210 protein-coding genes, 6 tRNA genes and 1 riboswitch (2 of these 217 running past the window's edge) are annotated in these 230686 nt (G+C 39.0%); of the genes, 114 read left to right on the top strand and 102 right to left on the bottom strand.

Features of this window, described 5'->3' with window-relative positions:
* Both PALPR_RS07770 and PALPR_RS07765 read left to right on the top strand, forming a co-directional pair.
* A protein-coding gene (locus PALPR_RS07770; protein WP_013445070.1) for a TolC family protein crosses the window boundary here: on the top strand, positions 1-1445 show its 3' portion. It extends 40 nt beyond the left edge of the window; 1445 of the gene's 1485 nt are visible here — the last part of the coding sequence; its start codon lies beyond the left edge, outside the window; the stop codon is at positions 1443-1445.
* Positions 1442-4615 carry an efflux RND transporter permease subunit gene (locus PALPR_RS07765; protein WP_013445069.1) on the top strand — a complete coding sequence of 1058 codons (3174 nt, stop codon included), beginning with the start codon at positions 1442-1444 and terminating at the stop codon, positions 4613-4615. Before PALPR_RS07770 ends, PALPR_RS07765 begins: the two co-directional genes overlap by 4 nt.
* Positions 4616-5365: 750 nt before the next feature.
* Here the strand turns inward: PALPR_RS07765 and PALPR_RS07760 are convergent.
* From PALPR_RS07760 to guaA, 3 genes are all read right to left on the bottom strand, one after another.
* Positions 5366-5453, bottom strand: a tRNA-Ser gene (locus PALPR_RS07760).
* Between the two features lie 91 nt (positions 5454-5544).
* Positions 5545-6318, bottom strand: a complete 774-nt coding sequence (locus tag PALPR_RS07755; RefSeq protein WP_013445068.1) for a TatD family hydrolase — start codon at positions 6316-6318, stop codon at positions 5545-5547.
* 128 nt (positions 6319-6446) lie between these two features.
* Positions 6447-7964 (bottom strand): glutamine-hydrolyzing GMP synthase, encoded by a 1518-nt coding sequence (gene guaA / locus PALPR_RS07750; RefSeq protein WP_013445067.1) that lies wholly within the window; start codon positions 7962-7964, stop codon positions 6447-6449.
* Positions 7965-8294: 330 nt separating this feature from the next.
* Between guaA and PALPR_RS07745 the strand changes: the two genes are divergently transcribed.
* Complete coding sequence (locus PALPR_RS07745; RefSeq protein WP_013445066.1) at positions 8295-10067, top strand: PAS domain-containing sensor histidine kinase; 1773 nt, start codon at positions 8295-8297, stop codon at positions 10065-10067.
* Positions 10068-10083: 16 nt separating this feature from the next.
* Here PALPR_RS07745 and PALPR_RS07740 read toward each other — a convergent pair whose 3' ends face one another.
* Positions 10084-11316 carry an S-adenosylmethionine:tRNA ribosyltransferase-isomerase gene (locus tag PALPR_RS07740; protein WP_013445065.1) on the bottom strand — a complete coding sequence of 411 codons (1233 nt, stop codon included), beginning with the start codon at positions 11314-11316 and terminating at the stop codon, positions 10084-10086.
* A 220-nt stretch (positions 11317-11536) separates the two neighbouring features.
* Between PALPR_RS07740 and PALPR_RS07735 the strand changes: the two genes are divergently transcribed.
* The 4 genes from PALPR_RS07735 to PALPR_RS07720 all read left to right on the top strand — a co-directional run bounded on the left by PALPR_RS07735 (position 11537) and on the right by PALPR_RS07720 (position 16810).
* Positions 11537-13555 carry an amino acid permease gene (locus PALPR_RS07735; protein ID WP_013445063.1) on the top strand — a complete coding sequence of 673 codons (2019 nt, stop codon included), beginning with the start codon at positions 11537-11539 and terminating at the stop codon, positions 13553-13555.
* 122 nt (positions 13556-13677) lie between these two features.
* A complete protein-coding gene (locus PALPR_RS07730; RefSeq protein ID WP_013445062.1) occupies positions 13678-14865 on the top strand; it encodes a sensor histidine kinase in 1188 nt (395 codons plus the stop codon).
* A 47-nt stretch (positions 14866-14912) separates the two neighbouring features.
* Positions 14913-15596, top strand: a complete 684-nt coding sequence (locus tag PALPR_RS07725; RefSeq protein WP_216086319.1) for a response regulator — start codon at positions 14913-14915, stop codon at positions 15594-15596.
* Positions 15597-15742: 146 nt separating this feature from the next.
* Positions 15743-16810 (top strand): DUF2027 domain-containing protein, encoded by a 1068-nt coding sequence (locus PALPR_RS07720; RefSeq protein ID WP_041620806.1) that lies wholly within the window; start codon positions 15743-15745, stop codon positions 16808-16810.
* A gap of 104 nt (positions 16811-16914) precedes the next feature.
* Here the strand turns inward: PALPR_RS07720 and PALPR_RS07715 are convergent, their stop codons facing one another.
* The 8 genes from PALPR_RS07715 to PALPR_RS07680 form a co-directional block, all read right to left on the bottom strand.
* The gene (locus tag PALPR_RS07715) at positions 16915-18195 is read right to left on the bottom strand and encodes a M64 family metallopeptidase (RefSeq protein ID WP_013445059.1); all 1281 of its coding nucleotides are present in this window, start codon (positions 18193-18195) and stop codon (positions 16915-16917) included.
* A gap of 143 nt (positions 18196-18338) precedes the next feature.
* Positions 18339-18746, bottom strand: coding sequence for a hypothetical protein (locus PALPR_RS07710; RefSeq protein ID WP_013445058.1), 408 nt, complete (start codon positions 18744-18746; stop codon positions 18339-18341).
* 43 nt (positions 18747-18789) lie between these two features.
* Positions 18790-21216 (bottom strand): TonB-dependent receptor, encoded by a 2427-nt coding sequence (locus PALPR_RS07705; protein ID WP_013445057.1) that lies wholly within the window; start codon positions 21214-21216, stop codon positions 18790-18792.
* A gap of 628 nt (positions 21217-21844) precedes the next feature.
* Positions 21845-22720 carry a LytTR family DNA-binding domain-containing protein gene (locus tag PALPR_RS07700; protein WP_013445056.1) on the bottom strand — a complete coding sequence of 292 codons (876 nt, stop codon included), beginning with the start codon at positions 22718-22720 and terminating at the stop codon, positions 21845-21847.
* 191 nt (positions 22721-22911) lie between these two features.
* A complete protein-coding gene (locus PALPR_RS07695) occupies positions 22912-23472 on the bottom strand; it encodes a pentapeptide repeat-containing protein (protein WP_013445055.1) in 561 nt (186 codons plus the stop codon).
* A gap of 171 nt (positions 23473-23643) precedes the next feature.
* Entirely contained in the window at positions 23644-25290 is a 1647-nt protein-coding gene (locus PALPR_RS07690) for a dipeptidase (RefSeq protein WP_013445054.1), read from the bottom strand.
* A 102-nt stretch (positions 25291-25392) separates the two neighbouring features.
* Positions 25393-26463 (bottom strand): lysylphosphatidylglycerol synthase transmembrane domain-containing protein, encoded by a 1071-nt coding sequence (locus PALPR_RS07685; RefSeq protein WP_013445053.1) that lies wholly within the window; start codon positions 26461-26463, stop codon positions 25393-25395.
* On the bottom strand, positions 26451-27632 hold the full coding sequence (locus PALPR_RS07680; protein ID WP_013445052.1) for a glycosyltransferase: 1182 nt from the start codon (positions 27630-27632) through the stop codon (positions 26451-26453). The genes PALPR_RS07685 and PALPR_RS07680 overlap by 13 nt, the downstream gene beginning before the upstream one ends.
* Positions 27633-28277: 645 nt before the next feature.
* On the opposite strand from PALPR_RS07680, the gene PALPR_RS07675 reads away from it, so the two are divergent.
* The 8 genes from PALPR_RS07675 to PALPR_RS07640 all read left to right on the top strand — a co-directional run bounded on the left by PALPR_RS07675 (position 28278) and on the right by PALPR_RS07640 (position 37023).
* Positions 28278-29138 (top strand): phosphatase PAP2 family protein, encoded by an 861-nt coding sequence (locus PALPR_RS07675; protein WP_171805030.1) that lies wholly within the window; start codon positions 28278-28280, stop codon positions 29136-29138.
* A gap of 249 nt (positions 29139-29387) precedes the next feature.
* Positions 29388-29777, top strand: a complete 390-nt coding sequence (locus tag PALPR_RS07670) for a PaaI family thioesterase (protein WP_216086318.1) — start codon at positions 29388-29390, stop codon at positions 29775-29777.
* A 1-nt stretch (position 29778) separates the two neighbouring features.
* Positions 29779-30921: an isochorismate synthase gene (locus tag PALPR_RS07665; RefSeq protein ID WP_013445049.1), complete on the top strand. Its 1143-nt coding sequence runs from the start codon at positions 29779-29781 to the stop codon at positions 30919-30921.
* Between the two features lie 46 nt (positions 30922-30967).
* Complete coding sequence (menD, locus tag PALPR_RS07660) at positions 30968-32659, top strand: 2-succinyl-5-enolpyruvyl-6-hydroxy-3-cyclohexene-1-carboxylic-acid synthase (protein WP_013445048.1); 1692 nt, start codon at positions 30968-30970, stop codon at positions 32657-32659.
* Between the two features lie 186 nt (positions 32660-32845).
* Positions 32846-33661 carry a 1,4-dihydroxy-2-naphthoyl-CoA synthase gene (gene menB, locus PALPR_RS07655; protein WP_013445047.1) on the top strand — a complete coding sequence of 272 codons (816 nt, stop codon included), beginning with the start codon at positions 32846-32848 and terminating at the stop codon, positions 33659-33661.
* Between the two features lie 113 nt (positions 33662-33774).
* Positions 33775-34671: a 1,4-dihydroxy-2-naphthoate polyprenyltransferase gene (locus tag PALPR_RS07650; protein WP_013445046.1), complete on the top strand. Its 897-nt coding sequence runs from the start codon at positions 33775-33777 to the stop codon at positions 34669-34671.
* A gap of 253 nt (positions 34672-34924) precedes the next feature.
* The gene (locus PALPR_RS07645) at positions 34925-35962 is read left to right on the top strand and encodes an o-succinylbenzoate synthase (RefSeq protein ID WP_013445045.1); all 1038 of its coding nucleotides are present in this window, start codon (positions 34925-34927) and stop codon (positions 35960-35962) included.
* On the top strand, positions 35962-37023 hold the full coding sequence (locus tag PALPR_RS07640) for an AMP-binding protein (RefSeq protein WP_013445044.1): 1062 nt from the start codon (positions 35962-35964) through the stop codon (positions 37021-37023). The genes PALPR_RS07645 and PALPR_RS07640 overlap by 1 nt, the downstream gene beginning before the upstream one ends.
* 14 nt (positions 37024-37037) lie before the next feature.
* On the opposite strand, the gene PALPR_RS07635 is transcribed toward PALPR_RS07640, so the two are convergent.
* Complete coding sequence (locus tag PALPR_RS07635; RefSeq protein WP_013445043.1) at positions 37038-37904, bottom strand: hypothetical protein; 867 nt, start codon at positions 37902-37904, stop codon at positions 37038-37040.
* A 262-nt stretch (positions 37905-38166) separates the two neighbouring features.
* Here PALPR_RS07635 and PALPR_RS07630 point away from each other — a divergent pair, with 262 nt between their 5' ends.
* The 4 genes from PALPR_RS07630 (at position 38167) to PALPR_RS07615 (ending at position 42169) form a co-directional block, all read left to right on the top strand.
* Positions 38167-38667 (top strand): methylated-DNA--[protein]-cysteine S-methyltransferase, encoded by a 501-nt coding sequence (locus PALPR_RS07630; RefSeq protein ID WP_013445042.1) that lies wholly within the window; start codon positions 38167-38169, stop codon positions 38665-38667.
* Positions 38668-38951: 284 nt separating this feature from the next.
* The gene (locus tag PALPR_RS07625) at positions 38952-39797 is read left to right on the top strand and encodes a prephenate dehydratase (protein ID WP_041620799.1); all 846 of its coding nucleotides are present in this window, start codon (positions 38952-38954) and stop codon (positions 39795-39797) included.
* Positions 39798-39816: 19 nt separating this feature from the next.
* The gene (locus tag PALPR_RS07620) at positions 39817-40998 is read left to right on the top strand and encodes a pyridoxal phosphate-dependent aminotransferase (protein ID WP_013445039.1); all 1182 of its coding nucleotides are present in this window, start codon (positions 39817-39819) and stop codon (positions 40996-40998) included.
* 112 nt (positions 40999-41110) lie between these two features.
* Positions 41111-42169, top strand: a complete 1059-nt coding sequence (locus tag PALPR_RS07615) for a bifunctional 3-deoxy-7-phosphoheptulonate synthase/chorismate mutase type II (RefSeq protein ID WP_013445038.1) — start codon at positions 41111-41113, stop codon at positions 42167-42169.
* Positions 42170-42245: 76 nt separating this feature from the next.
* Here PALPR_RS07615 and PALPR_RS07610 read toward each other — a convergent pair whose 3' ends face one another.
* From PALPR_RS07610 to PALPR_RS07585, 6 genes are all read right to left on the bottom strand, one after another.
* A complete protein-coding gene (locus tag PALPR_RS07610) occupies positions 42246-42827 on the bottom strand; it encodes a cell envelope integrity protein TolA (RefSeq protein WP_013445037.1) in 582 nt (193 codons plus the stop codon).
* A 190-nt stretch (positions 42828-43017) separates the two neighbouring features.
* Positions 43018-43266: a hypothetical protein gene (locus PALPR_RS07605; RefSeq protein ID WP_013445036.1), complete on the bottom strand. Its 249-nt coding sequence runs from the start codon at positions 43264-43266 to the stop codon at positions 43018-43020.
* A gap of 16 nt (positions 43267-43282) precedes the next feature.
* Positions 43283-43660: a hypothetical protein gene (locus tag PALPR_RS07600; RefSeq protein WP_013445035.1), complete on the bottom strand. Its 378-nt coding sequence runs from the start codon at positions 43658-43660 to the stop codon at positions 43283-43285.
* Between the two features lie 189 nt (positions 43661-43849).
* Positions 43850-44326, bottom strand: coding sequence for a thioredoxin (gene trxA / locus PALPR_RS07595; RefSeq protein ID WP_013445034.1), 477 nt, complete (start codon positions 44324-44326; stop codon positions 43850-43852).
* Between the two features lie 62 nt (positions 44327-44388).
* Complete coding sequence (locus PALPR_RS07590) at positions 44389-44595, bottom strand: DUF6132 family protein (protein ID WP_041620330.1); 207 nt, start codon at positions 44593-44595, stop codon at positions 44389-44391.
* Between the two features lie 18 nt (positions 44596-44613).
* Entirely contained in the window at positions 44614-44907 is a 294-nt protein-coding gene (locus PALPR_RS07585) for an ArsR/SmtB family transcription factor (RefSeq protein WP_148226444.1), read from the bottom strand.
* Between the two features lie 181 nt (positions 44908-45088).
* Here PALPR_RS07585 and aroB point away from each other — a divergent pair, with 181 nt between their 5' ends.
* The 7 genes from aroB (at position 45089) to rimM (ending at position 51079) form a co-directional block, all read left to right on the top strand.
* Positions 45089-46141: a 3-dehydroquinate synthase gene (aroB, locus tag PALPR_RS07580; RefSeq protein ID WP_013445031.1), complete on the top strand. Its 1053-nt coding sequence runs from the start codon at positions 45089-45091 to the stop codon at positions 46139-46141.
* Positions 46142-46169: 28 nt separating this feature from the next.
* Complete coding sequence (locus PALPR_RS07575) at positions 46170-46529, top strand: CoA-binding protein (protein WP_013445030.1); 360 nt, start codon at positions 46170-46172, stop codon at positions 46527-46529.
* Between the two features lie 83 nt (positions 46530-46612).
* The gene (gene dapB / locus PALPR_RS07570; protein ID WP_013445029.1) at positions 46613-47329 is read left to right on the top strand and encodes a 4-hydroxy-tetrahydrodipicolinate reductase; all 717 of its coding nucleotides are present in this window, start codon (positions 46613-46615) and stop codon (positions 47327-47329) included.
* 26 nt (positions 47330-47355) lie between these two features.
* Complete coding sequence (gene lepB / locus PALPR_RS07565) at positions 47356-48777, top strand: signal peptidase I (protein ID WP_013445028.1); 1422 nt, start codon at positions 47356-47358, stop codon at positions 48775-48777.
* Positions 48764-49414 (top strand): WbqC family protein, encoded by a 651-nt coding sequence (locus tag PALPR_RS07560; RefSeq protein ID WP_013445027.1) that lies wholly within the window; start codon positions 48764-48766, stop codon positions 49412-49414. Before lepB ends, PALPR_RS07560 begins: the two co-directional genes overlap by 14 nt.
* A 26-nt stretch (positions 49415-49440) precedes the next feature.
* Positions 49441-50460, top strand: a complete 1020-nt coding sequence (locus tag PALPR_RS07555) for a branched-chain amino acid aminotransferase (RefSeq protein WP_013445026.1) — start codon at positions 49441-49443, stop codon at positions 50458-50460.
* Positions 50461-50560: 100 nt separating this feature from the next.
* The gene (rimM, locus tag PALPR_RS07550) at positions 50561-51079 is read left to right on the top strand and encodes a ribosome maturation factor RimM (protein WP_013445025.1); all 519 of its coding nucleotides are present in this window, start codon (positions 50561-50563) and stop codon (positions 51077-51079) included.
* Between the two features lie 20 nt (positions 51080-51099).
* Here the strand turns inward: rimM and PALPR_RS07545 are convergent, their stop codons facing one another.
* Both PALPR_RS07545 and PALPR_RS07540 read right to left on the bottom strand, forming a co-directional pair.
* On the bottom strand, positions 51100-51543 hold the full coding sequence (locus PALPR_RS07545) for a GNAT family N-acetyltransferase (protein WP_041620329.1): 444 nt from the start codon (positions 51541-51543) through the stop codon (positions 51100-51102).
* 8 nt (positions 51544-51551) lie between these two features.
* Entirely contained in the window at positions 51552-52373 is an 822-nt protein-coding gene (locus PALPR_RS07540; RefSeq protein WP_013445023.1) for a lyso-glycine lipid O-acyltransferase GlsA, read from the bottom strand.
* A 355-nt stretch (positions 52374-52728) separates the two neighbouring features.
* On the opposite strand from PALPR_RS07540, the gene PALPR_RS07535 reads away from it, so the two are divergent.
* From PALPR_RS07535 to PALPR_RS07470, 14 genes are all read left to right on the top strand, one after another.
* Positions 52729-53190 carry a division/cell wall cluster transcriptional repressor MraZ gene (locus PALPR_RS07535; protein WP_013445022.1) on the top strand — a complete coding sequence of 154 codons (462 nt, stop codon included), beginning with the start codon at positions 52729-52731 and terminating at the stop codon, positions 53188-53190.
* A gap of 60 nt (positions 53191-53250) precedes the next feature.
* Positions 53251-54210 (top strand): 16S rRNA (cytosine(1402)-N(4))-methyltransferase RsmH, encoded by a 960-nt coding sequence (rsmH, locus tag PALPR_RS07530; RefSeq protein WP_013445021.1) that lies wholly within the window; start codon positions 53251-53253, stop codon positions 54208-54210.
* Between the two features lie 15 nt (positions 54211-54225).
* Positions 54226-54612 carry an FtsL-like putative cell division protein gene (locus tag PALPR_RS07525; RefSeq protein WP_013445020.1) on the top strand — a complete coding sequence of 129 codons (387 nt, stop codon included), beginning with the start codon at positions 54226-54228 and terminating at the stop codon, positions 54610-54612.
* Complete coding sequence (locus PALPR_RS07520) at positions 54613-56748, top strand: penicillin-binding protein (RefSeq protein ID WP_013445019.1); 2136 nt, start codon at positions 54613-54615, stop codon at positions 56746-56748. It abuts the gene before it with no gap.
* 34 nt (positions 56749-56782) lie between these two features.
* Complete coding sequence (locus PALPR_RS07515; protein WP_013445018.1) at positions 56783-58228, top strand: UDP-N-acetylmuramoyl-L-alanyl-D-glutamate--2,6-diaminopimelate ligase; 1446 nt, start codon at positions 56783-56785, stop codon at positions 58226-58228.
* Positions 58229-58261: 33 nt separating this feature from the next.
* On the top strand, positions 58262-59527 hold the full coding sequence (gene mraY, locus PALPR_RS07510) for a phospho-N-acetylmuramoyl-pentapeptide-transferase (protein WP_013445017.1): 1266 nt from the start codon (positions 58262-58264) through the stop codon (positions 59525-59527).
* Positions 59528-59531: 4 nt separating this feature from the next.
* Positions 59532-60866: a UDP-N-acetylmuramoyl-L-alanine--D-glutamate ligase gene (murD, locus tag PALPR_RS07505; protein ID WP_013445016.1), complete on the top strand. Its 1335-nt coding sequence runs from the start codon at positions 59532-59534 to the stop codon at positions 60864-60866.
* 116 nt (positions 60867-60982) lie between these two features.
* On the top strand, positions 60983-62209 hold the full coding sequence (locus PALPR_RS07500; protein WP_013445015.1) for an FtsW/RodA/SpoVE family cell cycle protein: 1227 nt from the start codon (positions 60983-60985) through the stop codon (positions 62207-62209).
* 83 nt (positions 62210-62292) lie between these two features.
* Positions 62293-63393, top strand: a complete 1101-nt coding sequence (murG, locus tag PALPR_RS07495; protein WP_013445014.1) for an undecaprenyldiphospho-muramoylpentapeptide beta-N-acetylglucosaminyltransferase — start codon at positions 62293-62295, stop codon at positions 63391-63393.
* Between the two features lie 34 nt (positions 63394-63427).
* Positions 63428-64867: a UDP-N-acetylmuramate--L-alanine ligase gene (gene murC / locus PALPR_RS07490; RefSeq protein WP_013445013.1), complete on the top strand. Its 1440-nt coding sequence runs from the start codon at positions 63428-63430 to the stop codon at positions 64865-64867.
* A 63-nt stretch (positions 64868-64930) separates the two neighbouring features.
* On the top strand, positions 64931-65737 hold the full coding sequence (locus PALPR_RS07485; protein WP_013445012.1) for a cell division protein FtsQ/DivIB: 807 nt from the start codon (positions 64931-64933) through the stop codon (positions 65735-65737).
* Positions 65734-67002 (top strand): cell division protein FtsA, encoded by a 1269-nt coding sequence (gene ftsA / locus PALPR_RS07480; protein WP_013445011.1) that lies wholly within the window; start codon positions 65734-65736, stop codon positions 67000-67002. The genes PALPR_RS07485 and ftsA overlap by 4 nt, the downstream gene beginning before the upstream one ends.
* A 50-nt stretch (positions 67003-67052) precedes the next feature.
* Positions 67053-68357 carry a cell division protein FtsZ gene (ftsZ, locus tag PALPR_RS07475; RefSeq protein WP_013445010.1) on the top strand — a complete coding sequence of 435 codons (1305 nt, stop codon included), beginning with the start codon at positions 67053-67055 and terminating at the stop codon, positions 68355-68357.
* A 99-nt stretch (positions 68358-68456) separates the two neighbouring features.
* The gene (locus tag PALPR_RS07470; RefSeq protein ID WP_013445009.1) at positions 68457-68912 is read left to right on the top strand and encodes a GatB/YqeY domain-containing protein; all 456 of its coding nucleotides are present in this window, start codon (positions 68457-68459) and stop codon (positions 68910-68912) included.
* A 139-nt stretch (positions 68913-69051) separates the two neighbouring features.
* On the opposite strand, the gene PALPR_RS07465 is transcribed toward PALPR_RS07470, so the two are convergent.
* A tRNA-Lys gene (locus PALPR_RS07465) sits at positions 69052-69124 on the bottom strand.
* Positions 69125-69156: 32 nt separating this feature from the next.
* Positions 69157-69229 (bottom strand) — tRNA-Lys (locus PALPR_RS07460).
* A 305-nt stretch (positions 69230-69534) separates the two neighbouring features.
* On the opposite strand from PALPR_RS07460, the gene PALPR_RS07455 reads away from it, so the two are divergent.
* The 6 genes from PALPR_RS07455 (at position 69535) to PALPR_RS07430 (ending at position 80940) form a co-directional block, all read left to right on the top strand.
* Complete coding sequence (locus PALPR_RS07455) at positions 69535-70776, top strand: hemolysin family protein (RefSeq protein WP_013445008.1); 1242 nt, start codon at positions 69535-69537, stop codon at positions 70774-70776.
* A gap of 131 nt (positions 70777-70907) precedes the next feature.
* Complete coding sequence (locus PALPR_RS07450) at positions 70908-73022, top strand: peptidylprolyl isomerase (RefSeq protein ID WP_013445007.1); 2115 nt, start codon at positions 70908-70910, stop codon at positions 73020-73022.
* A 151-nt stretch (positions 73023-73173) separates the two neighbouring features.
* Positions 73174-74211 carry a dual-specificity RNA methyltransferase RlmN gene (rlmN, locus tag PALPR_RS07445; RefSeq protein WP_013445006.1) on the top strand — a complete coding sequence of 346 codons (1038 nt, stop codon included), beginning with the start codon at positions 73174-73176 and terminating at the stop codon, positions 74209-74211.
* Positions 74212-74280: 69 nt separating this feature from the next.
* Positions 74281-77328 carry a golvesin C-terminal-like domain-containing protein gene (locus PALPR_RS07440; protein WP_013445005.1) on the top strand — a complete coding sequence of 1016 codons (3048 nt, stop codon included), beginning with the start codon at positions 74281-74283 and terminating at the stop codon, positions 77326-77328.
* Between the two features lie 60 nt (positions 77329-77388).
* A complete protein-coding gene (gene pdxA, locus PALPR_RS07435) occupies positions 77389-78459 on the top strand; it encodes a 4-hydroxythreonine-4-phosphate dehydrogenase PdxA (RefSeq protein WP_013445004.1) in 1071 nt (356 codons plus the stop codon).
* 264 nt (positions 78460-78723) lie between these two features.
* Positions 78724-80940 (top strand): alpha-N-acetylglucosaminidase, encoded by a 2217-nt coding sequence (locus PALPR_RS07430; protein ID WP_013445003.1) that lies wholly within the window; start codon positions 78724-78726, stop codon positions 80938-80940.
* Between the two features lie 118 nt (positions 80941-81058).
* Here PALPR_RS07430 and PALPR_RS07425 read toward each other — a convergent pair whose 3' ends face one another.
* Entirely contained in the window at positions 81059-82207 is a 1149-nt protein-coding gene (locus PALPR_RS07425; protein WP_013445002.1) for an acyltransferase family protein, read from the bottom strand.
* A gap of 472 nt (positions 82208-82679) precedes the next feature.
* Here PALPR_RS07425 and PALPR_RS07420 point away from each other — a divergent pair, with 472 nt between their 5' ends.
* The 3 genes from PALPR_RS07420 to PALPR_RS15990 all read left to right on the top strand — a co-directional run bounded on the left by PALPR_RS07420 (position 82680) and on the right by PALPR_RS15990 (position 86141).
* Entirely contained in the window at positions 82680-83150 is a 471-nt protein-coding gene (locus tag PALPR_RS07420; protein WP_013445001.1) for a hypothetical protein, read from the top strand.
* Positions 83151-83682: 532 nt separating this feature from the next.
* Positions 83683-85449 carry a tetratricopeptide repeat protein gene (locus PALPR_RS07415; RefSeq protein WP_148226443.1) on the top strand — a complete coding sequence of 589 codons (1767 nt, stop codon included), beginning with the start codon at positions 83683-83685 and terminating at the stop codon, positions 85447-85449.
* A 563-nt stretch (positions 85450-86012) separates the two neighbouring features.
* Positions 86013-86141 (top strand): hypothetical protein, encoded by a 129-nt coding sequence (locus PALPR_RS15990; RefSeq protein WP_013444998.1) that lies wholly within the window; start codon positions 86013-86015, stop codon positions 86139-86141.
* Positions 86142-86470: 329 nt separating this feature from the next.
* Here PALPR_RS15990 and PALPR_RS07410 read toward each other — a convergent pair whose 3' ends face one another.
* Complete coding sequence (locus PALPR_RS07410) at positions 86471-87490, bottom strand: phenylalanine--tRNA ligase subunit alpha (protein WP_013444997.1); 1020 nt, start codon at positions 87488-87490, stop codon at positions 86471-86473.
* 406 nt (positions 87491-87896) lie between these two features.
* Between PALPR_RS07410 and PALPR_RS07405 the strand changes: the two genes are divergently transcribed.
* The 3 genes from PALPR_RS07405 (at position 87897) to PALPR_RS07395 (ending at position 91230) form a co-directional block, all read left to right on the top strand.
* A complete protein-coding gene (locus tag PALPR_RS07405; protein ID WP_013444996.1) occupies positions 87897-88571 on the top strand; it encodes a DUF2461 domain-containing protein in 675 nt (224 codons plus the stop codon).
* A 34-nt stretch (positions 88572-88605) separates the two neighbouring features.
* On the top strand, positions 88606-89052 hold the full coding sequence (locus tag PALPR_RS07400) for a NanQ anomerase/TabA/YiaL family protein (RefSeq protein WP_013444995.1): 447 nt from the start codon (positions 88606-88608) through the stop codon (positions 89050-89052).
* A 171-nt stretch (positions 89053-89223) separates the two neighbouring features.
* Positions 89224-91230: an alpha amylase C-terminal domain-containing protein gene (locus tag PALPR_RS07395; RefSeq protein WP_013444994.1), complete on the top strand. Its 2007-nt coding sequence runs from the start codon at positions 89224-89226 to the stop codon at positions 91228-91230.
* 95 nt (positions 91231-91325) lie between these two features.
* Here the strand turns inward: PALPR_RS07395 and rsmD are convergent, their stop codons facing one another.
* Entirely contained in the window at positions 91326-91865 is a 540-nt protein-coding gene (gene rsmD, locus PALPR_RS07390; protein ID WP_013444993.1) for a 16S rRNA (guanine(966)-N(2))-methyltransferase RsmD, read from the bottom strand.
* A 34-nt stretch (positions 91866-91899) separates the two neighbouring features.
* Complete coding sequence (locus PALPR_RS07385) at positions 91900-92613, bottom strand: DUF3822 family protein (RefSeq protein ID WP_013444992.1); 714 nt, start codon at positions 92611-92613, stop codon at positions 91900-91902.
* 305 nt (positions 92614-92918) lie between these two features.
* On the opposite strand from PALPR_RS07385, the gene PALPR_RS07380 reads away from it, so the two are divergent.
* From PALPR_RS07380 to PALPR_RS07370, 3 genes are all read left to right on the top strand, one after another.
* Entirely contained in the window at positions 92919-95105 is a 2187-nt protein-coding gene (locus tag PALPR_RS07380; RefSeq protein WP_013444991.1) for a RelA/SpoT family protein, read from the top strand.
* Between the two features lie 102 nt (positions 95106-95207).
* Positions 95208-95807 (top strand): riboflavin synthase, encoded by a 600-nt coding sequence (locus tag PALPR_RS07375; RefSeq protein ID WP_013444990.1) that lies wholly within the window; start codon positions 95208-95210, stop codon positions 95805-95807.
* 83 nt (positions 95808-95890) lie between these two features.
* Positions 95891-97051 carry an NUDIX hydrolase gene (locus tag PALPR_RS07370; protein WP_013444989.1) on the top strand — a complete coding sequence of 387 codons (1161 nt, stop codon included), beginning with the start codon at positions 95891-95893 and terminating at the stop codon, positions 97049-97051.
* 106 nt (positions 97052-97157) lie between these two features.
* Here PALPR_RS07370 and PALPR_RS07365 read toward each other — a convergent pair whose 3' ends face one another.
* Positions 97158-97736: a TetR/AcrR family transcriptional regulator gene (locus PALPR_RS07365; protein WP_041620326.1), complete on the bottom strand. Its 579-nt coding sequence runs from the start codon at positions 97734-97736 to the stop codon at positions 97158-97160.
* Between the two features lie 464 nt (positions 97737-98200).
* The gene (locus PALPR_RS07360) at positions 98201-98638 is read right to left on the bottom strand and encodes a DUF2147 domain-containing protein (RefSeq protein WP_013444987.1); all 438 of its coding nucleotides are present in this window, start codon (positions 98636-98638) and stop codon (positions 98201-98203) included.
* Positions 98639-98811: 173 nt separating this feature from the next.
* Between PALPR_RS07360 and PALPR_RS07355 the strand changes: the two genes are divergently transcribed.
* The 8 genes from PALPR_RS07355 to PALPR_RS16210 all read left to right on the top strand — a co-directional run bounded on the left by PALPR_RS07355 (position 98812) and on the right by PALPR_RS16210 (position 109295).
* Positions 98812-99294, top strand: a complete 483-nt coding sequence (locus PALPR_RS07355; RefSeq protein ID WP_041620788.1) for a pyridoxamine 5'-phosphate oxidase family protein — start codon at positions 98812-98814, stop codon at positions 99292-99294.
* 198 nt (positions 99295-99492) lie between these two features.
* Positions 99493-101907 carry an endopeptidase La gene (gene lon / locus PALPR_RS07350; RefSeq protein ID WP_013444985.1) on the top strand — a complete coding sequence of 805 codons (2415 nt, stop codon included), beginning with the start codon at positions 99493-99495 and terminating at the stop codon, positions 101905-101907.
* A gap of 230 nt (positions 101908-102137) precedes the next feature.
* Positions 102138-103529: a DUF4403 family protein gene (locus PALPR_RS07345; RefSeq protein WP_148226441.1), complete on the top strand. Its 1392-nt coding sequence runs from the start codon at positions 102138-102140 to the stop codon at positions 103527-103529.
* Positions 103530-103878: 349 nt separating this feature from the next.
* On the top strand, positions 103879-104583 hold the full coding sequence (locus PALPR_RS07340) for a hemerythrin domain-containing protein (RefSeq protein ID WP_013444983.1): 705 nt from the start codon (positions 103879-103881) through the stop codon (positions 104581-104583).
* The gene (locus PALPR_RS07335) at positions 104580-105185 is read left to right on the top strand and encodes a response regulator transcription factor (RefSeq protein WP_013444982.1); all 606 of its coding nucleotides are present in this window, start codon (positions 104580-104582) and stop codon (positions 105183-105185) included. Before PALPR_RS07340 ends, PALPR_RS07335 begins: the two co-directional genes overlap by 4 nt.
* A 70-nt stretch (positions 105186-105255) precedes the next feature.
* The gene (locus PALPR_RS07330) at positions 105256-106470 is read left to right on the top strand and encodes a carbohydrate porin (RefSeq protein ID WP_013444981.1); all 1215 of its coding nucleotides are present in this window, start codon (positions 105256-105258) and stop codon (positions 106468-106470) included.
* A gap of 71 nt (positions 106471-106541) precedes the next feature.
* Positions 106542-109025, top strand: coding sequence for a ferrous iron transport protein B (gene feoB / locus PALPR_RS07325; protein ID WP_013444980.1), 2484 nt, complete (start codon positions 106542-106544; stop codon positions 109023-109025).
* Between the two features lie 72 nt (positions 109026-109097).
* Positions 109098-109295, top strand: a complete 198-nt coding sequence (locus PALPR_RS16210; protein ID WP_013444979.1) for a FeoB-associated Cys-rich membrane protein — start codon at positions 109098-109100, stop codon at positions 109293-109295.
* A gap of 80 nt (positions 109296-109375) precedes the next feature.
* Here the strand turns inward: PALPR_RS16210 and nudC are convergent, their stop codons facing one another.
* From nudC to gldG, 10 genes are all read right to left on the bottom strand, one after another.
* Positions 109376-110212: an NAD(+) diphosphatase gene (nudC, locus tag PALPR_RS07315; RefSeq protein WP_013444978.1), complete on the bottom strand. Its 837-nt coding sequence runs from the start codon at positions 110210-110212 to the stop codon at positions 109376-109378.
* A 156-nt stretch (positions 110213-110368) separates the two neighbouring features.
* Entirely contained in the window at positions 110369-110857 is a 489-nt protein-coding gene (locus tag PALPR_RS07310; RefSeq protein ID WP_041620786.1) for a threonine/serine exporter family protein, read from the bottom strand.
* The gene (locus tag PALPR_RS07305) at positions 110857-111624 is read right to left on the bottom strand and encodes a threonine/serine exporter family protein (RefSeq protein ID WP_013444976.1); all 768 of its coding nucleotides are present in this window, start codon (positions 111622-111624) and stop codon (positions 110857-110859) included. Before PALPR_RS07305 ends, PALPR_RS07310 begins: the two co-directional genes overlap by 1 nt.
* A 191-nt stretch (positions 111625-111815) precedes the next feature.
* A complete protein-coding gene (locus PALPR_RS07300) occupies positions 111816-113255 on the bottom strand; it encodes a PepSY-associated TM helix domain-containing protein (RefSeq protein WP_013444974.1) in 1440 nt (479 codons plus the stop codon).
* Positions 113256-113361: 106 nt separating this feature from the next.
* Complete coding sequence (locus PALPR_RS07295) at positions 113362-115608, bottom strand: TonB-dependent receptor (protein ID WP_171805029.1); 2247 nt, start codon at positions 115606-115608, stop codon at positions 113362-113364.
* Positions 115609-115844: 236 nt separating this feature from the next.
* Positions 115845-116157, bottom strand: a riboswitch (cobalamin riboswitch).
* Positions 116158-116309: 152 nt separating this feature from the next.
* Positions 116310-117794, bottom strand: coding sequence for a calcineurin-like phosphoesterase C-terminal domain-containing protein (locus tag PALPR_RS07290; protein ID WP_013444972.1), 1485 nt, complete (start codon positions 117792-117794; stop codon positions 116310-116312).
* A gap of 17 nt (positions 117795-117811) precedes the next feature.
* Positions 117812-118360, bottom strand: coding sequence for a hypothetical protein (locus PALPR_RS07285; protein ID WP_013444971.1), 549 nt, complete (start codon positions 118358-118360; stop codon positions 117812-117814).
* Between the two features lie 52 nt (positions 118361-118412).
* On the bottom strand, positions 118413-119861 hold the full coding sequence (locus tag PALPR_RS07280) for a SusD/RagB family nutrient-binding outer membrane lipoprotein (RefSeq protein WP_013444970.1): 1449 nt from the start codon (positions 119859-119861) through the stop codon (positions 118413-118415).
* A gap of 111 nt (positions 119862-119972) precedes the next feature.
* On the bottom strand, positions 119973-123248 hold the full coding sequence (locus tag PALPR_RS07275; protein ID WP_013444969.1) for a SusC/RagA family TonB-linked outer membrane protein: 3276 nt from the start codon (positions 123246-123248) through the stop codon (positions 119973-119975).
* A gap of 407 nt (positions 123249-123655) precedes the next feature.
* Complete coding sequence (gene gldG, locus PALPR_RS07270) at positions 123656-125347, bottom strand: gliding motility-associated ABC transporter substrate-binding protein GldG (protein WP_041620782.1); 1692 nt, start codon at positions 125345-125347, stop codon at positions 123656-123658.
* A 460-nt stretch (positions 125348-125807) separates the two neighbouring features.
* On the opposite strand from gldG, the gene PALPR_RS07265 reads away from it, so the two are divergent.
* From PALPR_RS07265 to PALPR_RS15670, 6 genes are all read left to right on the top strand, one after another.
* On the top strand, positions 125808-126581 hold the full coding sequence (locus tag PALPR_RS07265; protein WP_013444967.1) for a ParA family protein: 774 nt from the start codon (positions 125808-125810) through the stop codon (positions 126579-126581).
* Positions 126582-126632: 51 nt separating this feature from the next.
* Positions 126633-127514 (top strand): ParB/RepB/Spo0J family partition protein, encoded by an 882-nt coding sequence (locus PALPR_RS07260; protein ID WP_013444966.1) that lies wholly within the window; start codon positions 126633-126635, stop codon positions 127512-127514.
* Between the two features lie 10 nt (positions 127515-127524).
* Positions 127525-128238 (top strand): DUF5683 domain-containing protein, encoded by a 714-nt coding sequence (locus PALPR_RS07255; protein WP_148226439.1) that lies wholly within the window; start codon positions 127525-127527, stop codon positions 128236-128238.
* 32 nt (positions 128239-128270) lie between these two features.
* Complete coding sequence (locus PALPR_RS07250) at positions 128271-129554, top strand: lytic transglycosylase domain-containing protein (protein ID WP_013444964.1); 1284 nt, start codon at positions 128271-128273, stop codon at positions 129552-129554.
* Between the two features lie 16 nt (positions 129555-129570).
* Complete coding sequence (locus PALPR_RS07245; protein WP_013444963.1) at positions 129571-129885, top strand: MerR family transcriptional regulator; 315 nt, start codon at positions 129571-129573, stop codon at positions 129883-129885.
* Positions 129886-130076: 191 nt separating this feature from the next.
* The gene (locus tag PALPR_RS15670; RefSeq protein ID WP_083807190.1) at positions 130077-130376 is read left to right on the top strand and encodes a nitrous oxide-stimulated promoter family protein; all 300 of its coding nucleotides are present in this window, start codon (positions 130077-130079) and stop codon (positions 130374-130376) included.
* A gap of 43 nt (positions 130377-130419) precedes the next feature.
* Here PALPR_RS15670 and PALPR_RS07240 read toward each other — a convergent pair whose 3' ends face one another.
* The 7 genes from PALPR_RS07240 to PALPR_RS07210 form a co-directional block, all read right to left on the bottom strand.
* Entirely contained in the window at positions 130420-130926 is a 507-nt protein-coding gene (locus PALPR_RS07240; protein ID WP_013444961.1) for an OmpH/Skp family outer membrane protein, read from the bottom strand.
* Between the two features lie 54 nt (positions 130927-130980).
* A complete protein-coding gene (locus PALPR_RS07235) occupies positions 130981-131496 on the bottom strand; it encodes an OmpH/Skp family outer membrane protein (protein WP_013444960.1) in 516 nt (171 codons plus the stop codon).
* 96 nt (positions 131497-131592) lie between these two features.
* Positions 131593-134235 (bottom strand): outer membrane protein assembly factor BamA, encoded by a 2643-nt coding sequence (bamA, locus tag PALPR_RS07230; RefSeq protein ID WP_013444959.1) that lies wholly within the window; start codon positions 134233-134235, stop codon positions 131593-131595.
* 51 nt (positions 134236-134286) lie between these two features.
* A complete protein-coding gene (locus PALPR_RS07225; RefSeq protein ID WP_013444958.1) occupies positions 134287-135012 on the bottom strand; it encodes an isoprenyl transferase in 726 nt (241 codons plus the stop codon).
* Between the two features lie 20 nt (positions 135013-135032).
* Entirely contained in the window at positions 135033-135695 is a 663-nt protein-coding gene (locus PALPR_RS07220) for a DUF6089 family protein (protein ID WP_013444957.1), read from the bottom strand.
* A 217-nt stretch (positions 135696-135912) separates the two neighbouring features.
* A complete protein-coding gene (ybeY, locus tag PALPR_RS07215) occupies positions 135913-136329 on the bottom strand; it encodes an rRNA maturation RNase YbeY (RefSeq protein ID WP_013444956.1) in 417 nt (138 codons plus the stop codon).
* Positions 136330-136362: 33 nt separating this feature from the next.
* On the bottom strand, positions 136363-137595 hold the full coding sequence (locus PALPR_RS07210; protein ID WP_013444955.1) for a nucleoside recognition domain-containing protein: 1233 nt from the start codon (positions 137593-137595) through the stop codon (positions 136363-136365).
* 357 nt (positions 137596-137952) lie between these two features.
* On the opposite strand from PALPR_RS07210, the gene PALPR_RS07205 reads away from it, so the two are divergent.
* The 4 genes from PALPR_RS07205 (at position 137953) to PALPR_RS07190 (ending at position 140839) form a co-directional block, all read left to right on the top strand.
* A complete protein-coding gene (locus tag PALPR_RS07205; protein WP_013444954.1) occupies positions 137953-139503 on the top strand; it encodes a sigma-54 interaction domain-containing protein in 1551 nt (516 codons plus the stop codon).
* Between the two features lie 43 nt (positions 139504-139546).
* Positions 139547-140017, top strand: coding sequence for a GNAT family N-acetyltransferase (locus PALPR_RS07200; RefSeq protein WP_013444953.1), 471 nt, complete (start codon positions 139547-139549; stop codon positions 140015-140017).
* A gap of 59 nt (positions 140018-140076) precedes the next feature.
* Entirely contained in the window at positions 140077-140481 is a 405-nt protein-coding gene (locus tag PALPR_RS07195; protein WP_013444952.1) for a NifB/NifX family molybdenum-iron cluster-binding protein, read from the top strand.
* A gap of 112 nt (positions 140482-140593) precedes the next feature.
* Positions 140594-140839, top strand: coding sequence for a Nif11 family protein (locus PALPR_RS07190; protein ID WP_013444951.1), 246 nt, complete (start codon positions 140594-140596; stop codon positions 140837-140839).
* A 210-nt stretch (positions 140840-141049) separates the two neighbouring features.
* Here PALPR_RS07190 and PALPR_RS07185 read toward each other — a convergent pair whose 3' ends face one another.
* The 6 genes from PALPR_RS07185 to nifE all read right to left on the bottom strand — a co-directional run bounded on the left by PALPR_RS07185 (position 141050) and on the right by nifE (position 147476).
* Positions 141050-141499 carry a hypothetical protein gene (locus PALPR_RS07185; RefSeq protein WP_013444950.1) on the bottom strand — a complete coding sequence of 150 codons (450 nt, stop codon included), beginning with the start codon at positions 141497-141499 and terminating at the stop codon, positions 141050-141052.
* A 4-nt stretch (positions 141500-141503) separates the two neighbouring features.
* Entirely contained in the window at positions 141504-142655 is a 1152-nt protein-coding gene (locus tag PALPR_RS07180) for a homocitrate synthase/isopropylmalate synthase family protein (RefSeq protein WP_013444949.1), read from the bottom strand.
* A gap of 90 nt (positions 142656-142745) precedes the next feature.
* The gene (locus PALPR_RS07175; protein WP_013444948.1) at positions 142746-143054 is read right to left on the bottom strand and encodes a (2Fe-2S) ferredoxin domain-containing protein; all 309 of its coding nucleotides are present in this window, start codon (positions 143052-143054) and stop codon (positions 142746-142748) included.
* Positions 143055-143178: 124 nt separating this feature from the next.
* A complete protein-coding gene (gene nifB / locus PALPR_RS07170; protein ID WP_013444947.1) occupies positions 143179-144453 on the bottom strand; it encodes a nitrogenase cofactor biosynthesis protein NifB in 1275 nt (424 codons plus the stop codon).
* 231 nt (positions 144454-144684) lie between these two features.
* Complete coding sequence (locus PALPR_RS07165; protein ID WP_013444946.1) at positions 144685-145992, bottom strand: nitrogenase component 1; 1308 nt, start codon at positions 145990-145992, stop codon at positions 144685-144687.
* Positions 145993-146084: 92 nt separating this feature from the next.
* Positions 146085-147476 (bottom strand): nitrogenase iron-molybdenum cofactor biosynthesis protein NifE, encoded by a 1392-nt coding sequence (gene nifE, locus PALPR_RS07160; RefSeq protein ID WP_013444945.1) that lies wholly within the window; start codon positions 147474-147476, stop codon positions 146085-146087.
* A 1049-nt stretch (positions 147477-148525) separates the two neighbouring features.
* Here nifE and PALPR_RS07150 point away from each other — a divergent pair.
* Complete coding sequence (locus tag PALPR_RS07150; protein WP_013444943.1) at positions 148526-149074, top strand: SEL1-like repeat protein; 549 nt, start codon at positions 148526-148528, stop codon at positions 149072-149074.
* A 244-nt stretch (positions 149075-149318) separates the two neighbouring features.
* Here the strand turns inward: PALPR_RS07150 and nifK are convergent, their stop codons facing one another.
* The 5 genes from nifK to nifH (PALPR_RS07125) all read right to left on the bottom strand — a co-directional run bounded on the left by nifK (position 149319) and on the right by nifH (PALPR_RS07125) (position 154282).
* Positions 149319-150698, bottom strand: a complete 1380-nt coding sequence (nifK, locus tag PALPR_RS07145; protein WP_013444942.1) for a nitrogenase molybdenum-iron protein subunit beta — start codon at positions 150696-150698, stop codon at positions 149319-149321.
* 138 nt (positions 150699-150836) lie between these two features.
* Positions 150837-152471 carry a nitrogenase molybdenum-iron protein alpha chain gene (gene nifD / locus PALPR_RS07140; protein WP_013444941.1) on the bottom strand — a complete coding sequence of 545 codons (1635 nt, stop codon included), beginning with the start codon at positions 152469-152471 and terminating at the stop codon, positions 150837-150839.
* Between the two features lie 80 nt (positions 152472-152551).
* Positions 152552-152917 (bottom strand): P-II family nitrogen regulator, encoded by a 366-nt coding sequence (locus tag PALPR_RS07135; protein ID WP_013444940.1) that lies wholly within the window; start codon positions 152915-152917, stop codon positions 152552-152554.
* A 114-nt stretch (positions 152918-153031) separates the two neighbouring features.
* The gene (locus PALPR_RS07130) at positions 153032-153355 is read right to left on the bottom strand and encodes a P-II family nitrogen regulator (RefSeq protein ID WP_013444939.1); all 324 of its coding nucleotides are present in this window, start codon (positions 153353-153355) and stop codon (positions 153032-153034) included.
* A 102-nt stretch (positions 153356-153457) separates the two neighbouring features.
* Complete coding sequence (gene nifH, locus PALPR_RS07125; protein ID WP_013444938.1) at positions 153458-154282, bottom strand: nitrogenase iron protein; 825 nt, start codon at positions 154280-154282, stop codon at positions 153458-153460.
* A 683-nt stretch (positions 154283-154965) separates the two neighbouring features.
* Here nifH (PALPR_RS07125) and PALPR_RS07120 point away from each other — a divergent pair.
* The gene (locus PALPR_RS07120) at positions 154966-155322 is read left to right on the top strand and encodes a hypothetical protein (protein ID WP_013444937.1); all 357 of its coding nucleotides are present in this window, start codon (positions 154966-154968) and stop codon (positions 155320-155322) included.
* Positions 155323-155410: 88 nt separating this feature from the next.
* Here PALPR_RS07120 and PALPR_RS07115 read toward each other — a convergent pair whose 3' ends face one another.
* From PALPR_RS07115 to PALPR_RS07095, 5 genes are all read right to left on the bottom strand, one after another.
* The gene (locus PALPR_RS07115; RefSeq protein ID WP_013444936.1) at positions 155411-156112 is read right to left on the bottom strand and encodes a sulfate/molybdate ABC transporter ATP-binding protein; all 702 of its coding nucleotides are present in this window, start codon (positions 156110-156112) and stop codon (positions 155411-155413) included.
* Between the two features lies 1 nt (position 156113).
* Positions 156114-156788, bottom strand: a complete 675-nt coding sequence (gene modB / locus PALPR_RS07110) for a molybdate ABC transporter permease subunit (RefSeq protein WP_013444935.1) — start codon at positions 156786-156788, stop codon at positions 156114-156116.
* Positions 156789-156860: 72 nt separating this feature from the next.
* The gene (modA, locus tag PALPR_RS07105) at positions 156861-157616 is read right to left on the bottom strand and encodes a molybdate ABC transporter substrate-binding protein (protein ID WP_013444934.1); all 756 of its coding nucleotides are present in this window, start codon (positions 157614-157616) and stop codon (positions 156861-156863) included.
* A 128-nt stretch (positions 157617-157744) separates the two neighbouring features.
* Positions 157745-159028, bottom strand: coding sequence for an alginate export family protein (locus tag PALPR_RS07100; protein ID WP_013444933.1), 1284 nt, complete (start codon positions 159026-159028; stop codon positions 157745-157747).
* A gap of 127 nt (positions 159029-159155) precedes the next feature.
* Complete coding sequence (locus PALPR_RS07095; RefSeq protein ID WP_013444932.1) at positions 159156-159509, bottom strand: winged helix-turn-helix domain-containing protein; 354 nt, start codon at positions 159507-159509, stop codon at positions 159156-159158.
* Positions 159510-160011: 502 nt separating this feature from the next.
* Here PALPR_RS07095 and PALPR_RS16060 point away from each other — a divergent pair.
* Entirely contained in the window at positions 160012-160431 is a 420-nt protein-coding gene (locus tag PALPR_RS16060; RefSeq protein ID WP_013444931.1) for a TOBE domain-containing protein, read from the top strand.
* A 129-nt stretch (positions 160432-160560) separates the two neighbouring features.
* On the opposite strand, the gene sucD is transcribed toward PALPR_RS16060, so the two are convergent.
* Both sucD and sucC read right to left on the bottom strand, forming a co-directional pair.
* Positions 160561-161436: a succinate--CoA ligase subunit alpha gene (gene sucD / locus PALPR_RS07085; protein WP_013444930.1), complete on the bottom strand. Its 876-nt coding sequence runs from the start codon at positions 161434-161436 to the stop codon at positions 160561-160563.
* Positions 161437-161443: 7 nt separating this feature from the next.
* Complete coding sequence (gene sucC, locus PALPR_RS07080; protein WP_013444929.1) at positions 161444-162598, bottom strand: ADP-forming succinate--CoA ligase subunit beta; 1155 nt, start codon at positions 162596-162598, stop codon at positions 161444-161446.
* Positions 162599-163119: 521 nt separating this feature from the next.
* Here sucC and PALPR_RS16095 point away from each other — a divergent pair.
* Positions 163120-164640 carry an OmpA family protein gene (locus PALPR_RS16095; protein WP_013444928.1) on the top strand — a complete coding sequence of 507 codons (1521 nt, stop codon included), beginning with the start codon at positions 163120-163122 and terminating at the stop codon, positions 164638-164640.
* 86 nt (positions 164641-164726) lie between these two features.
* Here PALPR_RS16095 and PALPR_RS07070 read toward each other — a convergent pair whose 3' ends face one another.
* Together PALPR_RS07070 and PALPR_RS07065 are read right to left on the bottom strand one after the other, a co-directional pair.
* Positions 164727-165161 (bottom strand): ArsC/Spx/MgsR family protein, encoded by a 435-nt coding sequence (locus PALPR_RS07070; RefSeq protein ID WP_013444927.1) that lies wholly within the window; start codon positions 165159-165161, stop codon positions 164727-164729.
* A gap of 36 nt (positions 165162-165197) precedes the next feature.
* Positions 165198-165413, bottom strand: a complete 216-nt coding sequence (locus PALPR_RS07065; protein ID WP_013444926.1) for a CCE_0567 family metalloprotein — start codon at positions 165411-165413, stop codon at positions 165198-165200.
* Between the two features lie 252 nt (positions 165414-165665).
* Between PALPR_RS07065 and PALPR_RS07060 the strand changes: the two genes are divergently transcribed.
* The 12 genes from PALPR_RS07060 to PALPR_RS07005 all read left to right on the top strand — a co-directional run bounded on the left by PALPR_RS07060 (position 165666) and on the right by PALPR_RS07005 (position 175796).
* Positions 165666-166658 carry an NAD(P)-dependent oxidoreductase gene (locus tag PALPR_RS07060; protein ID WP_013444925.1) on the top strand — a complete coding sequence of 331 codons (993 nt, stop codon included), beginning with the start codon at positions 165666-165668 and terminating at the stop codon, positions 166656-166658.
* Between the two features lie 86 nt (positions 166659-166744).
* Positions 166745-167293 carry an RNA polymerase sigma factor gene (locus PALPR_RS07055; RefSeq protein WP_013444924.1) on the top strand — a complete coding sequence of 183 codons (549 nt, stop codon included), beginning with the start codon at positions 166745-166747 and terminating at the stop codon, positions 167291-167293.
* 111 nt (positions 167294-167404) lie between these two features.
* Positions 167405-167722 (top strand): hypothetical protein, encoded by a 318-nt coding sequence (locus tag PALPR_RS07050; protein ID WP_013444923.1) that lies wholly within the window; start codon positions 167405-167407, stop codon positions 167720-167722.
* 42 nt (positions 167723-167764) lie between these two features.
* Complete coding sequence (locus PALPR_RS07045) at positions 167765-168223, top strand: hypothetical protein (protein ID WP_148226438.1); 459 nt, start codon at positions 167765-167767, stop codon at positions 168221-168223.
* A gap of 84 nt (positions 168224-168307) precedes the next feature.
* Positions 168308-168378, top strand: a tRNA-Cys gene (locus PALPR_RS07040).
* A 203-nt stretch (positions 168379-168581) separates the two neighbouring features.
* Positions 168582-169001, top strand: coding sequence for an ACT domain-containing protein (locus PALPR_RS07035; RefSeq protein WP_013444921.1), 420 nt, complete (start codon positions 168582-168584; stop codon positions 168999-169001).
* 72 nt (positions 169002-169073) lie between these two features.
* Complete coding sequence (locus tag PALPR_RS07030; RefSeq protein ID WP_013444920.1) at positions 169074-170372, top strand: phenylacetate--CoA ligase family protein; 1299 nt, start codon at positions 169074-169076, stop codon at positions 170370-170372.
* A 125-nt stretch (positions 170373-170497) separates the two neighbouring features.
* The gene (locus PALPR_RS07025; RefSeq protein WP_013444919.1) at positions 170498-171799 is read left to right on the top strand and encodes an aminotransferase class I/II-fold pyridoxal phosphate-dependent enzyme; all 1302 of its coding nucleotides are present in this window, start codon (positions 170498-170500) and stop codon (positions 171797-171799) included.
* Between the two features lie 11 nt (positions 171800-171810).
* Entirely contained in the window at positions 171811-172065 is a 255-nt protein-coding gene (locus tag PALPR_RS07020; RefSeq protein WP_013444918.1) for a hypothetical protein, read from the top strand.
* A 3-nt stretch (positions 172066-172068) separates the two neighbouring features.
* Positions 172069-172632, top strand: coding sequence for a hypothetical protein (locus PALPR_RS07015; RefSeq protein ID WP_013444917.1), 564 nt, complete (start codon positions 172069-172071; stop codon positions 172630-172632).
* Between the two features lie 44 nt (positions 172633-172676).
* On the top strand, positions 172677-173216 hold the full coding sequence (locus tag PALPR_RS07010) for a hypothetical protein (protein ID WP_013444916.1): 540 nt from the start codon (positions 172677-172679) through the stop codon (positions 173214-173216).
* 174 nt (positions 173217-173390) lie between these two features.
* Positions 173391-175796, top strand: coding sequence for a TonB-dependent receptor (locus tag PALPR_RS07005; protein ID WP_013444915.1), 2406 nt, complete (start codon positions 173391-173393; stop codon positions 175794-175796).
* Between the two features lie 40 nt (positions 175797-175836).
* On the opposite strand, the gene PALPR_RS07000 is transcribed toward PALPR_RS07005, so the two are convergent.
* Positions 175837-177867 carry an HD family phosphohydrolase gene (locus tag PALPR_RS07000; RefSeq protein ID WP_013444914.1) on the bottom strand — a complete coding sequence of 677 codons (2031 nt, stop codon included), beginning with the start codon at positions 177865-177867 and terminating at the stop codon, positions 175837-175839.
* A 152-nt stretch (positions 177868-178019) separates the two neighbouring features.
* Between PALPR_RS07000 and PALPR_RS06995 the strand changes: the two genes are divergently transcribed.
* From PALPR_RS06995 to PALPR_RS06980, 4 genes are all read left to right on the top strand, one after another.
* Positions 178020-178796, top strand: coding sequence for a C40 family peptidase (locus PALPR_RS06995; RefSeq protein ID WP_013444913.1), 777 nt, complete (start codon positions 178020-178022; stop codon positions 178794-178796).
* A 178-nt stretch (positions 178797-178974) separates the two neighbouring features.
* Positions 178975-179493, top strand: a complete 519-nt coding sequence (locus tag PALPR_RS06990) for an RNA polymerase sigma factor (RefSeq protein WP_013444912.1) — start codon at positions 178975-178977, stop codon at positions 179491-179493.
* On the top strand, positions 179481-179993 hold the full coding sequence (locus tag PALPR_RS06985) for a hypothetical protein (RefSeq protein ID WP_041620322.1): 513 nt from the start codon (positions 179481-179483) through the stop codon (positions 179991-179993). Before PALPR_RS06990 ends, PALPR_RS06985 begins: the two co-directional genes overlap by 13 nt.
* A gap of 12 nt (positions 179994-180005) precedes the next feature.
* A complete protein-coding gene (locus tag PALPR_RS06980; RefSeq protein ID WP_013444910.1) occupies positions 180006-180530 on the top strand; it encodes a DUF4252 domain-containing protein in 525 nt (174 codons plus the stop codon).
* Positions 180531-180593: 63 nt separating this feature from the next.
* Here the strand turns inward: PALPR_RS06980 and PALPR_RS06975 are convergent, their stop codons facing one another.
* The 13 genes from PALPR_RS06975 to PALPR_RS06915 form a co-directional block, all read right to left on the bottom strand.
* The gene (locus PALPR_RS06975; protein ID WP_013444909.1) at positions 180594-181217 is read right to left on the bottom strand and encodes a LysE family translocator; all 624 of its coding nucleotides are present in this window, start codon (positions 181215-181217) and stop codon (positions 180594-180596) included.
* 114 nt (positions 181218-181331) lie between these two features.
* Positions 181332-182867 (bottom strand): 4Fe-4S binding protein, encoded by a 1536-nt coding sequence (locus PALPR_RS06970; RefSeq protein WP_013444908.1) that lies wholly within the window; start codon positions 182865-182867, stop codon positions 181332-181334.
* Positions 182868-182903: 36 nt separating this feature from the next.
* A complete protein-coding gene (locus PALPR_RS06965; protein WP_013444907.1) occupies positions 182904-183842 on the bottom strand; it encodes a DUF362 domain-containing protein in 939 nt (312 codons plus the stop codon).
* A 37-nt stretch (positions 183843-183879) separates the two neighbouring features.
* On the bottom strand, positions 183880-184695 hold the full coding sequence (gene tatC / locus PALPR_RS06960; protein ID WP_013444906.1) for a twin-arginine translocase subunit TatC: 816 nt from the start codon (positions 184693-184695) through the stop codon (positions 183880-183882).
* Between the two features lie 6 nt (positions 184696-184701).
* Positions 184702-184911, bottom strand: coding sequence for a Sec-independent protein translocase subunit TatA/TatB (locus PALPR_RS06955; protein ID WP_013444905.1), 210 nt, complete (start codon positions 184909-184911; stop codon positions 184702-184704).
* Between the two features lie 134 nt (positions 184912-185045).
* A complete protein-coding gene (locus tag PALPR_RS06950; protein ID WP_013444904.1) occupies positions 185046-185462 on the bottom strand; it encodes a DUF3788 domain-containing protein in 417 nt (138 codons plus the stop codon).
* A gap of 48 nt (positions 185463-185510) precedes the next feature.
* Entirely contained in the window at positions 185511-185975 is a 465-nt protein-coding gene (locus PALPR_RS06945) for a MaoC family dehydratase (protein ID WP_013444903.1), read from the bottom strand.
* Positions 185976-186135: 160 nt separating this feature from the next.
* Positions 186136-186594: a GNAT family N-acetyltransferase gene (locus PALPR_RS06940; protein WP_013444902.1), complete on the bottom strand. Its 459-nt coding sequence runs from the start codon at positions 186592-186594 to the stop codon at positions 186136-186138.
* A gap of 6 nt (positions 186595-186600) precedes the next feature.
* A complete protein-coding gene (locus tag PALPR_RS06935; protein WP_013444901.1) occupies positions 186601-187107 on the bottom strand; it encodes an HXXEE domain-containing protein in 507 nt (168 codons plus the stop codon).
* A 17-nt stretch (positions 187108-187124) separates the two neighbouring features.
* A complete protein-coding gene (locus PALPR_RS06930; RefSeq protein ID WP_013444900.1) occupies positions 187125-187580 on the bottom strand; it encodes a C-GCAxxG-C-C family protein in 456 nt (151 codons plus the stop codon).
* A gap of 53 nt (positions 187581-187633) precedes the next feature.
* A complete protein-coding gene (locus tag PALPR_RS06925) occupies positions 187634-187894 on the bottom strand; it encodes a TfoX/Sxy family protein (protein WP_013444899.1) in 261 nt (86 codons plus the stop codon).
* Positions 187895-187904: 10 nt separating this feature from the next.
* The gene (locus PALPR_RS06920) at positions 187905-188210 is read right to left on the bottom strand and encodes a carboxymuconolactone decarboxylase family protein (RefSeq protein WP_013444898.1); all 306 of its coding nucleotides are present in this window, start codon (positions 188208-188210) and stop codon (positions 187905-187907) included.
* Between the two features lie 16 nt (positions 188211-188226).
* Positions 188227-188985, bottom strand: a complete 759-nt coding sequence (locus PALPR_RS06915) for an SIMPL domain-containing protein (RefSeq protein ID WP_013444897.1) — start codon at positions 188983-188985, stop codon at positions 188227-188229.
* Positions 188986-189214: 229 nt separating this feature from the next.
* Here PALPR_RS06915 and PALPR_RS06910 point away from each other — a divergent pair.
* The 4 genes from PALPR_RS06910 (at position 189215) to PALPR_RS06895 (ending at position 192568) form a co-directional block, all read left to right on the top strand.
* Positions 189215-189287, top strand: a tRNA-Gly gene (locus tag PALPR_RS06910).
* A 155-nt stretch (positions 189288-189442) separates the two neighbouring features.
* Positions 189443-190390: a helix-hairpin-helix domain-containing protein gene (locus PALPR_RS06905; RefSeq protein ID WP_013444896.1), complete on the top strand. Its 948-nt coding sequence runs from the start codon at positions 189443-189445 to the stop codon at positions 190388-190390.
* A 71-nt stretch (positions 190391-190461) separates the two neighbouring features.
* Positions 190462-192090, top strand: coding sequence for an adenine deaminase (gene ade / locus PALPR_RS06900; protein ID WP_013444895.1), 1629 nt, complete (start codon positions 190462-190464; stop codon positions 192088-192090).
* A 73-nt stretch (positions 192091-192163) separates the two neighbouring features.
* Positions 192164-192568, top strand: a complete 405-nt coding sequence (locus PALPR_RS06895) for a hypothetical protein (RefSeq protein WP_013444894.1) — start codon at positions 192164-192166, stop codon at positions 192566-192568.
* Positions 192569-192631: 63 nt separating this feature from the next.
* Here PALPR_RS06895 and gap read toward each other — a convergent pair whose 3' ends face one another.
* Entirely contained in the window at positions 192632-193633 is a 1002-nt protein-coding gene (gap, locus tag PALPR_RS06890) for a type I glyceraldehyde-3-phosphate dehydrogenase (RefSeq protein WP_013444893.1), read from the bottom strand.
* Between the two features lie 319 nt (positions 193634-193952).
* Positions 193953-194162 (bottom strand): YgaP family membrane protein, encoded by a 210-nt coding sequence (locus PALPR_RS06885; RefSeq protein WP_013444892.1) that lies wholly within the window; start codon positions 194160-194162, stop codon positions 193953-193955.
* A gap of 246 nt (positions 194163-194408) precedes the next feature.
* On the opposite strand from PALPR_RS06885, the gene PALPR_RS06880 reads away from it, so the two are divergent.
* Together PALPR_RS06880 and mnmA are read left to right on the top strand one after the other, a co-directional pair.
* Entirely contained in the window at positions 194409-194762 is a 354-nt protein-coding gene (locus tag PALPR_RS06880; protein ID WP_013444890.1) for a DUF3127 domain-containing protein, read from the top strand.
* Between the two features lie 76 nt (positions 194763-194838).
* The gene (mnmA, locus tag PALPR_RS06875; RefSeq protein ID WP_013444889.1) at positions 194839-195879 is read left to right on the top strand and encodes a tRNA 2-thiouridine(34) synthase MnmA; all 1041 of its coding nucleotides are present in this window, start codon (positions 194839-194841) and stop codon (positions 195877-195879) included.
* A gap of 129 nt (positions 195880-196008) precedes the next feature.
* On the opposite strand, the gene trhA is transcribed toward mnmA, so the two are convergent.
* The 5 genes from trhA to prmC all read right to left on the bottom strand — a co-directional run bounded on the left by trhA (position 196009) and on the right by prmC (position 199818).
* Complete coding sequence (gene trhA / locus PALPR_RS06870; RefSeq protein WP_013444888.1) at positions 196009-196701, bottom strand: PAQR family membrane homeostasis protein TrhA; 693 nt, start codon at positions 196699-196701, stop codon at positions 196009-196011.
* An 85-nt stretch (positions 196702-196786) separates the two neighbouring features.
* Positions 196787-197263, bottom strand: a complete 477-nt coding sequence (locus PALPR_RS06865; protein ID WP_013444887.1) for a regulatory protein RecX — start codon at positions 197261-197263, stop codon at positions 196787-196789.
* A gap of 190 nt (positions 197264-197453) precedes the next feature.
* The gene (locus tag PALPR_RS06860; protein WP_013444886.1) at positions 197454-197921 is read right to left on the bottom strand and encodes an energy transducer TonB; all 468 of its coding nucleotides are present in this window, start codon (positions 197919-197921) and stop codon (positions 197454-197456) included.
* Between the two features lie 71 nt (positions 197922-197992).
* The gene (locus PALPR_RS06855) at positions 197993-198928 is read right to left on the bottom strand and encodes a DMT family transporter (protein ID WP_013444885.1); all 936 of its coding nucleotides are present in this window, start codon (positions 198926-198928) and stop codon (positions 197993-197995) included.
* A 41-nt stretch (positions 198929-198969) separates the two neighbouring features.
* The gene (gene prmC / locus PALPR_RS06850) at positions 198970-199818 is read right to left on the bottom strand and encodes a peptide chain release factor N(5)-glutamine methyltransferase (RefSeq protein ID WP_013444884.1); all 849 of its coding nucleotides are present in this window, start codon (positions 199816-199818) and stop codon (positions 198970-198972) included.
* A 60-nt stretch (positions 199819-199878) separates the two neighbouring features.
* On the opposite strand from prmC, the gene ribD reads away from it, so the two are divergent.
* From ribD to PALPR_RS06775, 15 genes are all read left to right on the top strand, one after another.
* Positions 199879-200961, top strand: a complete 1083-nt coding sequence (gene ribD, locus PALPR_RS06845; protein ID WP_013444883.1) for a bifunctional diaminohydroxyphosphoribosylaminopyrimidine deaminase/5-amino-6-(5-phosphoribosylamino)uracil reductase RibD — start codon at positions 199879-199881, stop codon at positions 200959-200961.
* Positions 200962-200985: 24 nt separating this feature from the next.
* Positions 200986-202413, top strand: a complete 1428-nt coding sequence (cls, locus tag PALPR_RS06840) for a cardiolipin synthase (protein WP_013444882.1) — start codon at positions 200986-200988, stop codon at positions 202411-202413.
* Between the two features lie 100 nt (positions 202414-202513).
* Positions 202514-202589 (top strand) — tRNA-Pro (locus tag PALPR_RS06835).
* A 366-nt stretch (positions 202590-202955) separates the two neighbouring features.
* Complete coding sequence (gene nifH, locus PALPR_RS06830) at positions 202956-203780, top strand: nitrogenase iron protein (RefSeq protein ID WP_013444881.1); 825 nt, start codon at positions 202956-202958, stop codon at positions 203778-203780.
* A 45-nt stretch (positions 203781-203825) separates the two neighbouring features.
* Positions 203826-204143: a P-II family nitrogen regulator gene (locus tag PALPR_RS06825; protein ID WP_013444880.1), complete on the top strand. Its 318-nt coding sequence runs from the start codon at positions 203826-203828 to the stop codon at positions 204141-204143.
* A gap of 12 nt (positions 204144-204155) precedes the next feature.
* Positions 204156-204527 carry a P-II family nitrogen regulator gene (locus PALPR_RS06820; protein ID WP_013444879.1) on the top strand — a complete coding sequence of 124 codons (372 nt, stop codon included), beginning with the start codon at positions 204156-204158 and terminating at the stop codon, positions 204525-204527.
* 25 nt (positions 204528-204552) lie between these two features.
* Complete coding sequence (anfD, locus tag PALPR_RS06815) at positions 204553-206175, top strand: nitrogenase iron-iron protein, alpha chain (protein ID WP_013444878.1); 1623 nt, start codon at positions 204553-204555, stop codon at positions 206173-206175.
* Between the two features lie 18 nt (positions 206176-206193).
* The gene (anfG, locus tag PALPR_RS06810) at positions 206194-206550 is read left to right on the top strand and encodes a Fe-only nitrogenase subunit delta (RefSeq protein ID WP_013444877.1); all 357 of its coding nucleotides are present in this window, start codon (positions 206194-206196) and stop codon (positions 206548-206550) included.
* A gap of 132 nt (positions 206551-206682) precedes the next feature.
* The gene (anfK, locus tag PALPR_RS06805; RefSeq protein WP_013444876.1) at positions 206683-208074 is read left to right on the top strand and encodes a Fe-only nitrogenase subunit beta; all 1392 of its coding nucleotides are present in this window, start codon (positions 206683-206685) and stop codon (positions 208072-208074) included.
* Between the two features lie 74 nt (positions 208075-208148).
* The gene (locus PALPR_RS06800) at positions 208149-208637 is read left to right on the top strand and encodes a hypothetical protein (RefSeq protein WP_013444875.1); all 489 of its coding nucleotides are present in this window, start codon (positions 208149-208151) and stop codon (positions 208635-208637) included.
* A 38-nt stretch (positions 208638-208675) separates the two neighbouring features.
* A complete protein-coding gene (locus PALPR_RS06795; protein ID WP_013444874.1) occupies positions 208676-209146 on the top strand; it encodes a pyridoxamine 5'-phosphate oxidase family protein in 471 nt (156 codons plus the stop codon).
* Positions 209147-209258: 112 nt separating this feature from the next.
* Positions 209259-209948 carry a Fe-only nitrogenase accessory AnfO family protein gene (locus tag PALPR_RS06790; protein ID WP_013444873.1) on the top strand — a complete coding sequence of 230 codons (690 nt, stop codon included), beginning with the start codon at positions 209259-209261 and terminating at the stop codon, positions 209946-209948.
* A gap of 96 nt (positions 209949-210044) precedes the next feature.
* Positions 210045-210794, top strand: a complete 750-nt coding sequence (locus tag PALPR_RS06785) for a Fe-only nitrogenase accessory AnfO family protein (protein ID WP_013444872.1) — start codon at positions 210045-210047, stop codon at positions 210792-210794.
* A 535-nt stretch (positions 210795-211329) separates the two neighbouring features.
* Complete coding sequence (locus PALPR_RS06780) at positions 211330-212466, top strand: ABC transporter substrate-binding protein (protein ID WP_013444871.1); 1137 nt, start codon at positions 211330-211332, stop codon at positions 212464-212466.
* A 121-nt stretch (positions 212467-212587) separates the two neighbouring features.
* A complete protein-coding gene (locus PALPR_RS06775; protein WP_013444870.1) occupies positions 212588-214198 on the top strand; it encodes a sigma 54-interacting transcriptional regulator in 1611 nt (536 codons plus the stop codon).
* 385 nt (positions 214199-214583) lie between these two features.
* Here the strand turns inward: PALPR_RS06775 and PALPR_RS06770 are convergent, their stop codons facing one another.
* From PALPR_RS06770 to PALPR_RS06700, 15 genes are all read right to left on the bottom strand, one after another.
* The gene (locus PALPR_RS06770; RefSeq protein ID WP_013444869.1) at positions 214584-215096 is read right to left on the bottom strand and encodes a threonine/serine exporter family protein; all 513 of its coding nucleotides are present in this window, start codon (positions 215094-215096) and stop codon (positions 214584-214586) included.
* Positions 215097-215100: 4 nt separating this feature from the next.
* Positions 215101-215895: a threonine/serine exporter family protein gene (locus PALPR_RS06765; RefSeq protein WP_013444868.1), complete on the bottom strand. Its 795-nt coding sequence runs from the start codon at positions 215893-215895 to the stop codon at positions 215101-215103.
* A 171-nt stretch (positions 215896-216066) separates the two neighbouring features.
* Positions 216067-216729 (bottom strand): uracil-DNA glycosylase, encoded by a 663-nt coding sequence (ung, locus tag PALPR_RS06760; protein WP_013444867.1) that lies wholly within the window; start codon positions 216727-216729, stop codon positions 216067-216069.
* Positions 216730-216861: 132 nt separating this feature from the next.
* Positions 216862-218094: a MalY/PatB family protein gene (locus PALPR_RS06755; protein ID WP_245544429.1), complete on the bottom strand. Its 1233-nt coding sequence runs from the start codon at positions 218092-218094 to the stop codon at positions 216862-216864.
* Positions 218095-218126: 32 nt separating this feature from the next.
* A complete protein-coding gene (locus PALPR_RS06750; protein WP_013444865.1) occupies positions 218127-219734 on the bottom strand; it encodes an alkaline phosphatase family protein in 1608 nt (535 codons plus the stop codon).
* 30 nt (positions 219735-219764) lie between these two features.
* Entirely contained in the window at positions 219765-220886 is a 1122-nt protein-coding gene (gene hisB / locus PALPR_RS06745) for a bifunctional histidinol-phosphatase/imidazoleglycerol-phosphate dehydratase HisB (RefSeq protein ID WP_041620763.1), read from the bottom strand.
* Between the two features lie 124 nt (positions 220887-221010).
* On the bottom strand, positions 221011-223857 hold the full coding sequence (uvrA, locus tag PALPR_RS06740) for an excinuclease ABC subunit UvrA (protein WP_013444863.1): 2847 nt from the start codon (positions 223855-223857) through the stop codon (positions 221011-221013).
* Positions 223858-224204: 347 nt separating this feature from the next.
* Entirely contained in the window at positions 224205-224867 is a 663-nt protein-coding gene (locus tag PALPR_RS06735) for a DUF4395 domain-containing protein (RefSeq protein ID WP_013444862.1), read from the bottom strand.
* 45 nt (positions 224868-224912) lie between these two features.
* Positions 224913-225446 (bottom strand): dihydrofolate reductase family protein, encoded by a 534-nt coding sequence (locus PALPR_RS06730; RefSeq protein ID WP_013444861.1) that lies wholly within the window; start codon positions 225444-225446, stop codon positions 224913-224915.
* Between the two features lie 155 nt (positions 225447-225601).
* Positions 225602-226402: a helix-turn-helix transcriptional regulator gene (locus PALPR_RS06725; RefSeq protein ID WP_013444860.1), complete on the bottom strand. Its 801-nt coding sequence runs from the start codon at positions 226400-226402 to the stop codon at positions 225602-225604.
* A gap of 87 nt (positions 226403-226489) precedes the next feature.
* Positions 226490-226846, bottom strand: a complete 357-nt coding sequence (locus PALPR_RS06720; RefSeq protein ID WP_013444859.1) for a VOC family protein — start codon at positions 226844-226846, stop codon at positions 226490-226492.
* A 95-nt stretch (positions 226847-226941) separates the two neighbouring features.
* A complete protein-coding gene (locus PALPR_RS06715) occupies positions 226942-227664 on the bottom strand; it encodes a nitroreductase family protein (protein ID WP_013444858.1) in 723 nt (240 codons plus the stop codon).
* A 181-nt stretch (positions 227665-227845) separates the two neighbouring features.
* Positions 227846-229012: a glycoside hydrolase family 43 protein gene (locus PALPR_RS06710; protein ID WP_013444857.1), complete on the bottom strand. Its 1167-nt coding sequence runs from the start codon at positions 229010-229012 to the stop codon at positions 227846-227848.
* A gap of 243 nt (positions 229013-229255) precedes the next feature.
* The gene (locus PALPR_RS06705; RefSeq protein ID WP_013444856.1) at positions 229256-230095 is read right to left on the bottom strand and encodes a hypothetical protein; all 840 of its coding nucleotides are present in this window, start codon (positions 230093-230095) and stop codon (positions 229256-229258) included.
* Between the two features lie 275 nt (positions 230096-230370).
* Positions 230371-230686, bottom strand: the 3' portion of a protein-coding gene (locus tag PALPR_RS06700; protein ID WP_013444855.1) for a hypothetical protein. It continues 65 nt past the right edge of the window; 316 of the gene's 381 nt are visible here — the last part of the coding sequence; the start codon falls outside the window, past its right edge — the gene reads right to left on this strand; the stop codon is at positions 230371-230373.

Here is a 230686-nt window from a genome sequence, read left to right as displayed (position 1 = left end):
CAACATTCAGTATTTTAGCGCAGACAAAAGTTTTTACTCTTGAGCAAACTATTGCCATTGCAAGTGACAGTTCATTGCAAGCCTTTGTAGCTAAAAATCTATACCTGGCAAGCTACTGGCAATATAAATCTTATCAAGCAGCCAGACTACCATCGCTTTCGCTTATTACTACACCAATTTCGTATAGTAATAATTTCATAAAGCGGTATGATTCAGAACAAAATATTGATGTCTACCGTCAGCAAAAATCTTTATATTCCTCTGGAAATTTAGCATTAAGTCAAAATATAGATCTGACCGGTGGCACTTTTTCGGTAAATTCTCAGCTTGGATTTATGAAAAACTATGGAGAGTCAAATTACAAACAGTTTTCAGCTATTCCAATAAGTATAACTTACCAACAGGCTTTGTTTGGTTATAATAGTTTTAAGTGGGACAAAAAAATAGAACCACTCAAATATGAAACTGCTAAACGAAATTTTTTGTATAAGACAGAAGAAATTTCAATAACCTGTGTTCAGTACTTCTTCGATTTGGCGAGTGCACAAGTTGAACATTTACGAGCTATCGAAAACCTTACTTCTGCCGATACTTTATATCAAATTGGACAAAAACGTTCTGAGATTGCAGCTATTTCAAAAGCAGAATTATTGACACTTAAATTAGATGCTCTAAATGCCCGAAATAGTTTGATAAATGCTCAAACGAGCCTTAATAAGGCAATGTCGGCATTAGTAACATTTCTTAATTTAGAAAAAGGAACAGAAATAAAACTTCTTTTGCCGGAAAAACAAAGCATCTTCCAAGTTTCTGCCGACTTTGCTTTGCAACAGTCCATGACTAATAACCCTACCTATTTAGAAAACAAAACAGGAATTATGGATGCCGAAAAACTAGTGGAAAAAACCTCTAAGGAATTGCGTTTTGATGCCTCTGTTTATGCCAGTGTCGGATATAACAATGTGGCTGAAAAATTGAAGCTTGCTTATCAAAACACATTAAGGCAAGACATTATTTCGGTGGGTTTAAATATTCCTATTCTTGACTGGGGTGTAAAAAAAGGAAGATTGAATGTTGCAAAAAACAACCTGAATGTGATTAAAATCTCGAACAAGCAAGAAGAAATAGCTTTAGAGCAGGATGTAGTCAATACTGTTCAGAATTTTAGCATTCAGCAAGAAGTAATAAAGAGCGCTGAAGAAGCAACTAAAATTGCTGATTTAGCTTACCAGGCTACGAGAGAACGGTTTATAATTGGTGAAAATGATATAAGTGCGCTAACTTTATCCCTCAACCGTCAAACGGAAGCTAGACGAAATTATATTGAAGCACTCAAAAACTATTGGTTAAGTTATTACAAAATCAGAAAACTCACTCTTTATGATTTTGAAAAGCAAACATCTTTACTTTTATCGTTTGACCGCTTAATGAAAGTTCGCCGATGAACCGCAAATTACCGATTTCCTCGTTTTCAACAATTTTGGTATTCGTTTGTCTTACCATCGTTGGTATGGCGTTAATGCCTTACCTACCCGTAAAATTATCGCCATCTAAAGCTTTACCATCTATATCGATAAGTTTTTCTCTTGCAGGACAATCATCCAAAGTTGTTGAAACCGAAGTTACGTCTAAATTGGAAGCAATGCTGAGCCGTCTTGAGGGTATTCAGGATATTAGTTCTACATCAGGAAATGGTTGGGGTAGAATTACGATTAATCTGGATAAACATGTTGATATAAATGTTGCCAGATTCGAGGTTGCAACTATAATTCGTCAGACAAGGCCTTCTTTACCTCCTCAAACAAGCTACCCCAATATCTCTGTCAGTAAATCAGATGAAAATTCCGATCGTCCATTTATAAGCTATACAATCAATGCTCCTGAAAATCTTACTCATATTTATGCACTGACTGACAAATTAATCAAACCCAAATTGGCTAACATTAAAGGTATTGACCGGATAGATATTTCCGGATCAACTCCAATGGAATATCGATTGGAATATGATGCAAAACAATTAGAAGCATTAGGGATAACTATAAGTAACATTAAACAATCAATCAACAACTATTTATCGAAAGAATTCCTAGGTAATGGGTCTGTAGAACAAGTTACCGGACAAAAGGCATTAATTCGTGTTCTTCTTATGACAAATAATGAGGACAATAAGCCTCGGTTTAACTGCTCAGGAATAACTGTCAAAACACAATCCGGAGGATTAATAAACTTGAGTCGAATTGTGAAGATAAACTACCAACAGGCAGAATCGCAGTACATATATAGAATTAATGGTTTGAATTCTATTTATCTTTCTATTGTTGCAAAACCAACGGCTAACCAGCTGTCTTTAAGTGAAACTATAAAGCAGCAAATAAATAAGATTCAATCTGTATTACCCAAAGGGTACGAAATACATGTTAGTTACGATGCAACAGAATATATCAGAGAAGAGCTTTCTAAAATATATTTTCGTTCGGGACTTACCGTATTTATATTATTGCTATTTGTTTTGCTGGTATATCGGAATCTCAAATACCTGTTGCTCATAGTATCATCGCTAATAATAAATCTGTCCATTGCAGTAATTGTCTATTATCTTTTAAAGCTGGAAATTCATCTCTATTCATTAGCCGGTATTACTATTTCTATGACTTTAATTATTGATAATGTCATTATAATGTCGGATCAAATAATGAGGCGAAAAAATATGTATGTTTTCCTTGCTATTGTGGCCGGAACACTTACTACAATCGGCTCATTGTCGATGATATTTTTAATGGATGATAAAATAAAACTTAATTTGCAGGATTTTGCATTTGCTCTAATCACTAATTTGATAATTTCCTTATTTGTTGTATTATTTGTAGTTCCCGTATTACTTGATCTGTTTAAAATAAATGATTTAAATAGACCTCGAAGAAAGATTGGTTTATTTAAAAGAATACGTTGGAATAGAGTTTCAATCTGGATAAATCGGTTTTACGCAAAATATTGCCAATTTGCATGTCGTTGGAAATATATTCTGATAACGTTGTTGATATTGAGTTTTGGGCTTCCTGTATTTATGCTTCCCGACAAGCTTGAAGGTAATGAGAAATGGAAAGAAACCTATAATAAAACGTTTGGATCTGAATTCTATAAAGAAACCATTAAGCCAATTGCCGATAACGTATTAGGTGGAACTTTACGTCTATTTGTTCAGAAAGTATATGAAGGTTCTTATTTTACAGATAGACAAGAAACAAGTCTTTATGTAACAGCGACCTTACCTAATGGTTCCACTATTGTGCAAATGAACTATCTTATTCAACAAATGGAAGCTTATTTGAGCCAGTTTAAACAAATCAAGCAATTTCAAACCACAATAGAAAGTGCACGAAGAGCTAATATAACCATCCTGTTTAATAAAGAAGATCAATATTCCGGGTTTCCGAACTCGCTGAAATCGAACTTAATTACAAAAGCATTAGAAATGGGCGGCGGAAGTTGGGGGGTTTATGGGCTAGGAGATGGATTCAGCAATGATGTGAGCGAAAATGCAGGTTCGTATCAGGCTGAATTATATGGTTATAATTACGATGAATTAAACGCATGGGCAAAAAAGTTTAAAGCCAAACTACTCAACTATAGAAGAATTAAAGAAGTGTCTATTAACTCCGAATTTAGTTGGTATAAAGACGACTATCAGGAATTTGAATTCAATCTTGATAAAAAGATATTGACCGAAACCGGAATTTCTCCTATTCAATTATTCGGCTCTTTAAATAACTCAATGGGCAAGTCTGTTTATGCCGGTGAGGTATCATCAAATAGCGGACAAGAGCAAATATATTTGGATGCAAAACAGTCTGCAAATTATGATATATGGAATTTAATTCATACTCCGATGAATATCGGTGAAAAAGAAGTGAAACTATCCCAGGTTGCCCAAATAGAAAAGGGACAATCACCACAGAACATATATAAAGAAAATCAGCAATACCGTTTATGCGTTCAATATGAATATATAGGGGCATCCGAACAAGGACAAAAAGTACTTGAAAAAGCTGTTAATAGCTTTAAAAAGCAACTACCAATGGGGTATACAATAGAAAATAAAAGCGGTAGGAATTACAATTGGGGTAATGATACAGGCAAACAATACGGACTGTTATTCTTAATCCTGATTATCATTTTCTTTCTGTCAAGTATCCTCTTTAATTCACTAAAACAGCCTTTTGCAATATTATTTGTTATTCCCTTCTCATTTATAGGCATATTTCTGACATTTTACCTTTTTAAACTGAACTTTGATCAGGGAGGTTTTGCATCTTTCATACTTCTTAGCGGATTAACTGTTAATGCTAATATTTACATTATCGATGAATTTAATAGAATAGTAAAGCAAAAAAGAGTATCAAAATTACGAGCGTATGTGAAAGCATGGAGCTATAAAATGCGACCTATCATGCTAACCATTACATCAACGGTGCTGGGATTTAGCCCGTTTATAATTGGTTCTACGAAAGAAGCATTTTGGTATCCTCTGGCAGCAGGTACAATGGGTGGTTTATTATTCTCAATTATTGGTATAATAATATTTCTTCCGATTTTTCTTAATGTGTCACGAAAATAATTATTTGTCGTTTACAGTCTAAATTCAAGAGTTATAGCTTCCTCAACTTGGGTTTGACTCTTTATTTGGTTTATTTCTTAATTCTTTTAATCTATTTGCAGCTTGTTTATTATCCACTTTTATATACCTCATAAAAGCGGTAGAGCTTTTATGTCATGAGATGTACCAATTAATTTATAATATTATGGAAATATAGATAACGAATATATTTTTTTTCTTCAGGGGAACTAAGGTGTTGTCTTTCTTGGTTTAGCGGTGAAAGTTTGATGATAAACTAACGTTAATGTAACCAGCCCAAACTATTGAGAGATATGTCCATAAATTAGCAGGTGGAAATCTTGATGTATTTATACCTAATCTTTGCTTCTTAAAACGGAATTATATCTGACTATTGCAAAGACTAAAATAAGTAAACTAAAATAAATAATTCAGTTGAAAACTTTCGCCAATAATATTATACCTTTTTCGCCAACACACTATGGAGAAATATTAAAAAATTTAATTGAATTTGCATTGCGTGTTGAACTCTTCTGTGATTGTAGGCTGTGATGCTATTAAGTATGCAATCAAGATGCAATACACAGACCGCTAATACAGGAAAACCTTAATGTATCACACAAAGAAATTAATTTGTTATACATTGACAAGGTACTTCTTAGTTATTTGAATTAACAGAAAAAGGGACTAATACATATTAGTCCCTTTTTTAGTCCTAGTTGTTTGTAATATATTGATTATAAATAACATTTGCGGAGAGGAAGAGATTCGAACTCTCGATACCCTTTAGGGGTATACACGCTTTCCAGGCGTGCCTCTTCAACCACTCGAGCACCTCTCCGTATTTTTTGGAAGCGCAAATGTATGAAAAGAAACCGAGATATGAAAATGAAAAAGACTAAACAAATGGGGTGAATCCTGTATCGGACAGATTAATTGTCGAGTCCTTTAAATAAAGATTTAGCATTCAGGGTTGTCTGAATACTTATTTCTTCTTCTGAGCAACGATAAATTTCGGCGAGTTTTTTACACACGAGACTTACATAGGCACTTTCGTTTCGTTTGCCTCTGTGCGGAGTAGGAGTGAGATACGGAGAATCGGTTTCCAGCAAGATGTGTTCCAGCGATATTTGTTCTACTACAGCTGCCAGTCCTGAGTTTTTAAAAGTCACAATCCCGTTTATTCCCAGTTTAAATCCGCCAAAATCAATGATCTGCAGTGCTTCTTCAACTGTACCGGTAAAACTGTGAAATACTCCCGTCAGACCTTTGTCTTTGTAGGGTGCTAGTGCTTCCATTGTTTCGCGGAAGGAATCGCGAACATGGATAATAACCGGTAGTTTATAGTACAACGCCCAATCCAGCTGTAGTTGGAAAGCTTTTATTTGTTCACGTAAGAAAGTCTTATCCCAGTATAAATCGATACCTATCTCGCCTACAGCAATCCAATCCCTGCGTTCCAATTCGGATTTCACCAAATCAAGTTCATTCTCATAATCTTCCTTCACACTTGTTGGATGAAGCCCAATGGCTGCGTGGCAAAAATCCGGATATTCGGCTTCTAAAGCTAGCATCGGTGCTAAGGTAGAACTATCGCAATTAGGTAGAATGATATGACTTATACCAACCTCTTTGGCACGTTGAACCGTTTCGGCACGGTCTGCATCAAAGTCCTCGGAATAAATATGGGAATGGGTGTCAATCAATTTTAGAATGTAGATTTTATATTTTCGATTGGACTTATTGGAGCAAATGTATATTAAGAAATTTACGATTACACATTAATTGATCCATGTGCAATCGTAAATCCAAATTTTAAAATCGTAAATTCAAGTTATTCCCACTCAATAGTTGCCGGTGGTTTAGAGCTAATATCATATACTACCCGGTTTACACCTTTCACTTTATTGATAATTTCGTTGGACATTTTAGCCAGAAATTCGTAAGGCAATTGTGCCCAGTCGGCCGTCATAGCATCGGTCGAAGTTACAGCGCGCAGCGCAACAGCATTTTCGTAAGTACGTTCATCGCCCATTACACCAACCGATTGTACAGGAAGTAAAATTACGCCTGCTTGCCAAACCATGTCGTATAGGTTCCATTCGCGAAGACCATTAATAAAGATATCATCGGCTTCTTGCAATATGCGTACTTTCTCGGCAGTAATATCACCGAGAATACGAACGGCTAATCCGGGTCCGGGGAATGGTTGACGTTTGATAAGGTGATGCATCATGCCAAGTTGAGTTCCTACCTTGCGAACTTCATCTTTGAATAATAAGCGAAGCGGTTCGCACAATTTCAGGTTCATCTTTTCAGGAAGTCCACCCACATTGTGGTGCGATTTAATCACCGTTCCGGTAATAGAAAGCGATTCAATAATATCAGGATAAATGGTGCCTTGAGCAAGCCATTTTACATCTTTTATTTTGTGAGCTTCTTCGTCAAATACGTCGATAAAGCCACTACCAATAATTTTACGTTTTTGCTCAGGATCCGAAACTCCTGCAAGTGCTTTGTAAAAACGTTCTTTTACGTTTACACCAATAACATTCAAGCCGAGGTGCTCGTAATCTCTCATTACGTTTTCGAATTCGTTTTTTCGGAGTAAACCATGATCGACAAAAACGCAGGTGAGGTTTTTGCCAATAGCTTTGTTGAGCAATACAGCAGCTACAGACGAATCAACGCCACCAGAGAGAGCCAGTACTACTTTGTCGTCGCCCAACTGCTTTTTGAGCTCAGCTACCGTGCTTTCAACAAACGAAGCGGGTGACCATTCCTTAGAGCATCCACAAATACTGAGGAAGTTGTCCAGTATAGTTGTACCATCGATGGTATGAAATACTTCCGGGTGAAACTGCACGCCCCAGGTTTGTTCACCTTCAATATGGAAGGCAGCCAGTTCTACGTCATCAGTGCTAGCTATTTTTTTGAAAGTGGCAGGAATCTTAGTTATGGAATCGCCGTGCGACATCCAAATTTGTGACCCGGCTTCAATACCTTTTAGTAAAGCATCATTAGGGTCGATAAATGAAAGATTGGCACGACCGTATTCTCTTGTTCCAGCAGATTCTACATTTCCTCCTGAAGTAAAAGCCATGAATTGAGCACCATAGCAGATGCCTAAAACCGGAAAATTTCCCCTGATGGAACTTAAGTCAGTTTTAAAGGCGGTAGGATCATATACCGAAAACGGACTTCCGGAAAGAATAACTCCCTTGATGTCATCAGTTTGTGTTGGAAACTTGTTGTATGGCAAAATTTCGCAATATTCATTGAGTTCGCGTAAGCGACGCGCAATTAATTGTGTTGTTTGTGATCCGAAATCGAGGATGATTATTTTTTCCATAAAGTTGTTATCGTTGAGCTGTTGGAGTATTGAACTGAAAAGTGGCACAAAAATACGAAAAATGTGAAGGTTGTGCAAGGACTATAAATGGTTTTAATATTAATCTAGCAGTGATCAGGTGAATAATATCGACGAATTCTATATTCATAATGTGAGTTTATGCAGATAATCCGAGTTGTTTTTAATTCGTTTTCTTATGTCACAAATTCTTATAAAAGTTTGTCCGTCTACTATTATTTTGTACGTTTGCACTCTGAATTATTTTTGTAATCAATAGAAATTTTCCAATGCTTATTTTTTACCAGACGAGTAGGTTAAAATCCTGATTTTATGATTGAATTAGATTTAAGAACGGTTTTCTTTAATTTTCTGCTGACTTCTTTTGTATGTCTTACAGTAGTGTTCTTTCTTTGGTATCAGGCTCGTAATCGCTTTAAAGGAATAGAATATTTAGTTTTGGATATGTTTTTTCAGGTTCTGTGTGTAGGGCTGATATTTTTAAGAGGTTATATCTCTAAGTTTATTTCGATTGATGTGGCGAATACCTTTGGGGTAACCGGAGCTTTATTGGGTTTTATTGGGCTCGAATATTTTGCAGATAAGAAAAGTAATCAGTTGTACAATATAATACTAATCGTTGTCTTTTTTGTTGTTCACACTTACTTTACCTATGTGAATTCAAATCTGGCTATCCGGAACCTAAATTCGGCGATAGTTTACTTGATTATTTGCTCGCAATGTGCCTGGCTATTACTGCGAAGGTTGACCAGCATATTTTCCCGTATCTATTTTCATGTGGGTGTAATATTTGTCTTATTCTCGATAGTCAATATTGCCCGAATCTGTTATTTCTTTTTTAGCGACAATCTTTCTTTAGATTATTTTCATGGCAGAGGATTTGATATGTTTGTGGTTATATCTTATCAAACCCTGTTTCTTCTACTTGTGTTTTTTCTAACCCTTATGGTCAATAAGCGATTGCTGACTGATATCAGTACGCAGGAAGAAAAATTCTCGAAAGCATTTCATTCAGCTCCTTATGCAATTCTGTTAGCGCGATTGTCGGATGGTAAAATTGTAGAGGTGAACGATGGTTTTAAACGAATATTAGGCTATAATGCAATGGAAGCTACTGGAAAAACAACGGAAGGATTGCATATATGGGCAAATATTGCCGATCGTGCTCATTTTATTGAGCTGCTAAATGAAACGGGGGCTGCAAGCAACGTTGAATTTTCGTTTCAAAAGAAGTCGGGGGAAAGAATTATGGGTGAGATATCGGGCGAAATCATAAACGTAAACAATGAGCAATGTACGCTGACAGTGATCAATGATATCACCGATAAGAAAATAGCTGAGCGAAAACTGGTGGAATCTCAGGGATTGTTGAGACGGTTTGCTTCGCACTTGCAAAATGTAGGAGAAGAAGAGAAAGTCCTCTTAGCTGATCGGATTGATAATGAATTAAACCAAACTCTGGCAGCTTTGAAAATGGATATTGGCTTATTGAAAAAGAAAGTGGTTGATAAAGATTTTCAATTGATATCGGATGATTTGTTTCAAAAATTAGATCGTGCTTATGATATTGCAGGAGAATCGCTGGCCAACTCGGTAAAACTCATGAGTGGGCTCCGGCATGAAGTGCTTCACCTTATGGGATTCACTGAGGCTGTAAAATTGTTTATTTCAGAATTTGAATTGAACAATCAAATTCAATGTGAGTTTAATAGTCCCGAACCGGATGTGCAATTACAACAAAATGAGTCTACCGTTTTATTTAAGGTGTTTCAGAGTGCTATGGCAAACATTGCGCAACATTCAAAAGCTACTGAAGTAAGCCTGAGTTTACAAGTTGTTGGTAGCAAGCTTTTATTCGAAATTACGGATGATGGTATCGGTTTTAACTTTGCTGACCTGGTTGAGATAAAATCTACCGGTTTGATGCTGATGAGAGAAAGTGTTTTACTGCTGGAAGGACAGTTTGAGCTGAAAACCGCCCCCGGAGAAGGAACCACGATTAAAATTTCAATACCCTACGATAGTCGTACCATACAAGATGGTTCTCAGCAAGTAATGTCCTTTGATAGACCAAATCTAAACTGATCGGACTTCTAACCCACTACTTCATCAACAACGAACTATCCCCATAACTCAGAAACCGGAAGTTGTTGGACAACGCATAATGGTAAATTTCTCTCCAGTTCCCATTTACAAATGCCGAAACAAGCAGGAGCAAGGTGCTTTTAGGCTGGTGAAAGTTGGTTACCATGCCGTCGATAAGATGAAACTCATAGCCGGGTTTAATCATAATCTGCGTGTCGGCATGCAGTGTTGTCAACTTGTTTTTATCCAGATAATCCAGAATGTTTTGCAGAGCATCATAGGTTGATATTTCCATTTTTCCTTCGTAAGGTGCCCATTGAGGTACATGAAAACCCTTTTCAGCAATTTCGGAAACGGCATCCTGTTGTAACATTGCACCGATAAAATATAAACTTTCCAGAGTTCGTACCGAAGTGGTTCCCACGGCAATAATGTTTCCCAGCTTTTGTTGTAAGTGTACGATGGTGCTACGTTTTACCGAGATAATTTCGGTGTGCATGTGATGTTCGGCAATGTCGCGTGTTTTCACAGGTTGAAACGTTCCGGCTCCGACATGCAGCGTGAGCTCTTCGGTTTCGATAAGCTTTGGTTTGAGGCTTTCGAACACTTCGGGGGTGAAATGTAAACCTGCTGTGGGAGCAGCTACTGAACCCTTTATTTTTGAATACACTGTTTGATAGCTTGTCAGGTCACTTTCTTCAGTTTTGCGGTGGAGGTAGGGTGGGATGGGTAGTTCGCCCGCTTTTTCCAGTATATCGGCAAAATGAATATCGGCATTATCCCATCTGAAATGAATGCTGTGTGTGTTGCCTTCGGTGTGCAACAATTCGGCTTCGAAGGTGCAGGTTTTTCCGTCAAAAGCAATTGTTTTACTCAGTAGTCCTTCTTTCCATTTCTTCAGATTACCCACCATGCATTTCCAAACACATTCCGACGTAGCACCCAGCGATTGTGCATAGTCGGCAGGGTTAAGCGGTTCCAGACAAAATACCTCTATACGGGCACCGGTGTTTTTGTGGAAAATGAGGCGCGCCTGAATTACGCGGGTGTTGTTATACACCAATAATGCATTTTCCGGCAAAAAGTCGGCGATTTTTGAAAACTGACTTTCACCAATATTTCCATTTTTATAAAGAAGCAGTTTAGAACTGTCGCGTTGGGCTAAAGGATATTTAGCTATACGCTCGTCGGGTAACGAATAATCGTATTCGTCAATATAAATAGGTGCGTTTTGTGTAGTTTTGTTCACGTTGAAATCAATGCTTTAAAAGGGATGCAAAATTACAAAAAAATAGCTTCTTAATATAGAAGGTTCAACCCAAGTCGTTGATTTTAGACTAAAAACATGTTTTATAGCATAAATCTTTATAAAATCTTTATACATGTCTCCAATATCTTTACGTCAGATTTATAAAATAAGTCTGAACTTTGCATCGTGTTTTTTTATGTTCAATTTAAAGGTTTAAAAAATGACTGATGTAATTAAAAAAGTAAAGAAAACAGTTCTTGGAAATCCACTGGATTTAAAGGATAGCTCAACGTTTAGACACATTTCACTTATCGTATTTTTTGCTTGGGTAGGACTTGGATCGGATGCGCTTTCTTCTTCATGTTATGGGCCGGAAGAAATTTACAAAACACTGGGTGTTCACGTAAACTTGTCGATAATAGTTGGATTGATAACTATGGTTACCATATTTATTATCAGTACCAGTTACTCTCAAATCATTAAATTATTCCCTCACGGTGGTGGTGGTTACTTGGTGGCTACTCGCTTGATTTCGCCAAACGTTGGTATGATTTCAGGTTCAGCCTTGCTTATCGACTATGTGCTAACAATTTCCATTTCTGTATCTAGTGGTGCTGATGCTATTTTTAGTTTTTTACCCTATGAGTATCAAAGTTACAAGGTTGCATTTGCATTATCTATTTTAGGTATACTCACAATTTTGAATCTTCGTGGAGTAAAAGAATCAGTAACTGCTCTAACTCCTATTTTTGTCATTTTCCTCATTTCGCATATTTTTCTTATTATTTACGCTTTTACAACACACGGTTCTCAATTACAATCGGTTGCGGTGAAAACAGGAACTGAATTGACAGGCACTGTTCATCAACTGGGCATATACGGAACAATTTTCCTTATAATGAAAGCCTACAGTATGGGTGCCGGAACGTATACAGGTATTGAAGCTGTAAGTAACGGAATTCCAAACTTGCGCGAACCTCGTGTTAAGACTGCTATCAAAACCATGCGATTATTAGCAATATCATTGTCGGCTGCTGTTTTGGGTTTGATCATTTCTTACTTCCTTTTCAATGTACATATGCAACCCGGTAAAACAATGAATGCAGTGTTGATTTCTACTGCCATTGCTAATTGGAATCCTATTTTTGGTCAAACCTTCTTGTATGTTACGCTTATTTCGGAAGCTGCTTTACTTTTTGTTGCAGCCCAAACAGGTTTTTTGGATGGACCTCGTGTAATGTCGAATATGGCTCACGATTCCTGGTTGCCTCGTAGTTTCAGTATGTTAAGCGACCGGTTGGTTTCGCAAAACGGTATCTTAATTATGGGTATTGCTGCTTACTTTGTAATCTGGATGTCGAAGGCATCGGTTGCATTTTTGGTGGTGCTTTATAGTATTAATGTGTTCATTACTTTCTCATTGTCTCAGTTTGGGATGGTAAAACACTGGTTTCAGGTACGCAAGCAAGATAAGAAATGGTTGAGTAAATTGCTGATTAATGGAACGGGTTTCTTGCTTACAACTTTTATTCTCTTAACAGTAATTGTTATGAAATTCGACGAAGGCGGTTGGATCACCATTTTGATAACAGGCGCATTAGTTGGATTGGCTCTTTATATCAAAGGACATTATAATAAAATTGGTGAAGAAATTGGTCGTATTCAGAAGATTATGAATGAAAAAATGCCTGAAACCATTGCAGAACTCAATAATAACCTGAAGCGTAAAGCACCGACAACTAAGATTGATTATACTGACATGACGGCTGTAATTCTGGTTAATGGTTATACAGGCGTAGGATTATATTCGTTATTCAAGATTCTGAGCAAGTTCAAAGATGTTTATAAAAACTTCGTATTTATTCAGGTTGGAATTGTAGATGCTGATAGTTTTCATCAGGATGCTGTAGTAGACACAATTACTGAAAAAATTCAGCAAGATTTAGGTAAATATGTTTATCTGATCAACCAGTTGGGCTATAATGCTGAATATAGATACGCTATTGGAACTGATGTGGCAGAAGAAGTACTTAAGATTGTTCCTGAAATTACGGAGAAATATCACAACACCACTTTCATTGGTGGGCAATTGGTGTTTAGCGGAACGTATCGCGCATCCAGGTTACTTCATAACTATACTATTTTTTCAATTCAACGTAGGTTGTATAAATTGGGTCTGACAACAATTATAATTCCTATTTCTTTGAGAAAAGCATTGCAGGTCAATCATTATAAATAATTTTGTAAAACAGAAGAGTAAGTATATTCTATAATTTCATTGACAATGATTGATATATGATTGTTGTGATGATTAGTTGCAAAAGATTCTAAAGTAAAATTATTATCAAAAAAGACGCCATTATGAAACTCAATTATTTTCATCAAAGTATGTTTAAACAAGTTGTCATAAGCAATTTATCTGTTGTTTTAGTGGCACTGATTTGTTATGCTAGTCTCAACTACATAGGTTATCATAGTGTTGCTTTATTATTGTTGGCAACTGTATCTGTATTAAGTATATTCTTTACTATTTATCCTGTACTATCTGCAGCAGCAATGAGTGCAATAATATGGGACTTTTTCTTTATACCACCTCATTTTACATTGCATATTACTAATTCTGAAGATGCATTATTGCTTTTAATGTATTTTGTCATTGCGTTGACGAGCGGGATTTTAACATCCAAAGTAAGAGAACTTGAAAAACAAGAATTTCTGAAAGAGGAGCGAAGTCACACGCTAAGACTCTATAAAACACTTTTCGACTCAATTTCACATGAGCTACGAACTCCTATTGCAACGATTGTAGGTGCTTCGGATAACTTATTGCAAAATGATGTGAAAATTGCAGAAAAAGATAAATTGGAATTGGTTGATCAGATTTCAGTTGCTGCATTCAGACTGAACCGATTGATAGATAACCTTTTGAATATGCAACGCGTCGAATCAGGGATGCTTGAAATAAAACCGGATTGGTGCGAAGTTAGTGAGTTGATTAATAGTCCTGTCAACCGATTGAAAAACGAACTTGTTGGTCATAATGTTGAAGTCAATATTCAACCGGAGATGCCTATTGTCAGGATTGATTTTGGTTTGATCGAACAATCCGTATTTAATTTATTGCATAATGAGGTACTTTATACTCAGCCGGATTCGACAATAAGTATTAATGCGAGTTATGATGGAAAGAATCTGATAATAACCATTGCAGATAATGGAAAAGGTTTTTCGGAAGAGGAACTTAAATTATTATTTACGAAGTTCTATCGTATATCGGTCAATAAAACGGGTGGAACAGGTTTGGGTTTATCCATTGTAAAAGGGTTTGTAGAAGCTCATAATGGAACTGTGAAAGTTGAAAACAATACGCCAAATGGAGCAAAATTTACAATTGTTATTCCGGTTGAAACATTGATGTTGCAAGATTACATGGATTTTAGTAATATTGCAGTGAAAATGAATGCTCAATACGAAACACTGACTGAAACTTACAGACCAAAGCAATTTGGAAAAACAAAAGATTCAACAACAGATAATTCCGAAGAGTGATTGTAATTTTCATTAAACCATAATCTTCTAAGGGTATGAGTTCTAAAATGAATATTTTAATCATTGACGATGAAGTGCAAATTCAAAAATTGCTCGAAATTACGCTGAATAATAATGATTATCATACCCTGATAGCTTCCACTGCTAAGGAAGGTATTTCCACTGCCGTAATTCATCCGCCTGATTTAATAGTGCTGGATTTGGGGCTGCCGGACGAAGATGGGCAAAGTGTGTTGATTAAGCTGCGCGAGTGGTATTTGGGTGCTATCATTATTCTTTCTGTTCGCAGTTCGGAAGAGGATATTATCCGGGCATTGGACAATGGCGCAAACGATTATCTGACAAAGCCGTTTCGCACAGGCGAGTTGCTGGCGCGAATCCGCACAGCTTTGCGTCAGACTCAATTAAACCCAACAGTTCAAAAACTGGAATTTGATAATCTGAGTATCGACCTTACTTCACGGACGGTAACTCTCGATAATGAGTCATTGAAATTGACAGCCACTGAATATTCATTACTGACTTTACTGGCAAAGAATGATGGTAAAGTGCTGACTCACCAATATATCCTTAAGCAAATCTGGGGCCCCGGTTACACACAACAATCGCAATATCTGCGTGTTTTTGTGGGGCAATTACGCAAGAAAATTGAACCGAATCCGAATAATCCTAAATTTATTCTCACAGAATCCGGTATAGGCTATCGCTTTTGTACCAAAGGGGAGGAGTAAAATTGGATATGGTATGCATTGAATGAATAAAAGAGAAATGTCGAAGGGCGTTTCTCTTTCTTGTTTTGGATGCTTCCGAATGATATTCTATGTGTTTTTAGTATCTTTGCGATTATTAGAAACAATAAGAAATCAATAAACCAATGATAAAAAAAGGTGATACAGTGCGTTTTCTGAACGCAGTAGGAGGAGGAATTGTAAGTCGCGTAGATGAATTGAAGAAAATGGTGTTTGTTGAAGATGCCGATGGTTTTGAAATCCCTGCACTCGAACGTGAGTGTGTGGTAATAGCTGCCGTAAATGAGAAAACCAATTTCCCGATAAAAGATTTTAAAACAAAGGTTGAACCGATTATACCCAAACCTTCCGAGGTGGTAATTCCGGAACGCAAACCCGAACCGGTTTTTGAAACTCCCGAAGGAGATACGCTTAAAGCTTTGCTGGCGTTTTTTCCGGTGGATATAAAACAGCTGCAAACCACTTCGTACGAATGTTATCTGGTGAACGATAGCAACTATTATCTATATTACAATGTGATAAATGGTGAGAATGATGTCTGGGCAAGTGCTGCCAGCGGATTGATAGAACCAAATATGCAGGAACTGCTAACAGAAATAAGCAAAGATCAGCTCAGCTCGTGGGAGAAAATTCGTGTTCAGCTACTACCATTCAAGCAAGGCAAAAATTATACTCCGCAGTCGGTCGTAGATGTAAATATGAAGATCAATGCAGTAAAGTTTTACAAACTTCATAGTTTTACGGCTAGTGAGTATTTTGATGAGCCGGCACTTATTGTAGACATCAATTCGGAAAAAGAAAAGGAAATTGAAAATAAAAAGATGGCTGATATATCGCCCGAGGATATAAAGCAGGCTATGTTCACAAAAGGGGAAACCGATCGCCCCAAAGTCATTAAACATACCCAAAATTCTGAAATCATTGAGGTGGATTTACATATCAATGAACTGCTTGATACGACAGCCGGCTTGTCGAATGCTGCTATGCTTCAGTGCCAGTTGGATAAATTTCACGAAGTGCTGGAAGAGAATAAGAAGCGCAAGGGACAAAAGATCGTATTTATCCACGGTAAAGGCGAGGGTGTACTCCGTAAAGAAATAGAGAAACTACTCAAAACCCGTTATAAAGCTTATTATTTTCAGGATGCCTCATTCCGCGAATATGGTTTTGGAGCTACTATGGTTACTATTAAGTAATTGGTTAATTTGCTAATTGGTCGATTGGTTGATTGAGTTTATTAGGCTATGTAGAATGCTTGCCAAACAGTCAACTTATTAAACCATTCAACCAATCAACTCTTTCACTCCGTCAAAAACAAAATTCGGTCTTCCACTGCTTTCAGGCAAACAGGGCAGAATCCTTTTGCAGTGTTTGTCCGCATCCGGCAATCGAAGTACGGGCGATAGATTCCTTTAGATAAGTAGCCTCCACCCTCGAAAACTCCTATTTTTGCTTTGTTCTCTTCTGTCGGTGGAGTAGGAATGGGAGTTCCCTGCGGCAGGTCTTTTTTCCATTTTGCACCAAACTGTACCAGAGTAGTAATGTTAGGTTCCCATGGCTCGTTTTTCAAATTATACATACCATTCAGAGCATCATTATCGTAGAAATATTCGTCGGCCAGACCAGCAAATGAGTGTCCGAACTCATGTACAGTAACTTCTGCCTGTGCACGTTTACTGTCCGCCGATGCCAGGGTGTAAAAGTTGTAAATTCCTCCTCCGCCATACGCTTTCGTATTGGCCAGAATGTAGATAGCATCGTACGGAACCAATGATGCATAATCTCTTACAGTAAACACATTGGGAGTCGTAAGGTATCTGTCGGAGTAAAAAGTGTAGTAATGTGATCCGAGCGCTGTGTTCCTCCAATTGGCAGCCTGAGGTTTGGTAATTCCGGTATCAACAGATAAGGCGGCAATGGCGTAAATATTAATTCTGGATTTATATTTCAGGAAAGGCTCATGACTAAAAAGGTTATCAGCCAGTTGTTGGGCATCTTTATAAAATTTAGCTCGTTGTTTGGCGGTATATCCTTCGGCAATCACTGCTATGTCAATGGCTTTCTCCGGTGAAGCTGTTTTGCAGATTGTTTTTACAGGAACTTCAGCAACTTTTGTTTTGCGGATTAATTTATCATCAGGTGAGAAACCAAACTGAATCATTTTTTCCCATTTGTCGAAATCCAGTCGGCGTTCAATCACAACCTTGACGGATTTTTGTGGGTAAGGGAACTGTATGGACTGCTCAAAGCTCTTATTAACAAGAGAGGCTTCGGGGGTCGATTGCCATTCAAAGTAAAGGGTGCTGAAATCGTCTATATATATCAGCTTATTGCTCACACTATCCAATACCATGAAGCGGTATTCCCCTAAATTCATATCATCGGCCAGGTGAGCTCTGCGACCTCCCCAAAAGGGCTCCTGAACAATTTTAGATAAGTAAGCACTGGTATTTTTATTGTTTCCACTTAATTGAAAATCAATTCGGCAGGCTTTCTCGGTAAAAAATTCCGAAAATTGTTGAGAAAACAAGCTGGTGGAGCAAAGTAAAAAGAGGAGCAAAAAGGCTATTGGTTTCGGCATAAATTCTTCTTGAAATAATTATTATACAAAGTAAAAGAAAAATTATAAACAAAACATCAACAGAAATCATTTTTGCATAGAAAAAGCCTTTTTGTCCTCTTTTTATATAGTGATACAGATAAATTTTTCGAAGAAATTCGGAATTAGAAACTTGCTAAGCTTTGTGAATTATTTTTCGCAGGTAGCGTTTCTTTTGTTTTTGCAGGCAAATCGGTAATTTGATTTGCTGTATTATTCATTATACTGATTTTCTCATCGATAATAATGTAACGCGTGTCTGCCTTTGTATCTCCCGGTTTTTGTACTTCGAGTATATACTCGCCTTTCTTCACCTCGCTGAACACGAATTCATTGTTGTTGCTCTTTTCATTTTCGGCAACTATTTCATTTGTTTTTGAATCGCGCAATACAGCTGTTACATGCTTCATTTCAGGGTTTGTGCTTTTTAATAGCTTCACTTTGATTTCAAATGTGTCTTGTGCAAATAGTTGACTTCCCATTAATATTGAGACACAGATAATTGAGATTTTTTTTACCAGATTTGTTTTCATAAGATGTTATTTTTGTTTGTTAGTAATGAGTAATGGTTTATTTTTATTTTGAACTCCGGCTTTGTTCTTCGCTCGAAGCAGTTGATCGGTTTGATCGGGTTTTAAATTCAGCTTTTCCAAAATTGTAATTGAAGGAAATTTGTAGGCGACGTGAGTCATAATGGTTTATTACTTCAATGTCAACATTGCCGTATTTTGCATAGGCACTACCTCTTCCGGTATCAAAAATATCGTTTATAGCTAGTTTTATATTTCCCTTATCTTTTAATACTTTTCGTTGAATACCAAAGTCTATCGAGTAGCGAGGACGAGTAATGATATTGCTGATTAACTGACTCGAGCTATAGCGACCGCTTAATTCAAATCCGATTTTGTAAGGCAGTGTGAAATTGTTGCTGATATTTCCGTTGTAGCTCCAGCGGTTTATTTTTGAATCCATTCCCGAATTGAACTTAATTTCTTTGAACATGCCGGTTATAGTTCCGTTTAGTCTCCACCATTTGGTGGGTTGTAGTTGAATTGTTTCAGATATATTCATGTCAACAGAGCTGCTTAAGTTTTCATTTGTTTGGTAAATGGATTTTGTAGCATCATCTTGTCGGATTATTTGGGTAAATACACCGCTTGAATAATTATAGCCCACGCTGGTAATAAGTGCATTTTTGAAACTATGGCTCAATCCAAGTGAATGCGTAAACTGTGGCTTCAGGTTTGGATTTCCTACATTATAGGTGTAAGGGTCAACCATCCATCTGAACGGATTTAGCATATCATAGTCCGGTCTGCCTATACGGTAGCTGTATTTAAAGTTTATATTATTGTCTTTATTTATAGCTTGTTGTGCGAAAAACGAAGGGAAAATTTTCAGATAGCTGGTGTCGTTTACCTGATTTGTTACCACCGATGTTCCTTTTGAAATGGTATTTTCTAATCTTAGTCCTAATTGGAAAGTGGTTTTATTGAACTGTCCCCGAGCGTTAATATAAGCCGCCTGAATATCCTCCGAATAGATAAAGTGATCATCCTGTACCAGATATCCTTGCATATTTATTTTACTGTCGGTGTTTACAAAACTGGCTTTTGCACCGGCTTCGAAATTGAAACTCTTTCCTAATGGTAAAACGTAATCAAGTTTGGCGGTGTAGATACTAATATCGTTGCCTTGTTTGGTGCTTACGTTGATATCGTGGTTCTGGTTGTTGCCAGCCGAGTTATAATATACACCGTCTTGTTTGTTCGGGCTGCTGTAATTGAACCAGGCGTAGTCAAAATCGGCAGACAACGACTGACCAATGCTATCGATATCCCATTTATAGTTTGCATTAATGGTTTGGTTTTTCCATCTCTCATTGGAGTTCGATTTCGATATCAGTGTCGAATCAACGTGCATAAATTTGTCGGCAAATGTGGTTTTGCTCTGATCATTATTATCGCTGTGTCCATTGCTTCCGCGCAACATAACACTTACTACATGATTCTTGCGGATAAAATAGTCGGCACCAATTTTATAATTATGAGATTGACCATCATATTGCCCCCTGGTGTAGATTAATTGATAAGCTCCATTGAGAGCGTCGCTTGTGAATCTTCGGGTTGCGTCCATTCCATTAGGCCCTGCCCAATTGTAAAGCGAGTAATTACCATACACATTGAATTTACCATAGTTCATATTAAGGTCTAAACCTCCGTTCCATCCAAATTTACTGGCTATTTCGGCTCCGGCAAAAGTACTGCCGTTGAATCCGGGAGTCTTAATGTGCTTAGTTTTTATGTTGATAATTCCCGAATTACCTTCAGCATCGTAACGCGCAGATGGGTTTTCTATAATTTCAATCCGATCCACATTTTTTCCCTGCATGCCTTTTAGCATGGCTGCCAGTTGATTTGCGGAGACATAAGTTGGCTTTTCATCGATCAACACTTTCACATTTTGTTTTCCTTTCATGCTAATGTTGTCGCTGTTATCAATGGAAATGCCGGGTAGCTTTTTCAGGATTTCGTATACATTTTCCGATGAGGTGGTGATTGATGCTTCGGGGTTTATCACCATTTTGTCTACGGTTTGTTCGATAAACTTTTTAGTAGCTACCACTTCTACGCTTCCCAGTTGCTGACTTGTTTCCGATAGCACAATGTTTTTTTCAATAACTTTATTCGCTTTCGAGTCTATAACCAGCTTTTCTGATTCTGTTTTGGCAAATCCAATCATGCTTACAGCAAGGATATATTCTCCGGGTTTAATTTTATCAATGATAAACTCTCCTTTGTTATTGCAAATTTCGCCTTTAACCAGTTTTTTCGTTGCAGAGTTCACCAGTGAGGCTGTTGCAAATTCGACCGGATTGTTTTTACTGTCAGTTACGCGCCCTTTTATGGTGCCCGAAGTTTCAGCATAAAGTAAATGTGAAAAGAATGTCAGACAGGCGATAACAAACATTCTGCTTGTGTGTAAATTTCTTTTTGATTTCATATAATTTGAATTATTTTTTTAGAATTTCAAAGGAATAAATTGTCTGCTTATTGTAAGCTTTACTAGTATTGACTCCAACAAGAGAAATTTATTACATCGATTATCGATATTTTTTTGTTATTAGACGTAATCAACTACTTGTTTGGATTTACCAGTGTAATCTATTTAACTATTTTTCTGTTTTTGAATACCAGTGTAGTAGTGAAATAGTACACTGCAAAAGTATTTCGTATTTTGATACTACCAAACTATTTTCTATTAAAAGATGTTAATCTGCTAAAAGTTTTTTTGAGACGCATTTCTTGCTTGCCGTAATTTACTGAAATTGAGTACTGTAAATCTGGTTTAATAAATAGACTTATTGTGTTTAGTATAGCAGTAATGAGTCATTCTTTTTGGCTAAGCGTAGAAATCTATTCTTTTTTCTGCGTTGATTTTTTGCTCGATTGGTTGAAAGAAGAGTAATATCTCATTTTAATTCGCCTTGATTTTGGATGCAAATTGAATAAAAAAGATACTGCGCAGCAAATAAGTGGGATGCAAAGCAAGGTTTTGTTACCAATAGAAAGTAGAAGTAGGAAGATGAGGTAACTTTTGGGATAAAGAGCTGGTTTTTGGGACGAAGTAATTAACTGAGCTGATCAAATTGTCGATCAAATGTTTTTATATTTTGTCGGGAAACAGGGATTTCATGGTCGATATGGGATAGTTTTAGCTGATAGCCCAGTGCATTTCCTTTTTTTAGGTACACTTTCTTTATATTCACTATAAAGGCTCTGTGTGTTCTAACAAGTGCGGGGAAATGCGATAATTGCTCTTCGATATTACTGATTGAGTTTCGGATTATTTCTTTTTCAACCTTGTTGTTGCGGTAGAGATAGAATACAACATAATTTCCATCGGATGTAGCATAAAGAAACTGGTCGGGGTAGAAGTTAAGTTTCTCTTTCTTTAGTTTTGAATCTATTTGTATGATTTCTTCAGGTTGCCCGGATTGTGGTGTTGAGCTTGGTTCGTTTTCAGCTTCTGTGCGTATGTTGTATACATAAAAGTAGCGGGAATTCATGAGCGTAAAAAACAAGAATGGAATAACCCCGATAAGAAATGCATATTTACATGAATCCAAAAAAGTAGGTAAGTTCCAGCGATCCGACGATACTTCAACCCAGAACGCTGTAAAATAGATAAAAATACCCATGCCGGATAAAGCGAAAAGGATGGATAAGAATTCTTTCAATACTGTCCACTCATGTTTATCCGAGAAATAGTTTATCGATCTCAGTATTTTCAACATTATAATGATGGATATGGCAGCACTGGAACAATAAATAGCCATTGTGGCCGGGTAGTTCAGAAGTAGAGATTCACGAACTCCTAAAGGTTTGTATATAAGTAAAAACACAAGACAGAATATTGCATTAAGTGCAGACCCAAGGAATTCATGTTTTATAATAAAATTCTGTGGATACTTTCTGTTGAGCCAGTTGTAAACAAGTTTATTCATCTTTCGTCGTATTACCGTATATTCTGAATGATTTTGGTTGGTTAAAATTCAGATGCCAAAAATACAAATAATTTCTTGTTCGCAGTATATATTTTCAGTTCCTTTCGAGAGTTCGTAAAGACAAAAAGGCTGGACGGATATAAAAGCAGTTATTAGTTTTACTACGAGTTGAAATTATTGAGCATTCAAATCTAATCTATTTCAATCTGGTATTTGTCCAATAATCCTTCTAGCCCCATTTTAGAAAACCGGGCTTTCTTTATCTTGTTAGCTTCAGGGTCGATAGAATAATTAAATGCAGTTCTGAAATCAGCCTTTTCGAGGTTCGTTTTGTGAAATATAGCCCGATTTAAATTGCAGTTGTCTAAAACCCCGGACGACATGTCTGCTTCGGTAAAGTCTGTTTCTTCCAGATTGCAGTTTATGAACCGGGTTTTCTTTAGTTTTACTTTCTGAAATACGGCTAGTTTAAGCACGCAGTTTTCAAACCTTACCGAAAATAAGAATGGATTACACTCATCAAACTGAACTCCGACTAATTTACAACCAATAAACTGAATATCGCTCAGGGCGGTGTTTTTTAAACTGGCAAGGCTAAAATCACAACTTTCGAAAGTGCAATCGCGAAAGCTAACATCTACCAGATTGGAGCTGTAAAAATTGCAATTGAGAAATCTGCAGTTGTCGTAAACCTCACAAGGAAACTTTTTTTGTGAGAAGTCAAGTCGTTCGAAAATTTTATTCTCTGTCATAATTTTATTCCATTGTTTTCTTCCGAAATACTTAACAACCAGCTTCGGTAGGGTGATCTTGAACCAGATTTTTCATACTCTTTTGGCAATTACAATCAATAATTTGAGGATATAAAAATAGAGAATCTACAGTTATGATTCTCTATTTTTTAAAAGTCAAAGAAGTATTTCTTATTTTCTGTTTTTCATTTCTTCGGCAGTTTTCACACGCAAGCCCGGATTTTCTTTTACCATCTGGCGAAGAAACTCTTCAGGATACCCGGCACGAATTATTGTTGGCGGAATTTTATGGTCGTTTTGTACAAACTTTCCGTTTTTCTCAGCTTTTATATTTCCATCCATATACTTAACCAACAGATATTCGCCAAGTTTTTTCCAAGAAGCTGTAGAGTTTTCGGCTTGTGAATTGCTGAAATTTGTAAGGAAAATACGTGCATCTGCTTCAGTCATTCCTACAGCTACTTTATCCATAGCAGGAACCAATGCGTTGAAATCTGTTTCCCATTGAGCCTGAACCTTTTTTATGTCGGGAAACATAAATGAATATTTGCTATAGGCATAGTTTGCCACCGAGTTGTAAATCCAGAAAGCAGATGTAGGTGAATACTCTAATAGACTTCCATTATCAGCACGATAACATTCAGGCACTTTAGTAATTCCGCAATACATTGGAACATAGAGTGATGTGGCTGCATCATCTACACCAAACCATAAAATACCACCAATGTAATCGGGGAGCCAGCTGCGCATCTGAGCCACAAAGGTAAATCCTGTTTGTTGTGTTGCTGTTGGGCGTTCGTGAACATATTCCACGCTGTCAACTTTAAAAGTTAACGGGCTGTAGCGCAATTTGGTTTTAAAAGGTCCTGCTGCTAATCCTTTTGTCATATCCAGCTCGGTTCCTTCGTACTGATCGCGCATGTAGTCCTTTATTTTTTGCGCTGTAAGTTTTACGGTTGGTTTAATCCACAGCGGCATACGTTCTGCAGTTTCACCCTTTATGTATGATAGGTATTTATCCATTGCAGGATCAATTTTTCGGAAGAATGACCATACGCGGGCTTCACAGGCACGTAGCGCTACATAATCAAGTGGAGCATAAGTATCAGAAAAACTGAAATCTTTGTTTTTGCCTTTAAAATAACCTTTCTCTCGGGCAAAAGCAATTACATCTTCTGAATACATGCAATTATTTTTATCGTCATAAGGGAAAGTTGTGATACGAGCCTGATTGGCATGAGCCGACACACAGTCGTCGGGAATACGTTGAGCAACCCAAACCGCACCTTTGTTATGCGCTCCTTTTCCAATCATTTCCATAATCCATACTTCGTTCGGATCGGCAATAGAGAAAGACTCACCTTCGCTGTAATATCCGTATTCGGCCACAAGATCGGTCATAACCTTTATTGCTTCTCGCGCAGTTCTGGCACGCTGAAGTGCAATGTAAATAAGGCTACCGTAATCAATAACGCCGGTGGTATCAACCAATTCTTCACGTCCACCAAAAGTAGTTTCTCCGATACTCAATTGATGTTCATTCATATTCCCAATGACAGAATACGTGCTTTCTACCTGTTTTATTTTTCCGAGGTATTTTCCTGTATCCCAGTCGTGAATTTCGAGCATACTGCCCGCAGGATATGTGGCTGCAGGATAATGATATAAAGCTCCGAACAGAAAATATGAATCGGCATTATATGAAATAAGCGTAGAACCATCCAGCGTTGCGGCTTTTCCTACTAAAAAATTTGTACACGCTGAAACGTAGTTGAAAGTTGCTATAAAAGCAAATAAAAGGAGAGTTTTTTTTATCATTGTTTTCTTGTTTTTTCTTATGATGGTCGCAAAGATAAAACATAAAACCTAAATAAAAAAAGAACCAAAAGTCAAAAGTCTGGATGTAAAGGTCAAAAGACATTAAAAGTGCTGGTTTCTGTTGCTTTTTGAGAAGGATTTTTTGATCCAGTTAGGTATAATCAATATTCCGAGCAAAAGATACAGGTAGTAACTGATAAGCCGCCATACCAACGTAACGAAGATAATAGCACTTGCCGATGAGAAAATATCGCTGTAGTATTCTTTAAAAGCATATTCGCTTACTCCACTGCCACCGGGAGTAGGACTTACCACCATGAATACCCATAAAATTAGCTGGCGTGCAAAAACCACCAAATGATTAATATGCACAGGTTTAAAAGCCATAAATACAGCATTGACCACTAAGAAACGGGCAGACCATGTAAGTAAAGTCATTCCAAAAGCTTTTACCCAAAAATTGAATGGATGTTTGCCAATATCGATAGAAGCCTGTATCAAGTTGTTAGTTAAAAGTTCTACGTTACTGTACCAGCGACGTAAAACGGGCAGTTTGAAAAGTGTGAGTAACATGTTTTTTATCCACACCGGTCGTTTGAATATGCCGATAAATAAAATTCCGGTCCAGATTAAACGCATGATGTACAACCCGGTAAATACAATAAAAAATGTCGATACTATGACTGATGATGAATTGAATAGCTGATTAAGAGGAATGAATAGGAAAACGATAGGGGAAACTATTAAGAAGAACAATTCATCCAAAAACAGATTGACAAACATGATAGTTGTGCTTCTGCCTGCGTTTATTCCTTCTTTAATCAGGAAAATGACAACAAGACTTGATCCACCCACGGCAGCAGGAGTTACGGCCGATGTAAATTCGCTCAGAATATTAATATGAAAGGCTTGTCGCCAGCTTAGATCTTTTTCGGTAAGTAATCTGAAGCGCCACATCATTCCAAAATCGCGCATGAGCATTAAAATAAACGCCAACAGAATGAACAGAATGCTTAGTACATTGAAATCGAAGGAAAAGAATACAGCAGGATCAAACTCGCTTAGAAATAGCCACCCGATAACCACCAGTCCCAATAAAATCGGAACCAGAACCTGGTAAATTTGAAATGGCCTAGTTGGGTTTTTCGCCCCAGTCTGAGTTATCGTTTCCATTTTCGTTCTATTAGTTTTCTGTATCTGTCAAGTACTTCTTCAGCAATGCTTTCCCACGATCTGGCTATACTCTGGGAAGCATTAATCCCTGCTTCTCTGATCTTTTCAGGAGATTTGAAAAGCTCTCGTAATTTTTCTGCAAAAGCCCGGCTGGACTCTTCAATCAGAAATCCATTGTAATAGTCAACTATATTTTCTGCAGAGGATGAGCCTTTTACCAACACTGACGGAGTCTGCATTGCTCCGGCTTCACGAACCACCAGAGGTGCATTATCATAAATCGAAGGAAAAAGAAATAAATCTGCTGCTGCGTAATACTCTTTCAACGTATCGCGCTCGGTAATAACGCCTACAAAGCTGACCTTAGAGCTTAAATCCAGTTTGTCAACCAGTTCTTGCAATTCGGCTTTAGCATAGCCGGTGCCGATAAAAAACATTTTGAAGGGCAAATCTTTAATCTCGCCCAGTGTTTCAACAATCAATCGGGTGTTTTTCTCCCAGATATGTTGTCCGACAAAGAGAAACATTAATTCATTATCAGCTATCCCCAGCTTTTTTCGCGCAGCCATTTTGATTGGCGCAACCGGAAGATTGGTAGCAAAATCATTTCCATTATCTACTACCTCTACTTTGCCTTTAAAGCCATATTCCCGAATGGTTTCTTCAACCGATGCTTGCGGAATCCATACTTCATCAGCTTTTTCGAAAAATCTGATAATTCCGTCTGTCATCAGTTTGGCAATGAATTTATTGTGGACAGAATGTTCAAAATCATCGCGGTATTTCGAATGAAAAGTAGCTACGAAAGGTACTTTTTGTTTCCGGGCAATATTCAACGCGAGTCTCCCCGAACTGAATGGGCAGTGAGCATGTACTAAGCCAAAAGAAATATTTTCAATAGCCATTTGGAAAGCGGGATCTATCTCCGGTAATCCTATGCGATAAGGGCTTCTGCCCAATATCGGTATAGAAGTATAACGATAAATTGGATATGGCTCGTTGTCAGAGTAATTAGGCGACTTAGGAGTAATAACGCATACAGGTTGTTTTTTTTGATTTAGCCAATAAGCATAATTTTGGGTTGCTAGTGAAACACCATCCATAATTGGAGGAAAACTATCGTTAAAGATTCCAATAGTTTTCATAACATCGCCAACAGTTTTAGTCATGTAATTTTGTTTTTCTATGTAAAGAGCAGAATCCGAATGAATAATGGAGTACCACGCTAAAGCGCAAATTTATAATAATCTTTTCATATCTCCACACTTTAGCTACTTTACGTGCTTTTTGTAATACAGATATGATGTGCTTTATTTACAACAGGAGTAGTTTCAACTGTTTGTATTTGTAGACAATAGTGTTGTAAAACAGCTATTAACTTTTGCTTTTGTCGGAAGATTTTAATGTAATAATAACAGATATTTAATACAATCTTAATGTAAATTAAGCTGAAAATCAGTTTTTATTGCCATTATTATTAAAAAAGCCGTATCTTTGTAGGCTAAAGAAATATCATTTTCTGTAAAAAAGCTTTCATATTGCTAGTGTAATAGGTTGTTTTTTTAGTTGATTAATTGTATTTGATTGGCGGAATCTCTGATTTCCACGACTTTGAGGTAATAGAGTATCTGATATTGAGTTAACTTCACAAATATACTATAAGTGTTTGATAAATAATGATTAATAGCCGTTCAATACGTTTTTTTTCAGTAGAAAAATTGACGTTTATTTATATACTGATAACTACACTGATAATTCTCTTTTTGAGGCCGGAACTAAGTGTAGCCCGAAAACTTTTAAGTGTTAGGGTTTTAATGATTTTTGCTATTTTCGGATTAGCCTATCTCAACTCAATAAAAAATTGGTGGGTCATAAGATTCTCTCGTTTTGCATTTGTGGGCGGACTGCTTGTTTATTGGTATCCCGAAACATTTGATATAAACAGAATGATTCCTAACTACGATCATCTGTTGGCCGGACTTGAACAAAAGATATTTGGATTTCAACCTGCTATTGCTTTCAGTCAGCTATATCCTCAGCGGTGGTTCTGTGAGCTTCTAAATATGGGCTATTTTGCGTATTATCCTTTAATTATTGGTACTAGTATGTATCTGTATATCAAAGATAGAAAATATTTTGAATACTTCTTTTTTACAGTGCTTTTTTCTTTTCTTTGTTATTATACCATCTACATTTTGTTTCCAACTGCCGGACCACAGTATTATTTTCAGGCAATAGGTTTCGATCAGGCTCAATCTGGAGTTTTTCCTCATGTAGGCTTTTATTTCGACAGACATCAGGAATTATTATCCCAAAATACGAATCCCGGTTTCTTTTCTCATTTGGTTCAGAATACACAGCAGGTAGGTGAACGACCAACCGCTGCTTTCCCCAGCTCTCATGTTGGTATATCGACTCTGGTGCTGATATTGATTCTCAAAAATCGTCGATATTTATTGTTCTCTATCTTATTCCCAATTTATATGGCCTTGGTTGCTGCAACAGTTTATATTCAGGCTCATTACCTTATTGACGTTGTGGCTGGTTTGGCTACATCCGTAGTTTTCTTCATTTTGGGAAGTCAGGTATACAAAGAATTTACCCGTAAATATATGGGAATTTCGGAGTTGTCATCAGTATTCCTCAAAGAACGTGTGAAAATAAGGAATTATTGATTTCGCAATTATAAAGGTAGTTTACAGCTCATCTCTTTTCCACCCCTTGTATAAATAATTAGAACCAGGTTATTTTCTGAATATCCATTTCTGAATAGAATCTGCAAAAGAAAAAATCCCTTAGTTCCCATTCAGGTTTAATACTGGTTGTTTAGATAATTTCTTATCTTTGCATGCCTGTATCAATGGATTCCTACTTGTAAAATGTCAGCTATGCCACAGTCTTTTAATTTAGAAAAGCTCAATAAGATGTGTAAAAACACAATGATGGAGCATTTGGGAATTGAATTTACCGAAGTATCGGAAGGTAGACTTGTGGCAAAAATGCCTATTGACGAGCGAACTATTCAACCCATGAAACGTTTACACGGAGGCGCAACTATGGCTTTGGCAGAGTCTGTTGGCAGTGCCGGTTCACTGACTTTGGTCGATCCTACAAAATATGCGGTATTAGGCGTTGAGATAAGTGGAAGTCATGTTGGCGCTACTTCGGGAGACTTTGTCATTGCAACAGGAACAATACAGCATCAGGGGAAAACCTCGCACGTATGGGAAATTCGGGTTGAAGACAAAAATGGCAAGTTGATTTCTATCTGCCGCCTTACCAACCGTATTATTCCAATTAAGTCTGAAAAATAGAATGGCTTTTGAAAACTCATCATATCAATCACTTGGTAAATTACAAACGGTTTGTTTGAAACAAAATATTCCTTTTGCTTCTTATCGTTTACCACTCGACAACGAAATAATAACGTTGGTTCAGCATCATTCTTTCCCTGAGAAATTGAGTTCCACACAAGATCTAGATAAAAAGATTGGTTTTGTCGTGGCGCCATTTGATGAAACTGCAAAACATGGAACCTATTTTCTTAAACCCGATTGTGTTTTCTTTTCAGATCAGATTGAAGCTGTTTACATTCAAAAGCTATCGGAAAATAACCGGTTCTTGTCAATTGAAAAACTTAAAGAAAAAGATATTCAAACCACTGCTCCGTCAGAATATATCAATAATGTCAATGCGGCCAAAACTGCAATGACTGAAGGAAGATTTCACAAAGTGGTATTATCCAAAATCCGATTGGAAAAGTTGGACGACAAATTTATTGCGGCTGATTTTTTCCTGAAGTTATGCGACAAGTATCCGCATGCTTTTGTGTATATGATTCAGCTTCCGGAGGTCGGCAGTTGGATAGGAGCAACGCCGGAACCATTGGTGGTTATTGAAAACGATTGCGTTAAAACCGTATCGCTTGCAGGAACGCAAATGTCTACTGATGCAGAAATAGAATCGTACGGTTGGAGCAACAAAGAAAAGGAAGAGCAAGGCATTGTGACTAATTTTGTGGAACAGACACTCAAATCGCTTGATATAAGAAATTATGATAAGACGGGGCCAACGAATTATCAGGCAGCCAATCTGATTCATTTAAAAACTGCTTTTGAATTTCCAACCGCTGATTTGAAAAACCGCTTAGGTGATTTTCTGAAGGCACTGCATCCAACTCCTTCAGTAGGTGGTTTACCCAAAGCGGAGGCTCGTGAGTTTATTTTGGCTAACGAAAAACACGACCGCAGTTATTATACAGGCTTTCTGGGTCCGATTAATATTGAGAACAAAAGCCATGTGTTTGTAAACTTACGTTGTTTGCAGTTATTCGAAAAACAGTTTGTTCTTTATAGTGGTGCAGGTATTACAACTTCGTCTGTTGCCGAAAAAGAATGGGAGGAAACTGATAATAAAATGATGACGATGATGAATGTGATGAAGACCCCTAACCCCTAAAGGGGAACTTTCATTCGTAGTAAATGACTAAATAGTAGAATTGATAATGATTCATTTTAGACAAGGAATTAAAAATATACCGGAAATCTGTGCACGTCACGGTGTGAAGAAAGTAATTATTGCACCGGGATCGCGAAATGCTCCGTTGATATTTGCGTTTACTGCTCAACAGGAGCTGGAATGTCTGAGCATAACCGACGAACGTTCGGCTGCTTACTTTGCGTTGGGAATCGCTCAACAAAGTGGCGAAGCTGTAGCCTTGGTTTGTACTTCGGGCACGGCTGTATTGAACTTTGCACCCGCCATTGCCGAGGCGTATTATCAGAATCTACCGTTACTTGTTTTTACTGCCGATCGTCCTGCCGAAATGATTGATCAGGCCGATGGACAAACTATCAGACAAACCAATATCTACGCCAATTACATCAAAGCTAGTTTTGACTTGCCGGTTGAAACCATCGTTTCGGCCGATTTAGAATTCTCTGATCGTCAGGTTTCACAGGCAATTGATACAGCGGTTTTATATCCGCAAGGTCCCGTTCAGATTAATGTGCCATTGCGTGAACCCATTTACACAGCTTTGCCAGAGACACATAGCCTGCCTAAAGTCATCAAAACGCTTGCTTCGGATACTTTGTTGAACGATAAAAGTGTACAGGCTTTACGCGCTGGTTGGTTGAGCCACAAACGCAAGCTGGTGGTATTCGGTGTTTTTCCGAAAGATGAAACGCTAAACGCGCTTGCCCGCAAATTGGCAGATGAACCGGATGTGGTGGTTTTGTGCGAAAATTTATCAAACATTAGTGGTGATAACATTATAACGCAGCCGGAATCTTTATTTTCCAGAATAAATTCGAAAGAAAATACAGACCTGTTTGCACCTGATTTGTTGATAACTATTGGTCATTCTGTTATTTGCAAACAGTTGAAACTATATCTTCGTGCCCATCAGCCGGCGGAACAATGGCAGCTAGAATCGTCCATGCCTTATGTTGATACCTACAAAAGCCTGACTTCGATAATTCCCGGAAAAGCCTTGAATATTTTATCAGCTTTGCCCTTGGGAGAAACAGCAAGTAATTTCAGCGGCATTTACCGAACAGAAATGCAACAGGTAAAGAAGCTTCACGAAGAGTTTGTAAAAGATGCGACTTTGTCGGATATGGCCGTGACGATTGAATTATTGAAACAAACACCGGCCGGATCTGTATTACATTTGGCAAACAGTACTTCGGTTCGGTGGACGCAACTTTTCCCAACTCGTAGCGACTTGACTTATTTATGTAATCGTGGAACTTCAGGCATTGATGGCAGTTTATCAACTGCAGCTGGGTATGCTTATGCTTCCAAGCAACCAACTGTTTTCCTTACCGGTGACCTGTCGTTTATTTACGATTCTAACGGTCTGTGGAATAATTATATCGGCGATAATTTCAAAATCATTGTGATGAATAATAACGGTGGCAATATATTCCGCTTTATCGGTGACAAGCAATTGATGGAAAAAAGTCTTGACTTTTTCACCACGCCGCATCAGGTGAAAATAAAATCGTTGGTTGAGGCATATGGATTGGATTATAGATGTTGTGACAAAACGGAGGACTTGGAAGAAAGCCTGAAGAATCTTTTTAGTGCAGATAAAGCAACGGTACTTGAGATTTTTACAGATGCCGATTTAAATACAGAGAATTATAAAGGATATTTTAAGAACATAATAAGGATGACCCCTAACCCCTAAAGGGGAACTGGATTACTTTTGTTTTAGAAAGTCACATTGGTGGATTTATAAAGGTCTTAAAGCTTCTTTAGGGGTTTGGGGTTAAAAGCGCAATATTAACTACTCTTATTCCCCTTTAGGGGTTAGGGGTACATAAAAATAAAATTACTAACTAATAAATTAGCCCCTTTAGGGGTTTGGGGTCATATGAGAAACTGGACAACCATTAAAGAATTTGAAGAGATCAAATTCGAGTATTTCGAAGGAATAGCAAAAATAACGATTAACCGTCCGCGTTATCGTAATGCATTTACGCCTGATACCATTAAAGAAATCATTGAATCGATGGTTTTTTGCCGAGATAGTCAGGACATAGCTACTGTGATTCTTACCGGCGAAGGGGATAAGGCATTCTGTAGTGGGGGAGACATTAATGTAAAACAAATCGGCGGATACATTGGTAAAGATGGTATTCCACGTTTGAATGTGCTTGACTTGCAAAAGATGATTCGCAGTCTGCCTAAACCGGTTGTGGCTATGGTAAATGGTTTTGCTATTGGTGGCGGACATGTATTACACGTAGTTTGTGATTTGTCAATCGCTTCCGAAAATGCCATCTTTGGACAAACAGGCCCGAAAGTAGGAAGTTTCGATGCCGGATTTGGTTCTTCTTATCTGGCTCGTGTTGTGGGACAAAAGAAAGCCCGTGAAATCTGGTTCCTTTGCAAACAATACTCAGCTACCGAAGCATTGGAGTTGGGACTGGTGAACACTGTTGTACCATTTGATAAACTGGAAGACGAAACAGTGGCCTGGTGTAAACAAATGATGCAACACAGCCCGTTGGCATTGCGTATGATCAAAGCCGGATTGAATGCAGAACTTGATGGACAAGCCGGAATCCAGGAATTGGCAGGTAATGCCACCATGTTGTACTACATGACCGAGGAAGCACACGAAGGTAAAGATGCCTTCCTGCAAAAACGCAAACCTGATTTCTCGAAATACCCAAAGATGCCGTAATTTATAACCACTAAGGCACTAAGTTCACAAAGAGTCACACAGAACATTTCGAATTGAAGAATATATTAGTGCAACTCCGTGTTCTTAGTGCCTAAGTGGTAAATATATTTTTTATGATTAAACCCTGGATACAAGCTTTTCGTTTAAAAACTTTGCCATTGGCATTGGCAAACACTATTATCGGTTCCTGCCTGGCAGCTTCCGATGATGGGTTTCGTTGGTCGGTGTTTGGTTTGGCGGCATTGACAACTGTTTTGTTGCAAATCATGTCGAACATGGCCAATGATTACGGCGATTTTGTCAATGGTAAAGACACTGCCGAACGTATTGGCCCGAAACGCATGGTGCAGTCGGGCGAGATAACTCCCAAAATTATGTTGCGGGGAATTATCGTCATAGGCATTCTGTGTGTGGTTTCCGGTTTAGCTCTTATTCTGATCGGAACAGCCGGAATGGATATAACGAATCTATTGATTTTTGGTGTATTGGGATTAGCTGCCATAGCTGCTGCCATTAAATACACCGTTGGTAAAAATCCGTATGGCTATCGGGGACTGGGGGATATCTTTGTGTTTATCTTCTTTGGATTGGTAGGCGTTATCGGGACGTATTTTTTGCATACACAATCGTTTCGTTGGGATATTTTATTGCCAGCTTCGGCCATTGGTTTCTTAAGTACCGGTGTGTTGAACATGAACAATATGCGCGATTACGAAGCCGATAAAAATGCAGGAAAGACAACTATTGTAGTCGCGATGGGAGTGAAGAAAGCAGCTTATTATCATTTGTTTTTAGTGGCTGGAGCAGCTTTACTGGCTGTGATCTATACCCTGTTGAATTATCATTCTGCTTGGCAGTGGTTGTTTGTACTTTCGTTTCCCATCTTATTTTTGAACCTGAAAAAAGTTTTTACTTATAAGGATGCACTGGAATTATATCCTGAACTGCCTCGCTTGTCTATGGCAAGTCTGGTGTTTGCAGTTACTTTTGGAATCGGACTAATTTTATAGATATTTGTCCTTCGGACGATATTAAACTGCGTTGATATTAGCCTTTGGCGATATTAAACTTCGGCGAAGCCAAATAACAATTAATATCGCGAAGCTAACCATTAATAACGTGAAGCCAAATAACAACTAATATCAGCGAAGCTAATATCTACTAATATCGCCGAAGGCTAATATCCATTAATATCAGCGAAGCTAAATATCGCCGAAGGCTAATAACAATTAATATCGGCGAAGCCAAATAACAATTCAACTTATGTTCGCTAGGCATACCACCCTCAATCTCCAGTTTAAATTCCCCGCCGGAACTTCCCGTGGGGTTTTGTTGCATAAGCCGTCTTCGTTTCTGCTGTTGGAGAAAGATGGTTTTACAGGTATTGGCGAATGTTCCACCATTCCCAATCTGAGTATTGATCCTGTTGAAACCTATTCAGAAAAGTTGGAAGAAGTTTGTCGGCTGTTGAACGAAGGTGTTGATCCCGGTGCGTTAGATTTGACGTTGTACCCTTCCATTGCTTTCGGACTGGAAACGGCTTTGCTGGATTTAAAAGCCAGGGGTTCTAAATGTTTGTTTCCTTCTGCATTTACACAGGGAGAAACCGGTATTCCTATCAACGGTTTGGTGTGGATGGGCGACAAGAACTTTATGCAAAAGCAAATCCGCGAAAAGATTGCGGCAGGGTATCATTGCATAAAACTGAAAGTGGGAGCACTCGACTTTGAGACGGAACTGGAAATCATTTCCGGTATTCGTCAACAGTTTTCTCCCGAAGATATTGAGTTGCGATTGGATGCAAACGGTGGTTTTACACCCACGGATGCATTGGAAAAACTGGAGAAACTGGCGGCTTTTCACATTCATTCCATCGAACAACCCATCAAACAAAAGCAGTTTGAAGCTATGGCTACGCTTTGCCGGCAATCACCCATTCCCATTGTGTTGGACGAAGAATTGATTGGTGTAAAGCCGGCCGATAAAGAATTTATCTTAGAAAAAATAAAACCGGCCTATATTATCCTGAAGCCAAGTCTGGTTGGAGGATTCCGTCAATCGGAAGACTGGATCAGATTGGCTGAGAAGCACAATATTGCCTGGTGGATCACTTCGGCATTGGAGGCTAATATCGGGCTGAATGCCATTGCACAATGGACTTATACACTGAACTCGCACCTTCCGCAAGGTTTGGGAACCGGACAATTGTATCATAATAATATCCCTTCGCCTTTGGCAATCGAAAACGCTAAACTGTTTTATAAATCCGGGGCTGATTGGGATGTAAACCCGCTATTGTGATGAGAAACGAATCTATCCGTTTGGACGGAACATTGTACAACCGAAGCAATCTCGAGCAACTTCATTTCACCGACGAACCGGAAGATTCGTGGCGCAATGTTATTTATCATTTCCTGCAAAACTGGTTTGATGATTCCGATTTTATTCTGGCTCATACTTCAGGTTCTACGGGTAAACCCAAAAGCATACAACTTCCCAAACAAAGCATGCTGAATTCGGCCCGAATGACCAATCAATTCTTTGGGCTGGATGCTTCGTGTGTTGCCTTGCTTTGCCTCCCGGCTTCGTACATTGCGGGCAAAATGATGTTGGTACGCGCTATGGTGGGCTGTTTTAATCTGGTTGCGGTTGAGCCGTCGGCTAATCCGTTTGAAAACCTGCGTACTTTCGTTGATTTTACCGCCATCACGCCTTATCAGCTCTTTCATTCGGCTGAAAGTCTTCGAAAAGCATCGGTTCACAAAATCATTGTTGGCGGTAGTCCGGTGACGAGCAAGTTGGAACAGCTATCGAAAAACATCCCTTCCGAACTGTATGAAACCTATGGCATGACCGAAACCTGTTCGCACATTGCTTTGCGGCAGTTTAATGGAAATGATAAATCCGATTGTTTTACTATACTGGACGGAATCAGCATCCGACTAGATGAGCGGGGATGTCTGGTTATCAAAGCACCCCATTTGTTGACTGACGAGATTCAAACCAATGATGTGGTGGAGCTGATTGGCAGGGATTCTTTTCATTGGTTGGGGCGTGCCGATTCGGCCATTAATTCCGGTGGAATTAAAATTCATCCCGAACAAGTAGAGAAAAAACTGGAGGGGATCATTCCCTTTGGTTATTTTATTTCGTCTGTTCCCGACGAAGTGTTGGAGAATAAAGTCGTTTTAGTCATTGAGTCTGAAACATACAGCCCGGAGCAGGAGGAGCTATTAAAATCTCAACTGGAAAATCTCCTTGGTAAGTACGAACTCCCCAAACAAATCTTTTATATCCCCCGATTTGTCTATTCTTCCGGCAATAAAGTGCTGCGAAAAGAAACGCTGGATGAGTGTAAATGATTAACCGTTAATCATCATTTTCCGTTAGATAATTGAAAATCTATGCTAAATGATTTCTTTTCAAAAGCAGCCATATTGCCCATTCCTTGTGCTTGCATCTGAGAGCGTTCTTCGTCTTCTCTACCTTCTGTTTCACCATGCATTCCACCTTCCATTTCTCTATCACCACCCATTCCGCGACCGCCGCCTCTCATTCCTCTTCCTCCACCATGCATTCCACCAGCCATTCTGCTTGTCATTTTTTTCATCCCTTTTTGAGATAATTCATTGATGTTTACTTGAAGCTGAACAGGAGTAGCGCTGACTGTTTCCAGTTTAAAACCGTTTCCATATATTTCCCTGAGTGGAATGCGGATCTCATAAACGCCTGAATTACTTGCCTGTTTACTGTGAGCAAATGAAATACTTTTTTCATCTGTATTTTCTGAAACTATTTTTCCTTTAGTAAACAGGAAACCTTCCACGGTAGCAGTATCTTTCGACATAGATTCTGAATTTAGGATCGTTTTTTCAACCAATTTATCCTGATTTATTTGTGGAGGTGGCATCATGCCCATTTTCGGAGCTTGAAACATTATACTAAATCTCTCCGGTGTAGAAGTTCTTAGTTTAAGCTTTATGTTGAAACCTGCAGCACTGAGTTGCAACTGAGTATTTCTATCAGCAGGGCTAATAATTATATACAGATTTTCAGCATCATTCCTGAATTCATATTTTACATTCGACGATGCATTAAAGAAGCGGGGAATTGTTACCCAATCCGAGCCATCACCATCGATAACTATAGGTTGAGTTTGCCATTTTGAAAAACTCACTTGTGCAAATGCACCTGTTTGTATGCTTAGAATCCCAACTAGGATTAATTGAAATATTTTCTTCATTTTCTTCTGACAATAATGGTGTGATTGTTGCGAACAATAGATGCTTGATGATGTTTTCTTTAATGCTGAATGTTCCCGAAACAGGAGAAATATTGCTCTCAAAATTTATTTTTGGGGTTTTCGGAACCAAAAAACGTTTTTATGCGTAATTTTGTCACAAAAGTAGTTGACTTTCTGGAAGTAATTAACGGATATCCGGTATTTTACAATTATTTATCCTAAATGTGGCTGCATTCATTTTTTTATACAAAATCATTATCAAATGAGACAATTACCTCCACAATCAAATCCTTCCTTTGGTTTTGCCAATACTCCTTTTGGCGAATGTTGCATTGCATTTTCGGATGATGGAATCTGCGCCCTTACTTTTCCCGAAAGCAGAGAAGGTGCTTATGCCGATCTGGATAATCGATTTCCACAAACCGATTTCAAACAAAACGACGAGAGAGTTGCACGCTTTGTTCGTCAGATATTTGAAAAGGGAGAAAGTCCTCTTTTAAACCCCATTGGTACTGAATTTCAGCTATCTATTTGGCATGCTTTGCAGCGTATTCCCAAAGGAGAAACCAGAACCTATGCTCAGATTGCCGAAGCCATAGGACGACCTAAAGCTGTGAGAGCGGTAGGAACTGCCATTGGTGCAAATCCGATTGCTTTTCTGATTCCTTGTCATCGTGTTATCCGTACTGATGGCGGACTCGGAGGTTTTCGCTGGGGGTTGGAATGTAAGAGAGAGATGCTCAGTTGGGAAAGTAAATCATGATAAAGCCAGTTTTAAGAATCTTGAATTCAAAATTGAAATTTTTCCGAACTTTTTTGTAACAGTTTGGTTGTATAATTAAAAAATAATATTACTTTTGCTGCGTCTAAGAAAAAAGAGACAATCATTATGGTAAACCGATTTTTTACATATTTTTATTTTTACTTTTACTTTAATAGGTGAGAGCAGGATATTATTATGTAAAAACAATCTATAAATAAGAATACATGAAAATCCTGCTCAATAATGAGCAGGATTTTTTTATTATCAACAACGAACGATCAATTATGAAACGAGTAGCTATTCAAGGTGGACTGGGTGCGTATCATGGAATTGCAGCAGAAAACTTTTTTGCAGGCGAAGATGTGGACATAATTCCATGTGTCACTTTTCGGGATATTTTTTCAGCCATCAAAAAAGACTCAAATATTATTGGCATAATGGCTATTGAGAATACGATTGCCGGAAGTCTTCTACAGAACTATGAATTACTCAAGGAGCACAAACTACATATTGCAGGAGAGTATAAATTACGCATTTCTCATTGTTTTGCGGCTTTGCCAGGGCAGACTATTCATGAAATTAAAGAAGTTCAATCTCACCCTATTGCTTTAATGCAGTGCGGAAATTTTTTAGAAACTCTGCCCGGTGTCAAAGTGGTAGAGCACGAAGATACAGCATTGGCCGCCAGAGATATACAGAATAAAAATCTGATAGGGAATGCTGCCATCTGTAGTGAGCGCGCAGCTGAAATTTATGGATTGAACATTCTGGCAAAAGGTATTGAAACAAACAAACATAATTTTACGCGCTTTCTTATCTTTGGAAATGACTGGGCAGTAGAGGATATACAAAAAGATGAAGTCATAAATAAAGCTTCTATTGTATTCACCTTACCTCACGCCGAAGGTAGCTTGGCCAAAGTTTTGTCAGTATTCTCGTTTTATGGAATTAATCTTACAAAGATTCAGTCTTTGCCGATTATCGGTCGCGAATGGGAATACCAGTTTTATGTAGATTTTAAGTTTGATGACCTGGAGCGCTACAAACAATCTTTGGTAGCTATAAAGCCTTTGATAAACGAATTAAGAACATTAGGAGAATATCCCGAAGGTATTACACCGGAGGTTTAATTAATAAACTATCACTACAATGAAACCAATTATACCTGCTGAACGTTTAAGTTCAATAACTGAATACTATTTCTCAACCAAACTGAAGGAAATTGCCGAAATGAATGCTAAAGGCATGAATGTGATTAGTTTGGGAATTGGTAGTCCGGATTTACCACCATCTGCTGAAACAATTGAAGCTTTGTGCCAGTCAGCTACAGATGATAAAGCACACGGATATCAACCTTATGTGGGAATTCCCGAATTGCGTAATGCCTTTGCCGAGTGGTACAAAAAGTGGTTTTCGGTAGAATTAAATCCGGCAAATGAAGTCCAGCCGCTTATTGGCTCAAAAGAAGGTATTCTGCATATTTCATTGGCTTTCTTGAATCCCGGCGATGGTGTGTTGGTGCCTAATCCGGGCTATCCGACTTACTCTTCTGTAAGTAACCTGGTACAGGCAAAGGTGTTGACGTATGATTTGGATGAAGATAATAATTGGCAACCCGATTTTGAGGCTTTAGAAAAGATGGACTTGTCAAACGTAAAGCTTATGTGGGTCAATTATCCGAATATGCCTACGGGTGCAAGTGCCACGCCCGAATTATTTGAAAAGTTAGTTGCATTTGGTAAGAAGCATGGAATCGTTATTTGTAACGATAATCCCTACAGTTTTATTCTGAATGAAAACAGATTGAGTATTCTTCAGGTGCCGGGAGCCAAAGATATTTGTATTGAGTTGAATTCGATGAGCAAATCGCACAATATGCCCGGTTGGCGTATGGGAGTGCTGGCTTCAAACCCACAGTTTGTGCAGTGGGTATTGAAAGTGAAAAGCAATATTGACAGCGGGCAATTTAAACCTATGCAAGTGGCAGCCGTTGCGGCTTTGAATAACTCCGAAGAGTGGCACACAAAAATGAATATCGAACTTTACAGTAACCGTCGGCAGTTGGCCGAAGAAATTCTGAAAACGCTTGGGTGTACATTCGATAGCAAACAGGTGGGAATGTTTCTGTGGGGGAAAATACCAGCAAAGTATAAAGACAGTGGCGAGCTTGCCGATAAAGTGCTGTACGAATCGAAGGTGTTCATCACACCGGGATTCATTTTTGGAGATAAAGGAAACAGATATGTGCGTTTGTCACTTTGTGCTAATGATAAAATGCTGGGCGATGCACTCGAGCGTATTAAGCAGTTATCGATTGCCGGTCAACAATGAACAGATGACTTTGCGGATAATTAAAATTCAATCAGAAATATAATATAGAACAATAAAAATAATGGTTGTTGTGATCGATAGATGTTCACTGATAGCTATTTACTGAAAAATTATGGAATTAGAATCAATTTTATTACCAGGAGTAGATGCTAAGCGTCCGCTCGTTATAGCCGGACCATGTAGTGCCGAAACAGAAGAACAAGTAATGGAAACCGCCCGTGGATTATCTGCCCGCGGTATCAAAATCTTTCGTGCCGGTATATGGAAACCGCGTACGAAGCCGGGAGGTTTTGAAGGAATAGGAGCTGAGGGTCTGCCATGGCTTAAGCGTGTACAATCTGAACTTGGAATGTATACAGCTGTAGAAGTTGCCACTGCTAAGCATGTGCGCGAGTGTTTGGCTAACGATGTTGACATACTCTGGATCGGTGCACGAACATCGGCTAATCCTTTTGCTGTTCAGGAAATAGCAGATGCTTTGGAAGGTATAGATATTCCTGTATTGATTAAAAATCCCGTTAATCCTGATTTGGATTTGTGGATTGGAGCTATCGAACGTGTTTATAATGCAGGTATTCGTCGTATTGGGGCTATACATCGCGGATTTAGTACTTACGATAAGAAAATTTACCGCAATTTACCGCAATGGCATATTCCTATCGAATTACATCGTCGTTTGCCTAACTTGCCGATAGTTTGCGATCCAAGTCATATCGGTGGAAAGCGTGAGTTGATAGCGCCACTATGTCAGCAGGCTATGGATTTGAATTTTGATGGTTTGATCGTTGAATCACATTGTCATCCGGACAAAGCATGGAGCGATGCCGCACAGCAGGTTACGCCCGATGTCCTTGATTTTATACTGAACACTTTGGTGATTCGTGATATGAGTCAATCTACTGAAAGTTTGACAGCGTTGCGTCGCCAGATTGATGAATTGGACAATAGCTTGCTCGAATTGCTGGCTAGACGAATGAGAGTGTCTGACGAAATTGGGTTGTATAAAAAGGAGCATAATATGCCTATTTTGCAGGCACAACGGTACGATGAAATATTACAAAATCGTATTTCTCAGGCTGTCGAAATGGGTATGGATGGTGAGTTTATGAAAACTGTTTTAGTTGCAATTCACGAGGAATCGGTAAGACATCAACAGGAAATAATGAAGTAGGAGTGACATCCGTATTTTCACAATAAACGCCCAAAAACTCAACTGAGTTTATGGGCGTTTATTAGTTTATCTGCAATTATTTCTTTTCGTCCGATTGTGGTTTCGGGGCGTCGTTATTATTTTGATGACTTTTTGGAGAAAAATTTCTTCTTAATGAGTCTCTCTTTAAAAAGTTACCCTGAGGAGCTAAACTCCGATGAAATCTGTCTCTGCCTTCACCGATATGTCCATTACCGGCGTGCATTCTTCCCATCATTCTTCCTTTCATGACACCAATTCTTTCGGCACGCTTTAGCTCAAACTGATGAAACTTTTCTGGTCCCAGTATTTTAGCTAAGGCAGCATCATCTGTTTTACGCTCGGCTTCTTTTTTTGCTTTCATTTCTGCTCTTAGCTTTTTCAGATTTTCCATCTCTTCATGGCGTTTTGCGTCTTGCTTTTCAAAAAACACTTTAAGATCACTTGTCTGAGTTGAGTTTAACTCCAATTCCTTGGCCAGTCTCTCTGCTCGTTTCTCAGGAGTTGCCATTTCTCTTTTTTGTGTTTTTAGTTCAGTTCTCTCACCTCTCATGTTTTTAACTGGAGGGCGGTTTTGTGCCATAGTTGTAAATCCAACCATTAACATTGTAGTCATAACTACCATTGCATACTTTTTCATAACTGTAATGTTTTAATTAATTGTGAACTAGTACCTAATTCTTGTTTCTTTGACTGGACAGCTTTAATGCGGTTTAAATTCAGTGTGTGTTTTTCAGATTAATTAACTAATAATGAGGTATATACACAAAAAGAGGATGCTCAATTGTCTTGGGTATCCTCTTTTTTGTACAAGCCTTTAGTTGGCTGATTTATTTCACTAAATCAAGTTCCTGGAGCATTTTCTCTTCATTTTTCTGTAAAAGAGCATTTGCATACTTAGACTCCTCAAGCCATTTTGCCATTCTAGTGGCTCTTTCAGAATTAAACATGAATCTAACAACATGCTTAAATTCCTTTCTTTCTCCACGGAAGTTTAGATGAGGCATTCTGTTCTGAGCTACACCGGATAAACTTATTGTGAATAAAATAACTAAAACTAAAACACTAACCTTTTTCATACCTTAATCCTCCTATTTAATTATTGTTCATCATTCTCTGACGACGTTCTGCTTGTAGTTTTTGGTAAGTTTCAAATTTTTCTTTTCCAATAACTGCAATTAAATCTGCATTTTGAGCGTCACGGAGAGCTTGAAATTTTTCTCTGAAATCAGGACTGTCTCTAGATACTTCAGTTCTGAACTTCGTCATTTTTTCGTCGTTTTTTTCAAAAACTTCCTGAACCTTAGCTTTCTCAGCATCAGTCAAACTTAAGTCTTTTGCCATTGCTTCTGCTCTTTCTTTTGGTGGCTGTTGTCTCATGCCTCCGCCAAAGCCTCCTTGTGGACCTTGTGCCATAGCTGTCATACTAAAGAAGAATACGGAAGCTAACGCTAATTTTAAATACTTTTTCATGTTACTTTTTTTTAAGTGATATTATACGTTTTATTTTTTGAAATACACTCATTTGACTGTCGGAATTCTTATAGGTTTAATTCTCCAATTCTAATTTGTGTTTATTAACAAAAATAGCTTTTTAAAAAAGTAATATGAATGATGCATTAAGGGTGATTGATTCACTGTCTATTATGAGTTAGTGTTATATTATTTTTCCAATAAAACCTTTGTGATAGCTTCCTTAAATGATTCTTTGGGTAGAGCACCCTGAGCCATCTGTGGAGCGCCTTTCATAGGACAAAATAATATCGTAGGTATGCTTCTTATGCCGAAAGCTGCTGCTAGTTCTTGTTCTTCCTCTGTGTTTATTTTGTAAATATAAATCTGGCCATCATACTCCTTTGCCAAATCTTCAAGAATTGGGGCGATAGTTTTGCAGGGTCCGCACCACGATGCATAAAAGTCTATTATGCACGGCTTGTCACCCAGATACTTCCACTCGGTTGGATTTTTTTCGTAGTTGACCACTTTAGATAAAAATTCTGCTTTGGTTAGATGAATTGTTCCCATTTTTTTTGTTTCTTTTGATTGATTCGTTTGTTCTGTTTTCTTTTCTTTGTTTGTTTGTGCGCAAGACGAGAGTATAACCATAGACATTAGGCTTGCATAAATAATTTTCCTCATATTTTTTTCTTTTAGATTTGTGGACTTTTGATATCTGAAAATGCTTTTGTTCGATTTCAGTTTTATTTTGTTTTAGGCTCTTTTTTTCTAAACATGTCAAATAATAAATAGCCCATTAGTGCTCCATAGATCACGCTTATGTACGGATTTGAGGTTATCGGACATGTACCACTGGCACAACCCACAAAGTGATAGTATAGAAAACCTCCGGCTCCTCCTGCAAGTAAACCTATGATTTTGAGCAAGTGCTTTTTTAGTAAGTGTTTCATGTGTTTTTGTTGTTGGTTTTACTTAAGGCAGTTGCAAGTTTGAATACAATCAATAATCTGCACAATTTGTTTGTTTTTAAGCGAATAATAACAGTTCTTACCATCTCTCCTGCAATTTAAAATTCCTTTGGCCCGCATGTCGGTAAGGTGGTGGGATAGCAATGATTGTTCGCAGCTTAATAACTCCACCATCTGGCTGACGGTTAATTCCTCGCTTTCCGACAATAATGAGATAACGCATAAACGTGTGCCCTGAGAAATTGCTTTAAGCATGTAGGCAGCCTGATCCATGTGTTCTGTATTTAAATTCATATTCTGTTGTATAATTTCATGCAAATATATGAACATGTATTCATATATTAGAAATAAATTTAGAATTATTAGCATAAAAATGATTCAAAATGAAAATGAAGAAAAAAAGCTGTAGTTTCCAACAGATTTTTACGGGAAATTTTAAAGAAAAAAGTATCTTTGTGTGCTAAAAAATAAAACGATGAGTCATTCGATAACAAAGATATGCGAGGATTTTATTCAGGAGTTGGATCAAGCCATTGGTGTCCAAAGTGCAGACAGTATTTTTGTGCTGACAGATGACAATACTCGTAAATTTTGTTTGCCTTTAGTGCTGGATTCTACTAAGTTGAAAGATTGTCATATAATAACGATACCTAGTGGTGATGAAAATAAAAATATCGACTCAGCTGTAGCTGTTTGGAAGTTCCTAAGCGAAAACGGGGCTACTCGAAAATCGCTGATTATAAATTTGGGTGGAGGTGTAATTTCCGATATAGGTGGATTTGTAGCATCGACTTTTAAGCGCGGAATGCGCTATATCAATGTTTCAACAACCTTGCTGGGAGCCGTTGATGCAGCAACAGGTGGAAAAACCGGAATTAATTTTCAGGGATTGAAAAATGAAATTGGCGTGTTTGCTCCGGCCGAAACTGTTTTGATTAATATTGATTTTTTCAGGACATTGGACGATGCTAATCTGCGTTCGGGCTATGCCGAAATGGTGAAGCATGCTTTGATAGATACACGTGCCGAATGGGATAATGTATTGAAATATGATTTAGATAAAATTGATTTCAGCGAATTAAAGGTCTTGCTGGATAGAAGCATACGGATAAAAGAACGTGTGGTAGAGCAAGATCCTTACGAGGCTAATATCCGAAAAGCATTAAATCTGGGTCATACATTTGGTCATGCTTTTGAGAGTTGGTCGTATAAGGTGCAAAGACCCGCTTTACACGGGTATGCCATCATGTGGGGCTTGCTTTGCGAACTCTATTTATCTTTTATCAAGCTGAATTTTCCCAAAGAGGATTTGCTTCGACTGAAGTATTTGATGAAAGAGTATTATGGAACTTTTGAATTCAGTTGCAATGACTACGAATCGCTTTTTGAACTGATGACGCACGACAAAAAGAACGATTCGAAAGAGATTAATTTTACACTGCTGGCTGATATTGGTGAAATTCGAATCAATCAGACAGCCACAAAGGACGAAATATTTGAGTGTTTTGATTTTTTTAGAGAGGGATAAACTCTGATTAGAATTACAATAAATAGATATGGGTAAAACTTTGATCATTGGAGCTAGTAGCGATACCGGGCGATATTCATACCTTGCTGCTCAGGAACTACTGGCTTACGGACATGAAATTGAGTTAATAGGCAGGAAACCGGATGTGATTTTTGGTAAAAAGATAGAAACTCAGAAAAAGGATTTTGAAGATATTGATACCGTAACCTTGTATATTTCTGACAAATTTCAGCCGGAGTATTACAAGTATGTAGTTTCTTTGAATCCGAGACGAGTTATTTTTAATCCCGGAACAGAAAATCCTGAATTCGAAGAATTACTGATTCAGAATGATATACATGTAGAAGAAGCTTGTACATTGGTGATGCTTAAAACAGGGCAATACTAAAAACCGGCGAATAGAATAAAACAAAAGCTTGTTTGCTGAGTCTACCTCAATGGTAGGACGAGGCTTCAGAAACTAATAATTTGATGAAAATAGCATTAATTGGATATGGAAAGATGGGTAAAACCATCGAGCGAATTGCATTGGAACGTGGGCACGAGATAGTGTCGGTCATAGATATTGATAATTTGGATGATTTTGAATCGGATGCATTTAAAAGTGCCGATGTTGCCATTGAATTCACAGTGCCAAAAGTGGCTTTAAGCAATTATCGCAGAGCTTTTGCAGCAGGTGTTGCGGTGGTGTCGGGCACTACAGGTTGGACGGACGAATTGCCTGCACTTAAAAAAGAAATTGACGAAACAGGGAAGACTTTGTTTTGGTCTTCAAACTTTAGCTTAGGGGTGAATATTTTTATGGCGGTGAATAAATATCTTGCAGCTATAATGAATCAGTTCCCGAATTATAATGTAGAAATGACTGAAGTACATCACACTCAAAAGCTTGATGCGCCTAGTGGAACTGCTATTACACTGGCCGATGGTATTTTAGAGAATCTGAACAGAAAAACCGGTTGGGTAAAAGAAACGGAAACCAAACCGGAAGAAATGGCTATTAAATCAATTCGTGAAGGACAGGTTCCGGGCATTCATACAATTCGCTATGAGTCGGAGGTTGATTCAATAGAGATAACCCACGATGCTAAGAGCAGAGAAGGATTTGCGTTAGGGGCTGTAGTTGCCGCTGAATTTACAGCCGGCAAAAAAGGATTACTTGGTATGGGTGACATGCTGAAATTTTAATCTATAAATTTAAAATCTCAAAGAAAATGAGTGCAGACAAACAAACATCGCGTTTTCAACAACCGCTGAAACAATGGATTAAATGCAGCGTTTGGAGCTTAATTTACATTTTATTCATTGTTTGGGTTGGTAACTTTTGGTGGCTTATCTTGTTGCCGCTTATCTTTGATGCCTTCATTAGCCATTACGTTCCCTGGACATGGTGGAAAAAAACAAAGAATAAGGCTTTGCTGGGTATCATGGGTTGGGTAGATGCTATCGTGTTTGCACTGGTTGCAGTCTATTTTATCAACACATATTTGTTCCAAAATTATCAAATACCAAGTTCTTCGTTGGAAAAGAGCTTGTTGGTTGGCGATTTTTTGTTTGTGAGCAAGGCTAGTTACGGACCACGTGTTCCTAATACTCCGCTTTCGTTTCCATTGGTTCAGCATACTTTCCCATTATTGAATTGTAAATCTTTTATTGAAAAACCACAATGGGAATATCACAGACTGAAAGGCTTTGATAGCGTTAAACGTGATGATATCGTGGTGTTTAATTTCCCGGCTGGAGATACAGTAACTTTGAAGGTAACCAATCCTGATTATTACACGTCTTGTTATGGTTATGGTCGTGATATGGTAAATTCAAGAAAAGATATTTTTGGAGATATTGTTTATCGTCCGGTTGATCGTCGTGAGAACTTTGTGAAACGTTGCGTTGCTATTGCGGGTGATTGGCTCCAGATAAAAGACAATCAGATTTATGTAAACGGACAGAAACAAGCGAAAATACCGGGTATTCAGTTTAATTATTATGTTCAGACGGATGGAACCCGACTTACAGCTGATTTGTTTGATAAATTAAATATAAGTGTTGATGACCGTAGCCTGTTGACTGATCCTCAACCAAATCAGCAATTAGCAGAGCAGGCTCAATATCAAATTGTAGATTCAGGATTTGATCCTAAGTTCCCGATTTATCGTTTACCTTTGAATGAGGAGACCTACGATAAACTAAAAAAGATTACCGGTGTAACTAAAATAAAAATTGAGCAGTCAAAAGTGTTTGATGTGTTCCCGTTGGGAGGGCATAAAACCTGGACGCGCGATAATTACGGACCAATTTGGATGCCGAAAAAGGGAGCTACACTTGCTTTGAATTCATACAATTTCCCAATTTACGAACGAGCTATCCGGGTGTATGAAAATAATAAACTGGAAGTGAAAGATGGCGTGTATTATTTGAACGGGAAACCAACAAAAACCTACACGTTTAAAATGGATTATTATTGGATGATGGGAGATAATCGCCATAATTCGGCAGATTCACGTTACTGGGGCTTTGTGCCTGAGGATCATATTGTAGGTCGTCCGGTGATGGTATGGTTATCTTTGGATAAAGATAAGGGTTGGTTTAGCGGAAAAATCCGTTGGAATAGATTCTTTAAAAATGCTGAACGATAATACGACCCCTGAATCTTCTCAAGGGGACTTAAGAGTTTGTTTGTCTTCGGCATACCTGGCTCCGGTGGAGTATTATGCAGCTCTTGCTAAGGCAGAAATGGTTTATTTGGAATGTTGCGATTATTATATAAAACAAACATACAGAAATCGTTGCCATATAGCTGCGGCAAACGGATTGATGGCTTTAAGTATTCCGGTTGAAAAAACGGATAAGGCAAAAGCTACAATACGTGATATCCGAATTTCGGAGCATGCTGATTGGCAGATGAATCATTGGAAGTCCATAGAATCTGCCTACAGATCGACTCCTTTCTTTGAATACTACAAAGATGATTTACTCCCTTTTTATGAGAAAAGGTGGACTTTTTTGTGGGACTTGAATCTGGAACTACAGACTAAACTGCTTGAATTGCTTGATATAAATCCGGTGATTCGGTTTACGGACGAGTATCAACCGGATTTGGTAGGCATTCAGGATTTACGGGACAGTATTCACCCGAAAAAAGCAAATCTGATAGAAAATCATAATCCGTATTATCAGGTTTTTGAGAAAAAAAATGGTTTTTTGCCTAATCTGAGCATTATAGATTTGCTTTTCAATATGGGTAATGAGTCAATACTTACGTTGATAAAATAAAGAACAATATAACAAACTACATCGATATGGAACAGATAGATTGGGGTAATATAGGATTCGGTTATATGAAAACCGATTTTAATATCCGTTGTACGTACAGTGCGGGCAAATGGGGAGAGTTGGAAGTTCACGAAAGCGAATACCTGAGTTTGCATATGGCTGCTACCAGCCTACATTATGGTCAGGAGTCTTTCGAAGGTTTAAAAGCTTTTCGTGGCAAGGATGGTAAAATTCGCATTTTCAGGATGAAGGATAATGCATTGCGTATGCAGGATTCCAGCGAAGGGACTATGATGGCTAAAGTTCCGGTAGAAGTGTTTGAAGAGGCTGTGTTGAAAGCTGTAAAGCTCAATGAACGTTTCGTGCCGCCTTATGAGTCAGGAGCATCATTGTATATTCGTCCGGTACTCTTTGGAAGCGGAGCTCAGGTAGGTGTAAAGCCTGCAACAGAATATATGTTTATTGTATTTGTTACTCCTGTGGGGCCTTATTTTAAAGGTGGTTTTCAGACAACGCCGTTTGTAATTATGCGTGAATATGATCGTTCTGCGCCGTTGGGAATGGGTAAGTATAAAGTAGGCGGAAATTATGCTGCCAGCTTAGTCGCCGGACAGCGAGCACATGATATGGGTTATTCTAATATTTTCTATCTGGATGCGCGGGAAAAGAAATATATAGATGAATGTGGTGCAGCCAATTTTTTTGGAATAAAGAACAATACTTATATAACTCCTAAGTCTACCTCTATTTTGCCTTCGATAACCAACAAAAGTTTGATGGTGTTGGCGGATGATTTGGGTTTAAAGGTGGAGCAGAGAGCTATTCCGGTAGAAGAACTTTCAACTTTTGAAGAAGCAGGTGCTTGTGGTACAGCTGCAGTGATTAGCCCGATAGAGCGAATTGATGATTTCGATGAAAAGAAATCGTATGTTTTCTCGCATGATGGTAAACCGGGTCCAATAAGCGAAAAGTTGTATCATAAACTTCGTGGAATTCAGTATGGAGATGAACCTGATACGCACGGTTGGGTAACTGTAGTGGAATAAACTGCCAGCATTCTTTTAAAGGAGCTTATTTTCGAATAAATTTATATTCAGCAAAAGCCTTCGAGTCTCCCCTTCGGGGGAGTGAGGCGCAACTCTTCTTATGATATTAAAATCTTCCGTATTTCCTATTGGTCAGGTAAATAAGCCTCACGGTGTGAATGGAGAAATGTCTTTTTCGTTTACATCCGATATTTTTGACAGGGAGGCTGTTCCTTATTTTGTGTTCGAAATTCAGGGAATTCTTGTACCTTTTTTTCTGGAAGAATATCGCTTCAAAGGAAGTACCACGGGTCTGTTGAAGTTAGAGGGTGTGACTACTGAAGAGCAAGCGCGAGGCTTTTATGGGTTGACGATTTATCTGCCAAAGAAGTTTTTAGAGAAGGTTGAAACAGCCGAAATAGAGCTTGATTACTTTGCGGGATTTAGTTTGGTGGATGCTGAGAAGGGCTTGCTTGGCGTTATCTCGGAGGTTGATCAAACTACAGAGAATGTGCTTTTTGTAATCCCTACAAAGGATGATGAACTACTGATACCAGCAGGTGAAGAGTATATTGAAGATATTGATCACGAAAAGAAAATAATCTACGTGAGATTGCCGGAAGGTTTACTGGACTTATGATTTTACCTGAATGAGACGTTTTACTCTGCTAATGGCTTGTAAAACTCTCTGTAGGTATTTTCGTTTGAGAAATAATTCAGTCTGTCAAGCATTCCTGCCGAAGTTTTGTATCCGTAAGCAAGAATAGCATTTACCCCTGTCTCTTTGCATATTCTTTCAAATTCATGATAGAGCTTTATTCCTACTATATTGTTCTGAAATTCTTTTCTTACAGCGCAAAGCCAAATCATTATAGCGCCACTCACCATTTTTTCTCCACTGATAAAGCCTCTTATTAGTCCGTCACTTTCGTAGACGAGAGTCAGACACCGTTCATTGGTGATCAATTGCTCTATCCATGATCTTTCATACGGAATCTTATCATCGTACTTGAATGGTTCCATGTCCAGTATATTGTGGATAGTATCAATATCCGTCGTTTCCGCTTTCCTTATGGCGGGTTGGTGAGTAGTTTTGGGATTCATGATAAATTTTATTTCTTTTCCATCGAATATACGATATCCTTTACCCATGCTGCCCATTGGGACTGGCTTTTTGTTTTGTCGAATGTTTGCCACGGAATAGGTTTGCCAATTCTAACGGTGAAGCATTTGCCTTGTTGCTTGTACAGTTCATCGACCAGATACATCATTTCGATGTTGACTTTGATTCTGAAGAATTTCCGTAAGTTGGCCAGGTTGTAGAAGAAATTGGAATTCCGGCCTTCAAAGTAAATCGGCACTACATCACGTTTGTATTCAATTGACTTAGAGATGAAATTTTTCTTCCATTCCAGGTCTATAATCTTGCCATTCACTTTACGTGAGCACATTCCTGCAGGGTAAGTCAGTAGGTTGTTGTCCGATTCGTAAAGCTCTTGCATTAGGGCTGCGTGGTTTTTGCTTTGCGAGCCTACCTTGTTGACGGGGACAAACATTTCGCGCATTGGTTCAAGGTTTAAAAGTATGTCATTCGAAAAAAAACGAATTTTTCCATCGTACTCTTTCCCAAGTATATATCCGGTGGTTATGCCGTCGAGTCCACCAAGCGGATGATTTCCGGCAAAGATATATTTACCGCCCTTAGGAAGATTTTCTTTTCCTTCGACTTTAAACGAAATATTCAGATATTCGAAAGCGGCTTCGATAAATTCCAGGTTTCTTAATCCGGGGTAATTGATAAAGAATTCATTCAGTTCCTTTTCATGAACTATCCGTCGCAAATAATTGATTATAAATCTGGGTACTTTTGTATTTGGGGCTTTTTCTTTTACGACTTTATCTATATCAATTTTTATAAGTGCTTCTTTGCTCATATTGTTTTAAATTTTCGAATAACTGCAAATGTACAAAAAATGGTTTGTTTCAGAAATTCTGCAAATTGATATTGTTGATTTAAAGTGGAGTTGAAAAAATGAGTCTTATTTGACTATTTCTCCCCACTTTTTTATATAGAAAAGTAATATTTGTTCTTTTGTTGATAATTTTCTTTTTATTAGATAGTTATCTGATTTATGGATGAGTGGTTTGGCTGTTGACAAGCTGTTGATAACTTGTTTAAATCAGGTTAATCACGGGATAAAACATGTTGATAATTTTTTCGTGGGGAATTGTGGGGGATATGAAATTAATTCTTTACTTTTACCGTTGAAAAAGTGAACTCGATTAATTATGTCAACATTTATAGGTAAATACGAAGCAAAAGCCGATGTAAAGGGGAGAATATTCATTCCTTCCGCTTATCGAAAATTGTTGCCTAATGGCGAGAGAGAGCGTGTTGTGATGAGAAAGGATGCTGAAAATGATTGCATGATTCTTTTTCCGGAGCATGTTTGGACCGAAAAGGTAGAAGATTTTAAGTCGAAACTGGATGAATGGAATCCTGTTGATCAGCTTTTGCTAATGCAATTCGTGTCTGATGCAGAATGGTTGGATATCGATTCGCAGGGAAGGGTTTTAATATCGAAGAAAAATTTACAGGCGATTGGTGTTGAAAATGCCGAAGTGTTGTTTGTAGGTATGATAGATCGTTTTGCTATTTGGAGCAAAACACGTTATGAGCAAGCGAAGCTATCCTCTGCAGATTTTGCAGCTTTGCTGAAAGAGCGCATGATGAAACCTCTTGAGAAATAGAAGTTCCATTTTTGAATAGGCTTTCAGTCTGGATTTAAGAATCTACTAAGAACCGGTGAAATGAAAATAAAAAAGAAAAATATTGATGCAGTAAGTACTTCGGGAGCGGAGGAGATAGCATATCACATACCCGCCTTGCTGGATGAAACTATTACTGGTTTGAATATTAAGCCGAATGGCGTTTATGTTGACGTTACATTTGGGGGTGGTGGACACTCACGCGAGATTTTGAAACATCTGGGAGCTGATGGTAAACTGCTTGGTTTTGATCAGGATGAGGATGCAATAAAAAATACAATAGATGATCCACGTTTTATATTTGTGCGAAGCAATTTCAGGTATATGAAGAATTTTCTGAAATATCATGGAATTGATAAAGTTGATGGAATTTTGGCCGATTTGGGTGTGTCGTCTCACCATTTTGATGAAGCTGAACGAGGTTTCTCTTTTCGGTTTGATGGTGCGCTTGATATGCGGATGAATACGAAATCATCATTTACTGCTGCGGCATTATTAAATACTTACACAGAAGAACAACTGGCCGATGTGTTTTATTTGTACGGAGAGTTGCATAATTCCCGTAAAATAGCCAGAACTATTGTTGCTGCACGAAACAGTGCGCCGTTTGACCGGATTTTTCCATTTATAGAGGTTTTAAAGCCATTCTTTGGTAGAGAAAAAGAAAAGAAAGATATGGCAAGGGTATTTCAGGCTTTGCGCATAGAGGTGAATAAAGAAATGGATGTGCTTAAAGCCTTGCTGGATCAAAGTATAGAAGTTTTAAATCCGCAAGGGCGATTGGCCGTGTTGACTTATCATTCGCTGGAAGACAGATTGGTGAAAAACTTCATTCGTAGTGGAAATTTTGAAGGAAAGCTGGAGAAGGACTTCTACGGAAATATATTGGCACCGTTGAAAGCTGTAAATACGAAAGTAATAGTGGCTGACGAGGCTGAAGTAGCGAGAAACCCGCGTGCAAGAAGTGCGAAATTGAGAGTAGCAGAATTGATAAATTCATAACGTGAATTGGAATTTATGTCGTGGTTTAAGAAAATAGTAGATGCCGTACGCGGAAGTGAAGATTTTTCTGATATAAAATCGAGCACAGTTCGTGATATTCTGAACGGTAATATTCTGACAAAGAAGTTTTTTCAGAAGCAATACGGCTTGATAATCATGATAGCAGTTCTGCTCTTTTTGTATGTGGATAATCGATATCAGTGTGAGAATCAGCAAGCCAGAGAGATAGAGTTGAAAAAAAAGATACAGGATGTGAAGTACGAATCGCTTACGATTTCTGCCGAATTAATGGAGATTAGCAGGCAATCGAATGTGATGAAGAAAGTGAATGAGAGTGGGTTGCCGCTTGTTGAATCGACCACTCCTCCCATTGTAATTGAGGACAGTATACCTACAAAATAAATGACCGATAAACGTAAAAATATTGTACTACGTTTTGGCATAGTTTACATTATTATATGCCTTTCGTTTTTTCTTGTTTTATACAGAATTATTGTTATTCAATTTGTAGAACGGGATAAATGGATGGCTTTGGCCGCAAAGAACGTAAAATCAAACATAGTTGTGAAACCAAACAGGGGTAACATTTATGCTTGCGATGGTCGTTTGATGGCCAGCTCTATCCCCACATATTATGTCTATATGGATTTACGGGTTCCTGCATTACACGAAAAGAACGGCATACTTTTTAAAAGTAATATCGATTCTTTGTCAATGTATTTGTCGAGCTTTTTCAGAGACAGAAGCCCATATCAATATAAAGCAGAACTGACGAGAGCATACAGGCAGGGGGATGGCGAATTTAAGCTGTTTCCTAACCGGATATCATACGAGCAACTAAAACTGCTCAAAACTTTGCCGCTTTTCCGCTTGGGGAGAAATAAAAGTGGATTGATAACGAAAGAGCTTTTCAGGCGGGTAAGGCCATTTGGCTCGCTTGCTTCGAGAACCATCGGAGATATTTATGCCGATGAGTCCAAAGGAGGTAAGAATGGTATTGAAATGAGTTTCAATGTTAATCTGCGGGGCACACCGGGTGTTTCGATTCGCCAGAAAGTTGCAAATAAGTACATGGAGACTGTGCAGGTTGAGCCAGTAGATGGGATGGATATAACAACCACTATCGATATTGATTTACAGGATATAGCCGAAAGCGCGTTGCTCGATGGAGTTAAGAAGTTTGATGCAGCAGTGGGTTATGCTATCTTGATGGAAGTGAAGACCGGCGAAGTAAAAGCTATTGTCAATATGCAACGGAATAAAGATGGTTCGTATACTGAAAATAGAAATGGAGCTGTTTCGGACATGGTTGAGCCCGGCTCTACATTTAAAGTAGCTTCGCTGATGGCAGCTTTGGATGATGGAAAAGTGAGAATCACAGACACGGTTGATACATATAATGGTCAATTTAAGTTTGGCGACAGAACTATGACAGATCACAATGCAAATCATGGAGGATATCATAGAATAACTTTGGCACAAGCGATTTACGGCTCATCCAATATCGGAATTTCAAGGGCAATTGTAAAAGCCTATGGGCATAACCCTGCGGCGTTTGTCAATAAGCTCTACGAAATGAAATTGAATGAAAAAATGAATATCGAGATACCGGGTGCTGCTGCTCCGTTTATTCGTCATCCTAACGATAAGTCACACGAATGGTCGAGCACTACATTGCCTTGGATGTCTGTAGGTTACGAAACTCAGATTCCGCCAATTTATACGTTGGCATTTTATAATGCCATAGCAAATGATGGAAAGTTGATTCGTCCGTTTTTTGTGAAATCGGTAAGCAAAAATGGACAGATAATAAAGGAATTTACGACTGAAGTGATTAATCCTTCTATTTGCAAACCCACCACACTAAGAGATATCAGGTATACACTTTTGGGGGTTGTGGAAGATAAATTGGGTACAGCTCAATGCGTTCATTCTGAATATGTAAGAATAGCAGGGAAATCAGGAACTGCACAAATATCGCAGGGTAAAGGTGGTTACAAAGCCGGTGGAACAAAACATCAGGTTGCATTCTGCGGATATTTCCCTTATGAAAATCCGACGTATTCTTGTATTGTGGTTATGCGTGAACCGGGTATTGGCTACGCTTCGGGTGGAACCATGACAGGTTCTGTTTTTAAGAATATTGCAGAGCGTGTTATAGCTCTTAATTCGAATAGAAAACCGTCGCATGTGGATACGGATTCAATCGTAGAAAATGACTTTATGCCCAAAACTAAAGTTGGTTACTATAAGGCAATACAAACAGTGATGAACGCGCTTAAGTTACCATTGGATAATCATTCAAAGGACTGGGTTAAGCCGATAGCCACAGAGAAACAGACTCGTGTAGAACCCATAGCTGTGACCAAAAATGCAGTGCCGAATCTGATAGGGATGGGGCTGAAAGATGCTGTTTATGTTCTGGAAAATTTAGGATTGAATGTTCAGGTTCAGGGTCGTGGAAAGGTTTTTTCTCAAAATATCAAACCCGGTACAGTGGCAAGAAAAGGAAGTTTGATTTTAATCAACCTGCAATAAATTAATTTGCTATAAATCAATAAAGAAAACAAACATGATGCTGGACGATATATTGCAAAATGTAATTTTGCTGAAAACTATAGGAAATATTGATATTAATGTTTCGGGAATTCAATTTGATTCGCGAAAAGTGGAAGCGGAAAATGTTTTTGTTGCCACGCGGGGAACTGCATCGGATGGTCATCAGTACATTGCCACTGCCATTGAGAACGGAGCGGTAGCGATTGTTTGTGAAGAATTGCCTTCAGAGATAAATCCAAATATAACCTATGTAAAAGTGGAGGACAGTTCCGATGCGTTAGGAAAAATGGCTTCAGCGTGGTACGATTTCCCATCAACAAAAATGACTTTGGTGGGTGTGACCGGTACAAACGGGAAAACCACTATTGCTACCCTATTGTATCAGCTGTTTCGTGAACTGGGACATAAATCAGGTTTATTATCCACCGTTTGCAATTATGTAAACGACTTGGCTGTAGAAGCAACTCACACCACACCGGATGCATTGGCTTTGAATGCTTTGCTTGCTCAGATGGTTGATGCCGGATGTGAATATGCATTTATGGAGGTCAGTTCGCATTCAATAGACCAACACCGTATTTCGGGTTTGGAATTTGATGGTGCTATTTTTACGAACATTACCCGTGATCATATTGACTATCACCTTACTTTCGAGAATTATCTGAAAGCTAAAAAGCAATTTTTCGATAATTTGTCGACTGATGCATTTGCTCTGACTAACGCAGATGACAAGAACGGTTTGGTAATGCTTCAGAACTCGAAAGCGAAGAAATATACTTATTCGTTGCGCGGAATGGCCGATTTTAAAACCCGTATTTTGGAACATGGTTTTGAAGGCATGTTGCTGGATATGAATGATAAAGAAGTGAATGTGTCATTTATCGGAAAATTTAATGCCAGTAATCTGTCGGCTGTGTTTGGTGCTGCTGTGTTGCTCGGACAAGATGAACTGGAGGTGTTGCGCATAATCAGTTCATTGCATTCGGTATCAGGCCGATTCGAAACCTTACATTCTCCTGCAGGCTACACAGCTATTGTGGATTATGCTCATACTCCCGATGCGTTGGTGAACGTCATCGGCACTATAAATCAAATTCTTCAAGGCAATGGTAGATTGATAACCGTTGTGGGATGTGGAGGAAATCGTGATAAAGGAAAACGTCCGATGATGGCTCGCGAGGCAGTAAATGGTAGTTGGAAGGCGATATTAACCTCTGACAATCCTCGTTTTGAAGAACCTCAGGAAATATTAAATGATATGTTGGCCGGACTCGATGTGGTTGAAAAAGCGAAAAGCCTGACTATTGTTGATAGGAGAGAGGCAATCAAAACGGCATGTGCGCTGGCTCAGGCCGGCGATGTAGTACTGGTTGCAGGCAAAGGACACGAAGATTATCAAATAATACAAGGTGTAAAACACCATTTCGACGACAGAGAAGAAGTTCGAAAATGCTTTTAATCAAATTATAAATCATAATTAATATACACGATTATGTTATATCATCTATTTCAATTCTTAGAAAGTATATACGTTTTTCCCGGAGCTCACTTGTTTAATTATATCTCGTTCAGAACGGGTTTAGCGTTTATTCTGGCTCTTTTGCTATCGACTATGCTTGGTCGCCGTATTATTGATTATTTGCAAAAGAAACAAATAGGGGAAACTATTCGCGATTTAGGACTGGAAGGTCAAATGAGCAAAAAAGGTACTCCAACAATGGGAGGCGTTATCATCATTATTGCTATTCTGGTGCCTACGCTTTTGTTGGCTAGTTTGACTAATACCTATGTAATTCTTATGCTGATTACAACGGTTTGGCTGGGTCTGATAGGTTTTTTGGATGATTATATCAAGGTGTTTTTGAAAAACAAGGAAGGCCTTAGCGGACGGTTCAAAATTGTCGGTCAGGTTGGTTTAGGATTGATAGTGGGGATGACAATGTATTTGAGTTCTGATGTGGTAATTCGTGAAAATATAGAGGTTAAAGGAAAAACTCAGCGCGTGGAGAATGTGATTTATTCAAAACACGACACTAAATCGACTAAAACCACCATTCCATTTGTCAAGAATAATAACCTGAATTATGCTGATGCTTTTAGATGGGCTGGGGTTAATGCTCAACGATACGGTTGGATTTTATTCGTTCTAGTGGCAATTTTTATTGTTACGGCAATTTCGAATGGTGCCAATCTTACAGACGGTTTGGATGGATTGGCAACAGGATCTTCCGCCATTATAGGGGTTATTCTCGGTATATTGGCCTATGTCTCGGGTAATGTGAACTACGCCGGATATCTCAATATCATGTACTTGCCCGGAACCGGTGAGATGTTGATTTTTGCCGGAGCATTTATCGGTGCTACCATTGGTTTTCTTTGGTACAACGCGTATCCGGCTCAGGTATTTATGGGTGATACCGGAAGTTTGACTCTGGGCGGAATTATAGCGGTATTTGCTATTGCTATTCGTAAAGAGTTGTTGATTCCTATTTTGTGTGGAGTTTTCATCATAGAAAATCTGTCAGTGGTGTTGCAGGTAGGTTATTTCAAATATACAAAACGCCGGTTTGGAGAAGGACGACGCATGTTCAAAATGGCTCCGCTTCATCACCATTATCAGAAGCCCGGAAATGCGGGCATAGTATCTTTATTCCAACGTCCGATAAACGCAATGCCGGAATCGAGGATTGTAATCCGTTTTTGGATTGTGGGAATTATTTTGGCAGCAATAACGATTATTACATTGAAGATCAGATAGTCTTATGAAAAGAATTGTAGTTTTAGGTGGAGGTGAGAGTGGTGCCGGTGCAGCCGTTTTGGCCAAAAAGCAAGGGTTCGATGTTTTTCTTTCCGATTTATCGGCAATAAAACCTGAATATAAATCCTTGTTGGATCAGTACGAGATACAATGGGAAGAAAAGCAGCACACCGAAAACCTGATACTTAATGCAGATGAAGTAATTAAGAGCCCGGGCATTCCGGAAAAAGCTCCGCTGGTGAAGAAACTTCACGAACTTGGCACTTCTGTTATTTCCGAGATTGAATTTGCAGGCCGTTATACAAAAGCTAAAATGATATGTATCACCGGAAGTAATGGTAAAACCACTACGACCATGCTGGTGTATCATATTCTCAAAAATGCGGGATTAAAAGTGGGTTTGGCCGGAAATGTAGGACAAAGTCTGGCATTACAGGTCGCAACAGATACTTTTGATTATTATGTAGTTGAGTTGAGTAGCTTTCAGTTGGATGGAATGACGGAATTTAAAGCTGATATAGCTATCTTGCTGAATATTACGCCGGATCATTTGGATAGATATGAATATAATTTTCAGAACTATGTAGATTCCAAGTTTCGTATCACCCAAAATCAGACAGAAGAAGATTCATTTATTTTCTGGGAAAACGATCCGGTTATCAAAGCCGAATTGGCAAAGCGTAAAATTCAGTCTACCATGTATCCGTTTTCCATTGAAAGATCCGAAAGAACAAAAGCATTTATCGAACAAGATGAATTGATAATAAAAACATTAAAAACTCTATTTACTATGCCTACAACAGATTTAGCTTTGCAAGGTATGCATAATACCTACAATTCCATGGCTGCGGGTCTCGCAGCATCGATTGTGAATGTTCGTAAAGAGAGTATCAGACAGTCGTTACAGGATTTCCAAGGAGTTGAACACCGGTTGGAATATGTAGCAACCGTAAAGAATATACGTTTTGTAAACGATTCAAAGGCAACCAATGTAAACTCCTGCTGGTATGCGCTTCAGAGTATGAAAACGCCTGTGGTGCTTATTTTGGGAGGGACGGATAAAGGAAATGATTATTCGGAAATAGAAGAATTGGTAAAGGCTAATGTAAAGGCTTTGATTTTTATGGGGCTGGATAATTCGCCGCTGCATAAATTCTTTGACGGAAAAATAGAACGTATTGTTGATGTTCAATCGATGGAAGATGCAGTAAAAGAAGCATACGGATTAGCTGAGAGCGGTGATACGGTTCTTCTTTCTCCATGTTGTGCGAGCTTTGATTTGTTCAAGAACTACGAAGATAGAGGACAACAATTTAAAAGTTGTGTGAGAAATCTCTGATAAAATTACTCTGAGAAAAGAGATTTCTTTTTGAAGAAGAGGCTAATTGAACTCGGGATATGAACGGTTTGGTGTACAAAACATGTTTAAAGTAATTCCTTGTTGGGATAAATAATATGGAAACATTATTCAGAAAATATTTGAAAGGTGATACAACTTTATGGATTGTATTTATAGCATTGTGCATTCTTTCGATTATTGAAATGTACAGTGCATCAAGTACTTTGGCTTACAAAGCTTCAAATCATACAGCACCGTTACTTCGTCATGTGGGTTTCCTTACCGGAGGTGTTCTTATTGCTTTCGCGGTACATCTTGTGCCTTACAAATACATTCGCATTATATCTTATGTCGGGCTTATCATTTCAGCGGCTTTATTGGTTTTTGTTTTGTTTAAAGGGCACAGCGAAAATGATGCAGCACGTTGGTTGGTTATAGGAGGAGTTCAGTTTCAACCATCAGAATTGGCTAAACTTTCAGTGATTATCGTTGCGGCCGATTTAATATCGAGAATCAGGGATAATAAGAAAGACGAATGGATTTACTTCAGGAATACAGTCATCATGTTGCTCGGAGTTTGCGGACTCATTCTTTTGGAAAACTTTTCCACTGCGTTCATTTTGTTCGTGGTGGTATTTATCATGATGTTTATTGGTAGAATATCCATGAAATACCTGGGCTCAATGGCCGGTATTTTACTTGTTTCATTGTTTATAGGATATGGTGCCGTAAAAGCAATTCCTGAAGATTCAATGCCTCATATGTTCAAACGGGCATATACTTGGGTGGCTCGTATAGAAAGGCACTCTGATAAGAATGAAAAAGCCAGCAAGTATGTAATCACAGATAAAAACCGTCAGGAAATATACGGTCAGATTGCCATAGCCCGTGGCGGAGTTTTTGGTGTTTTGCCGGGTAATAGTGTTGAACGCGATTATTTGCCTCAAGCCTATTCCGATTTTATTTATTCCATTATTGTTGAAGAAATGGGTTTGATTGGTGGAATATTGGTTATAATTCTTTACCTCATTTTACTCTTTCGAGCGGGGCAGATTGCCACGAAATGCTCTTCTGTGTTTCCTGCCATTCTGGTAATCGGGCTTTGTCTTATGATTGTTATTCAGACTTATATAAACATGTCGGTAGCAACAAGTTTAATTCCTGTAACCGGTCAGCCTTTGCCATTGATTAGCCGCGGAGGAACTTCAATTTTGATTACCTGTATTTATTTTGGAATAATTTTAGGGATCACGCGTCAGATTAAGGAAGAATTGCCGGTGGAAGAAGAAGCTCCCGAGATGCCTGAGGATACCATGCCTGTGGTGGAGTTGGAAAGCTTGTAAATCTTCAGGTTAATCAATATAATAAGTGGAAAGTTTTATAAGTCACTTTATTTTGTGTAATTTGCGTTCAATATCTTACAATCATGAAATATAAATTCATTATCAGCGGTGGAGGAACCGGTGGACATATTTTTCCGGCAATCAGTATTGCCAATGCCTTGAAAAAAAGACTTCCTGATGCAGATATTCTTTTTGTGGGAGCACTTGGGAGGATGGAAATGGAACGCGTTCCGGCGGCCGGTTATCCTATTGAAGGATTGCCTATCAGTGGTTTCGACCGTAAAAATATGCTTCGCAATATCAAGGTGGTTTGGAATCTGCTACGTAGTCTGGTGTTGGCTCGTCGCATTATAAGCCGTTTTAAGCCGAATGTCGCTATCGGTGTTGGCGGATATGCCAGCGCGCCTACGCTTCGTGCTGCCTCGGCATTGGGTGTTCCTACTGTGATACAAGAGCAGAACTCGTATGCCGGTGTAACCAATAAGTTGCTGGCCAAAAAAGCTAAACGCATTTGTGTTGCATACGATGGCATGGATCGTTTCTTTCCTAAGGAGAAAGTGATATTGACAGGAAACCCTGTTCGTCAGGATTTATTTTCAGTTGGATCTAAAACTGAGGAAGCTTATAAGTTTTTCAATTTCGATCCTAAAAAGAAGACTATTTTGGTGGTTGGTGGAAGCCTTGGAGCCCGAACCATAAATCAAAGTATAATTGCAGGACTGGATAAATTAGCTGAAACCGATGTGCAGATAATTTGGCAGACGGGCAAGTTTTATATAGAAGATGCGCGCAAGGCGGCAGAACCTTTCATCTCGCCCAATTTACTGGTGACCGATTTTGTTTCGCGCATGGATATGGCTTATTCCATTGCCGATTTGGTGGTTTCGCGTGCCGGAGCAAGTTCTATTTCAGAATTGTGCTTGCTGGCAAAACCGGTGATTCTGATTCCATCGCCCAATGTTGCAGAAGATCATCAAACTCAGAATGCACTTGCTTTAGTACGCAAAGATGCTGCCATTATGATAAAGGATACTGATTCTAAAGCGCAACTGGTAGACAAGATGATGGAAGTCATTGAAGATGAAGCTCAACTAAATAAGCTGAGTAAGAACATACTTCAACTGGCAGAAAAAGATTCGGCAGACAGAATAGCCGAAGAGATTTTAAAACTGGTAGCGTTGTAAATGTTACTGAATGATGATGTAAAGAGATCGTTTTATGATAAACCAAGAAATGAAAAAAGATGCAAGCGTAAGTTCTTCTCCTTCGGGAAGATTAGGTGGGGCTTTTACTAAATACTATTTTTTAGGGATAGGTGGCATTGGAATGAGTGCTTTGGCTCGTTATTTCCATACGAAAGGCTTTCAGGTAGCCGGCTATGACCGTACCGAAACCAAGCTTACCAAGGAACTTCAGGCAGAGGGAATTACTGTGAGTTTTAATGAGAATGTGTCTGAAATTCCGTTTGTTTATACAAAACCGGAAAATACGCTGGTGATTTTGACTCCGGCTATTCCTGCTAATCACCCACAGTTGAAATACTTTCAGGCAAATAACTATAGCATTCAGAAACGTGCTCAGGTTTTAGGCGACATTACGCGTCAGAGCAAAGGCATTTGTATTGCCGGTACGCATGGAAAAACCACAACATCAACTATTGCGGCGCATCTTCTGTATCAGTCGCAGGTGTCATGCAATGCTTTTCTGGGTGGAATTGCCAATAATTACAACACAAATTTACTGCTTTCGGCCGAGAGCAATCTGGTGGTTATTGAGGCAGATGAATACGATCGTTCGTTTCATCAACTTTCGCCCTATATGGCGGTAATAACATCGGCCGATCCGGATCATTTGGATATTTATGAGACGGCAGACGCATTTCGCGAAAGTTTCGAACATTTTACGTCGCTGATTCGTCCTGGTGGAGCTCTGGTAATGCGTAAAGGAATAGACATCGTACCTCAGTTACAAAAAGGGGTGAAGCTTTATACTTACTCAATGAATGATGGAGGTGACTTTACCGCTGAAAACATCAGAACGGTCAATGGTGAAATACATTTTGATTTTGTTACTCCCAACGATCGTTTGTCCGATGTCCGATTGGGTGTTCCGGTTCAGATAAATGTTGAAAACAGTGTGGCGGCTATGGCTCTAGCCTGGTTGAATGGAGTTAGTTTTGATGAGTTGAGGACCGGAATATCTTCATTCTCGGGGATATATCGCCGATTTAATGTGGTGTATAAATCAGACAAGATAGTGTACATGGATGATTACGCTCACCACCCCAGCGAGTTGAAAGCCAGCATTGCTTCTATTCGTAATTTATACCCGAACAGAAAGATTACAGGGGTTTTTCAACCGCACCTTTATACACGAACCCGTGATTTCGCTACAGCCTTTGCTGAGGCCTTATCGCAGCTTGACGAATTGATTCTGCTGGACATTTATCCGGCGCGCGAATTGCCCATAGAAGGTGTTGATTCTGACTTGATTTTGCGCGATGTTAAACTAAAAAACAAAACTTTGTGCAGCAAGGAAAATCTATTACCTTTGCTCAAAGAAAAAGAGTTAGATGTTTTAGTGACTTTTGGTGCCGGAGATATTGATAAGTTAGTACCACTTATTAAAGATCAGTTAAAACAATCGTCAGTGAAATAATGCTCTGATTTCCAATGTGTATTATTTGATGAGAATTGGAAGTCTTTAAACTGAAAATTATATATGAAACCCATTTGGAAATATGTGTTGATTACTTTCTTTACCACATTGGTTTTGGGGTATTTGGCATTTTCAATTTGGTATTTTTCCGGACGGGGAAAAGATAGTGTCTGTAGAAAACTCGAAATTGTCATGACGGAGAGTAACGGGCATCAGTTGGTGACTAAAACTGAGGTTGCTCAAATACTTGAAGAGAATGATTTAAATCCGATAGGAAAATCGATAAAAAACATTCACACCGAGTCAATTGAAGAAACTTTACACAAGAATCCGATGATAAAAGTGGCGGAATGTTACAAAACTCCAACCGGAATTGTGCATATTCGCATCTCGCAGCGTTGTCCGAAATTTAGGGTGGTAGGTTATGGCAGTTATTATATCGATACCGATAGAAAAGTAATGCCGATTTCGAAAAATTATGCCGCTTATGTGCCGGTAGTTTCGGGTAGAGCTTATGTTTCGTCTATGACAACCAAAATGTTTGATTTTGTGACATTTTTAGAAGATAATCCATTTTGGAATGCACAGATCGAACAGATATTTATCAGGGATGATCTCAAGATAGAGCTTGTTCCCCGTGTAGGCGAAGCCATTATCCTGTTAGGAACATTGGATAATTACCAGTCAAAACTAGAGAAGTTACGGAAACTCTACGTTAATGGATTTAATGTAGTTGGTTGGAATAAATATAAGCTTATTGATTTACAATATAAAGATCAGGTGGTTTGCAGCAAAGTCGGTCAGGAAACCATAAAACCAGTTGTAGCGACCGAACAAAAAAAAGATAGTATTATTGCCAGTAGATTATGACCTCAAACAAACTTATAGCGATAGATTTTGGTAGTGCAAATATTTCGGCCATGGCTGCGGAAATACTTGATAACGGTGCAGTAAAAATTCTATCCGAAGAATCTAAAATATCCGACGATGTTAGATGGGGTATTGTTGAGAAACCATCAGGAGCATCGTTTAAAGTGAGTGAATTACTCAAATTGTTGAAGAACAGTGCTAAAATGCCTGATATTTCTCAGGTATCGGTAAGTGTTGGCGCAAAAACCATGAAACTTGCGCCCGCTTCAGTGAGTAGATTCGTTGGTAAATCTAATGTTATCACTGAGGATTTATTGACTGAGATGATGAATGAATGCGAGCGAAAATCTCAACGACCTGATATAACTGTTTTTGATGTTATTCCGGTTTCGTATGTGCTCGATGGTGAAATGATGGATGATCCGGTTGGTCAGACTGCCGCTCAGATAACAGCCAGCTATAATGTCGTTTTTGGTAGCTCAGTTATCAAATCGGAGCTCGAACGGTGTTTTGACCGAACAGGAATTGTGCTGGAATACAGTCCGTTGGCTGTCGAGTCTTTGTCTACTGTAGTGCTTGAAGAGCAGGAGCGTGAAGATGGTTGTGCGTTGATAAATTTTGGAGCAACTACCACAACTTTGGCGGTTTACCAGAATGATATTTTACAAAATTTGTTGGTAGTGCCTCTTGGGGCGAAAAACATTACCAAAGATATTCAGGAGCTTGGAATTAATGAAACGAATGCTGAAAGACTTAAATGTCTGAAGGGTAGTGCGTTGGAATCGCTGGTTGATGAGCCGGTTTATATTCAGATAAATGCTGTTGAAGAAACAGACCCTTCGGTGAAAATTTCAACAAAGTTTCTGGCGACAATTATAGAAGCGCGTTTGGAAGAGATTACCCAACCGATATTCGATGCCTTAGACAATCTGCCGTTTGCGCTTGAAGCAGGTATAGTGATTACGGGTGGAGGAGCAAAATTGAATGGTTTAATAGAATTCATTGCCGAAAAGACGGGTATTTATCCCCGCTTTGGTGGGCACTCAGAGTGGCTGGCCGATAATACCCCCGAAAAATATCATGATCCTAAATATGCTCAGCTGATAGGAACGATATTGCTTACCAATGAGTACAGAAAAGCACATCCGGTGGAAGTGGCTGTCAGTACACCCGCTAAGGAACCCAAAATTCCAAGGAAAAAGCTTAGGGATAAGATTGCCGATGGGTTTATCAATTTTTTCAATGATGACAATAAGCTGAATTAGTTTGATGCTGATAAAGATAAATTTGTAAATAATTTTTGAATTCAATATATATGGGATATTTAGACGATAGTTTACCTTTAGAATTGCCACTGGTTGACAGTTCAATTATTAAAGTTATTGGCGTTGGTGGTGGCGGTGGAAATGCTGTTAATCACATGTATCGTCAGGGAATTACAGACGTATCTTTTGTCGTTTGTAATACTGATAATCAGGCATTGGTTAAATCGCCTGTTCCAACAAAAATACAATTGGGAGTAGATACTACCGAAGGTCTGGGTGCCGGTGGAAAGCCCGAAGTTGCACGTCAGGCAGCCGAGGAATCAATAGATCGCATTCAGGAATTGCTGAAAGATAATACTAAAATGGTTTTTATTACTGCCGGTATGGGTGGTGGAACGGGAACCGGAGCATCGCCTGTGGTAGCAAAAGCTGCTCACGACCTGGGGATTCTGACTGTAGGTATTGTTACTATACCGTTTGCTTTCGAAGGAAATATGAAGATACGTCAGGCGCTCGAAGGTGTAGCTGCTTTAAGTGAGCATGTAGATGCGATTTTGGTTATCAATAATGAAAAATTAAAACAAATTTATCCTGACTTAGAGCTTTCTAATGCTTTTGCCAAAGCGGATGATGTGTTGACGAACGCTGCTAAAGCCATTGCTGAGATCATAACCGTTCCCGGATATATAAACACTGACTTTGCCGATGTGTACAGCATCATGAAAGATGGCAATGTGGCTATTATGAATACCGGTTATGCTTCGGGCGAGAACCGTATTACTAAAGCAATTGAAGATGCCTTGAATTCGCCGTTGTTGAATACAAATGATGTAAGCGGTGCCAGCAAAATATTGTTGAGTTTGTATTGTTCAACTACCGACCAGATCAGAATGGAAGAGGTGGAGCAGATACATGAATTTATGTCGAAGGTAGGTGAAAATGTTCAGGTTATATGGGGTGCAAGCTTTGATGATGAACTGCAAGATAAAGTAAAAATAACGCTTATAGCTACCGGATTTGATGTCAGTGATATACCGGGTATGCCGGCTAATGTGGCTAAAGCTTACGCTGCCAAACCGGCTATGAGTGCCGAAGCATCAAGGTTTTTTGATACTCCTAAACCGGAAGTTGTTCCTGAACCACAGCCGGTAGAAGAAGTTGAACTGGAGCCTGTAAAACTCAATATAGAGAAAACCTACGAGCAATATTATGGCAATGCTGCTCAAACAGGAACAGAACAGCAAGTTGAACCGGAACCTGAATTACCGGTATTTACGCTGGACGATTTGGAAGATGAAAAGACATTAAAAAATGTGGAGAATATTCCTGCCTGGAAGAGAAGATTAATGAAATAATGTGTTGATTTGATAATGCGTTGGTGAGGTGTAAAATGAAATTTTACAGGTTGGACTTAATGCATTAAACAACTATTGACTAATAAATAAATCAATAAAATGGACGAACTATTTGATAGAGTAAGTAGCGATATTAAAACTGCCATGTTGGCACGCGATAAAGTGGCTTTAGAGGCATTGCGAGGGATGAAGAAAGAGTTTCTGGAAGCTAAAACCGCCAAGGGGTCTGATGGTCATTTGTCTGACGATGCGGCCGTGAAGATTGTTCAGAAGATGGTGAAACAGCGCAAAGAATCGGCTCAGATTTATATCGAACAATCTCGTCCTGAATTGGCCGAGAACGAGCTTGCTGAGGCTGCTGTGCTTGAAAAATACCTGCCTGTTCAGCTGACCGATGCTGAGCTTGAAGCGGCAGTATCAGCCATTATAGCGCAGGTTGGAGCGGTCGGACCTCAGGATATGGGAAAAGTAATGGGAGTGGCCAGTAAACAGCTTGCCGGAAAAACCGAAGGTCGATTGATCTCCGAAAAAGTGAAGGCGCTTCTTGCTAGATAAAAGAATACGGAAATAACAGATTTCTGATTTCAAACCTATACCTCAAAAGTTAGACAATAGCTTTTGAGGTTTTTCTTTATCAGTTGATATGTTGTACAAAAAAAGCCTTCCGAAACTAATCGAAAGGCTTTGAATTGTGTGATCCAGCTGGGGCTCGAACCCAGGACCCCATCCTTAAAAGGGATGTGCTCTACCTGCTGAGCTACTAGATCATCAAACTTTGTATGCTGCTTTTAGTAACGAGTGATCCAGCTGGGGCTCGAACCCAGGACCCCATCCTTAAAAGGGATGTGCTCTACCTGCTGAGCTACTAGATCGTTTTTCAAAAGCGGTTGCAAAGATACGGTTTTTTTTCAAAACCACAAATGCTCTGTGGATGAAATGGATTATTATTTCTGGTGTAAATTGCAAAATTCAGATACATAAATAATTACAAACGAAGAAAACTTTGATTTTACAGGGTTTTTCTCTTCTGCTTCTGTTTTGAATGTATTTTAGAGCAGAATTATCGTCCGGATATTTACAAAATAGCTGCAAAATCTACCATAAACTATGTAAATAATTGTATCTTTGCAGTCATGGATATTGAAAATAGGAAGAAAATCAAATCTTGTACAGTGATATGTTCATTCTGCTAACACTGCTTTTATCCGCTTTTTTTTCGGGCCTGGAGATTGCTTTTGTAACTTCCAACAGACTTCGTTTTGAGTTGGATAAAAAGCAACGTAATCTGACATCGTCCATCCTTTCCGTTTTTTACCGCAATCCTCAGCAGTTTATATCTACCATGCTGGTCGGGAATAACATCTGTCTGGTTATTTACGGCTTATTAATGGCAGAAGTACTCACGCCTTGGTTAACTCCCATTGGAAACCCTTTTGTAATAACTTTTGTTCAGACCGTGTTGGCAACCGCTATAGTGCTTATTACGGGTGAATTTCTCCCAAAAACAATTTTCAGAATTAATCCGAATCTGTGGATGAGGGTCTTTTCGTGGTTGTTGCTTGCATTCTACGTCGTATTATACCCCATTACGCGTTTTAGCACCTGGGTTTCTGTTGGAATTCTGAGACTTTGCAGGGTGAACATATCTCAGACTACGCAGGAGAATGTTTTTTCGCGTATTGATTTGAATTTTTTAATTCAGGAAAGTTTTGAAAATGTGGAGAGTGAGAAAGAATTGGAAAACGAGGTGAAAATTTTTCAGAATGCACTTGATTTTTCTAAAGTAAAGTTGCGCGACTGCTCTGTGCCGCGTACTGATATTATTGCGCTGGAATATGAAGTAAGTGTCGATGTGCTGAAAGAAACATTTATCGAAACAGGATTATCCAAAATACCTATTTACAAAGGAGATATAGATAATATTGTCGGTTACATTCATTCTTCCGAGATGTTTGAACACCAAGTGGACTGGAAGAAAAGAATAAACCAGATACCGATAGTGCCTGAAAACATGGCTGCACAAAAACTGATGAAGATATTTATGCTTCAAAAGAAAAGTATAGCTGTGGTGGTGGATGAATTTGGCGGAACGGCCGGAATAGTAACACTCGAAGACATCATGGAAGAAATTTTCGGAGAAATAGAGGATGAACATGATACGCGTGATTATGTGGCCGAACAGACCGGTGAGAATGAATACATTTTTTCGGGGAGACTGGAAGTAGAGGCTATTAATGCGCAGTTTAACCTGAATATCCCTGAATCGGATTCGTACGAAACCATTGCAGGGTTCATTTTACACAATCATCAGCACTTTCCAAAATTGAATGAAATCATAAGAATTGACAGATTTACCATAAAGTGTGTGAAAGTGACGAATAACCGAATTGAATTGGTAAAGGTTGCGACGGCGGATTAATCCCTATCATTTTTCGATAAAAAATACAGAAAAATTTAGAAATTGCAGCAGCGTAAACTTTTTTTTTGTATATTCGTGCCCTCAAATTTGATGAAAAGCAAAAAAATAAAATATAAATTAATTTCAAAGAAATGGCAGTATTAGATAGAATTAGAAGCAAGGGAGTTTTACTTGTTGCAGTAGTAGGTCTTGCGTTATTAGCCTTTATTGTAGGCGATTTCCTTAAAGAGGGGTCAACTTTCTTTAATAAATCAAAAGAAATAGTTGGAAAAGTTGCTGGAGATGATATCAATATCAAGGAATATACAGCTGCCATTGAACAAATGACTGAGGTTTATAAAATTGAAACCGGAAGAGCAGAATTGAATGAAGAAATGACTACTCAGATTCGTCAGTCTGTTTGGGAAAGCATGATGAGCGAAAAAATATTGAACGCAGAGGCTAAAAAATTAGGTCTTGCCGTTAGTGCCGATGAGCTTTCTGATAGATTGATTGGTAATAACATTCACCCATTGATTATGCAACGCCGTACGTTTGCTGGTGAGAATGGTCAGTTTAGCCGTCCGGCTTTAGTGCAGTTTTTGAGTAGTTTGGAGCAGGCTCCTGCTAATGAGGAAATGAAACAACAAATTGCACAAGCAAAAAACTATTGGAATTTCTGGGAAAAAACCGTAAAAAATAGTATTTTACAAGAAAAATATAACGCATTGATATCAAAATCTGTTTGTGCTAACAGCCTTGATGCCAAAATGAGTTTTGAAGATAAGAAAACAAGTGTTGATGTGGCCTATGTGGTTCAACCTTATTTTGCAGTTCCGGATGCTGACATCAAAGTAAGCAGCAGTGAAATCAAAGACTTGTACAACAAGAAAAAAGAACAATTTAAACAAGATGCCAATTGCTCTTTCAGTTATGTAGCTTTTGATATCAAGCCATTACCCGAAGATTATAAAGAAGGTGAAGCTTGGATGAAAAAACTGGAAGGTGAGTTTAAAACTACTGCTGATGTTGCAGCTTTGGTTAACTCTAATTCTGATGTTATGTACGATGGACGTAACTACTCAGAGAGAACCGTTCCTGCTTTGCTCAAAGACTTTGCTTTTGGTAGCGCAACAGGTGCAGTTTACGGTCCTTCATTTGTAAATGATACCTACACCATGGCTCGTGTTATGCAAGGTGGTATTATGCAATCTGACTCAGTAAAACTACGTCACATATTTTTATTGGCTAAAGATGCAACGAAAGCAGACAGCTTGGTATCTGCCATTAAAGGTGGTGCTGATTTTGGAGCATTGGCTAAAAAATATTCAGCCGTAAAACAAACTGCTGCTAATGGTGGCGAAATCGGTTGGATGCAGGAAGCTACTCAGGGTCCAGAGAAAGAGATTACTTCACAGGCTTTCAGCAAATCTAAAAACGATATTTTTACTATTAAAGATGAACAGGGAGTTCAAATTTTCCAGGTAATGGACAAAACTCCGGCTCGCAGAAAAGTGAAACTGGCAATTCTTGAACGCAAAATAGTTCCTAGCAGCAAATCATATAGCAAAATCTACAATGATGCTAAACAATTTGCAGTAGATTTGTCGGCTGACAATTTTGATAAAAAAGCTAAAGAAAAAGGTTATATCGTTCGCCCTGCTGCTGAAGTATTGCGTTCTACCGAAAAAATTGCCGATATCAACCAATCAAGACAAATTATTCGTTGGGTATTCAATAGCAGCAAAAACGACGTTTCGGATGTGTTTGACTGTGGAACAAAATTTGTAGTTGCAATGACAACCGAGTTGAATAAAAAAGGATACCGCTCATTGGAGAAAGTTTCGGATCAATTGAAAGCTGAAATTATTAAAGACAAGAAAGCTGAATCAATGATTAAGAACCTGAGCGCAGAATTGAGCAAAACCGGTTCGCTTGAAGGATTGGCTTCTTTGCTGAAAGATTCGGTAAAAACTGCTCCGGCCGTAAACTTTGCTTCTTACCAGTTGGGTACTGCAGGATTTGAACCGGCAGTGATAGGTAAAGTTACCAAAACAGCTTTAGGCAAAGTTTCTACTCCGATAAAAGGGAATGCAGGTGTTTATGTTGTACGTACTTCAAACAAACAAGTAAACCCACAAGCATTCAACGCACAATTGGAAAAAATGCAATTAAATGCTCGTTTGAGCTACTCGCTGTCATATACACTTTTTCAGGATATGAAAGAAAAAGCTGATATCACAGATAATCGCTTGAACTTCTTTTAAAGAAAGAAATTTATAATTGAAAATGCCGAAAACGGGATGAGTAATTTCATTCCGTTTTCTTTTTGTCATCAAGTTTGTGTAACTTTGCACAGAAGAGCTTTACGGATAGCCCGTATTACGCTCTTTTATTTTAGAAATAGAAATAATAAGAATGGATAAGATAGCGCTTGTAGGTAAAAACATTGACGAATTAAAAGACATAGTGTCCGAACTGGGGATGCCTGCTTTTACAGCTAAACAGATATCGGAGTGGCTTTATAAGAAACGTGTTTTTAGTCTGGACGAAATGACTAATATCTCGGCTAAAAACAGGGCTCTGCTGGCCGCAAAATATGATGTCGGTCGTTCATTGCCTGTGCAGGCGGTGGAGTCGACGGATGGGACAAAAAAATACCTTTTCCGTACAGAAGGTGGACATTTTATAGAGTCGGTTTATATTCCGGACGAAGACAGAGCAACACTGTGTGTGTCGTCGCAGGTGGGCTGTAAGATGGGCTGTATGTTTTGCATGACGGGTAAGCAGAGCTTTACAGCTCAGCTCACCACTACGGAAATTCTGAACCAGATTATGTCGATACCCGAAGCAGAAACGCTGACCAACCTGGTATTTATGGGGATGGGCGAGCCGTTTGACAATACACTGGCTATGCTTCGGTCGTTGGAAATACTTACAGCCGACTACGGTTACGGTTGGAGCCCGAGACGGATAACCGTGTCGTCGATAGGGTTGATTCCGGGGATGAAAGTATTTTTGGAACGTTCGAATTGTCATTTAGCCATCAGTCTGCACTCGCCGTTTTCGGAAGAACGTCTGAAGTTGATGCCGATTGAGAAATCATTTCCGATAGCCAAGGTGCTCGACGAAATTCGCAAACATGATTTTAGTCATCAGCGTAGGGTATCGTTTGAGTATATTCTGTTCGATGGGGTGAATGACAGTATGCGCCATGCCGTAGAGTTGGTGAAGCTGCTCAGAGGAATTGATTGTCGTGTCAATCTGATTCGCTTTCACGCCATTCCTGGTATTGATTTGAAAAGCTCTACTCCCGAGAAAATGACATTTTTCCGCGATTATCTGACCAGTAATGGAGTTACCTCTACCATCCGTAGGTCGCGGGGTGAAGATATTTTTGCTGCTTGCGGTATGCTTTCCACACTGGAAAAGGAGAAAGAAGAGGCACAGCAGTAAATCTTTCTGAGTCCAATTCTTTCGGCTAACTATTTTTCAGGTACACGTATAAACTCGTAATTAAAAAATATGAGACAATATTTAAAAAGCATTTGCATCGTTCTGTTCTTTTTTTTAGAAGCACTCAGTATATCCTACGGACAAAAAAAACCGGAAGTTCAGATTGCCGATTCGTTGACTCTAATTGCCAACAGTTACATACGCATTGGGCGTATCAATGTGTTGGATTTCTATGCCAATGCCAAAACGAGTACCATTCATGTAGTTGTAAATGATAAGTTCGGCTATGTGCCTTTCAGACCCGATAATGTAAAGCGAATTTATAACGCAATCTCCAAAGTTGTGGCGAAGAAATACCCCGATTATACCATAGTATGTCAGATTGACAATAGAAAAATAGAAGATCTTATTCCCAATTTTTATAAACCCGAGTTACTCGATTCGGCTCGCTTATTTTCTGCTCCTGTACTTTCTTCACCTTTAGTACGGAACATGTCTCGTCCGTTTAATATATCGGAGGGCTTACAAAACCGTCATATAGCCTTGTGGCAGAGCCATGGCAAGTATTTCGACCAGAAACAATCCCGATGGGTGTGGCAACGTGCCCGGGTTTTTCAGGTGGTGGAAGATTTATACACCCAATCGTACGTATTACCTTATCTGGTTCCCATGCTCGAAAATGCCGGGGCTAACGTGTTGTTGCCGCGAGAGCGAGATACACAGACTAATGAAGTGATTGTTGACAACGATATCAGGGATGGACTTTCGCGCTACAGGGAGCAGAATGACCAAAAGCGTTGGAAGAAAGGCGATGGAACCGGTTTTGCCAACACCAAGGATGTTTATTCTCAAGGCGAAAATCCGTTCAGACTGGGAACTTTCAGGGAAGCACCCGTTGTGCACAATGCCGATGATGTAAGTCGTGTGGAGTGGGTGCCTAATATTCCTCAGGAAGGGCGCTATGCTGTGTATGTTTCGTATAAAACACTCTCCAATAGTGCAGCCGATGCTCATTATACGGTTTATCATAAGGGAGGTAAAACCGAATTTGTGGTTAATCAGACCATGAATGGCGGAACGTGGTTATACCTTGGGCATTTTAATTTCGACAAAGGCAGGAGTAATGACGACCGTGTGGTGCTCGCTAACCTCAGCTCGGAAGAAGGCAAAGTGGTAACAGCCGATGCCGTAAAATTTGGCGGGGGAATGGGCAATATAGCCCGAAGCCCTTTCGTGCCAGTGGTAGCATCTGTTACAGGGGATAGTCTTTCTGCTGTGAAACCACCGGTGGTTTATGAGCCCGAAATAAGCCGTTATCCGCGGTTCACGGAGGGGGCGCGTTACTGGTTACAGTGGGCAGGTATTCCGGACAGTATTTACAGCCGCACGGGTGGACAAAATGATTACTCGGACGATTTTCAGTCGCGGGGTTTCTGGGTGAATTATCTGGCGGGCGGTTCTAAGGTAGCCCCCGATAGAAAAGGATTGAATGTGCCCATCGATCTGGCACTGGCATTTCACAGCGATGCGGGTGTGTCGCTCAAAGACTCTATTATCGGCACATTGGGTATTTACACCGTTCAGAACTCGCAAGGAAAAACGACTTTCGAAAACGGAGTGTCGCGATGGACATCGCGCGATTTGACCGACATTGTACAAACCCAGATAGTGAACGATATCCGCAGAAAATTTGCACCTGAATGGGTGCGCAGGGATATGTGGAATAAATCCTACAGCGAATCGCGTGTGCCCGAAGTGCCCACCATGCTGCTGGAGCTTTTGTCTCATCAGAATTTTGCCGATATGCGTTACGGACTCGATCCGCGCTTTCGATTCACCGTTAGTCGGTCGGTGTATAAAGGCTTGCTCAGGTTCCTCTCGCTGACTAATCATACCGATTACGTGGTGCAACCGCTTCCTGTGGAGCAGTTCAGTTGCCGTTTTGTGGAACATAATAAGCTGGAAGTGCACTGGGTGGCAGCTACCGACAGCCTTGAACCAACGGCCAAGCCCGACCAGTATGTGATTTACACCCGGGTGGACAATGGCGATTTCGACAATGGAGTGTTGGTTAACTCCGACAGACTGAATATTACCATCCCTTCAGGTAAAATATACAGTTTTAAGGTAACGGCAGTAAATAAAGGTGGCGAAAGTTTTCCTTCCGAAATATTGTCGGCTTACCGAGCACCCAACGAAAAGGGCGAGGTAATGATAGTAAACGGTTTTGACAGAGTAAGCGGCCCGGAGAGTTTTCGGTCGGATACCTGTGCCGGATTTAGAAACGAACGGGATGCAGGTGTGCCTTACCAATCAGAAATATCGTATGTGGGTAGCCAATACGATTTTAAACGTACCAGTCCGTGGGTGACGGACGATGCTCCGGGTTTTGGTGCCAGTCATGCCAACTACGAAGGCAAGGTGATAGCGGGTAATACCTTCGATTACCCTTATTTACACGGCAAAGCCATCAAGGCGGCAGGTTATTCCTTTGTATCTTGTTCCGAAAAATCAGTATTAAACTCTGATATTGATTTGACACAATATAAAGTGGTAGATTTGATATTGGGTAAACAAAAGCAAACTTTCGTAGGAAATGCTAAAAAAGCACCCGATTTTAAAACTTTTCCATTAGCTTTGCAGCAATCATTACAGACGTTCTGCGTACGGGGCGGAAACCTGCTGGTGAGCGGGGCTTATATCGGATCGGACATGGGCGAGGCGTTACATCCGCTACGTGAGGATGTGTCGTTTATGGAAAATGTATTGAAATTCAAGTTCCGCACTTCGCAGGCAAGTGTGTGCGGCAATGTACGCATCGTCAATTCGCCCTATAAGTCATTTAAGAAAGACGATTTGACTTATTTTGATGAGCCCAATGCTACATCGTATTATGTGGAGTCGCCCGATGCTATCGATCCGCTTGGCGAAGGCAGTTATACCATTTGCCGTTATGCCGAGAATAATTCAAGCGCAGCTGTAGCCTATTCGGGAGCATACAAAACCTGTTGCTTTGGATTTCCGCTGGAAACCATTCAGTTGGAGAGAGACCGGACAGAATTAATGGAGTCGGTATTGTCGTTTTTCGCAGGCACGCCCGGCACGGTAAAAAAATAATAAAGAGCATATAAGACTAATAAAGTTGTAAGTATCAAACTATCGAGACAATAGAATAATATGGAAGCAGAAAAAATAATTATTGGCATTACTCACGGTGATATCAATGGTATAGGGTATGAAGTTATGCTTAAGACTCTGGCCGATAACCGCATGCTCGAAACTTTTGTTCCTGTAATTTACGGGTCGTCAAAAGTGGCTGCGTACCACCGTAAAAATCTCGATATTCAGGGTTTGAACCTGAATGTGGTAAACTCTATAGAGGAGATTAACCTTAAACGTGTAAACATCGTAAACTGTGTGGACGACGAAATTAAGGTAGAGCTCGGAACCTCCACCGAAGAGGCCGGAAAAGCAGCTCTTATAGCCTTGGAACGTGCCACCGAGGATTTACAAAGCGGTGCCCTGCAAGCGCTGGTAACTGCGCCTATCAACAAAAAAAATATACAATCGGGTACGTTTAAGTTTCCCGGACACACGGAATACCTTGAGCAGAAATTCGGATCGACAACGCCTGCGTTGATGATGCTGGTGAACGACGTGATGCGCGTGGCTGTGGTTACGGGTCATATTCCGGTAAACAACATAGTCGCTGAGCTGACCGAAAAACTAATAGTGGATAAACTGACGGTGCTCAATGCTTCGCTGAAAAAAGATTTCAATATCGATCGTCCGCGCATAGCTGTGCTGGGGCTCAACCCTCATGCAGGCGACGAAGGAGTGATTGGTAATGAAGAAAACACGGTGATCATTCCGGCCATGAAAAAAGCCGAAGCGCAGGGCATAGTATGTGCCGGTCCGTATCCTGCCGATGGTTTCTTTGGCGCTGGCAATTTCAGTAGGTTTGATGCCGTGCTGGCCATGTACCACGATCAGGGACTTATTGCTTTCAAAACCGTGTCGATGGATACAGGTGTGAATTATACAGCCGGACTGCCCGTTATACGCACTTCGCCCGACCACGGTACGGCTTACGATATCGCCGGAAAAAACTTGGCTTCCGAGGAGTCGTTCCGTCAGGCACTTTACCTGGCTTACGATGTGTACCAAAACCGAAAATGGAACGAAGAAATAAGCGCCAATCCCCTGAAAACAGAACAACGCTTTGAGCGTGGCGGCAGGGTGGAGTAGATACAGTAATCAGTGAACAGTTTACAGTAAACAGTTATCAGTGTTGGTAATAAGATATATAAAACATAATAGAAGAATCCGATGTCAGATAATGATATCGGATTTTTTGTTTAATGCTGGATCGGGTCTTGCGATTTATAATCGCGAATACTTGCAGTTAGATATACGCGATTAGAAATCGCGAGACACAATCATATAGTTTCAGCGCTAAGAATAGGAGGATACAAAATAAATGCTATTTTTGTATGCATAAATATTCCGGTTATGAAAATAAAATTTTGTGTATTGATTCTTTTATTTCCGTTCGCTACTGCCTTTGGTTTGGAGTCTAAAACGGTTCAGGAATCGAAAGCTTTGATCCGTAGGGTGCTGGCAGGGCATGCCGATGATTTTGTAGTGAAAGAGATTTCGTCCGAAAAGGGCTTGGATGTATTCGAAGTGGAAGCACAAAATGGGAAGATAGTGCTGCGTGGAAATAACGGAGTTTCCATCGCTACGGCCTTCAACTGGTACCTGAAAGAAACCGCGCATCTGAGTTACGACTGGCAGGCTATTAAACCGCTTACTATTTCGGGAAATTTGCCTTTGCCTGCTGCAAAAATTCGCAAGACTTGTGCCGCTCAGCAGCGGTTTTTCAATAACACCTGCACTTTTGGATATACTTTTGCTTTTTGGAACTGGGGGCAATGGCAACGATTTATTGACTGGATGGCTATGAATGGCGTAAACCGCCCATTGATGCTCGCAGGACAGGAAGCGGTTTGGCAGGAAGTGTGGAAATCGTTTGGCATGACGGATACGGCGGTTCGCTCTTATTTTTCGGGTCCGGCACATTTGCCCTGGCACCGGATGGCCAATATGGATAAATGGGGCGGTCCGCTACCCATTTCGTATATTGAGGGACAAAAGAAACTTCAACAACACATCTTGCAGCGTTCGCGGGCATTGGGCATGAAACCTATTCTTTCCGCATTTGCAGGTCATGTGCCCGAGCAGTTGAAAACGTTACGTCCATCGGCCAAGATAACCCGGATAGAGCCCGGTTGGGGTGGTATGGCAGCAGAATATACTACTTATTTTCTGGATCCTACCGACAATTTGTTTGGCGAAATTCAGAAACGTTTTCTGACAGTGCAGCAGAAGCTTTACGGAACCGACCATCTGTATTCTGCCGATCCGTTCAACGAAATTACACCTCCGAGCTGGGAACCCGATTATTTAGCCAACGTGGGCAAGACCATTTATGAAACTATGTCGCAAGTGGATAAAGAGGCCATTTGGTATCAGATGTCCTGGACTTTCTATAACGATCCCACACACTGGACGCGTCCGCGCCTTTCGGCCATGATACATGCCGTGCCTCAGGGTAAACTGTTTTTTTTGGATTATAACTGCGAGGAAGAAGAGTTTTTCCGAAAGTCGGACAATTTCTACGGAGCTCCTTTTATTTGGTGTTATCTGGGTAATTTTGGTGCAAATACGCATCTGGTAGCACCTCTGAACAAGGTAGTGAACCGATTGGGAAAATTGACTTATGGCAGTGCTTGTGTGGGAGTAGGGTCAACCCTCGAAGGAATAAATGTAAACCCGGAAATTTACGAGACAGTGCTCGAAATGCCGTGGCGGGCTGATGAAACGGTGACTGCCGACACCCTGATCCGTCATTATGCCGAACGCAGGGCCGGAGCAAGAGATAAAGCCGTAATAGAAGCCTGGCAACTACTCAGGCAACACGTATTGGTAGATACGGCTGTGGGCATTTGGAATCATTGTGTGGTATTTCAGGTGTCACCCGTGACGGATTTGACCCGGGCTTTCTGGGCAACAAACCCCAAGATTCCGTATCGGAATGTCGATTTAGCCATTGCGCTCAATCGGATGTTTCAGGCTAGTGCTAATTCCAAGAAAACGGATGCTTATCGGTTCGATGTGGTAAATCTGACACGTCAGGCGTTGGGAAATTACGGCACGGTATTGTACCACAAAATGATGGAAGCTTACAGCCGAAAGAACCTGATTGATTTTCGTAAATATTCCGGCGAATTTCTACAACTGGGACAGGAAATAGACGGCCTGCTGGCTACCCGTCATGAATTTTTACTGGGGAAATGGTTGGCGGACGCCCGTAGTTGGGGCACTACTCCGGCCGAAAAAGCCTATTATGAGCGCAATGCCCGTGAGATAATCACCACCTGGCACAAGGCTGGTGGCGGTCTGACCGACTACTCTAACCGACAATGGAACGGACTCTTGCGAAGTTATTATCTGCCCCGTTGGAAAGAATTCATTAACCGTTTGGACACGTCGCTATCTACAGGAAAAGATTATGACGACAAAGCTTTTGCAGCGTGGTGCTCTGCCTTCGAGCAGCATTGGGTGGATAGCCCTTCGTCAGCTTATTCGGATACTGAGACGGGCGACGCCGTGAAAATGGCTTTTGAGCTTTTTGGAAAATACAAGCAGCAGATGCTTGAACGGTGATGATTGCTAAGATGCTACCCCACAAAAAAAAATGGAGTTTTGGCATTGTGCAAAATATATATGATTTTTACAATCTTCCAATTAAGGTAGCCCCCTTTAGGGGGTTGGGGGTTGCTTCTTACAACTTTATATAAATCTTCTTTTTGTCCAGCACATAACCCACAAACCAGCACGTTAGCATCCACCACACGGCAAACAGGAAGGCACCGAAGTAATCGCCTGCCCGGCTGAAAATGTGGTTGTACAGCCAACTGAAAACGGGTTCGTTGCCAATCTTTACCAACCACATTACGGTAACGCCCAGTTCGCTCATCAGGTAGATAAACAGCGGGTTTTTGCCTGCAATAATAAAGAAATGCGAACCCTTGGTTTTGCCAAGGAAATCGGTGAAATAGATAATCACACTCAGCAGCAAACAGTCCAGCCCGACGGTGAGTACGGCATACGAGCTTGTCCACAGCTTCTTGTTGATGGGCATCCACGAATTCCAGCAATACGCCAGCACCAGCAAGCCTATGCCCACCAGCAATAATTTGGCAAGGCTTTCGTAGCTTTTACCCTTCTGTTGTTGCAGGTATCGCCCAACCGCAAATCCGGCTATAACATTAAACAGGGCAGGCAAGGTGCTCAGCACGCCTTCGGGGTCGAACGGAAAACCCTCGCCGCCGTACAAATGATGGGTACCGAGTAACCAGATGTCCAGGCGCAGTACCGCATTTCCGGTTTTGCTAAACTCAGCACCCGCTTCGCCAAACGCAAGTAACAGCACCCAGTAAGCCAGCAACGAAACGACGCCCACCCAAATAGTCCGCTTTGTTCCCAGGTAATACACCAGCAGCGCCGTGATGCCGTAGCACAAAGCAATACGTTGCAATACACCCATAATGCGGGTTTGCGAAATGGGAGAAAGGATAAGGTGCGACTCGGCGTTCAGCCTGAAAAACGGAAACCAATACATCAGGTAACCAATCAGGAAGATAAGCGCCGTGCGTTTGAATATCTTCAGCAGCACATCCGATTGCTTCATCGTGTCCCAGCGTTTCATGGCAAAACCCAAAGCATTTCCCACGGCAAATAAAAAAGAAGGGAAAACCAGGTCGGTGGGGGTAAATCCGTTCCAGTCGGCATGCATCAGCGGCCAGTAAGTGGTGGCGCCGTTGCCCGACGTATTTACGATAATCATAAAACACACGGTCATTCCGCGAAAAATATCCAGCGCCGTAAAGCGCGAAATGGCTGCGGCGTCAGCAGAAGGTGATTTAGTCATGATAAGTTAGTGTTTATATGACAACAAAAATAGTATAATTTGTAGAAAAAAGCAGGTTTGCCGATAATTCATTTAAAAGCAATGCCCGGCAAATGCTTAGTTCTGTTAATGAAATATGTTTTATAACATAAAAATTAAGTTTGACTTTTTATTTTCGAGTTATAAATTTGCAATGTTTGTTACTCACTTACTCATTAACCTCTGATACGCCTTAACTACGTATGTATGCTGATAATCTGTTACCCACGTCGGTAATTTCCGTTTCGGAACATCCCATATCCACCTCTTTTTCTCCCTTTCGGGCAGAAATTCATACGCATCCACTCGTCTTCGAGACATCGCCCCGCCCTGCACAGTTTCTTTTTCAGACAGCAGGTAGCGGGGAAATGAATCTACTCTTTGTCTGAAAAATAACGGGCGAAGCGAAAACCCGTTATCTGTTACATGTTTTACAAAAAAAATAATCAAAAAAATGAATAATATACATAACCAGAGCATTCCTCAGGAAGTGCTCGACCAGGTGAGAAGTAAAATAGATGAAGCAATTCAGCTTGTTAAACCCTATTCGGTAGTAATGACAGCCGACGATCGTGCATCGGCGCTTAAAGTAGGCGATAAAACATTTACCTTTATTACCAAGGTATTTGCCTATACAAAAACTAATCCTGAGTTTATACCAGGCTACATGAATATGAGAGAATTCGATGTTGACTTTCAGGATGCAGGTGGACATGTGGACGTAGTATCGTTGATCAATCAACTGTACAACTACTTCGACGATACAAAACTGGCAGCGCGCAGCGAGGCTTATGCAGCATCCTTGTTTTATTATGGTAATGTGCAGCAGGCAGCTTCGGTTAACTTGCCGGGTGCAAAGGCTATCTACGATGACCTGAAATCGTATTTCCCTAGAACAGGTAAAACTACCGAATCAAAAAAGTAAATGTTTAAGTGAACCTTTAAAGTGAATGGAAAAGCCGTGAGACTTATGTCTCCGGCTTTTATTTTATCCTGTTGGGCAAGCGAGTTTTGCTCCTTCATGGCAAAGTTTTGCTGTCGAGGGGCAAAACTTTGCCAACTTTGGGTAAAACTTTGCCCCGACAGAGCAAAGTTTTGCTCTTCATCTCTAAAGTTTTGCTCATTGGGAGCAAACGATTACCCCATCGGGGCAAAGTTTTGGTATGAACGTGCAAATGATTGTACCGCTTGATCAAAACTTAATATGTTTGTCGATAACTTGGTTGAAATTAGTGGGGTAAGATGTGTTAAGTGTGAAAATAAAGGTTTATATTTGCAGACATGAATTATAACGATTAATAAATTATTAGTAAAATTTATGTTATGGCGGAGTCACAAGAATTATTGAAGTTGGTAGAAGATTTATTCGAAGAAGAGAAATATGATGAGATAATTGAATTATTATCAGATGAATTATTGTCTACGCAGAATAACTCAGATTTATATGCTTGGGCTGCTTGGGTATTTTTGAAAGAAAAAATAAAGATTTGCAAAAAGCATTTCTGCTGGCTGAAAAATCTATTAGTATTGATCCATATAATTCATTTGGTTATTTGCAACGTGGAGGAGCTTATTTTCAAGAAGATCAATTTGAAAAAGCATTTGAAGATGCTTCTAAAGCAATAGAATTAAACTCAAATAATGCATATGCATACAACCTCAGGGCTAGAGTATTTGTAAAAAGAGGGGAAAATGAGAAGGCGGAGGTTGAGTTCAAAAAAGCTATTGATTTAGATCCAAATTATGTTAATGCATATAATGCTAGAGGTGTATTTTTTACGGATTTAAAACAATGTGAAAAAGCAATTGAAGACTTCGATAAAGCTGTTGAGCTAAAGCCTAATTCTGCTTATATATACAATAATAGAGGAATTGCGTGGACAAAATTGGATGAAGATGAAAAAGCGATGGTAGATTACAACAGAACTCTTGAATTAGATAGCAATTATGTATTTACATATAATAACCGTGGAAACTTATGGCTAAAATTAGGCGAAATAGATAAGGCTTTAAAAGATTATAATAAAGCAATAGAGTTAGACAGTAATTTTGCAAACGCATATCGGAACAGAGGTATATTATATTTCAAAATAGGTAATTATGATAATGCCATTGAGAATTTTCAAAAAGCAATTAGTTTAGATGAAGGATTTAAGTTTCTAGAAGATAAAATAAAATTAGCTCAAGAGAAAATAAATGAGCAAAGACAATTTAATGAAAGTAATGTTGAAGAAGAAGATAAGGTTGAAAAAAGCAAATTAGAAAATGAAATTGAAAATATAATTGAATCAATTCGTGATGCTGCTAAATCAAAAGTAAAGATGGTTGCACATTATACAAAACTATCAGTTGCAGATATATATGTAAAAGAAATAAATGTAAAGATGCATTATAGTAATGCTATTTACATGAATGATCCGATGGAAGGTAAAGTGTTTTTTGATTATTTAGATAACGAAGAAATCACTAAAGCATATGTAAGTGGAGAAAAGCGAACCGAAACAAGTGTTTACTTGGGTTCATTTTTGCCAGCAGAAGAAAATGAAGGGGAAGTTTCACACGAAGATGAATTAGTCATGTGGCGAACTTATGGAAAAGATGAAAATGGAAAAGAGGCTTCGGGGTGCAATGTCGTTATTAGCAGTGATTTTTTTAAACTTAATTCTTCGCTAGAAGAAAAATCAATTTCAATGAGCGATAATGAAGAAGAGCTTTTGAATGTTGTTTACATAAAGAAGTTAAAATCGAGTAAAGAGATAACCAATGACAATAAAGATAAAATTGAACCGGCTATAGCTCAATTGAAGGATAAATTACTAGAGTTAATTCAGCTAAGAAATAAATATCAAAAAAAGGATGATTTTTACAGAGAGATTGAAAACTCAATATTTAAACGTCTCTCCACTATAAGTTATCTATTTAAATCTGCTGATTATAATTATGAACATGAAGTAAGAGTAATTACTTATATACCACGTAATAGTGATAATATTAAATTTAGAGAAGTAAACGAATCGAATTTACCGCGCAAACAATTTTATATTGAATCGTACAATGACATTCTGCCTTACATAAAGAAAATATACTTAGGACCTAAAGTAGAACATTACCAACGATGGAGTTTATATTTGGATTACGAAATTCGTCAACGTGTAAAAGAAGGAATGACAAATGTAAATCCATCAAATATTGAAATAATAAAATCTGAATGTAAATTTCAGTAACATCCTCCCCCTCTGGGTACTCCCCTTTAGAAGGGGAGATTGTTGGGTGCGGAGTTTTGAGAATTAAAGGGATGTGTGGAATTAAGTAGCCGGAAAAGTTCTGTTTTGTAAAGAGTACTGCACTTCTCATTTGTCCCCTTATCATAAGGGGACGAGCGCAGCGGCGGGGTTTGATAAGTAGCAGTGAAACCCCTCCCCCTTTCGGGTACTCCCCTTTAGAAGGGGAGATTGTTGGGTGCTGGAGTTTGTATGCCCGTTTGAAACTGTTTGAAAACACAGAACTTGGTTTGTAGCTAAAAATTATAATTGAAAGAACCCTCGCACTTCTCGTCTGTCCCCTTATCATAAGGGGACGAGCGCAGCGGAGGGGTTAAAGAATTATCCTGCCATTTACCTGTCAGTAATAATGTCACTTTGACTTATTTACTGACTTTTTCGGTTTGTTTTGCACTATGGCTCGTTTATTGTTGAACCTAAAACAGAGCAGTCCAGCTATGATTCATAACCGAACACGACTCAATATTAATTTATAAGTTTTACTTAATTAAATTGGAGGTTCTACTATGGGAGCAGCAGGTAACAAAAAGCCTAAAAAAGAGAAAACAGGTAAACACGTCAAACACGTACCATCGTATCAGGCGGAAACGGAAAGTGCAAAACCCGATTTCGAGGCTTTGAAAAAGAAGAAATGATTACTTACGTGATTAATTAAACAAGAAGAGATAAGGCTGTTGGCTTTATCTCTTCTTGTTTTTTATAGTATTAAACCCTTTCCCCGTTGGGTACTTTTCTTTAGGAAAGGGAAGAGTATCGGGTGCTAGAATTTGCAAGCTCGTTTGAAACTGTTTGAAAACACAGAATTTGGTTTAGAACTAAATATGATAATTGAGAGAAACTTCGCACTTCTTGCCTGTCCCCTTTACGAAAGGGGACGAGCGCAGCGGAGGGGTTTGGGTAATAACAAAAACAGGGCTTATTGCATTATGCAACAAGCCCTGTTTTTTATTTTGGTTTCTCTTTTTTAATAAGCCGATTCAAACTGCTGCAGGAATCGCACATCGTTTTCGGAGAACATGCGGAGGTCTTTTACCTGATATTTCAGGTTGGTGATGCGCTCCACGCCCATACCGAAGGCATAGCCAGAATATACTTTGGAGTCGATACCGCAGTTTTCCAACACATTGGGGTCAACCATGCCACAGCCCAGAATTTCTACCCAACCGGTGTGTTTGCAGAACGGACAGCCTTTGCCACCGCAGATATTACAAGAGATATCCATTTCGGCACTTGGCTCGGTGAATGGGAAATACGACGGACGCAAGCGGATTTCGGTATTTTCGCCGAACATTTCTTTGGCAAAATACATCAGCGCTTGTTTCAGATCGGCAAACGATACATCCTTGTCGATATACAAGCCTTCTACCTGATGGAAGAAGCAGTGTGCGCGGTAAGAGATGGCTTCGTTGCGGTAAACACGTCCCGGAAACAGCATACGGATAGGCGGTTTTTGGGTTGCCATCACGTGCGACTGTACGGATGAGGTGTGCGTACGAAGCAATACATCGGGGTTTTGTTCAATAAAGAATGTGTCTTGCATGTCGCGCGCCGGATGTTCGGGCGGAAAGTTCAGTGCACCAAACACATGCCAGTCGTCCTCAATTTCGGGACCCTCGGCCACGGTAAAACCAATGCGTGAAAAAATATCCACAATTTCGTGTTTCACCAACGACAGTGGATGACGGGTTCCCAGTTTTACAGGGTCGGCACTGCGGGTTAAATCCGGTTTATTTTCTGTATTGGTAGTAGCACCGAAAGCATCTTTCAGTTCGTTTATTTTATCTTGAGCGGAGTTTTTCAGTTCGTTCAACAATTGACCTACATCGCGTTTTTCTTCGTTAGCTACATTTCTGAAATCGTTGAAAAGTGTAGATATTTCACCCTTTTTGCTCAGGTATTTTATACGAAGTGCTTCCAGTTCTTCCTGGTTGCCAGCAGCCAACTGGTTTATTTCCTCCAGTAATTGTTTAATCCGATTCTTCATTTTGTCTTTACTCTGTTTGTGGAATAAAACCTATCTGCTGTCAGCGTTTTACCGATTCATTGATAGGCTATTCTGTTTGTCAATAAGGTTGCAAAAGTAATCATTTTTTGCCAAAAGTTTATCCTCTCTCCGTAAAAATGGGATGCGTATAAAAAAAAAGGACGGCAAATCGTTTTTTGTCTGAATTTTGCCTTATATTTGTCAAACGCAAAGCAAATTTGCTCCGAAACTATCGGATGCAAAGGCGTGACCGAATGAAAGAACGAATTTGTGCTGAGATGTGTTGTTGATGTAAGTTAAACCCTGAAACCGGTAGTATAGTCAGATACCAGTGCAGACCTGAAGCTGATGCGGACAGTCTGATATGGGTCTGAATGCTATGTTTTTTTAAACCTCTGTTTTATATATGAATATTGAAAATATCCTTCGATTCTTGACGGAACTCAGCCAGAACAATAACCGCGAATGGTTTGCCGAGAATAAAAAATGGTATGATCAGACCCGTGCTGACTTTGAACAACTAAGCAAAAACCTGATTGTAGAAATCTCCCGGTTTGACGAAGAGATAAAACATGTGGAAGTAAAAGACTGTGTGTTCAGAATTTACCGCGACACCCGTTTTTCGCACGATAAGACGCCGTATAAAACGCACTTCGGTGTGTATATTGCTACTGCCGGCGGACGAAAAAGTCAGCGGGGCGGATACTATCTGCATCTGGATCCTGCAGGCTGTTTTGTGGCGGTGGGAGTTTGGTGCCCACAACCTGATGTACTGAAAGCCTTGCGCCAGAGTGTATACGATAATATTGAAGAACTGAATGAAATACGCCACAGTAAGGAGTTTTCTAAGTACTTCAATTCTTTTTTTGAAGAGGATAAGCTTAAAACCGTTCCTCGCGGATTTCCGAAAGATTTTCCGGATGCCGAACTGCTCAAACTGAAACATTACCTGGTAGAGTATAAGCTCGATGAAAGTATGCTGAGCGCAGCTGATTTTATTCCGCGTCTGGGTGAAATACTGAAATGTGCTTACCCGCTCAATCAGTTTTTGAATTACACGGTGGATGAAGTAAATCCTTGATGTGTAATTAAAATATTAATAACTTAGAATAAAAATGATTTTAGATTCTCTTGAAAATTCAGGACTGTATGAGTCAGTCCACCCGCGTTTAAAGAAAGCTTTTGAGTATTTACGCAGCACAGATTTAGCTGCTCTTCCGATAGGAAAAATCGAATTGGAAGGTCAGAATCTGGTGGTAAATGTAGTGGAGATGACCGGAAAAACCGTTGATATGGCAAAGGTTGAAACTCATAATCGATACATTGACATACAAATTCCAATTGATGCAGCCGAAACGATGGGTTGGATTGCAGCCAATCAACTGAAAGAAGTTTCAACAGCATATAATGCTGAGAAAGATATTACTTTTTTCGCCGATAAAGCATCGAATCTGATACTGGTTCAACCATACGAGTTTGTGGTGTTTTTCCCTACCGATGGGCATCAACCCGGTATCGGAAGCGGAAACTATAAGAAAGTAATAGTAAAGATTCTAGCCTGATCTTTTCCCTGTCGTAAGCTGTTTTTGGTTTCGACCGAACTATGAAAAAATATTCACCGTTTGTGGACGAATTATTTTTTTGAAAACCTGAATTATTAATACGATTCAATTTCCTAAATGTTGCCTGCTGATTAAATAAACATGAAATAAGCAGGTTAAAAACTTGAATGTATGGAAGAACTTGCAATATTAAAATCCGACTCACTATTGGCTCCTTATGCCAATGCCATAAACGGGCGATATGAGTATTTCGAAAGCATTGAAAAAAAACTGGTGCCCGAAGGGCAAACCCTGTCTAATTTTGCTACCGGTTATTTATATTTCGGGCTGCACCGGCTTTCTGATGGCTGGGTGTTTCGGGAGTGGGCACCCAATGCTTCGGCAATATTCCTGATAGGCGATTTTAATAACTGGCAACGACATCCCGACTATCAGTTAAAGAGAATCCAAAACGGCAACTGGGAAATTCGCTTGCCCGATTATGCCATTGCACATACTCAGTTATACAAACTGCTCGTGGAGTGGGAGGGCGGAAGCGGCGAACGTATTCCGGCATGGGCGCGCAGAGTAGTGCAAGACGATACTACTAAAATTTTCAGTGCGCAGGTTTGGAGTCCGTTTCAGCCTTACGTATTCAAAAATACCAAATTCAAACCGACTACCGACCCGTTGTTGATCTATGAATGCCATATTGGCATGTCGAGTTCGCAGGAGAAGGTTTCTACTTACGAAGAATTTCGCACCACAGTTTTGCCCCGCATTCATCGCGACGGGTACAATTGTATTCAGATAATGGCCATTCAGGAGCATCCGTATTACGGGTCTTTTGGCTACCATGTGTCCAGTTTTTTTGCTGCTTCGTCGCGTTTCGGGACACCCGATGAGCTGAAACATTTAATTGATGATGCGCACGGACTGGGCATTTCGGTTATTATGGATATTGTGCATTCGCACGCCGTAAGGAATGAAGTTGAGGGACTGGGTCGTTTCGACGGAACTCCTTATCAGTATTTTCATGGCGGTTCGCGCCGCGAGCATCCGGCGTGGGATTCGCTCTGCTTCGATTATGCCAAGCCGTCGGTACTTCACTTTTTATTATCAAACTGTAAGTTCTGGCTGGAGGAATATAAATTTGACGGTTTCCGCTTTGATGGGGTTACTTCTATGCTTTATCGTAGTCACGGACTGGGCGAGGATTTTTCAGGGTACGAATCATACTATAACATGAACCAGGATGGTGATGCCATTTGTTACCTTACGCTGGCTAACAAATTGATTCATCAGGTAAATCCTTATGCTATAACGGTGGCTGAAGAGGTCAGCGGTATGCCTGGTTTGGCTACCAGGGTAGAAGATGGTGGTATTGGTTTCGATTATCGAATGGCCATGGGAATCCCGGATTTCTGGATTAAACAGATAAAGGAGATAAAAGATGAAGACTGGAAAGTGGGCAATATCTTGTGGGAATTGACCAACCGTAGAGTTGAAGAAAAAACCATTAATTATGCCGAAAGCCACGATCAGGCTTTGGTAGGCGATAAAACTATTATTTTCCGTCTGATTGATTCGGAAATGTACTGGCACATGCAGCGCGGCGACAGTACGCTGGTGGTAGACAGAGGGGTAGCTCTGCATAAAATGATCAGGCTTATTACCGCCACCACCATCAACGGAGGTTACCTGAACTTTATGGGAAATGAATTCGGACATCCCGAATGGATAGATTTTCCGCGCGAAGGTAACGGCTGGTCATACAAATATGCCCGTCGCCAGTGGGAACTGGTAGATAACGAAAAATATCTTTATAATGCGTTGGGCGAGTTTGACCGCTCCATGATTGAACTGATAAACTCGGTTCCGGAGTTTAATAAAACCGCCATTCAGCAACTTTGGGATAAAGAAGGAGATCAGGTGCTGGCTTTTCAGCGTGAAGATATGGTATTTGTGTTTAATTTCAATGGATTGAAATCGTTTACAGATTATGGAATCCTGGCCGATCAGGGTAGTTATGAGATAGTACTCAATACCGACAATTCTGTTTTTGGTGGATTTGATTTAATCGATGAATCTGTAGTGCATGTTACTACGCCTTACCCACGTGATCCTTCAGGACGAGAATGGTTGAAGCTATATATTCCAGCACGTACAGCATTTGTGCTCAAGAAAAAGGCTGATTGATAAAATACGTATTGAGTAATCACTAAGCATAATATAAAAGCAGGCTAACTCCAGATTCGGGAGTTAGCCTGCTTTTTATTAATTCTTCGCTGTAATTATTTTTTGACCTCGAAAAAGCTGAAATTGACGTTTCCGTAGTTTCTGTGATCGACGAAATTCGGATGGTTCGTGAATATGGTTTTAGCCGAATGTTCTAAAACAAAAAGTCCATCTTCCTTTAATAGATTATGACTGAAAATCAAATCGGGTATTTCTTCAATTCTGTTCAGTTCATAAGGCGGATCGGCAAAAATCATATCGAACTGAGTGTGACAACTGTTGATGAATTTAAAAACATCGGTCTTTAATAACGATAGGTTGTCTATCTTAAGTTCGGCACACACTTTACGGATAAAGGCACAATGGCGGTCGTTTTGCTCGATGCTGATAACGCTTTTGCAGTCGCGCGATACAAACTCGATACTGATACCACCCGTACCGGCAAATAAATCGAGGACATCAATTCCTTCGAAATCCATTCTGTTGTTCAGCAGATTGAATAGTCCTTCCTTAGCAAAATCAGTTGTAGGGCGCGCAGTTATATTGCTTGGCGCACTTATTCTTCGTCCCTTATATTTCCCGCTTATTATTCGCATTAATTTAGTTTTTAGTTTTTCTCGGCTTCTGTTATTATTGGCCGTTTACATCCAGGTATTTTTCTAAGGTATTCTTTAATTCCTGCTTCTTTTCGGCATTGAACAGATATACTTTGCACTTATCGGTATCAATAGACAGCTTATCAATAATGTTGAGTGTGTGATAAGTGAAATCTTCGGCAGTTTGGTAACTGTAGCTGTTCAGCAGATATAGTTTTCCGTTTTTAAAGGTTATTACATCCATTTTCTTCTGACGCGTCCAGATGAATATTGCATTTTCGTGCTGTGTTTTCACTTTGGCGGATAAAAAATAGCTGGTGTGATGCTCAATAATCGTGTTCGGAAATAGCTGGCTCAGTGCAACCTGAATAGTTTTTGGTATTGCAAAGATACTTACCGTGTCCCATACCGGCAGGTAGTTGTACAAAACTATGTCATTTTTCAGGGTCTTTTGTTCCTGAAAATTCAAATGTTGTTCAGCTTCATTGGAACGAAATATTGGAGCCGGTACAAATGTGTAAAAATCAGATTCGTAAATGAGTCGTATGTTTCGGTAGTTTAACTGTGTTTCTCTTTTTACCAGCTGTGTAATCTCGTCTACAGATAATGAGTTCCAGATGGTAGGTATCGTTTTGGACGAAATCAGCGAATCCGCACCGTCAGCAATTGACAAAGAAAATCCATCCAAAGTAATTCGAATGGACAAACTATATTGATGGCTGGTTGTTGAATCGGTGTGTAGTTCCATACTGTAAATAATCGGGTTTCAAAGGTAAAAATGCTGTTTTCGTCGCATGCAAATTTAAGCAAGAAAATCCAAAACTCTTAGGTCGGACGATAACTTTATTTGATTTTTTTATTATCTGTCTGATATTACAATATTTTTCTAACTCTATTTTGAAGGTTCTTGAACTTTGTGTCGTATCTTTGCATTTGAGAAAATGAACCAAACCCAAAGTGTCGATACCGGCAGTAAAAGAGAGATTTTCAGTCTTTCTGCACACACAACCACTGCCGATTGATCAACTTTTTCACTGAAAACTGTTTTGTATTATGACGCATAAAAACAACATATCGTTTCGAAAGCAATATCATAAATTTCTTCATTCGCATGCAGGCATTTTTAGTTTTGAAGAAAGAAATCAGATAAGAATCATTCTGCGTGAGTATTTCGCCATGTTTCCGGCAGAAGGGGTCGCACCCGGAAAATCTATCGCTGATAAAATTCAGATAGTAGAGGTTCTGTTGGATGAAATTGGCTTGGGAAAAGCAGCTGTACTGAGTGTTTTGTTTCACGAACTGGTAGAAAAGCAACATCTCAGCGTTGCTGATATTGAATCGAAATTCAATACGCAGGTTTCGTCTATTATTAATGGGATGATGCGTGTAGAGGAGCTTTATGCCCGAAATGCTTCGCTTGAAACGGAAAATTTCCGTAAACTGTTTCTCACATTTGCCGAAGATGTCAGGGTGATTTTAATTATCATAGCCGAGCATCTTCAGATTATGCGCACCCTGCATTTATTCCCCGAAGATAAGAGACAAAATATAGCCCGCGAAGCATCATTTCTGTATGCTCCTTTGGCTCACCGTATGGGGCTGTACGCCGTAAAGACTGAGTTGGAAGATTTGTCACTTAAATATACCAACCGGGAAATTTATAACGAAATAGCTTATAAACTGAGCGATACCAAACGCGAGCGTGATAAGTTTATTGCTGATTTTATTGCCCCTTTAAAAGAAAAAATGAGTGAATTGGGTTTTCAATTTACCATTAAAGGGCGTACAAAATCGATCAATTCCATTTATTCAAAGATAAAGAAGCAAAATACAAGTTTCGAAAATATATACGATTTATTCGCTATTCGCATTATATTCGATGTGCCGCTCGATAAAGAAAAAGCCGCATGTTGGCAGGCTTATTCTATCGTAGCTGACATGTATCAGCCTAATCCCAAGAGACTTCGTGACTGGTTGTCAATTCCCAAAACTAATGGTTACGAGAGTTTGCACACAACGGTGCTGGGACCGGAAGGTAAATGGGTGGAAGTGCAAATTCGTACCGTACGCATGGATGAAGTGGCTGAAAAAGGTTTGGCTGCGCATTGGAAATACAAGGGAATTAAAAGTGAGTCCGGCATGGACGAATGGTTGACCAGCATTCGCGAGATATTGGAAAATCCGGAGTTGAATGCAGTAGACTTTATGGATGAATTCAAGCTGAATTTGTACGACAAAGAGGTTTTTGTGTTTACTCCCAGCGGCGATCTGCATAAATTACCTAAAGGTGCTACGGCGCTGGATTTTGCCTTTTCGATTCATTCAAACATAGGATGCAAGTGTGTTGGCGCGAAAGTAAACGGCAAAAACATGCCCATAAAGTACGTGCTTAATAACGGCGATCAGGTGGAAGTTCTAACTTCTCCCACTCAAAAACCAAATCCGGCATGGCTGAACGTGGTAACTACATCGCGCGCCAAAACCAAGATTCGTCAGGCGCTGAAAGAGGTTGAATTTAAAGATGCTGAAATTGGACGCGAAACGTTGGTTCGCCGGTTCAAAAACTGGAAAATAGAACTCGAAGATGGTAAAATATCCCGATTGGCGAAGAAAAAGGGTTTCAAAACTGTAAGTGATTTTTATCAGGAAATAGCTCGTGAAAATCTGGACGTGCACGTATTGCGTGATGCCTATCTTGACCTCGATAAACCTACTATAACCGAACAACCGGAGACCCGCAGAGCAGATGCATTCTCGAAAGAGCCCGAGTTGGTTACGGCTTCCAATAAGGATGATGTATTGGTTATCGGTGCGGACTTAAAGGGTGTTGATTTCAAGTTGGCTAAATGCTGCAATCCGATTTATGGTGATGATGTTTTTGGATTTGTGGCTGTGGCTGGAGGTATAAAAATTCACAAAACGGATTGTCCCAATGCTCCGCAAATGATAGCTCGTTTCGGTTATCGTATTGTAAAGGCACGTTGGTCGGGTAAGTCGGTCGGTTCGCAGTATCCAATCACCCTGAGAATTGTGGGGCATGATGATATTGGAATTGTGACCAATATTACTTCGTTGATTTCTAAAGAGAAGAATATCTCTTTGCGCTCAATATCAATTGATTCTAATGCGGGGCTATTTCAGGGTAATCTGACAATTATGGTAAACGACACGAAAGATCTTGAAGCCATTGTGAAGAAAATTCAGGTGGTGAAAGGGGTTAAGAATGTATCAAGGTCATAGTTTCTTTATAACGTCGTGTAATAAAGCAAATAATATATTTATAAATAAAATCAGGCTTTTTAATCAGGATAAATGATTGAAGAGTTTTAAAATACAGAGAAAATGTTTTCAGGAATAATAGAAGAAGCAGCTGAGGTTGTTGCATTAAAAAAAGATCAGGAGAACCTGCATATAACCATGTCGTGCTCGTTTACCCATGAGCTGAAAATTGATCAGAGTGTAGCTCATAATGGTGTGTGTCTGACAGTGGTATCTAAAACCGACGATACTTATACCGTCACAGCCATTAAAGAAACCCTCGAAAGATCGAATCTTGGTTTGCTTGTGCCCGGGAGTAAGGTTAACTTAGAGCGTAGCATGATAATGAATGGCAGGTTGGATGGACATATTGTTCAGGGGCATGTTGATCAGACGGCCACTTGTACTGAAGTCAAAGAAGCTGATGGAAGTTGGTATTTCACTTTCGAATATCCTTTTGATAAAGAAATGGCTAAGCGCGGATACATGACAGTGGATAAAGGTTCTGTGACTGTAAACGGTGTGAGTCTGACTGTTTGTAATCCTACCGATAACAGTTTTCAGGTTGCTATAATTCCTTATACTTACGAGCATACTAATTTTCATCAAATAAAAGTTGGTACAGTTATTAACCTTGAATTTGACATAATAGGTAAATATGTTAGCCGAATGATGGCATTTTAGAGGATAAAACTAGATTTTTAGCATACAAACAAACTATATCTTGGTTGCGATTGTTAGTAAGCAGATGATATAGTTATTTGATTATGGAAAAGCTGAGAAAGCAAATAAGAGAGTCGTTTTTTAATCCAATCCTTCATTTTTTACCACTGATCCTTTTTTTGGTTGCAGATGATTTTTGGGGCATGGATGTAGCCTGGAAGGTGTCGTTTCCTATTTCTCTGGCTCTTTTGGTTTATGTCTATTATGTTTATAGCCGGATTTTTAATTGGCATTTAATATTTACAATATTTTATTTGGGGGTAAGTTTTCTTGCCACGATAGCAGCTTTGTTGCCGGAATCTATCATTAGTCATGAAATTATTTATGAGCTAGTCTTAGTCGCCTTTCTTCTTGCGTTTCTTCTTTTCAGAAAGAAAATTCAGAAGTCAATCCAGAAGGTTGTTTCAGGGTTAATCCCCATGACTAATAATTTTAATGAGTTGTTTCGGGTTAGCTGGATATTCTTCTCGGTTCTTTTACTATACTCTTCCGGCTTTTTAGTCCTTCAACATTTGCATAGCGATGCTGTTTCTTACCAGCAAATGTTGCAGTATGTATATATCAGTATCGTAATCTTTCTGGTATTGTACGAGCTATTGAGAGTGCAAATAATACGCTCAAAATTATTCAGAGAAGAGTGGTGGCCGATAGTAAATACTCAAGGCAAGATAGTAGGTAGTATTCAGCAGATGACTAGCCTGAATGATGAGAAAAAATATATGCATCCCGTTGTTCGTGTTTTATTTATAGACAAAAGCATGGTTCTTTTGCGTAAATGCGATTCTGACGATGCTGATTTTCCAGGGTTATGGGATACTACAGTTTCTGGTCATGTGCAAATGGATGAGACTATTGAACGTTGTGTGGAACAGATTGCTGTTGATAAGTTTTCGTTAGAAAATTTTAAATACATGTACTTGTCCAACTATACGATAGAATGTAAAAGAGAGAAACAATATGCCTTTTTATTTGTAAGTTGTCAGCAGGTTGAGTATGATCTGAGTCCAACTTTCTCAGAACAAACAAAGTGGTGGACTCAAAAACAAATAGAGGATAATTTGACTTCCGGTATTTTTACTGATAATTTTGTAACGGAGTTTGATTTGTTGCAGCGAAGCGGTTTGCTTGAGACTGGTAAATGTCATTGTAATTGCAGATTAAAAGAGGCCATTTATAATCAGTCAAGTGCTTTTAGAAGAGTTTGATAAAAGTTGTTTCTACTTAACTCCTTCCTGAAAAAACTAAATGTCCATACAATTATTTAGAAATAGTTGTATGGACATTTGTAATTTAAGTGAGCTTTGTGCGTATTCAGGAACGCTTCTTTCTTATTCCCATAAATACAAACTCAACTATGCTGTTCTTGTTTTTTTCAAATTGAGAGCTTATATTTTGGCGGATGTATGGAACTTCCAATCCTTTGATAGAATAGAATATTATGATCGATGATAAATCGGGATCCATTCTGTTGAAAATATTTTTTTCAATACCTTCGGCAATTATTGAACGAATTAGTGCAATTTCCAAAACATCAATTTTTCGGCGTTTGCGCTCAACCTCGTATATGTCGTGGAAAAAGTCCGCTCGAAGCGAACCGTTTCTGTTTACCACATCTTTTACTGCATCAAGATGCGCCAATATGTGATTTGTAAGCTTTACATCGGGTTCTGTATTTTGTGCAGAAACGATAGTGAGCTTTTCTAATATTGAATCTAATTCTTTGTCAATAACCGCTTTATATATATCTTCTTTATTGTTGAAATAGGTATACAAGGTGCGTCTTCCCTTTTTTGAAGCTTCCGCAATGTCATTCATGGTTACCTCTTTTTTTCCGCTTGCAGCAAAAAGTTGTCGGGCAACCTCGATGAGCATTTTTTTTGTATTAGACATTTTATTCGGCATTTGAGCTATAAAATTTACTTTCTTTTGCAAAGATAATGAATTGTTTAGAAGTTTACAATACAGTCGTAGAAGGAATTTATCGATTAAAGTGAATTTTTTTGAAATATACTTCAAGCAAGTTTTCGTTTTTGCCCTCTATTCTACTTAATCAATTAATTAAGCGGATGTTTAATTATCAGAAGTTGGTAAAAGAAGTGTGCGATGCTTGATTAATTAGTGGGTGGGAGCGGGATTTATATAAAACAAGAAAGGTTGTCTCACGACAACCCAATCTTTTAGTTAACCTTAAATCTAATACCATGAAAAACACATTGCAAAAGTAAAGCATATTTTTATGTTGTACAACATAAAACGAAAGAATTTTTGCCTGATTAACAACAATTAACTCAAATTGCTCACTTTGCTTGGTTCTTGGAGGATGTGCTTCTTCTGATATTATTGATTTAAAGCAATTATTTCACTCGAATCCAAGTTTGTGACCTTCCTATCCAGCCTCCTTTGTCCAGCGATCCCCGTACATTGAGTTTCTCGCCTGATTTGTCAAGGGTAATATTGCATTTGTATATTTTACCTGTTTTTGGATCCAGAATAGTTCCATCGGTCAGTTTGCCATCTTTTTCTATCATGTTGTTGATTATCTGCATTCCTTGTATTGGTTGATCCTTGTTACTGCCTTCGCATTCGGTACAGAGTTTTTCAGCGTCTTTAAACAGTTTTTCTATTTTTCCATAGTATTTGCCATTGGTAGCTTTAAAAATGTATACTATTGATTTAGCACTTCCATCTTTATCATCGATGGTTTTCCATTTCCCTACAATTTTGTCGGCCTGAGCAAATGCGGATAAGCTAAATGCAAATGCTACTGCAAGTAATAAAAATGTTTTCTTCATATTGACAATGTATTAATTGTTTTTTTTGCAAAGATAGAACTTTTTGCACAAAAATAAGTGATATGTGCAGCAATAAGGTTTTTTTGTAAGAATTGTAAGACTTGTATTTAATGAAAATGCTTCTTTCCTATATGTTGTGTTTTGCCTATATTTGTACATTAATAAAAAAGATTATGAGAACTAGTTTTATAACAAGTAAAGTTGAAATAGAAGATATTATAACTCATTGTGATGTGTGTTTTGTGGGCATCATTGAGGCAGATGGTACGCCGTATGTGATACCAATGAATTTTGGCTATTCTAATGACGAGATTATTCTGCATTCAGCTCCCGAAGGTAAGCATTTGAGATTGTTGGAGTTGAATAATCGTGTTTGTGTCACCTTTTGTTCTGATAAAAAGCTGGTTTATCAACACCCCGATGTGGCTTGCAGCTATAGCATGCAGGCAAAAAGTGTGGTTTGCAAAGGCAGTGTTACTTTTATTGAAGATTTGTCAGAAAAGGAATTGGCTTTAAACGTAACAATGAAGAATTATACTGATAGACCCTTCAAATATTCAAAGCCTGCTTTGGCAAATGTAAAAGTGTGGAGAGTAAAAGTAGATGAAATGACGGCAAAGTCTTTCGGGCAGAACTTTAAGAATCACCGCGGCTAAGCTGAATTGTTTATCGGGTTTACTTTTCAACCAAAATGTCAGCTATTTTCTTTTGGCATGGCTATTGAATCAAAAACAATATAAATATTGTGTGTTGAGGTATAATGTTATGCATTAGTGCTTTAATTTGCAATTATTTCTTTACAGGAAAAATAATTATGCTTTTGTGCCATATTGGCAGTAAAAATATTTGAAAAAATGAGTAATCAATTTGATAAACTGTTCACTGATGATATGTTGGGTTCAGCAGATATGTTCCCTATTATTTCGTTGGATGAGCGCACCTATGATTTGAACATCAATTCCGGTGATGTACTTCCTATTCTTCCGTTGCGCAACATGGTGCTTTATCCGGGGGTCTTATTACCTGTGTCGGTGGCGCGTTCAAAGTCGTTGAAACTGGTAAGAGCAGCGCACGAAAATGATTTACTTATTGGAGTTTGTTCTCAAATAGATAAGAAGTTAGACGATCCGACAATTGATCAGTTATTTCCATTGGGAACAGTGGCCAGTGTAGTGCGTATACTGGAGATGCCGGATAACTCTACAACCGTTATTCTGGAAGGGAAAATGCGTTTTAGATTAGGTGATTTGGAGGGCGTTAAACCCTACATGAAAGCCAAAGTTCATTTGATGGATGATATTGCTCCCGAGTCGGGCGATGGATCTTTCGTGGCTTTAGTTTCATCCATTAAAGATTTGGCAATAAATATAATCAATGATTCCGGGGCTATTTCACCCGAAATGGCTTTTGCTATCAGAAATATTGAGAACCCGGTTTTTTTGATTAATTACGTTTGCGTGAACTTCGGACTTAATGTCAAGGAAAAGCAGCGACTGCTTGAGATTGACGAGATCATGGAGCGCGGTTATCAGTTACTTGAATTACTCAACAAAGAATCGCAGTTGCTGGAAATTAAAATGTCAATCCAGAATAAAGCAAAAGAAGGAATTGACCAGCAACAACGCGAGTATTTCTTGCAACAACAAATGAAAACCATTCAAAATGAGTTGGGTGGAAGTTCGGTAGAGCAAGAAGTTGCAGATTTTAAGACGAGAGCACTTGATAAAAAATGGGGTGACGCAACTGCCAAAGTGTTTGATAAAGAGCTGAAAAAGCTTGAACGCATGAGTCAGCATTCACCGGATTATTCAACGCAGCTGAATTATATAGAGACAATGCTGGAGTTGCCATGGAATGAGTACACCAAAGACAATTTTAATTTGAAAAATGCCAAGAAGGTTCTTGATAAGGATCACTTTGGTATGGATACGGTAAAAGATCGTATTATTGAACATTTGGCGGTACTGAAACTTAAGGGAGATATGAAGTCGCCAATAATATGTCTGTATGGCCCTCCGGGAGTTGGTAAAACTTCATTAGGAAAATCGGTGGCATCGGCGTTGAATAGAAAATACGTCCGCGTTTCCTTAGGCGGATTGCATGATGAGGCGGAAATACGGGGACATCGCAGAACTTATATCGGGGCTTTACCCGGTCGAATAATGCAAAGTGTACAGAAGGCTGAGTCTGCAAATCCTGTATTCGTGTTGGATGAAATAGATAAAGTAACCGCCGATTATAAAGGCGATCCATCTTCAGCGTTGCTTGAAGTCCTTGATCCGGAACAAAACACGGCTTTCCATGATAATTATCTGGATGTTGATTTTGATTTGTCCAAAGTGTTGTTTATTGCTACTGCTAATAATTTGAGTACAATTCCTCGTCCGTTATTAGACCGTATGGAGTTAATTGAAGTGAGTGGTTATACTCAGGAAGAAAAAGTAGAAATAGTTTGTCGGCACTTGATGACGAAGGAATTGGAAAATCATGGATTGAAAGAAACGGATTTTATCCTGACCAAGCCTGTCATTAATCAACTGATTGAGTCTTATACAAGAGAATCGGGTGTGCGTGAGCTAAACAGGCAAGTTGCTTCGCTTATGCGTAAAGTGGCTAAGAGGGTTGCAACTAACGAGAAGTATAATCCTGAATTATCGATTGAAGATTTAAAAACATACCTAGGTGCTGCTCGCTATAGTCGAGATAAATATCAGGGTAATGAATACCCCGGAGTGGTTACAGGTTTAGCCTGGACTCAGGTAGGCGGCGAAATTTTGTATGTTGAGTCAAGTCTGAGTAAAAGTAAGTCTCCAAAGCTTACGCTGACAGGTAATTTGGGAGATGTAATGAAGGAGTCAGCCATGCTGGCTTTGGAATATATTAAAGCTCATGCGGAAAAGCTCGGGATTGATAACCAGATGTTCGATGATTGGAACGTTCATGTACATGTACCGGAGGGCGCTATCCCAAAAGATGGACCTTCGGCAGGGGTGACAATGATAACATCTCTTACATCTGCTTTCACAAAAAGAAAAGTGCGTAAAAATCTGGCTATGACGGGTGAAATAACACTGCGTGGTAAGGTTCTTCCGGTAGGTGGCATCAAAGAAAAAATACTGGCTGCGAAGCGTGCAGGGATAACAGACATTATACTATGTGCAGATAATCAGAAAGATATTGACGAAATCAAGCCGGTTTATTTGAAGGGGTTGAAGTTCCATTATGTGAATGATATTATGGAAGTAATAGATTTTGCTTTGCTGAAATAATAGAAATCAGGCAGATACAGGTTGATAATATTTATTTACAAAACAGTTGCAGGGTTATTCTTGCAACTGTTTTGTCATATAAAGGTGTTAGATTGATATGTGAAATGTTGTTATTGAACTGGAAGAAGAAATTTATTCAAATTTCTGATGCGTAAAATTGTTGTTATGTCGATAGAAATGGTTAATTTTGCCACTCATTATCATTGTGTGAAAATTTAAAAATTACAGAAGTGAAGAAACAAATGATTTTTATGTCGATAGCCATAGTTGGTTTATTGGCAACAGCATGTAAAACAATGCAGATAGAAAAGCCTAATGAGTCGTATCTGCCATCGAATCTAGCGCCGGCATTGTCGGAATTGCCTTTGCAGGTTGAACTTGATGTAAAAAAACTGGAGTCATCAATAAATAAAAAGATGACGGGGGTAATTTACGAGGGTTCTAATATATCCAACAAGGATTTGAAAATCAGGGTTGAAAAAGCTCAAAACTTTACTTTCACTATTAATAACAATGTGATTGAATACAGGGTTCCGTTGAAGGTGTGGTCTCGTTTTGCCTGGAAGGTTGAGAAGTTTGGTTACGCTGTAGGGGATAATTATGAGGCTAACGGTGCTATAGCTCTGACTTATAAGACCACAATAAGTTTTGATAAAAACTGGAAGCTGGTGTCAAAAACAATTGGTGCGGGATATGAGTGGCTTCAAACTCCAAGGCTCAACGTGGTGGGTGTGAATGTTCCGGTTACACCAATAGCCAATCTGGCGCTCAGTCAGTGTGATAAATTGATAACAGCTCAGATAGATAAATCATTATCCGAGTCTATTGATTTGAAGAAATATGTAAGCCAGGCCTGGGCAGAAGTCCAAAAACCGCGGGAAGTTAACCCTGAAAACAATCTTTGGATAAGGATAACTCCTAAAGATGTTTACGTATCCCCTTTTACCAGTACGGGTAATAAATTAAATCTTGCGGTGGCACTTTATGCTCAGATAGAGTCATTTCTGGGAGCTCAGCCTGCTGCTAATCCGGTTACGCCCCTGCCTGCTTTTAAATATGTAAACAGACCTGCGCAGCAATTTAATCTGAATATTGGTGGAGATGTTACTTTTGATAAAATTTCCGATCTGGCTAAAAAGCAATTACTTAATAAAACTTTTTCGGAGGGAAATAAGAAAATTACAATCACAGATTTGTCTATCTTTGGAAGTGAAGGTAAAGCAGTATTTGTGGCTGATGTGATAGGTTCATTCAAGGGTAGAATCTACTTCACCGGCAACATGGTTTATAATGCAGAAAAGATAGCAATGGAAATAACAAATCCTGAATTTAGTGTGAAAACGTCGAATGTATTGGTGAAGTCAGCAAGCTGGTTGTTGCACGGTATGATTTTGAAGCAGTTGACTCCCTATCTGACTTATCCGGTAAAAACTGATTTGGAATCAATGAAAACTCAGGTAAATAAAATGATTGGAAATTATACCGTGATGGATGGTGTTTCGCTTCAGGGAAAATTGAACAATTTATCTGTGACAAGCTTAAGTCTGGTACCAGGAGCTGTGCGTATTCAGGCCAATGTAAAAGGGAATGTGGCGCTCAAAATTCAGGAACTGAAGTTTTAAAAGAAATTGGAAATGAATAGAATAATGCCTCGCTCTTTTGCGGGGCATTTTTTGTTTCACCAGAGCTTAAGTTGTTCTTTCTGTTTTGAAGTAGATGTGCCTTGGATCCTTGTTGTCAGGGTTAAATAGAACTGAAATTTACAATGTTTTTGAACAATCAGTCTTTAGAATCATTATAAATAAGTATCTTTGCAATTAAGTAGAGATATTGTTAAATTTAGTAATTATTCTCTCTACCATAAACGAGCAGCAGATGTTTTTATGTCGTATTGATGAATTGATTGTTTGTCTGTAATAAACGAATGAAACATCTCTGTTCTTGTATTCAGAGAATTATAAAACAATGCCTATGTCATCACCACAGAAGTTTTCTGAAAATGATAAGATGAGTGATTTGATAAATGAAAATCACTCATTGTTGTTGGTTATTAGTCGTTTTGGATTGTCGTTAGGGTTTGGTAACCATACGGTTAAAGAGGTGTGCGAATCAAACAATATTGACTGCAAGACATTTCTGGTGGTGGTGAATTTTTTATCGGAAGCAAATTTTGAGGTTGATCATAATGCCGATGATATATCGGTTGTTTCAATTATTCAGTATTTGAAAAATGCCCATGCCTACTTTTTGGACTTTAAGTTGCCTATTATTAGGAAAAAGCTGATAGACGCTGTTAAGAGTCAGGGTGAGAACATTCCTTACGAATCTATCTTTCTTAAGTTTTTCGATGAGTATGTTATGGAAGTGACCAAGCATATGGAATACGAGAATAAGGTAGTTTTCCCCTATGCTTTGAAGTTAGTGAATGGTAAGCGCGATTCACGTTACAGTATTTCGGTATTTCAGGGAAGACATAATGAAATAGATTCGAAGCTAATAGAGTTGAAGAATATTCTGATTAAATATTATCCGGCAAAAGGGAATAACTACTTTCTGACTGAAGTTTTGTTTGATATTTTGTCGTGCGAAATAGATTTAGCTTCGCACAATCAGGTTGAAGATTATTTGTTTGTTCCGACTGTAGAAGCACTTGAACATCAAAGCAAAACAAAATGAATAATAATCAACTCAAGATAGCAATCGTTGAGCCTTCGGTGATTATTCGAAGTGGTATTTCTGTAGTACTCAAAAGGGTTCCCGGTTACAGGATACAGCCTATTGAAATTATTTCAGTTGAGTCTATAATTCATTTTCTGAATATTCATAAACCTGATATATTGATTATTAACCCAACTTTTTGGGGCTATTTTGATGTGGGAAAAATTAAGTCAGATACATCGAATCCTAAGCTTAAGTGCCTGGCTTTAGTATATTCGGCTATGGATGTAAATCTACTGAAGAATTATGACGAAACCATAAGCATATATGATTCGGTAGAGCAAGTAAAGGATAAGCTGGACAAACTTTTTGATTCAAATACTGATCAGGCATTGGATGAACAAAATACGCTGAGTGCCAGAGAAAAAGAAATTATTATATGTGTCGTAAAAGGGCTTACGAATAAAGAAATAGCCCAAACATTGTTTTTGTCAACTCATACCGTGATTTCTCATAGAAGAAATATTACCAGAAAACTGGAGATTCATAGTACTGCGGGTCTTACTGTTTATGCTATTATGAATAAACTCATTGAAATAGATGAGATTAAAAGCGTGTAGGATTGTTAGATTTAAATGAAGATTTGTTTTTTTTGATGATTTATACTTTTTTTATAGCAACTAGTTGCTAATGCCATCAATAATAATCAACATTATTGGGGATATAGGGCTTGATATTACTGTAGTATTTTTGTGCAAAAGAATTATCAATCTATTCAGTATGAAAGTAGTGTACAAAACAGTATTTATTGTTGGAACCTTATCTGTCTTACTTCCTGCAAAAGTCAATGCTCAACAGGATGTGGATGATAAAGCAAATTCTCCGGTTTCATTGTCTGCATCTTATGTCGGAGATCTGGTTTCAAATTTTCGTGGTGGAATTAAAAAAGGGACTGCATATTTGGGTTTGCTTAATGTAAAAGCCGATTTTTATACCAGTAAATGGTGGAAAGGCGGAGAGGCATTTATAAATATAGGAAATACACACGGTGGTGAGCCTACGGTTGATTTAATTGGTGATTTTCAGGGAGTATCTAATATTGAAGCCGGAAATCTTACTTTTTTATATGAATTATGGTATAAACAATGTTTTGGAACGGCATGCGTAACATTGGGTTTACAAGATTTAAATGCAAAGTTCGCTGTTAACGATAACGGGTGTTTGTTTACAAACAGCTCATTCGGGATTCATTCAAGCATTGCTGATAATATATCTTCTCCAATTTTTCCATTAACTGCCTTAGGCGTTAATGTCCAATGGGATATAAGCAATTCGTTTTCTTGTGAAGCTGCAATTTTTGATGGAACACCGGACGATTTTGAAAATAACCCGTATAATGTGGGTTGGAAACTGAGTAAAAATCAGGGTTTTTTGGCTGTAACTGAGTTTCAGCTAAAGAAAAGTTTGCTAAGAGGAATGTCGGGTTGCTACAAATTTGGGGCTTATTATCATCAGCATAACGATACGATTGAAGCCATTCAAAAAAATGGCGGATTCTATTTCGTAGTAGATCAGCAGATTACTGATAAACTTTTTGTCTTTTCGCAGCTAGGATTGAGCCCGGAGAAGATTAACCGAAATAATTATTATGTGAGTCTGGGTTTTAATTGTAGGGGGTTGATGGCTAAACGTCCGGATGATCAGTTTGGGATTGCTGTGGCTTGTGCCGGATTCCATAATGCTTTGGTAAAGCATGAAACCGTTCTTGAATTAGCTTACCAGTTTAAGGTGAATAAAAATATTTTTATAAAACCTGATATCCAGTATATTATAAATCCGGCTGGAACCGATGTAAAGTTGGCGAATGCGCTGGTAGGGTTTATTCGTTTTGGAGTAACAATTTAATTTATTGTTTGTCCGATAAATATGAAATTAGAATTTTCTTTGTCCGAAAAATGAATTAATTAGCATATATAATGATAACTAACAACACATATCTTTCTGATGTTAAGACAGGTGATGAGGCTATAATCACAAAAGTACTTGGTCATGGAGCGTTCAGAAAGCGCATAACCGAAATGGGATTTGTGAAGGGGAAGAAGGTGAGGGTGATAAAAAATGCGCCTTTGCAAGATCCGGTGGAGTACGAAATTATGGGATACAACGTGTCACTTCGGAGAAGTGAAGCGGAATTGGTTGAAGTTGTTTCTTTGGAAGAAGCGGCAGGCTTATCAGAGGTGAAATTTGAAGGAACTATTGATGAAGAATCGCTTAAGGTTTCTGTGCTTGAGAAAGGGAAAGTAATAAATGTGGCATTGGTGGGGAATCCTAATTGCGGAAAAACAACTCTGTTTAATTATGCTTCGGGCTCTCATGAGCGTGTTGGAAATTATAGTGGTGTCACGGTAGATGCTAAAGAAGCCATCATGAAGAAAGATGGCTATACTTTTAAAATTGTCGATTTGCCCGGAACATACTCTATAACAGAGTATTCGCCCGAAGAACTGTACGTGAGGATGCACATTACCGAAAAGATGCCTGACATTGTAGTCAATGTAATTGATTCGTCCAACCTTGTACGTAATATGTTTCTGACCACCCAGCTTATTGATATGAATATCAAGGTTGTAGTGGCTTTGAATATGTATGATGAGTTGGAAAAGAAGGGAGCAAAGTTTGATTATGTGAGCTTAGGCGAAATGATTGGTATTCCGATTATACCGACTGTAGCATCGAAAGGGAAAGGCGTAGACGAATTATTCGAGAAACTCATCGATGTGTATGAAGACCGGGATCCGAGTGTGCGTCATATTCATATAAATTATGGAGCTCAAATAGAAAAAGCAATCCATGATATTCAACATGAAATTTGGAAAAATCCGTCTATAACAGATAAATTATCGTCAAGGTATGTTGCGATCAAATTATTGGAAACTGATAAAAGTACGCTAGCTCAGCTTGAGAAATTTGCTAATTATGAGGAAATTAAATCTGTAGCAAAACAAACTATTGCGCAGCTTGAGAAAGAATATGGTGAACGTTCTGAAACGATTATAACCGATGCCAAATATGGGTTTATTGATGGTGCATTGAAAGAAACGTATAAGGAGGTCAAAAAAGACAAAAGGGAAAGTAAGCGGGAACTTGATGATTTGCTGACACACAGGTTTCTGGGATTCCCTATATTTTTGTTTTTTATGTGGCTGATGTTTCAGGCGACGTTTACTCTTGGTAGTTATCCTATGGACTGGATCAATACGGGAGTTGAATCGCTGAGTGATTGGCTTCAGACGACCATGTCTCCGGGAGCTTTACGCGATTTGCTGGTTGATGGAATAATCGGTGGAGTAGGAGGAGTGATCGTTTTTCTTCCTAATATTTTGATATTATTTTTCTTTATTTCATTGATGGAAGATACCGGCTACATGGCTCGAGCTTCGTTTATCATGGATAAGTTGATGCATAAAATTGGCTTGCATGGTAAGTCGTTCATTCCACTGGTGATGGGTTTTGGTTGTAATGTGCCGGCCATAATGGCGACTCGTACGCTGGATAACAAAAAGGACCGTATTCTGACGATGATTATCACCCCTTTTATGTCCTGTAGCGCCCGGTTACCGGTGTACGTATTGCTTATATCGGCTATATTTCCGGCTAATCAGGGGCTTGTTCTTTTTACAATTTATCTGGTTGGAATAGTGTTGGCAATTCTAACAGCTTTGGTGATGAAGAGGATAGCATTTGCCAAAAAAGAAGTGCCTTTTGTGATGGAATTGCCGCCCTATAGGATTCCAACGTTGAAAAACACAAGTCTGCACATGTGGCATAAAGGTCAGCAATATCTGAAGAAAATGGGGAATGTTATTTTGTTGGCTTCCATATTAATCTGGGCTTTAGGATATTTTCCACGTCATATAGTCTATACAACAGATTATGATTCGAAGATTCAACAAGTTCAGTCGAATAGTGGGTTGAAGCCTGATCAAAAGGATAAGGCTGTCCGACAATTAGAAGTAAGTAAAGAGTCTGAACGTCAGGAAAAATCTTATATAGGTCAATTAGGACATGCTATCGAGCCTGTAATAAGTCCATTGGGATTTGACTGGAAAATGGGTGTGAGTATTATTACTGGATTGGCTGCAAAAGAGATTGTGGTTAGTTCTATGGGTATTCTTTATCAAGCAGACTTAAAAGCTGATGAGAATTCGAATTCTCTGAAAGATGAATTGCGGGCACAGACTCATAACAGTGGAGAGCTGAAAGGGCAAAAGGTTTTCACGCCTTTGGTAAGTTTTGCTTTTATGCTTTTCGTGTTGATCTATTTCCCTTGTGTAGCTGTTATAGCGGCTATAAAAAAAGAATCCAGTTGGGGATGGGCTGTATTTACCATGGTTTATACTACTGCCATGGCCTGGTTGGTGGCTTTTGCAACATATCAGATAGGAAGTTTGTTTATATAAAACGAACTTTAATTGTAGGCTAACATGTTGGAGTGTTTGATTAAATGATAATCTCCAAATAAAACGAATGTAATGACACAGAATATAATAGTTTTGATAATTATAGTATTTGCAATAATCTATTCAGTGTATGCAGTGCTGAAAAATATACGCAAAAAAGACACATCGCCCTGTGGCGATTGTAATGGGTGTGATGTTAAGAAAGAAATTTTGAAAAACAGCAAAACTCCATCAAAAAATCCCTCAACGTGTGGATGTGCGACTAAATAATCTAGATAATTTCCAGGGAATATTCAGGCATAAATACCTGAGTATGTCCTGATTCGATGAGTTGGTTGATTGGTCGTAGTTTATATTTCTCCGTTCATGAATTTTTCAATCAACTCACCTCCAACACTGGCGTTGGTGGGATGACTGGGTAAATTGTCTCTGCTAAACCATGCTGCTTCGACTATTTCTTTGTTGTCGATTACAATAGGTTGGTTTTCATCGGCTTCAGCAATATATCCAATCATCAATGATCCCGACAGTGGCCATGGTTGACTTTTATAATACCGGATATTTTTGACATCAAGACCTACTTCTTCTTTTACTTCGCGCACTACGGTTTCTTCCAACGTTTCTCCCACGTCTACATAACCGGCTATTAATGAATGCCAACCAGCTTTAAAATTGCTATTTCTGGCTAACAGGATTTTGTCTTTATTGATGATAGCTACAATGATGGCTGGCGAAATTTTAGGGAAGAAGTGCGTGTTACAAGCAGGACACACCAAGGCTCTTTCATCGGATTTGTGGTAAGTCTCAGCCCCGCATTTTCCGCAAAAACGATGTTCTTCGTACCAGTTTCGAAGATGCAGTCCCACTACACTTATCCAGCCAATTTCTTTTTGAGGAATAGTCCTGAAAAAACCGATTTCTCTGTATTCAAAATGTTCTTTTTCCACCGTTTCAGCTTCGTCCCACAAAATAAAGCCCGAAACATCATCCAGAGTGAATAAAAAAGTAATATTTGATTCGTCGCTTATATTCCGAAAGTCAGACAGTCGGGGTAAATCAACATTTTCATTATTCGTTTTTATTAAAAGTGTATTTTCTTTAAAGTGAAGGAGAAAGTCATTGTCCTTTATTTTTGCTCCGGCAAGGTAATGATTGTCGAAACTGTGTGGTAATATATCCTGAATCATGAGCGAAAAATGATTTATTTCTGTGTTACTTTAGAAAGCACAAAGGTAGTTAAAAGAAAGGAAAACTTACCTTGAAAAATGACAAAATCCTGTTTTTGTTTCAGTAAGTCATTTTTTTAATTATTTCCAAAGTAATACCCTGTCTGCCCGCTTCTGCTATAGCTTTCTTGTCAGAGAATAAGCTTTTTTGCTAAATAAAAACATGGGTAATGTAGCTCCGATTGCTAACAGGAAAATGACCGTAAGCGTAACCATTCCGTTTGAGAAAAACATTTCCATGTATTTTGCTTTCAGCGTTGGTACATTCATGTTTTGTAAAAACATGATTTGCGCAAAAACAGTGTTGTAGGCAAACTTACCCGGAATCATTGGCAGAAGCGCCGGTATATAAATCACGGTTGTCGGGCAATGTATTTTGCCACCTAACCAAAGACTTCCAAACCCAATTATCAAAGCACTTACAAACGAAGCTACCGCAATGTCAACCTGAAAATAATTCATTAGGCAAAAGCGACAAGCATGGCCAACGGCTCCAAGTAAAGCAATAAATTTAAACGAGCGTTTTGGCGGGTCGGAAATAGCCCCAAAACCAATGGCTGCTATTGCAGCGAAAAACCCATCTGAAAGTATGTCAAGTGCTATTATCATATTAGACCTCCTTTAAATAAAATCAATGTGAATGAAAGCCCGATAGCAAGACATGCTATCAGTAGTAACGCGTTGGCTAGTCGGCTTATTCCGGTAAGCGTATGTCCTTCTACAATATCAATTACTCCATTGATGAGTGGAACTCCCGGGATTAAATACAATACGCTGGTTGCCAAAGCAATATCAGAAGTTGTGTTGAAGTATAGCGTAGTTGATGATAGCAGAGAAGCAACGAATGCTGATACGATGAAGATAATAAAATGATTAACATGTCGCTTTTGTAGTTCGGTTCTGACAAAGAAACCGGCGATAGTGGCGATAAACACAATAAGCATAGATAGCCAATCGCCCTTAAATAATCTACAAAAAGATGCATTTGCCAACCCAACTAGCAACAATAGCAGCAAAGAATTCATTCTCGGAGCTGATATTATTTGCTGGTATTTTTCCTTAATCTGCTCAAAATTCAGATGCTTGTCTATAGCTTCCCAACTTAATGCGCTTAGCTCCGCGTTGTTTTTGAAACTAATGGGCAGTACGGGAATTTCTATAACCTCACTAAAAGTGTGCTGAGATTCGTTATCCAGAATTGTGAGAATGATACTTTTCTGAAACACACTGATTTTTACATCGAAGCCCAATGCCTCTCCGATACGTTTGGTATTACGTATGACTCTTGACGTGTGAATACCGCATCCCATAAGGTATGCCGCATACTCTGCTACAAATTTTGCCCAACGCAATGATGTTTCGTTATTTATCATAGATTACATAATATTTTGAATTTTATGACTTACTACTCTAGCTGTACTGAAGCGAAAAATCTAAGTTTTATGTATGTAACAATAGAACAAAAAGAGGAGTTCGAAAAAACTTACTTCATTTATGAGATATTTATTGTTTCTGTGATTCAATGCTTCTGTTTCTGTTTAGTTTTTAAAGAAATCTAACGTGATTATTTTGTATTTAGTTTGACTCTCTTGATTCGCTTGCTTGTAAGAGTCATTGCTGTAATTGAAAGCAGTAACCCTCCACTAAGTAAGCAGATCTCCAGCAGTCTTCGCCAAAAAGGATGATCAATTAACCAAAGCGTATTAAAGGAATGGAAAAAATTGTAGATCCAACGACGAATGCGTGTATTGTTATTATAGTCAGCCAGTAGTTCGGAGTTTTTCGGATGGATGTAAAGCGTTGTTTTAAATTCATCATCGATTGTCAGGCAATAAACAGGGAGAGGGCATTGCCGCTTTTGTGATGGAATATAATAATTGTCGTATGCTTTCTGAAGTGTGAGCGAGAATGGATGCCGACCGATTTGCTTATTGTAGATGTTTTGTATTTCTTTTTTGCTAAACACAGGATGATACTCTGTCCGGTTGCTGTCGGCATGTATCATAGTTATATGTCCTTCCTTGTCGCTGATTTTGTAGTAGGGTTCTTTTCCAATCATATTCCATTCCACACGGTTGGTTTGTGGATAATGTTTCAAGACTTCGTTTAGGTTGCGGGTAAAACGGGTTAACGGCAGAGCCTGAGCATCCGACCGTACAGCATTTTCGTCGGGACTCTTTGCTATAAATTGCGGAACTTCGCAAAGGGACATCATACCGCTAAAAACGTATGTAAACGTAACCAGTCCGAACAGCAAGCCGAGTATGTGATGCCACCGAAACCAGAAATGTTTGTAGGGTGTAATGGAACTTATCGTTTTCTTGCGCTTCCATGCCTTTCGGGAGTAGCTAATGCCCAGCCATAATCCGACCATACACATAATTGCACCCAGTGCAGAGATAATGATAATGGTATTTTTCCAACAATCAGCATGAAGTCGCAATTGCTTTATATATCCCCAATGGGGCATAGCTCCAACGTAAGCCCAGAGTCGGGTTGTACGGTTAGTTTCCTGTACAATCTCTCCGGTGACCGACGACACATATAGTACCGTTTTCTTTCCATCGTTCATCCGGTATTTATAAATGGGAAAGTAGTCTTTATACTTCTCCCACGGAATCCATCTGTCATAATCTGAGATAGATTCCATTTCTCCGACAGAGGCTTTAGCACGCATCACAGCCAATTTCCTACAGCTGGTTTCTGAATAAGTGGTAACAGCATGTTCATCGGGATAACTGTAAGTTGTTTGCTCTCCATTTTGTTTAGTTACGCTAAGTAGGGTTTCATCCAGTCGTGTATGCAAAACAAGAGACCTGATACTGTCTGTATTGTTTAAAATGATGGTTGGATGTATCGGGCTGTTTAGTCTGGCGTACTCGGCTTTCAACGGTTTGGGGAAGGACGAGAACATCATCACAAAACCCGAGATGAACCATATTACAAATACAAAACTAAGCGCCAGCCCAAGGTAGCGATGGAGTTTTATAAAAAAGATTTTCATATTATTTGTTTGGAACTGTAAATAGATTCTGGAGGAAAAAATAAGCTGTGGAGGAATTTCAGTTGGGAATTCCTCCACAGCTTAAAGAAAAAGATTAACTACTTAGTTAGAGTGAATAGCTGAGTGTGGCCAGACAGCTTCGCCCTTCCGATGGAATAAACTGACTATTGTTTAATGCCCATTCATAGTAAGTTTTATCGGCTATATTTTTAAGCACAATGCCCAGTCTCAATCCTGTTTTAAAGCTGTAACTCACATGAGCATCAGCCACAAAATAGGAAGGCAGAAAGATCGTGTTAGTAGCATTGGTGTACGATTTGCTGGAAGAATTGCATGCACCTCCAACGCTAAAGTTCTTCAATGGTCCATCCATAAACAGATAATTAGCCGACGCGAATAAAAGATGTTTTGGAGAATAAACTTGTAGGTTTCCTTTGCGGGTATCTCCCTGCACATAAGGGTTCGATTTAAAATCGCCGTATTCGGCATCTGTAAACGTATAGCCTCCACCCAAGGTAAGCGATTGGATAGGATTAATCTGCGCTTCAATATCAAACCCCTTAGAGTTAACTACTCCTATTTGAGCGTATACTCTTTTGGTTACCTGTGTTCCGTTTTCGTCCACTTTTACTGTAGCGACATTCTCTCGAATATTTTCTTTGTGGATGTAGAATGCGCTGGCAGTAACACGAATGTATTTCTTATAATCGTATCCGAAGCCTCCTTCTGCTTGATAACCTGATTCTGGTTTAAAAATTTCTTCACCGTTGACAGGAGTAAAAACCGTCCCTTCTTTATTCACATAAATATAAGTAGAGTTATAAATATCGCGGTAAGGTTTAAAGAACGTACCCAAAGAACTGTACAAAGAAAAGTTCTCAGTAGGCAGATAAACTGCACCAACCTTGTAGGTGAAAGAGGTATTCTGTGAGGAACTCCAATTCAGATTGTTGCGCAGGTAATCTCGTTGACCGTCGATGGTGTTCGCCGAACCGGCAGCCTGAAATTTGAACAGATCAAGACGACCGGCCAGTAATACTTTTAATTTGTTGCTCAGCTCAATCAAATCCTGGAAATAAAAACCATTGGTCATGTCGCGTCGAGGATTTGCTTTTGAGAAGCGGGTAATGATGGCTCCCTGATTCAATACAGGATTTACCGAAGTCACTGTTGCCAAATAACCCGGTCCTACGACATCCCCGGTATTATATCCGGTATAAGTTGTTCTATCCAGATACATCACAGACCACCCTCCTAGTATCGTATGCTTTAGCCCGGCAATAACAGGAGTCCAGTTTGTTTCCAACTGGTTTTGGTAAGTTGTTGTCATATGCGAGAAGCGCAGGGGCGATGAGCGTTGAATACTATCCAGACAGATATAGGTTTTAACTCCTCCCTGTTCATAATAAGTAGAATAAATAGGTTTTGTTGACGTGAGATAGGTCAGTGTTTCTGTAGAAAAGTAATTGATATCATCTTTGTTTACCGAAAAGATATTAGACATGGATAAGTTATCCGAAAAGATATGGTTGTATTTCAGCAAACCATTATAATTTTTATTCTTTAAAAAGTCGGACGGATCATTGAACCGCTGCTCCCGACTGATAGTCGAAGGAATTGTGCTTTTGGGAGAAACCACACTCCCGGCAATATTTTTCACATCATAGAGCACGGTAGGAATTCCGGCTTCAGTACCGTAAAGATCATTTACATAGCCCGATCTCAGTTCCAATTTATCTTTGGAACTAAGCTTGTAAGCTAATGCTAGGTAGGACGAAAACCGTTTATCGTGGTTATCTCTCCAACCATCCCTGTCGGAGGTTCCAATATCCAGTCGGTACGAAAGCTTTTCGCTCAGACTACCACCCGAACCAAATGTAGCCCGCTTGCTGTTCCAACTCCCGTATGATATAGAGGCATTGGCGTGAAATGCTTCGGTAGGCGCTTTTCGCACAATATTCAGAATGCCGCCCACTGCCGAATGACCATACATCACAGATGCCGGACCTTTGAGGAGTTCGAGACTTTCTACCGATGTCAGGTCCGGCACCGGAGCGCTACTCGAATAATTCATCCGCTCATCGCGCTGTCCGTCAACCATCAGTACCGGAGAACCAAAGCCCCGCATGTAAAACGTTTGAAAACCGCCATAGGTTACTACAGGTTTTACGCCAGTTACATTTTTTAGCGCATCGTTTACATTGTCGATGCCGCGTTGTTCAAAAGTTTTTCTCGAAATACTACTGATAGATACAGGGACATACTTGAGTGGTACGTCAATTTTCATTACTTCCCGTCGTTGTTGTTTACTCGTGACGAGCACTTCATCGATAGAATAAATCGAGTCGGACATGTTTTTTTTCTGCGAGAATGCATTTTTTGGAAAAAAAATAATTGTCAGAATGAGACAAAGCCAAACAATCTTCCCGTTGTTTGAATTTTTTGCGTGTTTTGTTTTTTGTTCTTTCATTGTTATTTAAATTGGTGAAATACAAAATCCCAGATTTATAACAATGGAAAATAAAAACAAACGAAGACACACTAAGAGATGACATACTGGCCTGCTGATTGTTTGCTTTTTTCCCGAAAGCTACAAATCGATATATCGGCAGGTCTTCTGACTTACTCCCGTTATTGAACGCCTTCCCGATGTCAGTGAACAGTAAAACAGTAAACAGTAAACAGTAAAAAAGTCAGATTGACTTCAACTGATAACTGATACCTGATACCTGATAACTGATGCTTCAGTGGCAAAAGTGTTGTTCAATACGTTTTCTTCAATTGTTTATTGTCAATTAAAGAAAGAGTTTACAGCAGCGGGACTGTTCAGGATTTTCACCTGATTCCCTTTTAATCACTTTCTGCGAATGCAGAGAAGTGAACCAAATACGGGTGCAAAGATAAGACTTTTTTTTAAATCCCAGTAGTAAAGTATGTATTATTGGGTAAGTGTTGAAGGTGATATGCAACAAATAAGACTGACAACTACTGTTGCTAAGTAGTTGTCAGTCTTATTGATATGAGGAAAGGAAATATATTGAATAATCGAAAGTTTTATTTTAAACTGATTGATTGTGTGTAGATTTCACCAAAGCGATTGGTTACTTCTATTTTTGCTGTTTTTGTTTCAGGTTTGGGTTGAAATCTGAAAAGATGCAGGGTGTGATATCCTGTTCCCGTGCCATTTTTCATGGTTATGAAATCCTGATCTTCATCTTCGAATTGTTCCATTGAACCTTTGCTAACACCATCCTCATAGTATTTTATCTGGTAACTGCTGTCCCAGTCCCATACATTTGCAACTACATAATTTGCTTGCGTGGCAAATTCGGCCGGTTTATATACACGGAACTGGTAGTTTATGTCTTTACCGGTTGATTTGTAATGCCATTTGATCTCTTTGCCGTTTACGTCAACAATCAGGTAGCCGTTCGGAGCCCCGCAACGATTTACGCCGCCTGCCCACCATGCTCCACAGGCAGCTCCGATATTATGTTCATATATACCCGGTGCAGGCTCTTCGTTCTCGTAGAAATGAGTATGACCTGCAAAGATATGTACCTGATAGCCTTTTAGAATCTCAAAAAGTGCTGCTGCATTTCGGGTATTGCCAGAGCCTTTCGATGTTTTATTGGCAGTGGGAGCATGCAGATTCAGAAAAATAACGGTGCCGGGTTTTACGTATCCGAGGTCTTTTTTTAGCCATTCAAGTTGATCGGGTGTAAATTGCTCGGTGTATTTCTTTCCTGCAAAATAATCAATGTTTTTCATACTGATTATATGTACATTACCCAGATTGAATGAATAATCTACAGGGCCAAAAAAAGATTCGTAGATTTCTTCAGCGTAATTGTTTGTCGGATTTTCTGTGTTGTGCAAATCGTTATATTTCAGGTCGAAATCATGGTTTCCGATGGTGGAAAAGACAGGAACTTTCAGTGAAGAAAGCATAGTTTTGTACAGTGGAAACAGATTCATCTTATCAAAAACATTATCCCCTAAAGTCATTGCATAAATCTCTTTTCCTGCATTTTGTTTTATTGTCGATTTCAGGTCAGTCATTGTTTCACTCTCTAATCTGCTAACATCGCTGCTTGTTTTAACTTGTGGATCGGAGATTGCTATGTAAACAAACTTGTCAGTTTTTTTTATACGTTTGTTTAGTTTGAAATCTCGTCGGTTTACGGCTTCTTTATCCGAGAGTTTTGTAAAATAACTGTTTGCCACGTTCTTCTCAATATCAAAATCAGAAGGTATTGAGATGCTTACGTATTTGTTTCGCGAAAGTTCGGATGGTAGATAATAAATACCGTTTTGGTCGCTGGTGGTGAAATTTTTGCCATCGTTTACTACCACACCTTCTACTGGCTTATTGTTATTGTCCACAATTAAGCCTTTTACAGTCATTCCGGCTTTGTCGCTGATTTGGGTTTTATCGGAGGTGTTGTCAATATTGTTGGTGCTTGCCTGACAATTTAACAACGAAAGATTAAACAGGATAATTAATCCATATATAATGGAAAGTGTACGCTTGTTCATATGTTTTTTTGTTTTGATTAATGATAAATAATTTCTATAGATTTGAATACCTGAAGAATATCGTTGGGATCTTTTGCATTTTTGATGTCATACTCTATTTTTTTTGTGTCATCTTCGTAGCAAAGAAGATTTGCACAATCTAATATGTGACTCATGTTTGCAACTAGAGTTTCTTTGCTTAAAGTTCCATTTTTAAAGAGCTTCTTGTAGTAATTGTTTATCTTACTCACAGCATTAAAAACTGTAGGTTTGACTATTTCTACTGTGCTTCCCGAAAGTCCAACAGTCTGTTCATATACTCGTTTATAATTTTTTAAAAACAAATTCCATTTAATTGAAATTGTATCTCCTAAATAGTGCTCATCTTGAAATGCAGTTTTTATATTGATAGAGTTTCCGTATGATTCGAGAGTATATTTTATATGCGGTTTTATTGCGCTTGATGGGTTAATATCAAGATTATCAGTTTTGTTTTCATTAGTTCTCATTGCCAAATCTCCAGATTGTTGTGCTGAAGAGCTTATGAAAATAAGCAATGAAAATGCTGCAAGAATTATTTTCTTCATAAAAATCAGAGTTAGTTAATGAATTAAAGAAATATTGATTTATTCTGAGAACTTATTGCCAAATAAGTTTTATTGAGAATTCATCGCCTCCCATATTTGCTTTTGCAAGTTGATAATTTTTCATGTTTGTCCGTTGTATAGCCATCGGATATTTAAACCGTTTTGGGATGTCTTTTCCTACAGAAACGCCCACACCCCGTGGTACTTTGGGTAGCCCGGTACGGTTATACTCATACCATGCCTGATAATCGCAAAAGAATAATGCATAATATTTCTGAGTCATTAATTGTTCCAGCGTGCCATTATAAGCTACTGCTGCGTTCGAGAAATAAGTTGCAGGTACAACTCCTCCCCATTGTTCGATAGAGGCTGTCACTCCTTTCTTATAATGATTACCGGCATCAGTCGCGGTCCCGAAACGTTGGTCGTATTCTGCTTTTATTAATTCAAGTTCTGCATACGACATCAATGTTATCTTCATGGGAGCTATTGCTAAAGCTTGTTTTGGCTGAGAGGCATTGATTGATGGAGTAACTGCGTATCCGCTTGGCAGACCAATATACGATTTTACAGTACCATTAGTTGCCTGAGTTGCAAATAGTGCTAATCGCGGATCGTTCCATGTTTTCAGATTCTCAACAAAAAATTCTGACAAGTAGATATAAGCCGTAAAATCTTGCGGACGAGTCATTGGAGCCAACTGAGGATTTACTCCCGATAGAGGAAGAAGTGCAGCGTCAGTGTTTGACTCAAATACAGGATACTTTGTCGGGTTGGTAAGCATTTCAGACAGTTTGTTTTTCGAGTTAAGATCTGATACATTTAATGTACGAAGCAAAGCGCGCATTCTTAAAGAGTTGCAAAATCGTTTCCATTTCACAATTCCGGTTGAAACTCCTGAAGTCAGCGTAGTGTTAGTTCCGTATAATAACTCTCCATCTGCATTGTATTTTAAACCGTTAGCAGTATCGAAAATCATATTGGCAGAATCTAAATCGTTGATGATTTGTTTGTAAACGTCCAACTGATTGTCAAACTTTGGAGTCAAGATACCTTCTCCGCCCCGACAAGCCTCTGTCATAGGAATATCTCCAAATCCATCAGTTAATAGCTGGAATATCCAGCTTCTGAGAGTCATTCCTATGGCGCGGTAATTTGGTTCATTAAGCTTGATTGCCTGTTTCTCCATTTCTTTGATATTGGTTAGCCATTTATAGTAAGTAGACCAACTCCCATCACCTGCAGCATCTTGTATGTTGTACCAACCCACACCGCTAATACTCGACGTTGATACAGTGCCTTGCATCAGTGGAAAAGTGTAGTCGTTATATCTGCTCCAGTTATAAGAAGCCATTTCGTAGAGAACAGGGTTTAATAAAGTGCCCGGATTGGATTGATTTAGCCGGGTTGGGTCGGTATTCAGCTCATCGAAATTGGTGCAAGAGCTGAAAGCTAACGTTATGAGAACGAGTAAAGCTATTTTTTTACTAAGATATTTCATATAAAGCTATTTTTTATCGTATGTGTTGGATTTGAGAACTTATAACATTGATTCAAATTCCAGTTTTATACTAATTTTGTTTGATAATCAGTTAGGTACACAGTATTGTTATTAGAAACTCACACTCAGGTTTACTCCCAGTGTTCGGGTAGAGGGTAATGAGCCGGTTTCAATACCCGGAACTATTGAACTTCCATTTAATGCTACTGTTTCAGGATCGAATAAAGGATAATCGGTTATACATAGCAGGTTTCGTCCATAAACGCCAATAGAAGCTGCAGTCAGAGGAGTTTTCTTGATAATTTTAGCCGGCAACGAATAATCAAATCTGACTTCACGAAGTTTCAGGTATGAACCATCGAAAGAGTTTGTTTCAACGTTTGCTATGCGGTTATACTCTTTATAATATGATTCAACTGTAATAAGCTTACTATTTGGACTGTATGAACCATCGGTATTTTTTACAACGCCCGGAGCTACCATATAAATGCCTCCTGATTGAGTTAATGCTGGGTTCCCTGTAATGCGCGGATCGTCGCCTGCTATATAATACTGAGAGCCTGGTGTACGTCCGTTCAGAGTATAGGCTAGTTTTCCTTGTTCTGTCATTTTGTGGAAAGACTGTGAATAAATCAACCCACCAAGTTGTCCGTCTATTTGGAAACTGAATCTAAATCCTTTGTATGTAAATTCGTTGGACATTCCTGCTTTCCACGATGGATAGGCGGAACCTACGTATTCTATTTCGCTTCCACGCAATGGTAGACCATCTGCTCCGATAACTACATCTCCATTTGGATTCCGAACCAGTTTATATCCCCACAAATCAGCAGTGGTTCCTCCAACGGTTCCTATCAGAGAAGCGCTACCAATATTGGAGATTAGTTGATTTTCGTCAGATCCTTCTGCTAACGAAAGAATTTTGTTGTAGTTTTTTGACCAATTCAGGTTTGCTTTCCAAACGAAATCTTTTGTTTTCACCGGGATTGCAGTTAATTCAACCTCAATGCCCTGATTTCGAACTGTTCCGGAATTAATTGTAGCCCGGGAATAGCCAGTCGTCGGATCTAACGGAGCATCTAAAATCTGGTTCTTGGTTTTATTGCTATAATACGCCAAATCTATAGCTAAACGATTTTTAAACATTCTGAAATCTATTCCGGTTTCGTAATTGGTTGATATCTCCGGTTTAAAGTTTTGATTGAATAATGTTGAAGCTACTGTTACGGAGCCCGGAAAATTGCCGGTGTTATAATAACTTGAAGTTTTATAAGGATCAGTATCGTTACCAACTTGCGCCCATGAAGCTCTTAGTTTTAAAAGGCTAATTGCTGAGGGTAACTCGACTAGTTCATTTACAAGTATGCTGGTTGTAACCGATGGGTAAAAGAAGGATCTGTTTTGAGCCGGCAGTGTAGATGACCAATCATTTCGGCCTGTTACATCCAGAAATAATTTGTTTTGATATGCAAAATTGGCGGTGAAGTATAAGCTGTTAATGGCTTTTTTTCTGATGTTAGTTGATACCACAGCATTTGATGCCCCGTTAGCCAGCATATATATGCCCGGAGTTATCAATCCGATAACAGCTGACGAAAGTGCATCGTAGTATCTATACATTACATTTCCTCCCACAGAAGTATTTACCGTAAGACCATTGCTGTACGAATCATGGAACGTTAGTAAAGCATCTGTATTTAATTCATAGTCAAATACATTTTGCTTTTTAAAGTAACCGTTTCCATATACTACATCACTCACTGTTCTGTGTTGCTCTTGGATATCATTAGTCAACTGAATTGCAGAACGAACCTGAAATTCAAATCTGTTGGACAATTCCAGATTGGCTGTAAGCGAAGAAGCGCTACTGTATTTCTTTGATGGATTTTCGTTTTCGTATAATGTAACATAGGGATTACCGATGAATGAACTATAAGGTTGTAGCTGTTTTGATTTCTCTAAACCTGTTCTCCACATTGGGCGTAGCCAGCTTAAGTCTACATTGGGATTTTGGAAAATCAAAAAGTACGAAATGGAATTACTATTATAACCCAGGGCAGGAACATTATCCGTTGTTCGGTAAGTTTGCGAAGTTTTTAATGCGACCTTTAACCGCCTTGAAACTTGTTGTTGTGCCGAAACACTGGCTACAAAACGTTGAAATCCGGTGTTTGGTAATATCCATTCATTTTTTGTATGAGTAAGGGATACACGCATCGATCCTTTATCTCCTTTGCCCGTTATTGCAACAGAATTTGTAAGCGTGTATCCTGTCTGAAATAAGCCGCTCCGATTGTCTTTGTAAGGTATCCAGGGAGTTGCAGTAGTAGATCTTGTTTGAGTAATAGGATCAAATTGATAATATAATTGATCAGGATTGAAGGCTGCTCCATAAGCACTACTGGTGCCACTGGTAGATGAGTTTCCGTCAGGGGCCGCTCCATAAGAATAGTATAATTTTCCTGCATATTCGGTTCCTACTTTGCCTATGTTACTTGGAAGTCCTTGTCCAAATTCGTACTGATAATCTGGGAAATGAGCAGCATCTTCTGTGCTTATATTGGACGTAAATGTTACTCCCAATCCTTTATTTGCATTGCTGCCGGATTTGGTTGTAACCATAATTACCCCGTTGGCTGCACGCGTACCGTATAAAGCTGTAGCGCTAGCTCCTTTTAGTACTTGGATATTCTCTATATCGTTAGGATTTATATCCGAGAAGCCATTTCCATAATCAACGGATAGTTCTGCTGCACTTCCTGCACCATAAGCTACTCCGGGGTTACTTTGTGGGCTGCTCATAGGCACGCCATCTACAATAATTAGCGCATTATTTCCACCAACATTTAAGGATACATCACCTCGCAATGAAACCCTGGTGGATGAAAGCGGACCTCCGGGAGACATTACTGACAACCCGGCTACCTTTCCATTAAGTGCTGACGACCAGTTGCTTTGATTTGTATTTGCAATTTCATCTCCCCCAACGCTGCGGGTAGAATATCCTAATCCTTTTTCTTCACGTTTTATACCTAAAGCTGTAACTACTACATTATCCAGTTCTGTTGAGTTATCGGACAAGGATACGTTGAGGTAAGTGTCATTGAATTTCACCTCTTGACTTTTGTACCCAATATAGCTGAATGTAAGAATAGATCCGTGCTTTAGAGTTTTGCTCGTTTGGAATGAAAACTCTCCCTGTGCATTGCTGGCAGCACCTTCGGCAGAGTTTTTGACTACTATAGTGGCTCCTATTAAAGGATCCCCTTTACTATCGGTAACCTTGCCCTTAATAGTAGATTGCGCATATCCAATAACCTGAAATGCGACGAACGAAAGTAACAATACAAACTTTTTTGCCTTAAATAATTTTTTTAAATCAGTCATAAATTCTTATAATGTTTATTTGCTCACAAAATAAGATGATTTAAGTTTCATTAAGGTTACATTCTTGTTATGCAATGATTACTAAGCTGTGAATATTGTGTACAGATTTATATGTGAAGTAAATTAACGACTATATTTTTAGATATATGTAACCTTCTGTTGTATAAATCATTATGATGATTTGGCTAGTTATTTGCTCCATTAATCTTTGAGGTGCTTGCGCCTGATAGGATAGAGTATGAGAGGGAAATTGTCTGAATAGTTTGTTTTCGGCCTTATTATTGATAGAGAAAGTGCTGATAATTCGGAGCAAGTTGGGACGAAATAAAAGAGTATTACTTGTAATGAACACCCTCTGTTTTTATAAATTTTGAATAAAATCTGCTATTTTTTGAAACAGAAATAGATTATTTTACAGATTGATTTCTGGTATATTTTCTCTTTCTAATTATTTGATAACCGATACCAAACAAAAGTAATAATGTTAGTGGGGTCAAAACATTGGTAAGTTGCCAGAAAAGTCTGTCCTCGCTTATGATTTTTTTATTGAGTAGTCTTAACTTGATAGTGCGTGAGCGCAATTGCATCCAGCCATCGTTATCGGCAAGGAATAGTACTGCATTTTGGACAAAATCCTTGTTGCCAAACTGTTGATTCATGTATCTGTCAAAGCCTAATGGAATTGAAGCACTGTCTTTTCTGGAAACTTCATTTCTTACAATATCACCATCTGCAACAACGATTTGTCTGGTTCTAACACTTTGTTTTAGTGTAGGTGTGGTATTGGCCAATCCCTTTGGAGTCATTCTGTTGGCAAAATCCGAATCAAAAATACCTTCCATCGAAACAGCTACCGGAACATAAGCACCGCTGAAGTATGTTTTATCGTTTTCTTTAATTTTTTGACTTAAATCAATGGTTGTAGGTGTGCCAATGATGTGGGTATTGTCCGAGGTGGCCAGTAGTAATTGATAATCTACCTGCTTGTTGTTACCAACAACATCAATTCCGGAACAGAATTCTGAACGCACTTCGGTGATGTTTCGACTTACAGGATGTTCGGGCGAAGCCAATAATAACGGCGCAAAATACCAGGGAGTCGGTTCGAATTGAGGAGATGCATTGGCTGGTGCAATATTAACAGGTACGCTAGCACATTGCACGTCCTGGAGTAGGATGGAGTTTATGCGAATGCCATATCTGAAAAGCTGGTCATTGAGGTTTAAGTCCAGTTCAATGGCCGGCGAAAGTCCGATTGTAGATAGGTTTTCCTTTGAGATTCTTACACCATCGAGCAACCAGAGGACTCTTCCTCCGTTCATAATATATTGGTCTATAATGTATTTGTCGGATTCACTAAATGGTTTTATGGGTTTCGCAATTATCACAACTTTATAATCATTCAGTACTGCGGCATTGCTGGCTAGAGTGCCACGATCAATCTGAAAATAACGGCTCAGAGATTTGCTGATGTCATAGGTTTCCGCTTCAGTGAGTTCGCCGTGCCCCTCAAGAAATGCAATTTTCTTTACATCTTTATTGACTAATCTGCGGATACCATCTGTAATCTCAAATTCCAGATTCTCAATGGAAATATTTAAATTTTCGGCTCCGGAATTTCCCAAAATGTTTTTCAATAGGCAAACCGGGATTTTTTTTCCATTTGAGCTGATCTCAATCCATGGAAAAATAATTTTCTGAATAGATTTTCCTTCTTTATCTCTTTCGTAAACAGCGGTCGGAGTTAGTCCGTTGTTCATCAATTGTGTATATCTTTTTTCTCGTTCTTCAGGAGAATCTGCTAATGAAGGGTTTTCGTATTTGATACTGATGTTTTTGCCGGCATAAACAGATAATTCTTCGAGTAGCTCAACCGTTGATTTCTTCAGTCGTTGAAATCCTGGGTTTAAGTCACCATCAAGGTAAACCACCACCTCAAGCGGAGATTCTATTTTTTCCATCAGGTTTTTAGTCTGACTGCTCACGCTATATCGCTTGTCGGTTGTAAGGTCGAGGCGAAAAAAATAAAAATATGAAAGTATGATGACTGTCAGAAGAAGAATCAATAAGAGTAGATTTTTTCGATTTCGAATGGTCATATAATGATGTGTTGAGTCTTTAAGTTTAATTGTGAGGTAAATAGAAGTTAATAATTTGATAAAGTACCCCGATTTTATCATTGGCAAAGATAATCATTTTTGGAACTGTTTTAATTTAAAAATCCAACAAAAAAAGCAAAATTGAAATGCAGCTGCGAGACTTGTCCAAACTAAAGTGCTTAAGTGAAAAAATGCGGGTGTAAAGAGCTTGAAACACAATATTCATTTTTGTGCCTTAAAAAAACTTATTTATAAATGATGCCTCAGTTGCTTATTGAAAGGGTGGATTTATTTTATTATCTTTGCAAATCGGTATAAAAAACAGTTGCTTAAGTCAATAATTTTGACATTCAGAGAGTTGGCTTTTTCTGACTGGAAGAATTTAAACTGATGAAAATCGGTATAAATTTTTGTGTCTGTATATTTAATCTCACGTTCATTTCTAATAAATCCTTTCTATATGGGTAGAATAATCTCGTTGGCAAACCAAAAGGGTGGTGTAGGAAAAACCACAACTGCAATTAATTTAGCAGCGTCTTTGGCTTCGCTTGGAAAAAAAGTATTGCTTATTGATGCCGATCCTCAGGCTAATGCCTCATCGGGTTTGGGCGTAGATATCAGAACGCTTGAGTTTACCATCTATGAGTGTTTAATAGATAATGTACCGCCGGCTCAGGCAATACATCAAACCGATGTAGAGAACTTATATATTTTACCTTCTCACATCGACTTGGTTGGGGCTGAAATTGAAATGTTGAACATGGACAACAGAGAGCGGGTGATGGAGAATATCCTGACTCCATTGAAATCGTCTTATGATTATTTGTTGATTGATTGTTCTCCGTCTCTGGGTCTGATAACTGTCAATGCACTAACAGCATCAGATTCTGTTATTATTCCGGTTCAATGTGAGTACTTTGCATTGGAGGGAATTAGCAAACTGTTAAATACAATCAAGATTATAAAGAGCAAACTAAATACTGCATTAGAAATTGAGGGCTTCTTGCTGACAATGTACGATAATAGATTACGCTTGGCTAATCAAGTCTATGCAGAAGTAAGAAAACATTTCGAGGGAATGGTATTCGAATCGGTTATAACCCGTAATGTGCGCTTAAGTGAGGCTCCCAGTCACGGAAAACCGGTTTTGCTGTATGATGCAGAATCGAAAGGTTCAACCAATTATATGGACTTAGCTAAGGAATTGATTGCAAAAAACAAAAAGGTTAATTGATTAGCCTACAAAGAAATAAATTAATAAAAGCTGCGTTTCGTAAAACAGAGTATGGCAAAAAATATAACAGGTTTAGGAAGAGGTTTGGGTGCTTTGATTGATACTGAGAATATTAGTACAAGCGGATCATCGTCTATCAGCGAAGTGGAAATGCATTTGGTTTTTGCAAATCCGAATCAACCCAGAACTTATTTTGATGAAGATGCCCTGAGTGAACTGGCTGCTTCAATTCGCGAATTAGGTGTTATTTCGCCAATAACACTGCGTAAGAATGATGATGGTACATACTTAATTATTGCCGGTGAACGCAGATTTAGGGCATCAAAGCAAGTTGGACTAAAAACCATCCCGGCTTACGTAAAAACGGCTGCCGATGAACAGGTGATGGAAATGGCGCTGATTGAAAATATTCAGCGTGAAGATTTAAATGCTATTGAAATTGCTTTGACTTTCTATCGTTTGATGGAGGAATACAAGTTGACTCAGGAACGTTTGAGTGAAAGGGTTGGAAAGAAACGCGCTACGATTGCTAATTATTTGCGGTTGCTTCGATTGCCTGCCGAAATTCAAATGGGAATTAAGGATAAGAAAATCGATATGGGACATGCCCGTGCTATCTTAGGATTGAACGATCCTGCAGTACAATTGCATTTGTATGAATCGATTATTCAAAATGATTATACAGTGCGTAAGGTTGAGGAACTTGTACGCTTATTCTTAGAAACAGGTAGTTTAGACACTAAACCTAAATCGGGTGGGGGAAATCCGGTGACTAAACTTAAAGAGTTTGATGAACTGCAGACTCAATTGAGTAATGTTTTTGGGACTAAAGTTCAGTTTCTCTGCAACTCGGATGGTAAAGGCAAAATTTCAATTCCTTTTGCCAGCGATGAAGAGTTGGCGCGTATTATGGAATTATTCGACAAAATTTAATGTTGTTTTTGTGTATAAATACCTAAGCATACTTATTCTTTTTATTTTTCTGATATCGGAAAGTGCAATGGCACAGGCTGATACTATAAGCACTCGATTGCCTATAGATACGGTTGCACGGTTAATTGAGAAACAAGCTGTTCCGCTTGTAAACAATGTAACGCTGACAAAGGATTCAACAAAATTGAAAGCCTTTAAACCAAATCCATCTAAGGTTGTTTGGATGGCAGCTATTATTCCTGGTTATGGGCAAATATTGAATAAGAAATATTGGAAATTGCCCATCGTATATGGCGCCTTTCTTGGTTGTGCTTATGCGATTTCATGGAATTCAACGCAGTATAATTCGTATAGAAATGCTTATCTGGATATAAATAAGTATAATACGAGTGATATTAATTATAAGAATGCTATAGACAAGGATAAAAGTAAAGTTAGTTTTTATCAAATTTTGCCTAAAGGGCGTACTATTGAAGTAGATTATCGGGGTTATTCTGAATACGAAAAAACCTTGAATACTGCTCAGAGCGCTTTCAGACGATACAGAGATTTGAGTATAATTGCAGCAATTGGTTGTTACGCATTGTCAATTGTAGATGCTTATGTTGATGCTCAGTTGTACGATTTTGATATCAGTCCTGACCTGTCTATGCGTTTTCAGCCGATAATGATAAAAAACGGCTACAATAATACATTTGCAATGCAGTGTAGTTTTAATTTTTAGTAAGTTGATTTATAAAGATATATATATTTAAGATGAGGTTTCAAATACTGTTTTCAACCGTTTTACTCTTTCTAATTAGTTCAACATGTGTTCATTCACAGGTTAAAAGTAATGCGCATAAAGATAAGTCGGCTAATGAGTTGGTGTTTGATTCCACATTGACTGTTCCGTTGGAATTTGATAATACGTTGGATTATATGCTCCAATCGTGGGTTATACAACGAGCCAGCACATTAAATTGTAACTCAAGTGATAATGTTGTAGCTGTTCCTGATTCAGTTTACAAACTCAGGTTATCCAAAATGCCATGTTTGATGGAAATGCCGTATAATCCTAATGTACGTTCGTTCATTGAATTATACACTGTTCGTAAACGTCATCAGGTAGAGTATATGCTTGGAATGAGTAATTATTACTTCCCATTATTTGAGCAGGTGCTTGGTGCAAATAATTTACCACTGGAACTAAAGTATCTTTCAATTATTGAATCGGCTCTAAATACCACTATTGTTTCCAGAATGGGAGCTGCGGGTTTATGGCAGTTGATGATTGGCACCGGTCGCATGTATGGGCTTGAAATAAACAGTTTGGTAGATGAAAGACTTTCGCCGGTAAAAGCTACAAATGCTGCTGCTAAATTTTTGAAGGATTTGTATGCCATTTATGGTGATTGGAACCTTGTTATAGCATCCTATAATTGTGGTCCCGGAAATATAAATAAAGCTATACGACGTGCTGGAGGAAAGCGCGATTACTGGGCTATATATCCTTATTTGCCCAGAGAAACCCGAGGTTATGTCCCTATTTTTATAGCGGCTAATTATTCCTTACATTATGCTTCTCAGCACAATTTATGTCCAGCCATTGTAAATATGCCAACGTTGACAGATACAGTTATGGTACATCAACGCATACATCTCGAACAGGTTGCAAACGTACTTAATCTTCCGATTGATGAAGTTCGCCTACTTAATCCGCAATATAAAAAAGACATAATTCCGGGCGATATCAAGCCTTATGCCTTGTGCCTGCCTTTGAACTCCATTAATGCATTTATTGCTAAATTCAACGAAGTGGTTTCTTATAAGGCTGATGAACTGATTAATAACCGTCGTGGCGAAATTGAAATTATTCAGGCCGCAGCTACTATAACTCCCGGAGGATCCGGAAGGGTAACGTATCATAAGGTTAAATCTGGTCAGACCTTAAGTGATGTAGCTGACAAATATGGCGTTTCTTTGAAGAAATTAAAGAAATGGAATAACATCAAAGGATCAAAAATTGTGATAGGTCAGAAACTGAAGATTATTAAATAATTGACTTACGAGAAATATGGAAAAGCTTTTTTATTCCATCTCTGAAGTTGCCAAAATGTTCGGCATCAATCAATCAAACCTACGTTTTTGGGAGAAAGAATTTAAACAACTTAATCCTAAACGAAACGATAAGGGAACGCGATTTTATACTCCGGATGATATCCAAACTATCAAGCAGATCATTTATCTGACTACAGAACAAAAACTGACTTTAGATGGTGCACGGCGTAAGCTGAGTCAAAAGAAAGATACTATAGCAAAGCAGCAGGAAGTTGTAGAACGTCTTAAAGCTATCAGAAAAGAGCTGATAGGAATTTCCAATGCACTTTAGTGATTTTTTTTTTTGTTTCTGAATGAAAATCTACTCCTGATAATTGCCTCTTAGGGGGTAATCCGCTATTTTCTTCTACTAATTTATCTACTCGCTAATTTCTTTTATAGAGAACTTATGATATCTTATTTTTAATTTATTCTGTGAGGAGTAATATCTTTTTAGCTCAATTATACCTTAACCATAAAATTATGGGAAATATAGAACAAGAAAAGCTTACAGTTCATAAGATGATAAGCCTATATTGTCGAAAAAAGCATCGAACTGTTCACTTATGTGAGGATTGTTCTTTACTAATGCAATATGCAATAGAGAGATTGTCTAAATGCCCGTTTGGAGATGAGAAAGGAAAATGTGCCAACTGCACTATACATTGCTACAAACCGGATTTTCGATTGAAGATAAAGGAAGTAATGAGGTTCTCGGGGCCAAGGATGCTTTTATACCATCCTCTCGATTTTTTGAATCATATCAAAAAAAACAGACTTTGAAGAATTAACTTCAAAGTCTGTTTTTTTATAAAATAAATATGGCTTATTTTAAAGCTAATTTTTTCTTAACCAGTGCAGTTACATCATTTGATTTTGGAGATTGATAGATGATACTTTGTGCTCCAAGATCGAAAATATAAAGATATCCATTTTCAGCACCAACTTCATTAATTGCTTTTTTGACTTTTTCAATTACGGGAGCAAATAAATCCTGTGATTTTTTTTGTAAATCAGTCTGAGCATTTTGGCCTGTAGTACTAATACGTTGTTCCATTTCTGCAATTTCGCTTTGACGAGCTTGTTTGATGCTCTCAGGCATAGTCGCTTGTTTTTCCTGATATTCTTTTGTTTTTGCAAAATATTCTTCACGCATTTTCGCAATTTCTTTTTCCCATTGAGCTTGTAAATCACTAATGGTTTTTTCGATTGTGGTGCGTTCAGGCATTAACGATAGAATCTCCTGAGAATTGATGTGACCTAATTTTACTTCCTGTGCCATTAAACTGAAAGGAAGAGCGCAAAGCACTAATAAAGCAATTTTCTTAAACATATTATTTTTATTTTGAGTTTTATTTATTTGAAAATGGACTGCAAATGTATAAATTTATTTTGAATATCCCAATTTTTTGAGAACTGCATCGCTAACGTCTAATTTAGGCGATGTAAATATCACATTCATAGAAGAACTTTTGTCAAAAACAAGTTCCAGACCTTGATCTTTACTTATCTGCTGAATGGCAGAATATACTTCGTCCTGAATAGGTTTCATTAAACTTTGACGTTTTTTAAAGAGTTCGCCTTCCGGTCCGAAGTAAGTTCTTTTCAGCTCCTGAGCAGCTTTTTCTTTTGCTACAATTTCTTCTTCCCTTTTGGTTTTCATTTCATCTGAGAGAAAAACCAGCTCTGTCTGATAGTTTTTGTATAACTTCTGAACTTCTTGCAATTTTTCTTCTACTTCAGATTGCCATTTTTTTGATATTTGGTTTAACTGATCATTGGCAGTTTCGTAAGCAGGAATATTTTTCATGATATATTCCATATCTACCATTGCGAATTTTTGTGCGTTACCGGTAAAGGTTACTCCTGCCAATAAACAAAGTGCAATAATTAATTTTTTCATGTTTTCTCTCTCGTTAGATTGTTGAACAATAATTTCTGATTTCAATTACGCATTACAAAATCTCTGCCAAATAATTATCAGTATTAAGAAGCCAGATTAAAGCTCTTGTCCAAGAACGAAGTGGAATTGACTACCGCTCTTTTTACCTGTATTATCTGCATCAAAACCATATCCCCAGTCAACTCCCATCATACCGAACATTGGAAGGAATATACGAACACCAATACCAGCCGAACGTTTCAAATTGAACGGGTTGAAGTCTGACATTTTGTTAAAACAGTTTCCGGCTTCTACGAAAGTCAGTGCGTATATTGTTGCAGATTGTTCTAGCGATAGAGGATAACGTAATTCCATTGTGAATTTATCATACAAATATCCAACATTAGTACCAATCTTAGGATCGTAAGGGGTTATTGAACCGCTGGTATAACCTCTCATCGAGATATAATCTGTTCCATAAGTGGTGTAGTTTGACATTCCATCACCTCCCATAACAAATGTTTCAAAAGGAGAACGGACGTTTTTATTATAGCTTCCAAGGTATGAGAATAATGCTCTTCCCATCAATACTAATTTATCTCCAGCTACGGGCGTAAATGTTTTTCCGCTAAACGTCCACTTATGATATTCCAGAAACTTATACTTTTCTGCATTGGTCATGCTTGAACTACCATAATTTTTCCCATTTATCAATGAATAGGGTGGAGTTATTTTTAATCCTAAAGAGAATGCCGAACCGCTACGGCTGTAAATTGGATTGTCGACAGAATTACGACTTAGCGTAAGGTTTACACTGAAATTATTGTAATTACCATCAGTCAACGGAGGTAAATAATACCATTTGCTTAACATGAACAACTGATAAGAAAGCTCTCCCTGGAATATGAAATAATCATCCGGCCAATTAAGGCGTTTACCATAACCAAGAGATGCTCCTATGGTTCGCATGTACTTAGTCGGGTCCATTTCACTTTGGTATTGAGTACTGTAATTACTGTTTCCGTAACCTCCATAACCACCTCCGTAGCCTCCATAGCCACCATATCCGCCGTAACCTCCGCTATACATTTGGTTTATGTAATTGCTGTAGTTAGCAGAATAACGATCACTAACTGTTGATTGAGTGGAATAATAAATGGATGCAGACAATGAGTTTGGACGCTTTCCACCTAGCCATGGTTCCAAAAATGATAAACTGACTGATGAATATGATTGTCCACTAGTTCTACCGTTTATTGTAAGCGTTTGTCCTTCACCCTGAGGTACAATTCTATAGGTGTCAGGTTTGAATAAATTTTGTATAGCGAAGTTGCTAAATTTCAAACCAATACTACCTACAACCCCTGTTGAACCCCAACCAGCAGAAAATTCTACCTGATCACTTCCTTTTGTTTCAAGTTTGTATGTTATATCCACGGTTCCGTTTTCAGCATCAGGCTGAACATCCGGTACAATTTTTTCAGGATCAAAGTGACCCATTTGAGCCAACTCGCGCATTGTACGCATAATATCATCCTGACTGTATAATTGACCGGGTTTAGTGCGCAATTCTCTTCTGATTACGTGTTCGTAAACGCGGGTATTACCTTTAATTCCTATCTCGTTTATAGTTGCGGGTTTTCCCTCTATTACCCTCATTTCAAAATCAATCGAATCATTATCGACTTGTACTTCTACCGGATCAATTTGCGAGAACAAATATCCGTTGTTTTGATAAAGTTTGCTAACTGCATCACCTTCATCGGTAACCAGTCTGGCCATTAATTTTTTGTGATTGTATATATCACCTTTCTTTATTCCTAATAATGCATCAAGTTTTTGGTATGGATAAATGGTGTTACCAATCCATTTTATATTTCTATAATAATATTTTTTACCTTCATTTACGGTTAAATATACGTCTACAGTTTTATCGTTATATCGTACAACGCTATCTGAAACAATATATGCATCTCTGTAACCAATTTCATTGTACTTTTCTATAAGAGCTACTTTGTCTTTTTCATACTCTTCGCGAACAAATTTCTTGGTTCTGAAAAAATTTCTCCAATTATTGTCATTGGTTTTTTTCATAGCCTTGTTTATCTGATTATGGCTTAAAGCTACGTTTCCAAAATAATATAATTTATGAATTTTGGTTTTGAGTTTTTTGTCTACATTAATATCTACAATGACATATCCAGGTTTATTTGGATCGTTACGTTGATATACATTTACTTGTACATTAAGAAATCCTTTTTCTTCCATGTACTTATCAATGACTTTCTTTGCGATATCAGAAATGTTAGGAGTAATCTGATTTCCTTTAGTGATACCGACACGTTGTTCAAGATCTTCTTTTTCGCTTTTCTTTAGTCCGGTATAATTCACCTCAGATACACGGGGACGTTCTTTTAAATCTATGGTTAGCCAAACTTTTCCATCTTTTATTTTGGTTGCCAAAATTTTAACCTGAGAAAACAAGCCTTGTTTCCAAAATTTCTTCACAGCACTGGTGATAGCCGTTCCGGGTACATTTATAGTCTGACCCACATTTAAGCCTGAATAACCAATGATAGTGAGGTCGTCGTAATTACTGGCTCCTGAAACCTTAATTTCAGCTATTTCATACCTTGGTGTGGTATTGGCGTATTCTATGGTTGGTAAAATTGTTGTGTCTTGTACTGAAACAGTTTGCGCTACAAGAAGTTGGCTAAAAACAAATAGCAGGGAGAAAGTGAAAAGCGTTTTGTATTGCATAATTTATTTGGAGTGTCGAGTTACGGTAGTATTTGGTGTGGTTTTAATTATTTATTTACCAAAACGGCGTTCTCTTTGTTGAAATTTATAAATAGCTTCGTGTAAATTTTCTTTTCTGAATTCCGGCCAATGTGTTTCGGTAAAATATAGTTCTGTGTAAGCTATTTGCCATAACAAAAAATTACTGATCCGCTCTTCTCCACTGGTTCTTATTAGTAAATCCGGGTCTGGTATTGAATTGGTAGTTAAATATGTACTAATGAGTTCTTCGTTAATATCTTTATCGCTTATTTTTCCAGCTGATACATCTTTACAAATGTTTTTTAGTGCATTTGTTATTTCCCAACGCGATGAGTAACTTAAAGCAAGTACAAGGGAGAGACTGGTATTATCAGCCGTTTGAGAAATGCAACGTTGTAGCTTTTCACCGGCATTTCCCGGTAGTCTGCTTATGTCACCAATAGCCAGCAGTCGCACATTATTTTTATTTAGTGTTGGCGTTTCTTTCTCAATGGTGTCTATTAAGAGCTCCATTAAAGCATCTACTTCAGACTGAGGTCTTCCCCAGTTTTCAGTAGAAAAGGCGTATAGAGTAAGATACTCAATTCCTATTTTAGCCGCGGCTTCAGTAGTCTCTCGAACAGAAGTAACACCATTCTGATGTCCGAAAATTCGATCATATCCACGTTCTTTAGCCCAACGTCCATTCCCATCCATTATGATGGCAATGTGCTTTGGAAGTCTGGATTTGTCTATTTTTTCAATATATGATGACATAATTATAGATGGCGAATTTATTAATACGAATTGTTCAGACAATTACATTTCTTTTCCCAAAAGTCATAACTCACACCAATCGTAAGGGTTGAGAGCAAATCGTTATTAAATATATTTGATCCATTCAGATTCTGAGGATTGTTATATTTTGGCATATTTTCCATATTATCCGAAAATAGCAGCAGTTTATTGGACCATTGAGCTGTTAAGTTCCAACGCTCTGCTAATTTTACTTTCATTCCGAACCCAAAAGGTATAAATGGTTCTGGTCGTTTTTGTTTTATATATAAATCAGTCATCATTCCTGCTCCTACAAATATATAGGGAGAAAAGAACCGACTGTTTCTTTTATAAGGATTATGTTCCAAATCAAAAAAATTGAATTCTAAACAGAGATCACCAACATTAATCGTATCGTTTACAAAAGAGTTGTTTGGCCCAACTATTTTAGATATTCTTGAAAACTCCGCCTTAACTGCAAAACGAGTGTCTATTCTGTATCGAACAAATGCACCGTAAGTAAATTGCATATTATTGAAGAGCTTACTGTTTGCATCACCTATATACGATGACCCACCACCTGATATTCCAATCTCGGCACGATATAAATCTTGCGAAAAAGTGTTGACAGACATTGTTATACAGGCAACAAATACACAAAATTTTATAAGTCTGATATCCATAGTCATTCCTAAATAAGTATCAGTAATTAGAGACTAAAAGAGTTTCTTAAGATTAAATCTAGATGTTTCAAACAGAATACAGCAACAAAAGTAGTGATAATCTTTTAATGATAATAAAATGCCTTCAAAGTGGAGGCTATATTTAACATATTATTGCAAAAATAGTGAGTTAATAGCAGAACTGGTTTGTATAATGATAAAGAAGCTTAAAATGCTTTTAGATAGAGAAAGTTTGAAGTGCCAGATTCTCTTTATTTGTCATTTCGGCTCTTAATTCAGGAGTGTTGTCGGCTTGTCCGCAGAGGTGTAGAATGCCATGAATCAAAATTCGTTTAAGCTCCTCTTCTATACTTACATTAAATTCTTCGGCATTGCTTTTTACGGTGTCAATACTTATAAATATATCTCCTGAAATAACTGAAGATTCACTGTAGTCAAAGGTTATTATATCTGTGTAATAATCATGATTCAGATATTGTTTGTTTATTTCCAGTATGCGCTCATCTGAACAAAAAATATAAGCAATTTCTCCTACTTTTTTTCCGTAAAAGGTAGCTGTATTTTTAATCCATGCATTGATCTTTTGTTTTGGGATAGATGGAACTTTAATGTCTTCGGCAATATATTGAATCATGTTCTTTGTGTTTGTAAAATACGGGATTTGAAATCAATGAAAAAATAAATATCCAAGTAAAATGGCAGCTGTAATTCCTGCAAAATCGGCTAAAAGGCCACAAGCCAAAGCGTAACGGGTATTTTTTATATTTACAGAACCAAAATATACGGCTAAGATAAAGAAAGTTGTATCGGCCGAACCTTGAATTATGCAGGATAAACGACCTACAAATGAATCGGCACCATGAATTTTCATTGCATCAACCATCATGCCTCTGGCACCGCTTCCACTCAAAGGTTTCATTAATGCGGTAGGTAGAGCTTCAACAAAATCTGTATTAACACCGGTGAGAGAAACAAGGTACTTTATTCCTAATATCAGATAATCCATAGCCCCGGATGCGCGAAACATAGCAATTGCGACTAATATGCCAATAAGATAAGGAACTATTCCTATTGCCACCTGAAATCCTTCTTTTGCGCCATCTATGAATGACTCGTATACATTGGTTTTACTTCTTAATGCAATGCTAATGAATATGATAATGATGCTGAAAAGAATAAAATATGCAGTAAAATTCGAATATTTAGAAATGTCAGCTTTGGGAAGTCTGCTCAAAACGTATATTAACGTACCAATCAACGTAATCATTCCCCCAAGGGTTAAAAGAACAACACGGTTCAACAGATTGATTTTTTGGATAACAGATACAGTTATAAGGCCTGTTAATGCCGCACAAAAAGTGGCGATCAGTATTGGTAGAAATACATCGGCCGGGTTTGCAGCTCCGAGCTGCTGACGAAAGGTCAGAATGCTAACAGGCACCAACATAAGGCCTGCCGTATTAAGCACCAAAAACATGATCATGGGATTAGACGCTTTTTCTTTGTCAGGATTAATTTCCTGTAGTTCGCGCATGGCTTTTAGACCCAGTGGCGTGGCTGCATTATCTAGTCCGAGCATGTTGGCTGAGAGATTCATGAAGATACTTCCCATGGCAGGATGACCTTTAGGAATATCGGGGAAGATTTTGGAAAAAAAAGGAGCCACCATTCGGGAGATAATATTGATTGCACCACCTCTTTCACCTATTTTAAGAATTCCCAACCACAATGACAACATCCCAGTTAATCCAATAGAAATTTCAAAACCGGTTTTAGCCGATCCAAATGCAGACTGCATTACGTCCATGAAAATATTGGTATTACCGGAAACAAAAAATTGTATGCACGCTACCACGAAAGCAATGAGAATAAATCCAATCCAAATGTAGTTTAATATCATAATCAATAAATTCCTGTCGAGTTTACATTCCAAATCAAGTCTGACTCACAAAGTTGCAAAAGTACGTTTTTTTTTGTTTTGTTCAACAATTATTCATGCCAGTGATTATTTCTTTTGAATCAGAGGTCCAAATCTGTTTTATACTAGCCGGAATACGAATTTAATTAGCAGTTGACTTTTACTTATAATTAAATCACTTGTAATCTGATAGTTATCTGTTTGATAAATTTTCTCTTGAAATAATCAATAAAATTTTCTCTCAAATAATTTCATAATGGCGTAAAAATGAGTAATTTTGCAGACAAAGGTGTGATTTATTATGGTAGGTGTGTCAAAATGGTATAAAATAAAGATTTTATGGAAACTTTGTGTAGGTTTAATGGTTCCGATTGTTATGGAGCTAAAGAGTTGGAGGTATTACTTGAGTTAAGTTCTTTATTGAGCAATAAGGAAATTGATTTAAATGAAGTCTTGAGAATATTGGCTGAACACTTAAAAGCTGAGCGAATTATTCTGACCATACTGAATCGCGAAAATTCTCAAATCACGATTGAGGGTGCTTATGGAATTGATGAGAAAAAAATTAAAGATGCAGTATATCATGTGGGGCACGGAATAATTGGTCGTGTAATAGAAACCGGCAAACAAGTTCTTTTACCTAAAATTGCTTCCTCACACGAGTTTTTGAATCTGACTGATGCAGCTACGGTTATCGATGGTATAGATGTGTCATTCATTTGTACTCCAATACGTTACAAAGATGAAGTAATAGGTACCCTGAGCCAACATAAAGTTTATAAACGAATTGTATCGTTTGATTATGATTTGAGATTATTGAAAATTGTCGGTTCGATGATCGGAAGAACCTTACGCCGCAGACAAGAATATGCCGAAGAGCTTGAGCAACTGCGCAGTGAAAATATGAATTTAAGAGGTGAACTCAGAAATCGTATTATGCCAGACAGAATAAAAGGAAATTCGGGAAAGATGAACGAAGTGTTTTCGCTTATTGATAGCGTGGCACCAACCGATGCCACAGTTCTGATTAGAGGAGAAAGTGGAGTTGGGAAGGAGCTCGTGGCAGATGCCATACATTATAGCAGTTCCCGTAAGAACAAACCTTTTGTCAAAGTAAATTGCGCAGCATTACCCGAAAGTTTAATTGAAAGCGAACTGTTCGGTCATGAGAAAGGATCGTTTACCGGAGCATCTACTACTCGTATCGGTAGGTTCGAAGCAGCTAATGGTGGAACAATATTTTTGGATGAGTTTGGTGATATCCCGGCTTCTACACAAGTTAAGTTATTACGCGTTTTGCAGGAACGGGAAATTGAGCGAATTGGTAGCACTAAGCCTATAAAGGTAGATGTTCGCATTTTATGTGCTACTAACAGGAATTTAGAGGAACTTATTAGTAAAGATCAGTTTAGAGAGGATTTATATTACAGAATTAATGTCTTTCCAATATATATACCGGCCTTGAGGGAGCGAATCAACGATATCCCTATATTAACGGATTTTTTTATAGATAAATTCAATAAAAAACACGGGAAAAATATCAAAAGAATCACTTCGATGGCTATAGATACTCTTATGGTTTATCATTGGCCGGGAAATATTCGTGAGTTGGAAAACTGTATTGAACGCGCATGTATTTTGAGTACCGATCAAGTAATACGAACTCATAATCTGCCAGCATCCCTTCAGACAGCTTCCACTTCAGAAACAATGCAAAGTGGCACATTAGATATTATTCTGGGGAAAATGGAACAACAGATTATTATTGATGCGCTGATTTCGACCAAAGGCAACTGTGTTAGGGCTGCAGAGCAATTAGGAATTACTGAAAGAATGATGGGTATAAGAATAAAGAAATATGAAATTGAACCCAAGAGGTTTAAGGTGTGATAGTATACATGTTTTAGTGACTTTTTTAGCATAGAATAATCTCATGAGCTCAATATCTTTCGAATTTTGCGATTTTGAAAATCCCACACATCTGACTAAGCTGGCAGAATTGCTCAATATGTACATGGCTGATCCTATGGGTGATGCTCCGCAGTTGAGTAAGTTGCAGCAATTGAGACTTATAGATGGGTTGGCAAATCATCCTTCATCTTTTGTTCTTTTTCAGATTTATGATAATGAAGTAGTTGGATTGGCAACTTGTTTTATTAATTTTTCGACTTTCAAGGTAAAGCCATATCTTAATATACACGATTTTTTCGTACATCCGGAGTATAGAGGAAAGGGTCTTTCGAAGAGCTTAATGCAAGAGTTAATATCTATTTCAACATCCAGAGACTACTGCAAAATAACCCTTGAAGTAAGAGAAGATAATGTTGTAGCTCAGGCGTTATACAGTAGCATGGGCTTTGAAGAGTGTCAACCAAATATGTTGTTCTGGACTAAGAAATTATAGATATTCGGATTTTAATCGGAGAGTGATATTAATAATAGTTTAATTATTTCTACACAATTATGAAAATAGCTATTCCGGTGATTGACAGAGAACTGCAGAGCAATCGTATTGCCAGTAGTTTGAGCGTTGTTGGTTGTTTGTGCATTTACGATACTGATAAACATGAGGGAAGTTGGATAAAGACATTGGACCTGGCTCCTAACATGGGCGAATTACTTCCGGCTCTTGAGCGAAATAATGTATTCACCATTATTACAAAACAATTGCAACCTATGGCACTGAAAGTACTTGTAAATAAGGGTTTCTCTGTGTTTAAGTCTATAGGTGATGATCTGGATATAAATATCAGGTTTCTGGCCAATAATGAACTAGCGCCTTTTAATATGGATTCTGCAATGGAATTTGCAACTATATGTGGTGGAGAATGTAGTGATTGTAAGACAGATTGTACCCCTAACCCCTAAAGGGGGATTAAATAATTTGCGTCTTGTTCTTTTTATATATTCAGAAATTATTTTACATATTTAGTACTAATTATCTTCCCCTTCAGAGGTTAGGGGTAAATTTAAGAAGAAAATGAGTTTACAAAATGCGATACATTTTATATCGAAGGTTGATTCGGACGCAGATTTCAGAAAATCGTGTTACGTGTGTAAATCTCAATCAGAGTTGCAAGAACTGCTAAAAAAGCTGGATATGAGTTTTAGCTCTGATGAAATAGAAGATGCATTTAATGTGCTGGAGCTAAAATGCCAAACCTACGAACAGGCCGGCAGAGTGCACGAAGTGAAAGCCTGGTTTACTTTGTTTCGGAAAGATTGAACCTAACGAAAAAATACCAACATAAATTAATATGTTGGTATCCTCCCGTTTAAAAATTACTGACTTGTGTGATTTTATCTGATAATATTACGAGGTTACTTAATATTCATTGTTGGAATTATAGTACTTCTGATGAAGTTGATCAAATTTGCATGTTTGACGATTAAAAAAATAACGGCTTCACATATTGTGAAGCCGATGCTGAGATAATTAATTAATTTTTTCGAGGCTAGTTGTCACCTCTGCGATTCTTTTTTCTACTAAATTTTTGATTGAGGCTATCCCGGAAGCCATTGCTTCAAGTTCTTCTGTAGAAGGCGTTCGATACCCGAACCCATCCAATGAGCATATAGCCTCAAACTTTCCAATAAGAATTGCTGTTTGTTTCATTTCTTCGGTCAGTTCCGGCTCGAATGGAAGTGCTTCTTTATAAAGTGCAATGGGCATATGGTGCTCGGCATTCCAATCAAAACGAGCCAGTAATGCGACGAAATACTTTTCTACACTCATAACAGCAAAATTGTAAAGCAAATCGTTGTCGAAGCGGGATTTCTCATTATTCAGGCTTTTCTGAAAGGTTGAAAAGAAGCTGTTAGCATATCGTAAACTGGAGATAGCTAATGCTTTCATTTCATCATCGGGGATTATGGTAGTTGACATATTTTTACGATTTATAATTTACAATTGAATGATGTTGGTTTGAATATAATTCAAGATATATATCCAATAATTCTTCTTTAGTGATTGCCCGTTTTAGAGCATCTGCACATTCTTTCACTCTCTCAAGCAGCGATAAGCAGTCTTCATCTGTGTATGGAAGATTAGCTTCGGATAAATAGTGCATAATTGTTGCTTTACCGCTGTGTTTGCCAATCAGGAATTTTTGTTCCTGTTTGCCAATTTTTGCAGCCGGAATAAGCTGATAAGTATTCCTGTCTTTGAGCAAACAATTGGTATGAACTCCGCTTTCGTGTGTGAGTACAAGGCTTCCGGTAACAGGCTTGCTTTCGTTCAAAGGACGATTTGAAACTTTGGCAACAAAATCGCTCAACTCAGAGAAACTTTCGGTTCGTAAGGTACTTGAAATACCTGCACTTAATTCTAACGCCAAAGCAACTTCTTCCATGGCAGCATTTCCTGCTCTTTCGCCCAGTCCGTTTACAGTAGTACTCAGGCAATTTGCACCGGCCATGTACGCTGCCAGGGTATTTGCTGTTGCCATTCCCAGATCGTTGTGAGCATGGATTTCGAGTGGAAGATCTTTTTCAACGCTACGAATAGAAGAAACCATGTCAAATGTAGTAATGGGATTTAATATACCTACTGTATCGGCCAAACGAACCCTGGCAGCACCAAATGCACTGGCTGCACACACAAATTCTTTCAGAAAACTTGTTTCTGCCCTGGCTGCGTCCTGAGCTCCAATGGTAACATAATCGAACATGGGGTAAGCAAATTCTATCAATTGTTGCATTTGCTGAATTACCCATGTCGAATCCTTTTCCATGGCTTTCATAAGAATGGGCGATACAGGGAATGAGACATGTACTCCATTGGTTCCGGCATGTGAAGCAGCCCGAATGTCATTTTTGGTTGCCCTGCACCACGAAAGAGTTTTAAACCCAAATCCCATTTCGCAGATTGTTCTGATATCGGTTACTTCAGCTTCGCCCATGGCAGGTGTACCTATTTCAATTTCCGGTATATGAGCTCCGTCCAGCAATGCCGCTATGCGAATTTTCTCGGGAAGAGAAAAGACAACGCCCGGTGATTGCTCACCGTCGCGCAGTGTAGTGTCGATGAAGTATGGATTCATTTGTTTAAAGTTGAATGGTTGACTAGTTGATTAGTTCGTTGGTCAATAGCTTTATAAAGCTAATCAACCGATAAACCAATCAACTAACTACTAATCTGCTATAGAATACTTTTCGCAAAGCTCATCTTCTTCTAGTGCGTCGAAAATTTCATCGATTATCTCTTCAGATTCAACGCCTCCATACCAAAAGTTATTCGGGTGAATAACCATAACCGGACCCTGAGAACATACGTTTAAGCAGGCTGTAGTGCTCACAGCGACGTCTAAACCTCGGTCAGAAGCTTCTTCTGAAATGTATTGAAGCAAATCGCTTGCACCTTTTTTGTTACATGCACCTTGTGCGTCTCCGGCAATTCTGAATGAATTGCAAACTAGAATGTGATAAGTTGGTTTTTTCATACGAGTAATTTTAATGACGACCCCTAGCCCCTAAAGGGGAACTAAGTTACTTCGTCTCTGTTTTTTATAATTGAGTGATAAATATTGTCTTTAAGCCCCTTTAGGGGTTTGGGGTTATGGGTGATCATCCGCATCCTTGGGCGTTTCCTTTACAGCTGCTTCCACATTTAAATGCATCAGGCTTGGCTATGGATCGAATTACTTTGTTATTGTATACTCCTTCAAGACCTTCATCGATAAGTCCTGTCATTTCCACCACATGTAAACCGCATCCTTTTAACATGGCTTTGGGGTTTTCACCCACACCGCTCACCAGTATTGCCCGACAGTCTTTGAGTGTACGAGCCATATTCAGCCAGCGTTCATCACCGCTTCCTTTTGGTGGCATGTCTCTTACTTCCACGTTTTTGAACCCATTTTTGGTTTGTTCGAAAATGTAGACATTACGGGCTTCCCCTAAGTGGAGATTAACTAATAAGCCTTCGTTGGTGGCAACAGCTACGTATGGCCGGCCTGTAGTATCCATTTCTTCGGCGCGTGAAGAATATTCTTTGAGTAAAGCATGCGTTTCGTTCAGATCCTGCCCTAAAAGTCCTGCAGCATCAGCACGGCAACGAGCGCAGTGACTCATTATCTTTAAATGTTCTGAACACAACGTGCGTGTTTTGAAAATCATTTTTGTATCGGGTTTCTCTACAGCTTCGAATGGTGTTTCGGCAGTTGGAATAAGTGGAATACAGTTGATTACATCAGCTCCCAGTTCTGCACATTTTTTAGCCACCTCAGGTATATGATCTTCGTTTATCCCCGGTATAATGATGGAGTTGATTTTAATTGTAATACTTCTGGCTTTAAGTTTAGCAATACACGCCAACTGACGTTCGAGCAAAATGGCTGCTCCTTCTTCGCCTCTGTATACTTTTTTATTGAAACGAACCCATTTGTAAATTTTTGCTGTAATTTTTGGGTCTATAGCATTGATAGTGATGGTTACATGCGAAACATTTAATTCTGCAATTTCATCAATATATGGCTCTAAGTTCAATCCGTTGGTGGAGAGGCAGAATATTTTCTCCGGAAATTCCTTACTTACTCTTCGCATGGTTTCGAGCGTTTCCTCGGGATTCGCGAACGGATCGCCAGGACCTGCAATGCCGATAACTGCAAGATTCTCGATTCTTCCATCTAAATCTCTTAAATATTCAACAGCCTGAAATGGTGCTAAAACCGATGATGTTACACCAGGACGACTTTCGTTGACACAGTCATATTTTCTATTGCAGTAGTTACACTGAATATTACACTTGGGAGCTACGGGCAGGTGAACACGTGCATTGGTGTGCTTTGCTTCTTCGTTGAAACAAGGGTGTGCTTGTTTTCTTTCTTCGGTCATTTCCATATCGTCTATTGTTTAGCCCCCTAAATCCCCCTTGGGGGACTTTTGAGTTAGTTTGTACTATATTTTTCTCTACTTCCTATATCCTAGTTCAACCCTTTCAGGGTTGTAACTTTTGAGAGTTTTTCATCCTCCGGTTTCACCGGAGGTTATTCACTTTCAACCACTCCGTGGTTATAGTTTATTTGGTTTTCATCATCAACTGATAACTGTTCTCTGATGACTGACCATTGTTTAAAGGTATTTATACCCAATCGGAGAATTCTCTTGTTTGAATTCTATTAATGCATTCACTACCCGATCGAAAAGTTCCTGAGTACCGCGATAACCTATATGATGCATGCGAGTTGCACCAAAGCGATCGTGAATAGGAAAACCAACCCGTACTAGCGGAATTTTTAGTTCGCGGGCAATGTAATAGCCTTTACTGTTTCCTAATAAAAAGTCAGGTTTGAACTTGTCGGCTTCTTCGCGTAAGGTTTCAAAATCGGTACCTTTTATCCAAAATGCTTCAATTCCGATTTCTTTCAACCAATCGGACATGGCGGTTACAAAGTCTTCTTCACCGTAAATCAAGGCCTTTTTCCCAAATACATATTTATGTGCATCGACGTAAGCATCTACCAGTCGGCCCCGTTCTTTCCTGTGTTTTTCGGGGATTGCTTGCCCGCTAATTTCTTCCAGCACTTTGATAAATTTATCGGAAGCTTCGATACCAATTGGCAATGGCATTTGATTATTTTTGATATAATATGTCGATTGCAACCATTCGCCGGCAGTTTGAAGTGTGCCGCTATCTTTTGTTCTGTTTACCGTTTTGTTGAATGCACTGCCAAATTCAATAGTGGCTTTGGCATCTCCCAGATGTTCTATGTCAGCCATGGGAGTACCTCCTGTAGGAATCAATTGGTATTCAGAAGTGTATTCGTTGTCAAGCGTTTCGCTAAAATCAGGAAAAAGAACATACTTCAAACCAAAGTCGTCTAATAATTCCTTTAAGTATCGTATGTCTGCAGGCGATACCATGCCCGGGAAAATATTTAATGCCTCAACGGTTTGATCGTGCTTAGCGATAGCTTTCACGGCAGCCAAGACGGTGTTATGGAAACCTTCGGCGTGGCTGCCGCTATAGCTGGGTGTTGAAGTATGGATGAAAGTAGGTATGAAACTTCCATCGGCTTCATGTGATTCTTTATAGTGTCGGATATGTCCCGGAATATCTTCGCCAATCGTTTCCGATAAGCATGTTGAAGCAATACCAATGACACTGGGCTTATATTGTTTTATAATATTTTCAATTCCGGTGATAAAATTCTTACTTCCTCCAAAAACAGTTGATTCTTCGCTGAAATTACTGGATGCGATATCAACGGGTTCTTTATAATGGCTAATCATATAACGGCGTATGTAAGTAGCGCAACCCTGACTTCCATGTATAAGCGGCACACAACCCTCAATTCCCTTAAACACCATCGATGCACCTAATGGAGCACAAAGTTTGCAGGAGTTGCGTGTGGATGTATATGTTTTTGCTTCAATCATTTTGTTTAGTTTTAATTGTTCATTAGTGATTGGTTTATTTGTTAAGCGTTGTTTTCAATTCCAACTAACGAATTAACCAGTTAACTATTTAACTACTTCGTAAATTTCCACACCGGACTCATGGCTGTTGCATATATTTCTTTAGCGAAATTCAGCATGCCCTCGTATCCGGCCAGTGGTTCTTTGCGTTCGTGATTGTGGTCGCAGAAACCGAGTCCGATTTTATGAGCAATGGGGCGTTCTTTAACGCCTCCTATAAAAATATCAGCTTGCTTTTCTTTCACGAAATGCGAAAGTTCCACCGGATTCGAGTCGTCAACGATGATGGTTCCTTCGTCGCAAAGCTGTTTTATAAGCTCATAATCCTCGGTTGTTCCGGTTTGCGAACCAACAATCACCGATTGAACGCCAATAAGACGTAGTGCTTTCACTAACGATATGGCTTTAAATGCACCTCCAACATATATGGCAGCTTTTTTACCAGTCAGTCGCTCTTTGTACCATGCCAACTTTGGAATAAGCTTGGAAAACTCCTCTTTTACTAATTCACGCGCTTTATCCATCATATCATCATCCTTAAAAAATCGGGCAACATCATACAAAGCATCGCTCATGTCCTCAATTCCAAAATAAGAAACCCGCATCGAAGGAATTCCGTACTTATCTTTCATCATCTTAGCCAGATAATTCATCGATCCGGAACACTGAACGACATTCAGAGCCGCATTGTGAGCGTTACAAATATCATCCACCCGTCCGTCGCCGGTAATGGTGGCATTGACATGTACACCCATTTTTTTATAGTATTCAAGTAAAATCCAAAGTTCTCCGGCCAGATTGAAGTCGCCCAGAATATTGATACTTTTTGCAGGGGTGTAAAGTTTGTTTTTGGTTCCTACTAATGTAAATATAGCCTCGCAGGCCACTTTGTATCCGTCTTTTTTCGACCCCTGAAATCCGGGAGCCTGAACGGGAATGATAGGAATTCCTTTTTCCTTTTCCACCGTTCGGCAAATCTGTTCTACGTCATCGCCAATAACACCAACTATACAGGTAGTATAAATAAATGCTGCCTTAGGTTGATGAAGATCTATCAATTCGATAATGGAAGCGTAGAGTTTTTTTTCTCCACCAAAAATCACATCTTTTTCTTGTAAATCTGTGCTGTAGCTTAATCTATGTAATTCAGGTCCGGAGGAAAGAGAACCTCTGATATCCCAGGTGTAAGCTGCACAGCCAATGGGTCCGTGTATTATATGTAATGCATCTACTATCGGATAAAGTACCACCCGCGATCCGCAAAACACACAAGCACGTTGGCTGACACTTCCTGCCAAACTTGCTTTGTTGCAATCAATCGTGCGCTCATTGGCACCAGCGACTGACACTTGCTTCATTCTTTCATCTAATAATATACTACCCCCAGCCCCTAAAGGGGAGTTGAAGTTAGTATCATTAATTATATTTGTTTTTATATTTTTCATTTTACAAGGGTTATAAATCAATACTAATATAGTTCCCCTTTAGGGGCTAGGGGTAGGCGTTGCATACCTTTATTCATTTATCGTGCCATTAACAGTATTGGAGGCTTTTAGGCTGCCGTTGTTGGTGTGTAACATGCTTGTAATTAGATGTATGAATGTTTGTGATTTTAAGATGAAAGCTGAAGGAAAAGTGTATTTTACTCTTGCCGGAATTTCCAAAATCGTACATTTATGTAGGAAAATGTACTTAAAATGTAGGAATGCGTATTGATGCGAAACCATCGCAGTGTTTCAGGACGGGATTACATCGGGGATCATCCGCTCGAAAAAATAGAGTTTACACAGATTTTTGCACAGTACCCTGCTCGACAACATACAAAACCCCCTCGACAACATACATAGTCCGCTCGACAGTATACAAAGTCATCTCAACAGTATACAATGCCTGCTCGACAACATACATAGTTATCTCGACAGTATACCATGCCTGCTCGACAATGTACAAAGTCATCTCGACAACATACATAGCTATCTCAACAGTATACCATGCCTGCTCGACAACATACAAAGTCGTCTCGACACAATACAAAGTTATCTCAACAACATTCATAGCCATCACAACAGTATACAAAGTGATCTCGACAACATACAAAGCCTGCTCGACAGTATACAAAGTGATCTTGCATATTCACATTGAAAAGGTTACAAGTAAGTTGTATTCCGTTTTGTTGGGAAAATAGTTATATTTGCAAACAATGTGGACAGCAGGAGCTTTCCTTCTAGTTGCGACGAAGGCTGAAGCCATTCGCCGAACAGCAGAGTAAGAAATTATACACAACGGAGAACAGGGGTAGAAAAGGTTTGCCGGAGGTCAAGATCGAATAATTCCTAATTTCAAATCAGAAGAATACAAAAGTTGGGATAACAAATTTCAACAACCAGTCAGAAATATTCTGCAAAGAAATAAGATAGATCCGGAGGAATGGGGTTTGTTAGCGCGAGAAACAGGTAATGCTCCAAAGATACATATACAATTAAAAAAATGATATATGAAAAATATCTTCTTAAACAATCATTACTTTAGAAAATCTATGTTGATGATTATCATTTTAATTGTCGGGTTTATTACTGGATATAAATACAGTAAATATAAAACCTTGATATTGATAAAAAAGTTAGAAAGTACAAAAACTGGAAATCAAGTTAATGAGTCTGATGATGAACTTCAGAAAAGAGTGTTGGTTAAAGGTGATACTATAGCCTATGAAAAATTACATATAAAGCATTTCGAAGACAAATACTCTGGTGAAACATTACTTTATGATATTATAATGGCTAATAAATACGGATATAAGGAGGCTTATTTCAGAGTTTATCACTCATTAATTTCAAATTATAAATACAAACAACTATATGGTAAAATTGACGATAAATCATTAAAACTTGCTCTTCAATATTTATATAAAGGAGTTGAACTTGATAATCTAAATAGTATCAATGCCTTATCTGATTTATATCGTGAAGGTGTATATATCAAAAGAGATTCAGTTAAGAGTATTTACTATGATAAAAAAGCAAATAGAATAATGTCTGAGTGATGGGGTAATGCTCTGTTCGGCATAGCGTAAAGAAGGCACATGCAATTTGTGTCTTTTTCTTTAAAAAAACAGACGGTTTTACCTTCAAAGTAAAACCGTCTATGAATTTTCTCATCTGATCGCAATTATAGATTTGGACAAATCTATATTGATGTCAACAATAATAGTCACTCCGACTGGTGTCATGCGTCTTAATGAAGGACTGGAGTCATGCGTCGATCGGACTAATGTGAATTTGATGCGCTTACAATTGCCATTCTACCTTTTCTTCCAGACAAGTACGGTCGAAATGATCAAGGAATGCATCCATAATTTGTTTTACCAGATTAGCACCTCCTTCGTAACCTGTTTTAGCAAAGTAGTTGTGTCCGGGACGGTCGGCAATCGGGAAACCGATGCGAACGAAAGGTAGATCCTCGTCGCGGGCTATGTATTTGCCATACGTGTTACCCATTAATAAGTCAACACCTTCTTGTTTGATCCATTGGTGAAGTTGGAACATATCTGCCTGTTCTCCACTCTTAAATTTAGCTTCCGGTATATCTTTCAGAATCTCAGTCATTCTTTCGGTAAAGTATTTGCTTGGAGTACCGGTTACAATGTAAACAGGTTTCATATCCATACTTACCAGGAATTCAGTCAACGGAATTAAAGTATCAGGGTCTCCGAAAAGAGCAACACGTTTTCCGTAAAGATATTTCGAACTGTCAGAAATTAAATCGATTAATCTTCCGCGTTCGTCCGATAAACTTTCAGGAATCGGCACATTGGCATGACGGCTAAGCGACATCAGGAAACGGTCTGTAGCTTTGAATCCGATAGGAATATCCAATAATTCGAATTTTACTTTACACTTGTTTTCCAGTTTGATACATGCATCCTCGGTACATGACTGACCAAGTCCCAATGTAAACTTGCTATCCCCGGTCAGTTTCATATCGGCTATGGTTGTTCCTCCGTTTGGATACATTTTATAATGTCCATCGAGTGGAGCGTCCAACACGTCTGTAAAGTCAGGAAACAATATAGTGCGTGCTTCCATTACCGAAGTAAGACGTTTGATTTCACGTTGATCCGAAGGTTCCATCCATCCTGCAGCGATATTAATAACGTTGCGTTTTTTTGGAGTTGCAGTAGAAAAGAACTTGATAAATGCAGCCACCTGATTGGAGTATCCTGTAACATGTGTTCCCACATAACTAGGGGTATTACAGTAAATCACTTGTTTACCTTCAGGTACGCAACCATCGTCGGCAGCTTTGGAAATGATTTGAGTCAAGTCATCACCAATTGTTTCGGATAAACAGGTTGTGTGAACTGCAATAACGTCGGGTTTGTAGATTGTAAACATGGTGTCGATTGCCTGAACCAGGTTAGCCGATCCACCAAATACTGAAGATCCTTCTGAGAAAGAGCTAGTTCCAGCCATGATGGGTTCGCGGAAGTGACGCGAAAGCGCACTACGGTGATACGAACAACATCCTTGTGAACCGTGACTGTGAGGCAAGCATCCATGGATGCCTAATGCAGCATACATTGCGCCTACTGGCTGACAGGTTTTGGCAGGGTTGATCGTCAACGCCTTTCTGTCTATTTCTTTTGCTGTTGTATGTCTAAGTAACATAATCTTTAGAATTTAAGAACCACCCCTAACCCCTAAAGGGGAACAGAGTTACTTCGGCTCTTTAGTTTATATTTATAATTTCTATCTGAACATTTTCAGAAACTACGTCTTTAAGTCCCCTTTAGGGGTTTGGGGTCATCAATTGAAAACGTATTCCGCTTCTAACACCTCTTCACGTTCCCAAGGAGCTTTCATTTGTTTGAAAATGGTGCTGCATGCAATCATTTCAATGTCCTTGTAGAAGTTAATTGCACCTTCGAAAGCTGCATATGGACCACCATTATCGTAGTTGTGGAGCTGTTTCATTGGGATACCCATTTTTTGAACCACATATTTTTCTTTGATACCGGCGCAGAAAACATCAGGCTTATAGAGTTCGATAAGTTTCTCCATTTCGTAATGGCTCAAATCGTCAATTACCAATGTTCCTTTTTTCATATCGTTCATCATACCTTTGTATTCGTTGAACTCAATGTCAAATGCTTCTCTCAGCTGAGCAAGCTCTTCTTCGGTTTTACGTGGTTTGTAGCGTGTTGGGTCAGGATATACAGTGATTTCCTCAATGTTACGACTGTCAGCATCAATTTGTATGGTTGGAATTACCCGGCGACCTTCGTAGTCATCGCGGTGTCCGAATTCGTAACCTGCCACCAGCGTTTCCATGCCAAGTTCGCTAAATAGCTCCTGATAATGGTGAGCGCGAGAACCTCCTACGAACATCATAGCAGTTTTTCCTTCTGTCTTTGCTCTTGCTTTTTCAATGGCTGCATTTACAGCTTTCATTTCATCGGCAATTACCTCTTCTATTCTGTCAATTAATTCCTGATCGCCAAAATACTGTCCTACTTTGCGAAGCGTTTTAGCTGTAGCTTCAGCGCCGATAAAGTTTGCTTTAGCCCAAGGAATACCAAACGATGTCTCAAGCATTTCAGCTACATAGTTGATAGAACGGTGGCACATCACTAAACTGAAATCTGCAGTGTGTGCTGTTTCAAATTGCTCCAGTGTAGAGTTTCCTGACATGGTAGCGATAATATCAACCCCTATTCTCTCGAACAAATCTTCAATAACAAAGGCATCACCACCAATATTGTACTCTCCCAATACGTTTACAGCATATTTATACTTACGTGTCGGATTGTCATTACGTCCGATAAGGTGTTTGTATAAACCGTTGTTTGCAATGTGGTGACCGGCCGATTGCGATACTCCGCGGTAGCCTTCGCAAGAGAAACCGAAAATATTTACTCCGGGGAATTCTTCTTTCATCTGGCGGGCTACACGGTGAACATCGTCACCAATCAGTCCTACAGGACAAGTAGAGAAAATGGCAATACCCTTTGGGTTAAATAATTCTACGGCTTCACGAATAGCCACTTTTAGTTTTTCTTCACCACCGAACACGATATTTGAATCCTGCATGTCGGTAGAGAATGTATACGGAATGAAGTTATCCATTTCGGGTTTGTCGGCACGTGTTTGATTTCGACGTGTTAACCATGAATAAAAACCGCATCCGATGGGTCCATGTGTAATGTTCACTATATCTCTTGTAGGACCGAGAACCACTCCTTTACAACCTGCATATGTACAACCGCGTTGAGTAATAATACCCGGGATGGTACGTACGTTCGATTGGATTTGGGGAATAGAGTCCGGATCGTTTATTACAATCGATTTACTTCTTTTCTTGGCAACCTTCTTCGGGTAAGCTTTAACTACCTCCTCGGTAAACTTACTCATTTCCAGTTCATCTATTAATGTCTTTCCCATAATTTTTATAATTTATAATGCATAATGTATAATTCATAATGTCAATGCTTAATTATGCATTATGAATTGTGAATTATCAATTAGTCTAATGTAATATCTCCGTTTTCTCCTGTACGAACCCGGTAAGAATCGCTGGCCGGGAGGATAAATATCTTTCCATCTCCGCTTTTACCTGTCTGGTTTGTTTTGATAAGAGTTTCCACTGCTAATTCTTTTTTATCGTCGGTTACAACCAGGGTAATCATTCGTTTGGATTTTAAACGTGGCATCTCGATAATGAGCTCTTTTTGATCCTCGTCCAGACCTACAGCTTTTTCAAATCCGCCTTTCCCTTTTCCGCGACCTAAAACCGGCATAGCAGTAAACGAAGGCAGACCGACATCTGAAAGAGCAAGTTTGGTAGCGGCCATCTTGTCAATGCGTATCATTGCTAATATTAATTTCATAATCTATTTGTTTAGACCCCTAACCCCTAAAGGGGAATAAGAGAGGTCGAGATTTATACTATAATTCTAAGTGTTTCTTTTCCAAAGTCCCCTTTAGGGGATTTAGGGGTTTTCTTAGTCTTTTTTGCCGCTTGATATTGTGTAACTTTCTTCAACAGGGGTAACGAAGATCTTTCCATCACCAAACTGTCCTTTTTCACCGGAGCGGGCAGCCAATATTATTGTTTCAATTACAAAATCTTTATCTTTTTCAGGAATTACCATCATAAGTAAATCTTTAGGTAACTCATCGTATGTTACGTTTCCTACTTTGATACCACGTTGTTTACCACGGCCGAATACAGCTAGTTTAGTAATTGCCGGAAAGCCTGCATCGAATAATGCTTTCATAACTACAGTTGATTTCTCAGGACGAACAATTGCTCTTAATAAATACATAATGTTTAATTTTTTAGGGTAATAGCTAATTTCCAATTTCAAAAAGAGAAACAAGTGACGAGCTGATAACGATATCCCCTCGTCAGCTTGTTTACCAGTGTATTAGTTCAAAATACCAAATCCTACCAAAAGATCTTCTAGCTCACTCATAGCTAGTGGGGTTGGGATTACATGCATAGTGTTGTCGTTTATCTTTTTAGCTAATGCACGATATTCGTCAGCTTGTGGATGTTCTGGAGCGTGATCAATAACCGTTTTACGATTGATTTCAGCATGTTGAACCATATTGTCACGTGGTACAAAGTGAATCATTTGAGTACCCAGTTTTTTAGCAAATTCTTCAATCATGTTGGCTTCATTATCCACTTTACGTGAGTTACAAATCAATCCTCCCAGACGAACTGTACCTACTTTACCGAATTTTGAAATAGATTTGCAAATGTTGTTGGCAGCGTACATAGCCATCATTTCGCCGGAGCAAACAATGTAAACTTCTTCTGCTTTACCATCGCGGATTGGCATGGCGAATCCACCACAAACAACGTCACCTAATACATCATAAAATACATAATCCAATGCTTTGTCTTCGTCATAAGCACCAAGTTGCTCAAGCAAGTTAATAGAAGTGATAATACCACGACCTGCACAACCAACTCCGGGTTCAGGACCGCCTGATTCAACACAACTGGTTGCTTTAAATCCTGGTTTCATTACATCATCCAAATCGATGTCTTCACCTTCGTCGCGCAATGTATCCAATACTGTTTTTTGAGCCAAACCATGTAGAAGTAAACGAGTAGAGTCAGCTTTAGGGTCGCAACCCACTACCATTACTTTTTTCCCCATTTCTGCCAAACCGGCCACTGTGTTTTGCGTTGTAGTACTTTTACCAATTCCGCCTTTTCCGTAGATTGCAATTTTTCTCATCTTTTTTATCTTTTAAATGAATTACTAATGTTTCTGTTTGTTGAGGCTTTTTTGAATAACCTGACTAGCCTTATTCATTTACCGTGCCATTAACAAATAGATAGCTATTTTTCATATTTTATAAAGGTTTAATCCGTTGTAATTCAGTGCTATATTTTTTTGAATTTTGATAGATAAAATCTCATTTATTGAAAAAGCCATTTCGTAGGAATTGCTCTAAATCCTACATTAATGTATCAAATTATACTTAAAAGGTAGGAAAGGTAACGTCGAATGGGATGAAGATTGATGGTATCGTAATGCTGTTTTTTGATGAGAGGTATTTTTTAAAATTAATCCATGAGAATCTATGAAAGTCTCTTTATTGCAGTAACGCTTCCCATATCGGGGAATGTCTCCTGCAAACTTGCGACAAGGTTTCCTAAGTATGTGAAAGATTGCTGCAAATGTGCAACTGGTTTCCCCATGTTGGGAAAGCTAGCTGCAGACTTGCGGCTCGGAAAAATGCGGATTATAGGGCTTTATAAAAAAGCATGTAAGTAAAACACAAACTCCGGTTTTGTCGATAAAAAAACCGAATATGTCGATGGAATTTCCGAAATAATCTATTTCACTTGTCAGATTTAATTTTTTATATACCTTTGTTTTTCATTAAACTAATATTAATTCAAAAAAATCAACCAATGAAAAAAACAATCTTATCAACAGTCCTATTTTTAATGATTTCAGCTGTTACTTATGCTGCAGGTTTTGACGGTACATGGCTAACAAAAGTAAAAACCCCAGATGGTAATGAGTTTGAACTGACTTATGTTTTCAAAACAGAAGGTGAAAAGGTAACAGGCTCTATGAAAATGCCAAATGGCGACTTACCTGTAACTAACGTAAAAGTGGATGGTAAAAATATAAGTTTTGAAATGGCTTTTGGTGACCAGGCAATGAAATATGCTGGTACATTAAAAGATGACGATACTATCATTCTGAAAATGATTGATTCTCCAATGGGTGACATGGAGATGACTTTGAAACGTCAAAAATAATCAAATAGCATTTATACTTAAAAAACCGACCTGATTAGAATATCAGGTCGGTTTTTTGTTTATATATCTTCGACTTATACGCTTTGAATTAATATGCTTGTTTAGGGTAGAAATCTTGCTTACCGGAGAATACATCGGCAGGTTTTCCCTGATTAATTACCGTTCCGTTTTTAATCAAGATGACTGATGATGCCAAATGAAAAACTTCTTGTAAGTCATGACTAACTAAACATGTAACGGTGTTAAGTAGCTCGTGAGCCTTGCGTATTTCGTGTTGCAGAGCAAGTCGCATATCAAAATCAAGTGCAGAGAGCGGTTCGTCAAGCAGCAGAACATTGGGTTTGGATGCCAAAGCACGAGCCAGTGCCACCCGTTGTTTCTGTCCTCCGGATAGCTTAGCCGGATGTTGATTTTTCAAAGCATCCAGATCAAAAAGCTCCATCAGCTTATTTACTTCATCTTTATCTTTTTCCTTTTGAGCGAAGCTGATATTTTTCTCAACAGTCATATTAGGAAAGAGTGCGTAGTCCTGAAACATGTAACCCACATTTCGCTGTTGTGGTGAAATGTTTATTTTTTTCTCAGAATCAAACCAAACAGTATCATTAAACACAATTCGACCCTTATCAGGTTTAGTCAATCCGGCCAGTATGCGCAGCAGGGTTGTTTTTCCTGCTCCTGAATGCCCGAACAAACACAGCAATTCGTTGTCTTGAATTTCCGCGGTTACTTCCAGATTCGTTTTGCCTTCGGAAGTGAGCATGGCTCGTTTTATATCGATTTTCAACATATCAAAAGAAGATTTTTTTCTTGCCATTAATGCTATAAATCAGCGTAAGAATGAGCAAAGAAATGATAAACAAAATAAACGAATACTGATTGGCAGCCTGGTAATTCATTGCTTGTACTTCGTCGTAAATAGCTATGGAAGCCACACGGGTTTCGCCGGGCATATTTCCACCAACCATTATCACCACACCAAATTCGCCTATACAATGAGCAAAAGTCATAGCTGCGGCTGTGATAATTGAAGGAATCATATTGGGAATCAATACCCTGATAAAAGTTGTAAATTCCGACTTACCCAAGGTATATGCAGTTTCTCTGAAACTTTTCGGAATACTTGTCAGTCCGTTTTGCAGCGGTTGTATCATAAATGGTAAACTGAAAAGTACACTGGCTATCAACACACCCTGGAAACTAAATGCCAATCTGGTATTGAAGTGTTGCTCCAAGAATCTCCCAAAGGCATTTTGCGGACTGTAAGCCACCAGCATATAAAATCCAAGTACAGTTGGTGGCAATACCAGTGGCATGCTTATCAAAGCTTCAAAAACCGGTTTTAGTGGAAATCGTTTATAAGCCAGCAGGTATGCAACCGGAAACCCGATTATAAAAAGTATTATGGTAGTCCAGCCGGCTAATTTGCCTGTTAGTAAAAGTGTGTTTATAAAGTCTTGATCCATATTTCAATTTTAGTTTCACAGACTTAACCAAAGCCGAGAGCTTTGGTTAAGATTTTATTGTTCTGTTTTCTACTATTTACCGGAGGCTAATCCGTATCCCCATTTTTCCCAAATAGCTTTAGAATTTGGTGATAATACAAACTTTTTAAATTTAGCTGCTTCGGTATTTAGTACCTGTGTTTTTATTAAGATACATGCTTGTTCAATAGGTTGATACATGGATTGTGGTACAATGTAGTAGTCACCTTTTCCGGCCATGTCAGGAGCTAAAGCCAACGACAGAGCCACGAATCCAATTTCTGCATTTCCTGTAAAAGCAAATTGCGCTGTTTGTGATATATTTTCTCCTAACACGATTTTAGATTTCAAACTCTCGTAAAGTTTCTGAGATTTGAGTAATTGTACTGCCCTTTCTCCGTATGGAGCTGTTTCAGGATTGGCAATTGCAATTTTCTTGATAGCAGAACTTTTTAAAACGTCCAGACCTTGTTTGCTAACGTCGAGAGTCGTACTATAGATTGCGAGCTTTCCAAAAGCATAAGTTGACATTGGTTCTGTAGTTAATCCCTTTTCTTTTAATTTTAAAGGAAATTCATTGTCGGCGGCCATAAAGAAATCGAACGATGCGCCATTCTGAATCTGTTGTACCAGTGTGCCTGAAGCCCCAAATGTGAGATTTACCTTTGCTTTCGGGTTTTGTTTTAAATATGCCGTTTTGATTTCTTCCAATACATACCGTAAATTGGCTGCTGCAGCTACGTTTACTTTCTGAGCCGATACTGTTATTGTAGCGAGCAATATCGCTAATGAGATAATTATTCGTTTCATAATGTGTATTTTAAGCCCTTAAATCCCCCAAAGGGGGACTTGAAGGCAGGATTTGTATATTCTTTTTATAGATAAATCTATTGTTCTTGAGCTCTTAAAGTCCCCCTTTGGGGGATTTAGGGGGCTATCTATAGGAACTTTGGTTTAATTGTGAACATTATGTACGCCCATTGTGGAGTTCTCACAGCCGGAATGGTGGCGGAAGTTGTAATGCTCTTTGCTGCAAGTGTATTATTGTTGCTAAAATATGTACACCACCCACCTTGAATATTTGTCCATGAATTTAGCTTGTAATTGACAATTATATCCAACTCGGAACCTAAATCTTTGCCAAATGCTATTCCTTTAGAATTTTTTCCCGAGAACTCGGAATTAAAGAGGTGAAATGTTCCGTCTATGCTTAATGCCTTGTTGATTTTACCCGTTACTCCTGCATAATAATCCAACAATCCCTGATTTAGCGGTGTTTTCCAATACTCCATTGCACCATTAAAACTGTGATCGGTACCATACAATTTTTTAAAATTTGACTGAGTTCCATCGGTTGTATTGTCTCCGGATAGATAATCGGTTCCTACATTGGCGACGATAATATTCGAGAACTTATAATCAACTTTAATGGCTAATAATTTACCCGCCAAAGTAGATTTAGTTGCACTCTTACCCGACTGAAAATAAGCTGTGGCAAATACACCAATCGGTGAATTTTCGTCAGAGTATTTTAAATTACCTCCGTAAGTGTATGCATGATTCATCTTGGTTTTCATATAGTTTACTCCTGCTTTTGTTCCTGTTGTGTCCTGCACACCTTCATCAACGCCTATCAAGCTCAAATTTAATCCTTTGACTAAATCTTTTGTCAACCAGATATATCCCATGTAACGATAGTTTGATTTTGGGGTATAATATGTTTCTGATGAGATTATATTGTTATTATTATACGCGACTCCAATATGTCCCTGAAAGTCATTTACACAATACTTAAATAATGCCATGTCATGCGAAGTCCCGGTATTACTCCAGGCCGAAGCTGAAAATAATCTGTTATCATCATATTTAATTGCCTGCCTTCCTATTTTGAACGATCCGCCGGGCATTAGGAGCATTTCTGCCCATGCTTCAAATATACCTACTGTTGCATCACTCGAAGCATTAGGATTTTGTCCGAAAGTTCTTGAATCTTGCAGTGTAATCTGAGTGTTCAGTAATCCACTGGTAAAAGTCATTCCTAATCGGGTTCGTTGGATGGCCGATACGCCTGGATCGGTTGTTTCGGGTAACGGTTTGCTTAACCCATCCCGATATTCTACTCTGGGACGTATTTCTCCATCAATGACTACGTTCTGGGCAGTTGTAAATTGCGGAATTGCAATTGCAGCAAGTAATATAGCTTTAATAATTTCTTTTTTCATACTAATTTAGTTTTATACGATATTCAATTTTGAACACGTAAATGAATAACTAGAGAAATTTCGTTATAATACTAAAAGAATAACGAGTTTCAAAAAAAACGATATTCCATTGCGGGTATATCGATAGTTAAAAAAAACAGGTGTCAAAATCAGCCTTGTTATTGGCCAAGAATTCCTTCAAAGCAATTTCCTTAGCTTCAAATGTCCTGATTAGTTTCAGTCCATAGTTGCTAACAACGCAGCCTCCTCCATCTCGTCCTCCTTTTTGTCTTATGACTACTGGTAGTGGCGATAATCGGTTCACCTTGTCTAGTAGATGCCAAGCGTGTTGATAGGACATTTTTAGATTTTTGGCAGCTGCATGAATTGATCCGTCCAGAATAACTTGCTTCATTAGTCGGATTTGTAAATTGCTGAGAAAAATTTCACCTTCGCGATAAAATGAAAGCTCTGCAGCCATATTAAATGACGGATTCTTCATTGCCTTACTGTTTTTTTATAATTTTCTTTTCATTGATCAGGTGCACTCTGAACATTGAAAATTCAGATACTCATTTTCAATTTGCATGCCAATAACGTAAATATAATCTAATCAGCAATTTGTGTTTTGTAAGCTTAAAAAATAAACTTCAAAAATTACGTGAATGCAGTGTTTTTATAATAATCCTACATAATGGTAAGAATTTAGGTCGCTATTTTTAATACATTTTTGCTGTACGTTTTTAATATTGCTATTCTGTAATTCATTACTCTGTTCGATTATATAAACCTACTCGTAAAGTAATCTATATATTCTCCAAAGTGTTATTGTCTTTTTGAGCTTTAATTGAGCTTTTATCGTGTAAAAATAATACATAAATATCTAATTTGAACGCAAAATGGAAATAAAGTGCTGTTTTTAGTATAAATGTGCTTAAATATAAATGAATTTACTGTATATTTGAACTCGAATTATACTTTTGTAAATATTGAAATTAGAAAACATGAAATTAAGTACAAGAAACCAACTGAAAGGGCAGGTAACTTCTATAACCGAAGGAGCAATAAATGCTGAAGTTATACTTACTTTACCTGGTAGGACTGAAATTGTATCAGTGGTAACAAATGGTGCAATAAAAAGTCTGGATTTGAAAAAAGGAGATACAGCTTATGCGCTTATAAAATCATCGAGCGTAATAATTGGAATCGATGTGAAAAAAATAAGCGCTCGCAATGTATTGACAGGCAAGATATCCTCAATTATTGAAGGGTCTGTTAATGATGAAGTTTCAATAGATTTGGGAAGTGGCTTCACTATTACTGCGGTAATTACTAAATCATCTGTTGCTTCACTAGAGTTAGCTTTGGGTGTGGAAGCGAGTGCAATAGTTAAGGCATCCTCTGTTATTCTTGCGGTAGATTAATATCCACATAAATATATTACGGTGAAACCGCTATAAATAAGCGACTTCACCGTAATATAAGTTTGGCTTTTAAATGCTAAAGCCAGTCAGATAAATATTGCTAATAATATAAAGGAGTAACTGAAGATATTACCTGTTTTGTAGTTTCTGTCTTAATAATTCAGGAATTTCATTTGGTTCTTTCGCCACTGGTACTCCTGCTTTATTAAAAGCTGCAATTTTTTCAGCTGCTGTTCCGGATCCGCTTGAAATAATAGCTCCGGCATGTCCCATCCTTTTTCCGGGAGGAGCTGTTTGGCCGGCTATAAATGCCACAACAGGTTTTGTCATTTTATCGGCTATAAACTGAGCTGCTTGTTCTTCTGCATCTCCACCAATTTCGCCGATAACTACTACTGCTATTGTTTCAGGATCATTTTCAAATCGTTCCAATAGATCAATAAAATATAATCCGGCAACAGGGTCTCCACCAATTCCTACGCAAGTTGTTTGACCAAAATCGTTTTCAGTCAGTAGATTTACAACTTCATAAGTCAAAGTTCCACTTCGTGATATAAATCCGATATTCCCTTTTTTGAAGATGTTGGCAGGTAAAATGCCGACCAGAGATTCACCCGGAGTAATTAATCCCGGGCAATTGGGCCCAATTAGAAGTGTTCCGTTCTGCTTTAGAATGGGAGTTATCCGAATCATGTCTTGTATTGGTAGACCTTCGCTGATGGCGATCACAAGTTCAATTCCGGCCTCAGAAGCCTCGAGAATGGCATCGGCCGCAAATGCAGCAGGTACAAATATTATCGAAGTATTTGCTCCCGTAGCTTCAACTGCACTGGCAACAGAATTAAAAACTGGTACACCATCAAGAACCACCCCTTCTTTTCCCGGAGAAACTCCTGCCACTACATTTGTTCCGTATTCTCTCATTTTTCCGGTATGAAATTTACCATCTCTACCGGTTATTCCCTGAACTAATAATTTTGTGTTTTTATTGACTAATATGCTCATGTCTATATTATTTATGTGGTGTAAAAATAAGGTTGTTGCTAAGTTCTATTGCTAGCTGAGCAGCTTCGCTCATTGAACTTACTGTAGGAAGATTGGTTTGTTTTAGTAACTCAAGTCCTTCTGCTGCATTCGTTCCTGAGAGTCGTACTACAATCGGTATATCTGTTGATATCACCTCCATAGCCTTTATAAGCCCTTTCGCTACATCGTCGCATCGTGTTATTCCACCAAAAATATTGATCATTACGGCTTTTACATGTTTGTCGTTTAGCAGAATGTTCATGGCGTCAATCACTTTTTGCGGACTTGAACTACCGCCAATATCCAGAAAATTAGCTGGTTCTCCACCATACAATTTAATCATATCCATAGTAGCCATTGCCAATCCAGCTCCATTGACCATGCAACCTATATTTCCATCCAAGCGGATATAAGATAATCCTTTGCTATGAGCATCAATTTCCACTAATTCATCTTCATCGGGTTCTCGCATTGCCAAAATCTCAGGCTGACGGAAAAGTGCATTATCATCAAAATTCATTTTTCCATCTATGGCAAGTACCTCGTTGTCTGGAGTAAGCACCAATGGATTTATTTCAGCAATAGTTGCATCTGTTTCTACGTACAATTTATATAGCTTCTTGAAAATAGAAGCAGCCTTTTGGGCAGTTTTGATTTCTCCAAAAAGCTGTAACGCTATATCCCTTGCCTGGTAGTCAAGTAATCCAGTAAGAGGATTAATATGAAATTTAATAATCTTCTCAGGGTTTTCTTTTGCAACTTCTTCAATTTCAACTCCTCCTTCTGAGCTTGCCATTAAAGTTACCGTCTTGCTATTCCTGTCGTTAATTAGTCCGACATAAAATTCTTTAGAGATGTCTACTGCATCGGCTACCAAAACCTTTTCAACTTTATATCCCTTTATATCCATTCCCAAAATCTGTTTTGCTGCAGAAACAGCATCCTCTACATTTCTGGCAAGCTTAACTCCACCTGCTTTACCTCTTCCACCTACTAAAACCTGAGCTTTAACTACTACCATTCGGTTTAAATCCTTAGCGGCTTTTTCTACTTCGCTTACAGTATAACATAATACATCTTCCGGAACTGGTATTCCGTATTTCCTGAACAATTGTCTGGCTTGATATTCGTGAATTTTCATGAGGCAATTTAGTTGTTTTTCTGTTCTTATAAATTTTAATTCATTAAACACCTAACGTTTTAGACGTAAAACTTGTTTTTAAGCTCAATAAATTAATTCGAATTTAACCTATTTTAATCCAGAAAGAATTAGTTGGAAAGTTAAAACTGATATGTTTCACAACTTTTTGTAGACTTTTGCTATTATATATTTAAATTGTATTTTTTTATTCAAAATAATTGTAGTGCGATGGAATGAAAACTTGCAGAGTCAATTGTTGTTTTAACTGACAGATATACAATGATATTTGTATTGTAGTACGAGCCTGAATTTTATTGTTTATTTGCCCGGTCTTTTGTTGTGAATTGTAGTATTTACTATTACGATAAAAGTTTAAATATCGTGTTTTACGCCAATTGCTTCTAGCTAGAGAATACTTTATTGATTTGTCTTAAATCAATTCCTAATGATGCTTTTATAATAAGAATACTGAGCTGAATCAGTATTTTGAAATAAATTACAAACTGTTAAATTAATTACACATGAAAAAAAAGAGTTTATTATTGGTTGGTTTATTATCAATGGTTTTGTTTGCCGGTGCTCAGACAGATAACAATAAAGTTGCTATCGGTCTTTACTTTGGAAAGAACGAATACAAAGGAGATTTAGGTAATGGTATTTTCAACTTTAACAAAGCTTTTTATGGTTTTGGAGGGGTGTCATTTGCTACTTATATTTCACCTTCATTTGATTTAAGTCTTCAGGGTAACTATGGGAATTACGGGTACTTCCCTACTTCAAACACCTTGACCAACATGTTAGGTTCTAAGTATGAAGGAACTTTATCTTTACATTACAAATTCAATAATGGGTACTTGTTAAGTAAAGAACTCAAGCTATCTCCATTTGTAGAAGTAGGTGTGGGCTTTGCTTCTTACTCAAAGAATGGGCAAAGTGTTACCGACAGAATTAATACCGGAGGTTCGGACGTTATTGTTCCTCTGGGAGTTGGTTTAAAATACCAATTTAATGACGCTTTTGCTTTACAATATAAGTTCGTGTATAATCTAACTAATAAAGATGACCGTGATTTTGTAGTATCAGGTAGTAAAGATAAATTTGCTGAACATTCAATCGGTTTGATTTTCTCATTTGGTTCTCCTAAAGATGCAGACGGCGATGGCGTTTCTGACAAATTAGATAAATGTCCAAATACTCCTAAAGGTGTAGAGGTTGATGCTTTTGGTTGCCCAATTGATACAGATGGCGATGGCGTGGCAGATTATCTTGATAAATGTCCAAACACACCAGCCGGTGCAGCTGTTGATGCTAATGGTTGTCCACTTGACAGTGATGGTGATGGTGTTCCGGATTACCTTGACAAATGTCCGAATACCCCTAAAGGTATAAAGGTAGATGCAGCGGGTTGTCCACTTGACAGTGATGGTGATGGTGTTCCGGATTCTCTTGACAAATGTCCAAATACTCCTAAGGGTGTGAAGGTAAATGCTTCAGGTTGTCCTTTAGATAGTGACGGCGATGGTGTTCCAGATAATATTGATAAGTGCCCTGATACTCCTAAGGGAGTAAAAGTAGATACGAGTGGTTGTCCGATTGATACTGATGGCGATGGAGTTCCGGATTATTTAGATAAATGTCCAACAGTTCCGGGTATAGCTGCAAATAAAGGTTGTCCAGAAGTAAAGGCTGAAACTAAGAAAATATTTGCTCAGGCTTTGCAGGGAATTCAATTTGAATCAGGTAAAGATGTTATCAAGAAATCTTCTTTCGCTATCCTGAATAAGGTAGTAAAAGTAATGAATGATAATCCATCTTATAACCTTGAAATCAATGGTCATACAGATAATCAGGGTGCTGCTGCAATGAATCTAACATTGTCGCAAAAACGTGCCGATGCCGTTAAAGCATACTTGACTAAGAATGGAGTTGATGCAGGTAAATTAGCGGCTAAAGGTTTTGGACAAACCGTGCCTGTTGCTGATAATGCAACTGCTGCCGGAAGAGCTAAAAACCGTAGAGTAGAGTTCAAAGTAAATTTCTAAGACGTAGACAAATTTCTGAATTTAATATTAAAAGTCCTCGGCAATCTATATGAATGTCGGGGATTTTTTTTGCGTACAATTGAGATTTATAAATCAAAAGAAATTTTGGAAATTGAGTTATTGCAATTAGTATCTTTTTCAAGATTAGGGCACGTGAGTAAATGATGTATGTCTTTGTTGGCGGTCAATCTGACGATAGCTTTATTGTCAAATCCACATATAAGTTCACCTTGCGCGTTTATCAGAGGACGACGAATAAGTATTGGATCCTTTACCATGTGTTGCAAAGCTGTTGCTTCATTTATTTTTTCAGGAATGATTTCTCCATTTTTAATTCTTGGGGATGCCGGATTAAACCAATCTACAATTGAAAGACTCCCAAAATATTTTCTGAGTGTTTCAGGAGTCCATGATTGTGTAAGTATTGAATGAGCTATTACTGTATGACCACTTTCTTCCAGTAGCTTTTTTTGTTTTGTATTGTTGATACAGCCTGGTTTTTCGTAAAAATGTATAATCATATCTTTTGAATTTTAGCGTTAGAATAAATAATCAGATTATTGTATTTCTTTTTTGCATTCAATGAGTTTTTTATTTAGTTCATCCCAGGCCTTACATGCCAAGTATGTGGCTTCGGCATATTCAGGAATTTCCATGTAATCGGCAGGCAAACGATCTTCTATTAAATCATGTAAAGCACCTGCTTTTTGCGATAGAATAAAGCGTGCTTTTGTTACGGCTTTTTCTATTTCTTTTATTTCTTCTGTTGTCATACCATTGTTTTTTATAGACATAATACTAAAGATAATCAAATGTCGTGCCGTGGGCGTAATTGTCAGTTTATAAGCAATTTGTGTATTGTAAAGAAATAAATTTTATACATTTATGTAGTACGCGGTTTGGCGTTGATACAAAAACGTATAGCAGAATCAAGGTTAACGAATTGTTCAATGTGTCAACGATTTGTCAAAACATTTAAATTTTGCTACATTTGTCTCATTAAAAAAACTTGTAGGTAAAACTATATGAATTTATTTTCGACATCGGGTAATTTAAAGGAGAAAAAGCGAGTTCTTGTTTCTACACGTTTGCTACGCGAAGGTTTCTCACAGTTAGAAGAACATTTTGAAGTTGCATTTCCGGAAAATGAAGTTTTCTCCAGAAATGAAATACTTCAACTGCTACCTTCATTTGATGCATTTGTTCCTACATTTCAATTTAAAGTAGATAAAGATATTATAGATGCAGGTCAGGATCGGCTGAAGATTATAGCTAATTTTGGCGTAGGGTATAATAACATTGATATTGACTATGCATGTCGTAAAAATATTCTTGTAACGAATACTCCTGATCCTGTAATTGAGCCAACTGCCGAGCAAGCATTCGCGTTAATGCTGGCTGCAGCTCGCAGAGTTGCCGAATGCGATAGAAAATTAAGGCTTAAGGATGGTTTAAAGTGGGGAGTTTTGGAAAATTTAGGTCAGACTCTCTATGGCAAAACAATTGGAATAGTGGGGATGGGTCGGATAGGGCAGTCATTAGCCAGACGAGCTCTAGCCAATGGAATGAAAATTGTTTATTATAACAGAACAAAGCTTCCATTGGACATTGAAAATCTTTATCAGGCTGAGTGGATGGAGCTGGATAATTTATTGTCAGCAAGTGATGTGGTATCATTGCATGTGCCGCTGACTAATGAAACTTTTCATCTGATAGATAGTAAAAAACTGGCGCGAATGAAGACAACAGCTATTCTAATTAATACGGCCAGAGGTCCGGTAGTAAATGAATTGGACTTGGTTAAGGTACTGAAAGATAGACGAATTTATGCAGCAGCACTGGACGTGTATGAATTTGAACCTATTATTAATCAGGAACTTTTGCAAATGGATAACGTGGTTTTGGCTCCCCACAACGGAACTGCCACTATTGAAGCAAGAAATGATATGGCAAGGCTTGTTTCACAAAATATAATTCGTTACTTTGCAGGGCGTACAGACATAAATAGAGTCAATTAATGATCTGCCACTAAACTTTTATGCTTTACGTCAGTCAAATATGAGAAAAGGAAAAATTGCTATAGTCCTCACAACTAAAAAAAAGTATGAATCCAACTGAAGAGGAATTACTACTTCAACTAAGTCAGCCGAAAAGCAGAAGCAGTGCATTTTCAATTGTTGTTCGTACCTATCAGGAGCGGCTTTATTGGCACATCCGGAAAATGGTACTTTCTCACGATGATGCGAATGATGTTTTGCAGAATACATTTATGAAGGCTTGGAATGGTATTGAAGGGTTTAGGGGTGATTCTCAGTTTTCTACTTGGCTTTATAGAATAGCAACAAATGAAACATTGACATTTTTGACCAATAAAAGGATGAGGAGTCAGAATTCGGTGGATAATGTAGAAGAATCCTTACTTCAGAATTTGCAGGCTGATAATTATTTTAGCGGTACCGATATTCAAATGAAATTACAAAAGGCAATACTGACACTGCCTGAAAAACAGAGGTTGGTATTTAACATGAAGTACTTTGATGATATAAAGTATGAAGAGATGGAAACGATACTCGGAACCAGCGTAGGAGCCTTGAAAGCTTCGTATCATTATGCTGTAAAAAAAATTGAGAAATATTTATTGGAAGAAGAATAATAACTGAAACTGCACTTAATTAGGCGAAAAATGGTATTTAAATTGTTATATGTTTGTCATAATTATATAATAAATTAAACCTAATCAAACGCAGATAGTCAAAGTATTAGTATGAAAAAGAATGAGAATATATTATTAGAAAACATTGGGAACGAATTACCGTTTAGTGTTCCCGAAAATTATTTTGATCAATTTGCTCTTCAAATGGAAGAACAAATCGGATATAAACACACGCATAACCACAAGATATTTAGAATATGGATGTCTGTTGCTGCTGTGTTTGTTGGCGTACTGATTGTCGGACAGGTTTTTTATTCAACGCATCAACGAAATCTGGCTAAAAATGCGGAAAACTATGAGTCCTATGTGTTATCGCAGGTAGATGAATCTTCGTTATTGGATTATTATGTGGAGCCAAACACAAAATAAATACTTGCAAAAGGTAATAAAATCAAGATTAAAGATATGAAAATGATGAAATTTAAAATATTGGGAGCACTTTTATTGTTAAGTGGTTTCCTGTATGCAACCGATGCCGGTAATCCGTCAATGATTGACCAAATGCATTTGCGGAAGTGGAATATTTTAGTCTCTCAAGCCCAATTAAGTCCAAAAGAAGTTGAACTTGTTCAGCCGGTATTTATGGAGTATGAAAATGCAGTTTGGACGTTGCATCAAAAGAATCGTGAGTTTTTCAAATCGGCTTTTCAAAATAAATCGAAAGGGAAACCAAATTTTGCAGAACTTAATGACAGATATGCTGACTTTGATTTTCAAGATGCCCAGCTTTTTAGAAATTACCATTATAAATTACGTAAGCTATTGCCTCCGGAAACTCTTTTCAAATATTATCTTGCCGAAAAAGAGTTTAAGCGTAAATTATTACGTGATTTTCAGGATCGTGGACCACGTGAAGCTCCAAAACCGTAATTTTATTTAAGCTTTTTGGGCAAATTCAAACAAAAAGCTTTGGGTGGAACTAAAAAAATACTATCTTTGCACACCGAAAAACAAGGTACCTTGGCCGAGTGGCTAGGCACCGGTCTGCAAAACCGTATACGGCGGTTCGAATCCGCCAGGTACCTCTTTTAAACGCTTCTAAGTGCTTTGTAAAAAGCTATTTAGAAGCGTTTTTTATTTTGCATTATTGTTTGTGAAATGGTTGATTCGTATGAATTGACTTTGTATGCGCGATTTTCCTATTAATTTGTAACAAACTGCTTCAGTTTTCCGTCAAATTGTGTAAATTTGTGCCTCCTAAAGAATAACAAACCTCAAATAGAATACCATGACAATCCGCCAACTTTCCGTTTTCCTCGAAAACAAAACAGGCCATTTAAACCAGATTTTATCCGTTCTGGCTCAAAACGATATTAATATTATTGCACTGACAGTTGCTGACTCAAGTGATTATGGCATTTTGCGTGCAATAGTCTCAGATCCTGAAAAAGCACTTCAAGCATTGCGGGCCGAGCAATTTACGGTTCGTGTTCATGACATCTTTTCGCTCGAAATGGATGCCGCTCCTGGTTCTATGTCTAAAATTCTTGACCTTTTCACCGCTGCTGATATTTGCATCGAATATGTGTATGCTTTTAGTTTTGGAAGCAAATCTATTCTTATGGTACGTACCGATAAATGCGATGAAGCTGTAAAGGTTATAGAGCAGAATAAACTTAAATCTATTTCAGAAGCTGATCTAAAATAGAATTGAAGAAAAAACCAAGACAATAGAATACCATAAATATCACAACCGAAGGGGAAAATATCATTTATTAATATGATTTGGAATAAAGAAATAGAGTGCATGGGTCGACAGGAAATGCGGGCTTTGCAAAGTGAGCGATTGATAAAGTTAGTACACCACGTATATAATAATGTGGTTTTTTATCGTAAAAGAATGGATGAAAAAGGCGTGAAGCCATCCGATATTCAATCTATCGACGATATAGTAAAATTGCCTTTTACGTACAAGACCGATTTGCGCGATAATTATCCGTTTGGTTTATTTGCTGTGCCAATGAAAGACATTGTACGCGTTCATGCATCGAGTGGTACTACAGGAAAACCAACAACTGTGGGTTATACAAAGAATGATATTGAAAATTGGCGCGAAGTGGTGGCTCGTTGTTTGACAATGTCCGGAATAGGTGCAGATGATATAATGCAGATTTCGTATGGATACGGCTTGTTTACCGGTGGATTAGGTGTTCATTACGGTGCGGAAACTACGGGTTGCTCGGTAGTTCCTATTTCGGGTGGAAACACACGCCGTCAGTTGCAGCTTATGTCTGATTTTGGGTCGACAGTATTGGCTTGTACGCCTTCGTATGCCCTTCATTTGGCCGATGCATTGGCTGAAAATGGTTATTCATTGGCCGATATGAAATTGAAAGTTGGTGTTTTTGGTGCAGAACCGTGGACTGAGAATATGCGGTTGGAACTGGAAAAGAAATGGGGAATTCAGGCTCATGATATTTACGGACTAAGTGAAGTTATGGGACCGGGTGTGGCTAATGATTGTACATTCCATACCGGATTGCACATTCACGAGGATCATTTCTTTCCTGAAATTGTACATCCTGACACCAAAGAGCCGCTTGCCGACGGCCAGGAAGGAGAACTGGTATTTACAACATTGACCAAAGAAGGTATTCCGTTGCTTCGTTATAACACCCGCGATCTTTCCACGTTAAGCCGCGAAACTTGTGAGTGCGGCCGTACGTCGGTGCGTATGAAGAAAATTACCGGACGAAGCGACGATATGCTCATTATTCGTGGAGTGAATTTATTTCCCTCGCAGATTGAACATGTTTTGCTGGAACTTGGTGAAACAAGTGCGCATTACATGCTTTACGTGGACAGAGAAAATAATCTGGATACGTTGGAACTGAAAGTGGAACTGGACGAAACGAAACTTACCGATACTATCCGCGATTTACAGAACTTGTCGCGCAAGATATCTCATGCGCTTAACAGTGCCATTGGTTTAAGTGTGAAAGTCACTTTGGTGGAACCAAGAACGATTACCCGTAGCGAAGGAAAAGCGGTAAGAGTGGTGGATAACAGGAAGAAGTAGTTTGTATTCTGCGTTATTGATTGACATAAACTCACTTTGGTCGTGATATTAGCTTCGCGATATTAATCGTATTCAATAATTCCGAAGTTCCGAAGTTTTGGAAAGTCAGCTTTAAAATTTAAAAAATGATTATACAAAAAGAACTTGTAGATGCTCTTTTTGCTCAGTTTGGCGAGTCGGATATAACCCGATTGTCCATTCGGGAAGTGGGAAAACTGGTAGCACAGATAGAGAAAGAGAGCGGACAAGAATTTATTCATATGGAAATGGGTGTGCCCGGCTTACCGGCTTCACCTGTGGCTATTGCGGCTGAAAAAGAGGCTCTGGATAATGGGCTAGCTGCTCAATACCCAAATATAGAAGGTATTCCGTTTGCTAAAACAGAGATAGCTCGTTTTGCCAATCTGTTTATAAATCTGGAAGTTTCTCCTCTGAATTGTGTGCCCACAGTAGGAGGGATGCAGGGTAGTTTTGCAGCTTTACTGGCAGCTGCCCGTACGAATCCCGATAAACCATACACCTTGTTTATTGATCCGGGTTTTCCGGTGCAAAAATCGCAATTACACTTGATGGGATTGCCGTTTAAGTCATTTGATATCTTGAATTTCAGGGGTGATAAACTCCATGACAAACTGGAATCGTTTCTGAAAGAAGGTAATGTTTGCTCTATTTGTTATTCATCGCCGAATAATCCGTCGTGGTTTTGCTTCTCGGAAAGCGAATTGAAAACAATCGGCGAACTAGCTACAAAATACGATGTGATAGTGATAGAAGACCTGGCATATTTTGCCATGGATTTTCGTCAGCATTACGGAACACCTGCTGTAGCTCCTTTCCAACCAACTGTGGCACATTATACCGATAATTATATTTTGCTACTTTCTGCATCCAAAATATTCAGTTACGCAGGTCAGCGCATTGGTATGATGATTACTTCCGAAAAGCTTCGCACCCGTCGTTATCCGAATTTAAAGAATTATTTTACCAGTGATGTGCTTGGGCATTTTATACCTTATGGTGTGCTTTATGCCACAACAGCCGGAACTTCGCACTCGGCGCAATATGCATTGGCAGCTACACTCAAAGTGGTAAATGACGGTGAAATAGATTTTGTAAAAGTGCTTCATGCCTATGGCGAAAAGGCCAGGTTGATGAAAGCTTTATTTCTGAAATACGGTTTCTATATTGTTTACAACGACGAAGACCGGGAATTGGCTGATGGTTTTTATTTCACCATTGCGTATCCTAATCTGACAAGCGGTGAGTTGATGAAAGAATTTTTGTATTACGGTATAAGTGCTATTTCGTTGGCTATAACCGGTAGTGAAAACCTAAACGGATTGCGTGCCTGCGTATCGTTTGTGCGGTTGGATCAGATGGAGGTGTTGGAAGAACGCTTAAAAGCATTTGCCGAAGCTCAACAATAATACGGTTACGTATGGAACTAAATCCCGAAGTTTATAAGTTACCCGCTCGTACTCAATTACGTGCTATTGATGAAAATCATATTGGCATTGTGAAACTAATCAAAAGCCGTATTATACAAAAAGATGCTGTCAGGATCGTTGAGATGTCAACCCAAATTAAAGATGTGCATCCGGATTTAAAGGTTTCTTTAATCTGCACTTCTAATATCTGCTCTAAATCGTTGGCTTTATTGCAGCGTGAAGGTATTTCTGTTATTATAAAGTAATTTATGCGAACTATTATTTCTTCCGAAATACAAGAAGCGATCAATAATACTTATTGTACCATTCGGCAAAAGGTGACTGATATAGATGTTCTGACTGTACTTCATATCGGTGGCGAATATAGCTTTATAGCTCATGGTACGGATACGGTGAAGCCTGAAAAACTGTGGGTGTTTGATATCGGTGCGGATAAAACAGCCCGCGATTTCTTTAAACACTTTCCCCCAACTCCCGCGGAAATTGAAAACGCCATTCAGGTGGTGGAAGATGAAGTGATGCCTCTGCACCGGTTACTTATGGCTACCTCCGATTTATATACGTTGGATGAAAGCATACAAGATATAGCCAGGCTAACAGTTTTTTCTGAGGTACAACAAGGACTAACGCTTGCCCGCACGGATGTGGAGCAGGTGTTTAACCGCTTGGCAGCTATTATCTCAGGTCGTCCGGCTAGTCAGGATGTTTTACCAACTACCAACTCATTTGCCGCTACTCTCCTTATACTACGCGAAGTTATGCATCATTTGGGTTTTATGAATATTACTGTTTTGGAGAATGCTGAAAGCTAGTTCTGCTTGTTTTTCCGTAAATTTGCACACGAAAAAAACAGATTATGTCCAAAATAAAAATACAACTTACGGGTGTGGCAGCCGAACTGGTGCTTGGCAGCTATATGCCCAAAGATGCTACCATTTTCAATAATTGGGAGGAGTTCTTCCACTACAACGATTTAATTCATGTGTCGCAATTGCTGATAGAGCATATCTCGGAAATTGAGATTAAGCAGGATGATGCGGTGATTTTTACCGGAAAAATACCGAATGCTCACATTGTTGCCCAAAAGAGCACTTCGCCCGTTTTGGTGAACAAGGCTTTGTATCTTCGCACCGAATGTGCCGAGCAAGCAGTTTACAGCTGTGAGTTTGAAACCGATGGGTTTGATAAAACAAAACTGTGTTTCGAAACGCAGGACTACGATATGTTATTCAAAGTGGGTAAATCATTCCTGGCAAAGGTTACTTATGATGGAAAGCCTTTGCCACTTGAATGGGTGAGTGCTAAGCCGGTGGGAAATATCTGCGTGCTTTGTCGGTTTGAAAATGGATACCTTAATCCACTGTATGATGCAATAAATAAAATAGCGCGCCAATAATATCCGGCTATGATTGCTTGCGATTTTTTTATATCTAAGAGCATTTTGATGAAATGCCGTCACTCCATTTATCAAGCAAATAGCAATATAAATTATCTATCAATTTATAAATCGATACGTTAAACTATTTTCATTCAGCCGTTGTTATTGTTCTGAATCTTCAATAACGATAATATGAAAAACAAGGGAATTATTCTGTTTTTAGTTTTATTCTTTTCCTTTTCTGCTTTTGCTCAAAAAGGTACTGTAAAAGGAAAAATTTTCGATATTAAAAGTAATCAACCGTTAGAGTTTGCAGCGATTCTTATTCAGGGTACCGATATTGGTACTACGGCTGATGCAAATGGAGATTTTACATTTGTAGATGTGGAGCCGGGATTTAAACGGTTAGTCGTAAGTCTGACGGGCTTTCAGATAGCTGTTTCTGAAGAGTTTCAGGTACAGGGTAATCAAACCAGCTTCATAAATGTTGGTATGTCACAAACGCTGATTCAACTGGGGGAAGTGACTGTACGTCAAAATTTTTCAGCCAAGAAAATTGAAAGCCCTATTTCGGTACTTTCAGTAGGAGTCCAAGAAATAGAAAAAACAGCAGGTGCCACCCGCGATGTATCGAAAGTAATTCAAACATTGCCGGGGGTCGGAGCTACCGATCCGAATAGAAATGATTTGATAGTACGTGGTGGGGGTCCTTCCGAGAATGTTTTTTACCTGGACGGCATTGAAATTCCCACCATTAACCACTTTGCAACTCAGGGTTCATCCGGAGGTTCTATTGGTGTTCTTAATCCCGATTTCATTCAAAACATAGATTTTTATACAGGAGCTTTTCCGGCAGGTAAGGTGAATGCTTTAAGTTCTGTGATGGATATAAAACAGAAGGATGGCAGTAAGGATAAATTGCATACCAAGCTATCAGTAGGTGCTTCGGATGCTGCTCTTACGCTCGATGGTCCGTTAAGTAAGAACACCACTTTCATTGTTTCTGCAAGACAATCTTATTTACAATTTTTATTTTCCGCACTCAAATTGCCATTTTTGCCTACGTACAATGATTTTCAGGTAAAGGTAAAAACAAAGATTGATCAAAAAAACGAAATTACTTTTCTGGGTATCGGGGCTATTGATGATGATGCACTGAATACAGGAATTAAGAACCCGACCGAAAGTCAGGCTTATATTTTATCGTATCTGCCGACTTACAAGCAATGGAATTATACTGTAGGTGCAGTTTACAAGCATTTTGCAGACAGGTATTACGACACCTGGGTGCTGAGTCGTAATATGTTGCGTAATACCAATTTCAAATACAGAGATAATAATACCGATAGTGCTAAAATCTCCGATTATAAGTCGGATGAGGCTGAGAATAAGTTACGTTTTGAACGAAATTATCCTGATTTACCGGTAAAGCTATCATTTGGTGGAGGTGTAAAGTATGCTCATTATACCAATTATACCAATCGTGAGATATTCATAAATAATACAGTTATGTCTTTGCTTTATAATACGAAAATTAATTTATTCGGTTATCAGGCTTTTGCACAGGCGTCGAAGCAACTTTTAGACAACCAATTAAAACTTTCGCTTGGAGTAAACTTTGTAGGGACTAATTATAATGATAATATGATGAATCCTCTTAATCAGTTTTCTCCCCGTTTTTCGGTTTCGTACGCTCTTTCGCCAGACATAGATTTAAATGCCAACATCGGACGATATGCGCAACAGCCGGCTTATACGACCTTGGGTTATCGCAATTCTGCCGGTGATTTAGTGAATAAAAATGAAAACCTACGTTATACCATATCCAATCAGGCAATTGCCGGGTTTGAATATCGTCCGATGGGTAATATGAAGTTAAGCATGGAAGCTTTCTATAAACACTATGATTATTATCCGCTTTCAGTAGCCGATGGCATGAGTATAGCCAGTAAAGGAACGGAATTTGGGCAGGTTGGCGATGAAGAAATAATTTCGAGAGGTAAGGGACGTGCGTATGGAGTAGAAATACTTTATAAAATTATGGAAATGAAAAAGCTGAATCTGACAGCAACCTATACATTTTTCAGGAGCGAATTCACGAACTCAGCCGGGGTGTATGTCCCCTCATCCTGGGATACTAAGCATCTTTTTAATCTCATATCCAGTTATAAATTCAGGAATAACTGGTATCTGGCTATACGTTGGCGATATGTTGGTGGTGCGCCTTATACTCCTATTGATCCTGTTTCGGCCAATAAATCGGTTTGGAATGTAAGCAAGCAGCCTTTATTGGATTATACAAAGTTCAACTCGCTGCGACTGCCAAATACGCAACAGTTGGATATAAGAATCGATAAAGAGTTTTATCTGAAAAAAATGGTATTGAACTTATATGCTGATATACAGAATGTGTACAATTTCCAGACTCAGGGTGCTCCGATCTATACCAATCTGGATACCGGAACAACAGATGCATCAGGGAATAAAGTTTATTCACCCAATGTAGACCCGACAGATTCAAATAAATACCTTCTCCGGACGATAGATAATTTTGCAGGGAGAGTTTTACCAACAATTGGTATAATTGTTAAAATATAGCCCGTTTATTTTCAAACAAGATAGTCTTGTTTGAGGTTTGCTATTTATTTATTTCAGGATATTTAATTCTGTTGTGGTAGATGTTTTTGATCTTTTCCTTGAATACCGATTTTACGATTTCTACATCTAAAAATGAGATGGGAGCTTCTTTAAAAGCACCGTCGGCAATTTGTCCGTCAATCATGCTCTCCACCATTTCATCAATACTGGCATCGGTGTATTCTGATAAGCTTCTGGAGCGTGCTTCTACTGCATCTGCCATCATAAGTATGGCGGTCTCTTTGTTGTTAGGAAGAGGACCGGGGTATGTAAAAACAGCTTCGTCAGGTCTTTTATCCGGATTTGCATTAATGTAAGAATTATAAAAATATTTGGTCTTGCTAAACCCGTGATGCGTACCGATAAAATTGATAATTTGTTCCGGCAAGTGGCTTTTCTTGGCTATTTCAACTCCATCGGTCACGTGATTGATAACAATTTTAGAGGCTACTTCAAAATCGCACTCAGACAATGGATTCTTTCCTCCCATCTGATTTTCAATAAAATACTCTGGATGTTTCATTTTACCAATATCATGATACAGTGCTCCGGTACGAACAAGTAAACTGTTGGCATTAATTTTCTTTGCGGCTTCTGTGGCTAAATTCGAAACTTGCAAAGAGTGCTGAAAAGTACCCGGTGCTCGTTCAGAAAATTCCATCATTAAGTCGCTGTTGATATTGGTCAGCTCTACAAGAGTTACGCTCGAGATCAAATTAAAAATTTTCTCGAACAGGTAAATCAGTACATAAGCAAACAAAAGGAATGCACTACTAACGCCAAAATAAGCAATGTACTGCATATTAATACGTTGAATATCCCCTTCTGATATGCATTCAAAAGCCAGATACATAACTATGTAGCTTATGAATATATACAATGCGGTTTGCGCCAACTGCGAACGTTGCGACATATCTTTCAAACTCGAAACGGCTGCCATCCCTATGGTAATTTGCAAAAGGATAAACTGAAAAGCATTATCTACCATAAATGATATTGTCAGCACAGTGATAATATGAGCAAACAAAGCCGTTCTAGAATCGAAGAAAACCCGAATAATAATAGGCAATAACGCGAAAGGAACCATGTAGTAATTCAGCGTTGTAAAGCGGATAGTGAATGAAGTAAGACCCACAATCATAAGAATCAGCAACAAGATGAGAATTAAGTTGCCATTGTTTTCATAAATACGGGGTCTGAAAAGGTAAATGTATAAAAAAAGCAATAACATTAACCCAAATATCATGACAATTTCACCAATAACGGCAATGGATGATTGCTGTAATGATGAGTTGCGTTTTTCAGATTCAATTTTCAGGGAATGCAAAACCAGATAGATGTTGGGAGTAACGATCTCACCTCTACCGATTATTCTTTCACCAGACTGAACCATTCCGGATGTCAAAGAGAGGTTTTTTAGCAACTCATTCATAGACATAACAGACATGATGCTGTCATATTTTAGATTGTCAGAAAGATAAATGTTGATGTCATACGATTTTAGAGCTGCCGGCGCATCATTCATTATCTCTTCGTAAGCAGATTTAGGAGTATAAATATTCTTTACAGGAATAGCACGCGATAGTCTATTCGGCATAATACAGGAGATATTCTCTCTTTTTTCGTTGATTAATTTATTGTATTCATCAACAGATATAATTCCGGCTGAATAAATTGATTGGAATTTACGTACAATATAAACCGGGATATGAGGTGAACTTTCGCCTTTTTTTTGTAAATCGGCGTAAAGTTTTTTTAGTTGTCGGGTAATGATGGTAGTGTCAAGCTTAAAATAAGGATTGTAATCTTGCAGAATTTCGTCCTTTTCTTTAGCTATTTGTTGGTCGCTTTTGTAAATAGGGAAGTCGAACGATGCCGTGATTAATTCATATGACCATGGTTTACCTATTTCGAATTGATATTTAAACTTATCTTCCGAAGGGTATAGAAACACAATTAATATTACTAAACAAGCAAATAGTCCCGCTTTTAGTAAATTCTGAAGTTGTGATTGAGAGAAATTTATTTTCATAATGTAACTTGTCTTACGAAGAATTATTCTACGCTAAAAACTGCCGAAAAATACGAAAAAAATCCCTATTACAATTATTATCATTAAACTTTCGTTATTTTTGCATAAAAGTATGTCATCGTTTTAAAAACTAATCATTTATCTGTGTATACATGACCGGAATTGTAAACCTTCCACTTGTTCCCCTTCGTGAAAGTGATACCGAAAGTAGCGAAATGACTTCGCAATTGTTGTTTGGAGAATGTGTAGAGGTAATTAAAACACGTGACCAACAGTTTTTGTTGAGGAATCTGGCAGATAACTATGTAGGCTGGGTGGATAAAAAGATGATTAGAATTCTGAAGAAACACGAGGAACAAAGACTTACAGAATTAAACGTACATTGTGTCTGTACTCCTTTGATTGAAGGACAAAATGAAGAAACAGGTGAAAAACTGCTATTACCGGGTGGAAGCAAATTGCATTTTCAGGCAGGAACCGAGTTGAAAGTAAACAATAAGACATTTATCTTTGACCCGATAGATTCCACTGAACAAGTAGATAAAACAGGGGAAAGTCTGGTTCAACTGGCCAAGCAATATCTGAATGCTCCGTATCTTTGGGGTGGAAAATCCATTATGGGTATCGATTGCTCCGGTTTGGTGCAGGTTGTGTTTTCGATGTGTGGAATTCAGTTGCCGAGAGATTCATCACAGCAGGTAGAACTTGGTAAAGTCATTGATTTTCTGAACGAAGTAAAGCCCGGTGATTTGGCTTTCTTTGAAAATGGCGAAGGAGAAATTGTCCACGTAGGTATCTTGCTCAATTCACATCAAATTATTCATGCTTCGGGTTGTGTGAAGATTGAAACTATTGATTCACAGGGAATAATTTCGGAGTTTACAGATAAATACTCGCACAATCTTCGCGTAGTGAAGCGCATCTTCTAGGATGTGTTTTTATGTAATTACAATTTCCGGTATAAATTTATTTCAGCTTCCATGTAAGATTTTTCTATTACCTGCGTCTTGTAATATAGAAGGGGGAAACATTGAGAATGATTAACATGTAATCCCCGATTGAGTACTCAATAACGATATCGAAAAATTGTAGATTCTCTAAATCTGTATGAATTCACAACAGTTTAATTCTCAAATACTCGCTCTGTCCGATAAAATGTTTCGATTAGCCAAATCGATTCTTCGGAGTTCTGAAGCAGCAGAAGATGCTGTGCAAGAGTTGAGTATGAGGCTGTGGGAAAAGAGAAATAAGCTGGATGTTGTGGAAAATGTGCAGGCTTTTACATTGAGGGCTATGAGAAATCTATGTTTGGACACGTTGCGACAGCAACATGACGAGGACGAACTACCTGCAGAAATGGAATTTGTTGAACCTAATCCACATCAACAGGTTGAGCAAAGCGATTTAGCAGCAAGAGTTCGAGAAATGATTGATAGATTGCCGGAACTTCAACGAACAATAATCAGAATGCGTGATGTAGAAGGAATGGAACTATCGGAAATTGCTTTGATAACCTCGTTGACAGAGAATGCTGTAAGTGTCAATTTATCGAGAGCGCGCCAAAAAATTCGGGAAAAAATAATATATGAACAAAAACGTGTGGAGGAAACAGTATGGAAACGATGAACGATTTACTGGAAAAATATTTTAAAGGCGAAACATCGCTGGCTGAAGAACAAGTGTTGAAGAACTACTTCTTATCCGGACAAATTTCTGCTGAGCATGAGCTTTATAAAGCTTTGTTCGATACATTCGAAGATGAGAAGCAATATAAATTAACTGCACCCCTCAAGATGGTGGCAGATAAGCAATCTTCAGGGAAGCATATTTGGATTAAAACAGTCTCTTATTCCGGTATTGCAGCAGCTCTTATACTTGCTTTATGGGTTGTAAAACCAGCCAAACAGTCAGATACATTTGCGATTATATCAGGAAAAAAGATTGAAAGCCCTGAGTATGCACAAAAATATGCTGAAGCAAAAATAACAAAAGTAAATAATATGCTGAGGAGTAGTATGAAGCCAATGCGAAGTCTCTCCACTGTAAGAAAAGGCTTAGAACCTCTGCGCAAAATTTCAGAAACAAAGGAAAAAATAGAAGAAATTAAAAATAAAGTTCAATTTTAAAAGAATAGAAAAATGAAAAAAACGATAATGTTAGTCGCTATACTTTTTATGGTAGTATCGGCGAGTCAGGCACAGACTCTACAAAGTCTTTTTGATAAATACGGACGCGATGAGCGGTTTGAGTATGTTTCTGTAGGAAAGGGAATGATGAATATGGCATCGGCTTTTGGCGGAGTTGCTAAGAACGAGAAGCAAATGATGTCAAAGATGAAAGGAATTAAAATCCTGACTTTGAATGAAAACTCAGATTCACCGCTAATGAAATCGGTTGTTCGTGAACTCGATCAGATAATTGAAAAAGGCAACTTTGAAACGGCTGTAGAAACAAGAGAGAAAGGCGAAAGCGTTCGTGTGTACTATCGGGTTACAGGGAATGATAATGCAGAAATGTTGACAGTAACAAAAGAAAGAGGAGAACTTAGTATAATCTGGATTGTAGGTAAAATGACAAAAGATGAAATGATGAAAACATTTTCTTCTAACGGCGTGATGCACCAATATGGAATTCAAGAGAATCAAGAATCAGGAAATTCCTGAGAATTATTTTGTATATTAATCTTATGAAGATGAAGCCAACTCGTTGTGAAGCGGGTTGGCTTTTTATTTAAGGAAGCTCAGAATAAAGCCTACAAAGCCAATTCCGATGATAATGAGTCCGATAATCTGATTAATGATTTTAAGCTCCCTCATGTTTAGCTTATTTTTAAAGCGGCTAACTAAAAAGGTTAACAAGCTCCACCATAGTATCGCTCCACCCAAAATAGATGTTATCCCGATAACAGAAACAATCAGCGTGGTTTTATTTCCGATAAATTCGAAGCGTGCAAACAGTGCGATTAAAACGAATAGCACCAAAGGGTTAGAAAGTGTCAACCCGAACGAAGTCATGAAATCACCAAAGAGGCTGTGTTTGATAGTTTCATTTGGTTTTGGCTGAGTTGCGGGATTACTTCTGAAAATATACCAACCGAATATTGCCACTACAAAGCTGCCGGCAAGTTGAATCATCATTCGGTGTTCCTCAATAAAATCAAGAACAAAGCTTAAGAAGAATAACGTGATTACTGTGTATATTAAATCGGAAGTAGTAGCTCCAAGCCCGGTAGCTATACCATATTTCTGCCCTCTGTTCAGAGTGCGTTGAATAGTTAGCATACCAATCGGACCTAAAGGTACTGAAATGCATAATCCGATTAATATTCCTTTTATAATAATTTCAATCATCCGTTGCTTTATTGTTTGCTATGCAAAGATAGCTTTTTTTTGCAATTAAGTCCTAAGTTGAAATCCATTATTGAGGATTTTTATAATAACTTTAATAAGAAAACGTAGTTAATTTTAAAATCCAAAACTGTCGATTTTTCTATCAAATTTTTCAGCCTCTGCCGGTTTTTTAGCCAGAATTTGGGTTTCATTTCCCTCAATATAAATTGCCTGATAGGGTCTTGCCGGGCATATCGACTCACATGCACCACAACCAATGCAAATATCTTCGGTAACTTCGGGGATGGTGAGACCATCTTTGTAAGGGATCATGTGTACGGCTTGCGTCGGACAGTGTTCAGAACATGCCCCGCAGTCTTTTTCGTCAGTGAATACTACACATTTGCTTTTTCGGAACTTGGCCACCCCAATTTGTGTACGTTTTTTTTCTTCAATAGGTAGTTTTCTTAAGGCTGATGTAGGACATACGCTTGTACAAATTTCACACTCGTAAGTACAGAATGTATGAGTTGAAAATACTAAATGAGGCTGAGTGATGCCGCTAAAACCATATTGAAGAGCTGCAGGTTTTAAAACGTGCATCGGACATTTTGTTACGCAAAGCTGGCAGCCGGTACAGTGTTTATTGAAATGCTCAATATTTCCTGCTCCCGGAGGCATAATTGGTTTTCGGGTAAGCATTGCTTCGTTATTGGTAACAAGCTTTTTAGTATTGGCTAATGCTACTGTACTGAGTACAGCACCTGAAGCCAGTAAGAAAGTTCTTCGGCCGTTGTCAATATCACCGGTAGTGATGGTATGAGCTTTTTTAAACTTATAACGATTGTGGTATTTTATCCCGCCCTTTTTGCAGGTACTTATGCAGTTATAACAACTAACACAGCGCGAATCATCCACTTTCTTTGTGTCACTATTGATACAATTAGATTTGCAGTGTTTCTCGCACAGGCCACAATTGTTGCAATTAGACTCTTCTATGGAAATATGGAAAATAGAGATTTTTGAAATAAATCCAAGAGCAGTACCCACAGGGCAAATGGTGTTGCAATATAGTCTTCCTTTAAACCAGGACATTACAGTAACCAAAACAAAAAAGAATATGGAAATACCCAACGCAACAGGAACAAAACCTACCTGATCCACTTTATACAAAGTATAATTGTTCATTTTGCCCAGTATGTCTGTTAAACCGTTATTAGCCATAATGAACAATGGTCTGACCAGTTGGGATACGATACGACCGAACGTACTGTACGGATCGAGTAATAAAATCAGAGATGAGCTACCGCAGATAAAAACAATAGCCGTTACAACTAAAATTGAATACCGAATCAGATTGTGCGGTTTAAGAAATATAAATCGATATTGTTTCGCTTTTTTTCTGAACAATCTTGATTTCCATGATACAATGTCCTGATAAACTCCCAATGGACAAATTGTTGAGCAATATATACGTCCAAAGAGTAAAGTTAATACAACTAATGCAATTAGCATAATAACATTCAGCGACAAAAGTGCCGGTATAAGTTGTATGTCCAGAAACTTGTGTAGCTGTAGTGGTAATTTACCCGTAAAATCAATGAAAAATAATAAAATGGGCAAAAAGAAAAATATAGCTGAAGCTACACGTATTTTTTTTAAAAACTTCATGAAAATAGATTGAAAGGTAGTTTTACGTAATTTTTATTAGAGCTTAATTCTCTTTACGTTGAGTTTATCAAGATTTTGTGTCCCAACTCTCAGTTTTTCGGCAAGGCCTATGTGTCGTACATCTTTAATCTCAGTAGGTTGTACTTGAGAGAATAGCTTCATGGCTGCAGTGTCGGCTGCAACAAAATCGTGTGAAACAATCAATGATTTGAGAGTTACCACATCGGCTTCCGATTTACCTTGCGGTCCGTTTGATTTCATTATTCGATATGCATCAACGATATTAAGTGCCGGACTTTTGTGGAATGTGGCAATATCTGCAATGCTCTGGTGTAAATCATGGCTATGGAAAAATCCTCTGTCCCAAACTATTCCCATAAGATTTTTCATAGAAATAGAATTTTTAGCTCCTCCATGATGTTTCAATACAGGCATATTAAACCATACATCGCAATCCAGTAGTGCGCCGTGTATTTTCGCTTTCTTCAAACTGACGCCTCTTGGCAAATCTACTTCGCGGTAATATGATTCATTGTTGGCTGGTGCCATTTTTCCACCGGCATCAGTTACTGCTTTTTCAATTCCGCTGTTGGAGTAGCATTTCTTCCAGTCCTGACATGAATTGTCGAAGACAACAACTTCAGAAGCACCTGCACTTTTGCACAGTCTTACAAGCGTTCCTACCAGTTCGGGATTGGTGTTGGCCGCTAGTTCCGGCTTTCTGTCCCAGCCAATATTGGGTTTGATAACTACCTTCTGTCCTTTTTTTACAAAATGTCCTATGCCTCCCAATTCTTTCAATGCACGAGTAAGCATAACACCGGGTTCGCCACCCATAACTGCTACTAAATCGGGTTGAGATTGAACAGCTAAACTACTGCTATTGCTTGAAACAACCGAACCCAAAGCATTTGTTTTAAATACAGAGGCTAAGCCTACAACTGCTGCTGACTTAAAAAAATCTCTTCTTTTCATAATGTATTGACTTATTGGATTATAAAGCTATATGATATTAATTTACATCTTCAGATTCGATTGGTTTTCTTTTTACAACTAAGGCGCTTATTTCCCACAGCATATAAATTGGAAGAAATACAACCATCAGTGTAAACGGATCACCTGTAGGTGTTACTACAGCAGCCAGAATAAGTAGCAGAACTATTGCATGTTTTCTGAAACGATTGAAAAATCCGCGGTGCAAAATACCAAGTTGGGATAAAAACCACGAAAGCAGCGGTAGCTCAAAGACTAATCCCATCATAAAGCAGAGCATTAGAAAACTATCCATGTATGAATCTAATGAAACGCTTTGTTCAATGAATTTACTAAGCTGGTATCCGGCCAAAAAACGTAATGTAAGCGGGAAAACAATGATATAGCCTATCACAACTCCGATAAAAAACAATATATTTCCAAAGAAAAATGCCCAACCTGCATTTTTTTGTTCGTGGTTGTAGAGTGCCGGTTTAATGAAAAGAAACAGTTGATAAATGACAAAAGGAAAACTCAGCACCAAAGCAAACCAAAACGATGTTGACATGTGTATAAAGAACTGCGATGAAAGATTAATGTTAATAACTTTCACCTGAAATGTCCCCAAACAAAAATCAGGAAATAGAGCTATATGTTTGTTGGCTTCGTTAAACCATTTATATAGAAAGAAATCATTTCTGGTAGGAGCAAGAATGACCGAGTCGAAAATTTGCGGCATGTAAAGAAAAAATACCAACGACACTATGCCTATAAAAGCTGCAATTCGAAACAATGTTTTTCGTAAATCATCTAAGTGATCCCAAAATGTCATTTCATTGTCATTCACTTTGCTCATGAGTATTTACTTAGCAGCGTCTTTTTTCTCGTCAGTATTTACATCTTTTTTTATTTCAGTCTCAATTTCGTTAAGGCCCTCTTTGAAACTTTTAACTCCTTTGCCAATACCTTTCATTAATTCGGGAATTTTTTTTCCTCCGAATAATAATAATACAATTAAAGCAATGATAATTATTTCGCCGGCTCCTAAATTTAAAAATAATAAGTGATTCATGATTATGTGTTTTACTAGTTATACTTATGCTTGAAGTACATAAAGTGCTGTAAAAATACAACTATATTTTTATACAGAGAAAGCAAGATTGATAATAATTCAGATTCGTGCAGTTAAGGAAGCTTAATTTCGGATTAATTGGCCAATTTTATCTTAACCAACTCTTGCAGAGGCATTGCGTCAGATATATTTCTGATTTCAAGTTGCAAAGACCGACCCTCCATGTATACTTTCGACTCAGTTAATAGTTGTTTGATGTAATCAGGCAAGTTGCTATCCATGATTTTCCGATAGGCTTTATTGCCAAATATGAATGCTATTCGGAAATATCCATCTTCTGAACCTACAAAAAATACATTTCGTTTCTTGTTGAAAACTTTAATCGTCCAACCTATTTTAGCTCCATAAAACTTCCATTCCACGGAGCTTTCTCCAAATTCGGCTTTAATGAAGGAGATGATATCATCCAATATCTTTTTCGTTTCACCTAAAGCTGATGAGAGCATTTCGTCGGTAGGTTTTTGCAGTTTGTTGTTGAAGTAACCCGACATATTTGTTTGATATTTAATTTGTCAACTAATCGTCAGAAATGAAGCATGTTAGATGAAATGGTACAAGAAAATGATAGTTGCATCCAATGCGGTCTTCTTGTTTCCGTTTATTTCCATTGCAACTTCTATCTCGGCTTTGGTAGTTCCTCTTAGATTTTTCACTGCTTTCAGTTTGGCTCGCACGCGCACTTCGCTGTTGACTAACACGGGCTGGTTGAATCGAAGATTTTCAATCCCATAGTTTACAGTTAGTTTAGAGTTGTTTACTTCTACCACTTCATTCCACAGATAAGGTAGTACTGATAGATTTAAGTAGCCGTGAGCAATCGTCGTTTTATATGGACTTTCAGTTTTTGCTCTCTCAGCGTCAACATGTATCCATTGATGATCCAGTGTGGCATCAGCAAAAAGATTAATTTGTTCCTGAGTAATGGTAATATAATCTGATACCCCCAACTCTTTTCCAACGTATTGTTCTAACTCCTCAAAACTATTGATAACTATTTTACTCATTATAACTGAAAGGTTTAATTACAAAAGAAGCGATATATTGGTATTTCTACCGAGATACAAATGTACAGAAACTTTAGTTTTTATGAAATAGCAAATAATAGTTTTAGGAAACATTTTATTTATAATGTAACAATAGGATGGAGTTTTTTGTATGAAAGTCTTATTTTTTGAATTCTAATGTGGTTAATCGAGGAAAGAATCCTGATTTCATATAAAATGGCAGCACACTCTCATGACCATAGCTGACCGGTAAACGAATGGATGTGCAATTGCTTTTCTGAAACCACTCTTTGCTTCTTTCAATTAGCTCGCGCCCAATGCCTTGTTGTCTGAAATTTATGTCGACAAACAATGAATCTATTTCTGCGTTTTTATCAATATCAATTATTGATACACAGTATCCGATTGGAGTAGAATCATCCGTTTGAGCAACAAGAATGAAAATGTCGTCTTCCTGAAGCTTCATCCATTTAGAGCTTCGGGTTTCGAATGAAAAAGATTGATAATGCTCTTTAAAGTAAACTGAGTCAGCAAGGTGGATTTTGTTCAGCTCTTCCCAAAGCGGTTTTATCTCCGAAAGATGGGGGATGCTTAGTTGTTTATAGGTGATACTGCTCATATCCTTCTAGTTAGCAAGATATCGGAAATAGATATTGACAAAGAAATGCGTTATCAACGCCATGACGACTGCAAGTGAAAGTCCTCCTGTCATGATCAGAAAAAATTCATTTCGAGAGTTGACAGAACGATAGAGCTTTGGTAAAATCCAGATTGAATATGGTATATACAGGATGAGCGATGTTAACACTGCCGGAAAATATCGTTGTAAAACGATAGTCCCGGTTATGTGTGGAAAAATAGCATTAAACAGAAAAACTGATACCAGAATAATCAGAAGATTTCTCCTGCTCGACTCTTTGGGCTGAGTATTAGCCCACATAATCAGCACCCAAACTATAATCGTAATTAACCCTATAGCGAGAATCATGGAATTGGCGGAAGGGGGCTGAACAGCTAACGGGAAATCAGGGTGGTATTGAAAATGTGCAAAACCGATGGACTCTTCAATGTTGTGAAGTGTGAATAATATTCCGGCAATCAGTAATTGGTTTTTTAAATTCAATACGCTCATAACAATTTCCTGTTTTCTTATTTTGTTCTTTCAGAAAGAATTGCTTCGGTTATTAATACGGCTTCCTGCACGTATTTGTAGCAATTGCATTTAAACAAGTCTCGTTTTTGTATTTCGGCCATTCCTTCTGGGGTATTTATGTCCAATCCGTCCAATAAATCCCTGCAACAGATAGATTTGTTTTTGTCCTTAAACTTGCTTATAAGCTCTTGAGATAACTTGTAGGCATGAGCTTTGTCAGCTTCCTGCCCGTGTTCACCTTTACCAAATTTTAGTCCGATTGCCATTAATGCTCCGGTTACAGCACCACAGGTTTCCTGCATACGGGCAATGCCCGATCCAAAAGGACTTGCCAGACGTAGACAACTGTCTTTTGATAGGCCGAATTCATCTGCAAATACTGATAACACAGATTGTGAACAATTAAATCCGCTCTTGAATGTTTCGGCTGCTTGTATTGATTTTTCGCTCATGGTTTATTTGTTTTATATGGGTGTTGTGAAAAAATATGTTAGTTATAAAGAACCTATTTGTTGGCCATTCGGTGAAATTCGCGCAGTTGTTGCTTCTTCTCAGCACTAAGTTTAGTGGATTGTATACCTTCTATAGCTCCTTCCAGTCCATAGAGTAAATGAATGCATGCACCGGGATCAAGAGTCTGAAGGCGCAGAAAGGCTTGTTCGGTACCGACGGTTTGCAGTTCGGCGTAATTTAGGATGCCTACCTCCAGAAGTTTTGCTTCGGTGTCTTTTCCTATATTCGGTTGAAGAGATAAATCAGTTTTCATTGTATTTGTTTTAGTCGTTATCGTAAGCATCCAACGCCGTTTGCAGGCAGGAGGAAACACCTTTTAATCCACAAACAGTAAGAGTTATCAGTATGGTGTCTTTAATTTCTTCGCGTGTTGCACCAAGTTTTTTGGCCATTTTTACATGGAAAAATACCGATGTACTGTCGCCGGTCGAAGCTTTCATGCTTATGTATATTAATTGTTTTGTCTTGGCATCCAATCCAGTTGTCGATTTCAGCGCTTCAACCAAATTGTCAAATGCTTTTGCTACATCGGGAGCTTCGGTTTGGAATGTATTCAGGGTACTTTTCATTTTAATGTAATGTCTATTATTTTATTGCGTAATTAATTCTGATGGTAATGGAAGCTTTTTTGTTTTTTGATGACGTATTGAAGGCGCCTCCATAGCTGAAATCTTCATTGCTGTTGGGCGCTGTAATCTGGAAAACTCCCATGTCGGCTTTCAGTAGTTTTCCGAGCGCACCTCCCGAATTTTCGGCAATGGTTTCTGCTCTTTTCTTGGCATCGGCACTTGCTTTGGCCAGTAAATCTATTTTAAGCTCCGATAGTTTGGTGTAAAAATAGGATGGTTCTAAAGAGCTGATTTCTATGCCACTTTCGATCAGCTTGGTGACCTCGCGCGAAACGACTTCTACTTTATCTATGTTTTTGGACTCTACAGTAACCATTTGCGAAAGTTTATAGCCTGTAAATACAGAGCTGATTTGCTTACCCTGATCATTGTATTTAGTATCAAATTCTTTTTCAATGCTAATGGACGAAAATACAAATTCCTTTTCGGTAATACTGTTTGATTTCAAATATTGACGCACGTTGGCTTCGTCGTTTTTGATCAGCGCATAGGCTGCTTTCAGGTCTGACGATTTTCGTTGGTATTCGCCTCGCCATACAATCAAATCGCTGGCAAAGCTCTTTTCGGCCAGACCGGTAACTGAAATTGTAACTTGTTTTTTGAACTTGGCTTTGTAGGCACTTGCGAAAATTCCGGCTGTAACAATTATTGCCAAAGCGATAATAATGGTTGGCAGATTACTCTTGAGGGTGTGCAGGTTTGTTTTTGTTTCCATAGTAATGTAGTATAAAAGATGATTGTTTTTCTGTGGTTGTAAATCAATACCCCAAAGATAGAAACTTTGTTTTAGTTAACCCAATTATTTCTCAATTATTTGATCTGGGTATGAATGTTGTGAAATCTGATTAATAATTGAGGGAAAAACTAATCTTAAAATTGAGTATTCAGCTTATTTGTATGTAAAATAACTATTATATTTGCAATTGGAAATTTTACGTGAATATGCGGCAATAGCTCAGTTGGTAGAGCTTTAGCTTCCCAAGCTGAAGGTCGCGGGTTCGAGTCCCGTTTGCCGCTCTTGTTTTTTATTCTGATGGATGTCTCGATGGAGTCATCCATTTTTTTTATCTTGGCGGTTAACTTTTTTGAAGAAAATGATTCTTAACGGAAAGAAAATTTATATATTTGAAAAATTTTTATAAATAAATCATTTTTAGCCCTGATAATTAATTATGTGGAAAGATTTTTTCTATTTTTCCAAAGGTCAGCGAATTGGAATTATAGTACTCATAGCGCTTATTGTACTGGTGATTGTAGCTAATTATACGCTGTCATATTTTTTTACTTCAAGTCAGAAAGATGGTACAGCTTTTCTTGTAGAAGCCGATAGATTTAAAAAATCATTGGTCTCGCGTGATAGTGTCCGGCAGGCCGAATGGCAACAAAAATACGAAGCACGTCAGCGTGAATATGAAGAGAAATACAAGCATAACTCTTACTATTCATCTTCCGGATCTTTCGATAAGAAGATGACGTACACGCTGTTCCAATTCGATCCTAATACGATAGACTCTATTGGGTTTGTTCGTTTAGGGATTAAACCCAATGTTGCTTCCGGGATATTGAAATACAGAAAAAAAGGGGGTGTCTTTCGTTCCAAAGCCGATTTTGCCAAGGTTTATGGCATATCGCCCGAAAAGCAGAAAGAGCTGGAACCATTTATTGCGATAGCAGAAATAAAACAGGTAAAGACAGAGAATGTTTCAACCAAGCGAACGGATATTGTAGTAGAACTGAATTCAGCAGATACTACGCTGCTTATGCAGGTGAAAGGTATTGGGCGCGGTTATGCAAAAGCTATTGTGCGATTCAGACAACAAACCGGTGGTTTTGTTACTGTTGATCAGCTTAGCGAGATTTACGGCATGCGACCGGAGAATCTGGAGAGAATCAGACCGTATTGCAAAGTAAACCCTGACCTTGTGCAGAAACTAAGAGTGAATATTGCTACTGCCGAAAAATTAAAAGCGCATCCCTATTTCAACTTTTATCAGGCAAAGGCTGTTTATGAATTGAGAAGAAGAAAAGGAAAATTGAAAGACATAAACGATTTGAAAGTTCTTACTGAATTTACTTCGGAAGAGATAAACAGATTGAAACCTTACCTGAGTTTTGAGTGAGTGCAGAGTCTTGTTATTCCAATTTTTGACTACTTTTGTGGCCTTTAAAATGAATTAAAACTGAATATATATTGAAAACGATCTCCGGGAAAATTGTAGATGTGGTTGCACGTACTGTAAAGAAGGGTGTAGTCTGTATAGAGAATGGAAAAATAGTAGAAATAAAAGCGGCCGAGAATGTTGATGACCAGTATATATTACCTGGTTTTGTTGATGCGCATATTCACATAGAAAGTTCGATGATGTTGCCTGCCGAATTTGCCCGATACAGTGTAGTGCATGGTACGGTAGCCTGTGTTTGCGATCCTCATGAAATTGCCAATGTGTGTGGCATCGAAGGGGTAGATTATATGATTGAGAATGGGAAACAATCTCCTTTGAAATTTTATTTTGGTGCGCCATCCTGTGTTCCTTCAACTCATTTTGAGACTTCGGGAGCTGAGCTCGATGCTGGTGCTGTGGATAAATTATTGCAGCGTGATGATATTTATTTTCTGGCCGAGATGATGAACTTCCCGGGGGTTATTCATAAAAACAAACAGGTTCAGGCTAAACTGGATGCAGCAAAGCGTCTGGGAAAACCAATAGACGGTCATGCGCCTGAAATTTCGGGCGAGGATTTAAGGGCGTACGCTGCCGGTGGAATTACTACCGATCATGAATGTATGACTATTGCAGAAGCCGAGGCTAAAATAGCCCTTGGAATGAAAATTCAGATTCGCGAGGGCAGTGCAGCTAAGAATTTTGATGATCTGTTGCCGCTTGTAAGCAAATATCCTGATAAAATCATGTTTTGCTCCGACGATAAACACCCCGACGATTTGTTGCGAAACGGGCACATAAACTCTTTGGTTCGCAGGGCTGTGGCGCAAGGGTATGATGTGATGGATATTTTGCGAATTTGTTCGCTGACGCCTGTAAAGCATTATAAGCTTGACGTAGGATTGCTGCAAAAGGGAGATGCTGCCGATTTTATTGTGGTGGACAATCTTACCGAGTTTAATGTGATAGCAACTTATATCGATGGCGAGAAAGTTTCTGAAAACGGAATTCCTGCTTTTCCCCGTTACAGTCCAACAAAATTGCTAAATCAATTTAACGCTGAGAAAATCGGATTAGAGCAGCTTGTTGTAAAACCTATCGGTAAAATGCTGCGGGTTATAGAGGTGGATAACGGACAGCTAATGACTCGCCTTGTACTGAAAACTCCGAAAATAAAAGATGGAAATGTAATTTCAGATACTGAAAATGATATTTTAAAAATGGTGGTTTACAATCGATACCAACCGTCTAAACCCGCAATAGGCTTCATTAAAAATATCGGATTGAAGCGTGGAGCACTGGCTTCTACGGTATCGCACGACAGTCATAATATTGTAGCGGTGGGAACCTCTGACGAAGAAATTGTTTCGGCCATTAATCAGGTTATTGACAGTAAAGGTGGAATTTTGGCTTGCGAAGGTGATCGTGTTTGTCTGCTGCCTTTGCCTGTTGGCGGGGTTATGTCTGTCGACGAAGGTTCTGTGATTGCCCGACTTTACGAAGAAATTGATGCTATGGCTAAAGAGTTGGGATCAACGCTTAACGCCCCTTTCATGACTCTGGCCTTTATGTCATTGCTCGTAATTCCTGAACTCAAACTGGGAGACAGAGGACTATTTGACGGGAAAAATTTCAAATTTGTGGAGTTGATGGAGTAATGCTGAAATAATATTTTCAACGTATGCAACATTTTTATTTTTGATTGCATCTTGAATTTAAAATGTTTCGGTTATGAAAATAAATAAACTTATATTGTTGGTAATTCCGGTTTTGTTGCTGAGTTCTTGCAGCGATGAGATAGAAACAGGTCAGTCTGGTCTATTGGGTAGTTGGACTAACGAACAGGTTAATGATAGTATTCTGACATTTCAGCGTACGGCCTCGTTGAGTGACAATAAATATGGATTTACTTTTGATTCATCGGGTAAATTTGTTGAGCGTACAATTTCAGGATGGTGTGCCACACCTCCGGTGAGTTATGTAAATAATCAGGGAAGTTGGACGAGATATAAGGATACTGTTTTTATTTCCACTACTTTTTGGGGAGGTACGGCAACTTATAAATGGAAAATTCTTTCGGTTGATAAATTCAGCTTAAAACTCTGTAAAATTTCAGAGAAGTACACAGAGAAGTGAACGAATAAGAAAAATCCCTTGTAACAATTGTTACAAGGGATTTTCAATTTTATATCGGTCAGCTTATTTAACTGTATCCATGTGTGCGATCAAATCTAACACTTTGTTAGAATAACCCCACTCATTGTCATACCAGCTAACTAATTTTACGAAGTTACCGTTCAATGCGATACCAGCACCTGCATCGAATACAGAAGTACGAGATTCGTGAACGAAGTCAGTAGAAACAACTGAATCTTCAGTATATCCAAGGATACCTTTCATTGTAGTTTCAGAAGCTAATTTCATTGCAGCTTTGATTTCATCATAAGAAGCAGCTTTTTCCAAACGTACAGTTAAGTCAACTACAGAAACGTCAGCAGTTGGTACACGGAAAGCCATACCAGTTAATTTGCCATTCAAAGCAGGAATTACTTTACCTACAGCTTTAGCAGCACCAGTAGAAGAAGGGATGATGTTACCAAGGATAGAACGACCACCTCTCCAGTCTTTAGCAGAAGGAGCATCAACTGTTTTTTGAGTATTAGTAGCAGCGTGTACAGTTGTCATCAAACCTTCAACGATACCGAAGTTGTCATTGATAACTTTAGCCATAGGAGCTAAACAGTTTGTAGTACAAGAAGCGTTAGATACGATGTCCATATCAGCTTTGTAAGCTTCTAAGTTTACACCGCAAACGAACATAGGAGCATCGTTAGATGGAGCAGAGATAACTACTTTTTTAGCACCGCCAGCAAGGTGAGCTTTAGCTTTGTCGATAGTAGTGAAAACACCAGTTGATTCAACAACATAATCAGCACCTGAAGCACCCCAACCAATGTTAGCTGGATCTTTTTCTGCAAAGAAAGCAACTTCTTTACCGTTAACGAACAATTTACCACCTTTGTTTTCAGCAGTTCCTTTGAATTGTCCATGAACAGTATCATACTGCAACATGTAAATCAAATAGTCAAGATCCAAAAATGGGTCATTTACTGCAACGATTTGAACATCGTTTCTTTCTTGGGCTGCACGGAAAACCAAACGTCCGATACGGCCAAAACCATTGATACCTACTTTAATCATTTTATTTATTGTTTAAAATTGAGTTTTCCTATTTTTCGCCACAAAAGTACTAAATTCTGTCCAAATGACAAAATACACGGACTATTAATTACGGTTTTTTTGTTATTGCAAAGTTGAGATGGCAAATTGTTAGATACTCTCTGATTTATAGTGAAATAAGGGAGCTGAAAACCCTTCAAAAATGAATTTAAATGCAATAAATGGATAGAAAAATTGAATTGGTTGGATTTGCTGTAAAATTTTAAATTTTGATGCAAATAAAAAAGTCAACCTGCTTAGTTTTTTAAGCAGGTTGACTTTTAAAAATGTATCGAAGAAATTATTTGTTCTCTTTTTTACAGGTGTTTATACCAAGCAAGGTATAAAGAGGGCAAAAGCTAAGTAAACTAGTGATGGTAAGAACCAACGCCACGAGCAGTGCAACAATTCCTAAGGTTCCGGACAGGATTCCTCTGTAATATAAAACGATCAGAACGATTGCCACTATCAGGCGAATCAGTTTGTCGTATGAACTCATGTTTTTCTTCATAATATCTTACTTAAGCAGTTAATAAATTGTACTTTATATAACAGCTATCTTTCGGTTTATGTTCAATGGAGTTGACGTAGGTGTAAACTGTAGTGAAAGTCTGCCAAAACATGGAATTCATTAATGCTGTGGGTGGAAGGTATTATCTTGAGGCAGATTGACACAAATTGTGTCTTCCCCCTTGTGCTTCATTTTTTCTTCATTATCTTTGTCCATCTAAAATCAATTTAATAAAGAACTAGAAGAATGGATATTTCAGGAAAAATTATTGCTGTGTTGCCATTAGCAACAGGACAAGGAAAAAACGGAACTTGGCGTTCGCAGGATTATGTATTGGAAACAGGAGATCAATACCCGAAAAAAGTGTGTTTTAATCTCTTCAACGATAAAATAGATCAATTCCCGTTGGCTATCGACGATCAGGTAAACGTTAGCTTCGACGTTGAAAGCCGCGAGTATAACGGTCGTTGGTACACCACAGTGCGTGCCTGGAAAATTGAGAAAGGTGCTGTTACTGCAGCTCCGATGGCTTCTGCTGCACCGGTTTCATCTTTCGATGTAGCTCCGGGAGCCGGCGAAGGAAGTGATTTGCCATTTTAAAAAGTCTCCTGTCCAAAGTCTCCCGTCTTAAGTCTTAAGACCGAAGACTGGTGTCTGGCGGCTATAATTCGGAAGAATGAAACAACGAATATTACTAGGTATGAGTGGCGGCACCGACAGTTCGGTTGCTGCCATTCTTTTATTGGAGCAAGGCTACGAAGTCATTGGTATAACATTTCGCTTCTGGGAAGAAGGAGAAAATTTTCATTTGCAGGATGCAGTGAAACTGGCAGGTCAGCTTGGAATACAGCACGTGACATACGATGCGCGCGAGGTTTTTCGGGCGAATGTGGTGCAGTATTTTATGGACGAATACCTGAGTGGACGTACTCCTTTTCCGTGTGTGAAATGCAATAACGAACTGAAATGGAAACTGATTTTGGAAGAAGCCGACCGCCTCGGTTGCGACAAAGTAGCAATGGGGCATTACGTAAATATCATTCAGGAAGACAATCATTATTTCGTTACCGAGGGAAAAGATCCGGAGAAAGATCAGTCGTTTTTTCTTTGGGGACTGACGCAAGCGCAACTTTCGCGCATCGTTTTTCCATTGGGTCAATTTCATAAAACCGATGTCAGGGCTATGGCGGCTGTGCGCGGTTATAAAAAGGTGTCGGAAAAGAAGGATAGCCTCGGCGCGTGCTTTTGCTCCGGCGATTATCGTCCGTTTCTGAAAAAGCAACTGGCAGAACCGGATAAGTACATTTATCCGGGCAATTTTATGGACGAAGAGGGAAATGTATTGGGTACTCACGACGGCTTCCCGCTCTACACGGTCGGGCAGAGGAGGGGTTTAATCCATCTGAACCGAAAAGTGTTTGTCAAGGAAATTCGCCCTGAAACGAATGACGTGGTGCTGGCTCCATTGAGAAGCATGTATAAAACGGAGTTTCTAATCCGGGATGTGAATGTGGTTGATAAATCACTTTTTAGCTCTGAATTTGATGTGCTTTGCCGTATTCGCTACCGGAAGCAAAATACGTTGAGTCGCGTTGTTTTTTTGGAAAACAGAACTGCCCGTGTGGAACTCTCGGAACCGCTTGAATCCATTGCTCCCGGACAGACGGCTGTGTTTTATCGGGATGGGAGAATATTGGGAGGAGGGTTTATCAGTTGACAGTGAACAGTTATCAGTGAACAGCAATCAGTGAACAGTTATTAAGCATTTAATATCGAGACCGAAGGGAGCTAATATCACGAAGTAAATATCGCTTACTACTTACCTCTTACCTCTTACCCCTTACTGCTATATCTTAATGTTGTATATCCCGATAAAGTGACAAATGCTTCCGCCGAGTACAAACAGATGCCAAATGGCGTGCATATACGGTATATTTTTAAACTGATAGAGCACAGCACCTACGGTATAGAATATCCCTCCGCCAACTAACCACCAAAAAACATTCATTGAATCTGTTGCAGTAAGTGAGTCGATTAATGGTTTGAACGCAACGACCACCACCCAGCCCATAGCTACGTAGCAAATGGTTTCGAGCTTGCTGCCTTTTTTTAAGTTTATAAAACTCAGAATAACACCCAATACTGCGGCTGTCCAGATAACACCAAACAACGACCAGCCCCAGGCACCGTTTTCTCTCAGAACCACTAACGTGAACGGTGTGTAACTCCCGGCTATCTGAACATAAATGGCTGCGTGGTCGAATTTACGGCGACGAATTTTATTCTGTTCGCTTTTTTCGGCATGATAAAAAGTGGAGGACGAATACATGGTTATCATCGAAATGACAAACACAATGTCGCTCACAATAGCCCATGTATTGCCCGATGCTGTGGCTTTCTGCATTAAAAAGAAGCCTGCAATGACAGAAAAAATAATTCCTGCAGCGTGCGTGTATGTGTTGGCTCTTTCTTCTTTGACTGAATATCTTGACAGGTTGTGACTCCCACTTCCTGAAGAATGCTGATTAGTTCTTTTCATTAGTTCTTTTTAATGATCTTTTTTCCGGAAGCAAAATGTATAAAGGCTTCCTTGTAACTCGTAACTATTTACTTGTAACTGCCAATTATTTGGAGATTTGGGGTATGTTTCGCATGACGCGATTAATTACATTGCTCTCGAAACCGCGACTTTGGGCAAAGCGAAAGAGTTTACCCTGCTTTTCGTATTCGAATTCGTATTTCAGTCCTGTAAGTTTGGTTTTGAGCAAGGCTGCCAGCATTTCATCGTATTCGCCCTCGTCAATGGTTTGCAGGGCACTGTTTATCAGCTCGTCGCTTAGTCCTTTTTGTTTTAGCGCATACGATATTTTGACTTTTCCCCATTTGTTGAAACGGAACTTATCTTTCACGAAGTACGCACAATAACGTTTTTCGTTGATAAAATCCTCATCGATCAGTCGATTGATGATTTTGACTTTGTCGTCGCACTCAATGCACCAGGCGTTTAGTTTATCCTCTACTTCCGATATGCAATGCTCGGAGATGGAACAATAGGACGCTGCTTTGTGTAGCAACTCCTCCAGCGTATATTCTTTTTTCATAACATTATAATTTAAAAAGCTGACGGCAATAGTACAGGTTACAAATGTAGTTATTTTCTTTCTAAAGCGGTTTTATTGCCAGCGCATTTATTATGGGGTCTTCTATTGTCAACGAGCTAAAACATTGTTCGGATGCAGCGCTTCTGCAAGATAGGCAAACAAACGGAATAGAAGATGGAATGTGTGGAATTCAATTTTTCTGGACATCTGGATTTAGTTTAAAGGTAATGGGCAATATATACCAAACGCTAACATTTACACCATTTTGTTTTCCTGGGATAAATTTTGGGAGTAGTTTTATAACTCTTACAGCTTCTTTGTCACAGGCAGGGTCAAGACTGCGAATTACTTCTGGATTTGAAACTGAGCCATCACTGTTGACAATAAACCTACACATTACTTTCCCGAATACATCTGGGCCTGTAATTGGATATTTAAGGTTTTTATTAATGAATTTGAATAACTCTTTTTCTCCTCCTGGAAATTGTGGCATTTGTTCTATAAAATCAATAATTAGCGAGTCGCCACCAATACCCCCCGGATCTAAAACGTAATTGCTGCTATCAATCGGATTGACATTTATTTCTTTTTCTTGCGCCTGAATAAAGCATGAACTTGCCAATAAACCAATCAACACTAAAAACAGTATTCTTTTCATAATTCAACGTATTAAATTGATGGCACAAATATAATAATTTGTCAATTATATAAGCTAAAAAAAGTATTTTTTTATTTTCTCCTATTCACCAAATAAATTCCGGCGAGTACCACCAGCGCTCCGCCAATTTCGTGAACGGTGAGCACCTCCCCAAGAATAAAAACGGAGAAAATAGCGGTAAATACCGTCTGGCTCAGTAAGCTAACCGATGCCACCGTGGGGCGGATATGTCCCAATGCCTGATTGATGGCTAGCCAGCCCAGCAGTTGCGGTACGATTCCGAGTGTGCCCAACGTTAGCCAGGTTTTGGTGCTAAAGCCCCAGAGTGGAGTGGAAGTGAAGAGGCAAATAAGACCCAAAACCAGCGTGCTGGCTACCGTAGAAATGGCGGTAAAGGAGAATGTATCCAGGTTGATTCTGCCTTTGCGGACGGTGAGTAAATAGGCTCCGTAAAACATGCTGGCTATGATAGCCAGTATGCTGCCAACATTCAGATTGGCTTCCAGTATCTGATTCAGGCCTATAATGATTGTTACACCCACAAGAGATATGGCAGTGCCCACCCAAAAGATACGTGTAGGTTTTTCTTTCATAAAAAGCAGTGCGCCTATGCCCACCCACACCGGTGCCAAATTGGCCAACAGGGTAGAAATCGTAGCTTTGGAAAGCATAATGGAAGTATTCCAGAGTGCAATGTCGCAGGCAAAAAGTATCCCGCAGATGATGGCAATTTTCACTCCTTTGCGGTCGGTAATGGGCTTTTTGAAGTAGAACCACACGGGGATAATGCCTATAGTGCCGAAAAACATACGGTAGAATGCCGAACCAAATCCGCTTATGTCTGCCAGCTTTACCAAAATAGCCGACCACGCGATACAGAATACGCCAAACAATAACAACAGGTAATGAATAATGCTCCCTGCATTCTTTGAAGGAGGACTAACCCCTAACCCCTGAAGGGGAACTGAGTTAGTTTCGTCTGATATATTGTTTTTAATATTCATCATTTCAAATGGGTTTAATAAATCAACACTAATCTAGTTCCCCTTTAGGGGTTAGGGGTTACCGCTCTGACCATTCTATCGTTTCCCGAAATATCTTTTCGCAATTCTACGTTGCAAAATCCCAAGTCGGTCAGTAATTCCACGGTTTCCACACCGAATGAGCGGTTTATTTCAAAATAAAGTTTCCCCTGTGGTTTTAAATGGTGTTTGGCAAAAAGGGCTATACTGCGGTAGAAAAGCAGCGGATCGTTATCAGGAACAAACAGTGCCAGATGAGGCTCGTGTTCCAGTACATTTGGCAATATTGAGCTCTTTTCCTGCTCGGTGACGTAGGGCGGATTGCTGACAATAATATCCCAACGTTGTTCCGTCTTTGGAGCATTCAATATATTTGTCCGGCTGAAAGTGACATCCAATTTATTGCGTTCTACATTGCTACGGGCAGTATTTAGCGCCTGCTCAGAGATATCGAAAGCATGAACCGAAGCGTTCGGAAATTCGTGTTTCAGGCTGATGGCAATGCAACCGCTTCCGGTACCAATGTCGAGGATATTCAAATCAGCGCTGCGATTATTTTCGGACCGAATCCATTCCACCAGTTCTTCAGTTTCGGGGCGGGGAATAAGTACCGACTCGTTTACGTTAAATGTCAGTCCGAAAAACTCCGTTTCGCCCAAAATATATTGGATGGGAACATTTTTTTTTAATTTTTCGATAAAAGTTTCAATCACATGATGTTGTTCATCAGAAAAAAGTGTATTTTTGTTAACGATTATTTCTGTGCGTGAAAAGCCTGTGAGTTTTTCGATTATCAAATAACTGAAACTTTTAATTTCAGTATCGGGATAAAGCCCTTTGAGCTCAGACAGAATGTGATTGATGGCTGTTTGCATAGTGCAAAGATACAAAAAGCCACCTAACCTCCGAAAGGGGGATTCAATAATTTGTTTTTTATGGAAGACTTAAATATACATACTACATTATCCGGTACTCTCTCTTTGGAGGTTCGGGAGCTCTATATGCATCGCTGTCTGCAACTGGCTGAGCTGGGCGTGGGATACGTGGCACCTAATCCTATGGTGGGGGCTGTGTTGGTGTGCAACGATAAAATTATCGGAGAAGGATATCACCATCGCTACGGCGAAGCACATGCCGAACCGAATGCCATCAACTCGGTGAAAGAGGTTGAATTGCTCGGTCAATCGACCTTGTACGTAAGCCTGGAACCCTGTTCGCACTACGGCAAAACTCCGCCTTGCGCCGATTTAATTGTGTCGAGTGGTATACCGCGTGTGGTTATTGGTACGCTGGATCCCAACCCCAAAGTGGCGGGCAAAGGAGTAGCGAAGTTGCGCAATGCAGGAGTAGAAGTAATTGTAGGCGTGCTTGAAGAAGAATGTCGGGAGCTGAATAAACGCTTTTTTATTTTTCAGGAGCAGAGGCGTCCGTATGTCTTGCTTAAATGGGCGCAAACCCGCGATGGATTTATGGACAGAGTGCGCACTGATGTGTCGGAACCACCGTTGCAGATTTCGAACAATATTACCCGACAGCTGACGCATAAAATGCGAGCCGAGAATCAATCTATTCTGGTGGGAGCCAACACGGTGTTGTTGGATAATCCGTCGCTAACCGTACGAAACTGGTCTGGGAGATCGCCTGTGCGTATTGCTATTGACCGGCAACGACGCATACCCGATAACTTTAACCTGCTGGATGGAAGTTTACAAACAATAGTATTCACAGAGAAAGATGTAGAGAACAGACCCCGGATTGAATTTGTGAAGATAAATTTTGATTCGAACTCTGTAGAAACAATACTGACTGAGTTGTACAAAAGAAACATTCATTCGGTTTTGGTGGAGGGCGGGCCTACCATTCTGAATAGTTTTATTGATGCCGGCTGCTGGGACGAAGCGAATATCGAAATAGCTCCCGTACGTATAAACGAAGGTGTGGCTGCTCCGTTTTTACAACTTCAACCAGTAACATATCAAAATATAGAAGGGCACGATTGGCTGTTTTATAAGAAATAAATCATCAGTTTTTACAACTAATATATGACTCACCTATTGACCGTAATTATTATAGTGCTGTATCTGTACACTATAATTGGTACTATTACAGTATTGCTACTGGAAAATCGTGACCCAGCCAAGTCCTTATCCTGGATGTTTATATTATTGTTTTTGCCGGTTATAGGTATGTTCTTTTATTTGTTACTGGGGCAGGATTATCGAAAATCAAAAATTATCTCGCAAAAAAGTATTCGGCGGGTTACCGATAGACCTGTTGCTTCTTTCGATATCACTAAGCTTGACAGAACTTTGCTGGATGAAAATCATCTGAACATAATAAAACTGCTGTATAGAAACAGTGAAGCAGCCGGTTATGCTTTTAATAAAATCGATGTGTTTGCGGATGGTGAAAGTACTTTTGCTTCTATTTTTGAAGCTATTCGAAATGCAAAAGATCATGTTCACATAGAGTTCTTTATCTTTGATGATGACAGAATTTCGAATCAGATGCGCGAACTGCTTATTCAGAAAGCAAATGAAGGAGTTCGTGTGAGGATGATATATGACTATTGGGGAAGCTTCAAACTAACAAAAGAATACCTGAAATCATTGCGTAAGGCGGGAGTTTATGTACGCCCGTTTTTGCCTTTCCGTTGGCAGATTTCGCGTATAAATAAGATCAATTATCGGAATCACAGAAAACTTATCGTTGTGGATGGTGAAATTGGTTTTACAGGAGGCCTGAACATCGCCGACAGGTATATTTACGGAAATAAGTTGGGCAACTGGCGCGATACGTTTATACGATTGGAGGGATCGGCAGTGCACGGACTACAGTTGTTATTTATGGTCGACTGGTATTTTGTAGATCAGAAATTGGTGGAAGGTTCTCAGTATTTTCCTCAACCAAAAGAGTTTGATGCAAACCTCGTTCAAATAGTAAACAGTGGTCCGGATTCCGATTGGTCGGCTATCCTCCAGGGAATTGCTTCGGCTTTTTCGTCGGCTACCAAGTACATTTACATTCACTCACCTTATTTTATGCCTACAGATATTATAGCCAGTTGTATGCAAATCGCCGCTCTGACAGGGATTGATGTTCGCCTGATGATTCCGGTTAAATCTGATTCCGGATTCTCGGATGCCAGTACGAGCAGCTATCTTGGAAAGGCTCTCGAAGCCGGTGTTAAAGTGTATCGTTATAAAAATGGATTTTTGCACAGCAAAGCCATGGTGATTGATGATTTTATTTCCATTGTGGGTTCGACCAATATGGATGAGCGGAGTTTTGCTCAGAATTTTGAAGCGAATGCATTTATTTATGATCCGGTTACTGCCATTAAACTGAGAGATCTGTTTCTGAAAGATATAGAAAACTGTGAAGAGCTCACACTCGATGCGTGGACAAATCGACGGAGACGCCAAAAACTGAAAGAATCATTTGCACGGCTTTTTAGTCCGTTGATGTAAGCTCGTTTTTTTCATTGTTCTGCTTTCGAGGATAAAAAAACGAAACGAATACTTTCGAAAAAAGATTTTTTTAGTTACTTTTGCACCTCCAAAAAATGAGCGGGATGTAGCTCAGCCCGGTTTAGAGTACTCGTCTGGGGGGCGAGTGGTCGCAAGTTCGAATCTTGTCATCCCGACTAAATTGTATCAAAGCAGTTTGCACATTTGTGTAAGCTGCTTTTTTTCATCCCTCTTAGCAATAGGTTTTGATTTATTGTATTTCCTCTCTCCAAACTGTACAAGAATGAACATGTGAACGAAAAACCTGTACCGTTATGTTCATTAAAAGATAACGACATGGAATCAATGCCTACTTAAAATATCATATTTCCATATTTTTTCATTGAATTATAGTTGTCATAGTGATTTAATCTTCAATTAATTACATTATGAAAGCAATATCGCTTTATAGCTTTCATTGTGTTAATGGCATGATTAATGAAAAAGGGCTGTCAAGTTACAGAAAACGGAAACATTAGTTATTCATTTAAAATATAAAGAAGATGAAAAAGATTGCTTTTTATGGAAAAGGTGGAATCGGAAAGTCTACCACCCAACAGAACACAGCGGCCGCAATGGCTTACTTTCATGATCAAAAAGTATTTATTCACGGCTGCGATCCAAAAGCCGACTCGACCCGTATGATTTTGGGCGGTATGAATCAGAAAACTATTATGGATACACTGCGCGACGATGGTGCAGAGTTAGTAACTGTCGACAAAGTTGTAAGTTCAGGATTTGGCGGAATTAAGTGTACCGAGTCAGGTGGACCGGAGCCGGGTGTAGGATGCGCCGGACGTGGTGTAATAACTGCTATCGATTTGATGGAAGCTCAGGGAGCTTATACTCCTGAACTAAACTACGTTTTCTACGATGTTTTAGGTGACGTTGTTTGCGGTGGTTTTGCCATGCCTATTCGCGATGGTAAAGCTCAGGAAGTATACATTGTGGTTTCCGGCGAAATGATGGCCGTGTATGCTGCCAACAATATTTGCAAGGGGTTGGTGAAATATGCTAAGCAAAGTGGTGTACGCTTGGGCGGACTCGTTTGTAACAGTCGTAAAGTAGACAAAGAACGTGAGTTTATTGAAGAATTTGCAACGGCCATAGGCACTCAAATGATACACTTTGTACCACGTGATAATATTGTTCAAAAAGCAGAGTTTAACAAGAAAACTGTTATTGAGTATGATGAAAAATGTAATCAGGCTCATGAGTACAGTGAATTGGCCAGAAAAATTATAGCCAACGATAATTTTGTAGTACCTAAACCCCTTACAATGCCGGAGCTTGAAGCCATGGTAGTGAAATATGGTATTGCCGAATAATTTCAATAAATCAATCTTGTTTTAAATTCATAAAAACATAACAATATGAAAATGATTAGAGCAATTGTTCGCCCGGAAATGGCGGACAACGTGACGGAAGGTTTAGCAGAAGCAGGTTTTTATTCACTTACAAAGATGCCTGTTTTCGGTAGAGGTAAACAAAAAGGATTAACGGTTGGAAACACTCACTACGACGAATTACCAAAGATGCTTATTATCATCGTGGCTGAAGATAAATCGGTAGACGAAGTGCTGAAAGTTATTCAATATAAAGCCTACACAGGAAGCGAGGGTGATGGAAAAATTTTCATCTCTCCTGTAGATAGTAGTCTGACAGTGAGAACCGGATCGAAAGAACTCTAAAATCGAAACGATATGAAAGAAATAATTGCCTTCATACGCTCCAGCAAAATGAATGCTACCAAGAAAATTCTGGATGAACTCAATGTATCTTCTGTAACAGCAATTCCTGTATTGGGACGAGGAAATCAAAGAGGATTAAATCCGGTACTTGCAGGCATAGATATCAGCAAAGATGCAATAGTTAAAGGAAACATAACAGGAATGAAATTCGTACCTAAACGAATGCTCGTGATTGTTGCAAAAGACGAAGAGGTTAATCTCATTGTTGATGCTCTGGTGAAAGTAAACAAAACAGGATTTATAGGTGATGGAAAAATTTTTGTTTGCCCAACCGACAATGCGATGAGAATCAGAACAAAAGAAAGTGGAGATACCGCTTTGTAGTCAGTAATCATTAAAAATTATTATCATGCCATATCATCAATTTAAAGTCAGCGAGTGTCTCCCCGAGCGCCTGCATCACGCGGTCGACAAGGGGGCTGGCGAAGATCTAACCGACGCATTGCCGTTGGGATATCTGAACACTATTCCGGGGACAATATCGGAAAGAGGTTGTGCCTACTGTGGTGCAAAGCACGTGATAGGAACACCTATGAAGGATGTGATTCACCTGAGTCACGGTCCGGTGGGTTGTACATACGACACCTGGCAGACAAAACGTTACATCAGCGACGACGGCAATTTTCAGCTGAAATACACTTTCGCTTCGGATATGAAAGAGGCACACGTTGTGTTTGGAGCCGAAAAAATGCTGAAGAAAAACATTGCTGAAGCTTTTAAGGCCTTCCCTAATATCAACAGTATGACCCTGTATCAAACCTGTGCATCAGCGCTTATCGGAGATGATATCAATGCCATTGCCGAGGAAATAATGGAAGAAATGCCGGGAAAGAAAGTATTTGTGTGCAATTCTCCGGGTTTTGCCGGTCCGAGCCAGTCGGGTGGTCACCATAAAATCAACCTGGCCTGGTTGAACCAAATGGTGGGTACAGCCGAACCAGAAATTTGGAGCAAATATGTAATAAACTATATTGGGGAGTATAACATTCAGGGTGATCAGGAAATTATGCGCGATTATTTCTATCGCATGGGCATACAGATTTTGGCCACTTTCACCGGCAATGGTCGGTTTGATGACCTGCGCTGTTTGCATAAAGCGCAGCTAAACGTATTGGAATGTGCCCGTTCGGCAGAATATATTTGCGACGAATTGCGCGTACGTTATGGAATTCCACGCATGGATATCGATGGTTTTGGATTTGAAGCCACAGCCGATTCGTTGCGTAAGATTGGTTATTTCTTTGGTATTGAAGATAAAGCCGAACAAATTATTGCCGAAGAATATGCCCGCTGGAAACCGGAGCTGGACTGGTACGCAGCTCGCTTGCAAGGTGTAAAAATGTGTTTATGGCCTGGTGGATCGAAACTTTGGCATTGGGCGCATATGTTGAAAACCGAAATGGGCATCAACGTGGTATCCGTTTACACTAAATTTGGTCATCAGGGTGATATGGAAAAAGGCGTTTCGCGTTGTGAGCCGGGTACACTGGCCATCGATGACCCGAATGAGCTGGAAAGTGTAGAAGCTATGTACGAGCTGGAACCGGACCTGATTATGACGGGTAAACGCCCTGGTGAAGTAGCTAAGAAAATACGGGTTCCATACCTGAATGTTCATGGTTATCACAATGGTCCTTACAAAGGCTTTGAAGGTTGGGTTCGTTTGGCTAAGGATATTTACAACTGCGTTTACTCGCCTGCTCATAGTCTGGTACATTTAGATATAAGCAAAGATGAGATTCCAACAGACCGCGGTTTTGCAACCAGACAAACTTTGTCGGACGTTCATCTGAGCGATGAAATAAAAAACTCAACAGAACTCAGAGAGTACACCGGCGACTACGATCCCATTCCTCGATTGCGAAAAAAACTGGATGATAATCCGTATACTTTCCCCGATCCTGTTACAGGCGAATGGAGAACCGTTCCGGTAGAAAAGCTGAAAAAGAATGCTGTAGTTGATGTTGAATAAATAGTAAAAAAACAGAGTATGAATAAAAATCTTGCCGAAGAAAAAATGGCTCAATTAGAATGGTATATTACCAAACACTGTTTATGGCAATATAATTCACGCGGTTGGGACAGGTTAATTCAAAATGAACGAATTCTGACCAAAACAAAGCAATTACTTCGTGGAGAAAATGCCAAAGACGACGACACAACAGCTGACAGGTATTACTGGAGTGAAGCAAAGTCTTTGCAATTAGCATTTACTAAATATTTCCCCTGGGTGGCTGAAACTTCGAATGAAGATATTGCACAGATTCTTGACTTACTAAAAGAACGAATGGATCATACTATGGTTCACGCTTCTTTGAATCAGGAGCTTACAAAGGAACAGTATTAATAATTAATTTGTTTGTCGAAAGCAAAAAAACGGATTGGAGTCAAAAAAGTTGTTTTAGTTAACACTACAGCTCTGTCAATAACTCCTCCGGTTTTGCTTTCCGAAACGACTAACTAAAGGAAAAGTAAAATTATGAGTTGCAGTATAAAAGTAAAAGATAGAGTCGGAACCATTAATCCGATTTTCACTTGCCAACCGGCCGGTGCTCAGTATGTAAGTATAGGTGTAAAAGATTGTATCGGTCTCGTCCACGGAGGTCAGGGCTGTGTAATGTTTGTGCGTCTTACCATGTCGCAACATTTTAAGGAAAGTTTTGAGTTAGCCTCATCTTCTGTTCACGAAGATGCAGCTGTATTCGGTGCGCTACACCGCGTAGAACAAGGGGTGGACGTATTGTTGATGCGTTATCCCGAATTGAAAGTTATTCCTATTATCACCACCTGCTCTACCGAGGTAATCGGAGATGATGTGGACGGTGTTGTTTCAAAACTGGAAGCCGGTCTTTTGAAAACCAAATACCCTGATCGTGAAGTGCATCTTATTCCTATCCACACTCCTAGTTTTGTGGGCAGTCAGATAAGCGGCTACGATGTGGCTGTGAAAGCTTTTGTAGAACATTTTGCAAAAAAAGAAGCCGAAAAGAATGGTAAAATCAACCTCATCACAGGCTGGGTAAACCCTGCCGATGTGACTGAGCTAAAAGCTTTACTGGCTGAAATGAAGGTGGATGCTACCGTTTTGTTCGAAATCGAAACTTTCGATTCGCCTATTATGCCTGATGGCAACCACGTGTCGCATGGCGAAACAACCATTGCTGATTTGCAAAGCACGGCCAACGCCATTGGAACGATAGCGCTGAATAAATATGAAGGTGCCAAAGCAGCACAATATCTCGAAAATGAGTTTGATGTTCCGGCTATCATTGGGCCTACTCCGATAGGTATTCGCAATACAGACACATTTCTGGCTAATGTAAAGAAAATGACAGGCAAAGCTATTCCTGAATCGTTGGTTCGCAAGCGTGGAATTGCACTAGATGCCATTGCCGATGTGTCTCATATGTTTTTAGCCGGGAAAAAAGTGGCTATTTACGGAAATCCTGATTTGGTGATCGGATTGGCCGAATACTGCATTGATCTGGAAATGGAACCTGTTTTATTGCTTTTGGGCGACGATAACGGTGGTTACAAAACCGATCAACGGATTGTAAATATGCTTGATAATTTAGCCTTCGAGATGGAAGTGATAACCAATGCCGATTTTTGGGAACTGGAAGATCGTATCAAAAACAAAGGTTTGAAATTGGATTTGATTTTGGGTCATTCCAAAGGACGATTTATACCTATCGATTACAATATCCCAATGGTGCGTGTGGGCTATCCGGTTTACGACCGCGCAGGAGGTTTCCGTCATCCGGTGGTAGGATACGAAGGTGCTATTTGGTTAGCCGAAGAAATGGCAAACCACATTTTTACCGACATGGAATACAAACACAACAAAGAGTGGGTGTTGAATGTGTGGTGAAAACTCCTCGAATTTCCCGTAGGGAGACTTAAATTACTTTTTATTTATCCATCAATCCAGATACCGGTAACTGTTTGAAAGTATCGGTATTCGGAGCTATTAATCAGGAGAAAGAAATTATGATTGAGTTGGATTCGGTAATGATTGACGAAGAAGCATTCTTTATCAACTATTTTGACGGAGAAGCTTATTATAGCCGTGCACTTCAGTTCAAAAACAGCGGACAACGTCCCAGTCTGGTTTTTAATATCGCATCTGTAGCGCTTGAGCGTTACCTGGTGGCTCTTTGCGATTTATATGGTGAAGATCCTCGAAATCATAACTATATAACACTAATGCGATCGGTTGAAAACTTTATGGAAGTGCCCAAAGATCTCAATAGACGTATTAAAGCCATGGACTGGATTTTCGGAATCTGTTCTATCGACGAATATCGGCATCCCAACCCGGATGAGACTGATATGGAGAATGTGCTGGTTCTGTGTGTGGAGGTTCAGAAACTATTTAGTCAGCAACGCATAGCTTCACTGAAAGCATTAATGCAGCAAGAACTTGCCGTCTAGAAATCTAATTTTTTGATATTTATAAACAAGACAATATTATGCAAGGACGAATGAAAGAACATCCTCTGTCGGAAGAGGAAATAAGTGCTTTACTTGTAAGCCAATCAGTTGGGAATTTAGGAACGGTTTCACTTGAAGGTTTTCCGTATATCACCCCCGTACATTACGTGGTAATAGAAGGTAAAATATATATTCATGGTTTGTGTGTAGGACAAAAAATCGATTATTTGAAAGCTAATCCTAAAATTGGTTTTGAAGTATTCAAAATGAATGGATTAATACACGATCCGGAACTTCCGTGCGATACGAATACCGATTATCAGAGTGTTATCATTTTAGGTATAGCAAAACTCGTAGACGATGATGCACTAAAAATACAGGTGTTGGATGAAGTGGTAAAGAAATTTACCCCGCAGCATACCGGTAAATCCTATCCGCCTGCAATGCTTAAAGCAACCGGAGTAATAGAAATAACTCCAGCAGTAACAACAGGGAAATACTTTAAATAGTTACGAGTTACAAGGTTGTAGTTATTAGTCGGCAGTGAGGAGTTTACAGCTAATAGTTGATAATTCATTAACTAATGAACCAATGAACCAATGAACCAACGAACCAATTCCAATGAAAATAGCAGTATTTATAAACGATTACAATCAGATACTTCCTTTCTATAGTTCAGGAATAGTGGAGATCTATTCCGATGATGCATCAAAATGGGAATGTATAAATCAGATTCCGTTTGATATGACATTTCAACGAGATTTAGCAGATGTACAACTAAAGATAAATATGCTGACTTCTGAATTTGAAGATTGTAACTTGCTCATTGTCGAAAATATAAAAGGGCTTCCAACGGCTTTATTGCAGGAAAAAGGAATCGGTATATGGAAATTTAGTGGGCTATTTTTGCCTGAATTGCTTGATTTCGTTCAAAAGGAATTGACAAAAGCTCTTGTAAAACCTGAAGTCGTGACTGTGCGTCCTATCTTGATTGGGCGTGAGCAGGATGCCGAATATGAGATTGACTTAGCAGCAATATTAGAAGAAAGTTCGGGACTCAATTCGATGGATATTTTAATTCCGTTTATGAAAGAAACCAGTTTCCGGAAACTTCGAATAAAATGCACCCATCTTCCTAAATGGTTCAATAAAGTTATTGAAGCTTTTCAATTAGTATCAGAATTAGAAAAAATTGAATCAGAGCTTTTTATAGCTACTGTAAAACCAGCTGTTTGGGGTGAAGATATAAGCTTTAGACAATGCGTGCATATTCCCGGAATGGGAGGTGGTTGTTCATCGGGTGGTTGCTAAATTTCTGATGTTTCTTCCCGGAAGTGACATCAAATGAGACGATTTTACGATTATTCAATATCTCCTTTAAATGCTTGGGAGTGAATATGTAAGTTTATGAAAATAGCGATTTTTGTTGATAAATTCGGACGTGTATTGCCTTTTTTCTCAACAGGTGTTGTAGAAGTATACTCCGATGAAAGCGGTTACTGGAAGTGTATTCGTCAGGTTCCGATGGTTTTTGGTTCAGAGCCGAGTATGAATGAGGTGCTCCGAAATATAAGGATGCTCATTTCAGAATTTGATGGGTGTGATTTGCTGGTTGTCGAAAATGTTCAGGGCATTGCCAATTCGTATTTGTCTGATTTTCATATAGGTGTTTGGAAGGTTAAAGGATTATTTCTTGATGAAAGTTTACTGAATCATATTAAGCAGGAAGTTGGAAAAGCAATAGCGGAGCAGGAGCAGAACCGGATAGTTGCAGCACCTACGCTTGTTGGTAAAGAAGAAGATGCAGTTTATGAACTGGACTTAGCCACTTTGATAGACTGTGATGCTTCGCTCAGTTCGAAAAGCGTGCTTATTCCGTTTTTACAAAGCGTTAATTTTCGGGAGCTGATCATTATTTGCAGGCAAAGTCCTAAATGGCTTGAGCAATCTATGGAACTTTTTCAACTCTCATCGATAGTCGACGAAATGGGTGATGGTATTCTTTGCCTCACGTTGATTCCCATAGATTTCAACACAGGTTTGGAGATTCGGAAATCTGCCGATACAACATTTATAAACAGTTTGGATGACTCTTGTTCCTCATTCGGTTGTAATAGCGTCGGGGTATGTGCGCCGCAACCTATTGAAAATAAATAAACTGTCAATGGATAAATAATTCTACAAATTCGTAAAAGTAAATCACGCCATAGCTTTTAGTCAAATCTTAGATTGCACGGTATTATGTTCAAAATCACACAAGTCAGCCTCGACGCATGACACCAGTCTTGGACGACAGACACATGACACCAGTCGAAGTGGCTTTATAGGGGATGTTTCAAAAGAACATTCCCTTATTGTGTCTATTTGGCACGGGATTCAGACAAAAGCGATGGAATTTAATCCAAGCCGTGTTTTTATACCAAATCCGAACTGTATTTCTTTACTTTTATGTAGGTATATTGAGGGCTATTCTTCCTAAATGTATGAATAAATTAAGTGGCTTTTTTGTATTTTACACATTCATAGATAATTATGTTTTGATTTTAGCTGGCATGTAAATTGAACGAATTTTAAAATAACAATTAGCTATTATATAGCAAATTGTCTTTTTTTTATCAATAGCGATATTCTTTTTTATGTATAACGTAAGATTGCTTTTATTATAGGTGTTTTTTTTGAAAAGGTTTGAGTTATGAAGAAACAAAAGAAGTACGAAATATCCTCCGTAAAGGATGAGATAATTGAGGCTATTCCATTTGGAGATTTAGCGCAGAAGCCGGGCAACGTAGAAACAAGTCTGACTAAAGATTTACTAAACAGTAACTCTGCATTTCCGATTATGTCCAATAAGGAGATAAATCTGGAAACCATACGTTATGATATGCCTCAGTTGAAAAAGCACAAAGCTAAAATATTCTTTGTATCTATTCTGCCTGTGAGCATTCAAGCTGCATTCAAATCATTATTTGCAGAGCAATTTCCCCAGTATGCCGAAGAGGGTCATGGCTCAGTGTTTTTTTCCGGAAGCACTTACCTCGAAAATGTTTTTTATAATAAAATTGAAACCCTGTCGTCGGCCAATCAGTTTCCTGAAATTCTGATAACAACAGATGTCAACAGCATATACCACAGAACCAGTAGATTATTGAACGACAGGAATTTTGAGACTTTCAATCAAGCCTCACACTCAATATTTTCCGGTACAAATATCAATTATGCTTCCCGTATATTCGGTTTTATCGGTGCTGAAGCCATGGTTATGGTAGTGAATAAAGCAAAATACGAAACCATCCAGCCACCGCGGGAATGGTATGAGCTGCTTAACCCCGCTTTGAAGAATAGCATTGTTTTTTGCGGAGACATAGATTTCCATTGCAATACAGTTTTTGCTCATTATGTAAAGGAATACGGATACGAAGCTGTTGACCAGCTGTCGAAAAATACCTTATTACGGATTCACCCCGAAGAAATGCTGTCAACCATTAATTCTGGAAATAAAATTAATGCAGCAGTATATGTAATGCCTTATTCCTATGCCAAAAGAATACAGAATACTACAGACTACGATTTGATTTGGCCTGTAGACGGTGCTATTTTATTGCCTATCCAGGTATTGATAAGAAAAGGAGCTTATGATAAGTATAAAGAAATGATCCGTTTCCTCATGGGAGAAGAAGTTGGAAAAATGATGGAGGAATATGGTCTGGTATCTACCAATCCAAAAGTAAAAAACAACTTCCCCGGATCAAAACTGAACTGGATAGGATGGGACTTCATTCGAAATTGTGACATGCATGCCATGAAAGAAGATATCCGAAGGCGACTTTAAATAATTTGTGACTGCTATAACCCTATATCTAATATTTTAAAGCCAATTTACATGCATACTGCAGGGCTACCTGTGATGTAATAATTGATTCAAAACAAATAGCAAAGAAGGGGATATAAGAATGAACACTCAAAAGATCAGAATATCAGTAGGAGAACAACAAATTATCCATTATTGCCATGGTAGAGAATTAGACAATATAATTAAGTGCCGTGGTGAAATGCTTACTCCGTTATTTCACATGAGTGAGATCGTAATTGAGAATGAGAACTTAAAAGACACCTTATCTCTTTTGTTGAAAATAATGAAAGAAGATATGGGTGTAGTAAGAGGTATGGTAAACCTGTTCGATAGCAAGACAGGCAAGATATTTATCCATGATAGCATTGGGCTAACGGAAAAGGAAGAAATTAGAGGAGTTTACTCTATTGGTGAAGGCATAACAGGTAAAGTCGTAGAAACAGGTGAGGTGGTTGTGGTGCCCCGCATAGGCGATGAGCCCGATTTCCTGAACAGGACGAAAAGTCTTAGGACACCTGCCGATGCAGAGCTTTCTTTTGTTTGTATTCCTATTAAACTGGGCAAGAAAGTTCTTGGTGCTATCAGTGTGGAAAGAATATGCGATAAACCGGAATTACTAAGATATGATGTAGAAATTCTGGGAATAATTGCAACTATGATTGCTCAGGCAGTAGAATTATACCTCATTGATAATGAAGAAAGTACCTTTCTGAAATTAGAAAATGAGCGCCTTAAAGATGCACTTAAAGAAAAATTCCATCCATCAAACATCATCGGTAATTCAAAGCCGATGCATGAAGTATATTCATTGATCAACAAAATATCGAAAACTAAATCTACTGTGCTGCTTCTGGGCGAGAGTGGAGTGGGAAAGGAGTTGGTGGCCAGTGCTATACATTACAATAGTCCCGAGGCCAGTGCTCCATTTATAAAGTTTAATTGTGCAGCTTTGCCCGAGAGTGTGGTTGAGAGTGAGCTTTTCGGACACGAAAAGGGATCTTTTACCGGCGCAGATAAGACACGAAAAGGTCGATTTGAAGATGCCAATGGAGGTACAATATTTATGGATGAAGTCGGTGAACTGTCTTTACCCATGCAGGCAAAACTGCTCAGAATTTTACAAGAGCGCTCTTTCGAGCGGGTAGGTGGCAATAGCACAATTAAAGTAGACATTCGGGTTATCGCAGCCACCAACAGAGATTTGTTTAAAATGGTAAAAGAAGGAACGTTCAGAGAAGATTTGTATTATCGTTTGAATGTTTTCCCAATACTCATTCCGCCACTGCGCGAACGAAGCAGCGACATTATAATTCTTGCCGAGTATTTTGTATCACATTTTGTCAAGAAGTTTGATAAAGAAATAAAACGTATTTCAACGACGGTACAAGAAATACTACTTTCCTATTCCTGGCCGGGTAATGTTCGCGAATTAGAAAATGTTATTGAAAGGGCTGTTATTATGTCCGATGATAATGTTATTCATGCCTACGATCTTCCTCTGTCACTTCAATCTGCAATGCAGATCAGTACAGAATTTAAAAAGGGATTAGTTGCAAAACTTGAGGTTGTAGAATACGAAATGATTGTAGAAGCACTGGAAAATCACAGAGGAAATGTATCGGCAGCAGCAGATGATTTAGGATTAACCCGAAGAATTTTGGGGTTGCGTCTAGACAAGTTTAGAATTGATTATAGAAAATTCAAAGACTAATTTGTTGCTGGTCTATTTTTATTATTGCGGAATTATATGAAATAAAAGTTCGATAATGTTGTAGTGTACATTAATAGTTTTGGCCGTTGATTTACTGGTTGTTGTGCAAAAAGTACCTAAACACTTCACCTGAAATTGAGATTATGCCTGTAATGCTTCCCGTAATGCCTTTACGCTAAAAGCTAATTGCGGGTTTATTATCTTTATCTGTCTTTGCGGAGATATTTATTAGATGAGTAATGAATGGAACTGGGTTGCTGGGATCGCAAGCTTTCTGTGCATTTAATGAGTATTTTCGTAAGGATTGGGTACAACCCAGTGTGAAGTCAGAGTTGCACGACATTCCTTACTGTTGGAGGAAAGTCGTTTTTTTATTGACTTCACGTTATTTTTCTTTCAACCGTGTCCGGCTTTTGTCGAAGCGTATTTCTTTCACGCTCTTGTTGCGGAACAGCAATGCACTGATGGAAATACCCACAGCCAGCGTAAACAACAACGAAAAAGTAAGCACAGCGTTATGAGCTATGGTAGGAATGATATTCGGATTCTTGTCTAATATTGCCTGGTCGCTAAGCTTAATGCCGGCCAGCATGGAACGATAGGCATACAAGCCGGGAATCATAGTGATACAGGCCGGCATGGTAATAACCACCGGAGGATTGTGTACTTTGTGAGCCACATAAATTCCCAGCAATCCGATTGACACCGATGCAATAAGCGTGGCGGCAACCAAACCCATATTGGATTGTAACAGGATAAAGCGGATGCCATGTCCGAAGCCACCCAGCAGGCCGGTAGCCAGTAATGCTTTCCACGGTGTTCCGAATAAGATACCCCAACAAAAAGCCACACAAAAGGCCAGTGCAAAATCGATGAATATAGTTGATATCAGTTCCATGATTTTAAAAATTATTTATTCCCAACAACATAATACTTAGGGTCATTCCCACTGCAATGCACGATATTATGGATGCGGCAAAAAGTGAGCGGGCGATGGATGCTGAAAAATAACCTTCCAGCAGGTCGATCACACTGTTGATAAGCGGGACGCCCGGGATAAGATACAATACAGAGGTAGCCAACGTCATTTCAGGAGCCCTCCCCAGACCAAAGATGGTATCGGCACCGGCAATGAGAGTGGTAATAGCCGAAGCTATAATGATTGACAAAAACTGATTGAATTGCTTTTTTAGGATAAAATACCGCGCCACTGAACCCACCGAAGCTCCGCAAAAAGCCAATGCTGCATCCACCGGACTTCCGCCTGCCAATGTGCAAAGGCATCCGCACGATATGCCCACAGCGAGTGCTATCAACCAGAAAGGATAATGCGCTTTATGTTTAATTGCTTCCAGTTCACGGCTTGCGTCTGCGTATTCAATTTCGCCGTCAGCTATCTTCCACGAAAGATGACTGATTTCTGTCAGCGTCTCTAAATGAACGCTGTTTGGTGGTGCTGTTTTGTAGCGGGTGACTGCATTTTCTCTGTCTTTATCGTTCCACACGCTTACCAGTATGCCGGTAAATGTAGGATTAAAATTCATACGATAGCCCCAATGCTCTGCAATGCGCCTGCAATTGCGCCACACCCTTCCCGAATGGGCTCCGGAGGCCATCAGAAAAACGCCTGCATCAAGGATAAATTCGGCAACTTCGGTGGCTTTTATATTTTTGGGGGATTTGGTTGCATTCTCCATTATTTTCTCCTTGTTTGTGTGTACTGTTTTATTGACGCTACAAAATTAGTGATTTGTAAGGATATAAGTAAGCAATAAATATTGAGTGATTTGTTTTCGAAAGCAAAATTCAAATAAACAGTCTTGTGATTCGGAATTATTTTACTTGTAACTATTTGAAACAGCCTCTATTTACCAGTTGATCTCCGGCAAACCATTTTTTTGCAAATACTGATTGGTGAGTGAAAAATGATTGTTCCCAATAAACCCGCGATAGGCAGACAGGGGAGAAGGGTGTACGGATTTTAGCACCAGATGTCGGTTAGTATCAATAAAAGCACCTTTTTTCTGAGCATACGATCCCCAAAGCATAAATACCAGATGATCTTTTTTGTTGGCAAGTGTGTGGATAACAGCATCGGTAAATGTTTCCCAACCACGATTCTGGTGCGAACCGGCCATGTGCGCTTGAACGGTCAGGGTAGCGTTGAGAAGCAGTACACCCTGTTGTGCCCAACGGGTAAGATTTCCACTTGCGGGTGTCGGTTTTCCCAGATCGCGCTCTATCTCCTTGAATATGTTGAGTAGTGATGGAGGAAAAGCTACGCCATCGTTTACAGAGAAGCATAAACCATGCGCCTGCCCATCGCCGTGATACGGATCCTGACCGATAATAACCACTTTGACGTCGTCGAAAGGACACTGATCAAAGGCATTGAAAATAAGCCCGGCTGGTGGAAAAGTCAACCTCGATTTATATTCATTGCGGACAAATTCAGTGAGCTTTGCAAAATATTCCTTGTCAAATTCCGACTGGAGCGCTTGATTCCACGACTGTTCAATTTTTACGTCCATAAGATTTCAGTTAGCAGTGAATAGTAAACAGTGATGAGCTACGCTTCAACAGTTTTCAGTTTCACCTTAACGGTTTTAGTTCTCGATTTTCTTTATTTTCTTGTTTATTGATCACTAATCACTAATCACTGATCATTGTTTACTGTTCACTGCTTGTTGTAATTGTTTCATAGCTTGTTCCAATATACTGCGCGGACAGGCCACATTCAGTCTCAGGTGGTACTCGCCGCCTGTTCCAAAAATGGTTCCTTTATTGAGCCCCAGTCCGGCCTTCAGCGAAAAGAATTTGTGTAATTCGTCTGTTTCCATGCCCAGTGCTTCACAGTCGAGCCATACCAGGAACGATGCTTCCGGTATCATAGGATTGATTTGTGGGATATTGTTCTTCAGAAAATCCGCCAGATATTCTATATTGCCTTGTACATAATCCAACATTTGTTTACGCCATTCTTCACCATTTTCGTAAGCAGCCATGGCTGTTATGCCGGCAAACATGTTGCCGCCGTTCATTTCAGAAGCTTCAAGGAATAGAGCAAAGCGTTGACGCAGCTCGCTGTTTGGAACGATATAAGCCGAGCTGATAATTCCGGGCATATTAAAAACTTTGGTTGGAGCCATAAATGTTACGGTGTTCTGCTCGCTCCAGGCCGAAACAGTTGCTAGCGGTGTATGCATGCAGTTGCTGCCGGGCAATACCATATCAGCATGAATTTCGTCGGATATGATGGTAACCTGATGCTTTTCGCAGATATAGGCAAACTGCTTTAGTTCCTCTTTGCTCCATACTCTTCCTCCCGGATTATGGGGATTGCAAAGAATGAAAAGTTTAGTTTTCGCCGTGAATTTTTGTTCCAAATCTTCAAAATCCATTACAAATCTACCGGCTTCTTCTTTTAGCGGATTTGTAACCAACACGCGGTGATTCTTTTCTATTACGTGAAAAAATGGATAATATACAGGTGGCTGAACGATGATCTCGTCACCGGGGCTGGTGAGTGCCTGAACGGCAAACGACAATCCGGGAACAATACCGGGCAGAAAGCCTAACCACTCGCGGTGCACATCCCAGTCGTGGTGATCTTTAATCCATTTACTTGTTGACGAATAAAATTCCTTGGGCAACATAGTGTAGCCCAGAATTGGGTGTTCCAACCGTTGTTGAATGGCTTTAATGATAAAGTCGGGAGTTTTGAAGTCCATATCGGCAACCCACAGAGGCAGAACATCTTCGGTACCGAACAATGCTTTACAACGTTCTAATTTTATGGCATTTGTATCGTGCCTGTCTATAACTTCATTAAAATTGTATTGAGGTTTCCCTTGTTCCATATGTTGGATTATTTTATTTTCTGTATTTGATTTCATTTTTTTTAGCGCTTCTTCTGCTAAAGCCCGATTTATGGAGTAACTTCAATAATGGGTTTACCTATACAGGCATTCGGCATCGGTATGTCCAGTATTCGGGAAATGGTAGGCGCAATGTCAATCGTTTGATACGAAGTTGAAATGTTTTGCGGTTTTATTTTCCAACCATAGAAATACAACGGAGTGTATGAAACAATGGCATTCGACTCACCAATCGGGTTATTCTTATTATCAACCTCAATCCATCCGGGCAAAAGCGTGAAAATTACATCGCCAACGCTTATTTTGTTTGTGGAATTCTGTAGTCTGGCCATTTCTGAGTCTTTATTACCTCCAAAATTCAGTATTTGCGACGAAGGGAATGCCGCTTTTATTCCTTCAAATTCGAGCATAAATTCAGCAACGGTTTTTTGAAAATCGTTCAGATTTAGTTTCTTGGATATAATCTTTTCTTTGTTCAGGAAAATATTTTTTCCGTAATATCCCGAAATCCATTTTTCCGGACCGTAAACAGCTATCAGGTAGCTGCTCAACAAAGCTATGGAGCGGTCGGCATTGAAATACCCTGCCGGAATTTTGTTTTCTCCCAGCTCGGTGGGCGAGTGTACGCCGGTTTGATTTCCAAACAGAAAAACAAGAGTTTTATCCAACCCGGTTTTTTCATTGATCTTTTGAAGAATGCTTTGGATTTCTTTATCGAGCCTAAAGTACATATCTTCTTTTTCAGCAGAATTGAGTGCCGTAGATTTCTCAAAAGGCGTTCTGACTGTAAATTGTAGCAACAGCATATCGGGGTAAATATCATTTCCCAGATTTTCCTGTTCCAGAATTTTCATTCCCAGTTCAGCCACCAGACCATTAGCCGAAGGTGTGGTTTTGATGATAGATGCTTGCGAATTTTTTGCCTTTTTTGTTGTTGGGTCGTAAAAAAATCCCCATTTTTTATCTTCTTTTTCTGGCTTTGATAAATACGTGTTTATGTTGAACAAAGGACCCCAGGTGCGTGCAGTGTAGTTTTGAAAAACGCCATTGACATTCATTTCGTCAGCCCAGTGCGATAGTCCATCGGCGTAGTATCCGGTGGTCACCCATTTCATACTTGCATCATCAATCCATGTTACACTTTTAGCTGTATGTCCGCCCAGCATAATAGCTTCTTCCGGGCCTATGGCTACTGCATAACATTTTGATTTGTTTGGGTAGGCCAACATGAGCTCATCGCCTACGGTGCTCGAGAGCAGTTTGTGTGCAGACAGGTTTTGACTGGTACCGATCCCAACCTGATTGTCGTCCTGTATAATCGATTCAATATCGTCCAAGGATCGGTGATAGTAGCTATTCCCAACTATACCGTTATAATAAGGGGTGGTTCCGGTCATTACAGTTGCAATATCCGAAGCATTACCCGCCGAAACGATATTGTACGATACATTTCTAAAATTTGCTCCACTGGTAATTATTTTCTTAAATCCGTTGGGGTCTAAATAATTCCAGAGCAAATCCAGATGTTTTTGTTGCAGTCCGTCCACCATGATACCGACTACCAATCGTGGACGTTCGCTGGTGGCTGGTTGTGCTGAAAGGTTCAGACTTGCCAGCAAAAGAATAAAAGAGTAAATGATATTTCGGGATGAAAACATGTTTTCAATCGTAAATGAATAAATCGTAAATTATAGAAGTCCTTTGGTGCTGGGCAATTCAAATTGATAGATGTCTCGTTTCACAGCCATCTTGATCGATTTTGCCAATGCTTTGAAAATGCCTTCGATTTTGTGATGCTCATTATCGCCTTCGGCTTTAATGTTCAGGTTCATTTTGGCAGCATCGCTGAATGATTTAAAGAAGTGTAGTATCATTTCAGTAGGCAAATCGCCCACATATTCCCGTTTAAATTCAGCGTCGTACACCAACCATGCTCTACCGCCAAAGTCCAGTGCAACAGAGCACAGACAGTCGTCCATGGGTAAATAAAATCCATAACGCTCTATGCCGCGTTTGTTGCCCAATGCTTTCGCAAAAGCCTCACCCAGCGCTATGGCAGTATCTTCGATGGTGTGATGTTCATCCACTTCAAGGTCGCCTTTTACATTGATTGTCAAATCAGAACCGGAGTGTTTTCCAATCTGTTCCAACATATGATCGAAGAACTTCAGACCGGTATCAATGCTGCATTTGCCCGATCCATCAAGGTTCAGTTCAATCAGAATGTCTGTTTCTTTGGTGGTGCGTTTTATGGTGGCAGTTCGCTCTCCGGCAAAAAGAAATTCAGTGATTTTATTCCAGTTGGTGGTTTGCAGCGCGCAGTATTCCGTCAGGTTTTTCTGTTTCAAAGTTTCGGTATCATTACTGATAAAGATGGCTTTGCAACCAAGGTTTTTAGCCAGTTCTACATCGGTTACCCTGTCGCCTATTACAAACGAACCGTTCAGATCATACGTTTCCGAAAAATATTCGGTTAGCATGGCTGTTCCTGGCTTCCGGGTAGGCAGGTTGTCTTCGGGGAATGATTTGTCGATAAATATTTTGTCGAACGTAATGCCTTCGTTTTCGAGTGTCTGTAGAAATTTAGACTGGATAATATCAAAATTTTCCTGCGGATAAACAGGTGTTCCAAGTCCATCCTGATTGGTGACCAATGCCCACTCAAAGTCCAGTTTGTGCCGGATAAAATGAAGATTACGCAGAACTTCAGGCAGAAATTCCATTTGCTCCAATGTGTCTACCTGAAATGTTACAGGTGGTTCTATGATAATGGTTCCATCTCTGTCGATGAAAAGGACTTTCTTTTTGATTGTTTCCGACATGACTTACAATTTTTTACAGTACAAAAGTAGTTTATTTTTGGAATAATTGAAATAATCTCTCGCAAAGGCGCTGAGTCGCAAAGATTTCTTTTTGGCGACTTCGCGTGAAATATTAAAGGTTGAGTTCCAGTTTCAAAAACCTTCCAGTTTCGCTCGTTGTGTTGTTTGCCACTTGTTGCGGTGTGCCGGTGCAAATAACGTTTCCACCCGCTGCGCCACCTTCGGGGCCAATGTCAATAATGTGGTCAGCCACTTTTATCACGTCCATGTTATGTTCGATAATGATGACCGTATTTCCTTTATTTACAAGACGATTCAGCACTCCAAGCAGCACTCGTATGTCTTCAAAGTGCAGTCCGGTAGTCGGTTCATCGAGTATATAAAGCGTTTTACCCGTGTCGCGTTTGGATAGCTCGGTAGCCAGTTTTACACGCTGACTCTCACCGCCAGAAAGCGTAGTGCTCGATTGTCCTAGTTTAATATACCCTAGTCCCACATCCTGCAATGTCTTTATTTTGTTCAGGATAGAAGGCTGGTTTTCGAAAAACTCAACGGCCTGATTGATTGTCATGTTCAATACATCGGCAATGGATTTTCCTTTGAATCTCACTTCGAGTGTTTCGCGGTTGTAGCGTTTACCATCGCAACTCTCGCAGGGCACATACACATCGGGCAAGAAATTCATTTCTATGGTTTTATAGCCATTGCCCCCGCAGACTTCACATCGGCCTCCGGCAGTATTGAATGAGAAACGTCCGGGCTTATAACCCCGTATTTTTGCTTCGGGCAAGGTTACGAATACATTACGGATATCCGAAAAAACTCCCGTGTATGTTGCAGGATTAGAGCGGGGAGTACGACCAATCGGCGACTGATCTACTTCCACCACTTTGTCTATGTGTTCCAGCCCATCTATACTGTCATAGGGCAATGGATCTTGTAACGAACGGTAAAAATGCTGACTCAGGATGGGTTGAAGCGTTTCATTTATCAGTGTTGACTTTCCGCTGCCCGATACACCAGTAACGCATATCATTTTTCCGAGTGGGAAGGTCACATCGATATTCTTTAAATTGTTGCCCCGTGCACCTTTGATGCTGATACTATGTCCGTTTCCTTTGCGGAGTTCCTGCGGTATTTCTATTTGTTTCTTACCATTCAGATAAGCCGATGTGAGTGTGTCGGCCTGTAGCATCTCCGTTGGGGTACCGGCGAATACCACTTCACCACCCAGTCGACCGGCGTGAGGACCCAAATCCACCACATAATCGGCTGCCATCATCATGTCTTTATCGTGTTCTACCACGATAACGGAGTTTCCTGTATCGCGAAGTTGCTTTAGCGATCGTATCAATCGTTGATTATCGCGCTGGTGCAACCCGATGCTGGGTTCATCCAGAATATACAGAACGTTTACCAGTTGCGATCCGATTTGGGTTGCCAATCTGATTCGCTGGCTCTCGCCTCCCGAAAGCGACTGAGAACTGCGGTTGAGCGAAAGATAATTAAGCCCTACATCCAACAGAAACTGTAGACGTGTGCGGATTTCTTTCAGAATCTCTACCGCTATGGTTTTTTGTTTGTCCGACAGATATTGCTCCACATCGCCCAGCCATGCTGACAGTTGAGCAATGTCCATGGCGGCAAGTTCGGCAATATTTTTGTCGTGCAGGCGGAAGTGCAATGACTCTTTCCTCAGTTTAGCGCCGTGACATTCGGGGCAAACTATCGATTTTGAATACTGATTGGCCCATTTTTGCTCAGTTGCCGAAGCTCCTGTTTCAGCCTGCATTTCGATGTATTTCAAAATTCCATCGTAGGTCAGAAAATAATTGGTACCGATTGATTGATTTTTTATCTGCAACCGTTCTTCCGTACCATTCATAATTTCGTCCATAGCCTCTTCCGGAATATCCGAGACAGGGGTTTTAAGCGTGCAATCGTATTTTTCGAGTATGGCTTCTATTTGCCAGAAAATGGTGGTGCTTTTGTGCTTGCCCAGCGGTGATATGGCTCCGTTGTAGATGCTCAGTTTTTTGTCCGGTACAATTTTGTCCATGTCTATTTGATTGACAAATCCCAGTCCTTTACATTTAGGACATGCCCCATGAGGTGAGTTGAACGAAAAATTGTGAGGAGCAGGTTCGTCGTACGAAATGCCGCTTGTAGGGCACATAAGCATCTTACTGAAATAGCGCGCTTCCTCTTGATCTTTTTCGAGCAGCATGACGATACCATTGCCTTGTTGCATGGCTTTTTGCATCGATTCTTTCAGCCGTTTGCGGTCTTTCTCCGAAACCAACAGCTTGTCAATCACCACTTCTATGTCGTGATTTTTATAGCGGTCCAGTTTGAGTCCGTGAGTGGCTTCGCGCACTTCGCCATCTATTCTTACATGGAGATAACCTTTTTTTCGTATTTGTTCAAATAACTCCTTGTAGTGTCCCTTACGTCCACGAACCAGCGGAGCCAGCAGAAAAGTTTTTCTTCCTTCGTAGTCTTTCAGAATGAGATCCACAATCTGATCTTCGGAGTATTTCACCATCTTTTCGCCGGTAATATACGAAAACGCATCACCGGCCCGGGCGAAAAGTAAACGCAGAAAGTCGTAAATCTCTGTGGTAGTACCCACCGTGGAACGGGGATTCTTGTTGGTAGTTTTTTGTTCTATCGAAATCACCGGGCTTAACCCCGTGATTTTATCCACATCGGGGCGTTCCAGGTTTCCCAGAAAACTACGCGCGTAAGCAGAAAATGTTTCTATATACCGGCGTTGTCCTTCGGCAAAAATTGTATCGAAAGCCAACGATGATTTTCCACTGCCACTCAGACCTGTAATCACGGTCAAAGCGTCGCGGGGGATGGAAACATCTATGTTTTTTAAGTTGTGAACCCTTGCGCCGATCACTTCTACTTTCTCTGAAGCGTCTGCGGGTTGTATGTCGGAATTTGTTGTCAAAGCGTCTTTTTTTATAACTTGCAAAGATACGAATTTCTAAACGTGTATCCAACTGAAATGGTTCGTATAAAACATAAAAAAGAACCCGAAACATCTTTTATGTTTTGAGTTCATTTTTATGTTAGTTTTCTGATTTCGGGCATTTAAATACGGCAGCCGCGAGACAAACATTATGTGGCAAAGAATGATATTCAGTGTTTCTTGCGTTTTAAATCCTCCCATTTTTCTTTAACGTGTTCCTCTCCTTCAAAGTAGTTCACCGTTGTACTTTTCTTGAAAATCTCGCGTGATGGGGCAAAGAATATCTTGTCGGAGTCAGGATATTCAGCAATATCTTATCCGTTTTTTTATTTGATTTCTTCTGTATTCCCGTCTCCAAACAATGCGTGAGGCTTTTTACTGAAACTGTCATTCATTAGGTAGACTGTTAGAAACATACAAGCAATAAAGACGAGTAAAGTAAGTATCTGACCTGGCGATGTTTTCTGAATATCTTGCTTTTCTTTCACTTCGCATACATCGCCCGGGCATAATTGGATTTTTTCTTTAAAAAACAACGGATAGAACAAGCAACCTAAGCATATTCCGAAAACGGATTCAAAAAACAGGAAAATAAGGCAAATAAGACAGATAATTCCTGTAATAACACTGTAGGCGTTGAGGATAATAAAGAAAACAAACATGGTAGCTGCTAATACAATTCCAATGACCCATGCAAATTTTTTCTGTGCAGCACCAACATATTCCGGTGTCTGATTATGAACAATCAGGCGTGCCAGAATGAGCGTGGGCGCAAATCGTGGACTTATCAAAACCCGTATCAAGAAATCTGTCAGGAAAAAGCTTATTACATACTTTATCGGAATAAAATTTCCTCTGAAAAGAATAAACATCAATGAAGTAAAGGTTGCCAAGAAAAGGATTCCTGCGGCTGCCCGTACTTCCCGTTCGTTTAAAACAGGGACATTATATCCCTCCACATCTTCGCCAAATTTGATTATTTTACTCATCGTTTTAAAATTTAAAGTTTATATTTCTAAGAGTGAAGTGTTTTGTTATCTTTTTCTTCTGTATTTTAGTTGAGCTAGTCCGGTGTCAAATGTGTTGGAATAAACAAGCTCCAGTTCTTGCTCGGGTCTTCCGTCTTTAAAAAGTCTCGTTCCATTACCAAGAAATATTGGCGCAACAGAAATAATAAACTCGTCGATCAGGTCGTTTTTCATAAGTTCAGTCACTATTTCAGCACCACCGTCGCAGTATATATCTTTCCCGTCTGTGCTTTTGAGTTCTTGTATTAAGTCGGACAAATTGCCGGTATAGAATTTCGTTTGGCCAATATCGGGTCTTGCAGTTCTCGTTATAACAAACACGTCTCTGCCTCCGTTGTCGTAGTGCGAAGTACCGATTTCTCGTTGTACCCAATCGTATGTTTTTCTGCCCAGAATAATGGTGTCAACATTGGCTGTGAATGCCGCATAACCAAAATCTTCCCCTTCTTTTTCTACCGCTTTCAAAAAACTCAGGTCATCATTGGGTTTTGCAATATAACCATCCAAACTCGTCGCTATAAATATTGATAATTTGCGCATTGTTCTTTATTTCTGTTGCCTTTTGAATAACTGCTTAGAGAAGCTGATTGTTCATAATTTAATTTGGATTTTATACGAAGTGTTTCTGTTTCTTCGTTCCGTGATTTTTTTGTTAGTTTCTACTTTTCAGTAAATAGTACCTGAAAAATATGTAATTAAAAATAATCGGACACAGGGTTGATGCAGTCGTTGAAATATTGTTTTGGAGTAATGCCCGACATCTCCTGAAAATCGTTAATCATATGCGATTGATCATAGAATCCACAGCGGTAGGCCAGTTCGGTTAAGCTTTCATTGGGATACAGTTGATGGGAATAAAGCGTGTATTGAAATCGAATTACTTTAAGAAACTGTTTGGGAGATAAACCAACCATTTGTTTGAAGATTCGGTCGTGCTGCTTCCGACTCAGGCAAGCTTCCGAGGCAAGCTGATCCGTTGTTATCAAACCATTGAACCGATTAATCAGATGGATATTATGTGAGATTCTGTTCCAGGAGTATTCTGTTTTTTGCGAAAGCCGTAAAAGGAGGAAGCTCTCAATATGCTTAACCCGCTCTTCGATTGTGAACAATTCATTGAGTTGTTCTTCCAACTCACGGGCAGGTGCTGCCATAACATCTTTAAAGTCTAGCGTCTCGTTGGTCAGTTCGTTGATGGGTAAATCAAAAAATAAACTTGCACTGTGGGAATAAAACTGAATGGAAAGCATGGAAATTTTGCCCGTGGGCAAAACATCGAAAAACCCTGTTTTCTGTCCGCTAAGAATTATTCCCGGTTGCATTTCGTCAGTCAGTTTCCGTTTTATAAGTCGGTCGGCAAAGTGGAAAGTTAGTTCTACGTAGCCGGTAGGAACTATGCGTTCGCCCACAGCTTCACAGGCTTCCATTTCCAGGCACCAGTAATGTTTAATGTACATCGATAGCGATGCGGCGGGCTGAATTATACGAAAGTTCATAAAGAAATCACATAGTTTATTTGCGAAAATAATAAAAAAGAATACCAACTTCGTCGATTGCGTTGACGAAGTTGGTAAAAAGAGAAATTATTCTCCGTACAACCCAAGTCGGTTACCTTCCGTATCAATGAAAAGGGCAAAATAACCGCGTCCCTCCACTTCAATTTTTGTTTTAGGCCGATCAATAGTACCACCGTTTGCTTTAACGCGTTCAATCCAACCATCAATGTCGATTCCGGCGTTTATACTGACCAATACACCATCTTTGGATGGTTTGAAATCTGGAGCCCAAAAAATTGCACCGGCATCATCCGGCAAACAAGCCATCTTCTCGGTTCCGCAATCAATACCTTCGAGTTCTTCACCCAACAGTTTGCTGTAAAAATTTACAGCGCGGTCGAAATTCACGGTTGGAATCTCTACCCAATAAAAAATCTTTTTCATTTACATTCGTTTTAAATTGTTTGACGATGCAAATGTAGATGTATGAAGAACTCAATAATTGGAAAAAAGAGACATCTTGAAAAATGTCCGATAGTTCAGATTTTACGATAAACATCATCGAAAGGAACTCGCATTCGGTCTCCCCAAACTCCGCGTTCTTCTCTGATTCCACAGGTAACAACCATATTGATTTCGGCACCCATGGGCAAATTCAAAATGCGTTTCACTTTTCTACTGTCAAAACCTTCCAGCGGACAAGTGTCATAATTTTCGTTGGACATAGCCAACATAAAGGTTTGAGCTGCTAAAGCACAGGTTTTATGAACCACCACCCTGACGTCATTTTCAGATACCTGATAAGTGATGGCTCTGAACAACCCGATAAGGTTTACAAGTATTTTTCTGAATAACCCTAAAATCCCCAAAAAGCGGGAATATAGAAACGGCATTACTTTACCATAATACAATTGCCATCTTTTGATTCTTTTCTCCTGTTTCTCTTTGGGGCTGTTTTTCAGAATGTTTTGAGTCTCCAGTTCAATCATGTTGGTTGCTCTTTTTTTGTAAAGATCCCGTCTTGTTACGAACACCACCATTTGTTGAGCGGTAGTTGCCGATTCCTGGTCTAAACAGGCAACAGAGAGCGCTTTTAGCGTTTCGGGACTGGTGATATGATAGAACTCCCAAAGCTGCATGTTAGAGCTGTTGGGCGCTAAAGTAGCAAGTTCAATACAATGCTTTACTTTTTCCGGATCAATGGAAAGATCCTTGTAGTGTCTTACAGAACGTCTGTGATGTACAATTTCTTCGAATGTCATTTTTTTTATCGTGTATTAATTCATTTTGTTGATTAAAACAGTTATTTGTCCGCGAAGTTGCCGGGTCTGTATTAATTTATCATGAAATTTACGAACGCAAAACCCTCTGTCTTTATTTCAGGCATGTTCGTTTTTACGTCACCTCCCCCTCGTTACAGTCGAGGGGGAGGTGGTTATTAAACTACGATTTCAATTTATTTCCTAAGACCAGCTTATCGCCTGAGTCGTCCACTTCCCATATTTCGGGTTTGCGTGGACCTTTGCCTTCGGTATGATGAACGATATACAATCGTTTACCCTCAAAGGTTGTAAACAGCATACCATGTCCTGAGTTATCTCCTTTGAAAGCTTCCTTTTCCTGAATCCAGGGTCCTTTTATTTTGCCCGAAACTGAATAAGCAATACCTTGTGCGTAGCGGTGTTCGCCCCAGCTGGACCAAAGCATGCCCAGCTTGCCTGTTTTGGTGCGGAACATTTGAGGTCCGTCGGTCACCCAGCCCGGCATTTTCAATCCGAAAGTAGCTTCGCCTATGCTGTTCATTTCTTTGGACCATGCCGCTTCACTTGCCCTGAAGATGGTAGTAGGCTCAGCAGTGCGGCGTGTCAGATCTTTCGAAAGAGGCATATAATCCATGGTTCCGTCGATAATTTGAGTCCACTCGTGAACAAACACCATATAGGTAGTGTCATTTTCCTGATAAAGCGTTCCATCAATAATATCCCAGTCTTCGGGTCCCAGGCAAAATTCTTTTTGAGCCACCAGCGGTTTGTATGGACCTTCGGGAGCATTGGCTACCAGCAGCTGAGTTTGATTGCGAGGAACATTATAACGGCGGGGCACGGCCTGAATCAGCGTGCTATGATCGCTCCACGTACCGGCATAATAGTATTTTGAACCGATATGGTGAATTTCAGCAGCAGCAGGGAAAAGTCCGTTCATCCAGGTGCCTGCGAGGTCGATAACGTTATAAGGACCCGTCCACATTTTCAAATCCTTGCTTTTATACAATCTGCCACCTGAGCTGGTCAGGTAGTAGGTGTGCGATTTTTCATCCGGATAAATAAACGGATCACTCATCGAAATTTCGTCGAGCGAAACTGTTTTTATTTCAGGTTCGGGGCGGGGTGGACGCATAGCTGGTCGGGCAGCTCCGGGAGCTCCTACCGCAGGTCTGGGGCCGCCAAAGTTATTTTGCCCTGCGTCAGCTGGAGGAGCTTGTTCTACGGGAACCAGTTGTTTCTTTACAGTTGGTGCGGGATGATGCGCACTTTTCTTCTGAGCCTGACAATTCATGCCAATAGCTGACGTGAAAATAATAGCAGAAATGAGAATGATGTGTTTTTTCATATAATATTTGTATTTAATGTTTGAATGGAACTCGCATAATACCTTTATCAGAACCGGCGTGTTTGTGAAACATGCTCATTGCATAATGTTTCGAGCTTGCCTACTGATATAGTCGGTTTATAATCTGGTGTCAGACTACCCCCATATTTATTTTATTTGTCCCAAAAGTACAATAAATGATACATACAGCTATCTTTTTCTGTCATTTTTCTCATACGATACAATCGTGCGGTAACAGATGGATTAATAATATTCATATTTACTAACGTAACTCACTGCAGAACTTAACGGTGAAAGTTCTTTGGATTCGAGATAAATCAAATTATCATTTCTGTCATAATAACGTCTGATCTCTCTTATCTTTTGGTTATTATTTACGTTGAAAACTTCAGTTTTTTCTTTTAATCCGTTTTGATAACTATGTACGCTAAACTGTATAGGTGTGCTATCTGTTCCCGAATATACCGTTTCTTTTGCTAATTTTCCTTGATTGTCATATTCATATTTAATGGACGATGCAAGTGCACTGTGCCAGATTTCGGAGCCAAAGTATCCATCTACATATTTATCCGTACGAATCAAGCGGTTATTGACATAAATATATAGAGTAGAATCAACTCCATTCTGAGTTTGTTGAGGGTGTTCTATTACTTCTTTTCGTTTTATTCCGTTATTATCGTACGAGTATATGTGTGTGATCAGATTTACAAACCCTGAGTTAATATTGGAGTTATTGTAAATAATTTTTTCTAATTGACCTTTACTGTTATATACATAGTCTGAGTATGAATAAAGTCCAACGATAGTTCCATTTTTAAACATTGGTGTTCCGTTTTCGTACATAGGTTGAGATTCTTTACTGATCCTACCCTGTTTATCATATTCATATTGGGTAATAATCATACCGGTCTCTTTTGATTTCACCGATTCAACAGACGAAATCTGTTTCAATTTACTGCCTTTTGGATAAAAAACGCCGTTGTCGTTTATTTCAATTTTATCACAACCTGAAAATATAGCCATACCTGCGAGGCAAGTTGCTAATGCAACCACATTCCTCATTCTTAATCTGTTTTCGTACATATTTTTTAAAATTTTATGTCCTTGTCTGACTGTTTATATTTCGTTTGATGTTCAATTTAATTGACTCCCCGCTGGCGCGGGTCTGCGACCCCAACTCCAATTTTTTTTCAAATTGCTCTCCATTTTCTTTTGCCTGTCTTGGCACAGATTACAAATCTGCGCCAGCGAGGGGGATTTTCAGTATAACAAAATTATCTCCGCAAATAATGCGGATATTGGTAGGTTTAATCTCCACAACCGACTCTCCGTTGTCTCCAACCAGGGGGTAGGCTCAATTAGCTGATTTTAATTTTCCTGTAATGCATAATTGCCAAAAAACTGATTGCCAAAAATGGAATTACTGATGAAGCAATCATTAAGTTTTTCCCTAAACAACCTATCAACAGCAGCAGAGCCATTAGTATTCCAATTCCGGCAATTCCAATATATGTGAGTAATTTGCTTGGGTTCTTTTTTATCAAAGTTATTATCAATAGGATTTGTCCAATTAGCGGGAATAAGATAAATGGATGTAATATAGCTAAAGGATCATGCGGTATTTTAGAAAATAATTCTGCTTCAATCTGAAATAAAAACATCTTTTTATCCTGT

Source organism: Paludibacter propionicigenes WB4, from assembly GCF_000183135.1.
Taxonomy (GTDB): Bacteria; Bacteroidota; Bacteroidia; order Bacteroidales; family Paludibacteraceae; genus Paludibacter; species Paludibacter propionicigenes.
Note: the sequence above shows the minus strand (reverse complement) of the source record. Positions and strands in the feature narration are given on the sequence as shown.

Bases quoted from the DNA above. Each gene is read 5' to 3' on its own strand.
- PALPR_RS07765 (WP_013445069.1), top strand. From the start codon at position 1,442: ATGAACCGCAAATTACCGATTTCCTCGTTTTCAACAATTTTGGTATTC.
- guaA (WP_013445067.1), bottom strand. From the start codon at position 7,964: ATGGAAAAAATAATCATCCTCGATTTCGGATCACAAACAACACAATTA.
- PALPR_RS07745 (WP_013445066.1), top strand. From the start codon at position 8,295: ATGATTGAATTAGATTTAAGAACGGTTTTCTTTAATTTTCTGCTGACT.
- PALPR_RS07735 (WP_013445063.1), top strand. From the start codon at position 11,537: ATGACTGATGTAATTAAAAAAGTAAAGAAAACAGTTCTTGGAAATCCA.
- PALPR_RS07730 (WP_013445062.1), top strand. From the start codon at position 13,678: ATGAAACTCAATTATTTTCATCAAAGTATGTTTAAACAAGTTGTCATA.
- PALPR_RS07725 (WP_216086319.1), top strand. From the start codon at position 14,913: ATGAATATTTTAATCATTGACGATGAAGTGCAAATTCAAAAATTGCTC.
- PALPR_RS07715 (WP_013445059.1), bottom strand. From the start codon at position 18,195: ATGCCGAAACCAATAGCCTTTTTGCTCCTCTTTTTACTTTGCTCCACC.
- PALPR_RS07710 (WP_013445058.1), bottom strand. From the start codon at position 18,746: ATGAAAACAAATCTGGTAAAAAAAATCTCAATTATCTGTGTCTCAATA.
- PALPR_RS07705 (WP_013445057.1), bottom strand. From the start codon at position 21,216: ATGAAATCAAAAAGAAATTTACACACAAGCAGAATGTTTGTTATCGCC.
- PALPR_RS07700 (WP_013445056.1), bottom strand. From the start codon at position 22,720: ATGAATAAACTTGTTTACAACTGGCTCAACAGAAAGTATCCACAGAAT.
- PALPR_RS07695 (WP_013445055.1), bottom strand. From the start codon at position 23,472: ATGACAGAGAATAAAATTTTCGAACGACTTGACTTCTCACAAAAAAAG.
- PALPR_RS07690 (WP_013445054.1), bottom strand. From the start codon at position 25,290: ATGATAAAAAAAACTCTCCTTTTATTTGCTTTTATAGCAACTTTCAAC.
- PALPR_RS07685 (WP_013445053.1), bottom strand. From the start codon at position 26,463: ATGGAAACGATAACTCAGACTGGGGCGAAAAACCCAACTAGGCCATTT.
- PALPR_RS07680 (WP_013445052.1), bottom strand. From the start codon at position 27,632: ATGACTAAAACTGTTGGCGATGTTATGAAAACTATTGGAATCTTTAAC.
- PALPR_RS07675 (WP_171805030.1), top strand. From the start codon at position 28,278: ATGATTTTTGCTATTTTCGGATTAGCCTATCTCAACTCAATAAAAAAT.
- PALPR_RS07670 (WP_216086318.1), top strand. From the start codon at position 29,388: ATGTGTAAAAACACAATGATGGAGCATTTGGGAATTGAATTTACCGAA.
- PALPR_RS07665 (WP_013445049.1), top strand. From the start codon at position 29,779: ATGGCTTTTGAAAACTCATCATATCAATCACTTGGTAAATTACAAACG.
- menD (WP_013445048.1), top strand. From the start codon at position 30,968: ATGATTCATTTTAGACAAGGAATTAAAAATATACCGGAAATCTGTGCA.
- menB (WP_013445047.1), top strand. From the start codon at position 32,846: ATGAGAAACTGGACAACCATTAAAGAATTTGAAGAGATCAAATTCGAG.
- PALPR_RS07650 (WP_013445046.1), top strand. From the start codon at position 33,775: ATGATTAAACCCTGGATACAAGCTTTTCGTTTAAAAACTTTGCCATTG.
- PALPR_RS07645 (WP_013445045.1), top strand. From the start codon at position 34,925: ATGTTCGCTAGGCATACCACCCTCAATCTCCAGTTTAAATTCCCCGCC.
- PALPR_RS07640 (WP_013445044.1), top strand. From the start codon at position 35,962: ATGAGAAACGAATCTATCCGTTTGGACGGAACATTGTACAACCGAAGC.
- PALPR_RS07635 (WP_013445043.1), bottom strand. From the start codon at position 37,904: ATGAAGAAAATATTTCAATTAATCCTAGTTGGGATTCTAAGCATACAA.
- PALPR_RS07630 (WP_013445042.1), top strand. From the start codon at position 38,167: ATGAGACAATTACCTCCACAATCAAATCCTTCCTTTGGTTTTGCCAAT.
- PALPR_RS07625 (WP_041620799.1), top strand. From the start codon at position 38,952: ATGAAACGAGTAGCTATTCAAGGTGGACTGGGTGCGTATCATGGAATT.
- PALPR_RS07620 (WP_013445039.1), top strand. From the start codon at position 39,817: ATGAAACCAATTATACCTGCTGAACGTTTAAGTTCAATAACTGAATAC.
- PALPR_RS07615 (WP_013445038.1), top strand. From the start codon at position 41,111: ATGGAATTAGAATCAATTTTATTACCAGGAGTAGATGCTAAGCGTCCG.
- PALPR_RS07610 (WP_013445037.1), bottom strand. From the start codon at position 42,827: ATGAAAAAGTATGCAATGGTAGTTATGACTACAATGTTAATGGTTGGA.
- PALPR_RS07605 (WP_013445036.1), bottom strand. From the start codon at position 43,266: ATGAAAAAGGTTAGTGTTTTAGTTTTAGTTATTTTATTCACAATAAGT.
- PALPR_RS07600 (WP_013445035.1), bottom strand. From the start codon at position 43,660: ATGAAAAAGTATTTAAAATTAGCGTTAGCTTCCGTATTCTTCTTTAGT.
- trxA (WP_013445034.1), bottom strand. From the start codon at position 44,326: ATGAGGAAAATTATTTATGCAAGCCTAATGTCTATGGTTATACTCTCG.
- PALPR_RS07590 (WP_041620330.1), bottom strand. From the start codon at position 44,595: ATGAAACACTTACTAAAAAAGCACTTGCTCAAAATCATAGGTTTACTT.
- PALPR_RS07585 (WP_148226444.1), bottom strand. From the start codon at position 44,907: ATGAATTTAAATACAGAACACATGGATCAGGCTGCCTACATGCTTAAA.
- aroB (WP_013445031.1), top strand. From the start codon at position 45,089: ATGAGTCATTCGATAACAAAGATATGCGAGGATTTTATTCAGGAGTTG.
- PALPR_RS07575 (WP_013445030.1), top strand. From the start codon at position 46,170: ATGGGTAAAACTTTGATCATTGGAGCTAGTAGCGATACCGGGCGATAT.
- dapB (WP_013445029.1), top strand. From the start codon at position 46,613: ATGAAAATAGCATTAATTGGATATGGAAAGATGGGTAAAACCATCGAG.
- lepB (WP_013445028.1), top strand. From the start codon at position 47,356: ATGAGTGCAGACAAACAAACATCGCGTTTTCAACAACCGCTGAAACAA.
- PALPR_RS07560 (WP_013445027.1), top strand. From the start codon at position 48,764: ATGCTGAACGATAATACGACCCCTGAATCTTCTCAAGGGGACTTAAGA.
- PALPR_RS07555 (WP_013445026.1), top strand. From the start codon at position 49,441: ATGGAACAGATAGATTGGGGTAATATAGGATTCGGTTATATGAAAACC.
- rimM (WP_013445025.1), top strand. From the start codon at position 50,561: ATGATATTAAAATCTTCCGTATTTCCTATTGGTCAGGTAAATAAGCCT.
- PALPR_RS07545 (WP_041620329.1), bottom strand. From the start codon at position 51,543: ATGAATCCCAAAACTACTCACCAACCCGCCATAAGGAAAGCGGAAACG.
- PALPR_RS07540 (WP_013445023.1), bottom strand. From the start codon at position 52,373: ATGAGCAAAGAAGCACTTATAAAAATTGATATAGATAAAGTCGTAAAA.
- PALPR_RS07535 (WP_013445022.1), top strand. From the start codon at position 52,729: ATGTCAACATTTATAGGTAAATACGAAGCAAAAGCCGATGTAAAGGGG.
- rsmH (WP_013445021.1), top strand. From the start codon at position 53,251: ATGAAAATAAAAAAGAAAAATATTGATGCAGTAAGTACTTCGGGAGCG.
- PALPR_RS07525 (WP_013445020.1), top strand. From the start codon at position 54,226: ATGTCGTGGTTTAAGAAAATAGTAGATGCCGTACGCGGAAGTGAAGAT.
- PALPR_RS07520 (WP_013445019.1), top strand. From the start codon at position 54,613: ATGACCGATAAACGTAAAAATATTGTACTACGTTTTGGCATAGTTTAC.
- PALPR_RS07515 (WP_013445018.1), top strand. From the start codon at position 56,783: ATGATGCTGGACGATATATTGCAAAATGTAATTTTGCTGAAAACTATA.
- mraY (WP_013445017.1), top strand. From the start codon at position 58,262: ATGTTATATCATCTATTTCAATTCTTAGAAAGTATATACGTTTTTCCC.
- murD (WP_013445016.1), top strand. From the start codon at position 59,532: ATGAAAAGAATTGTAGTTTTAGGTGGAGGTGAGAGTGGTGCCGGTGCA.
- PALPR_RS07500 (WP_013445015.1), top strand. From the start codon at position 60,983: ATGGAAACATTATTCAGAAAATATTTGAAAGGTGATACAACTTTATGG.
- murG (WP_013445014.1), top strand. From the start codon at position 62,293: ATGAAATATAAATTCATTATCAGCGGTGGAGGAACCGGTGGACATATT.
- murC (WP_013445013.1), top strand. From the start codon at position 63,428: ATGATAAACCAAGAAATGAAAAAAGATGCAAGCGTAAGTTCTTCTCCT.
- PALPR_RS07485 (WP_013445012.1), top strand. From the start codon at position 64,931: ATGAAACCCATTTGGAAATATGTGTTGATTACTTTCTTTACCACATTG.
- ftsA (WP_013445011.1), top strand. From the start codon at position 65,734: ATGACCTCAAACAAACTTATAGCGATAGATTTTGGTAGTGCAAATATT.
- ftsZ (WP_013445010.1), top strand. From the start codon at position 67,053: ATGGGATATTTAGACGATAGTTTACCTTTAGAATTGCCACTGGTTGAC.
- PALPR_RS07470 (WP_013445009.1), top strand. From the start codon at position 68,457: ATGGACGAACTATTTGATAGAGTAAGTAGCGATATTAAAACTGCCATG.
- PALPR_RS07455 (WP_013445008.1), top strand. From the start codon at position 69,535: ATGTTCATTCTGCTAACACTGCTTTTATCCGCTTTTTTTTCGGGCCTG.
- PALPR_RS07450 (WP_013445007.1), top strand. From the start codon at position 70,908: ATGGCAGTATTAGATAGAATTAGAAGCAAGGGAGTTTTACTTGTTGCA.
- rlmN (WP_013445006.1), top strand. From the start codon at position 73,174: ATGGATAAGATAGCGCTTGTAGGTAAAAACATTGACGAATTAAAAGAC.
- PALPR_RS07440 (WP_013445005.1), top strand. From the start codon at position 74,281: ATGAGACAATATTTAAAAAGCATTTGCATCGTTCTGTTCTTTTTTTTA.
- pdxA (WP_013445004.1), top strand. From the start codon at position 77,389: ATGGAAGCAGAAAAAATAATTATTGGCATTACTCACGGTGATATCAAT.
- PALPR_RS07430 (WP_013445003.1), top strand. From the start codon at position 78,724: ATGAAAATAAAATTTTGTGTATTGATTCTTTTATTTCCGTTCGCTACT.
- PALPR_RS07425 (WP_013445002.1), bottom strand. From the start codon at position 82,207: ATGACTAAATCACCTTCTGCTGACGCCGCAGCCATTTCGCGCTTTACG.
- PALPR_RS07420 (WP_013445001.1), top strand. From the start codon at position 82,680: ATGAATAATATACATAACCAGAGCATTCCTCAGGAAGTGCTCGACCAG.
- PALPR_RS15990 (WP_013444998.1), top strand. From the start codon at position 86,013: ATGGGAGCAGCAGGTAACAAAAAGCCTAAAAAAGAGAAAACAGGTAAA.
- PALPR_RS07410 (WP_013444997.1), bottom strand. From the start codon at position 87,490: ATGAAGAATCGGATTAAACAATTACTGGAGGAAATAAACCAGTTGGCT.
- PALPR_RS07405 (WP_013444996.1), top strand. From the start codon at position 87,897: ATGAATATTGAAAATATCCTTCGATTCTTGACGGAACTCAGCCAGAAC.
- PALPR_RS07400 (WP_013444995.1), top strand. From the start codon at position 88,606: ATGATTTTAGATTCTCTTGAAAATTCAGGACTGTATGAGTCAGTCCAC.
- PALPR_RS07395 (WP_013444994.1), top strand. From the start codon at position 89,224: ATGGAAGAACTTGCAATATTAAAATCCGACTCACTATTGGCTCCTTAT.
- rsmD (WP_013444993.1), bottom strand. From the start codon at position 91,865: ATGCGAATAATAAGCGGGAAATATAAGGGACGAAGAATAAGTGCGCCA.
- PALPR_RS07385 (WP_013444992.1), bottom strand. From the start codon at position 92,613: ATGGAACTACACACCGATTCAACAACCAGCCATCAATATAGTTTGTCC.
- PALPR_RS07380 (WP_013444991.1), top strand. From the start codon at position 92,919: ATGACGCATAAAAACAACATATCGTTTCGAAAGCAATATCATAAATTT.
- PALPR_RS07375 (WP_013444990.1), top strand. From the start codon at position 95,208: ATGTTTTCAGGAATAATAGAAGAAGCAGCTGAGGTTGTTGCATTAAAA.
- PALPR_RS07370 (WP_013444989.1), top strand. From the start codon at position 95,891: ATGGAAAAGCTGAGAAAGCAAATAAGAGAGTCGTTTTTTAATCCAATC.
- PALPR_RS07365 (WP_041620326.1), bottom strand. From the start codon at position 97,736: ATGTCTAATACAAAAAAAATGCTCATCGAGGTTGCCCGACAACTTTTT.
- PALPR_RS07360 (WP_013444987.1), bottom strand. From the start codon at position 98,638: ATGAAGAAAACATTTTTATTACTTGCAGTAGCATTTGCATTTAGCTTA.
- PALPR_RS07355 (WP_041620788.1), top strand. From the start codon at position 98,812: ATGAGAACTAGTTTTATAACAAGTAAAGTTGAAATAGAAGATATTATA.
- lon (WP_013444985.1), top strand. From the start codon at position 99,493: ATGAGTAATCAATTTGATAAACTGTTCACTGATGATATGTTGGGTTCA.
- PALPR_RS07340 (WP_013444983.1), top strand. From the start codon at position 103,879: ATGTCATCACCACAGAAGTTTTCTGAAAATGATAAGATGAGTGATTTG.
- PALPR_RS07335 (WP_013444982.1), top strand. From the start codon at position 104,580: ATGAATAATAATCAACTCAAGATAGCAATCGTTGAGCCTTCGGTGATT.
- PALPR_RS07330 (WP_013444981.1), top strand. From the start codon at position 105,256: ATGCCATCAATAATAATCAACATTATTGGGGATATAGGGCTTGATATT.
- feoB (WP_013444980.1), top strand. From the start codon at position 106,542: ATGATAACTAACAACACATATCTTTCTGATGTTAAGACAGGTGATGAG.
- PALPR_RS16210 (WP_013444979.1), top strand. From the start codon at position 109,098: ATGACACAGAATATAATAGTTTTGATAATTATAGTATTTGCAATAATC.
- nudC (WP_013444978.1), bottom strand. From the start codon at position 110,212: ATGATTCAGGATATATTACCACACAGTTTCGACAATCATTACCTTGCC.
- PALPR_RS07305 (WP_013444976.1), bottom strand. From the start codon at position 111,624: ATGATAAATAACGAAACATCATTGCGTTGGGCAAAATTTGTAGCAGAG.
- PALPR_RS07300 (WP_013444974.1), bottom strand. From the start codon at position 113,255: ATGAAAATCTTTTTTATAAAACTCCATCGCTACCTTGGGCTGGCGCTT.
- PALPR_RS07295 (WP_171805029.1), bottom strand. From the start codon at position 115,608: ATGTCCGACTCGATTTATTCTATCGATGAAGTGCTCGTCACGAGTAAA.
- PALPR_RS07290 (WP_013444972.1), bottom strand. From the start codon at position 117,794: ATGAACAAGCGTACACTTTCCATTATATATGGATTAATTATCCTGTTT.
- PALPR_RS07285 (WP_013444971.1), bottom strand. From the start codon at position 118,360: ATGAAGAAAATAATTCTTGCAGCATTTTCATTGCTTATTTTCATAAGC.
- PALPR_RS07280 (WP_013444970.1), bottom strand. From the start codon at position 119,861: ATGAAATATCTTAGTAAAAAAATAGCTTTACTCGTTCTCATAACGTTA.
- PALPR_RS07275 (WP_013444969.1), bottom strand. From the start codon at position 123,248: ATGACTGATTTAAAAAAATTATTTAAGGCAAAAAAGTTTGTATTGTTA.
- gldG (WP_041620782.1), bottom strand. From the start codon at position 125,347: ATGACCATTCGAAATCGAAAAAATCTACTCTTATTGATTCTTCTTCTG.
- PALPR_RS07265 (WP_013444967.1), top strand. From the start codon at position 125,808: ATGGGTAGAATAATCTCGTTGGCAAACCAAAAGGGTGGTGTAGGAAAA.
- PALPR_RS07260 (WP_013444966.1), top strand. From the start codon at position 126,633: ATGGCAAAAAATATAACAGGTTTAGGAAGAGGTTTGGGTGCTTTGATT.
- PALPR_RS07250 (WP_013444964.1), top strand. From the start codon at position 128,271: ATGAGGTTTCAAATACTGTTTTCAACCGTTTTACTCTTTCTAATTAGT.
- PALPR_RS07245 (WP_013444963.1), top strand. From the start codon at position 129,571: ATGGAAAAGCTTTTTTATTCCATCTCTGAAGTTGCCAAAATGTTCGGC.
- PALPR_RS15670 (WP_083807190.1), top strand. From the start codon at position 130,077: ATGGGAAATATAGAACAAGAAAAGCTTACAGTTCATAAGATGATAAGC.
- PALPR_RS07240 (WP_013444961.1), bottom strand. From the start codon at position 130,926: ATGTTTAAGAAAATTGCTTTATTAGTGCTTTGCGCTCTTCCTTTCAGT.
- PALPR_RS07235 (WP_013444960.1), bottom strand. From the start codon at position 131,496: ATGAAAAAATTAATTATTGCACTTTGTTTATTGGCAGGAGTAACCTTT.
- bamA (WP_013444959.1), bottom strand. From the start codon at position 134,235: ATGCAATACAAAACGCTTTTCACTTTCTCCCTGCTATTTGTTTTTAGC.
- PALPR_RS07225 (WP_013444958.1), bottom strand. From the start codon at position 135,012: ATGTCATCATATATTGAAAAAATAGACAAATCCAGACTTCCAAAGCAC.
- PALPR_RS07220 (WP_013444957.1), bottom strand. From the start codon at position 135,695: ATGGATATCAGACTTATAAAATTTTGTGTATTTGTTGCCTGTATAACA.
- ybeY (WP_013444956.1), bottom strand. From the start codon at position 136,329: ATGATTCAATATATTGCCGAAGACATTAAAGTTCCATCTATCCCAAAA.
- PALPR_RS07210 (WP_013444955.1), bottom strand. From the start codon at position 137,595: ATGATATTAAACTACATTTGGATTGGATTTATTCTCATTGCTTTCGTG.
- PALPR_RS07205 (WP_013444954.1), top strand. From the start codon at position 137,953: ATGGAAACTTTGTGTAGGTTTAATGGTTCCGATTGTTATGGAGCTAAA.
- PALPR_RS07200 (WP_013444953.1), top strand. From the start codon at position 139,547: ATGAGCTCAATATCTTTCGAATTTTGCGATTTTGAAAATCCCACACAT.
- PALPR_RS07195 (WP_013444952.1), top strand. From the start codon at position 140,077: ATGAAAATAGCTATTCCGGTGATTGACAGAGAACTGCAGAGCAATCGT.
- PALPR_RS07190 (WP_013444951.1), top strand. From the start codon at position 140,594: ATGAGTTTACAAAATGCGATACATTTTATATCGAAGGTTGATTCGGAC.
- PALPR_RS07185 (WP_013444950.1), bottom strand. From the start codon at position 141,499: ATGTCAACTACCATAATCCCCGATGATGAAATGAAAGCATTAGCTATC.
- PALPR_RS07180 (WP_013444949.1), bottom strand. From the start codon at position 142,655: ATGAATCCATACTTCATCGACACTACACTGCGCGACGGTGAGCAATCA.
- PALPR_RS07175 (WP_013444948.1), bottom strand. From the start codon at position 143,054: ATGAAAAAACCAACTTATCACATTCTAGTTTGCAATTCATTCAGAATT.
- nifB (WP_013444947.1), bottom strand. From the start codon at position 144,453: ATGGAAATGACCGAAGAAAGAAAACAAGCACACCCTTGTTTCAACGAA.
- PALPR_RS07165 (WP_013444946.1), bottom strand. From the start codon at position 145,992: ATGATTGAAGCAAAAACATATACATCCACACGCAACTCCTGCAAACTT.
- nifE (WP_013444945.1), bottom strand. From the start codon at position 147,476: ATGAAAAATATAAAAACAAATATAATTAATGATACTAACTTCAACTCC.
- PALPR_RS07150 (WP_013444943.1), top strand. From the start codon at position 148,526: ATGAAAAATATCTTCTTAAACAATCATTACTTTAGAAAATCTATGTTG.
- nifK (WP_013444942.1), bottom strand. From the start codon at position 150,698: ATGTTACTTAGACATACAACAGCAAAAGAAATAGACAGAAAGGCGTTG.
- nifD (WP_013444941.1), bottom strand. From the start codon at position 152,471: ATGGGAAAGACATTAATAGATGAACTGGAAATGAGTAAGTTTACCGAG.
- PALPR_RS07135 (WP_013444940.1), bottom strand. From the start codon at position 152,917: ATGAAATTAATATTAGCAATGATACGCATTGACAAGATGGCCGCTACC.
- PALPR_RS07130 (WP_013444939.1), bottom strand. From the start codon at position 153,355: ATGTATTTATTAAGAGCAATTGTTCGTCCTGAGAAATCAACTGTAGTT.
- nifH (WP_013444938.1), bottom strand. From the start codon at position 154,282: ATGAGAAAAATTGCAATCTACGGAAAAGGCGGAATTGGTAAAAGTACT.
- PALPR_RS07120 (WP_013444937.1), top strand. From the start codon at position 154,966: ATGAAAAAAACAATCTTATCAACAGTCCTATTTTTAATGATTTCAGCT.
- PALPR_RS07115 (WP_013444936.1), bottom strand. From the start codon at position 156,112: ATGTTGAAAATCGATATAAAACGAGCCATGCTCACTTCCGAAGGCAAA.
- modB (WP_013444935.1), bottom strand. From the start codon at position 156,788: ATGGATCAAGACTTTATAAACACACTTTTACTAACAGGCAAATTAGCC.
- modA (WP_013444934.1), bottom strand. From the start codon at position 157,616: ATGAAACGAATAATTATCTCATTAGCGATATTGCTCGCTACAATAACA.
- PALPR_RS07100 (WP_013444933.1), bottom strand. From the start codon at position 159,028: ATGAAAAAAGAAATTATTAAAGCTATATTACTTGCTGCAATTGCAATT.
- PALPR_RS07095 (WP_013444932.1), bottom strand. From the start codon at position 159,509: ATGAAGAATCCGTCATTTAATATGGCTGCAGAGCTTTCATTTTATCGC.
- PALPR_RS16060 (WP_013444931.1), top strand. From the start codon at position 160,012: ATGAAATTAAGTACAAGAAACCAACTGAAAGGGCAGGTAACTTCTATA.
- sucD (WP_013444930.1), bottom strand. From the start codon at position 161,436: ATGAGCATATTAGTCAATAAAAACACAAAATTATTAGTTCAGGGAATA.
- sucC (WP_013444929.1), bottom strand. From the start codon at position 162,598: ATGAAAATTCACGAATATCAAGCCAGACAATTGTTCAGGAAATACGGA.
- PALPR_RS16095 (WP_013444928.1), top strand. From the start codon at position 163,120: ATGAAAAAAAAGAGTTTATTATTGGTTGGTTTATTATCAATGGTTTTG.
- PALPR_RS07070 (WP_013444927.1), bottom strand. From the start codon at position 165,161: ATGATTATACATTTTTACGAAAAACCAGGCTGTATCAACAATACAAAA.
- PALPR_RS07065 (WP_013444926.1), bottom strand. From the start codon at position 165,413: ATGACAACAGAAGAAATAAAAGAAATAGAAAAAGCCGTAACAAAAGCA.
- PALPR_RS07060 (WP_013444925.1), top strand. From the start codon at position 165,666: ATGAATTTATTTTCGACATCGGGTAATTTAAAGGAGAAAAAGCGAGTT.
- PALPR_RS07055 (WP_013444924.1), top strand. From the start codon at position 166,745: ATGAATCCAACTGAAGAGGAATTACTACTTCAACTAAGTCAGCCGAAA.
- PALPR_RS07050 (WP_013444923.1), top strand. From the start codon at position 167,405: ATGAAAAAGAATGAGAATATATTATTAGAAAACATTGGGAACGAATTA.
- PALPR_RS07045 (WP_148226438.1), top strand. From the start codon at position 167,765: ATGATGAAATTTAAAATATTGGGAGCACTTTTATTGTTAAGTGGTTTC.
- PALPR_RS07035 (WP_013444921.1), top strand. From the start codon at position 168,582: ATGACAATCCGCCAACTTTCCGTTTTCCTCGAAAACAAAACAGGCCAT.
- PALPR_RS07030 (WP_013444920.1), top strand. From the start codon at position 169,074: ATGATTTGGAATAAAGAAATAGAGTGCATGGGTCGACAGGAAATGCGG.
- PALPR_RS07025 (WP_013444919.1), top strand. From the start codon at position 170,498: ATGATTATACAAAAAGAACTTGTAGATGCTCTTTTTGCTCAGTTTGGC.
- PALPR_RS07020 (WP_013444918.1), top strand. From the start codon at position 171,811: ATGGAACTAAATCCCGAAGTTTATAAGTTACCCGCTCGTACTCAATTA.
- PALPR_RS07015 (WP_013444917.1), top strand. From the start codon at position 172,069: ATGCGAACTATTATTTCTTCCGAAATACAAGAAGCGATCAATAATACT.
- PALPR_RS07010 (WP_013444916.1), top strand. From the start codon at position 172,677: ATGTCCAAAATAAAAATACAACTTACGGGTGTGGCAGCCGAACTGGTG.
- PALPR_RS07005 (WP_013444915.1), top strand. From the start codon at position 173,391: ATGAAAAACAAGGGAATTATTCTGTTTTTAGTTTTATTCTTTTCCTTT.
- PALPR_RS07000 (WP_013444914.1), bottom strand. From the start codon at position 177,867: ATGAAAATAAATTTCTCTCAATCACAACTTCAGAATTTACTAAAAGCG.
- PALPR_RS06995 (WP_013444913.1), top strand. From the start codon at position 178,020: ATGACCGGAATTGTAAACCTTCCACTTGTTCCCCTTCGTGAAAGTGAT.
- PALPR_RS06990 (WP_013444912.1), top strand. From the start codon at position 178,975: ATGAATTCACAACAGTTTAATTCTCAAATACTCGCTCTGTCCGATAAA.
- PALPR_RS06985 (WP_041620322.1), top strand. From the start codon at position 179,481: ATGGAAACGATGAACGATTTACTGGAAAAATATTTTAAAGGCGAAACA.
- PALPR_RS06980 (WP_013444910.1), top strand. From the start codon at position 180,006: ATGAAAAAAACGATAATGTTAGTCGCTATACTTTTTATGGTAGTATCG.
- PALPR_RS06975 (WP_013444909.1), bottom strand. From the start codon at position 181,217: ATGATTGAAATTATTATAAAAGGAATATTAATCGGATTATGCATTTCA.
- PALPR_RS06970 (WP_013444908.1), bottom strand. From the start codon at position 182,867: ATGAAGTTTTTAAAAAAAATACGTGTAGCTTCAGCTATATTTTTCTTT.
- PALPR_RS06965 (WP_013444907.1), bottom strand. From the start codon at position 183,842: ATGAAAAGAAGAGATTTTTTTAAGTCAGCAGCAGTTGTAGGCTTAGCC.
- tatC (WP_013444906.1), bottom strand. From the start codon at position 184,695: ATGAGCAAAGTGAATGACAATGAAATGACATTTTGGGATCACTTAGAT.
- PALPR_RS06955 (WP_013444905.1), bottom strand. From the start codon at position 184,911: ATGAATCACTTATTATTTTTAAATTTAGGAGCCGGCGAAATAATTATC.
- PALPR_RS06950 (WP_013444904.1), bottom strand. From the start codon at position 185,462: ATGTCGGGTTACTTCAACAACAAACTGCAAAAACCTACCGACGAAATG.
- PALPR_RS06945 (WP_013444903.1), bottom strand. From the start codon at position 185,975: ATGAGTAAAATAGTTATCAATAGTTTTGAGGAGTTAGAACAATACGTT.
- PALPR_RS06940 (WP_013444902.1), bottom strand. From the start codon at position 186,594: ATGAGCAGTATCACCTATAAACAACTAAGCATCCCCCATCTTTCGGAG.
- PALPR_RS06935 (WP_013444901.1), bottom strand. From the start codon at position 187,107: ATGAGCGTATTGAATTTAAAAAACCAATTACTGATTGCCGGAATATTA.
- PALPR_RS06930 (WP_013444900.1), bottom strand. From the start codon at position 187,580: ATGAGCGAAAAATCAATACAAGCAGCCGAAACATTCAAGAGCGGATTT.
- PALPR_RS06925 (WP_013444899.1), bottom strand. From the start codon at position 187,894: ATGAAAACTGATTTATCTCTTCAACCGAATATAGGAAAAGACACCGAA.
- PALPR_RS06920 (WP_013444898.1), bottom strand. From the start codon at position 188,210: ATGAAAAGTACCCTGAATACATTCCAAACCGAAGCTCCCGATGTAGCA.
- PALPR_RS06915 (WP_013444897.1), bottom strand. From the start codon at position 188,985: ATGGAAACAAAAACAAACCTGCACACCCTCAAGAGTAATCTGCCAACC.
- PALPR_RS06905 (WP_013444896.1), top strand. From the start codon at position 189,443: ATGTGGAAAGATTTTTTCTATTTTTCCAAAGGTCAGCGAATTGGAATT.
- PALPR_RS06895 (WP_013444894.1), top strand. From the start codon at position 192,164: ATGAAAATAAATAAACTTATATTGTTGGTAATTCCGGTTTTGTTGCTG.
- gap (WP_013444893.1), bottom strand. From the start codon at position 193,633: ATGATTAAAGTAGGTATCAATGGTTTTGGCCGTATCGGACGTTTGGTT.
- PALPR_RS06885 (WP_013444892.1), bottom strand. From the start codon at position 194,162: ATGAAGAAAAACATGAGTTCATACGACAAACTGATTCGCCTGATAGTG.
- PALPR_RS06880 (WP_013444890.1), top strand. From the start codon at position 194,409: ATGGATATTTCAGGAAAAATTATTGCTGTGTTGCCATTAGCAACAGGA.
- mnmA (WP_013444889.1), top strand. From the start codon at position 194,839: ATGAAACAACGAATATTACTAGGTATGAGTGGCGGCACCGACAGTTCG.
- trhA (WP_013444888.1), bottom strand. From the start codon at position 196,701: ATGAAAAGAACTAATCAGCATTCTTCAGGAAGTGGGAGTCACAACCTG.
- PALPR_RS06865 (WP_013444887.1), bottom strand. From the start codon at position 197,263: ATGAAAAAAGAATATACGCTGGAGGAGTTGCTACACAAAGCAGCGTCC.
- PALPR_RS06860 (WP_013444886.1), bottom strand. From the start codon at position 197,921: ATGAAAAGAATACTGTTTTTAGTGTTGATTGGTTTATTGGCAAGTTCA.
- PALPR_RS06855 (WP_013444885.1), bottom strand. From the start codon at position 198,928: ATGATGAATATTAAAAACAATATATCAGACGAAACTAACTCAGTTCCC.
- prmC (WP_013444884.1), bottom strand. From the start codon at position 199,818: ATGCAAACAGCCATCAATCACATTCTGTCTGAGCTCAAAGGGCTTTAT.
- ribD (WP_013444883.1), top strand. From the start codon at position 199,879: ATGGAAGACTTAAATATACATACTACATTATCCGGTACTCTCTCTTTG.
- cls (WP_013444882.1), top strand. From the start codon at position 200,986: ATGACTCACCTATTGACCGTAATTATTATAGTGCTGTATCTGTACACT.
- nifH (WP_013444881.1), top strand. From the start codon at position 202,956: ATGAAAAAGATTGCTTTTTATGGAAAAGGTGGAATCGGAAAGTCTACC.
- PALPR_RS06825 (WP_013444880.1), top strand. From the start codon at position 203,826: ATGAAAATGATTAGAGCAATTGTTCGCCCGGAAATGGCGGACAACGTG.
- PALPR_RS06820 (WP_013444879.1), top strand. From the start codon at position 204,156: ATGAAAGAAATAATTGCCTTCATACGCTCCAGCAAAATGAATGCTACC.
- anfD (WP_013444878.1), top strand. From the start codon at position 204,553: ATGCCATATCATCAATTTAAAGTCAGCGAGTGTCTCCCCGAGCGCCTG.
- anfG (WP_013444877.1), top strand. From the start codon at position 206,194: ATGAATAAAAATCTTGCCGAAGAAAAAATGGCTCAATTAGAATGGTAT.
- anfK (WP_013444876.1), top strand. From the start codon at position 206,683: ATGAGTTGCAGTATAAAAGTAAAAGATAGAGTCGGAACCATTAATCCG.
- PALPR_RS06795 (WP_013444874.1), top strand. From the start codon at position 208,676: ATGCAAGGACGAATGAAAGAACATCCTCTGTCGGAAGAGGAAATAAGT.
- PALPR_RS06790 (WP_013444873.1), top strand. From the start codon at position 209,259: ATGAAAATAGCAGTATTTATAAACGATTACAATCAGATACTTCCTTTC.
- PALPR_RS06785 (WP_013444872.1), top strand. From the start codon at position 210,045: ATGAAAATAGCGATTTTTGTTGATAAATTCGGACGTGTATTGCCTTTT.
- PALPR_RS06780 (WP_013444871.1), top strand. From the start codon at position 211,330: ATGAAGAAACAAAAGAAGTACGAAATATCCTCCGTAAAGGATGAGATA.
- PALPR_RS06775 (WP_013444870.1), top strand. From the start codon at position 212,588: ATGAACACTCAAAAGATCAGAATATCAGTAGGAGAACAACAAATTATC.
- PALPR_RS06770 (WP_013444869.1), bottom strand. From the start codon at position 215,096: ATGGAACTGATATCAACTATATTCATCGATTTTGCACTGGCCTTTTGT.
- PALPR_RS06765 (WP_013444868.1), bottom strand. From the start codon at position 215,895: ATGGAGAATGCAACCAAATCCCCCAAAAATATAAAAGCCACCGAAGTT.
- ung (WP_013444867.1), bottom strand. From the start codon at position 216,729: ATGGACGTAAAAATTGAACAGTCGTGGAATCAAGCGCTCCAGTCGGAA.
- PALPR_RS06755 (WP_245544429.1), bottom strand. From the start codon at position 218,094: ATGAAATCAAATACAGAAAATAAAATAATCCAACATATGGAACAAGGG.
- PALPR_RS06750 (WP_013444865.1), bottom strand. From the start codon at position 219,734: ATGTTTTCATCCCGAAATATCATTTACTCTTTTATTCTTTTGCTGGCA.
- PALPR_RS06735 (WP_013444862.1), bottom strand. From the start codon at position 224,867: ATGAGTAAAATAATCAAATTTGGCGAAGATGTGGAGGGATATAATGTC.
- PALPR_RS06730 (WP_013444861.1), bottom strand. From the start codon at position 225,446: ATGCGCAAATTATCAATATTTATAGCGACGAGTTTGGATGGTTATATT.
- PALPR_RS06725 (WP_013444860.1), bottom strand. From the start codon at position 226,402: ATGAACTTTCGTATAATTCAGCCCGCCGCATCGCTATCGATGTACATT.
- PALPR_RS06720 (WP_013444859.1), bottom strand. From the start codon at position 226,846: ATGAAAAAGATTTTTTATTGGGTAGAGATTCCAACCGTGAATTTCGAC.
- PALPR_RS06715 (WP_013444858.1), bottom strand. From the start codon at position 227,664: ATGACATTCGAAGAAATTGTACATCACAGACGTTCTGTAAGACACTAC.
- PALPR_RS06710 (WP_013444857.1), bottom strand. From the start codon at position 229,012: ATGAAAAAACACATCATTCTCATTTCTGCTATTATTTTCACGTCAGCT.
- PALPR_RS06705 (WP_013444856.1), bottom strand. From the start codon at position 230,095: ATGTACGAAAACAGATTAAGAATGAGGAATGTGGTTGCATTAGCAACT.